At 50.9% G+C, this 230,686-nt stretch carries 190 protein-coding genes and 1 riboswitch (2 of these 191 only partly in view); of the genes, 57 read left to right on the top strand and 133 right to left on the bottom strand.

All coding sequences use genetic code 11. The features are described 5' to 3' along the window. The 3 genes in view from IEY24_RS26680 to IEY24_RS26670 are tightly spaced (at most 59 nt apart) and all read left to right on the top strand, a layout consistent with a single transcriptional unit that may run on beyond the window. Positions 1 to 2,338 carry the 3' portion of a S9 family peptidase gene (locus IEY24_RS26680; RefSeq protein ID WP_188938245.1) on the top strand. It extends 29 nt beyond the left edge of the window, so 2,338 of the gene's 2,367 nt are visible here — the last part of the coding sequence; its start codon lies beyond the left edge, outside the window; it ends in the stop codon at positions 2,336 to 2,338. Between the two features lie 59 nt (positions 2,339 to 2,397). Then, positions 2,398 to 3,180 (top strand): 3-keto-disaccharide hydrolase, encoded by a 783-nt coding sequence (locus IEY24_RS26675; RefSeq protein WP_188938243.1) that lies wholly within the window; start codon positions 2,398 to 2,400, stop codon positions 3,178 to 3,180. A gap of 18 nt (positions 3,181 to 3,198) precedes the next feature. Then, a complete protein-coding gene (locus IEY24_RS26670; protein ID WP_188938240.1) occupies positions 3,199 to 4,083 on the top strand; it encodes a cyclase family protein in 885 nt (294 codons plus the stop codon). A gap of 99 nt (positions 4,084 to 4,182) precedes the next feature. Here the strand turns inward: IEY24_RS26670 and IEY24_RS26665 are convergent, their stop codons facing one another. After that, positions 4,183 to 5,460 (bottom strand): PQQ-dependent sugar dehydrogenase, encoded by a 1,278-nt coding sequence (locus IEY24_RS26665; protein ID WP_188938238.1) that lies wholly within the window; start codon positions 5,458 to 5,460, stop codon positions 4,183 to 4,185. 122 nt (positions 5,461 to 5,582) lie between these two features. Here IEY24_RS26665 and IEY24_RS26660 point away from each other — a divergent pair, with 122 nt between their 5' ends. Next, a complete protein-coding gene (locus tag IEY24_RS26660) occupies positions 5,583 to 5,909 on the top strand; it encodes a hypothetical protein (protein WP_188938237.1) in 327 nt (108 codons plus the stop codon). A gap of 118 nt (positions 5,910 to 6,027) precedes the next feature. Further along, complete coding sequence (locus IEY24_RS26655) at positions 6,028 to 7,251, top strand: AGE family epimerase/isomerase (protein WP_308420642.1); 1,224 nt, start codon at positions 6,028 to 6,030, stop codon at positions 7,249 to 7,251. On the opposite strand, the gene IEY24_RS26650 is transcribed toward IEY24_RS26655, so the two are convergent. From IEY24_RS26650 to IEY24_RS26640, 3 genes are read right to left on the bottom strand one after another with little or no spacing between them, the layout of a single operon-like run. Next, positions 7,252 to 9,426: a c-type cytochrome domain-containing protein gene (locus IEY24_RS26650; RefSeq protein ID WP_188938236.1), complete on the bottom strand. Its 2,175-nt coding sequence runs from the start codon at positions 9,424 to 9,426 to the stop codon at positions 7,252 to 7,254. Between the two features lie 47 nt (positions 9,427 to 9,473). Beyond that, the gene (locus tag IEY24_RS26645; RefSeq protein WP_188938235.1) at positions 9,474 to 10,928 is read right to left on the bottom strand and encodes a DUF1501 domain-containing protein; all 1,455 of its coding nucleotides are present in this window, start codon (positions 10,926 to 10,928) and stop codon (positions 9,474 to 9,476) included. A 32-nt stretch (positions 10,929 to 10,960) separates the two neighbouring features. Then, the gene (locus tag IEY24_RS26640) at positions 10,961 to 13,282 is read right to left on the bottom strand and encodes a PSD1 and planctomycete cytochrome C domain-containing protein (RefSeq protein WP_188938234.1); all 2,322 of its coding nucleotides are present in this window, start codon (positions 13,280 to 13,282) and stop codon (positions 10,961 to 10,963) included. A 142-nt stretch (positions 13,283 to 13,424) separates the two neighbouring features. Here IEY24_RS26640 and IEY24_RS26635 point away from each other — a divergent pair, with 142 nt between their 5' ends. Next, positions 13,425 to 14,072, top strand: a complete 648-nt coding sequence (locus IEY24_RS26635; RefSeq protein ID WP_188938231.1) for a hypothetical protein — start codon at positions 13,425 to 13,427, stop codon at positions 14,070 to 14,072. Positions 14,073 to 14,123: 51 nt separating this feature from the next. Here the strand turns inward: IEY24_RS26635 and IEY24_RS26630 are convergent, their stop codons facing one another. Beyond that, positions 14,124 to 15,902, bottom strand: a complete 1,779-nt coding sequence (locus IEY24_RS26630) for a DUF885 domain-containing protein (protein ID WP_188938228.1) — start codon at positions 15,900 to 15,902, stop codon at positions 14,124 to 14,126. A gap of 168 nt (positions 15,903 to 16,070) precedes the next feature. Here IEY24_RS26630 and rbsK point away from each other — a divergent pair, with 168 nt between their 5' ends. Both rbsK and IEY24_RS26620 read left to right on the top strand, forming a co-directional pair. Then, complete coding sequence (rbsK, locus tag IEY24_RS26625; RefSeq protein ID WP_188938225.1) at positions 16,071 to 16,973, top strand: ribokinase; 903 nt, start codon at positions 16,071 to 16,073, stop codon at positions 16,971 to 16,973. 4 nt (positions 16,974 to 16,977) lie between these two features. Beyond that, a complete protein-coding gene (locus tag IEY24_RS26620) occupies positions 16,978 to 17,919 on the top strand; it encodes a nucleoside hydrolase (protein WP_188938223.1) in 942 nt (313 codons plus the stop codon). Here IEY24_RS26620 and IEY24_RS26615 read toward each other — a convergent pair. Then, on the bottom strand, positions 17,916 to 19,148 hold the full coding sequence (locus IEY24_RS26615) for a multidrug effflux MFS transporter (protein ID WP_188938220.1): 1,233 nt from the start codon (positions 19,146 to 19,148) through the stop codon (positions 17,916 to 17,918). The genes IEY24_RS26620 and IEY24_RS26615 overlap by 4 nt on opposite strands. A 184-nt stretch (positions 19,149 to 19,332) precedes the next feature. On the opposite strand from IEY24_RS26615, the gene IEY24_RS26610 reads away from it, so the two are divergent. Beyond that, positions 19,333 to 20,181, top strand: a complete 849-nt coding sequence (locus IEY24_RS26610; protein ID WP_188938217.1) for a dienelactone hydrolase family protein — start codon at positions 19,333 to 19,335, stop codon at positions 20,179 to 20,181. 50 nt (positions 20,182 to 20,231) lie between these two features. Here the strand turns inward: IEY24_RS26610 and IEY24_RS26605 are convergent, their stop codons facing one another. From IEY24_RS26605 to flxA, 17 genes are all read right to left on the bottom strand, one after another. Further along, positions 20,232 to 22,466, bottom strand: coding sequence for a sodium-translocating pyrophosphatase (locus IEY24_RS26605; RefSeq protein ID WP_188938215.1), 2,235 nt, complete (start codon positions 22,464 to 22,466; stop codon positions 20,232 to 20,234). A gap of 282 nt (positions 22,467 to 22,748) precedes the next feature. Then, positions 22,749 to 23,909, bottom strand: a complete 1,161-nt coding sequence (locus IEY24_RS26600) for a DUF2062 domain-containing protein (protein ID WP_188938212.1) — start codon at positions 23,907 to 23,909, stop codon at positions 22,749 to 22,751. 21 nt (positions 23,910 to 23,930) lie between these two features. Then, positions 23,931 to 24,296: an ApeI family dehydratase gene (locus IEY24_RS26595; protein WP_188938210.1), complete on the bottom strand. Its 366-nt coding sequence runs from the start codon at positions 24,294 to 24,296 to the stop codon at positions 23,931 to 23,933. Positions 24,297 to 24,301: 5 nt separating this feature from the next. Then, positions 24,302 to 24,934 carry a flexirubin biosynthesis/transport protein LolA2 gene (gene lolA2, locus IEY24_RS26590; RefSeq protein ID WP_188938207.1) on the bottom strand — a complete coding sequence of 211 codons (633 nt, stop codon included), beginning with the start codon at positions 24,932 to 24,934 and terminating at the stop codon, positions 24,302 to 24,304. Beyond that, entirely contained in the window at positions 24,921 to 25,691 is a 771-nt protein-coding gene (locus IEY24_RS26585; protein ID WP_188938205.1) for a polysaccharide deacetylase family protein, read from the bottom strand. Before IEY24_RS26585 ends, lolA2 begins: the two co-directional genes overlap by 14 nt. Next, the gene (locus IEY24_RS26580) at positions 25,681 to 26,616 is read right to left on the bottom strand and encodes a beta-ketoacyl synthase chain length factor (protein ID WP_188938203.1); all 936 of its coding nucleotides are present in this window, start codon (positions 26,614 to 26,616) and stop codon (positions 25,681 to 25,683) included. Before IEY24_RS26580 ends, IEY24_RS26585 begins: the two co-directional genes overlap by 11 nt. Then, a complete protein-coding gene (locus IEY24_RS26575) occupies positions 26,609 to 27,793 on the bottom strand; it encodes a beta-ketoacyl-[acyl-carrier-protein] synthase family protein (protein ID WP_188938201.1) in 1,185 nt (394 codons plus the stop codon). The genes IEY24_RS26580 and IEY24_RS26575 overlap by 8 nt, the downstream gene beginning before the upstream one ends. 12 nt (positions 27,794 to 27,805) lie before the next feature. Next, a complete protein-coding gene (locus IEY24_RS26570) occupies positions 27,806 to 28,066 on the bottom strand; it encodes a phosphopantetheine-binding protein (protein ID WP_188938199.1) in 261 nt (86 codons plus the stop codon). Between the two features lie 23 nt (positions 28,067 to 28,089). After that, a complete protein-coding gene (locus tag IEY24_RS26565) occupies positions 28,090 to 28,716 on the bottom strand; it encodes a hypothetical protein (RefSeq protein WP_188938198.1) in 627 nt (208 codons plus the stop codon). Continuing rightward, a complete protein-coding gene (locus IEY24_RS26560) occupies positions 28,713 to 29,795 on the bottom strand; it encodes a beta-ketoacyl synthase N-terminal-like domain-containing protein (protein WP_188938197.1) in 1,083 nt (360 codons plus the stop codon). Before IEY24_RS26560 ends, IEY24_RS26565 begins: the two co-directional genes overlap by 4 nt. Then, positions 29,792 to 30,205 (bottom strand): acyl-CoA thioesterase, encoded by a 414-nt coding sequence (locus IEY24_RS26555; RefSeq protein WP_188938196.1) that lies wholly within the window; start codon positions 30,203 to 30,205, stop codon positions 29,792 to 29,794. The genes IEY24_RS26560 and IEY24_RS26555 overlap by 4 nt, the downstream gene beginning before the upstream one ends. A gap of 18 nt (positions 30,206 to 30,223) precedes the next feature. Further along, positions 30,224 to 30,643 (bottom strand): hotdog family protein, encoded by a 420-nt coding sequence (locus IEY24_RS26550; protein ID WP_188938195.1) that lies wholly within the window; start codon positions 30,641 to 30,643, stop codon positions 30,224 to 30,226. Next, positions 30,643 to 31,509, bottom strand: coding sequence for a lysophospholipid acyltransferase family protein (locus tag IEY24_RS26545; RefSeq protein ID WP_188938193.1), 867 nt, complete (start codon positions 31,507 to 31,509; stop codon positions 30,643 to 30,645). The genes IEY24_RS26550 and IEY24_RS26545 overlap by 1 nt, the downstream gene beginning before the upstream one ends. 2 nt (positions 31,510 to 31,511) lie before the next feature. Next, positions 31,512 to 31,778, bottom strand: coding sequence for a phosphopantetheine-binding protein (locus IEY24_RS26540; RefSeq protein ID WP_015811471.1), 267 nt, complete (start codon positions 31,776 to 31,778; stop codon positions 31,512 to 31,514). Positions 31,779 to 32,026: 248 nt separating this feature from the next. After that, a complete protein-coding gene (locus IEY24_RS26535; RefSeq protein ID WP_188938191.1) occupies positions 32,027 to 33,244 on the bottom strand; it encodes a beta-ketoacyl-[acyl-carrier-protein] synthase family protein in 1,218 nt (405 codons plus the stop codon). 3 nt (positions 33,245 to 33,247) lie between these two features. Further along, the gene (gene flxB, locus IEY24_RS26530; protein ID WP_188938188.1) at positions 33,248 to 33,979 is read right to left on the bottom strand and encodes a flexirubin biosynthesis SDR family reductase FlxB; all 732 of its coding nucleotides are present in this window, start codon (positions 33,977 to 33,979) and stop codon (positions 33,248 to 33,250) included. Beyond that, entirely contained in the window at positions 33,976 to 35,505 is a 1,530-nt protein-coding gene (gene flxA / locus IEY24_RS26525; protein WP_188938187.1) for a flexirubin biosynthesis tyrosine ammonia-lyase FlxA, read from the bottom strand. Before flxA ends, flxB begins: the two co-directional genes overlap by 4 nt. A 146-nt stretch (positions 35,506 to 35,651) precedes the next feature. Between flxA and IEY24_RS26520 the strand changes: the two genes are divergently transcribed. From IEY24_RS26520 to IEY24_RS26510, 3 genes are read left to right on the top strand one after another with little or no spacing between them, the layout of a single operon-like run. Then, on the top strand, positions 35,652 to 39,521 hold the full coding sequence (locus IEY24_RS26520) for a trifunctional MMPL family transporter/lysophospholipid acyltransferase/class I SAM-dependent methyltransferase (RefSeq protein WP_188938186.1): 3,870 nt from the start codon (positions 35,652 to 35,654) through the stop codon (positions 39,519 to 39,521). Positions 39,522 to 39,543: 22 nt separating this feature from the next. Then, the gene (locus IEY24_RS26515; protein ID WP_188938184.1) at positions 39,544 to 41,076 is read left to right on the top strand and encodes a phytoene desaturase family protein; all 1,533 of its coding nucleotides are present in this window, start codon (positions 39,544 to 39,546) and stop codon (positions 41,074 to 41,076) included. A 2-nt stretch (positions 41,077 to 41,078) separates the two neighbouring features. Beyond that, positions 41,079 to 42,323, top strand: coding sequence for an NAD(P)/FAD-dependent oxidoreductase (locus tag IEY24_RS26510; RefSeq protein ID WP_188938181.1), 1,245 nt, complete (start codon positions 41,079 to 41,081; stop codon positions 42,321 to 42,323). A 6-nt stretch (positions 42,324 to 42,329) separates the two neighbouring features. On the opposite strand, the gene IEY24_RS26505 is transcribed toward IEY24_RS26510, so the two are convergent. Next, the gene (locus IEY24_RS26505) at positions 42,330 to 43,373 is read right to left on the bottom strand and encodes a beta-ketoacyl synthase chain length factor (protein WP_188938174.1); all 1,044 of its coding nucleotides are present in this window, start codon (positions 43,371 to 43,373) and stop codon (positions 42,330 to 42,332) included. 71 nt (positions 43,374 to 43,444) lie between these two features. Further along, positions 43,445 to 45,076, bottom strand: a complete 1,632-nt coding sequence (locus IEY24_RS26500) for a glycerol-3-phosphate dehydrogenase/oxidase (protein ID WP_188938171.1) — start codon at positions 45,074 to 45,076, stop codon at positions 43,445 to 43,447. Between the two features lie 199 nt (positions 45,077 to 45,275). Here IEY24_RS26500 and lysM point away from each other — a divergent pair, with 199 nt between their 5' ends. Beyond that, positions 45,276 to 45,743 carry a peptidoglycan-binding protein LysM gene (gene lysM, locus IEY24_RS26495; protein ID WP_188938163.1) on the top strand — a complete coding sequence of 156 codons (468 nt, stop codon included), beginning with the start codon at positions 45,276 to 45,278 and terminating at the stop codon, positions 45,741 to 45,743. 103 nt (positions 45,744 to 45,846) lie between these two features. Here the strand turns inward: lysM and rplI are convergent, their stop codons facing one another. The 4 genes from rplI to IEY24_RS26475 form a co-directional block, all read right to left on the bottom strand. Beyond that, on the bottom strand, positions 45,847 to 46,293 hold the full coding sequence (gene rplI / locus IEY24_RS26490; RefSeq protein ID WP_188938160.1) for a 50S ribosomal protein L9: 447 nt from the start codon (positions 46,291 to 46,293) through the stop codon (positions 45,847 to 45,849). 20 nt (positions 46,294 to 46,313) lie between these two features. After that, on the bottom strand, positions 46,314 to 46,565 hold the full coding sequence (gene rpsR, locus IEY24_RS26485; RefSeq protein WP_015811483.1) for a 30S ribosomal protein S18: 252 nt from the start codon (positions 46,563 to 46,565) through the stop codon (positions 46,314 to 46,316). Positions 46,566 to 46,568: 3 nt separating this feature from the next. Beyond that, positions 46,569 to 46,949 (bottom strand): 30S ribosomal protein S6, encoded by a 381-nt coding sequence (gene rpsF / locus IEY24_RS26480; protein ID WP_188938157.1) that lies wholly within the window; start codon positions 46,947 to 46,949, stop codon positions 46,569 to 46,571. 131 nt (positions 46,950 to 47,080) lie between these two features. Beyond that, entirely contained in the window at positions 47,081 to 48,022 is a 942-nt protein-coding gene (locus tag IEY24_RS26475) for a DUF8428 domain-containing protein (protein WP_188938154.1), read from the bottom strand. Between the two features lie 140 nt (positions 48,023 to 48,162). Between IEY24_RS26475 and IEY24_RS26470 the strand changes: the two genes are divergently transcribed. Beyond that, positions 48,163 to 48,825, top strand: a complete 663-nt coding sequence (locus IEY24_RS26470) for a YggS family pyridoxal phosphate-dependent enzyme (protein WP_188938151.1) — start codon at positions 48,163 to 48,165, stop codon at positions 48,823 to 48,825. On the opposite strand, the gene IEY24_RS26465 is transcribed toward IEY24_RS26470, so the two are convergent. Further along, positions 48,817 to 49,890, bottom strand: coding sequence for a glycosyltransferase family 9 protein (locus IEY24_RS26465; RefSeq protein ID WP_188938140.1), 1,074 nt, complete (start codon positions 49,888 to 49,890; stop codon positions 48,817 to 48,819). The genes IEY24_RS26470 and IEY24_RS26465 overlap by 9 nt on opposite strands. 191 nt (positions 49,891 to 50,081) lie before the next feature. On the opposite strand from IEY24_RS26465, the gene IEY24_RS26460 reads away from it, so the two are divergent. After that, positions 50,082 to 50,459 carry a DUF423 domain-containing protein gene (locus IEY24_RS26460; protein WP_188938138.1) on the top strand — a complete coding sequence of 126 codons (378 nt, stop codon included), beginning with the start codon at positions 50,082 to 50,084 and terminating at the stop codon, positions 50,457 to 50,459. Between the two features lie 53 nt (positions 50,460 to 50,512). On the opposite strand, the gene rodA is transcribed toward IEY24_RS26460, so the two are convergent. From rodA to IEY24_RS26445, 3 genes are all read right to left on the bottom strand, one after another. Next, entirely contained in the window at positions 50,513 to 51,796 is a 1,284-nt protein-coding gene (gene rodA, locus IEY24_RS26455; protein ID WP_188938135.1) for a rod shape-determining protein RodA, read from the bottom strand. Between the two features lie 22 nt (positions 51,797 to 51,818). Then, positions 51,819 to 53,816, bottom strand: a complete 1,998-nt coding sequence (locus IEY24_RS26450) for a penicillin-binding transpeptidase domain-containing protein (protein WP_188938133.1) — start codon at positions 53,814 to 53,816, stop codon at positions 51,819 to 51,821. A 120-nt stretch (positions 53,817 to 53,936) separates the two neighbouring features. Beyond that, positions 53,937 to 55,505 (bottom strand): NFACT RNA binding domain-containing protein, encoded by a 1,569-nt coding sequence (locus IEY24_RS26445; protein ID WP_188938131.1) that lies wholly within the window; start codon positions 55,503 to 55,505, stop codon positions 53,937 to 53,939. Between the two features lie 181 nt (positions 55,506 to 55,686). Here IEY24_RS26445 and IEY24_RS26440 point away from each other — a divergent pair, with 181 nt between their 5' ends. After that, positions 55,687 to 55,905 carry a DUF8507 family protein gene (locus IEY24_RS26440; protein ID WP_498068174.1) on the top strand — a complete coding sequence of 73 codons (219 nt, stop codon included), beginning with the start codon at positions 55,687 to 55,689 and terminating at the stop codon, positions 55,903 to 55,905. 69 nt (positions 55,906 to 55,974) lie between these two features. On the opposite strand, the gene IEY24_RS26435 is transcribed toward IEY24_RS26440, so the two are convergent. The 5 genes from IEY24_RS26435 to ruvC all read right to left on the bottom strand — a co-directional run bounded on the left by IEY24_RS26435 (position 55,975) and on the right by ruvC (position 61,634). Next, positions 55,975 to 57,549 carry a DHA2 family efflux MFS transporter permease subunit gene (locus IEY24_RS26435; RefSeq protein WP_188938126.1) on the bottom strand — a complete coding sequence of 525 codons (1,575 nt, stop codon included), beginning with the start codon at positions 57,547 to 57,549 and terminating at the stop codon, positions 55,975 to 55,977. Between the two features lie 41 nt (positions 57,550 to 57,590). Beyond that, positions 57,591 to 58,691, bottom strand: a complete 1,101-nt coding sequence (locus IEY24_RS26430; RefSeq protein ID WP_188938124.1) for an HlyD family secretion protein — start codon at positions 58,689 to 58,691, stop codon at positions 57,591 to 57,593. A gap of 114 nt (positions 58,692 to 58,805) precedes the next feature. After that, a complete protein-coding gene (locus tag IEY24_RS26425) occupies positions 58,806 to 60,146 on the bottom strand; it encodes a TolC family protein (RefSeq protein WP_229223191.1) in 1,341 nt (446 codons plus the stop codon). Continuing rightward, complete coding sequence (locus IEY24_RS26420; RefSeq protein WP_188938122.1) at positions 60,124 to 60,768, bottom strand: TetR/AcrR family transcriptional regulator; 645 nt, start codon at positions 60,766 to 60,768, stop codon at positions 60,124 to 60,126. Before IEY24_RS26420 ends, IEY24_RS26425 begins: the two co-directional genes overlap by 23 nt. 272 nt (positions 60,769 to 61,040) lie before the next feature. Next, positions 61,041 to 61,634: a crossover junction endodeoxyribonuclease RuvC gene (gene ruvC, locus IEY24_RS26415; RefSeq protein ID WP_188938120.1), complete on the bottom strand. Its 594-nt coding sequence runs from the start codon at positions 61,632 to 61,634 to the stop codon at positions 61,041 to 61,043. Between ruvC and IEY24_RS26410 the strand changes: the two genes are divergently transcribed. Further along, complete coding sequence (locus IEY24_RS26410) at positions 61,633 to 62,634, top strand: lysylphosphatidylglycerol synthase transmembrane domain-containing protein (RefSeq protein ID WP_229223189.1); 1,002 nt, start codon at positions 61,633 to 61,635, stop codon at positions 62,632 to 62,634. The genes ruvC and IEY24_RS26410 overlap by 2 nt on opposite strands. Further along, a complete protein-coding gene (locus IEY24_RS26405) occupies positions 62,631 to 63,785 on the top strand; it encodes a glycosyltransferase (protein ID WP_188938404.1) in 1,155 nt (384 codons plus the stop codon). Before IEY24_RS26410 ends, IEY24_RS26405 begins: the two co-directional genes overlap by 4 nt. Before the next feature lie 75 nt (positions 63,786 to 63,860). Here the strand turns inward: IEY24_RS26405 and IEY24_RS26400 are convergent, their stop codons facing one another. Together IEY24_RS26400 and IEY24_RS26395 are read right to left on the bottom strand one after the other, a co-directional pair. Next, positions 63,861 to 65,945, bottom strand: coding sequence for a choice-of-anchor A family protein (locus tag IEY24_RS26400; RefSeq protein ID WP_188938115.1), 2,085 nt, complete (start codon positions 65,943 to 65,945; stop codon positions 63,861 to 63,863). 412 nt (positions 65,946 to 66,357) lie between these two features. After that, complete coding sequence (locus IEY24_RS26395) at positions 66,358 to 67,179, bottom strand: XRE family transcriptional regulator (protein WP_188938112.1); 822 nt, start codon at positions 67,177 to 67,179, stop codon at positions 66,358 to 66,360. A 130-nt stretch (positions 67,180 to 67,309) separates the two neighbouring features. Here IEY24_RS26395 and IEY24_RS26390 point away from each other — a divergent pair, with 130 nt between their 5' ends. The 6 genes from IEY24_RS26390 to IEY24_RS26365 are packed head-to-tail and all read left to right on the top strand — an operon-like array spanning position 67,310 to position 72,329. Then, on the top strand, positions 67,310 to 68,209 hold the full coding sequence (locus IEY24_RS26390) for a MerR family transcriptional regulator (protein WP_188938109.1): 900 nt from the start codon (positions 67,310 to 67,312) through the stop codon (positions 68,207 to 68,209). After that, a complete protein-coding gene (gene crtID, locus IEY24_RS26385) occupies positions 68,187 to 69,692 on the top strand; it encodes a bifunctional phytoene desaturase/3,4-desaturase (protein WP_188938107.1) in 1,506 nt (501 codons plus the stop codon). The genes IEY24_RS26390 and crtID overlap by 23 nt, the downstream gene beginning before the upstream one ends. A gap of 3 nt (positions 69,693 to 69,695) precedes the next feature. After that, positions 69,696 to 70,532 (top strand): phytoene/squalene synthase family protein, encoded by an 837-nt coding sequence (locus IEY24_RS26380; protein ID WP_188938105.1) that lies wholly within the window; start codon positions 69,696 to 69,698, stop codon positions 70,530 to 70,532. Between the two features lie 60 nt (positions 70,533 to 70,592). Further along, positions 70,593 to 71,108, top strand: a complete 516-nt coding sequence (idi, locus tag IEY24_RS26375) for an isopentenyl-diphosphate Delta-isomerase (RefSeq protein WP_188938102.1) — start codon at positions 70,593 to 70,595, stop codon at positions 71,106 to 71,108. Between the two features lie 28 nt (positions 71,109 to 71,136). Beyond that, the gene (locus tag IEY24_RS26370) at positions 71,137 to 71,610 is read left to right on the top strand and encodes a sterol desaturase family protein (protein ID WP_188938099.1); all 474 of its coding nucleotides are present in this window, start codon (positions 71,137 to 71,139) and stop codon (positions 71,608 to 71,610) included. Continuing rightward, entirely contained in the window at positions 71,607 to 72,329 is a 723-nt protein-coding gene (locus IEY24_RS26365; RefSeq protein ID WP_188938092.1) for a lycopene cyclase domain-containing protein, read from the top strand. Before IEY24_RS26370 ends, IEY24_RS26365 begins: the two co-directional genes overlap by 4 nt. Here the strand turns inward: IEY24_RS26365 and IEY24_RS26360 are convergent. Genes IEY24_RS26360 through IEY24_RS26335 form a run of 6 tightly spaced genes read right to left on the bottom strand, consistent with a single transcriptional unit; the run spans position 72,303 to position 79,741 of the window. Continuing rightward, positions 72,303 to 73,442: an NAD(P)/FAD-dependent oxidoreductase gene (locus IEY24_RS26360; protein ID WP_188938090.1), complete on the bottom strand. Its 1,140-nt coding sequence runs from the start codon at positions 73,440 to 73,442 to the stop codon at positions 72,303 to 72,305. The genes IEY24_RS26365 and IEY24_RS26360 overlap by 27 nt on opposite strands. Further along, positions 73,426 to 74,121, bottom strand: a complete 696-nt coding sequence (locus IEY24_RS26355) for a methyltransferase domain-containing protein (RefSeq protein WP_188938087.1) — start codon at positions 74,119 to 74,121, stop codon at positions 73,426 to 73,428. Before IEY24_RS26355 ends, IEY24_RS26360 begins: the two co-directional genes overlap by 17 nt. After that, entirely contained in the window at positions 74,108 to 76,072 is a 1,965-nt protein-coding gene (locus IEY24_RS26350; protein WP_188938085.1) for a UbiA family prenyltransferase, read from the bottom strand. The genes IEY24_RS26355 and IEY24_RS26350 overlap by 14 nt, the downstream gene beginning before the upstream one ends. Before the next feature lie 38 nt (positions 76,073 to 76,110). Then, the gene (locus IEY24_RS26345) at positions 76,111 to 76,911 is read right to left on the bottom strand and encodes a serine O-acetyltransferase (RefSeq protein WP_188938083.1); all 801 of its coding nucleotides are present in this window, start codon (positions 76,909 to 76,911) and stop codon (positions 76,111 to 76,113) included. A 15-nt stretch (positions 76,912 to 76,926) separates the two neighbouring features. After that, positions 76,927 to 78,837 (bottom strand): family 2A encapsulin nanocompartment cargo protein cysteine desulfurase, encoded by a 1,911-nt coding sequence (locus IEY24_RS26340; protein ID WP_188938080.1) that lies wholly within the window; start codon positions 78,835 to 78,837, stop codon positions 76,927 to 76,929. After that, positions 78,821 to 79,741: a family 2A encapsulin nanocompartment shell protein gene (locus IEY24_RS26335; RefSeq protein ID WP_188938078.1), complete on the bottom strand. Its 921-nt coding sequence runs from the start codon at positions 79,739 to 79,741 to the stop codon at positions 78,821 to 78,823. Before IEY24_RS26335 ends, IEY24_RS26340 begins: the two co-directional genes overlap by 17 nt. Before the next feature lie 400 nt (positions 79,742 to 80,141). Between IEY24_RS26335 and IEY24_RS26330 the strand changes: the two genes are divergently transcribed. Continuing rightward, a complete protein-coding gene (locus tag IEY24_RS26330; RefSeq protein ID WP_188938076.1) occupies positions 80,142 to 80,591 on the top strand; it encodes a transposase in 450 nt (149 codons plus the stop codon). Positions 80,592 to 80,597: 6 nt separating this feature from the next. Here IEY24_RS26330 and IEY24_RS26325 read toward each other — a convergent pair whose 3' ends face one another. The 3 genes from IEY24_RS26325 to IEY24_RS26315 form a co-directional block, all read right to left on the bottom strand. Next, positions 80,598 to 81,032, bottom strand: coding sequence for a hypothetical protein (locus tag IEY24_RS26325; protein ID WP_188938074.1), 435 nt, complete (start codon positions 81,030 to 81,032; stop codon positions 80,598 to 80,600). Positions 81,033 to 81,144: 112 nt separating this feature from the next. Continuing rightward, a complete protein-coding gene (locus IEY24_RS26320) occupies positions 81,145 to 81,597 on the bottom strand; it encodes a hypothetical protein (RefSeq protein ID WP_188938072.1) in 453 nt (150 codons plus the stop codon). Between the two features lie 109 nt (positions 81,598 to 81,706). Beyond that, on the bottom strand, positions 81,707 to 82,816 hold the full coding sequence (locus tag IEY24_RS26315; protein WP_229223187.1) for a glycoside hydrolase family 26 protein: 1,110 nt from the start codon (positions 82,814 to 82,816) through the stop codon (positions 81,707 to 81,709). A gap of 205 nt (positions 82,817 to 83,021) precedes the next feature. On the opposite strand from IEY24_RS26315, the gene IEY24_RS26310 reads away from it, so the two are divergent. From IEY24_RS26310 to IEY24_RS26295, 4 genes are all read left to right on the top strand, one after another. Beyond that, a complete protein-coding gene (locus IEY24_RS26310) occupies positions 83,022 to 83,498 on the top strand; it encodes an Lrp/AsnC family transcriptional regulator (protein ID WP_188938071.1) in 477 nt (158 codons plus the stop codon). A gap of 7 nt (positions 83,499 to 83,505) precedes the next feature. Then, complete coding sequence (locus IEY24_RS26305; protein ID WP_188938068.1) at positions 83,506 to 84,453, top strand: EamA family transporter; 948 nt, start codon at positions 83,506 to 83,508, stop codon at positions 84,451 to 84,453. A gap of 1 nt (position 84,454) precedes the next feature. Further along, positions 84,455 to 85,318, top strand: a complete 864-nt coding sequence (locus IEY24_RS26300) for a chromate resistance protein ChrB domain-containing protein (RefSeq protein WP_188938065.1) — start codon at positions 84,455 to 84,457, stop codon at positions 85,316 to 85,318. A 76-nt stretch (positions 85,319 to 85,394) separates the two neighbouring features. Then, the gene (locus IEY24_RS26295; protein WP_188938063.1) at positions 85,395 to 85,934 is read left to right on the top strand and encodes a hypothetical protein; all 540 of its coding nucleotides are present in this window, start codon (positions 85,395 to 85,397) and stop codon (positions 85,932 to 85,934) included. Positions 85,935 to 85,940: 6 nt separating this feature from the next. On the opposite strand, the gene IEY24_RS26290 is transcribed toward IEY24_RS26295, so the two are convergent. The 21 genes from IEY24_RS26290 to nirB form a co-directional block, all read right to left on the bottom strand. Continuing rightward, the gene (locus IEY24_RS26290) at positions 85,941 to 86,195 is read right to left on the bottom strand and encodes a hypothetical protein (protein ID WP_188938060.1); all 255 of its coding nucleotides are present in this window, start codon (positions 86,193 to 86,195) and stop codon (positions 85,941 to 85,943) included. Positions 86,196 to 86,320: 125 nt separating this feature from the next. Further along, positions 86,321 to 87,766 carry a SusD/RagB family nutrient-binding outer membrane lipoprotein gene (locus tag IEY24_RS26285; RefSeq protein ID WP_188938058.1) on the bottom strand — a complete coding sequence of 482 codons (1,446 nt, stop codon included), beginning with the start codon at positions 87,764 to 87,766 and terminating at the stop codon, positions 86,321 to 86,323. Positions 87,767 to 87,780: 14 nt separating this feature from the next. Next, positions 87,781 to 90,975, bottom strand: a complete 3,195-nt coding sequence (locus tag IEY24_RS26280; protein WP_188938056.1) for a SusC/RagA family TonB-linked outer membrane protein — start codon at positions 90,973 to 90,975, stop codon at positions 87,781 to 87,783. A gap of 100 nt (positions 90,976 to 91,075) precedes the next feature. After that, complete coding sequence (locus IEY24_RS26275; protein ID WP_188938053.1) at positions 91,076 to 92,254, bottom strand: cysteine desulfurase family protein; 1,179 nt, start codon at positions 92,252 to 92,254, stop codon at positions 91,076 to 91,078. Between the two features lie 116 nt (positions 92,255 to 92,370). Beyond that, positions 92,371 to 92,464, bottom strand: a riboswitch (SAM riboswitch). Positions 92,465 to 92,576: 112 nt separating this feature from the next. Continuing rightward, the gene (locus IEY24_RS26270; protein WP_188938051.1) at positions 92,577 to 93,932 is read right to left on the bottom strand and encodes a sulfatase family protein; all 1,356 of its coding nucleotides are present in this window, start codon (positions 93,930 to 93,932) and stop codon (positions 92,577 to 92,579) included. A 66-nt stretch (positions 93,933 to 93,998) separates the two neighbouring features. Continuing rightward, positions 93,999 to 95,429 (bottom strand): sulfatase, encoded by a 1,431-nt coding sequence (locus tag IEY24_RS26265; RefSeq protein WP_229223185.1) that lies wholly within the window; start codon positions 95,427 to 95,429, stop codon positions 93,999 to 94,001. A 15-nt stretch (positions 95,430 to 95,444) separates the two neighbouring features. Continuing rightward, positions 95,445 to 96,824, bottom strand: a complete 1,380-nt coding sequence (locus IEY24_RS26260) for a sulfatase (RefSeq protein WP_188938048.1) — start codon at positions 96,822 to 96,824, stop codon at positions 95,445 to 95,447. Positions 96,825 to 96,843: 19 nt separating this feature from the next. After that, positions 96,844 to 98,166 (bottom strand): sulfatase family protein, encoded by a 1,323-nt coding sequence (locus IEY24_RS26255; protein ID WP_229223183.1) that lies wholly within the window; start codon positions 98,164 to 98,166, stop codon positions 96,844 to 96,846. Next, positions 98,163 to 99,773 carry an arylsulfatase gene (locus IEY24_RS26250; RefSeq protein ID WP_188938045.1) on the bottom strand — a complete coding sequence of 537 codons (1,611 nt, stop codon included), beginning with the start codon at positions 99,771 to 99,773 and terminating at the stop codon, positions 98,163 to 98,165. The genes IEY24_RS26255 and IEY24_RS26250 overlap by 4 nt, the downstream gene beginning before the upstream one ends. A 24-nt stretch (positions 99,774 to 99,797) precedes the next feature. Next, positions 99,798 to 99,962, bottom strand: a complete 165-nt coding sequence (locus IEY24_RS26245; RefSeq protein WP_188938043.1) for a hypothetical protein — start codon at positions 99,960 to 99,962, stop codon at positions 99,798 to 99,800. 25 nt (positions 99,963 to 99,987) lie between these two features. Further along, positions 99,988 to 101,490, bottom strand: a complete 1,503-nt coding sequence (locus tag IEY24_RS26240) for a sulfatase (RefSeq protein WP_188938040.1) — start codon at positions 101,488 to 101,490, stop codon at positions 99,988 to 99,990. A 278-nt stretch (positions 101,491 to 101,768) separates the two neighbouring features. Then, the gene (locus tag IEY24_RS26235; protein WP_188938036.1) at positions 101,769 to 102,449 is read right to left on the bottom strand and encodes a hypothetical protein; all 681 of its coding nucleotides are present in this window, start codon (positions 102,447 to 102,449) and stop codon (positions 101,769 to 101,771) included. A gap of 58 nt (positions 102,450 to 102,507) precedes the next feature. After that, the gene (locus tag IEY24_RS26230) at positions 102,508 to 103,899 is read right to left on the bottom strand and encodes a sulfatase family protein (protein WP_229223176.1); all 1,392 of its coding nucleotides are present in this window, start codon (positions 103,897 to 103,899) and stop codon (positions 102,508 to 102,510) included. A gap of 17 nt (positions 103,900 to 103,916) precedes the next feature. After that, the gene (locus IEY24_RS26225) at positions 103,917 to 106,241 is read right to left on the bottom strand and encodes an arylsulfatase (RefSeq protein WP_188938034.1); all 2,325 of its coding nucleotides are present in this window, start codon (positions 106,239 to 106,241) and stop codon (positions 103,917 to 103,919) included. A 72-nt stretch (positions 106,242 to 106,313) separates the two neighbouring features. Beyond that, positions 106,314 to 107,246 carry a type 2 periplasmic-binding domain-containing protein gene (locus IEY24_RS26220; protein ID WP_188938032.1) on the bottom strand — a complete coding sequence of 311 codons (933 nt, stop codon included), beginning with the start codon at positions 107,244 to 107,246 and terminating at the stop codon, positions 106,314 to 106,316. A gap of 424 nt (positions 107,247 to 107,670) precedes the next feature. Next, positions 107,671 to 108,465: a hypothetical protein gene (locus tag IEY24_RS26215; protein ID WP_188938029.1), complete on the bottom strand. Its 795-nt coding sequence runs from the start codon at positions 108,463 to 108,465 to the stop codon at positions 107,671 to 107,673. 132 nt (positions 108,466 to 108,597) lie between these two features. Beyond that, positions 108,598 to 109,512: a ThuA domain-containing protein gene (locus tag IEY24_RS26210; protein ID WP_188938026.1), complete on the bottom strand. Its 915-nt coding sequence runs from the start codon at positions 109,510 to 109,512 to the stop codon at positions 108,598 to 108,600. Between the two features lie 98 nt (positions 109,513 to 109,610). Beyond that, entirely contained in the window at positions 109,611 to 110,273 is a 663-nt protein-coding gene (locus IEY24_RS26205) for a response regulator (protein WP_188938024.1), read from the bottom strand. 28 nt (positions 110,274 to 110,301) lie between these two features. Beyond that, positions 110,302 to 111,729, bottom strand: a complete 1,428-nt coding sequence (locus IEY24_RS26200) for an ATP-binding protein (RefSeq protein ID WP_188938022.1) — start codon at positions 111,727 to 111,729, stop codon at positions 110,302 to 110,304. Positions 111,730 to 111,821: 92 nt separating this feature from the next. After that, on the bottom strand, positions 111,822 to 112,175 hold the full coding sequence (gene nirD / locus IEY24_RS26195) for a nitrite reductase small subunit NirD (protein WP_188938020.1): 354 nt from the start codon (positions 112,173 to 112,175) through the stop codon (positions 111,822 to 111,824). A 114-nt stretch (positions 112,176 to 112,289) separates the two neighbouring features. After that, the gene (gene nirB / locus IEY24_RS26190; RefSeq protein WP_188938018.1) at positions 112,290 to 114,806 is read right to left on the bottom strand and encodes a nitrite reductase large subunit NirB; all 2,517 of its coding nucleotides are present in this window, start codon (positions 114,804 to 114,806) and stop codon (positions 112,290 to 112,292) included. Between the two features lie 275 nt (positions 114,807 to 115,081). Here nirB and cobA point away from each other — a divergent pair, with 275 nt between their 5' ends. The 6 genes from cobA (at position 115,082) to IEY24_RS26160 (ending at position 124,231) form a co-directional block, all read left to right on the top strand. Next, complete coding sequence (gene cobA / locus IEY24_RS26185; protein WP_188938016.1) at positions 115,082 to 115,840, top strand: uroporphyrinogen-III C-methyltransferase; 759 nt, start codon at positions 115,082 to 115,084, stop codon at positions 115,838 to 115,840. A gap of 38 nt (positions 115,841 to 115,878) precedes the next feature. After that, complete coding sequence (locus IEY24_RS26180) at positions 115,879 to 117,237, top strand: alginate export family protein (RefSeq protein WP_188938014.1); 1,359 nt, start codon at positions 115,879 to 115,881, stop codon at positions 117,235 to 117,237. 38 nt (positions 117,238 to 117,275) lie between these two features. Then, positions 117,276 to 118,586 carry a NarK family nitrate/nitrite MFS transporter gene (locus tag IEY24_RS26175; RefSeq protein ID WP_188938011.1) on the top strand — a complete coding sequence of 437 codons (1,311 nt, stop codon included), beginning with the start codon at positions 117,276 to 117,278 and terminating at the stop codon, positions 118,584 to 118,586. Positions 118,587 to 118,695: 109 nt separating this feature from the next. Beyond that, on the top strand, positions 118,696 to 122,238 hold the full coding sequence (locus IEY24_RS26170) for a nitrate reductase (RefSeq protein WP_188938009.1): 3,543 nt from the start codon (positions 118,696 to 118,698) through the stop codon (positions 122,236 to 122,238). Positions 122,239 to 122,252: 14 nt separating this feature from the next. Then, positions 122,253 to 123,749, top strand: coding sequence for a rubredoxin (locus IEY24_RS26165; protein WP_188938002.1), 1,497 nt, complete (start codon positions 122,253 to 122,255; stop codon positions 123,747 to 123,749). A gap of 2 nt (positions 123,750 to 123,751) precedes the next feature. Continuing rightward, positions 123,752 to 124,231, top strand: coding sequence for a nitrate reductase associated protein (locus tag IEY24_RS26160; protein ID WP_188937999.1), 480 nt, complete (start codon positions 123,752 to 123,754; stop codon positions 124,229 to 124,231). Positions 124,232 to 124,252: 21 nt separating this feature from the next. Here the strand turns inward: IEY24_RS26160 and IEY24_RS26155 are convergent, their stop codons facing one another. From IEY24_RS26155 to IEY24_RS26140, 4 genes are all read right to left on the bottom strand, one after another. Continuing rightward, positions 124,253 to 125,707 carry a TlpA family protein disulfide reductase gene (locus tag IEY24_RS26155; protein ID WP_188937996.1) on the bottom strand — a complete coding sequence of 485 codons (1,455 nt, stop codon included), beginning with the start codon at positions 125,705 to 125,707 and terminating at the stop codon, positions 124,253 to 124,255. Between the two features lie 92 nt (positions 125,708 to 125,799). Next, positions 125,800 to 127,854, bottom strand: a complete 2,055-nt coding sequence (locus IEY24_RS26150) for a metallophosphoesterase (RefSeq protein ID WP_188937994.1) — start codon at positions 127,852 to 127,854, stop codon at positions 125,800 to 125,802. 31 nt (positions 127,855 to 127,885) lie between these two features. After that, positions 127,886 to 130,108, bottom strand: coding sequence for a M1 family aminopeptidase (locus tag IEY24_RS26145; protein ID WP_188937991.1), 2,223 nt, complete (start codon positions 130,106 to 130,108; stop codon positions 127,886 to 127,888). A gap of 105 nt (positions 130,109 to 130,213) precedes the next feature. Next, positions 130,214 to 130,927, bottom strand: coding sequence for a hypothetical protein (locus tag IEY24_RS26140; protein ID WP_229223174.1), 714 nt, complete (start codon positions 130,925 to 130,927; stop codon positions 130,214 to 130,216). A gap of 337 nt (positions 130,928 to 131,264) precedes the next feature. Here IEY24_RS26140 and IEY24_RS26135 point away from each other — a divergent pair, with 337 nt between their 5' ends. Beyond that, the gene (locus tag IEY24_RS26135) at positions 131,265 to 131,642 is read left to right on the top strand and encodes a hypothetical protein (RefSeq protein ID WP_188937984.1); all 378 of its coding nucleotides are present in this window, start codon (positions 131,265 to 131,267) and stop codon (positions 131,640 to 131,642) included. A gap of 10 nt (positions 131,643 to 131,652) precedes the next feature. Here IEY24_RS26135 and IEY24_RS26130 read toward each other — a convergent pair whose 3' ends face one another. Together IEY24_RS26130 and IEY24_RS26125 are read right to left on the bottom strand one after the other, a co-directional pair. Continuing rightward, a complete protein-coding gene (locus IEY24_RS26130) occupies positions 131,653 to 131,847 on the bottom strand; it encodes a hypothetical protein (protein WP_188937982.1) in 195 nt (64 codons plus the stop codon). Between the two features lie 109 nt (positions 131,848 to 131,956). Next, a complete protein-coding gene (locus IEY24_RS26125; protein WP_188937979.1) occupies positions 131,957 to 132,526 on the bottom strand; it encodes a hypothetical protein in 570 nt (189 codons plus the stop codon). 251 nt (positions 132,527 to 132,777) lie between these two features. Between IEY24_RS26125 and IEY24_RS26120 the strand changes: the two genes are divergently transcribed. From IEY24_RS26120 to IEY24_RS26110, 3 genes are all read left to right on the top strand, one after another. Beyond that, complete coding sequence (locus IEY24_RS26120; protein ID WP_188937977.1) at positions 132,778 to 133,554, top strand: DUF899 domain-containing protein; 777 nt, start codon at positions 132,778 to 132,780, stop codon at positions 133,552 to 133,554. A gap of 189 nt (positions 133,555 to 133,743) precedes the next feature. Beyond that, positions 133,744 to 135,921, top strand: a complete 2,178-nt coding sequence (locus tag IEY24_RS26115; RefSeq protein ID WP_188937975.1) for an outer membrane protein assembly factor BamB family protein — start codon at positions 133,744 to 133,746, stop codon at positions 135,919 to 135,921. Between the two features lie 215 nt (positions 135,922 to 136,136). Continuing rightward, positions 136,137 to 136,547 (top strand): winged helix-turn-helix transcriptional regulator, encoded by a 411-nt coding sequence (locus tag IEY24_RS26110; RefSeq protein ID WP_188937973.1) that lies wholly within the window; start codon positions 136,137 to 136,139, stop codon positions 136,545 to 136,547. On the opposite strand, the gene IEY24_RS26105 is transcribed toward IEY24_RS26110, so the two are convergent. The 13 genes from IEY24_RS26105 to IEY24_RS26045 all read right to left on the bottom strand — a co-directional run bounded on the left by IEY24_RS26105 (position 136,522) and on the right by IEY24_RS26045 (position 151,114). Beyond that, positions 136,522 to 137,466, bottom strand: coding sequence for a hypothetical protein (locus IEY24_RS26105; protein WP_188937971.1), 945 nt, complete (start codon positions 137,464 to 137,466; stop codon positions 136,522 to 136,524). The two genes, IEY24_RS26110 and IEY24_RS26105, sit on opposite strands and share 26 nt — an antisense overlap. A 286-nt stretch (positions 137,467 to 137,752) precedes the next feature. Next, the gene (locus tag IEY24_RS26100; RefSeq protein ID WP_188937968.1) at positions 137,753 to 139,009 is read right to left on the bottom strand and encodes an ankyrin repeat domain-containing protein; all 1,257 of its coding nucleotides are present in this window, start codon (positions 139,007 to 139,009) and stop codon (positions 137,753 to 137,755) included. A gap of 103 nt (positions 139,010 to 139,112) precedes the next feature. Beyond that, on the bottom strand, positions 139,113 to 139,334 hold the full coding sequence (locus IEY24_RS26095) for an alpha-amylase family glycosyl hydrolase (RefSeq protein WP_229223172.1): 222 nt from the start codon (positions 139,332 to 139,334) through the stop codon (positions 139,113 to 139,115). A gap of 77 nt (positions 139,335 to 139,411) precedes the next feature. Then, positions 139,412 to 141,385 (bottom strand): CotH kinase family protein, encoded by a 1,974-nt coding sequence (locus IEY24_RS26090; protein ID WP_188937966.1) that lies wholly within the window; start codon positions 141,383 to 141,385, stop codon positions 139,412 to 139,414. Between the two features lie 114 nt (positions 141,386 to 141,499). After that, positions 141,500 to 141,679 carry a hypothetical protein gene (locus tag IEY24_RS26085; RefSeq protein WP_188937957.1) on the bottom strand — a complete coding sequence of 60 codons (180 nt, stop codon included), beginning with the start codon at positions 141,677 to 141,679 and terminating at the stop codon, positions 141,500 to 141,502. Between the two features lie 56 nt (positions 141,680 to 141,735). Then, a complete protein-coding gene (locus IEY24_RS26080) occupies positions 141,736 to 144,720 on the bottom strand; it encodes a glycosyltransferase family 117 protein (protein WP_188937956.1) in 2,985 nt (994 codons plus the stop codon). 465 nt (positions 144,721 to 145,185) lie between these two features. Then, positions 145,186 to 145,836, bottom strand: coding sequence for a response regulator (locus IEY24_RS26075; protein ID WP_188937954.1), 651 nt, complete (start codon positions 145,834 to 145,836; stop codon positions 145,186 to 145,188). Between the two features lie 83 nt (positions 145,837 to 145,919). Beyond that, positions 145,920 to 147,233 (bottom strand): sensor histidine kinase, encoded by a 1,314-nt coding sequence (locus tag IEY24_RS26070; RefSeq protein ID WP_188937952.1) that lies wholly within the window; start codon positions 147,231 to 147,233, stop codon positions 145,920 to 145,922. Between the two features lie 376 nt (positions 147,234 to 147,609). Further along, the gene (locus IEY24_RS26065) at positions 147,610 to 147,816 is read right to left on the bottom strand and encodes a hypothetical protein (protein ID WP_188937949.1); all 207 of its coding nucleotides are present in this window, start codon (positions 147,814 to 147,816) and stop codon (positions 147,610 to 147,612) included. Positions 147,817 to 148,234: 418 nt separating this feature from the next. Beyond that, entirely contained in the window at positions 148,235 to 148,933 is a 699-nt protein-coding gene (locus IEY24_RS26060; RefSeq protein ID WP_188937947.1) for a DUF4097 family beta strand repeat-containing protein, read from the bottom strand. 23 nt (positions 148,934 to 148,956) lie between these two features. Beyond that, a complete protein-coding gene (locus tag IEY24_RS26055; RefSeq protein WP_188937945.1) occupies positions 148,957 to 149,745 on the bottom strand; it encodes a DUF4097 family beta strand repeat-containing protein in 789 nt (262 codons plus the stop codon). A gap of 90 nt (positions 149,746 to 149,835) precedes the next feature. Next, positions 149,836 to 150,612 carry a HEAT repeat domain-containing protein gene (locus tag IEY24_RS26050; protein ID WP_188937943.1) on the bottom strand — a complete coding sequence of 259 codons (777 nt, stop codon included), beginning with the start codon at positions 150,610 to 150,612 and terminating at the stop codon, positions 149,836 to 149,838. Beyond that, positions 150,596 to 151,114: a GFO_1088 family ECF-type sigma factor gene (locus IEY24_RS26045; protein WP_188937941.1), complete on the bottom strand. Its 519-nt coding sequence runs from the start codon at positions 151,112 to 151,114 to the stop codon at positions 150,596 to 150,598. The genes IEY24_RS26050 and IEY24_RS26045 overlap by 17 nt, the downstream gene beginning before the upstream one ends. Positions 151,115 to 151,317: 203 nt before the next feature. Here IEY24_RS26045 and IEY24_RS26040 point away from each other — a divergent pair, with 203 nt between their 5' ends. From IEY24_RS26040 to IEY24_RS26025, 4 genes are read left to right on the top strand one after another with little or no spacing between them, the layout of a single operon-like run. Continuing rightward, positions 151,318 to 151,662, top strand: coding sequence for a PadR family transcriptional regulator (locus IEY24_RS26040; RefSeq protein ID WP_188937938.1), 345 nt, complete (start codon positions 151,318 to 151,320; stop codon positions 151,660 to 151,662). A gap of 1 nt (position 151,663) precedes the next feature. Continuing rightward, positions 151,664 to 154,297 (top strand): ABC transporter permease, encoded by a 2,634-nt coding sequence (locus tag IEY24_RS26035; RefSeq protein ID WP_229223170.1) that lies wholly within the window; start codon positions 151,664 to 151,666, stop codon positions 154,295 to 154,297. A 48-nt stretch (positions 154,298 to 154,345) separates the two neighbouring features. Continuing rightward, positions 154,346 to 156,976, top strand: a complete 2,631-nt coding sequence (locus IEY24_RS26030) for an FtsX-like permease family protein (RefSeq protein WP_188937936.1) — start codon at positions 154,346 to 154,348, stop codon at positions 156,974 to 156,976. Between the two features lie 30 nt (positions 156,977 to 157,006). Beyond that, positions 157,007 to 157,816, top strand: a complete 810-nt coding sequence (locus IEY24_RS26025; protein ID WP_188937933.1) for a tetratricopeptide repeat protein — start codon at positions 157,007 to 157,009, stop codon at positions 157,814 to 157,816. A 2-nt stretch (positions 157,817 to 157,818) separates the two neighbouring features. Here the strand turns inward: IEY24_RS26025 and IEY24_RS26020 are convergent, their stop codons facing one another. From IEY24_RS26020 to IEY24_RS25955, 14 genes are all read right to left on the bottom strand, one after another. Further along, a complete protein-coding gene (locus IEY24_RS26020; RefSeq protein ID WP_229223160.1) occupies positions 157,819 to 159,480 on the bottom strand; it encodes a hypothetical protein in 1,662 nt (553 codons plus the stop codon). 10 nt (positions 159,481 to 159,490) lie between these two features. Next, positions 159,491 to 161,716 (bottom strand): hypothetical protein, encoded by a 2,226-nt coding sequence (locus IEY24_RS26015; protein WP_188937931.1) that lies wholly within the window; start codon positions 161,714 to 161,716, stop codon positions 159,491 to 159,493. Then, positions 161,709 to 162,833, bottom strand: coding sequence for a BatA domain-containing protein (locus IEY24_RS26010; RefSeq protein ID WP_188937929.1), 1,125 nt, complete (start codon positions 162,831 to 162,833; stop codon positions 161,709 to 161,711). Before IEY24_RS26010 ends, IEY24_RS26015 begins: the two co-directional genes overlap by 8 nt. Beyond that, positions 162,833 to 163,726, bottom strand: a complete 894-nt coding sequence (locus tag IEY24_RS26005) for a DUF58 domain-containing protein (protein WP_188937927.1) — start codon at positions 163,724 to 163,726, stop codon at positions 162,833 to 162,835. Before IEY24_RS26005 ends, IEY24_RS26010 begins: the two co-directional genes overlap by 1 nt. Before the next feature lie 72 nt (positions 163,727 to 163,798). Then, entirely contained in the window at positions 163,799 to 164,782 is a 984-nt protein-coding gene (locus IEY24_RS26000; RefSeq protein ID WP_188937924.1) for an AAA family ATPase, read from the bottom strand. A 135-nt stretch (positions 164,783 to 164,917) separates the two neighbouring features. Next, entirely contained in the window at positions 164,918 to 165,535 is a 618-nt protein-coding gene (locus IEY24_RS25995) for a DUF4159 domain-containing protein (RefSeq protein ID WP_188937922.1), read from the bottom strand. A 2-nt stretch (positions 165,536 to 165,537) separates the two neighbouring features. After that, complete coding sequence (locus IEY24_RS25990; protein ID WP_188937920.1) at positions 165,538 to 166,875, bottom strand: TldD/PmbA family protein; 1,338 nt, start codon at positions 166,873 to 166,875, stop codon at positions 165,538 to 165,540. A 124-nt stretch (positions 166,876 to 166,999) separates the two neighbouring features. Further along, complete coding sequence (locus IEY24_RS25985) at positions 167,000 to 168,637, bottom strand: TldD/PmbA family protein (RefSeq protein ID WP_188937918.1); 1,638 nt, start codon at positions 168,635 to 168,637, stop codon at positions 167,000 to 167,002. Between the two features lie 136 nt (positions 168,638 to 168,773). Next, positions 168,774 to 170,090 (bottom strand): TldD/PmbA family protein, encoded by a 1,317-nt coding sequence (locus IEY24_RS25980; protein WP_188937915.1) that lies wholly within the window; start codon positions 170,088 to 170,090, stop codon positions 168,774 to 168,776. Positions 170,091 to 170,213: 123 nt separating this feature from the next. Next, on the bottom strand, positions 170,214 to 171,857 hold the full coding sequence (locus IEY24_RS25975) for a TldD/PmbA family protein (protein WP_188937913.1): 1,644 nt from the start codon (positions 171,855 to 171,857) through the stop codon (positions 170,214 to 170,216). 198 nt (positions 171,858 to 172,055) lie between these two features. Beyond that, positions 172,056 to 172,409 carry a response regulator gene (locus tag IEY24_RS25970; protein ID WP_188937911.1) on the bottom strand — a complete coding sequence of 118 codons (354 nt, stop codon included), beginning with the start codon at positions 172,407 to 172,409 and terminating at the stop codon, positions 172,056 to 172,058. A gap of 238 nt (positions 172,410 to 172,647) precedes the next feature. Beyond that, positions 172,648 to 173,460: a sugar phosphate isomerase/epimerase family protein gene (locus IEY24_RS25965; protein ID WP_188937909.1), complete on the bottom strand. Its 813-nt coding sequence runs from the start codon at positions 173,458 to 173,460 to the stop codon at positions 172,648 to 172,650. 11 nt (positions 173,461 to 173,471) lie between these two features. Continuing rightward, positions 173,472 to 174,860: a sugar porter family MFS transporter gene (locus IEY24_RS25960; protein ID WP_188937907.1), complete on the bottom strand. Its 1,389-nt coding sequence runs from the start codon at positions 174,858 to 174,860 to the stop codon at positions 173,472 to 173,474. Between the two features lie 10 nt (positions 174,861 to 174,870). After that, positions 174,871 to 175,722, bottom strand: a complete 852-nt coding sequence (locus IEY24_RS25955; protein ID WP_188937904.1) for a phytanoyl-CoA dioxygenase family protein — start codon at positions 175,720 to 175,722, stop codon at positions 174,871 to 174,873. Between the two features lie 137 nt (positions 175,723 to 175,859). On the opposite strand from IEY24_RS25955, the gene IEY24_RS25950 reads away from it, so the two are divergent. Both IEY24_RS25950 and IEY24_RS25945 read left to right on the top strand, forming a co-directional pair. Beyond that, complete coding sequence (locus IEY24_RS25950) at positions 175,860 to 176,756, top strand: AraC family transcriptional regulator (RefSeq protein WP_188937902.1); 897 nt, start codon at positions 175,860 to 175,862, stop codon at positions 176,754 to 176,756. Positions 176,757 to 176,814: 58 nt separating this feature from the next. Next, positions 176,815 to 177,327, top strand: coding sequence for a heme-binding domain-containing protein (locus tag IEY24_RS25945; RefSeq protein ID WP_188937900.1), 513 nt, complete (start codon positions 176,815 to 176,817; stop codon positions 177,325 to 177,327). A gap of 53 nt (positions 177,328 to 177,380) precedes the next feature. On the opposite strand, the gene IEY24_RS25940 is transcribed toward IEY24_RS25945, so the two are convergent. Next, a complete protein-coding gene (locus IEY24_RS25940) occupies positions 177,381 to 179,792 on the bottom strand; it encodes a glycoside hydrolase family 9 protein (protein ID WP_188937898.1) in 2,412 nt (803 codons plus the stop codon). Positions 179,793 to 180,085: 293 nt separating this feature from the next. On the opposite strand from IEY24_RS25940, the gene IEY24_RS25935 reads away from it, so the two are divergent. The 5 genes from IEY24_RS25935 to IEY24_RS25915 all read left to right on the top strand — a co-directional run bounded on the left by IEY24_RS25935 (position 180,086) and on the right by IEY24_RS25915 (position 185,158). Next, positions 180,086 to 181,246, top strand: a complete 1,161-nt coding sequence (locus IEY24_RS25935) for a homogentisate 1,2-dioxygenase (RefSeq protein ID WP_188937896.1) — start codon at positions 180,086 to 180,088, stop codon at positions 181,244 to 181,246. A 100-nt stretch (positions 181,247 to 181,346) separates the two neighbouring features. Beyond that, positions 181,347 to 182,474 carry a 4-hydroxyphenylpyruvate dioxygenase gene (gene hppD / locus IEY24_RS25930; protein WP_188937894.1) on the top strand — a complete coding sequence of 376 codons (1,128 nt, stop codon included), beginning with the start codon at positions 181,347 to 181,349 and terminating at the stop codon, positions 182,472 to 182,474. 18 nt (positions 182,475 to 182,492) lie between these two features. Beyond that, a complete protein-coding gene (locus IEY24_RS25925) occupies positions 182,493 to 183,221 on the top strand; it encodes a phenylalanine 4-monooxygenase (RefSeq protein ID WP_188937892.1) in 729 nt (242 codons plus the stop codon). A 15-nt stretch (positions 183,222 to 183,236) separates the two neighbouring features. Further along, the gene (gene fahA / locus IEY24_RS25920) at positions 183,237 to 184,472 is read left to right on the top strand and encodes a fumarylacetoacetase (protein WP_188937891.1); all 1,236 of its coding nucleotides are present in this window, start codon (positions 183,237 to 183,239) and stop codon (positions 184,470 to 184,472) included. Positions 184,473 to 184,555: 83 nt separating this feature from the next. Further along, a complete protein-coding gene (locus tag IEY24_RS25915) occupies positions 184,556 to 185,158 on the top strand; it encodes a TetR family transcriptional regulator C-terminal domain-containing protein (protein WP_188937890.1) in 603 nt (200 codons plus the stop codon). Positions 185,159 to 185,177: 19 nt separating this feature from the next. On the opposite strand, the gene IEY24_RS25910 is transcribed toward IEY24_RS25915, so the two are convergent. From IEY24_RS25910 to IEY24_RS33150, 3 genes are all read right to left on the bottom strand, one after another. Continuing rightward, positions 185,178 to 186,335: an efflux RND transporter periplasmic adaptor subunit gene (locus IEY24_RS25910; RefSeq protein ID WP_229223158.1), complete on the bottom strand. Its 1,158-nt coding sequence runs from the start codon at positions 186,333 to 186,335 to the stop codon at positions 185,178 to 185,180. Positions 186,336 to 186,348: 13 nt separating this feature from the next. Continuing rightward, positions 186,349 to 190,725 carry a CusA/CzcA family heavy metal efflux RND transporter gene (locus IEY24_RS25905; RefSeq protein WP_188937887.1) on the bottom strand — a complete coding sequence of 1,459 codons (4,377 nt, stop codon included), beginning with the start codon at positions 190,723 to 190,725 and terminating at the stop codon, positions 186,349 to 186,351. Positions 190,726 to 190,819: 94 nt separating this feature from the next. Next, on the bottom strand, positions 190,820 to 191,149 hold the full coding sequence (locus IEY24_RS33150; RefSeq protein WP_369009297.1) for a DUF6660 family protein: 330 nt from the start codon (positions 191,147 to 191,149) through the stop codon (positions 190,820 to 190,822). A 214-nt stretch (positions 191,150 to 191,363) separates the two neighbouring features. On the opposite strand from IEY24_RS33150, the gene IEY24_RS25895 reads away from it, so the two are divergent. Beyond that, positions 191,364 to 191,735: a hypothetical protein gene (locus IEY24_RS25895; protein WP_188937885.1), complete on the top strand. Its 372-nt coding sequence runs from the start codon at positions 191,364 to 191,366 to the stop codon at positions 191,733 to 191,735. A gap of 57 nt (positions 191,736 to 191,792) precedes the next feature. On the opposite strand, the gene IEY24_RS25890 is transcribed toward IEY24_RS25895, so the two are convergent. From IEY24_RS25890 to IEY24_RS25875, 4 genes are all read right to left on the bottom strand, one after another. Then, complete coding sequence (locus tag IEY24_RS25890; RefSeq protein WP_188937884.1) at positions 191,793 to 192,260, bottom strand: hypothetical protein; 468 nt, start codon at positions 192,258 to 192,260, stop codon at positions 191,793 to 191,795. A gap of 110 nt (positions 192,261 to 192,370) precedes the next feature. Further along, positions 192,371 to 192,922, bottom strand: coding sequence for a carboxymuconolactone decarboxylase family protein (locus IEY24_RS25885; RefSeq protein ID WP_188937882.1), 552 nt, complete (start codon positions 192,920 to 192,922; stop codon positions 192,371 to 192,373). Positions 192,923 to 192,944: 22 nt separating this feature from the next. Beyond that, the gene (locus IEY24_RS25880) at positions 192,945 to 194,006 is read right to left on the bottom strand and encodes a cobalamin-independent methionine synthase II family protein (protein WP_188937880.1); all 1,062 of its coding nucleotides are present in this window, start codon (positions 194,004 to 194,006) and stop codon (positions 192,945 to 192,947) included. Positions 194,007 to 194,100: 94 nt separating this feature from the next. Further along, positions 194,101 to 194,493, bottom strand: a complete 393-nt coding sequence (locus IEY24_RS25875; RefSeq protein ID WP_188937878.1) for a hypothetical protein — start codon at positions 194,491 to 194,493, stop codon at positions 194,101 to 194,103. 210 nt (positions 194,494 to 194,703) lie between these two features. Between IEY24_RS25875 and IEY24_RS25870 the strand changes: the two genes are divergently transcribed. Further along, the gene (locus IEY24_RS25870) at positions 194,704 to 196,413 is read left to right on the top strand and encodes a tetratricopeptide repeat protein (RefSeq protein WP_188937875.1); all 1,710 of its coding nucleotides are present in this window, start codon (positions 194,704 to 194,706) and stop codon (positions 196,411 to 196,413) included. A gap of 1 nt (position 196,414) precedes the next feature. On the opposite strand, the gene IEY24_RS25865 is transcribed toward IEY24_RS25870, so the two are convergent. The 3 genes from IEY24_RS25865 to IEY24_RS25855 are packed head-to-tail and all read right to left on the bottom strand — an operon-like array spanning position 196,415 to position 201,806. After that, positions 196,415 to 200,224, bottom strand: coding sequence for a T9SS type A sorting domain-containing protein (locus IEY24_RS25865; protein ID WP_188937868.1), 3,810 nt, complete (start codon positions 200,222 to 200,224; stop codon positions 196,415 to 196,417). A gap of 21 nt (positions 200,225 to 200,245) precedes the next feature. Next, positions 200,246 to 201,262 carry a phage tail protein gene (locus IEY24_RS25860; protein ID WP_188937861.1) on the bottom strand — a complete coding sequence of 339 codons (1,017 nt, stop codon included), beginning with the start codon at positions 201,260 to 201,262 and terminating at the stop codon, positions 200,246 to 200,248. A gap of 28 nt (positions 201,263 to 201,290) precedes the next feature. Beyond that, positions 201,291 to 201,806 (bottom strand): phage tail protein, encoded by a 516-nt coding sequence (locus IEY24_RS25855; protein WP_188937855.1) that lies wholly within the window; start codon positions 201,804 to 201,806, stop codon positions 201,291 to 201,293. 186 nt (positions 201,807 to 201,992) lie between these two features. On the opposite strand from IEY24_RS25855, the gene IEY24_RS25850 reads away from it, so the two are divergent. After that, the gene (locus IEY24_RS25850; RefSeq protein WP_188937852.1) at positions 201,993 to 202,352 is read left to right on the top strand and encodes a hypothetical protein; all 360 of its coding nucleotides are present in this window, start codon (positions 201,993 to 201,995) and stop codon (positions 202,350 to 202,352) included. A gap of 56 nt (positions 202,353 to 202,408) precedes the next feature. On the opposite strand, the gene IEY24_RS25845 is transcribed toward IEY24_RS25850, so the two are convergent. The 5 genes from IEY24_RS25845 to IEY24_RS25825 all read right to left on the bottom strand — a co-directional run bounded on the left by IEY24_RS25845 (position 202,409) and on the right by IEY24_RS25825 (position 209,992). Further along, on the bottom strand, positions 202,409 to 203,929 hold the full coding sequence (locus tag IEY24_RS25845) for a RagB/SusD family nutrient uptake outer membrane protein (RefSeq protein ID WP_188937850.1): 1,521 nt from the start codon (positions 203,927 to 203,929) through the stop codon (positions 202,409 to 202,411). 19 nt (positions 203,930 to 203,948) lie between these two features. Next, positions 203,949 to 207,293 carry a TonB-dependent receptor gene (locus tag IEY24_RS25840; protein ID WP_188938396.1) on the bottom strand — a complete coding sequence of 1,115 codons (3,345 nt, stop codon included), beginning with the start codon at positions 207,291 to 207,293 and terminating at the stop codon, positions 203,949 to 203,951. A gap of 174 nt (positions 207,294 to 207,467) precedes the next feature. Then, a complete protein-coding gene (locus IEY24_RS25835) occupies positions 207,468 to 208,607 on the bottom strand; it encodes a FecR family protein (protein ID WP_188937848.1) in 1,140 nt (379 codons plus the stop codon). A 101-nt stretch (positions 208,608 to 208,708) separates the two neighbouring features. After that, the gene (locus IEY24_RS25830) at positions 208,709 to 209,326 is read right to left on the bottom strand and encodes an RNA polymerase sigma factor (protein WP_188937847.1); all 618 of its coding nucleotides are present in this window, start codon (positions 209,324 to 209,326) and stop codon (positions 208,709 to 208,711) included. A gap of 135 nt (positions 209,327 to 209,461) precedes the next feature. After that, positions 209,462 to 209,992 (bottom strand): hypothetical protein, encoded by a 531-nt coding sequence (locus IEY24_RS25825; protein WP_188937846.1) that lies wholly within the window; start codon positions 209,990 to 209,992, stop codon positions 209,462 to 209,464. A gap of 339 nt (positions 209,993 to 210,331) precedes the next feature. Here IEY24_RS25825 and IEY24_RS25820 point away from each other — a divergent pair, with 339 nt between their 5' ends. Continuing rightward, on the top strand, positions 210,332 to 211,423 hold the full coding sequence (locus IEY24_RS25820) for a T9SS type A sorting domain-containing protein (protein ID WP_188937845.1): 1,092 nt from the start codon (positions 210,332 to 210,334) through the stop codon (positions 211,421 to 211,423). 84 nt (positions 211,424 to 211,507) lie between these two features. Here the strand turns inward: IEY24_RS25820 and IEY24_RS25815 are convergent, their stop codons facing one another. The 9 genes from IEY24_RS25815 to IEY24_RS25775 form a co-directional block, all read right to left on the bottom strand. Further along, on the bottom strand, positions 211,508 to 212,482 hold the full coding sequence (locus tag IEY24_RS25815) for an ABC transporter permease (RefSeq protein WP_188937844.1): 975 nt from the start codon (positions 212,480 to 212,482) through the stop codon (positions 211,508 to 211,510). A 58-nt stretch (positions 212,483 to 212,540) separates the two neighbouring features. After that, a complete protein-coding gene (locus IEY24_RS25810; protein WP_188937843.1) occupies positions 212,541 to 214,061 on the bottom strand; it encodes a sugar ABC transporter ATP-binding protein in 1,521 nt (506 codons plus the stop codon). Then, entirely contained in the window at positions 214,058 to 214,675 is a 618-nt protein-coding gene (locus IEY24_RS25805) for a DUF2291 domain-containing protein (RefSeq protein WP_188937841.1), read from the bottom strand. Before IEY24_RS25805 ends, IEY24_RS25810 begins: the two co-directional genes overlap by 4 nt. Positions 214,676 to 214,677: 2 nt before the next feature. Continuing rightward, on the bottom strand, positions 214,678 to 215,634 hold the full coding sequence (locus IEY24_RS25800) for a D-ribose ABC transporter substrate-binding protein (RefSeq protein WP_188937839.1): 957 nt from the start codon (positions 215,632 to 215,634) through the stop codon (positions 214,678 to 214,680). A gap of 54 nt (positions 215,635 to 215,688) precedes the next feature. Continuing rightward, positions 215,689 to 217,113 carry a DUF1593 domain-containing protein gene (locus IEY24_RS25795; protein ID WP_229223156.1) on the bottom strand — a complete coding sequence of 475 codons (1,425 nt, stop codon included), beginning with the start codon at positions 217,111 to 217,113 and terminating at the stop codon, positions 215,689 to 215,691. An 87-nt stretch (positions 217,114 to 217,200) separates the two neighbouring features. Continuing rightward, the gene (locus IEY24_RS25790) at positions 217,201 to 218,175 is read right to left on the bottom strand and encodes a transketolase family protein (RefSeq protein WP_188937837.1); all 975 of its coding nucleotides are present in this window, start codon (positions 218,173 to 218,175) and stop codon (positions 217,201 to 217,203) included. Positions 218,176 to 218,198: 23 nt separating this feature from the next. Continuing rightward, a complete protein-coding gene (locus tag IEY24_RS25785) occupies positions 218,199 to 219,026 on the bottom strand; it encodes a transketolase (RefSeq protein WP_188937835.1) in 828 nt (275 codons plus the stop codon). 56 nt (positions 219,027 to 219,082) lie between these two features. Then, a complete protein-coding gene (locus tag IEY24_RS25780; RefSeq protein WP_229223154.1) occupies positions 219,083 to 220,543 on the bottom strand; it encodes an L-fucose/L-arabinose isomerase family protein in 1,461 nt (486 codons plus the stop codon). Positions 220,544 to 220,599: 56 nt separating this feature from the next. After that, positions 220,600 to 221,367: a DeoR/GlpR family DNA-binding transcription regulator gene (locus tag IEY24_RS25775; RefSeq protein ID WP_090156563.1), complete on the bottom strand. Its 768-nt coding sequence runs from the start codon at positions 221,365 to 221,367 to the stop codon at positions 220,600 to 220,602. 236 nt (positions 221,368 to 221,603) lie between these two features. Between IEY24_RS25775 and IEY24_RS25770 the strand changes: the two genes are divergently transcribed. The 3 genes from IEY24_RS25770 (at position 221,604) to IEY24_RS25760 (ending at position 223,172) form a co-directional block, all read left to right on the top strand. Beyond that, positions 221,604 to 222,395 carry a 3-keto-disaccharide hydrolase gene (locus tag IEY24_RS25770; protein WP_229223152.1) on the top strand — a complete coding sequence of 264 codons (792 nt, stop codon included), beginning with the start codon at positions 221,604 to 221,606 and terminating at the stop codon, positions 222,393 to 222,395. Positions 222,396 to 222,486: 91 nt separating this feature from the next. Then, a complete protein-coding gene (locus tag IEY24_RS25765) occupies positions 222,487 to 222,792 on the top strand; it encodes a type II toxin-antitoxin system HigB family toxin (RefSeq protein WP_188937831.1) in 306 nt (101 codons plus the stop codon). A 2-nt stretch (positions 222,793 to 222,794) separates the two neighbouring features. Then, positions 222,795 to 223,172 carry a helix-turn-helix domain-containing protein gene (locus IEY24_RS25760; RefSeq protein WP_188937828.1) on the top strand — a complete coding sequence of 126 codons (378 nt, stop codon included), beginning with the start codon at positions 222,795 to 222,797 and terminating at the stop codon, positions 223,170 to 223,172. A 4-nt stretch (positions 223,173 to 223,176) separates the two neighbouring features. Here the strand turns inward: IEY24_RS25760 and IEY24_RS25755 are convergent, their stop codons facing one another. The 5 genes in view from IEY24_RS25755 to IEY24_RS25735 are tightly spaced (at most 41 nt apart) and all read right to left on the bottom strand, a layout consistent with a single transcriptional unit that may run on beyond the window. Continuing rightward, positions 223,177 to 225,198: an aceric acid hydrolase gene (locus IEY24_RS25755; protein WP_188937825.1), complete on the bottom strand. Its 2,022-nt coding sequence runs from the start codon at positions 225,196 to 225,198 to the stop codon at positions 223,177 to 223,179. A gap of 41 nt (positions 225,199 to 225,239) precedes the next feature. Continuing rightward, entirely contained in the window at positions 225,240 to 227,072 is a 1,833-nt protein-coding gene (locus tag IEY24_RS25750) for a sialidase/neuraminidase family protein (protein WP_188937822.1), read from the bottom strand. A 4-nt stretch (positions 227,073 to 227,076) separates the two neighbouring features. Then, the gene (locus tag IEY24_RS25745) at positions 227,077 to 228,456 is read right to left on the bottom strand and encodes a glycoside hydrolase family 140 protein (protein WP_229223150.1); all 1,380 of its coding nucleotides are present in this window, start codon (positions 228,454 to 228,456) and stop codon (positions 227,077 to 227,079) included. A gap of 3 nt (positions 228,457 to 228,459) precedes the next feature. After that, the gene (locus IEY24_RS25740; protein ID WP_188937820.1) at positions 228,460 to 229,872 is read right to left on the bottom strand and encodes a RagB/SusD family nutrient uptake outer membrane protein; all 1,413 of its coding nucleotides are present in this window, start codon (positions 229,870 to 229,872) and stop codon (positions 228,460 to 228,462) included. A 10-nt stretch (positions 229,873 to 229,882) separates the two neighbouring features. Further along, on the bottom strand, positions 229,883 to 230,686 hold the final stretch of the coding sequence (locus IEY24_RS25735; protein WP_229223148.1) for a SusC/RagA family TonB-linked outer membrane protein. Its footprint extends 2,343 nt past the window's final position; only the last 804 of its 3,147 coding nucleotides appear in the window; its start codon lies beyond the right edge, outside the window; the stop codon is at positions 229,883 to 229,885.

Here is a 230,686-nt window from a genome sequence, read left to right as displayed (position 1 = left end):
TACCTCCATTTTTTTTGCAAACAACCTCCACGCCCAATCCCTCGCCCCGCTCACCGTCGAGAAAATTATGCGGGACCCGAAGACGTGGATCGGGACGTCTCCAAGCGATATTACCTGGGCCGATGATTCCAAAACGGTGTATTTCAATTGGAATCCGGATAAAAACCCTTCCGATTCGCTCTATGCTTATTCACTGGCAAGCAAAAAGATCAGCAAAGTTGCCCCTGCCGACCGGCGACGGATGACCGGTAAAAACGGCATTTACAACCGCTCCCATTCCATGCGGCTTTATGAAAAGAATGGCGATCTTTTCATTGTGAACTATAAGGATTTCGCGATCCGGCAACTCACGAATACGACCGAAAGGGAGACCAATCCTGCATTTAGCCTGAACGAAAGCGCTGTCATTTTCGAGCGCGGCAACAACCTTTTCAGCATTACATTGGCTTCCGGGCTTATCAGCCAGTTTACCGATTTTAAAACAGGGACAAAAAAGCAGGATGGCAAACCCAGCGAGCAGGAAAAATTCCTGAAAGCGGATCAGCTCTCGATGTCTCAGGTACTGAAAGAAAGGAAAAACAAAAAGGATGACGGCAAAAAGATAACCGACGCAGACAAACCTGCCAGGCCGAAGGAGATTTACCTCGGCGAAAAGAATGTTTCAAACCAGCAGCTCAGTCCCGACGGCCACTATGTTACTTACCGGCTTACCCAAGCGGACAAAAGTGCCAAATCGACCATTGTGCCTAACTATGTGACGGAAAGCGGTTTTACCGAAGACATCCCGGCCCGTACAAAAGTAGGCGCACCGGAGTCGGAAAGCGAACTTTGGGTATACGACGTCCGAAAAGATACCGCGAGAAAAGTGGCGACAGAAACGATACCGGGCATTTACGACAAACCCGATTACCTCAAAGATTATCCTAAACAAGATTCGGCAGGAAAGAAAAAGGAGCGCAAAGTCATTTTTCACGGCCCATTCTGGTCGGATAACGGGCAAAATGCCGTGATTGTGATTCGTTCACTGGATAGCAAGGACCGCTGGATCATGTCTTTCGATCCCGCGACGCTTTCGTTGAGGCTCCTCGACCGCCAGCGCGACGAAGCGTGGATCGGCGGGCCGGGCGTGGGCGGCTACCCGCAGAGCGCCGGGGAAACAGGCTGGCTCGACGACCAGACGATCTATTTCCAAAGTGAGGCGACAGGGTACTCGCATTTGTACGCATTCAACATTACGTCCGGCAAGAAAACAGCATTGACTTCCGGCCGGTTCGAAGTACAAAACGTCGTCCTCTCGAAGGATAAAAAGAATTTCTATCTCATTACCAACGAAGTACACCCGGGCGAGCAGCATGTCTACCGCATGCCCGCGACAGGTGGCATGCGTACGCGCCTCACGCACACGCCCGGCGCGCATGAGATGACGCTCTCGCCCGACGAGAAAAATATCGCCATCCGCTTTTCCAAAAGCAATGCGCCCTGGGAGCTCTATCTGCTCGACAATGCGTCCGTCAAAAATACGCAACCGGTTCAGCTCACGCGCTCCGTTTCACCGGAATTCCTTTCCTATCCCTGGCGCGAGGCGAAGGTTGTGACGATCAAAGCCACGGACGGCCAGCCTATTTATGCTCGGGTTTATGAACCGAAACAGTCGAATGGGAAGGCAGTGATATTTGTCCATGGTGCAGGTTACCTGCAAAATGCCCATAAGTGGTGGAGCCAGTATTTCAGGGAATATATGTTCCATAATCTGCTCACCGACAAAGGCTACACCGTGCTCGATATGGATTACCGAGCCAGCTCGGGTTATGGCCGCGACTGGCGCACGGGCATTTACCGCTTCATGGGCGGGAAAGACCTCACCGACCACACCGACGGTGCACAGTGGCTCGTGAAAACCTACGGCGTTGACCCTAAAAAAATCGGCATTTACGGCGGCTCCTATGGCGGCTTCATCACATTGATGGCGCTGTTCACGACACCGGACGTATTTACAGCCGGCGCCGCACTGCGCCCTGTTACCGACTGGGCCGCCTATAACCAGTCGTACACGGCCAATATCCTCAACGAACCACAGGCCGATAGTCTCGCCTACCGTAAAAGCTCACCCATTTACCACGCAGCCGGCTTGAAAAACAATCTGCTGATCTGCCACGGAATGGTGGATGTAAATGTGCATTATCAGGATGTTGTCCGCCTGGCGCAGCGGCTTATCGAGCTGGGTAAAAACAATTGGGAGCTGGCCTCCTACCCCATGGAGGACCATGGATTTGTGGAAGCATCGTCGTGGACGGACGAGTACAAGCGTATTTTGAAACTCTTTGAAGAGAAGTTATAACACGGTGGTGAGTAAATAATAATTTCCAACCCTTATATCCAGGTATAAAAAACAACAATATGAACCGAAATTTCTCGAAGCTGAAAAGCATTTTCCTCGGCCAGGCGCTCGCCATCGCATGCACGGGCCTCGCGCACGCACAGGTGGGTGTAGGAGTAAAAGCCCCCAAAGGCGCAGAAGTGTATCTCGACGGCAGCCGCAAAATGCTTGACGAAAAATGGATCTACTGGGAGGGCCCGCGGTTTGCGGCCAAGCCGCCGATCAAATGGACGGTCGTGAATGACCCCGTCGATAAAGGTACCGTGATCAACTGCAACGATCCGGCGTCGGCGGGCGGGTTGTACGGCTCAGCGGATATTGTTACGAAAAAACAGTTTAAGGATTTTCGCGCGCATGTGGAGTTCCTGATCACCAAACCGGGGGGAAACAGCGGTGTTTACCTCCAAAACCGGTACGAGATCCAGGTGCTCGACGGCGATACTACCTCGCACGGAATGGCAGCGGTGATCAATGAATCCAAATCGCCGTATTATGCCTATAATGGCATCGGCAAATGGAATTCATATGATATTCTTTTCCGCGCAGCGCGGTTCAAGGACGGGAAACTCGTGGAGCAGCCAATGGTAACGCTGTATTTCAATGGCAAGAAAGTGCATACCAACCAGAAGATCAGTCAGGTTTGGGGTGGTAAAAACTCGGGTATCGATGGTGGAAACGACGGCGGGAAAGGAATTACCGACACACCCGGCGGACTGAAATTGCAGTCGGAAGGCCACGATGTGTATTACCGCAACATCTGGATCAAGGAAACGGAACTGGACAAGGCGGACACCAATTTTTGAAATACATGACAATAACCTATGGATCACAGGGTAGTTTTTGATTTTGATATTGAATTTACAAACGGCGGAGGCATTCAGGGGCAGGATTTCCGGCTCGACATTACCGGCGAAACGATCACCGATGAAGAACTGGCCGATTACATCATCGCAGACCTCCGACTGCTAATGGTCGGACAGGTTAAGATCCTCAACAAGTTTTACATTCAGGAAAAACATAAACGCCAGCCGGTTGATCAGCCATCGCCGGAACTTCTGGTGGATTTGAGCCATACCATTTTTGATGGCCTGATCACCTACAAAGGCCTTCCAGCGCCGTTAATTTGTGATTTTCTCAGCCGTGAAGATTCCAGAGGCCGATACGAAGAAGGTACCGAATTCCAGATCGGCAAAATCGAAATGGTCAGTAACACAGGCACCTATATTGACTGTCCGTTTCACCGGTACGGGCATGGGAAAGACCTTTCGGAGGTCCAATTGGAATCATTTGCAAACCTCGACGCGGTCACGATCGACGCAACGGGGGCTTTGGAGGTGGGTGTTGATTTCTTCAAAGATCTCGAAATCCGAAACAAAGCCGTCATAGTTCGCACCGATTGGTCGAAAAACTGGAATACCGAGGCCTATTTCGAAAACCATCCATTTCTAACGGGTGAGGCGGCCGGATATCTGCGCGATTGCGGCGTGAAACTGGTGGGGATCGACAGCCACAACATCGACGACACCCGTGGTAACAGCCGCCCGGTGCACACCATTCTGCTGGGCGCCGAAATTCTGATCGTCGAGCATCTATGTAATCTGGAAAAACTGCCTGCGTCCGGCTATTTGTTTAGTGCGGTACCGCCGAAGTTCAAAGGCGTAGGCACATTTCCGGTGAGAGCCTTCGCCACATTGCCGAAGGTGTAATTGTTACGCTGCTTATAAATATAAAGAGGTCGAATCAAAAGAGTGAAAACACATTCCGTTAATCACATTTAATTCGACCTCTTTTATTCAATCCTCAGGCTATTTCTTTTTATAGGCAATTTTAAAAATAGTGCCGTTCAGGTCGTCGGTCACGTAAAGCGCACCGTCGGGCCCCTGCGCGAGACCGCACGGGCGGTGCTGAATGGGACCGGTCGGTTTAGCGAGATCGGTACCTGCGAAATTATCGGCGAAAATCTCCCATTTACCCGGTTTCCCATTCACAAACGGCACGAACGCTACCAGATAGCCCTTTTTCAATTCAGATGATTGGCTATGGAAAGCGATGAACGCGCCATTCCGGTAACGTGCCGGGAACATATTGCCCGTATAGAACATCAATGCATTGGGCCCTAAATGCGCCGGAAAAGCTACCAACGGATCGATTGCTTTTTCTCCGCCTGTCTTCTTGCCATCGCCGCCATATTCGGGTGCAAGCATTTTTTTGTTCTGAAAATGATCGTAATAAATGTACGGCCAGCCCGCATCGTCGCCCTCTTTGAGGCGATAAAGCGTTTCGGCAGGAAGCTCGGCGCTATTCTTGGGCGTATAATATTGCGGATACATGTCGTCGAATTTGCCGCGGCCGTGCGTGGTAGCATATAACGCATTGGTTTTGTTATCCCAATCGATGCCCACCGCATTTTTCACGCCCGTGGCGAAACGCGTGCCGTCGGAGAACTGCTGGTTCAGCTGGCCCGCCTTGAAACGCCAGATCCCGCCTGCCGAATCGAGGATGGTGCAAGGCGACATCCCCTTGGCTGAGCCCGTCGCACGGCAGTTGTCGTTGTATGAACCTACCGTCACGTAGATATTCCCTTTGTTATCCAGCGCAAGGGGCTTTGCATTGTCCCTACCGTGGTCGGTAAGCCCGCTAATGATATTTTCGGGTTTGTCGAAATCGATGATTTCGTCTTTCGCATTCAGTTTATACCTGAAAACGCCTTTGTTGGAAGAACTGTACAGAAAGCCATCCTTGATCGCGATGCCCGTGCCGGGATACTCCCCGAAAAGTTTCTGCTCATCGATGGCGCCGTCGCCATTCGTGTCGCGCAGCAGATAGATACCCTTACCATCTTTGAGTTTGGAAAGCTTTACATACATGTCGCCATTTTTACCCACCACCATATGCCGGGTGGCGCCGAGATCGGTAGCAAGCACGGTAGCCGAAAAGCCTGCCGGCAATTTCAGTTCTTTTGCGTCAACGGGCGTGTAGAGGGGGGATTTAAAGGGGGGCTGGTTGCGGTAACCGAACAGCGCGGTGGCGGCTGCTGCCAGCACGACCAGGGCGCCGGTTGACCGGATTAATTTTCTTTGCATGCAATCGAAAAATTGGGTGAAAACATTTATTTTAGATAAAAGCGTCCGGGAATGCTTTTTTAACCAATACCCGGAAAACAGAAAACCGACTATCTGATTCAGTACACTTAACCATTACAACTATGGGCCCAAACGATCAAGACGATGAACTATATGATGAAGACCTTCCCGGCAATTATCCCGCGGAAGAAGACATTTTCCGCCAGGGCCTGATCGATCCGGATATCGACCCCGAAGATACTTCCCGCATCAAGCGCGAACTGGAGATAGATTCGGATGACTGGAATGAAAAGTCGTTTGAAGACGACCTGACCGGCGAAGATCTCGACGTCCCGGGCTCGGAATACGACGACGACGATGAGGCGATCGGTCGTGAAGATGAAGAAAACAATTATTACAGCCTCGGCGGCGACAACCACGAGAGCCAGGAAGAAAACCAGGGCGATTGACGCGCCGTTAAATCCTAAGCAAAAAGCCTGATGCATTGTGCATTAGGCTTTTTTAATGGCCATCACTCGAAAAGAAAAAGCTACCGACAGAATTTTAATAGGAAATCTCACAGCAAGTATGAAGTTACGCCCGGTTGCTTTTTTTACAAAAAAGACCAGAACCATGGCCGCATTCACGCCCGAAGCATTTAAGAAAGAGTTTATAGCTATCCTTGATTATTGGGGAAAATATGGGCCTGATCCTGAAAAGGGTGGATTTTACGGGCGGGTAAGCTATGAAAATCAGCCGGTGAAAGACTCGCCCCGTTCGGTTGTACTCACTGGGCGGCTTTTATGGACGTTCTCGCTCGCACACCGGTTGTTGAAGGAGGCGAAATACCTGACGCTGGCGGACCGCGCGTATCAGCAGCTGGTTAAAAACTTCATCGATTCCGAACATGGCGGCGTGTATTGGTCCGTGAATGCGGATGGCTCGCCATTGGAAACAAAAAAGCAGATCTACGGTAATGCATTCGCGATGTACGGGCTGGCGGAATATTATCGTGTGACGCATTTTAAACCTGCATTAGAAAAGGCGCAGTCGCTTTTTGAGGTGATTGAAAAACATGCTTTCGACCCCGTCAACGGCGGTTACCGCGAGGCATTTGCCCGAGACTGGTCACCTACGGATGATTACATTCTCAGCAAAAGCCCGTGGAACAAAAGCATGAACACGCACTTGCATTTGGTGGAAGCCTATACGAACCTGTACAGCGTGTGGCCGGATGCAAAGCTCAAAAAACAGACTGCCGGAATGCTCGATGCCATCATCACGCACATCGTCAACCCGAAAACCGAAACCATGCAGCTGTTTTTCGATGAAAAATGGAAAGCGAAAGACCATATCGTTTCGTTCGGGCATGACATAGAAGCATCCTGGCTGCTCTTCGAAACGGCGGAAATATTGCACGACAAGAAGCTGATCGCCCGCATGAAAAAGAAGTCTATTGCGATGGCGATCGCGGCTTCCAAAGGCCTCGGGCCGGATGGTGCATTAAACTATGAATACGACCCCGAAACAAAACATACCCAAACAGACCGCAGCTGGTGGGTTGCTGCCGAGCAGCTCGTGGGTTTTTATAATGCCTACCAGCTCACGAAAGATGCTCAGTTTAAAACAAAAGCCGAAAAAAGCTGGGATTACATCGTCAACGAGTTCGTCGACCACGAAAGGGGCGAATGGTTTGGCACCGTGAAAGAGGATGGTACGCCCGTGAAAGGCGACAAAATCAACTTTTGGAAATGCCCCTACCACAATGCGCGCGCCTGCGCGGAAATGTGGCGCAGGCTCGGCAAAGCGTAATTAATTCAGGAACATTTCATCCACGAGCAGCAAGGCACGTTTGTCTTTGTTACGGTGCCACACGGGTATTTTGCTGAGTGGTTTGGCTATGATTTTAATGTAAGAAACCTGCTGCGGTTTGAACGACCCCGCCACACTCTGTAATGATGGCCTCTCCCCTTTCACAGGCATCGGTGCCTTGAACTTCGTGAGCAGCTTCATATTGTCGCGCGTGGTACCACCCCATATTTCGACCAGCTCGGGAGGAAAAATGCCGGTATCTTCTTCCACCATGTAGCGCACGCCCAGCGACGACAGCGTCACCGGCTTCTTAAATTCCGAGACGAAAGCCATGTCGTTGTCCCTAACCCCCGCCCAGTTGTTGGCCCAGGCGGGATTGTTGGCTCCGATAACCCCCAGTTTATGATCAAAGAATGTCTTCACGCCTTCGGCCTGGTGCACGCGGTTCAGTGGAGCGAGCAATGTGCCGCTGTCGGGTTGGTAGGCACTTTTGTAGTAATCGAAAACGATCATGTCGCTGCCATACCAGCCATTTTTGTAGGCTTTGGCACGGATGGTGGTATTGCTGTTGATTACCGTTTTGTGATCGAGCAATGGCGACCTGATACTGTCGGGCTCGGAGCCGTCCATGCTGAAACGCACATCCACCCCTTTGATCGGATGCTGAATATCGACAACCAATGTCTGCGCAAAAATCGGCGACGCATTCCGCATTTGCGGAGGATTGAGTTTGAGTGGGTTTTTGCCATCGTCTTTGAAACCTCCGATGATAGTCATGCCCTTGTTCGCCTGTTGCAATTGCAGCACATCTGCGGCAGATAGCTTCGTATCCCAAACGGCCACGGTCTTGACACTCTTCAATTGAGGTAACAGCCCTTTCAAATCGTTCAGATTCAGTTTTGTACCGGACAATGTGAGGTTTTGCAGATATTTCAAACCTGCCAATTCTTTTAAACCCGCCGCGCTGACGTCCGTAAAGTTGAGATCGAGCTTGCGGAGGTTTTCAAACTTCGCAATGCTTTTCACATCGGCGTCTTTGACAGGCATTTTGTTTAAATTCAATGAAATAACCTGTTTATGGATATCTGCCAGTTCGTCCAATTGCTTCACATGATAGGCCGAAGCATTGTAAATATTCACTGCCAGCGCCGGCGATTCACGCGCCAGGGGCAGGATCGTGCGGTAGTCGGTATTCAGAGATTTGACTTTATCTTCGTCGGCAGCAGGAAAATCGTATGCTTCTTGCTGGCTGTGCGGTTGAAGGAATGCCGCAGCCATCACCCGGAGCGAGTCGGATACGGGCAAATCGGTCAGTTTTTTATTAAAATCCGCTTTTTGCTTCACCCATAATGTAAGCAACGAGATCTCCTGCAAGGTAAGCTGTGTTTTTCCCGACGGCGGCATGTGCTTTTTTTCTTCCATGGGCAAATGCACCCTTTGCAGAAGCAGGCTCATTTGGGGGTTACCTGGAACGATCAGCTTGCCTGATTTCCCCCCTTTCATGATCGACTTGGGGTCTGTCAGGATGAGCTCGCCTTTCAGTTTGTCGGGATTATGACAGCTTGTACATTTTTGTTCAAGAATGGGCCGGATCACATGGGCATACACCATGGCCTGATCCAAAGGAACTTCCGCGACTTCTCTTTTACTGGAAATTGGCTCCCAAATGAAATTGCTGCCATGTGTAAGCGCGGCGCCGAAATGCCCGGTCAATACCAGCGCCACCACCGTCAGCAGGGCGCCGGCCTTGGCCGTAACTGACTTGTACCATCCGGCATTCCTCACCCAGTAGATAATGGATGCAAAAAAGAAGATGCCCGCGCCCGTCCATTTGTGGTAATTCAGCGTAGCGCCCTCGTAGCCTTCCTCGCGGGATAGAAACAGGCCCATTATCACCGTCACAGCCGCAAAGAGCGTTCCTATGAGCAACAGGCCCTGTAAAAAGTTGCGGTAAAATGCATTTTCAGCGTATTCCGGTTTGAAACGGAAGAATTCCAGCAGCATCGCCAGCAGCAGGATCACGATCGGGAAGTGCAGGATAAGCGGGTGCATCCGGCCGATAGTTTGCAGCCACGCCGGAATGACGAGTTTGCTTTCGAAGAGCAGTAAAAACAGTATGAAAATATTGGAAGCAACTAATAACTGTTCCGCGAAAACCCTGAGTCTCAAATGCATTTAAAATTCCACCAAAAAATTGATCAATGATAACAACTCTCAAAAAATCAGCTGATAATGTCCCGTACCACCTTGCCCGAAACGTCGGTGAGCCGGTAACGGCGGCCGAGGTGCTTGAATATAAGCTTCTCGTGGTTCAACCCGAGTTGATGCAGTATCGTAGCCTGAAAATCGTGCACATGCACCGGGTCTTTGGCAATGTTGTAGCCAAGTTCGTCGGTTTCGCCATACACCATTCCGGGTTTGATGCCGCCGCCGGCCATCCATACCGTGAAGCAACGCGGATGGTGGTCGCGTCCATAGTTTTCGGGGGTAAGCTTGCCCTGCGTGTAGCTGGTGCGCCCAAACTCTCCGCCCCAGATCACGAGCGTTTCATCCAGTAATCCTCTCTGTTTCAAATCGGTTACCAATGCCGCAGAAGCCTGATCGACGTCCATTGCCTGTTTGGTTATTTCAAATGGCAGATTACCGTGCTGGTCCCAGCCCTGGTGATAAAGCTGTACAAACCGCACGCCGTTTTCGGATAGCTTGCGCGCAAGCAGGCAGTTGGCCGCGTACGTACCCGGAACGAGGCATTCGGGGCCGTACAGTTTGATAATATCATCCGATTCTTTGGACAAATCCATCACCTCCGGCACCGCTGTTTGCATACGGTAGGCCATTTCATACTGCTTGATCTTGGCGGCAATCTCCGGATCGCCGAATTCTTGGTACGACAGATCATTCAGTTCGGAAAGCTTGTCGAGCATATCGCGACGCTCTTTCCGATCCATTCCGTCGGGGTCGCGCAGGTAAAGCACCGGATCTTCGCCTTTACTGAACTGCACGCCCTGATGCACAGAGTCGAGGAAGCCGTTGGACCACAATTTGGAATACACTCCCTGTCCGTTACCCACACCGCGTGACAGCAAAACCGTAAAATTCGGCAGGTTTTTATTCTCATTACCAAGCCCGTAGCTCAGCCAGGAGCCCATACTCGGCCGGTTACCCTGTTGCGAGCCGGTTTGAAGGAATGTCAAAGCGGGATCGTGGTTGATCGCCTCGGTATACATCGAGCGGACAAAACACAGGTCATCCACGATTTTGGAAGTATAGGGCATGAGGTTACTCACCCACGCCCGCGACTGGCCATATTGTTTGAAATCTACGAACGACCCCACGAGCGGAAACGATGCCTGATTGGCCGTCATGCCCGTAAGCCGCTGTGTCCCCCGCACGGAAGGCGGGATTTCTTGCCCAAACATTTCGCGAAGCTTCGGTTTGTAATCAAAAAGCTCCTGCTGCGAAGGTGCACCGTTTTGAAATAAATAAATCACCCGCTTCGCCTTGGGCGCAAAATGCGGGATACCCGGTGCAAGGCCTTCCTCTTCCAATCCTCCCCCTTTCAACAGGTCGGGCATGAGCAGCGAGCCCAGCGCGACGCTTCCGATCCCCAGGCTCATGGTAGACAGAAAACGCCTTCTGTTGAAACTAAATCCGTGTTCAATGATTTCCTTTTCCATTGTCGTCCGTCGCCGTTAATGCCGGCTTTGGTTTATGATTTCGTGATGGTTTCTTCCAGATTGTAAATCGTCGAAATGACGCGCATAAGCGATGCCAGCGCCTTTTTGTCGATGTTTTTGGTGAGCGGATACTCGCCTACCGAGACCATCTTTTCAGCCTTTTGGAGTTGAATTTCCTTCAATTCCTTCTCATAATAGCCGGTCAGGACTTCCAGTTCTTTCTGGCTCGGCGTGCGGCAAACGATCTGCCTGAATGCCTTCGTGATCTTCTCACCGGTGCTGGTTTTTTCCTGCAACAGCTTGGCAGCCAGCACCCGCGATGCTTCCAGCACCGTAGGGTCGTTCATCATTACCAGCGCCTGCAAGGGGGTATTGGTTTTCAGGCGCCTCACCTCGCACAAATCGCGGTTGCTGGCGTCGAAAATGGCCATGGTAGGCGGTGGAACTGTTCGTTTAATGAGCGTGTACATGCCGCGGCGGTAAAGGCTCGCCCCATGGTCCTGGTTATAGACCGACAGCAGTCCACGCCCAGAAGTAGCGCCTTCCCACAAGCCCGAAGGCTGGTAGGGCTTCACACTCGGCCCTCCGATGGAGCGGTTGAGCAGCCCGCTGCTCGCGAGTACGAGGTCTTTCACAAACTCCGCGTGGATACGGTAGCGCGCCCCGCGCGCTAGGTACACATTATCGGGGTCGTGCGCGAGGGCTTCTTTCGTTACCACTGCCGATTGGCGGTAAGTAGCCGACATCACCATTTTTTTGACAAACCGTTTAACATCCCAATTATGCTCCATGAAATCCACTGCCAGCCAGTCGAGCAGAGCGGGATGGGTCGGCAGCTCGCCTTGCATTCCGAAATCGCCAGAGGTTTTCACAATGCCTTTGCCGAAGAACTCTTGCCACAAAATGTTGACATACACCCGTGCCGTCAGCGGATTGCGTTTGTCGAACAGCCATTGCGAGAGCCCCAGCCTGTTTTTAGGGTATTTCTTATCGAATGGCAAAATGGCCGTCGGTGTACCGGCCTGCACTTCTTCACCGGGTGCGTCATAGGCACCGCGTTTGAGTACGTGGGTTTTGCGCAGTGTGTCCAGATCACCCATCACCGACACGATCAGCCGGTTGGTATCAGGCTTGTTAATGAACGTCAGGATATTCTTGACTTCGTCGTTGCTGATCTCCATCAATGGTTTCTTGGCATAAGTCTCCGGCCCGCCAATCACTGATTCGATGCCCACTTCGTTCACATTGTTGAAGAATGCAAACATCTGGTAGTATTCCTTTTGAGAGAACGGATCATACTTATGGTCGTGGCAATGTGCGCATTCGAGCGTAACACCCAGCAAACCCTTACCAAAGAGGTCGTTGCGATCTGTAACGTACATAATGCGGTATTCTTCCGGTATGACCCCACCTTCTTCGGTAATCTTGTGGTTCCGGTTAAAGCCCGTCGCCAGCAGCTGCTCCTTCGTGGAGTTTGGGAGCAGGTCGCCGGCGAGTTGCCACGTTACAAAATCATTATAATGCATGTTTTTGTTAAAGGCGTGGATCACCCAGTCGCGCCAGGGCCATTGCGTACGGTAGCCGTCGTCCTGGTAGCCGTGCGAGTCGGCGTAGCGGGCGAGGTCAAGCCAGTGGATCGCCATTTTTTCCCCGTAAGTAGGGTTAGCGAGCAGCTTGTCGACCACTTTCTCGTAGGCATTCGGGCTGTTGTCGGCCAGGAACTCGTCCATCAGTTGCAGGCTCGGCGGCAATCCGTTCAGATCGAGGCTCAGGCGTTTCAGCAATCGTTCCTTGTCGGCCTCTGCACTAGGTTCGAGGCCTTTTTGCTCCTGCTTTTCGAGAATGAAATAGTCTATTTCGTTTTTGGCCCAATCCTTATGATCAACCTCAGGCAACTTTGGCTTTTTGGGCGCCACAAATGCCCAATGCTTTTCATATTTCGCCCCTTGTTTGATCCACTTACCGATCAGGTCAATTTCCCGTTGAGATAGTTTGAGATTGGACGCGGGCGGCGGCATCCGGAGGGTCGTATCCTCGGTGGTAATGCGCAGGTAAACCGCCGAATGGTCGGGTTTGCCTGCCACCAGGGCATGCGCTTTGGGATTGTCCTTCAATGCTGCGAAAGCACTTACGGGGTCGTCGAGGCGCAAGCCTGCTTCCCGTTTGTTCGCATCGGGACCGTGGCAGGCGAGGCATTTGTCGGAAAGAATGGGCCTGATATCGAAATTATAGCTCACCTGCTCCGGCAATTTCTCCCCGGCAGCGCCTCCCGGCTTGTTATCGCACGACTGGAAGCCCAAAGCGGCTACAACTGCTCCGGTCAGCAGCAAAATGTTATTCCTTAAATAGATCATCTTGGGTTCAGGTTCATCATCCACACTTTTTTGTTAGTATATATACTTAACTAAAAAAATGTACATTTATTGAAGCAATAATGCCAATTAAGAACTAGCAACTATCCTGTTCTATACTGCTCCTAAGACATATATTACCCCTATGCAGCAAAGATTTTTTTTAGCTATTCTACTGACAACTATTGTGTTGGCAAGCTTCGTACCGCCCACAATCGGCCTTTTTGAAGCAGGAAAGGACATCGGTAGCCCAAAATTGGCGGGCTATTCGGCTTACGACCCCTCCACAAAAACTTACACGATGAAAGGTGGCGGTTATAACATATGGTTTGAGCGCGACGAGTTCCAGTATTTGTTCCGTGAAATGGAAGGGGATTTTACAGTCTCCGCAGATTTTGAATTTGTCGGAAAAGGCCACGATGCGCACCGGAAAGTGGGATGGATGGTGAGGGAATCGACCGATGACAATGCCTCGCACCTGAGCGGCGTCATTCACGGCGACGGGCTCACCGTGCTGCAATGGCGGGTGAAGAAAGGAGATAAAATGCGCGATCCGGAAGACGAGATTTTCAGCAAAGAGAAGGCTATTCAAACGATCGAGGTAAGGCGCGAAGGCAATACCTACACGATGCGCGGGGCAGCAAAGGGCAAGCCCCTTCAACTGATCGGCACCCACGAAATGCCCAATTTCGGGACCAAGGTGCTGGTAGGGCTATTTGTATGTTCGCACAATCCCGACGTACTCGAAGAATCGCGGGTGTCAAATGTGGTTGTTCGAAAAGGGAAAAAGTGACGTTTTATTCGAAGAGCAAAATCACACTTCGCTCAGGGTGACGGTTTATCATTATCTACCTGCTTTGATCCAGGCGTTTGCTTTTTCTTCCAGCAGTTTGAGCGGCACGCAACCCGACTCGAGCACCAGCTTGTGAAATGCACGGATATCAAACTTCGTACCCATTTCCTTTTCAGCCTTCGAGCGCAATTCGCGGATTTTCAGCTGGCCAATTTTGTAGGACAATGCCTGCCCGGCACCTGCCATATAACGTTCCACTTCTGCGGTGATGCTTTCCTCCGACTCCGCTTCATGATCCAGTGAATATTGAATAGCCTGGTTGCGCGTCCAACCCTTCGAATGCAGGCCGGTGTCCACCACGAGGCGGATAGCGCGATGCATTTCAGCGCTTAGCATGCCGAAATACTGGTAAGGGTCGGTATAAAGGCCCAGCTCCTTGCCCAGTGACTCGGTGTACAATGCCCAGCCTTCGCCATAGGCACTATACCACAAATTCTTCCGGAACTCTGGCAACGCGGTATTCTCCTGTTGCAACGAAATCTGGTAATGGTGGCCCGGAATGGCCTCATGAAGGAAAAGACTTTCGTCCGAAACGATATTGTATTCGGTCGCATCCGGCACCGGCACGTAAAATATGCCTGGTCGTGAGCCGTCGGGAAGCCCCGGATTATACTCGGCAGACGCAGAAGCTTCCCTGAACGCCTCGGTACGCCGCACTTCGAATGGCGTTTTAGGCGTCAATTCGAAAAGCTTGGTAAGGTTCGGCTTCATCCGCTCGTGGATTTCATTGAAATGCGCGATCACTTGTCCGGCTTTGGTGAAGGGCATCAGCTTCTTGTTGGTTCTCACTGCATTGAAAAAGGATTTCAGGTCGCCCTTATAGCCTACCTGCGCTTTCACTTTCTCCATTTCCGAAGAAATGCGGGCCACTTCTTTCAATCCGATCTCATGGATCTCATCGGAAGTCAGCTCGGTCGTTGTGAAATACTTGATATAGTAATTATACAGCGCCTTGCCATTTGGAAGCGCCGCGAAACCATCGGTATTACGACCTGCGGGCTGGTACTCTTTCTCCAGGAAAGTATGCATCTTTTGGAACGTCGGAATGATTTTCGACTCCACCATCGTTGCATATTCCTTTTCAAGCCGCGCTTTGTCTTCGTCGGAAAAATCTTTGGGGAAATTTTTCACCGGCGTATAAAAAAGATGGTCTTTCACGGGACCGTGGTCCATGTCAGCGAATTGAGGGATCACCTTTTTGATGAGTGGTGCAGGCAAAACATAGCCGAGCTTGATTCCCTTGCGCATATTCACCACCGCCGTATCGCACCAAACCACGAAGCCATCTACCCTTTTCAGCCAGTTGTCGTAATCCTTCACGGTTTTGAACGGCTGCAAACTACTTCCGCTAGCCATCTGCCCGATCATCAGGTGCGTCGAGAAGATCTGATTGATCGGCATCAGTTCTACCGGATATTTCAAACCTTCCAAATTAATGCTGCATTCCCATTCAATGAGGTCCCAGCTTACCTTTTCCTCGTCCGTGAGCTTCCCGCGGTCGTATTTGGCAAGTTCGTCCTGGTACTTCCTGTAAAAGGCGGTCATCTGTGATTTTCCGGCCTGGGAGAGGTCGTCGGACATCTTATCGTTGAAACGGTTATCCCCGTTCATCGTCGCTTCCAGCGGATAAAGCGGAAGTCTTTCTTCATAATACCGGGCAAATACTTCACTAATCGGCGGCATAGTACCTTCTGCTTTTTCTGATTTTTTCTGACAGGCCTGAATGAGCAGGAGCGTCGCGGCGAATGCGTAATAAACCAGTTTTTTCATGAATGATCGTGTTTTGAGCATGGAAAAATAAACAAAAAGTAGAGCGCCGGAAATATTCGGGCGCTTTTATTTGATTCCGCCCTATGAATACAGGTGTGGGCACATTAATTTGCGCGGACAGCACGGCGTCAGAATTCTTGCCGACAAAAAATCAATCGCGAAACAGAAATGAAGCAGAAAGTGCTGATTGTTGGTAGCTCCAACACCGACATGGTGGTCAAAACGGAATATTTCCCTAAACCGGGCGAAACGGTGCTGGGAGGCACATTTCTGATGAACCCGGGCGGTAAAGGGGCCAACCAGGCCGTGGCAGCTGCCAGGCTTGGCGCGGATGTACGCTTTGTGGCCAAAACGGGCGACGATGTTTTCGGAAAACAGGCTCGTGACGGTTTGTCAAAGGAAGGAATCGATACCCGTTTCATGTCCGAATCGCCAACCCTCGCCTCGGGCGTTGCACTTATAACAGTCGATACACAGGGACAGAATGAGATTGTAGTGGCTTCGGGAGCCAACATGGACCTGCATCCGGCCGATATCCCCGATGATGCATTTGAAGATGTGAAGCTAGCCCTGCTTCAACTGGAAATTCCGGCCGGAACAGTCCGGTGGACATTAGCGAAATGTGCGGAAAAACAAATCCGGGCCATCCTTAACCCTGCACCCGCCATGCGGCTCGGCCCCGAATTGCTCAGCGGCCTTTACCTGATCACCCCCAACGAAATCGAAACCGAGCTCATTACCGGCATTCCGATAGATGACGAAGAGTCGCTTCAAAAGGCGGCGGCGTACTTTTTTGAGCAGGGTGTCCAGCATGTCATTATTACCCTCGGCAGCAAGGGCATTTACCTGGCCAGCGAAGATTTCACTGGAATTATCCCCGCTCCTGTGGTGGAAGCAGTGGACTCGACAGCCGCCGGGGATGTATTTAACGGGGCATTGCTGAAAGCCCTCGATCATGGCGAAACCCTTGAAGACGCCAGCCGCTTCGCTTGCCTGGCAGCCGCAATTTCCGTTACGCGCTTGGGCGCGCAAAGCTCCGCTCCTTACCAACATGAATTAGCTTCTCATTGATACGATGGATAAAATACCGGTAATTATAGATTGTGACCCCGGCAGTGACGATGCATTGATGCTCATGCTCGCCCACGGCAGCGGCCGGTTCAATATCCGGGCCGTGACGGTATCCGCCGGTAACCAAACCCAGGCGAAAACTTTACAGAATGCATTAACGGTGCTGACCCTCATAGGCGCGACGGACATTCCCGTGTACTCAGGCGCCGAGAAACCGCTTTTTCACAAGCTTGCAGTCTCGGATTCCGTCCATGGCGATACTGGCCTTAACGGCCCTACGCTGCCCGTGCCCGCTATGCAGGCACAACCTATCAGCGCGGTAGAGGGCATTGCCTCGGTCCTTTCCGCCTCTGAAAATCCGGTTAACATCGTCCCTACCGGCCCGTTGACGAACATTGCGACCTTTCTGCTGGCCTATCCCCATTTGAAAAGTAAAATCCAGCGGATTTCGCTGATGGGTGGCGGGATTTTCCGCGGCAATATGACACCCCTCGCCGAATTCAATATCTACGCCGATCCGGAGGCCGCCGCGATCGTTTTCAGGTCCGGCGTCCCGATCACAATGTGCGGGCTCGACGTCACGCACAAAGCGCTCGTGTTCGCAAAAGATATCAGCCTATTAAGGGCGTTAGGCAACGAGAGCGGCAAAGCAGCCGCGGACCTGATGGATTTCTATTCCAACTTCTACCGGGAAAACCGCGTGGAACTGAATGGTGGGGCCGCATTACACGATCCATGTGCAATTGCCTGGCTGATGAATCCGGGAATTTTTACCACGAAATCCTGCTATGTGGATGTGGAAACAAAGGGCGAGCTTACACGCGGCGCAACAGTCGTGGATTTCTACAATACGCTCCAAAAGGAGCCGAATGCCACAGTAGCTTACGATATCGACCGCGACGCATTCATGGATATGCTTTTCAACGCCATTAAGGCATTGCCTTAGAGAAGCACCGAAACCTCATCCTCCACATCGCGCCGGGCAGCACGGTGACGTACCACCACATTGCCTGCCTGAAGAATAACCAGGCCGCCGAAAGCACAGAAAGCCATCATGCCTACCATCGGCATGGCGGTGTTGTTATGCAGGAAGCTCACAATAGCGGAGATAACGGCTCCCGCACCCATACGCCAGCTACCCATGAGCGCAGAAGCGCTACCTGTATGCTTGCGGAAAGGCGCCAGCGAAAGCGCAGAGGCGTTGGGCCCGGTAAGACCCTGGCCGGTGAGAAAGACGAACATCGTCCCGATAAGCGAAAAAAGCCCGAACCAGTTGTTGTACACGCCGACAATCAGGAACAGACCGACGATGCTCTGGTAAATGAGCGTGACGCGAATGATTTGTTCACTGGTGTATTTTTTTAGCAGGAAGTGGTTCAGTTGGGTAGAACCGATCATGGCAACAGCCAGGAACGCGAAAATCCAGCCATATTGCTGTTCGGAAACTTTATAAATGTTCATAAACACATCCGAAGAGCCCGAAATGTAGGCAAATGGCGCGGCTGTTGCCAAACCGCCAGCCAGTGTGTAAATCAGGAACTGGGGCTGCGAAATCACTGTAACGTATCCACCCAATACCGCCTCGGGACGAAGCGAAACGGTAGTATCGGCGCTCCGGCCTGTCGGCAGGAAGAAATAGATAGCCAGAATAATAAGGCTGACAATGCCGGCCAGAATCACAAAAATCCAGTACCAGGCTATGGAGGCCGTCACGTAACCACCCACCGTAGGAGCGATCATCGGCGAGACGGCAATGACCAACGTAATGAGCGAAAACACTTCCGCACGCTTATCGGCCGGGAAAAGATCGCTTACGAGCGCTTGCGACGCTACCAACCCCACGCAACCGCCCATTGCCTGGAAAAACCGCATGGCGATCAACGCATCCACAGACGACGTCATGGCACAGCCAAACGACGCGATTACATAGAGTATCAGACCCACATACAACGGTTTCTTGCGACCAAAGCGGTCGAGCAGCGGGCCGTAGAGTACCTGTCCGATACAGATACCAATCAGATAGCTGGTCAGCGAAAGTTGTACTTTGTCGATAGTGGTTTTCAGATCCGACGCGATCCGAGGAAAACCCGGCAGGTACATGTCAATGGAGAAAGGACTGACGGTCGCCAGCGATCCGAGGATCAGGATAATAAAGAAGTATTGCTTACGGCTCATGGACTTACATTCACTCAATGCAAAGTTAACGGGTATGCAAGCACATTAAGTTCCTGTATTTTAATAAGTACAATATTTTCATTAATCTGCAATAAAACGGCCTGCGCAACCGGTGTTACCGTTCACCCGTATTTTGTATATATTTAATATCACAATCCTAACTGTTCACTTCTGATCTGTACTTATGAAAGCTATTTTTTTCCTGGTAACCATCTTTCTTTTGAAGATGAGCCTGCCCGCTCCGGACGCTCCTCCAACTAACATTCCGCTCTGTCACACACCTGCGAATGCGATGTCGGAACTAGCCGCAAATGCTGATTTTCAGATGCTGCACGAAACGCCGCTCCCATTCACTTATCAGGGCGCCGGCGAAACGGTCACTTTCCCGGCCGCGGATGGCAAAACGGCATCCGGTTTTCTGCTCAAATCCCCGAAAAAGTCCGACAAATGGCTCTTTGTATATCAGGAATGGTGGGGATTAAACGATTATGTGAAACAGGAAGCAGCCAAACTGCATAAAGACCTGGGCGACGTCAATGTGCTCGCATTGGATATGTATGACGGCAAAGTCGGGACCACCCGTGAAGAGGCTGGGAAGCTGGTGCAAAGCACACCCGCCGAGCGCCTGGCGGCTATTACCAAGGGCGGCATCCAGTATGCAGGCGCCAATGCCAAGATCGCCAGTATCGGCTGGTGCTTCGGCGGCATGCTTTCATTGCAGAATGCGATCGCAGGAGGCAACCAGGTTGTTGGCTGTGTGATGTATTACGGTCGTCCTGAAAGCGACATTGAAAAACTGAAAAAGCTCAACACCGACGTCCTGGGCATATTTGGCAGCCAGGATCAGGGTATCCCTCCGGCCACTGTCGCTAAATTCGAAGAAGACATGAAAGCCGCGGGCAAGAAAGTGACCATCAAAATGTACGACGCCGTCCACGCATTCGCCAACCCCAGTAACCCGAAATACGACGCCAATGCGGCCGCGGATGCGTACAAGTTGTCGTTAGAGTATTTGAAAAAGAAGTTGGGCTAAAAACAAAGCCCGGCGACGAGCCGGGCTTTGTTATAGGTTATTATGAAAAGCTATTCCCCTTTCTTCCCGAGACGCAACACCGGCGCTGCGGCTTCCGTATTGTCATCGGTCGGTGCATTAGCAACTGTCACGACCTGAACCTTGTCATCAACCTTTACGCTTCCCGTTTCATGTAAGCCGGTCCCGATATGCGGGGCGATCACGAGCGAGACAATCGACATCAGTTTAATGAGGATGTTCATCGAAGGCCCTGAGGTATCTTTGAACGGGTCGCCAACGGTGTCGCCGGTAACAGCGGCTTTGTGCGGTTCCGACTTTTTGTAAAAGGTCTCGCCGTTGATGACCGCACCTTTTTCAAAAGATTTTTTAGCATTATCCCAGGCACCACCTGCGTTGTTTTGGAAAATCCCCATCAGAACGCCGGAAACGGTAACACCAGCTAGTGTCCCGCCGAGTACTTCCGGACCAAACAAGAAACCGACGATAACCGGAACGAGCAATGCGATAAGGCCCGGGGCTATCATTTCTTTAATGGAGGCCTGCGTTGAGATGGCGACACATTTGTCGTATTCAGGCTTGGTAGTGCCCTCCATAATGCCAGGCAGCTCGCGGAACTGGCGGCGTACTTCTTCTACCATTTTCATGGCTGCACGTCCTACCGCGGCAATCGCGAGTGACGAGAAGATAAACGGTATCATCGCACCCACGAACAAGCCGGAAAGCACGTTGGCTTTATAAATATCAATAGAGTTGATCCCTGCCACACCGCAGAATGCCGCGAACAACGCAAGGGATGTCAATGCAGCGGAAGCGATCGCGAAACCCTTTCCGGTAGCTGCGGTAGTGTTACCTACTGCATCCAGAATGTCGGTACGGCCACGTACTTCTTCCGGCAAATGGGCCATTTCCGCAATGCCGCCCGCATTATCAGCAATAGGGCCGAATGCGTCGATGGCCAACTGCATAGCCGTAGTCGCCATCATACCCGCCGCGGCAATCGCCACACCGTACAAACCGGCTACTTCATAACTAATGAAAATACCTGCTGCCAAAACAAGTGTTGGAATAACGGTGGACTCCATTCCCACCGAGAGTCCTCCAATAATGTTGGTAGCATGGCCTGTGGATGACTGATTGACAATAGATTGAACCGGACGTTTGCCCATGGCGGTATAATACTCCGTAACCATAGACATGATCGCACCTACGACAGAACCGAGCAGGATCGCCCAAAACACGTCCATCCTGGTAAAATCAACACCACGGATATTGAGATTACCCTCCGGCAACATCCACATCGTAAGCGGGTAACTCGCAATCAGCACCAATATGATCGATCCCCAGTTACCGCGGTTCAAAGCAGCTTGTACATCTCCATGATCGTCGCTGACGCGCACCAGGAACATACTAAGGATCGAAGAGATAAGCCCTACGCCCGCAATCACCATTGGCAGGAGGATCGGTGCGATGCCTCCGAAGTTATCGGTACCCTGTGCCACAATTTCACGGCCGAGCACCATTGTAGCAAGAATTGTCGCAACATAAGAACCAAAAAGGTCGGCCCCCATACCGGCTACGTCACCGACGTTATCACCTACGTTGTCGGCAATGGTGGCAGGGTTACGTGGATCGTCTTCCGGGATACCGGCTTCAACTTTCCCTACAAGGTCAGCACCAACGTCGGCTGCCTTGGTATAAATACCGCCGCCCACCCGTGCGAAAAGGGCAATTGATTCCGCACCCAGCGAGAAACCTGCAAGGACTTCCAGCACGCGCTCCATTGGAAGACCATTTACGTCCGTACTGTCGCCGATAAAAACGGAATACAAGATAATGAATAGGCCGCCCAGCCCGAGCACGGCCAAACTAGCTACGCCGATACCCATCACTGAACCACCTGTAAAAGACACTTCCAGCGCCTTGGTAAGGCTCGTACGCGCCGCCTGCGTGGTGCGCACATTCGATTTGGTAGCGATATTCATGCCGATATATCCTGCAAATGCAGAAATAAAGGCACCAATCAGAAACGAAACGCCAATCAATGCGCTCGAATTTTCAACCAGCGTACCTGAATATCCCAGTATCACACTCACAATCAAACCAAAAACAATGAGTACACGCCATTCGGCTTTCAGGAAGGCCAGGGCACCATCTGCAATTGCGTCCGCTATGGTTTTCATTTCAGGACTTCCCCCGTCCTGCCGGACAACCCAGCCTCTTTTGAAGAACATAACCAGCAAGCCAACAAGGCCTAACGCCGGCACTAAATAGGTAATGTTACTCATGCTATGATCAACGATTTGGTTAAATGGTTTTATAATTCTCGTAAATATAGATAAAGGCACCTCATAACAAAATCGCAAAACCCTTATTTTTGATCAATTCGTATAGATTTTATAAACTTTCGGAGAGATTTTGAGCCATTTCCAAAGCTATATTTTGATAACAAACTGGCTCTCAAGGAATAACAAGAATCATCTCTCAAGGTGGCATACCTCCGATTTACTGGTATTATAAAATGATTAATTTGGGATAATCGACGAAATCCGACCATCCAAGCGGATGTTTCAACGCTTCGGGCGAAGCAATGTCAACAACAGGAAACTGACTATAAAACCAACTGCTCCCACCGCCGCAGCAAGGAGCGTGCCACCCAAAAAATATTGTACAAAGTTGACATGAATGGATTGCAACGTCAGGTTTTCAAGGGAGGTGATCTGCACGCCGTTGCGGTAAAACAGTCCGCCGAATTGGTAACTCGCGTAGATGATGAAAGGAATGGCCGGAGGGATGCTGATATGCGCCGCGGTAAGGAATAGCACCTTGTTCATCCGGAAAACGATCGATAACGGAATGCCTACCATCAGCTGAAAGCCCCAGATCGGCACAATTCCCATGAAAAAGCCGAAGCCGACGGACTTGGCCTTACTGAAATTGGTCTCGTCGGGCTTTACCGCCTCGTCACGAATGATTTTCCAGAGGCCTTTTTTTTGAATGTAGCGAAACAGCCGCTTCGGGAGGTAATAAACCAGGGTGAGCGTCACCAGCCAGGTATTGAGGATGCTGATCCGCGTGAAATCGCGGAACGGCCTGAAATGCGTCACACGCTCGTTCTTGTCGTAGATCACCTGGATGTTGATAGGCACGATCGGCACATCTTTCCAGGCCATTTTCACGATCACTTCGATCTCTGTCTCGAATTTGGTCGTAAAAAGCGACATGCTTTTAAGCGGCCCGAGCGGGTATAGACGAAAGCCCGTCTGCGTGTCGGGTAACGTAAGACCCGTCTCCACTTTGAACCAGAAATTCGAAAACTTGTTCCCGAACGAGCTCTTTCCCGGCACGCCCTCCTGCTCCATATTCCGCGAGCCCATGAACAATGCGCCGGGGTTTTGGATCGCAGCTTCGATAAAAAGCGGGATGTCGGAAGGCAAATGCTGGCCATCGGAATCAATGGTAATAGCATTTTCAAAACCCAAACGTATCGCCTCGGCAAATGCCTTTCGGAGCGAGAACCCCTTCCCTTTGTTCACAATATTATCCAAGACGCGGATTCTCGCGCCATAACCGGCGAGGATCGCCATCGTGTCGTCAGTCGAACCGTCATTCACAACGATAATTTCCTGCACGGTCGCATATTGCAAAACACCGTCGATCACCCGCCGCAATGTGTTGCGGTTGTTGTAAGTGGGAATGATCACGCAGCATTGAATATCCGAGAGGGTCATTGTTAGTTTTGAATGTTGCGTTTAGATGATCGAACGGAAACTGGCTCTCACTTTGAAACAGGTCTTTTCACCCATTTTCCCTGAGGCATTTACGTCCAGCAACTCGTCGCCCTTGTATTGAATATGGATCGTCAGTTCCGGTGTTTCGGCCGGGTTAATTACTTCCAGGAATTTGCAGGTGCTCATTTCCTTTAATGCCAGTTCCTTTCCAAATGTTTTTGACAGGATTGCCTTCACCATTTCCAATTGAACAACACCGGGAAGCACGGGCGAGCCGGGAAAGTGTCCTTCGAATACGGGATGCGCGGCATCGATCTGTACGGTGCCCGTAATCTGGCCCGGGGCCTGGTCCAGGGTTGTAATCGTATAAAGATTGCTCAGAGGCATGATAATCAAAGATCTTTGAAAAGATTTTCCGAGATCGGCTGGTTGAATTTTTCCTGCTGAAACTTCATGAGGCTTTTATCGCCGCCTTTCTCGAAAAACGAGAGTTCTTTTAAACGCAGCGAGCTTTTGGCGAAGTTCATCGTTATTTTGGAATAAATATTTTTCAAACGGCGGTTCACCGGCGTCAGCACGATCTGGTAGTATTCTCCGTCTTCGAGTACGGCCGATGAAAACCCCTTATTCTGCTGAAAATCGCCATTCACGAGCCCAATCATCAGCTCCTTGATCTGCGCCGCCATACGTCCGGCCTGGCCGATATTTTTCTCCTTGCCTCCCTCCTGGATACGCAATTTATCGCCGTTGATCAGGATGATGTATTTCAAAGGCGTCCGCTGCTCCCAGCGCATTTTGTCCTTTTGCTGGTAGTAGAACAGGCCCGACGACTTTTCCGGCTCTTTCAGCACGGCAAGGTACTTTTCCTCGGTAAACGATGCCTGAATGGACGTAGTAGCCTGCGACGTCTTCCGCAGCTCCGCCAGTACCCTTTCCGGGTTAGCCGCCGGTTTAAATGACTGAGCCTGTGCAAAGTTGGCAGCCATTAGCGCGGCCACCATCATGAGTATTCTAATGTGTTTCATAGGCCTCCTTTCCGATCAGACGCGGGAGCGGTTCTATTTTGATGCCCATTGCACGGCAATGCCCGATAACGTCCGGCAATGTCTCGGCCGTGAGCGGCAGATGGTCATGAAGCAGAACGATGTCTTTGGGCTTTAATTTTGAAATAATGGTGTTAATGAGCTGGTACTTGTTCTTCGCACGCGTATCCATGCTCCGGAGCGACCAACCGATCGATTGCATTTGTAAATCCTTTAATACCGCGGCATAGCGTGGGTTAGTAACGCCAAACGGCGGCCTGAAAAACACCGGTATGCGGCCGGTAATATCGCGTATCGCCTCATTACACCGCTGAATGTCCGTACGAAGCTTTTGGGTAGAAAACAGGGCTATCAGGTAATGGTGGCTGTACGAATGGTTTCCGATAGTATGGCCTTCGTCCACGATCCGGCGCAACAGGTCGGGATGGTTGACAGCCTTTTTTCCGATCACGAAAAAGGTTGCCTTCAAGTCGTTTTCAAGCAATATATCAAGAATGCGCGGTGTGGAATCCGGGTCGGGCCCGTCGTCAAATGTGAGCGCAACTGCTTTCGAGCGCCCCTTATTAATCGATTTAACAAAATAATTGGCCTGGATCTGGGCCGAGCCGTAAGCCGTCACGCCCATAAAAAGCAATGCGATACCCGCCAGTACCAACCACAGGTAATCCGTCTCCCAAAAGATGATGGAGCTGAGCGCCGCCGCGGTAATGCAGAAAAATATGAGAAGATTATGCTTCAACTGCTTTCAGAAGGGTTAATCCGAGATTGCTTTTTCTTAATGCATTACAAATCAACACATTCCTGACATCCCGATTTGCGCCAAGCACATCCACCGCATAATGTAATGCAAATGCAGAAGCCGTTGGATAAACGCCAATAAGCGACAGGTAATCCAAATTACGTACCGCGCCCTGTACGGGAGCGCCCGCATACAAGGCCAGATCGATATCACCAGCCTGTAATCCATTCCGATCCAGAAATGCGTCGATTTCTTCCTGCCTGTTTTCCGTTCCGCCGACGGTATAAATGTCGGTCAGTTCAGCATTCGCATTGCCCCCGTTTTCGCTGGAAAGTACAAAAAACGATGCGCCAGAGGTAAGCGGAGCCGCTGCTTTAAATTCCAGCCGAGCCGCTATATCTTCCAGCATATCAATATGCTCATCCGCCGCGCCCACAAGCACGTGGCGGTCGCCCTCGCGCAGGAGCATGGAGGCATCGAACAATGCGTGTTCGAATGAAAGCGTATTCTGCGTGTGCGTCATATTATAGCCGTGGTTACCGATGCTCAGCGAGATCTGCCCGGCCATCGTATTGTGCGTCGACTGGATAAACGAAGTCGGCGGAAGGAGTCCTTCCACTGTGAGTGACGTATTCAGGAATTTTTCGGTGTCCTGCAAACAGCCCAAACCAGTTCCTACGACGATCGCATCCGGCTGTTCGATACCGGCCCGGGCAATGCAATCTTTGGCACAAGCGACCGACATCCGAAGGATCTTGCTCATCCGGCGCAGCAGCCCGGCGTCGATATACGCCTTATAATCAGGACTGATCAATACGGAAGAGGTTTCAACTGGCCCTAGCGCAGCGGAAAAGCCCGGATTGCCGAAGGTAGGCTGGTGCGAAATCGTAGACGACGCCGATAGGTACAATGCCGGTTTATTCATATTTCGTCAAAACCAATGATGAGTTATTCCCTCCGAAACCAAATGAATTGGAAAGTACTGCGTTCACTTCCAGGTCCGTACCCAGCTGGGTTGCCGGTACAAGGCCTGTTCCCACGATTGGCATATTGTAATTAAGGTTTGGGAAAATCAGGTTATTTTGGATGGCCAACACCGAAAATACCGCCTCGATCGCCCCCGCGGCCGCCAGTGTGTGGCCTGTAAATGCCTTGGTAGAACTGAATGGCGGAATGCGGTCGCCGAAAACATTTTGCAAAGCCACCGATTCCGAATGGTCGTTGTTCTTTGTGCCGGTACCGTGCGCATTCACATACGAGATTTGGTTCAGCCCTATTCCTGCACGCCGGATCGCGTTTTCGATTGCCAGCGTGGCACCCTTGCCATCCGGCGACGACGCCGTTTGATGGTATGCGTCGGCTGCATTCGCCCAGCCGCTTACGTTGCAAATGGGTGTGTTGCCTGTCAATTCTAGGCTCTTTTCTCCTTCCAACAATAGAAAACCTGCACCCTCGCCCAGGTTTAACCCAGCCCGCGATTCATCGAATGGGCGGCACCACTGGTCGTCGTAGATCATCAGCGACCGGAAACCATCGATGGTAAAGCCGCTCAATGCATCGGAACCACCCACGAGCACGCGGTCGAGTGTACCTTGCAGGATCAGTCGCGCACCCAGCATTATTGCATTGACGCCCGATGAACAGGCCGTCGAAAGTGTATTGATATAACCCGTGATACCCAGCTCCTTCGCAATGCGTTCGGTAGTACTGCCGCTGTCGTGCGTGGTCAGCAACTTGTAGTCGGGGTTGTTTTGAGCTAAATAATCTTTGTAAAAAACTTCACTGCGGTCCATCCCCCCCACGGACGTTGCCGAGATAATACCGGTACGGATTACGCCGGAGCGCTTGTTATCACCCCATGCTTCGCGCGCGGCCTGCAAACCAAGCAGGGAAGTCCGCGAAACATATTCCGTTCCCACATTCAATGCCTTGCGCAGGTCGTCGTTGGACGCCTTCACTTCTCCGGCCAACGAAGCCTTCGTCCCCTGCAAATAGCGCAGTGGCCCGATGCCCGTCCTGCCCTCGCACAAGGCATTCAGGTTCTCCTCCACCGACATGCCAATGGCCGACACGACGCCGATACCGGTAATGCAAACGCCCATTCGATGTGATGGTTAAGCTGCCTTTCTTTTATTGATGTACGCCGCCATTGTGTCGATCGACTTGAAGGCTTCCTTACCCTCTTCCGGGTTGGTGAGCTGGATACCGTGGTATTTTTCAAGTAACACGATCAGTTCGAGCGCGTCGATCGAATCCAGGCCGAGGCCCTGGTCGTTGAAAAGCAGCGCGTCGTCCGCGATGTCCGCCACCGTTAAATCTTCCAGGTTGAGCTGTTCGATAATCTGTTTTTTAAGGTCTTCTTTTAAACTATCCATACTGCTGATTAATTGAGCGTCTATTAATATGCCGCAACCAAACCGGTTTGCGACAGGTGAAGGAGGTTTCCGTTGTTAAATTCCGTTCCATTCTCCCTCTCTTCCACCATAAAAAGGAATACATCCGTGCTGCCGGCCGTCACTTCGAGCCATCCGCCAAGCAGCGCACAGCTGTCCGAGGCTAGTAGTATTTCGCTGTAATTCAGGTAAAAACCGGGGGCGAATTTAGGCAAAACCGCAAACATATTTTCACCATACCATTTGTTCGCAATGGCGATTTCCCCCAGTACGATGTTGGGCAATGTATATACGAAAAGTGACGGGCTCGGCGATCCGCCGGTTTCGTAGCTTTGCATAAAGCGGCGGTCCGTCTCCGCGCTGGACGATGCATTCGCGAACACGAGCGCGATCTCATCATCCGCATAGGCGGCTGTAATATCCGGATTAGCCTTTTTGATGAGCTCCATGGCCAGGTAACCCGCCTGTGACAGCACATCCATTTTGTAAAACTTGGGATATCCCAGGTCCAGCTGCCGGTAAATCTGCTTGAACCAGGAATCTTCCGAACCTGCATCGCGCCGCGCGACCACTTCGCCGTTCACAAGGCATTCGTCGGCCCGCAGGTTGCAATATGCCGTAATCATTTTCATAAATCCCTGATCATCAATGAAGCATTACCCCCGCCGAAGCCCGAGGCCGTTTTGAGGATCGTCCGCAGTTTTTTCGGTTCGTTTTCTAGAATGATATTCAAAGGTTGGGACGTGCCCGCATCGCGGTAGCCCGCACTTTTGATTAGCATACTATTCCGCATCATTTGCATGCAAACGGCCGTTTCGATCACACCCGCGGCTCCGAGTGTATGCCCATAATAACCTTTCAGACTATTTAGTGGAATATGCGAAAGATTCAGACTACTGAATGCTATGGACTCCATTTCGTCATTAAATATGGTTCCCGTTCCATGAGCTGAAATGAAATCGATTTCGTCTCCCAGCACGTCATTATATCTCAACGTCTTCAATATGCTTCTTACCAGCCCCTCGCCTGTGCGTGACGGCCCGGAAATATGGTTCGCGTCGTTCGCGCTCGTGCCTGTGAGCAGCTGCAATGGCGCATTTTTGAAAGCCGATTTTGCGGCTGAAACCAATGCAGCTCCACAACCTTCTCCTAATGTAATGCCCTTCCGCGCCGCGTCGAACGGTGCGCAAGGCTTGTCGCTTACGGCAAAAAGAGATTGGAAACCATACAACACGAAATCGGAGGCCACGTCGCAGCCGATCACGATAACATGCTCATACTGATCGGCTTCAATCATTTTCCCGGCCACATTCAAGGTTAGTACGCCCGAAATACACGCATTGGAAATCACCATCGGTAAATGCGCCAGGCCGAACTGCTGCATTACCGCAATGCAGGTTTCGCTGAACTGATCGTGCAGGTTGTCGTCCAGCGCGCCTTTGGTGGAGCTGATCAATACGATTGTGCGGTCGGAAGTTAAGATGGAAGCATCTATTCGCGCTTCAAGCGCAGATAATACTTTGATTACCAGTTGCTGAAAGCGCAACGGACCATTCAGTCCCGCTATTTTGGCTAAATGAATATCTTCCTGATTGAATCCTGCCGAGGGTACCAGCGCAATACCACTGCGGTTTTCAACAAGCGCCTGCCAGTTATCCTCCGCATTGTCGCCCAGCGGGCTCACGATGACCTCGGCACCAATGTAAATCATAGGTCGTACTGCGCTTTCCATTCCTTGTAAAAATCCGGCGAAATCAGTTCCAGCTCGCGTGACTCGCGGTCGAGGAATACCTGCATCGTTTTGCCCGTAGCGCAAAGCTGCCCGGTGGTGAGGTTGATCACCTCGTATTCAAACTGGATCTTGGCCGATTTGGCAGGGATATACCTGGTAATGACTTTGATGGCCTGTCCGTAATAAACAGGCGCTTTATGATCGATCTCCGATTTGACGATCGGCGTCACAAATCCCTTTTCGTGAATTTGCAAATATTCCAGTCCGTATTTTCTCCCAAAAGCCTCCCTGCCGTCTTCAAAAAATTTCAGATAGTTGCCGTGCCAAACCACGCCCATGGCATCGGTTTCGCTGAATCGGATATCTATATCTATCTCGGAAGAAATCATGCAATCAGTCATTAGGGGTTACTCGCTTACTACGATTTTTAGTTCACATCCCAGCAATATACGGCCATCCAATGAACTTTCGCCCTTCACAAGGTAAATATTTCCCAACTGGTGCAAGGGTGTTACAACGGTGTGGATGGTCGCACCAACGGGAGGTAACTCAGTCACAAGCACTTTGCTGACGGCGCCGATAAAACCGATTTTTGGTGCTCTCCCCTCTTCCTTGTCAAGGTAGCCGAACGACGCCGCGCAAGTCTGAGCCATATGCTCGATCAGCCCTGTTTCCTGAAAAAATCCATCGCGAACCAACACATTGTCGCCTGCGATTTCAAAATCCGACTCGAACCGCTCACGCGTAGCGCTAACCAGGTTACCGACCATCACAAATGGGGCGCGGTGCGGGATATAGTCGGTGATAGCCTCTTTGGCGACAAGCATTATTGAAAGAAATTAAAATAATTAAACCATTGCTCCGGGAATGCCTTCACTTTCCGTTCCAGCTCGTCCACGTACAGGCGCGCGATTTCCTCCGGTTTCATTTTCTCCTCAATGGGCTTCGTTGCACTTAAATGGTAGCTGAACTTGCCATCCTTGGCCGCGAAGACGAACGTAACCGGCGCATTGAACTTGGAAGCAATTACGAAGGGACCGTAAGGAAATTTGGCTTTGCGTCCCAGGAAGTCCATCTCGACGTATTTGGCGCCTTCCAGGTAACGGTCTGCATGAATGGCAACGAATTCGTTGTTGACCAACGCGTTGCGGATCGATATGATGTGTGAAAGATCGTCCTTGATCGCAATTACCCTGAACCGCGAGCCACCGGTGGACAAGTCCATGTATTTTTTGATGTTTTCCACCTCGGCATCCAGCATGACGATGTTGATCGTCGGGGTAATGCGGCCTTTCAGCAGGTTACCGGCGGTTTCCCAGTTGCCTACATGCGCGCTGAGCAAAATGCCACCTTTTCCTGCGTTGCGGATGTCGATCAGGTATTGTTCGTTTTCAAAAATGTGGGAGAATTCCCGGTCCTTCCCCAGCAGGAACGCGGCCCGGTCGACGAGCGTTTGCCCGAAAATATAGAAATTCCGGCGTGCCATTTTTCTGGCATCGGAAGATGTAATATGAAGGGTATTCTGGTAAAAATCCAGCAAGGCCCTCCTGGGCTTTGCTGCAAACAGATAATAGTAATAAGTAACCGCCCGCAGGAGCCCGTAGGCAAACCCCAGCCCCAGGGTATTGATAAAAAACAGGAAAATTTTGTAACCCGTTAACGATCCTTTGGTCTTACCGTCCCAACGGCTCATTCTTACAATGCGAGTTTCTTGCGGACAAGCTGATAGAAATCACCGAACGTCACAATCTCTTTGAAATCTTCACCAGTGAGCTTGATATTGAGGTTTTCGTCGATGAGCACAACCAGGTCTACGTAGTCGAGACTGTCCAGATCCAGCGTGTCTTTCAAACTGTTTTCAGGAAGAATCAAATCCCGGTCCACCTCAAATTCCTCAGATAAAAAATCTCTGGTCTCTTCAATAACTTCTTCCCAACTCATTTTAACATCGTTAGCATACATAGCTGCAAAATTAGTTTATTCTTCCTGATAGTTTAAAAATATTCCCAAATTTTCAAATAAAAGTCACCCTTTACACAATAAATTCCATTGGAAATCATTTCGGTTGACGGATGGAATATTGGAGGTTAACAAAAATACAAAATTTCGCATGGCGGCGCACCGCCGTTCACGAAGTTGTAGTAGTAATGTGACCCAGTCGGAGACTCATTGGAGACCCTGTTGGAAGCCTGAATGCTACTTACCCGCGGTCAGATCTTCTTCACGATCAGCGTTGAATTGGTCCCGCCGAAGCCGAACGAATTGGAAAGAAAACAGTTGATTTGTTGCTCCCTGGTTTCGGGAATGATATTGATTTTGGCAGAATCCTCGTCCGGGTTTTCGAAGTTGATATTGGGCGCTATGAACGAGTTCTGCATCATGAGCAGGGAATAAACGATCTCGCTCGCCCCCGCCATCCAGCATTCATGGCCGGTCATCGACTTGGTGGAACTTACGGGCACATCGCCGCCGAATACCTCGTAAATCGCCCGCGCTTCACTGCCGTCACCGACAGGCGTGGATGTGGCGTGTGCGTTGATGTAGTCGACCTCGCCGGTGGTAATACCTGCCTGTTTCAACGCCATTTGAAGCGAACGCGTCTGGCCGTCGATACTCGGATTGGAAATATGGTCGCCATTGGAAGAGAAGCCGTAACCGATGAGTTCGGCTAATATGGGCGCACCGCGTTTTACGGCAGCCTCGTAGGATTCGAGAATCACCGTGGCCGCACCACCGCTCGGGATCAGCCCGTCGCGGTCGCGGTCGAAGGGGCGGGATGCTTTCTCAGGCTCCGATTCGCGGACCGAGAATGTACCCAATCCATCAAAACTGGCCATAGCCGATGAATTGATCTCCTGCGCTCCCCCGCATATTACGCGCTCCTGCAAGCCCTGGCTGATCATCAGGTAACCCATTCCGATCGAATGCGAACCCGATGCGCAAGCTGCGCTCAGTGTAAAATTGATTCCTTTCAGCTTGAAAATCGTCGAAAGGTTCATGTTCACGGTGCTGTTCATGTTCTGAAAAATGGCACCGCTGCCGATCAGCGTCGTATCATGCTTTTCACGGACTTTGTCTACTGCCTCGACCACCGATGCCGCAGTGCTGTCGTTGCCGTAAATAATGCCGGTTTCCGTCGTTTCGAGGAAATCGATGTCGAGGCCCGACAATGCGAGCGCTTCGTGCGTAGCCATATACGCATACAACGCGGGCTGGTGCATACCTACGCGCTGACGGCGCGAGAGATAGTTTTTCAGGTCGGGCTCCTGCACCATGCCGGTGAGCGCAGAGCGGAAACCAAAGTCTTTCCGGACCTGATCGAACACGATACCACTTTTACCGGCATACAACGACTGCGTAACCTCACCCAGGTTTTTGCCCAGGCAGGAATAAATGCCGATACCAGTGATAACAACCCTTTGGCTCATGGACTATGAATAAATTCCTCCGTTGATATTAATTACCTCGCCCGTAATGTAAGCGGCCTTGTCGGAAACCAGGAAACTCACTAGGTGCGCCACTTCCTCTGCTTTGCCAAAACGGTTCATCGGTATCATTTGTTTCAGCTCGTCCTCATTGAGATCTTTCGTCATGTCGCTCGTGATAAAACCCGGCGCCACGGCATTCACGGTGATTTTCCGCTTGGCAACCTCCTGGGCCAACGATTTCGTAGCAGCAATGATGGCACCTTTGGCAGCCGAATAATTAACCTGCCCGGCTACGCCTTTCATGCCCGACACCGAAGCGATGTTCACAATGCGGCCTGCACGTTTACGCAGCATTTGCTGGATCGCGTTCTGGGTTACGTTATAAAGGCCTTTGGTCGAGATATCCAAAACATCGTCCCAATCTTTTTCCGGCATCCACATAAACAGCCCGTCGCGGGTAATGCCGGCATTGTTCACTAAAACACCGATGAACTTGTCTTCGTTCTTTTCCCGCCAGCTGTTCAACGCCGCATCCACTTCCGCCTTGTGCTGCACATTGAAATGCAGAAGCTCGCCGGCACCGCCGTTCGCCTGGATCTCAGCCAGTGTCTCTTCCGCGGCGGCCTGATTGGACGCATAATTAATCAATATATATAAACCGTGGTCCTTGGCCAGCTGGACCGCGATGGCCCTGCCAAGTCCCCGGGATGCACCGGTTACCAATGCGCAATTCATAAGTGAAATGGGGTTTCTTTAATGTATTCAAAAACAGCAGCAATGCTCTCCGATTGCGGGACGTCGTCCGTTACAAATTGCGCGTGCCGGCGAATCTGTCCGTAAACCGATTTCGCATTTGGTGAAAGTTTTTCCTTCTCCTCGGGATGCAGCAGATCGATCGCCTGGCAGATCGCCATCACGTGGATCGCCATTACCTGGAACGAGTTTTCAAGCACCTGCTTCGCGATTACCGCCGAATTAGTACCCATGCTTACGATATCCTGGTTGTCGTTATTGTTCGGAATGCTGTGAACATAAACGGACGTAGACAATGCCTGGCTTTCTGCTGTTGTGGAAGTAGCGGTAAACTGTACGCCCTGGAAACCGAAGTTTAACCCCCAGGTCCCTGCATTGAGGAATGGCGGGAATTTACCGTTCAACTTACTGTTCATCAAAAAGTTGAGCTGGCGTTCCATCAGCATTGTCAGCTTTGTAAGCACCAGTTTTACCTTATCCATTTCCAGCGAAATATAATCGCCGTGGAAGTTGCCGCCGTGGAAAACGTTATTGTCTTCCGGCCGCACGATGGGATTATCGTTGGTTGAATTCAACTCATTTTCAACCACTTCCTGCGCATATTGGATCGTATCCAGCACCGGGCCGAGGATTTGCGGCACGCAGCGGATCGAATAGTATTCCTGTATTTTTCTTTCAAATTCGGTTTTCAGCATGGCTGTATCATCGCGGAACAGCTCTTCGCGGCTGCGGATGAGCCCGCTGCCTGCCACGAAATCGCGCATATGCTGCGCTACCACCTGCTGACCTTTGTGGTGTTTTACGGCATTGAGCTGCTTCGAGAAAGAGTCATCAAACGATTCAATAGCCTCATTGATCATCGATGAAGCGGTAATAGCCCATTGCACCAACCTTTTTGCATAAATAAGATTGATGGCCGCCATCCCGGTCATACAGGAGGTGCCGTTGATTAGCCCGAGGCCGTCGCGGAGCTCCATTTTGAGCGGTTTAATTCCTTTTTCGGCCAGCACCTCGGCGGTTTTGCGGCGCACGCCATTGTCGTACACATGCCCTTCGCCAATCAGGTTTAAACCTAAATGCGAAAGCTGAACCAGGTCGCCGCTTGCGCCCACACTGCCGTGTTCGAAAATTTCGGGCACAACACCATTATTCAAAAATGTGACCAGCTGCTTGATAACCGCCGTACTAACGCCTGAATTTGCCTGCAAAAAAGAATTCAGGCGCGCGAGCATCACGCTGCGCGCATATATCTCGTTCAGCGGCTTCCCTACCCCGCTCGAATGGCTGCGGATCAGGTTGTATTGCAGATTATTGAGCTGGTCGGTTTCAATACGGTATTGCGCCATCGGGCCAAAACCGGTATTGATACCATATATGATTTTGTCTTTGGAGAAATTCGTTAAAAAGGCAAACGATTGGGATACTTGATGGAGGGCGTCTTCGGCTAAGATAAATTCCTTCTTTTCAAAAGCATACTGCTCGATCTGAGCTAATGAAATACGATTCATTTAGTGCTGGCATAATTAAATATGGTGTAAAATAAATCTTTTTTCGCCGTTTTGGCAAACACGAACCGGTAAGCGGCAACGGGCACGGAAGTTGCCCGAGTGATACAATTCACTAAATTTGTCGCACATTCACGTTTCCCCTGTCAATGCTAGGAGATTTACTATTAAGGCTAAACAAATTCCTGTCGAGTCACAAATCCGCGTTTTTTGTTAGCCTGCTCGTCATTGTCAGTATTCTCCTGGCCGGCATTGCGCGGCTAAAAGTAACCGAAAGTATTTTCGCGACCTTGCCGAAAGGCAAAAGCTTCGAGGAGTTCAACCGGTTGGTGGAAAGTAAAAACATCATCAACCAAATTGTGTTTTCAATCGAAGTGTCCCCGGAAACCGATGCCGACGCCGCACGGGAGATGGCCGGAAATTTCACCGATTCGCTGGGCCGATATACCAACGGCTACGTCCGCAATATCCAGGCCGAGCGCCCCAATGTCCAGGAAGATGTGTACCAATATGTTTACGGTCACTTTCCGGTACTCGTCGAACCATCCTATTATCAGCACATTCAATCACGCATCGCACCCGACTCGATCCGCGCGTCGGTGGCAGCTACCTATAATCAGCTGCTTACACCCGGAGGCTCATTCCTGAAACAATTTGTGCTGAACGACCCGCTCGGCATTACCGGAAAGTATTTCAAAGAGCTCAATGCCGCCAACAATTCCAGCGCAATGGTAATGGACGACGGTATTATGTTCACTGCCGACCGTAAAAACATGCTCATTTTCGCTTCCACCAGCTTCGATTCAGGCAGTTCTGACAAGAATGTGGCGCTTTTCGAGCTCATGGAGGCATTCAAATCCAAATGGAACCGTCAGCACCGGTATAATAAATTCTCCTATTTCGGCACGTTCGAAATCGCGGCGCGGAACGCAATACAGGTAAAGCAGGACTCTTATTTCACGTCATTTCTCGCGTTGGCGGGCATTCTCGCCCTCCTGATCGCCTATTATCGTAAGCTGCTTATACCTATTTATATTACGATGCCCGGGATTTTCGGCGCATTGTTCGCATTGGGCGTTATCGGCTATATCCGACCGGAGATTTCCGGCATTTCCCTCGCTACGGGCGCGGTGATTTTCGGCATCCTGCTCGATTACGCATTCCACTTTTTCACACACCTTCGCCATACCCATTCCATTCCCGTCGCCATCAAGGAAGTAAGCGGCCCGCTGCTGACAGGCAGTTTTACGACGGTAATGGCTTTCAGCGCGTTGCATTTCGCCAATTCTACGGTCTTACAGGATTTCGGACTATTTGCGTCGCTGGCGCTTTTCGGCGCGGCGCTTTTCACGCTCACCGCATTACCGGTAATCCTCTCTTCTACCCGTTTCGATATTCAAAAAATCCCCGGGGAACACGGCTCGTTCCGCATTCCGACCATTCCCGATAAATGGCGTGGTGCTACATTGGCCGGGGTCGCGGTCCTGACAGTGGTTTTCCTCTACTTTTCGACCGGTACTGAATTCGACGCTAGTTTTGAAAACCTCAGCATTCAGGATCCCGAACTGAGCGGCCGTGAAGAAGCACTTACGGGCATTAATCCCCGCAAACAGAAACGGATCTACGTTTTCGCCTCCGATTCGCGCCGTGCCGTGGCGGAACAGGTAAACCACGACGCCTATCAAAAACTAGCCGCATTGCGCAGTGAAGGCCGCATCAGCAGCTTTGTCTCTTCGGGCTCTCTGCTCATTCCGCAGGAGCTCAAACGCGAGCGCATGCGCCGCTGGCAGGAATTCTGGACGCCCGGCCGGACCGACTCTACCTTTCGCGTCCTGAACCAGGCCGCGGCAAAAAACGGTTTCAATGCCTATGCATTCAATGATTTCAAAGGCTGGATCACCGGGCGGGGCACTTCCAATGTCTCGCTGGATACGCTTTTCAACGAGTTGGGCGTCGATAACCTGATCGATATCAAATCCTCGGGGACCACTTTCATTTCCACCGTGGTAGTGGACCAGGCCAAACTGACGGACGTTAAGAAAGAACTGCGGGCCATTCAAGGCGTCGAGCTGTTCGATCGCGGCGAACTCGCGGGAGAGTTGCTAACGATGGTGAAAGACGATTTCAACTACCTGTTATTGATTTCCGCCTCCATCGTTTTCTTCACATTACTGATCGTTTACGGGCGCATCGAGCTCACATTGCTATCATTCCTGCCGATGGTGATCAGCTGGATCTGGATCCTGGGCATTGCGGCCATTCTTGGCATTAAATTCAACTTCGTGAATGTGATCGTTACCACATTCATATTCGGCCTGGGCGACGATTTCAGCATTTTCGTTACCGACGGCCTTTTGAGTAAATACAAATCCGGCAAGGACACGCTCCGCTCCTACCAGGCCGCTATTGCATTATCAGCGACGACGACATTAATAGGTACCGGTGTATTGATTTTTGCCAAACACCCGGCCATCCATTCGATTTCGCTCATCAGCGTGCTGGGGATTGTCTGTATCCTGTTCATATCGTTCGTATTTCAGCCGGTCCTCTTCGATTTTTTTGTACAAAAACGCATTGCCAAAAAGAAAGCGCCGGTCACGATGTTACCTTTTCTGATCAGTCTTTCGAGCTTTACCTATTTCCTTTCGGGCTGCCTGTTTTTGCATTCCAAATTGGTAACCATTCTTTTGCTACCGATGTCGAAGAAGAAAAAGAAGGCGGCGATCAACAACTCGCTTTCTTTTTATGCCAAAACGGTGATCTACTCAGGCCCGCACGTGAAGAAGAATATCTCCGGCCGCGAAAACCTTGATATGAACAAGCCGGTGATCTTTATCGCCAACCATACCTCGTTCCTTGACATACTCCTAGGGATTATGCTCCACCCGAAAATCGTGTTAATGGTTAAAGGCTGGGTGTACAAATCACCGTTTTTCGGTCCTATAATTCGTTATGCGGGTTATGTGTACAGCGAAGACGGCCCGGAGGAAAATATTGAGAAAGTGAGGGCATTGGTGGCCGAGGGTTATTCCATCCTCATTTTTCCGGAAGGCACACGGTCGGAGGACGGTACCATCGCGCGGTTCCACAAAGGGGCATTCTACCTCGCCGAGCAACTAAACCTCGACATTCAGTCCATATTGCTTCACGGTGCACACGATGTGCTGCCCAAAAACGACTTCCTCATACGCCCGGGCGCGCTCAACGTGCGCGTCCTCCCGCGCATTACGTACGCAGATGCGCAATGGGGCGCGACGCTGCGCGACAAAACGAAGCAAATCGCTGCATTCTTCAAACAGGAATTCGCCGCCTTCAAATATGAAATGGAGGACACCACTTATTTGAAACACAAGATCTTCACCAATTATGTGTTCAAAGGGCCCGTCCTGGAATGGTATTTTAAAATAAAATGGCGATTAGAAAGCAAGAACTTCACCTACTACAATCAGCTGATCGGCGATCGGAAACGTATTCTCGACATCGGTTGCGGGTATGGTTACCTTTCGTTTTTCCTGTATTACAAAAATGAAGAGAGGCTGATCACCGGCATCGATTACGACGAAGAAAAGATTGAAATCGCAGAAAACAGCTATAACAAAACCGGTAATGTGCGGTTTGTAGCCCAGGATATTATGGCGGCGGACCTTGGCACACAAGACGTGATCTTTTTAAATGACGTCCTACATTATTTATCCAGGGAAAAACAGCTTATTTTGCTCGATCGGTGCGCCGCGGCCCTCGCGCCGGGCGGGTTGCTTTTTATCCGCGACGGCATTACCGACCTGACCGCCAAACACCAGAATACCCAAAAAACAGAAGCATTATCGACAGGCCTGTTCGCATTCAACCGGAAAACCGATGAGTTCCATTTCTTTTCATCCCAGGACATCCGCGACTTCTCGGATCGGTATGGTTTTGGTTATGAAATGAAGGAGCACTCGGCAAATACGTCCAATGTTCTTTTTGTGCTGCGCAAACCTTGCATGCCGCCAGCACTTACTACGCCGATTACTAACTAGCATTTCTCCATTAACTATTTAAATGCAAACTTCCGCCGTGCAAAAGGAATACGATTTTGTGATTGTTGGAAGCGGACTCGGTGGTCTGGCTTGTGCCAACATTCTTGCGATGGAAGGTTACAGTGTGGTAGTGCTGGAAAAAAACCACCAGATCGGCGGGCATTTGCAGGTTTACAGCCGTGACAAAAGCATTTTCGACACGGGCGTCCATTATGTGGGCAGCCTGGACGAGGGCGAAAACCTTTATCAGTTCTTCAAATATTTCGGGATTCTCGACAAGCTGAAACTGAAACGTCTCGACGAAGATCAGTTCGACCTTATCCGCTTCGACGACGGCTGCGAGTACGCCTATGCTCAGGGGCTGGATGCTTTTGAACGAAAAATGGTCTCCTATTTCCCCGATGAAAAGAAGGCTATCCGGGCCTATTGCGAAAAGGTGGTCGAAGTTTGTTCTAAATTCCCGCTTTATAACCTTGAAACATCCGGTGAAAGCTATCTGGCGGACGAAAACATATTGAGCCTCAATGCACACGACTATATTGCATCGCTTACGGACAACGTCAGGCTGCAAAATGTGCTGGCGGGCAACAACCTTTTATATGCAGGTGTAAAACAAAAAACACCGTTCTACGTACACGCGCTGATCGTGAAAAGCTACCTGACGGGTGCCTACAAGTTCGTGGACGGCGGTTCGCAGATCGCCATTCAGTTCAGCCGGGCGTTACGACAGCATGGCGGGGAGATTTTAAAACACAAAAAGGTGACAGCAGCCAATTATGACGAAAAGGGACGCATCACCGAGGTAGTCTGCGAAAACGGCGAAACTTTCCGCGGTAAGGAATTTATTTCCAACGTCCACCCGGCCGTTACGATCGACATTTTCGGCCAGGAGCGCTTTTTGGGTGTTTATAAAAACCGCGTACAGGCCCTGGAAAACAGCATTTCCACTTTCCTGGTACATATTTCATTCCAGGAAAACAGCTTTAAATACCTTAATTACAACATATATCAGCACCACAGCGACGATGTTTGGGAGGGTATCGAGTACGACAAAACCACCTGGCCGCAAACCTACTTCATTTGCACGCCGTACATTTCAAAAAAAGGGGAATATGCCGATTCGATGTCGATCATGTGCTATATGGATGCCTCCGAAACGGCTGAATGGGCTGGAACGTGCAGCACCGTAGCCGAACCCGGTAAGCGCGACGCGGAATACGCGCAGTTCAAAAAAGACAAGGAAGCCAAGGTGATTGCAAGGCTGGAAACCGTTTTCCCGGGCATTTCGGCCAAAATAAAAGCGGTACACAGCGCTTCGCCGCTCACATTCCGGGACTATATCGGCAATGGAAACGGAACCATGTACGGGATTATCAAAGACTCCACCTCGCCGATGAAGACGCGAATCAACACCCGCACCAAAATTCCTAACCTGCATTTGACCGGCCAGAATGTGTCCCTGCACGGAATTTTAGGGGTGACCGTCAGCGCATTTGTAACATGCTTCTCATTTGTAGATAAAGAAAAACTCATTCAAAAAGTAAAAAACGCCTGAATATGCAAACTGTCGATGTGCTGGTGATCGGCGCCGGCCCTGCCGGAACTGTCGCGGCTTCTTACCTGAAAAACCAGGGTTACGACGTCACGATCCTGGAAAAAGAAAAATTCCCCCGGTTTCAAATCGGAGAAAGCCTCCTGCCGTGCTGTATGGAGCATCTCACAGAAGCCGGCCTGCGCGAAGCCATTGAGCCATTAAATTTCCAGAAAAAAACGGGAGCGGCTTTTATGCGTGGCGAAAAACGCTGCGAGTTCCTCTTTGAAGACCAGTTTACCAAAGGCTGGACCTGGACCTGGCAGGTAAAACGGGCCGATTTTGACAACAGGCTAGCCGAGGCAACGCGCGCTAAGGGTGTGGATGTAAACTTCGAATGCGAGGTTATCGCGGTACAATGCGGCCCTGAAAAACAGGTCGTAGACTATAAGGATGCCGAAGGCAACCAGCACCGCATCGAGGCTAAATTCATCATCGATTCGAGCGGTTACGGGCGTGTGTTGCCAAGGCTTTTTGATTTGAGCAAACCTTCATCATTTACCCCCCGGGGCGCTGTATTCTCGCATTTGGAAGATAAGAACCGTACTGAAACGGCAAGCAACAACATATTTGTGCATTCGTTCGACAACAACAAGTCGTGGATCTGGGCGATTCCGTTCTCGGATGGCTCGACGTCCGTCGGCATTGTGGGCGACAGGGAAAAAATCGAAGGGTTGGCTGAAAACGATGGTGAGAAATATAAAGAATTTGTCCGCAATTTCGAGGACCTTAACGGCCGCTTCGCCGATTCTCAGTTTAAATTCGAGCCGCGGGCGATTTTAGGTTATTCGATCGGCGTGACGAAAATGGCGGGGGAAGGTTTTGTGCTTTCGGGCAACAGTACCGAGTTCCTGGACCCGATTTTCTCTTCCGGCGTGACATTTGCAACCGCCTCCGGCCTGCTTTCCGCAAAAATGACGCACAAGCATTTGCAAGGCGAGGCCGTCGACTGGAAGAAGGACTATGAAGACGTGATTCAGAAAGGTATCGACGTATTCCGCAGCTATGTGAGCGGCTGGTATACCGGCGATTTTCAGACCATTGTATTTGCAAAACACATCGACGAAGACATTAAGCGGCAAATTTGTTCGGTACTTGCGGGCTACGTCTGGGACCAGACCAACCCGTTTGTAAAAAAGCACGACACCATCCTGCCCACACTCGCAAAGGTGATTAAAATGAAAGAAAAAGCCGAAGAGGCAGGCTCCTGACGCTTATCAGGAACCGAGTAATATAAACCCGTGCTGCGAAGCTTTGTAATGATTGTAAATCAGGATATGCTTCGGAGTGCGGGTATTTTTTTGCGCCCACACACATGCGTCGGGTACATACTTGCCCGCGATCGCCTGCACGCCCATCCATGTCGCGAAGGCGGAGCCCGTAGGATAATCGCCCACCATATTTTTGTAGGTGTAGCAATTACTTTCTTCGAACAATGCTTTTTGAAGATTGAAATACCAGTGATCGGAGCGGTTGTCGCCGCTGATTCCCAGGATTACCGCATCGATATCCGCCGGCTGCAAGTTGTTGCGTTGCAAAAAGGCACTTACTATCGGGGCAAGTTCCTTTTCGGTGAGGTTATTGCTTTGAAATACGTCTTTTATCTGCGCCAGGCTGGCTTCCGAACGTTCCGCATTAACCAGGAACATCGCTGCGCCCTCACCATTGGCTGAGCCAGGGGAATCGAGCGTAAGCAAGTTTTCTGACGTGAAATGGCCGGTTTTGAAAGAGCCCGCCAGCAGGTCGATATGATGGTTATAGTCTGAAATCTCTTCAATACTGCCTATTAGGAACGTATTACCACGCTTTTCTTCCAACAGCAGCATGGTATCCAGCAATGCGGCTTCAAACGCAAGGCCTTTGTGTACATGCGTCGTGTTGTAGCCGGTTGTTTTGCTCATCAATGCGAGGTTACCTGCTACGGCATTCGGCGTACTTTGTACAAAGTTGGTTGGAGTAAGCGTGCCCTCGTCATAGTCGACGATCTGGTTCAGGAATTTCAGACAATCTTCGAGACCACCGTTCGCAGTGCCGAGGACAATTCCTTCAACCTGTGCATGCTGAATGAGCGGGAGGCCGGCTCCTACTCCCATTCTTACGGCCTTACCCATTCTACGGAGCAGGCCCGCGGGAATGAGTTGACCGTAGACAGGTTCAACGGCAATGTACCTGTCGCCTTCATGCACCTTAATATCGCCTTCGAAAAAAGCATTGTCAAACGTGCGCTGGGGCGATATGCAGGCTGAATCGGTAATATACATTCTTAAAGTTAAGTCCTGGGTGGTTGCGGCAAACGATTTGCGGCAAACGATTTGCGGCAAACGATTTGCGGCTATCGGGCATCGGAGATAAACTTCCCGATCTCAGTGGCGTACGCACCAGCGTACCCTGCTTTTTCCTCCTCTGTCCAGTTCAGCTCGCGTGCCATTAAATCGACAACAACGGGCAAGGAGTTTAAGGTTTCATCCCAATTGGTAATTTCCAGGCGGATACGGCGTGCCAGGAAGTCGCGCGGTGTGACAACCATTTCATTTCGAACCGTATACACCACTTCGGCACGGATATAGGGATATTCCGGGCTGAGCCTTTCTTTCAGTTGCGCATCTTCCCGCGCGAGCGACGCTACCAGGTGGGCGCGTGAACCATACTTGCGCACGAGATGTCGCGAAATGTCTTCGGGCAACGCATACTGCCCCTGAATATCCTGCCAGCTTCCCGCTTTGTAATTTTCGCCGCCAGCCAATATGTAATCAGCTGTTTTACACGCGTGAGCGTCGCCCAGGATTTTGTCGACCTCGTCGATCGTGTCTTTGGCCATCAGACGGTAGGTCGTCCATTTGCCGCCGAGCAGGCTGATCAAACCCGAAGTTTCATCGACCTCCACCTCATGATCGCGCACGAGACTTTTGGTCGATTTGGACGGATCGGCTGCCAGCAAGGGCCGCAATCCACCGAAACCGGCCCTGAGTTGGTTGGGGTCAATCGGTTTGGCCAGATAGGGGTTCAATGTGGCGGCCAGGTATTCCCTTTCCTTCCGGTTAAGTGTCGGTTCGGTATCGATTTCGTCACATTCCGTATCCGTAGTCCCGATCATCGTCGAGCCTTCGAACGGAATCGCGAACACGACGCGTCCGTCGGAGGTTTTAGGGATCAGCATCGCATATTCGCTGTTCAGCGTGTTGTGGGGTAATGCTAGGTGCACGCCCTTGCTCGGGCGGATACGTTCGCTCAACGCTGCGTTGGCCATCAGCCTGATATGGTCTGAAAACGGGCCGGTGCAATTGATTACCAGCTTCGCGCGGATCGTCAATTCATTCTCGCTCAGCGCGTCAGTAGTTTGTACGGCGTTCAGCTTACCATTTCCGTCTTTTTCAAACCCATTCACTTCCAGATAATTGGCAACCGCGGCGCCGTTCTCCGAGGCCGACTGCGCCAGCGCGAGGCAATACCGCGCGTCGTCGAGCTGGCCGTCGTAGTAGAGTACTCCGCTATGGAGTTTTTTCCGGTCAAGCGTCGGGATTTTTTCCAGTACTTCCTTTTTATTGAGCCATTTGCTTTTGGGCAATGTATCATTAGTAGCAAACGTGTCATAGAGCGACAGTCCTATCTTAAAATACAAACCTTCAAACCACGAGTTGACCGGCGTCATCAGCGCGAGCGGGCGCGCAAGGTGCGGCGCATTTTTCAACACAGTGTGTCGTTCTTCCAAGCCATGGCGGACCTGTTTGAGCTGGGCGAAGTCGAGTTTCTTAAATGCCTGTTCCAAATAGCGGACGCCGCCGTGGATGAGCTTTGTGGAGCGGGAGGATGTTTCGGAAGCGAAGTCCTTTTTGTCGATCAGGGCTACCTTATATCCCCTCAGAACCGCATCCAAGGCGCATCCCGCCCCGCTGGCACCTCCGCCGATGATACAGATATCGAACAATTCATTTTGTAACCTGGCAAGCGATGTGGTGCGGTTCATTGATACTTAATGCAGATTCAGCGTAGTTGAGACCAATTGCAAAAGTACAAAGTTGCGCCCGGAAAAACCCATATTATCAAATCAATATACATTGGCTATTTTGGTATAATAATTGCATCTTACCGGTAGGAAAGTTAACATTACCGGTATCTTTCATGTACAAACTCAAAATCTATTCATTCATTAAAATCTCACAAACATGGGCTTAATTTCTTTTATTAAAGGTGTTGGAGAAAAAGTATTTGGTGGTAAGGATGCTCCCGCAGCCGCTCCTACCCCGGAAGCGGAACCGCTGCGTGCCAGCGCATTGCTCGCGCACGTGAAAGCGCTAGGGCTTGCCTACAACAACCTGAGCGTCAAAACATCGGGCGACACCGTTACCCTCGAAGGCGAAGTGGCTAAACAGGCTGACGCCGAGAAAATCGCATTGGCAGTAGGTAATGTCGAAGGTGTAGGCGTTGTTGACAACCGCCTTAGTGTAGCCACCCCGGAGCCGGAAGCGACTTATCATACCGTCGTAAAAGGCGATACCCTATCCAAAATCGCCCAAACCGTTTACGGCGACATGATGAAGTACCCGGTCATCTTCGAAGCCAACAAGCCTATGCTGAAAGATCCCGATCTGATTTATCCGGGACAGGTGCTGCGCATTCCGGCGTTGAAGTGATAATGACCGCCGCCGACTGCCGATATGAGATCGGCGGTCAGCGGCGGTCAAAAAAAAGGACGGCCCTCACAGGTCGTCCTTTTTTCATGCATTTTCGAAACGCTTAGTCTTCCGCTGCAACTACGTTCAGGGTAACTTTATGTTTCACTTCTTTGTGAAGGTCGATCAATGCGGAGTAAGAACCGATTGATTTCACGTCATCAACCGTAATTTTCTTACGATCGATTTCGAAGCCCTTCGCTTTCAGGATGTCTGATACCTGTGTGTTGGTAACACGTCCGAAGATACGGCCGCTTTCGCCTACCACAGTTTTGATATCGATTGTCAGGTCGCCGATTGCAGTTGCGATGTCCTCTGCGTCTTTTTTCAGCTTCTCAGCTTTGTGCGCAGCCTGACGTACGTTTTCAGTAACGATCTTGCGGTTGGAGGCATTTGCCAGCAACGCAAAACCCTGAGGGATCAGGTAGTTACGACCGTAACCTGCTTTCACAGTCACGATATCGTTCTTGTAACCTACCCCTGCTATATCTGTTAAAAGTATGATTTCCATTTTTGTAGCTCTTTACTGTATTATTTCAATTGGTCAGCAACAAACGGCAACAGTGCCAGGTGACGTGCTCTTTTGATTGCCTGCGACACTTTGCGCTGATATTTCAGGCTTGTACCTGTAAGGCGGCGCGGAAGGATCTTACCTTGCTCGTTTACAAGTTTCAAAAGGAAATCAGGATTCTTGTAATCGATGTATTTGATGCCTGCTTTTTTGAAACGGCAGTATTTTTTGCGGTTAATGTTTTTTTCAACCGGCTCGTTTACGAGTGACATAGCTTATGCGTTTTCGGTTTTTGATTCAGTTGCTTCTTCTTTCTTTCTGCCTACCAGACCCTTACGTTTCTTCTCGTTGTAAGCAATTGAATGCTTATCCAGGGCGATAGTCATAAAACGCAAAACGCGCTCGTCACGACGGAACTCGGTTTCCAAAACATCCACTACGTTTCCTTCGCTCGCAGTATATTCTACTACGTGATAGAAACCAGAGTTTTTCTTTTGGATAGGGTAGGCCAGCTTGCGCAATCCCCAGTTTTCTTCATGTACAATCTTCGCACCGTTTGAGGTGATGATTGTCGTGAATTTTTCAACGGCGTCCTTTGCCTGGGCCTCAGACAAAATGGGAGTTAGAATGAACACCGTTTCATATTGCTTAGACATACGGTAATTGGTTATTGTATGATAAATTAAAAACCCCATTCTGACGGAATCATCAAAATGAGGGTGCAAAAATAGGGCTTGAAATTTAAAATTCCAAGCCCTTCAATGACTTAACCTAAACTTGCCGCCGATTATTTCACCGTGAAATCGCCCTGACCGATCTTGAAGCCTTCGCTGTAAAGCTCGATCGCGTATTTGCCGTCTTTCATCGGGATACCACCGCGGCCGTAGAAAATGTCGACCGACTGACCTGTATTCGTAAAGCTCACGGTTTGTTTAGAGCTGTAAATCAATTCCCTGCCATTGAATATAAATGAACCCGAACCCGTTGCCATATCCGACAGCACAGCGCCGTCCGGATCGAGCACACGCAGGTAAATCTCTTTTTCATTCTGTTTTGCAACCGCATTCTCGGCCAGTTTGAAGTTCACTCTCAGCTTATCGATACGCTTGGCCTTGTATTTGCCGCCCTCGCGCTCTTTGCCTTTTGCAGAAACTGCATTGACGTTCACATTTTCAGCATGGAGTGCAGAAGCCAGCGTTACTTTTTCGGCAAGCTCCTTGTTCTGAGCGGAATAAGTCGTTACAGAGTCTGCCAGCACTTGCTTTTCCGTTTCTAAACCGGTCACTTTCTGGTTCAGCTCTTCATTTTTTGTGGTAGCAATACCTAACTCTTGTTTCAAACGGGCAATTTCACCGTCTTTTTCAGACAATACCGATTCGTAGTTCTTGATCTTCTGATTGTAATTCGCAGCAGAGTACGTATTGGCGTTCTTAAGTTCCTTCTTATCCTTTTCAAGTTGTGCTTTCAACGCCACAAGCGAATCCACGCTTCCGCCCAATTTCTGGATTTCAGCAATTTTAATATCAAGCTCTGTGGAAATGGAGTCCAGTTTGGTTTTTATCGAAAGAACCTCCTCGGTTTTGGCGGTAATGATCTCGTCCTTTGCGAGGTTTTCTTGCTTTTCGTGGTATATAAAGTACACAAGCACCAAATTAAGCAACAGCAAAACGGCCAATGCAGCCCATAGGAGAGTTTTTCTGTCTTGCTTTTGTTCCTGGTTGTAGTCCATACAGAAGGTTAAATTTTGAATTTCGTTGGTAAAAGAAGTATGTTTTTTTCAATTTTGAAATACGCAAACCGCGATTTATAGCGTCCGGTCAATAAATTCTTGAATTAACGACCTAATTATCAATTTTTTAGTCACCCCTCATGCCTTCCATAGCCGACAATCTGGCCCAGATAGAACAAGAATTACTTAAAGACACACGTCTGGTCGCGGTTACAAAAACCAAACCAACCAGCTTGCTGACCGAAGCCTACGCGGCCGGCGCAAGACTGTTTGGCGAGAATAAAGTGCAGGAAATGGTGGCAAAATATGAAGAGCTGCCCAAGGACATCGAATGGCACATGATCGGGCATTTACAGACCAACAAGGTCAAATACATGGCCCCGTTTGTAAGCCTGGTGCATTCGGTCGATAGTTTTAAACTGCTCAAAGAAATCAATAAGGAAGCCAAAAAGAACGACCGGGTAATCGACTGCCTTTTGCAAATCTACATCGCCCGTGAAGAAACCAAGTTCGGCCTTTCGGAAGAAGAAGCATTGGAAATCATCACTTCCGCCGAACTTGCAGCATTAACCAATATCAGGGTCGTCGGACTAATGGGTATGGCCTCCAACACGGATGACCTGAATGTGGTAAGGCTTGAATTCCGCGGGTTAAAAAACACCTTTGAATCGTTCAAAAGCCACGAAAACGGGCAGGTCACCATGCGAGAGCTCTCGATGGGCATGAGTGGCGATTACCTCATCGCACAGGAAGAGGGCAGCACGCTTGTACGCGTCGGAAGCGCTATTTTCGGCTCACGATAGCACCTTAGGCGCATTATCCGCGCTCTTTTCCAGCACCGATTTCACCTGTTCGCGTACAAATTCGAACGGAAGCTGCGCACAGGGCAACCCTGCCTGCCTTACCAGCAACGCATTCTCCTGCCGACCATATCTGCCCGAATAGGGATTGTAATTCTGGAAGTTATTGAGGGCTCCCATCAATATAATCCCGAACGTCCCGGTAGCATTGCCCAAATGCGACGGCCCGCTGTCGAGCCCGATGAAGAACGAAGCACGACGGATCACCTCGGCCGTTTCGAGAATGCTCAATTGGCCGCACAAGTTACGGTATGCCGGTGTTTTGATAGTCAGGTTACTTTCCAGACCGATTTCAACCAACTGATAATTATATTGTTCCGCTATCCAGTGCACGAGTTGGCTCCAACGATCGGCCGGCCAGTCTTTGGGCTCGTAATTCGAGCGGCAATGCATTACAATGTATTTTTCGGGCAAACCGAGGCTGTCGGCTTTTGCTTTGTGGGCAGGTTGCAAATATAGCCTTGGCGCATCATCGGCCGGAAAGGTTGCTTTTGGCGCGATCAGACCACCGGTCTGGGCAAACACCTCAAGCAGGTTTCCATAATCAAAATAATTGAAAACATTAATGTCCCGCTTCAATGCGACAGGGTTTTCAGTAAACACCTGGCATGTGGGGCAATGGTTATTGTTCCTGAATTGGAGCTCAAAAACATGATCGAACACATTGGCTTCCATCAATACACGCCGCTCCGTCACACAGAATTCTTTAAAAACCTCATCTACATTGGGATTATGGCTGACAAGCTCCGCAAAACCGGGTTTTACAAACCAGACAATGTGTGCGCCGGGATGTTGCTCCCGCACATAGCGCGAGATCGGCTCGGCAGCCACAATATCCCCGAAATGTTCTGTACGAATGATGGCGATCAGTTCCTGACCTTTTTTCAGCCTCCGTTTCACGCCCCGGAAATGCGCCCTGGCCTGGCGGCCTTTTAAATGCGCCTTTACAATGTGTGTGTATTTATGATAGCGGTGCGTCCACAGCTGAATGAAGCGTTCTATGGTCATTGTCGAGTCTTTTCCACGATGAGCGGCATTCCAAAATACCATTCCAAAGCGCGCAAGTTAATAAAATTGCCATAAAGAGTTGGTCGCGCCTGCGCCCGCCACTAACTTTACCACGCTGATTTGCCTGGATTCTATTGAACGGTAAATGGCATTCCCTACAATTTAACCAATACTTAATACCGGTTTACGATATGAAATTCATGATACAGGCAGGCGGCATACTCGGCGCGCTGGCGGTCGCCCTCGGGGCATTCGGCGCACATGCATTGAAAGGAATGCTGGAAGCCTCCGGCCGCACCGAAACGTTTGAAACTGCTGTGAAATATCAGTTTTATCACGCGCTCGCGATGGTGCTCGTGGGCATACTCATGCAACGCGCGGGCGAGGACGCGGCGAGAATACTCGGCTGGTCGGGCAACGCATTTGCGGTGGGCGTGATCATCTTTTCCGGATCGCTGTATGCGATCTGCTTCACAGGCATCACCAAATTCGGTGCTACGGCCCCGATCGGCGGGCTAGCGCTGATCGTAGGTTGGGTATTGCTGATCGTGGCGGCAGGTAAATTTTGAATGACTGAATGATTGAATGACTGAATAAAAAACTATTCGGTCATTCACTCATTTTAACCCCTCGATAACGTAAACGGACGTTGTGCGTCGATTTTCAAGAAAATAAAAAGAAGTACCGAAAACGACCACAACGACGACCCGCCATAGCTGAAAAACGGCAATGGAATACCGATAACAGGCATCAGTCCGATGGTCATCCCTACGTTGACCAAAAAATGGAAGAAAATAATACCCGCCACACAATACCCGTACACTCGGGCAAAGCGGCTACGCTGTCGTTCAGCAAGCACTACAAGCCTGGATATCAATGCGATAAAAAGAAACACCACAACAGCGGTACCCAAAAAACCATGCTCCTCTCCCACTGTACAGAAAATAAAGTCGGTACTCTGCTCGGGTACAAAGTCGAATTTGGTTTGAGTTCCCTGTAAAAAGCCTTTTCCGGTAATGCCGCCGGAACCGATCGCGATCTTGGACTGGATTACGTTCCAGCCAATGCCGCGCGGGTCGGAATCCGGGTCGAGAAGTACCATAATGCGGCCTCTCTGGTGTTTTTGAAGCACATTATTCATAAAGAAATCTACCCCGAATACAATCCCTATCATCGCAAAAGCAACGATGATCGTGGCCCATAGCCCTCCGCGACGGCGCGTCATGACCGGCATCAGCCAGATCACCAGCCCGGCGATCACGATGATCGCCCCGGCAATGTACCATTTTACAAAAAGTAGGGTAATGATCAGCAAAGCCGCGCCGATGATCCCGATCGCGGGAATGAAACCAGGCATTCCTTCGCGGTATAGCACGATCGCGAATGAGGCAAACACCAGCATGGAACCCGTCTCATTCGACAACAGAATGAGGAATGCGGGCAATGCAAGAATCCCCATGATCGGGTAGTAATCCTTCAATTTCCGGTTAAGGCTGATCGCCGGATCGCTCAGGTATTTGGAAATCGCCAGGCTCACCGCCAACTTCGAAAACTCGGCCGGTTGCAATGAAATGCCACCCAATTTGATCCAGGAGCGCGACCCATTGATGTTTGAACCCGCAAATAGCACCACCACCAGCAGGAATATGACCACGGCGTATATGACAAAAGAAAACGTCTCGTAAAACTTGTAGTCGATCACGAGGATACAGATGATCAGCAATGCCGCCGTTCCGATCCACATCAGCTGCTTTCCGGCATTGTTCGACAGGTCGAACATGCTGGTTTGCGTTTCGGGGTTGTAGACGGCGGCATAGATATTCAACCAGCCAATCATCAGGCAAGCGATATATATCAGCACCACCATCCAGTCTACATTCTTGGTAATCGGCTTGCTTTCAGCCATTTCAATATCGATTTTTAAATTCTTAAAGTGCTTTTTGCTGGCTTTGCTTCGGCAGGATTGCCGTCACCGGTTTCCGCATGGCGGCCGGGTTAGCCGGGTGCGGTGCGCCTGGCAGGCGATTGGCAGGATCGTTCGGGTCGCCGGTCGGTTTCTTTACCTCCTCGGCCTTCTTCTTCGTTTCGGTTTCGCCCGGCTTCTTCGTAGTCGGCAACACCACCTTGCTCATCAGGTCGAGTTTCATCATCCGCTCTTCCAGCGCTTTATTAGTCACCTTGCGCGACAGGTATTTTTCAATGATCAAGTTGGCAATAGGCGCCGCCGCCGAACCACCCGCGCCTGCATTCTCCACAAACACGGCGATCGCGATCTTCGGATCGTCCACCGGTGCAAATGCGATAAAAATCGAGTGGTCGTCCCCGCGCTTGTTCTGCGAAGTACCGGTTTTGCCCGCAATTGAAATGCCTTCCACGCGAGAGCGGCGTGCGGTACCGGCTTCTACGGCCCCGATCATCCCTTCGATCACCGGCTCGAAATTGTGTGGTTCCACGCCGGTTTCATGCTTTTCAAGAAATTCCGGCTTCACGCTCTTCTTGTCACCCACACCGTGGATCACGTGCGGAGTGTAGAAATATCCGCGGTTCGCGATAATAGCGGCCACATTGGCCATTTTCAAAGGCGTGATGAGCAATTCCCCTTCGCCGATGCTGAGCGAGTAAATATTCGAGAACTTCCAGCGGTACTCTCCGTAAAAGCGGTCGTAGTATTTTTTATCAGGCAAATTCCCCTTGTACTCGCTCGGCAAATCGATCCCGAGCCGCTGCCCGATCCCGAATTTCGCGATGTCGTCGTGCCAGGCGTCCAAGCCCACAGCCGAAGCTTTGAAGGTGTTTTTGATGTTGTTTTTATAGATCAACCTTCTGAATACATTGTAAAAATAGGGATTACAGGAATGCGTCACCCCGAGCGCCACTGTACTCGTCGCAGGGTGGTTATGGCATCCTACCGGGCAGTTTGCATGGGTAAAACCGCTTCCGGGTGTAATCACCCCCTCCTGCAAACCAATCAGCGCCTGGATCAGTTTGAATGTAGAACCCGGACGATAACTCGCCATAACCGGCCGGTTGAACAGCGGTTTGTACGGGTTACGCGCCAGTGCGGCAAAGTTTTTGGAAAAATAGCGGCTCGCCAGGCTGTTCGGATCGTACGTCGGGGCAGAAACCATGGAAATGATCTGGCCCGTTTTCGGCTCTATCGCCACCACGCTCCCCACTTTGTTGAGCATAAGGCTGTCCGCATATTGTTGCACTTCCAGGTCCAGACCGGTATAGAGGTTCTCCCCCGCCACAGCCATCGTATCGAGTTCTCCGTTTTTCCAGGGGCCCTTGTACACGCCGGCTACGTTTTGCATGACAAACTTCGTCCCTCTTTTCCCCCTCAGCTCGTTTTCATAAATGCGCTCCACGCCGCTTTGGCCGATATAATCACCCTGGCGGTAATAGGGTTCTTCCTGCTTGTCGAGCTGACCTTTCGTGATCTCGCTCACATACCCGAGCGTATTCGCAAGCGTAGGCGCAGTATACGTGCGCAACGAGCTTTTGGCAAACTCAAAACCGGAATAGTCGACCATAATGTCCTGGATCGACGCGAAATCCTCTTTGGAAAGTTGCCGCAGGAACAGCGACGGTTTCACGCGGCTATATGCACTGGCCGCGGACATGAGACTGTCGAAATCGCGCCGTTGGATGCCCAAAACCTGGCAAAAACGTAACGTATCGTCCATTCTCACCTTGTAAGGCGTCACAAGAAGGTCATAAACGGGAGTATTGTATACGATCAGCTTCCCGTAGCGATCGTAGATCTGCCCGCGGAAAGGAATTTCGGTAACACGTTTGATGGAATTGCTGGAAGACTCAATGGAATAGCTCTCATCAAGCACCTGGAGGTAGAAAAGTCGTAATAAGTATATAACACCTACTAATGCAATAAATCCAATGATAACAAATCGACGACTTTCGAGCATTCTGCACTAAAATTCCGGTTCTCAAATTTCTCACGAAGTTCGCAATAGCAAAAGATTATTCAAAGGGAGATTTCGGTTAATAAATAATAAAAACTTCATTTTTAGGACACTTATCCTCGGCTACTCCCCTTTTGCCACGACCATCACAATATCCTCCTTGTCGATCAGCACCAGGCCGTCGGGCAGGCCTTTCGGCTTGCGGACGAATTTTTTCGGCGTCACGATCACCGGGCATAGCGAATCGTTCTTGCGTTTTGAGAAAAAAGCAGCCAGTTCCGCCGCCCGTTCTATCACCGGTGACGGGAATTTCTTCCCGGGTTGGTTCTTCACCACCACGTGCGAGCCGGTCACGTCCTTAGCGTGCAGCCAAAGATCTTCCTTATGCGCCTGCTTGGTCAACAAATCGCTGTTCTTCGCATTGCGTCCGATCAGGATCGTGTAGCCCATAAAATCGAGGCGCTTGAAAATTTCGTCGATGGCCGGTCCTGCATTACCCTGTTCCAGTTTGTTGGCTTTGATATAAGCGCGCAGGTCGCGCAGGAATTCGATACTTTCGATGTGTTCGAGATGCTCCTGCAACTGTTTCCGGTCCATTTCCCGTGCGGCAAGGCTGTCGTTGAGCCGGTCTATTTCAATCTTTTCATTCTTGGCCTTGCGGTAATACCCTTCCGCATTTCGCTGCGCGGAAAGATCCTTTTTCAATTTAATGGTAATGGGCTGATCGCGGTAGAAATCATAAAGTTCCACTTTCTCCGCCCGCTCGGGAATGATGTGCAGATTGGCCATGATAATATTGGCCAGCTCGTCATTTTTCGTCGCAGTTTCCAGATCGACCAGTTTCTGGAAGGTATTTTCGAGATAATTGTCTGTTTGCTGAATGCGTTTTCTTAACAATCTCACAATATCCGCCTTTTCCTTATCCAGTCCGCTCAACCGAATGTAAGCCAGGTAGTAGGCATTCAACGCTTCGATCGGATCGTGCAGAACCTGTGTAATTTCTCCAGTTTCAAAAAGCGTCAGCGCCGGGATATTTTCAATTCTGGTAATATAGAAAACCGATGATTCAAATTCCTGCAATACCGCCTGTACAATCACCCAGCGCTCCGCAAGGTCGTCCTTCCCCTCCAACTTACCGGAAAGGTATTTATTCGCCACCTTCCCGAACGTCGGGAAAAGCGCTTCAAAACGCCCCCCATTTGCTACAAACGCCTCCCACGACTGATCGATATCACGGTTCAGCGACGCTACCGTCAGGCTGCGGTCCGTGGCAAGTTTGTTGTTGAAAAGCTGGGTCACCTCACCGTCCTCATTCAATGCAACAAAATTGGAGCGATTCCCGAAGAGTTTGAATATCAAATCCCTGCCGCTTTCGAAATGCAGTTGAATAGCCCTTTCGTTTTTACAGACCTTCACAAAAACCACTTTATCCTCCGCAAAATCAGCGAAAAGATTCACGCTGTTCCTCCGCGCCCGGTCAAAGCGCTCGGGGAAGCTGAGGCAGGAGAAATTATTTGTTAAAGTGGCCTTAATGAAGAAGGGTTTCACCAGCTCTTCGCCTTGTGTTTCCTCCGCAAAGACAATGATCAGCTCGTCCTTCTGCTGGCTGAATGCCTCCACGAAGCGCTTCCCAGCCAGTTCGGCATCCAGGCGCGGGGCTAGTTGTTTGAGGAAATGGTAATTCTGGTGCACTGGTTAATCTGGATTGTATTTTGGGCAAATGTAGGGAGGAATGGAGCAAGGAGGAAAGTTCCCGGCGCTTATTCCGAGTCACTTGGTCATCAATGCCTGCCGATGGAGAGTTTTTGAGGGGGTGTGAACAATGTATCGCTAAAACATTGTTAAGTTGTAACAACATTACTGAGCAAAGAATATGGAACCGACTACTAAACTTAATTCCATGCAGTTGTTTATGATCAAACTATTTGAAAAACAACTGAATCCTAACCAGGAGGAGGAAATCAAAGAGTTGCTTACAGATTATTTTGCGAAGCAGATAGATCAGGAAATGGAGCAGATTTGGGAGAAAAAAGGGCTCTCACAGCAAGATTTGAACCGAGCCCTCGAAGAGCATAAGCGCACACATTATTAAGATCATAAAACAAGAGAAGCCCCCCGATTCCGGGAAGCTTCTTCTGCAATACTACTACACTTAAAAACACTAGTGCACGGACGAAGCGTCGACTTTCGTTTTACCGCTCCGGGTCCACAACACAAAGGGAACACAAATCAAAAACATCACGCCCAGGTAAAGGAACACGTCCATGTACGACATTACCTGCGCTTGTTTGGACACGGTGTAGTCCAGCATTTTGTAGCCGCTGTTCAGCGCCACATCCGGCGCCATTCCTTTGGCCATAAAGCTATGCTGCAAGCCCTCAACGCGTTGCTGCACAACGGGGTTATTAACATCGAGCTTACTCACAAGGTCGTTTCGGTGCGACATGTTCTGCCGGGCGATAAATGTAGTGATCACCGCGACACCAAACGAGCCGCCCAATTGTCGCATCATACCGGTAAACGCAGCTCCTTCCCCAATTTCACGACCTTTGAGTGTCGACAATGCGAGGGTGGTGATGGGCACAAACAATAGGCCCAAACCAATACCACGCACAATGAGCATATTGAAAAATGCTTCCTTACCGGTATCCGGCGTCAATATCAGGTATCCCCAGTAGCTATACACGAAGAAGAATATCATCCCGATCGCCACCAGATACTGCTGTTTCACACCGCGTTGCAGGAGTTGTCCCACGACGGGCATCATCATCGCCGTCACGATCGCGGCGGGCACCATGAGCATACCCGATTGCGTGGCCGTCCAGCCCAATGTGGCCTGGGTATAAAGCGGAATAATGAATGTAGAACCGTACAGACCGAACCCTAAGATAAACGATAGTATTGTTCCGACTCTCAAGTTTCCATTCGCCAGTACGCGCAAGTTCACGATCGGGTTTTTGTAGGTCCATTCCCTCCAAATGAAGAAGAAGAATGAGAACACGCTGGTTACCGAAAGGATTGTGATGATCTCGTCATTGAACCAGTCCTCTTCCTGGCCTTTTTCCAACACATATTGCAAGGAGCCTACCGCCACGGCCAGGAGGATAATACCCCACCAGTCAATCTCGTTGGCTGCTTTTTTGTTGGCAAACTTCGGACTTCTCACAAATTCCATCGTGAGCATCGCTGCAATGATACCGAGCGGAATGTTGATGTAAAAAATGTAGGGCCAGCTGTAATTATCCACGATGTAACCTCCCAGCGGCGGCCCTAATGTGGGGCCTACGATCACACCCAAACCATAAATGGCCTGTGCGATACCGCGTTTTTCGGGTGGGTAGCTTTCGGTAATGAGCGTTTGCGCAGTCACGAGCAATGCACCACCACCAAAACCCTGGATCAGTCTGAAAAACACCAGCTCCCAGATATTATCGGCATTACCGCAAAGGAATGAGGCTACCGTAAATATGATGATCGAAGCGGCGAAGTAGTTGCGGCGGCCGAACTGTGCCGAGAGCCAGCTGGTCATCGGCACGATGATCACGTTCCCGATCGCATAGGCGGTAATCACCCAGCTTACCTCCGACAATGTGCCGCCCAAGTTTCCGCGCATGTCGTTGAGCGCCACGTTCACGATCGTCGTATCCACGATTTCCAGCAGCGCACACAATACGGCAGTGATGGTAATAATGACCCTGCGGTAGCCGTATTCGACGAGTGATTCCTGTAATTCCATTAGTTATTTGGTTTTTAGAATCAAAATTCGGTTCAAAGACCTTAGTTCAGCTCTACGTCTACGAACACGTTCATACCCGGGCGTAGTTGCGCGATCTTTTCGTCGTCGGCTTTCGTAAACTCAATGCGAACCGGCAGGCGTTGTACCACTTTCACGAAGTTCCCACTTGCATTATCGGGCGGCAGCAGTGCAAAGCGGGCACCGGTAGCGGGTGAGAACGAAGCCACTTGCGCTTCGAATTCATGCTCAGGATATGCATCCACATGGATTTTCACTTTCTGCCCCAGCTTCATCTTAGTCAGCTGCGTTTCCTTGAAGTTAGCAGTAACCCAGGGTTTATGGGTTGATATGATGCTGAAAAGCGATTGCCCCGCTTGCAGGTACTGGCCCAGTTGTGCGTTCACTTTGGACACACGGCCATCGGTAGGCGCGGTGATCACGGTGTACGATAGGTTGAGTTCCGCATTCGCGATCTCGGCCTGCCGCACCTTGATGTTCGCATTGGCTACGGTCGACTGTATCGACGTAGCTTTGGTTTGCCGACCAGCCGCTTTTACCTGACGTTCGGCAGCGCTTTTCTGCGCTTCCAATACCGCCAATGCGCGTTCCGCTTTTTGTTTGGTAGCCTGTGCTTGCTCAAACTCCTGCTGGGTAATCGAATGGTCTTTGATCAGGTTTTCGTAACGTGCGTAGTCCTGGTTAGCTCTCCAAACATTAACCTTCGCCTCTTCGATCTGAGCCGCTACCACGGCGATATTCGCTTCGTAAGTAATGCCGCTGGCTGCCGATGCACTAGTCGTTTCATGTGCAGCAGTAAGGCTGCCTTCCGAGCCTAAAAGGCCTGCTTTGGCTTGTTCCAACTTAATAGTCTGGTCACGGTTGTCGAGCACGATCAGCGTATCGCCTTTTTTCACGGTCTGGTTATCCTTTACGCGAATCTCTGTCACATAACCTGATATTCTGGGAATTACCGGGCTGATGTCCGAATCGATCTGTGCGTCGTCGGTTTCTTCGTGGTGCAACCCGTGGTTATATTTTGTAAAACCCCAGGTACCGCCGCCGATGATCAGCGCGGCAAGAATGATGAGGAAGCGGGAATTTTTCTTTTTAGGCGCTTCTTCGGTGGTGTTTTTAGTTTCCATTTTAATGACTGAATGAATGAGTGAATAATTTGGGAGGAAGGAGGAGGGAGAAAAGGAAGAATGGGGGCGTCTGTTTTGAAATAATAAAAACCTTCCTCCTTCCTCCCTTTCCTCCTAATTAATAACTCCGGCTGTTTGTTCTAATTTTTTATAAGCTACTACCGCATCGGCCTTTGCTGCTTCGTAATCAATGCGGGATTGCACTTGCGCCACGTCGGCATCGAGGAGTTCGGTGGTGGTTACGAGACTGTTATCGTATTTATTTTTAGTAATGCGGTAGTTTTCGTTGGCTTGTTCCACGGCTTTGGCATACACATCGATCTTCCTTTTGCTCAGCACGTAGTTGTAATAGGCCGTGTTTACTTCGAGATGGATTTTATCGAGAATAATCTGCTCGTTGGTTTTAAGCTGGTAAGCCTTTGTGCGGGCCTGTGCTATCTTCGCGCCTGATTTCCAGAGCGATGCCACGTCATATTTAAAACCGATACCTGCGTTTACCGCATTGGGAACAGTAACGACACCCGGGATATTCAATGCCACATAACCGGCCGAAAGTGCCACGCTTGGGTACAAATCCGCTTTGGCTACTTTGATATCGCTATCGGCGGCTTTCTGACGGATGCCGTTGGCCGCAAAATCTTTGCGGTGTGTGAGGGCTGCCTGCTCCCATTCGGCAGCAATACCTTCCGCTTTAAGCGAGGCAAAGCTGTTGGAATCGGCCTCGATCACAGTTTCCTCGGGCAAACCGAGCAGCAGGTTCATATTAATAGTGGTGATTTTCAAATCGTTCTGTGCGTTCAGCAACGCCAGCTCCACGTTTGATTCCTGTAATTTGGCCTTCATCAGGTCGTTGCGGGCCAGTATTCCGTTCTTTTCGCGGTTGGTAAACTCCTGCACACGTTCGCGTTCACCTGCGAGATTTTCGGTTACCAGGTCAACCGCCTTCCTGGCTTTATACAGGTTACCGTAAGCGGCTACGGTGTTCTGGATCACGGCCTCGCGATCGTTATCTGCGTCGAGCTTCGCGGCTTGCTCCACATACTTGGCCGATTCGAGGCCGTATTTGAAACGAAAACCGGAAAATAGTGGCAGCGATGCACTGGCCATGCCGTACATGGCCTGGTGTACATTAGGCGTTCCGCCCGAGCTACCTGTGCTGTCGTTGCCTTCCTGTTTAATTTTCAGATTCACATTAGGCGAATTCACCCGCAGGTATGAGCCCGAAACGCTCAGGCTTGGCAGCTGGTTTTCCTTCACCTGACGAATGCCCAGCCCCGCGAGGTCGATATTGCTCTGGCTCAGTTTCAATTGCTTGCTGTTTTGCAGGCTCATGGTAATAGCCTCTTCCAGCTTGATCGTGCGTGCGCTTTGGGCGTACGAATGGCCGGACACAGCAATCCAGACTATCCCGGCTGCCAGACTAACCATTCTTTTAACTCTGGATGTGGTGTTCATTGGTTATTGTTGATTTAAATAGGTTCTTAAGATGCTGGCTCAGCTCACCGCGCAGGTGCTGCTGAAATTCCTCGTCGCTCAGGTGGTCCAGCTCATTTAATTTCTTGTAAAAATCCTTGGAAGCGATGGCGTAGTTGACCGTCCCATAAAGCGTCGTCGTCATCAGGCTCACGTTAATATCCTTGCGGAACTCGCCTGCCTCCTGTCCTTCGTGGATCATCCTTTTGATCAATTCCAGGTTCCGCATTTTCAATCCACGGATGTATTCGGTGATGATCGGCGTCCGTTCCGACGACAGCTGCTCGCGCAACATGATATTGTGAAAGCATTGGTTGCCCATCAGGCGGTCGATCACGCTATCGATAAAAACATTGAACTTCTGAAGGGCTGACAGTTCGCTGGTCATCACCAGCGTTTCGAGCCGGGAGCTCGATTCTGTCATACGTAGCTGGAAAAGCGCCTCGATCAGCTTTTCCTTCGAACCGAAATAGTAGGATATCATCGAGACGTTCACATCTGCTTCCTGAGCGATATCCCTCACCGAAGTACCGGCAAAACCTTTCTGTGAAAACAGCCGCTCTGCCACTTCTATTATCTGCAATTGTTTCGCGTTGTATTCCATTTAAGTAGCTCACCAGCAGGGTTTACTTTCTCCTTTTTGCTAATGATGGTACAAAGATAACCGACGTTAAAATAAAATTCAAACGATCGTTTGAATTTATTAAACAAACGTTTGATTAATGGAAGTGAATATTGGATTAATACCATTAAAGTTTTTTAATATTCACATTAAAAAACTATTAAAACAGCAAATAGCCACATAGGGGCGCAAACCTCCCGCTCGGCCGTTCTGGGCCGATTGGAATAGTACCACGCAAAAAATAGGATGAATGTTTATTTGATCCGTTCCGGATTCTCGCTGACAAACGCGCCCCAACCGCCTTTTTTAGCTTTTTTGGAACCGCTGCCAGCCGCCGAAGCCGGAGAATTGGCATGATACTGGTGGCAGATTGCGATGGCGATGCCGTCGGTCGCATCCATAAATTCCCGGCTAAGTTCCATTTTCAGGATCTTTTCGAGCATGTATGCAACCTGCTCTTTCGAAGCATTACCGCTGCCGGTAACCGACTGTTTTACTTTTTTGGGAGAATACTCTACGATAGGAATGTTACGGGCCAGCGCTGCGGCCATTGCCACGCCCTGCGCACGCCCGAGTTTGAGCATGGACTGTGCATTCTTGCCATAGAAAGGATCTTCAATGGCCATTTCATCGGGCAGGTAATCTTCGATCAGCTGGGTAAGGCGCTCAAAGATTTTCTTCAACTTCAACTCGTGCGTACTATATTTGCTCAAATGAATCACCCCGTATTGAACCAGCGAAATTTGCTGTCCTTTAACCGATATGACCCCGTAACCCATCACCTGCGTGCCGGGATCGACCCCAATAATGACCTTTTCCGAAACCTCCGTTTGCTGCGTTTTTAACATGGTGCAAGATAAGGAACTCTCTCCTCCAAAGCCAAAAAGCAATCAGGCAAACCTGCTCTGGGTAGTCAAGCTCGTGGTGACGGCCCTGGTACTGAGCTATATTTACCGCACATTCCGAAATGAGCAAAAAGGCATTGGTGATATCGGCAGCGTATTCGGGGCGATATGGTCTTTGCAGAATGCCCCGGTACTGATACTTATGCTTGCGCTCGTGCCCGTCAACTGGGCGTTGGAAAGCCTCAAATGGCAGAAACTCATTTCCCGCATCATACCGATTACATTCCGCGACGCCATGCGCGGCACATTGACGGGCCTGGCCGTGGGCGTAGCCGTACCCGCACAGCTGGGCGATACGCTCGGGCGCGTAGCCGCGTTACGATCCGACCGCCGGCTGGAAGCGATCGGCGCAGCGCTGATTTCAAATGGTATCCAGTTTTATGTTTCCGTACTTGCTGGTGCGTTTGGCTGGGTGTATCTAAAAGACCAGCTGGCTATTCCCGGCACCGCCCGGCTGACAGTGAACTGCATCTTGCTTGCAATTATTTTCCTGGGACCAGCTTTGCTTTCGTTCAGAACGCAGATCGACAATTGGAAGCCGGCACGCCGGATTTTTGTAAAAACGAAGGAGTATTTAAATGTGATAGGCCGCTACAAGCCCGCCGAACTGGCAACAGGTACTGGTTATGGCCTGCTGCGTTACCTTGTTTTCCTGTCCCAATTTATACTCGCATTGTCGCTGTTCCACTTCCCGGTGGGCATCTGGCAGCTGGCAGCCTGTGTTACGTTGATTTTTTTAGCTAAAACACTTATCCCGGCAATAAATGTACTGGGCGACCTCGGTTTGCGTGAATTTACGGCCCTCGTGGTGTTCGCCCCATTCAAATTGCCTCCCGAGCAGATCATAGCCGCCACTTTTCTGATCTGGATATTAAACGTCCTTGGCCCGATCGTAGTGGGAATATTCCTGATCTGGAAATACAAGTGGAAGAAATCCAGATGAGCAACTTCGCATTCACTTCCTGGGTTACGCAGGCAATCTGGATATTGCTGGTCAGCTACGCGGCTTTCACGCTGGCCCTGGCTTTCCTGTGGTCAAGAATCCGTAAGCTTGCCATACCCGCACATATTCCCGACGACCTTTTTATCACAGTCATCATACCCGTCCGCAACGAAGCTGAAAACATTGTCTTCCTGCTCGAAGACCTCGACCGGCAAACCCTGCCGGCCGCCCAGTTCGAGGTCCTGGTCATGGACGACGGCTCCACCGACAATACAGCCGCTATCGTGCGCACATTTGCAGCACATTCAAAGGCCCGGATCAAACTCATTCCACTGCCTGACGTGCGCACTTCGGCTCCCAAAAAACGTGCGATCGAGACGGCCGTCGCACATGCCCAGGGTAGGCTGATCGTTACTACCGATGGTGACTGCCGCGCACAGGCGGGTTGGTTGCGCTCGATCGCGGCATGCTACATACGTACGGGCGCAAAGCTGATCAGCTCGCCGGTCACATTCACCGACGAGACCAGCCTCACCGACCATTTACAAACAGTGGAATTCGCAAGCCTGATCGGCAGCGGTGCCGCATCCATGTCCGCCGGGTATCCGTCCATGTGCAACGGTGCGAACCTTGCCTACGAAAAAGATAGTTTTTTAGAGGCTGGCGGGTACGACGGCGTCCGCCATATCGCGTCGGGCGACGACGAATTCCTGATGCACAAGATTGCGGCGCGCCATCCCGGCTCGGTACATTTCCTCCGGCACCGCGACGCCATCATTCGCACGACGCCGCATCGCAACTGGGCCAGCTTTTACCGCCAACGGAAGCGCTGGGCCAGCAAATGGAAGCATTATCAAAGCAAAACACCTCTTGTGCTCGCCGTTTACATATTTGCAAGCAATTTTGCCTTCTTGCTTGCGGGAGGGTTTGCACTGGCCGGATTAATTTCCGGACCCGCTTTCCTCGGTATGCTGGTTTTAAAATGCGCTCCCGAGTGGGTCTTTCTGGGTTCGGTGTTAAGTTTCCTGCAAAAACCGAGATCACTCGCATTTATCCCGGTAACGCAAATATTCTACCCGCTATACGTTTGCTTTTTTGGGCTCGCCGCACAGCAGGGCCAATACGAGTGGAAAGGAAGGAAACTTTCGTAGCAGCCACAAAAAAAGCTGCCGGCAAGTTGCCGGCAGCTTTAAGTTTCACATAACGCTATATAAGATCAATTCATTCTACTTTTTGAGCACTTTCGAGGAATACTTTCCTTCTCCATTTACCACATTCACAATATACATTCCCTGCGTAAAAGCCTGAACATTAACTTTGATTTCTGTTTGAGCGGTTACCGGCATCGCCTTGTAAACCTGCTTTCCTTCCAGTGTGAATATTTCGATTTTTTTCACCGGTGAGAAACTTCTGACATTCATTTCGTCCTGGGTCGGGTTCGGGAAAAAATCCACTGCCAACCGGGCATCGCAGCTTCCGGCTTGTACGTTACGGATCGCGCTGTATTCGAATGTCTCGTCATTGTCTACCTGCTTAAGACGATAATAATAGCTCTTTACAGGTACAGACTCCGATGAAAATGGTGTGTCGTTGAAACTATATGTGGCCTTTTTGGCATCGTAATCGATCCGGGCAACAACATTGTAAGTCTTAGCGTCTGATGAGCGTTCGACTTCAAAATGTGAGAAATTTTTGGATTCGGTTACCTTCCATTTCAGTTCCGCATTGCAATTTACATTTTGTGCGGTAAAATATGCTAATGTTACCGGTAAAGCTGTTGAAGGAGGTGGAGTTGTGAAACAAGTTGTGGTGGATGCCGGGAAGGTAATGTTCACAACAGTCGACGGGGTAACGGTCACCCGGATGGTCGCACCGTCCTCGCGCAATGAGCCGTAACGGTCGCTCGGATCCTCCACCCATTTGCTGTTTTCTAGCTTGTACCCCGGCCATGAAATGCCGTTTCCATTGATATCCACGGCAACTCCGGGGAACAGAAGGCTGCCTGTCAACGGCAAGTCGCTATCTTCCTGGATTACTTTTCCCTCCGAATTGATCCATTCGATCTTCGCTGTCTGGCCGGCAGCATCGTAGTTCGGAGTTACCGCATAGTCGAGCCAGGACGCATTTTTCAGGCATTTCGAAGATGCTGTTGCATCAATTTTCTTATCAACCGGTTCGGGGATCGATGGCAGGAACGGCCAGAAGTGCACCTCGTCGCTTTTGTGTACAAAACTTTTAGCAATGATCTGCCCGTTGATATTTCCGTTGTTCTCTTTCACTACGTCAGCCTGCGGCGCAAAAATGGTACCGCTGATCTGTGCATTACCACCCAATGTAATTCCTTTGGTTGCATCCGGAAAATTGTAAATCACGTAGCTTCCTTGTGGATCGGACAAGCCGCCGAAGCCGGGAAAGTTGATCTTGTTGCTGCCGGACAAGCCACAAAAAGTAGGAAAGTCCACGATGTTAATAATCAAACCAAAGTTGGTGTTAGGAGGCGTGGTCTGTCCCAACTGAGGACCTTGTGGAATACCTTCGATATTAGCATTTCCAATTTTGTTCCAGACAGCGGCCGAAACGGTCAGCACGTTGATCTTGTTCGGATCAACAATAATTTTGGGGTTATTGCCTATCACATTAGGATCGAGATACGGCCCCATGGGCGCTGATGCCATGATGTTGCCATTCTGGTCGCGGATGGGCAGGTTGTCCGCCATTTCTTTCAGTTGGTTCGATCTTTTGATGAAGCCTGTAAAAGCGCCCTCGATGTCGATCTGGTTCGCACCGGTCCCAAAAACGTTCTCGCAGACCGGGTTAACAGTTTCGCTGACACTCGGAGACCAGGTATTGATGTTCGCATTGATCGTGATATTGGGAGTTTCCCAGTATTGCTTGCTGGTTTCAGTAATGCGGATGGTCGACGCTGCATTGTTGTTGTCCTTATACCAAACTTTCAAACTGGTGCCTGAGGCATCGGAAGGGCTACAATTTCCGATTTTAACATAGTTGTCGCCGTTCACCGTCAGGCTTCCGTTGTTGAGCTTTACTGCCCCGCGGACAGCAAGACCGATCGACGCGCCGTTCACGAACAGCGCACCGTGTTGCTTGTCGAAGCTGATCTGATATTGGTTGGTAGTCACATTTCCACCTACGGCAATAGGGCCTTCGGTTTCATTGGATTGCAGTGTGGCGTCGCCTTTGACAAAGATGTTGAACCGCTGTGCCGCGGAAGTAGGGCTCTGGGCAAACGATGGATTTCCGTTGGATAAGAGGAGCGCTAGAAAAATAGTAGATAGAAGTTTGACTGGCATGAAGTTGAGTGATTTTGATTTCCTTTCTCAACGAAATTAGACCGCCCACTCCGATCGCTAATTCTTTTTGTGTTCACAGCGGAGTTGTTTGGGGTAATGCCAGCGTTTTTAGGGGTGATAACTTTCACTAAAATTGTACTAATCGAAGATAATGCACAAACTAAAACAAAGTAGTATTAACCGGTTGACAACATTCTTAACCCCTATGTATTCATATTTATTCTACAATAAGATATCAAATATGACCAGTATTTCTAGAATTTTATCATAAAACAACGGTAAAATGTTCGATTGCTCCTCTTTAACCCCATTTTAATAACTATAATATTTCCAAGACAACACTTATCCTCCTACGCAAAAAGGCCGGGTATTAATCCCGGCTGTCTAATTATTTAGAGGGCAAGTCACGCCACTATTTATAGCTCGACCGCTTTTTCAGTTCTTTTAACTCATTCTGCATTTCCTGTAACATCCGCATGAGCTGCTGCATATCCGTTTGTGGTTCCGGAAGCGCCTTGCTGTGGAAGCTATAATACTCCCAGAGCTCAATCACCTCGCCGATCGGGACCGTATAGGCGAAATATTGCTTGTTGAACGATTGCAGCAACATCGTACCGCTGGATTGATTGATGGTAACCTGCTTAAACACGAAATCCTGGTCACCCTTTAAAATAACGATACAAGGCGTTTCGGGTTTGACGGTCGTCCAGTCCTGAACATACCTGGTGATAATATCCGCACCTTCTGGTACAGGCAGCATCGAATCGCCGACCGTCGGGAACATGCGAAAGGTGCCGTTTTTGGGCACGGTGGGCAAGTTGAAACGCGGCAAGGTGGCAAGAAATTCCGGATCGGCATAGCCCGAGCGGTAACCCGCGCGCGCCTGCACCGGCACGTATTCGATATTCTCCTTATCCTCTTTATCAACCGTAATGGCCAGGACGCGGATCTGGCTGCCTTTCATGAACAGCTCACTCCCCTCTTCCAGGTCTTTCAGTTTCTGATCCGAGAGCTTACTCAATTCCATTTTCAGGAGGCTGTCGATGCTCATCCGGAAATATTCCGAAAAATTGATCAGGTCGTCGACCGTCGGATTGGCCGTCCGGCCACTTTCGATCGCATTCAGCTTCACCCTGCTGATCCCTAGCTTTTCCGCCAGCGCTTCCTGGCTAAGTTTCTGACGCAAACGGAGGAACTTGATATTGACAGACCAGAAAATTTCCTGCGCACCCATGAGTTGATATTTTTAAAATCAGACATAAGATATTATCAATATCAAAAGTAGCAGCATTTTTTATTTTTCCTACAAAAAAGTAAACAAATAAATTTTGTTTAACTATTTTTGAAAAACATTAAACAAGAATATGTCTACCTATTCCATTCGGGACCTCGAACGCATTGCCAGCACCAGGGCGCACACAATCCGCATTTGGGAGCAACGGTACGGCCTCCTCGAACCCGAACGGACGGACACTAATATCCGGTTTTATAATGACGGGCACGTCAAAAAACTCCTGAACGTGTGCACGTTACTAAACAGGGGCATGAAGATTTCACATATCAGCCAGCTCAGCAATGCACAGATACACAGTGAGATCGACCGGATTATTTCCGAATTGCAGCAGACAGACGAGCATATTCAAGCCTGGATCAACCAGGCGGTGATCGCTATTGCCGCCTACGACGCGCAGACCTTTCACAAACTCTTCTCCGATGCCGTCCATCGGCTGGGACTGATCGCTGTCTATGAAAAGATCCTTTACCCGTTACTCGTCAGAACGGGCCTGATGTGGACGAAGGATGCACTTTTGCCGGCTCAGGAACATTTCTTGTCGAACCTGATCCGCCAGAAGTTGTTCAGTGCAATCGATGCATTGCCGCTAGCTGAAACCAGCGACCAGAAATGGCTGCTCTTTCTGCACGAGGGCGAAGAGCATGAAATCGGGCTTCTCTTCGCCTATTACCTGCTCCTGCGCACGGGCAAGCGTGCCGTGTACCTGGGCGCCCGCGTCCCTTACCCCGATCTCCAGGCCGTGGCCCACGACACTGCACCGACGCACATTTACACTTTTTTCGTAAGCAATCAACCTCAAAATCAGACACCGGAACTACTCGGCCGGCTTGCAGAAGATTTTCCCAATTGCCGGATCTGTTTTTCCGGCGGCGTCGAAAGCCCGCCGAATGAACCCAGGATCAGTCAAATCGAATCCATAGAACAACTGTTTGAAACCATCGGAACGGATGCAGCACACACAACCCCATAATCCGACGCGTAAGAAGTCCGTCGGCGTCATTGGTGCGGGCTTTGCGGGCATGGCTGCCGGTGCCATTCTGGCAGAAAGTGGCCACGACGTCACAATTTTTGAAAAGAATGACACCATTGGCGGCAGGGCGCGCACGTTTTCAGAACAGGGTTTCACGTTTGACATGGGGCCTAGTTGGTACTGGATGCCCGATGTGTACGAGCGCTTTTTCGAACGGTTCGGTTATGGCGTTCCCGATTTGTACCAGCTAAAACAGCTCGACCCGGGATTTGCGGTCGCATTTCCCGACGACGAATCGATAGACGTTCCGGCCGATTTCGACCAGCTATGCGAGCTATTCGAAAAAATAGAAACAGGCGCGGCCGACCAACTGCGGAAATTCATCGCCGACGGAGAGTTCAAATACCGCGTCGGAATGGATGATATGGTTTATAAACCTGGCCATTCCATCACCGAGTTTATGAGCCCTCGTCTCTTAGGCCAGGCATTGCAATTACAGCTTTTCAGTTCGTTCAGCAAGCATGCGCGGCGGTTTTTCAAAGATCCAAGATTGCTTGCGCTGATGGAGTTTCCAGTCCTGTTCCTGGGGGCAATGCCTAAGAACACACCTGCATTATATAGTCTGATGAATTATTCAGGGCTGAAACAAGGCACTTTTTATCCGATGGGCGGTTTCGGGAAAGTGGCGGATAGCTTTCAGGATGTTGCCCTGCGAGCGGGCGTGCAGTTCCGCACCTCCGAGGCGGTAGAAAAATTGGAAACATCGAACGGTCGCGTGCGATACATACACTCGACCTCCCATTCAACGGCGGCAGACGTAGTCGTTGGCAGCGCCGATTACCAGCATATCGAGCATGCATTACTTTCCCCGCAAGACCGGCATTACAAGGATAGCTATTGGGTAGAGCGGACATTTGCCCCGTCCTGCCTGCTGTTTTACCTGGGGGTCGACAAGCGCATTACCCGATTGCGGCATCATAATTTGTTCTTCGACCAGGATTTCGGGCTGCACGCTACGGAGATTTATGAGGAAAAGAAATGGCCGACTGCACCGCTGTTCTACGTCTGCTGCCCGTCGGTCACCGACCCGTCGGTAGCGCCGGAAGGCCATGAAAACCTTTTCGTTCTGATGCCCATCGCCACCGGTCTGCCCGATCCGGAGCCGATCCGAGAGCACTATTATCAGTTGCTGATGGACCGCCTCGAAAAGTTTGCCGGCGAAACAATCCGTGACCGGGTGGTTTTGAAAAGAAGTTATTGTGTTTCCGATTTCAAGAACGACTACAACGCCTACCAGGGCAATGCCTACGGACTGGCTAATACACTTCGGCAAACGGCGATCTTCAAACCTAAAATGAGAAGTCCGAGCGTCGGCAACCTGTTTTTCGCCGGGCAGCTCACCGTTCCGGGTCCTGGCGTGCCCCCCGCGATCATATCCGGCACGATTGCCGCCCAGGAAGTTCTCAAATACCTAAACAGCTAAGTTATGAAGAGCCTTTTCGATGAGTTATCGGCATCGTGCAGCAAGAAAACCACGCAATTGTACAGCACCTCGTTTTCACTGGGCATCTATTTTCTGAAACCGGCATTGCATAGGGCCATTTACGGGATTTACGGATTTGTACGGCTCGCAGACGAGATCGTAGACAGCTTTCACGGGTACGACCAGCAGGTAATGATGGCGCGAATCCGCAAGGAAACGCGGGACGCCATCCGCGAGCGGATCAGCATTAACCCCATATTGAACAGCTTCCAGCATGTGGTGCATACCTACCGGATCGAATGGGAGCTTATAGACACGTTTTTGAAGAGCATGGAAATGGATTTGCTCAAAAAGGAACACACGCAGGACTCCTATCAGGAATATGTGCTCGGCTCGGCAGAGGTGGTGGGCCTGATGTGCCTGCGTGTTTTTACGGAAAATGATACTGCATTGTACGATTCATTAAAACCATATGCCATGAAACTCGGCGCCGCTTTTCAGAAAGTAAACTTCCTGCGCGACCTGAGAGCCGATTATCAGACGCTCGGCCGGACTTATTTCCCGGGTGTAAACTTCAATCATTTTTCCTATGCCGACAAGGTGAAGATCCAGCAGGAGATCGAGGCGGATTTCGAAGACGCACTCACGGGCATCCGCCGCCTACCCGCGAGCTCGCGCAGAGGGGTGTACCTGGCCTATTATTATTACAAAAAATTGTTTTTAAGAATCAAAGAGACGCCTCCGGAAAAAGTGATGGATGCGCGGATACGAATTCCGGATATCGATAAGTTCGGGCTGATGTTTAGGTCGTTGCTGAGGCACCAGTTTGACCTTTTATGACGTTTTTGTGTTGTAGGGGAAGAATCCACCCACCATGCAAAACCTGAAACCCACCATCCTATGAACGACCAAGTTGTGCTTGTAACGGAAAACGACGAAGCCATTGGCCTGATGCCCAAGCTGGAAGCCCACGAGAAAGGCGTGCTACACCGCGCATTTTCGGTATTTATTTTTAATTCAAAAGACGAAATGCTGCTGCAAAGGCGGGCATTCGGCAAGTATCACTCGGAGGGCTTGTGGTCCAATACCTGTTGCAGCCACCCGCTACCGGACGAACCCGTGCACGACGGCGCTGTGCGACGCCTGCGCGAGGAAATGGGCATCGTAACGGACCTTGAATTTTTGTACACCTTTCAATACCGCGCCGATCTGGAAAACGGACTGACAGAGAACGAGCTCGACCATGTGTTTTACGGCGTTACGGATGACGTACCTAAAATAAACACGGCCGAAGCCAGCGAGTTTAAATACCTGACAATACCCGAAATACAAGCCGATATAGCGCAAAACCCGCATGCCTATACCGAATGGTTCAAGATCTGCATGCCGGTGATCGTGCACAGAATCGAAAGCTGACCGAACGGAACATTTCAACAACAGCAGGATGCTACATTGGATACCCGACGTTCTGATTACCCTGGCTGCATTCGTGGCCATGGAATGCGTGGCCTGGCTGGCGCATAAATACCTGATGCACGGACTATTATGGTCGTTGCATCACGACCACCACCAGCGCGACGACAGTGACTTTTTTGAGAAGAATGATTACTTCTTCGTGATCTTCGCCACGCCCGGCATTACTTGCCTCTGGCTCGGGCTGGACGCGGGTTTCAATTACCTCTTCTGGATCGGGCTGGGCATTACCATTTACGGATTCACCTATTTTCTCGTCCACGATGTGTTTATCCACCAGCGGTTCAAGATTTTCAGGAACAGCGAGTCGATTTACCTGAAAGCCATCCGCCGGGCGCATAAAATGCACCATAAACACCTCGGTAAGCACGGCGGCGAATGCTTCGGGATGCTGTGGGTACCGCTTAGATATTTCCGCGAAGCCCAAAAAGCGACCGCCAAATGAAACTGCTTTACCTATTGGTCGACCTGGGCGCCATTTCCGTGCCGCTCCTCGCCTCTTTCCACCCCAAAATCCGGCTGTACAAACATTGGAAGGCATTGTGGCCGGCCATATTGATTTCGTCGGTCCCGTTTATCGTTTGGGACAGCTATTTTACCAGGATCGGCGTCTGGGGCTTTACGCCAGAATATATCACCGACGTCGGGCTGTTCGGTTTGCCGATTGAGGAGCTGTTGTTTTTCATTTGCATTCCGTATGCCTGCATGTTTACCTACTACTGTTTCAGGCTGTGGAAGGGGCATTTGCATTTAAAAGCGGAGCAAATTGTTACCTGGATTTTTATTGGTCTTTGCCTGATTCTCGGCCTTGCAGGCGCCGGCCGCTACTATACCTCGTCTGCAATGAGCTGGCTGGCCATTTTTCTGATCTATTTAAAATGGCAAGCCAAACCGAAATGGCTCGGGTTATTCTATTATTCGCACCAGTTCCTGCTTATTCCGTTCGTGATTGTCAATGGTATCCTTACCGGCACGGGCCCGGAAAAGCCGGTTGTATGGTATAATAATGCGGAAAATCTTGGCGTCCGCTTCCTCACTATTCCCATTGAAGATGTTTTCTACGGAATGCTGCTATTGCTCCTGAATGCATTTCTCTTCGAGGTTTTCCTCCAAAAATCGGAGGTCCGGCAGTCGGCCTCAGAAAATCTCCCCGTGCGTAAGTGAAACCAGCTTTGAAGTAAGCCAGGGGGATTGATCAAGGAATTTTAATGCAAAATCGGTCGTGCGGCTTTTACCAAAAAGCTTTTGCAGATGATAACCGGCTTTGATCCGCGTTCCGAATTCGGCATTCCACACGCGCTGATAGTTCTGCAAAGCCGATTCATGCGTTTGTTTTGCATTAAATAGCAAAATCAGCTGCCCGGCAAGCAGCTTGGAAGCCCTCATTCCCATGCTCATGCCATTCCCACAAAGCGGCGTAATGGAGCCAGCCGCATCGCCAAGGAGGAAAATACCATTTGAATCGGTTTGTTTTTTGCTGAACTGCACATTACTGATCACCAGTGGCTGCGCATTTACAAAGTCGGAATTTTTAAAGTAGTGTTTCAAAAATGGGTTTTGGAATAAAACTGCTTCCTCCATTTGCTTTACGTCCTTACCATTTTCAATCAGATTCCGGGCGGTGGTGAGATAACAGAGACAATACCAGTCACGATCCACCTTGGAAATACCGCAGTAGCCGTCGTTAAAATTGTGCAGTTCAATTCGGTTGGCCGGAAAATCGGTTTTGATATGGTATTTAACACCAATATAATTCTGGCTATCTGCATCTGGCGCATTGCTTTCGTCAAGATGGATAAATTGCGGCGCGTATTTGCCGTAACTTCCACAAACTATTTTTGAAGTAAAATCGCCCCGGGATGTACGGATTTGGAAAGCGTCCCCGGCATTCCTCTGCACATCCGTAACGCGGCATTCCTGCACGACGCGCACGCCCTTGCGCGAGGCTATTTCAAAAAGTTGATGATCGAGACTGTACCGGCTGATCCCAAAGCCCCCCATTCCGAGATGATGATTTAACATAAAACCGCGATCGGAACTAATGCCCAGGCTATCGATTTTAGGCAATGCGAGTTTACCCGGCGACAGCCCCAGACTTTCCAGAAACGGCCAGCTTTCCATCGAAATGTACTCCCCGCAGACCTTATGAAAAGGGTATTTTCCTTTTTCAAACACGACCACCGAAATATCCTTGTCCGCCAACTGAATGGCCAGGCAAAGCCCCGCCAGCCCGCCGCCGACGATCGCGCATTCAAAATGTTCAGTCCGCGTTTCCATAAACAATTACCTCATGCCTGAACGCCCATTTGTTACGCACGGAAAACCGAGTGGCGCCCGACTGTTTCAATATATCGATCCATTCTTTCTTCTTAAAACCTCTTAAAACTGAAAGCGGCGCGTCGTTTTTTACAAGATATGATTTTGAAAAAAGACCTGTCAAAATTTTGATCGAATAGTGCGCCACTGCATTTCGTTCCAGGTCGTTGATAACCAGAACCGCCCTGTTGCTCAAAGCAAATTGCACCAGTTCTTTGAGATCGTCATGGGTAAGGTGGTGGCAAAAGAGGCAGGCATGGATAATATCGACTTGGGGTAAATGCCGGTAGGTATTCCGGTAATCGTCGCAAATGAGGCTTACGCCGCTTCTTTCAAGATTTTCTTCGGCATAGGCAATGCAATCGGGTTTCAGGTCGACGCCGTACAGGTCGAGGTCGAAGCCTGCCTTTTTGTTCCAGGCCGCAATACGTTTGAGGGTATCCCCGCCCCCACAGCCAATATCGACAAGTACATATCGCCTGCCTTTTTGCAGCACGCGCTTTAAAGCTGCGAACGAAATAGCGTAGCCGCCCAGCCAGTGGTTGATAAAATCGAGTTCGCGAAGGTTTTGAAAAAGATCCGCCGAAGGAATGTCGTCCTTGTCGAGCAGCTCCTTTTGCAGGCTCCTATGCCTGAACATAACGCAACTGCATGGTTTCGATGCTTAGCCCCGGACCGAATGCGGCCGTAAAAATGCGGTTGTCAAGGTGTTCGGGCTTGGCTTTTTCGAGCACCTCTTTCAGGACAAACAGCACAGTAGGCGACGACATATTTCCATAATTTTTGAGCACATCATAAGTAGGGCCCAGCAGACATTTGTCCAGTTCCAATGCCGCCGCGAAGTCGTCCACAATCCGCTTTCCGCCGGGATGTACCGCCCAATGCTTGTAATCTTCCGGTTTCAGGCCCACCGCTTTCAGCATCGGCCCGATGTTCTCCCGGATCAGATCGGGCACATACGACGATAAGTTCATGATAAAACCCGTTTCCGAAAGCTGCCAGGCCATATCGGAATAACCATTATGCAACACCATTGAATTGAAACCGTCGATCTTCACGGCATGTAAATAGCGGTCGTCGGGCCGGGAGGATACCAGCAAAGCAGCCGCGCCATCGCCGAAAAGCATATTGGAAAGCAGGTAATCGTCATTGTACCGCTTCTGGAAATGGATCGAGCAGAGTTCCGTACAAACGACCAGTACCTTTGCGTTCGCATGGCTCTTACAGATCGCGTCGGCATTTTTCAATGCTAAAATCGCCGCATTGCAACCCATAAAATTGACACTGCTTCGCTCGATGGCCGGATTTAGCTTCAACTCACGCATAAGCTCCACATCCAGCCCGGGTGCGAACAGCCCCGTGCAGGTGACGGTGATCAAATGCGTAATGTGATTCTTACTAGTTTCAAAACCGGGAATTTGCTCGATCGCCTTCCTCGAAAGGGCCGTTGCGTGCTTTTGATAAAGCCGCATCCGCTCAGAAAGCGTTGGTTCGGGCATTAATGCGGCATTCCGGTTGAAAAACTCAAATTCCTCGGGGTTTTTATCAAAATCGGAGATTACAGAGTAGCGTTTTTCGATGCCTGTTTTGCTGGCGACGATCCGGATCTTGCGGCGGGTATTCAGGTCGTCCGTCGACCGCAGGTAGAAATCGGTGAGCGTTTCCTGTGCATAACCATATTCGGGAACGGCTGTTTCAATAGAGGATAGATAACTCAATGGAATTCTGTTGATAATAATTAAAACGATGAAACAACTATTCATGCAAATCGCCGCTACCCAGTTCATCCGCATCGTGTTCCGGAAATTGGCCTGCCGGTGATCTTTCCAAACGAGCGAAAACCATATTCCGAACCAGGCCACGATGGGGATAAAGAACACCTGGATGATGTAAAAAATCATTCCCAGCTCCCTGGTCGTAAAGTACAAATAATAAAACACATTGCAGAGCACAAACATGGCCGCCGTGAAGGCAAATGTGCCAATATAGCCCAATTTGTAGCTCAAAGTAACGACGCCGTCGCGCAGGTCCTGCTCGTGCTGGTACACCTGCGTGAGCGGATATGCCCCCGCGATCTGGAAAGAGCAGCCTAGTAAAACGAAGATATTCGCCGTATCGAGCCGTAACGCGCCGCCCGAAATTCCTGCTATCGACATATAATAGGTAAACGCCCCCTGAAAAATCACAACGGTCAGAAAACCCATGACCGGATACTTTTTCAGCCTGATCTGCCGTGAACTATACGCGCGCGACGCTCCGATATAAAGTACGAGGCAAAACGCGAACAACGTATTTACGAAAACCAGCGCCAGAACGGTTGCGGCGACATCCAAAAAAATTGTAAGGTAAAAGAGGCTCCTGGTGGGAAGCGGTGGTTTTTCCAGCCCGCCTATGCTATCCTCGTCGCGGTCGACATAGCTATTGTAGCCATTGCTGGCAGGGTAAACGAGGAAATGGATGATCAGAAAGCTCCATAAAGCCTGCCTGTGCACCACCGTCTCGGCCTGGCTGTACGCAAACAGGAACAGCGGCGCAAGGAAAAACGAGAATGGGATTCTCAGGAGTTTGATGGTATTGCGGTCGATGGGCATGGAGCAATTTATGCAAAAAAGCAATATGACCGCTGACGTCACCCGTCCTCCCGGGTCGTAATCCGCAGCTGATGCGTATTAAACACCTGGGAATTGGGCGCTACGCTTTTGGTGAGGAAAACACTGCCGCCTATGACGCTGTTTTCGCCAATGACGGTGTCGCCTCCCAGGACGGTTGTCCGTGCGTAAATAATGACGTTATCGCCTACCGTCGGGTGGCGTTTTGTATTGTAAAGCTCTTTGGCTACCTGCAATGCACCGAGAGTCACGCCCTGGTAAATGCTCACATTCCTTCCGATCACCGACGTAGCGCCTATCACAATGCCGGTCCCGTGGTCGATCATGAATGGCACGCCGATGGTCGCTTCGGGATGAATATCGACGCCCGTTTTTCCGTGTGCATATTCCGTGAGAATGCGCGGCAGCACCGGAATTTGCAGCACGCTCAGGTAGTTGGCAATGCGGTAAACGGCAATCGCGTAAAACCCGGGGTACGAAACAATCACTTCATTGACACTGGTGGCTGCCGGATCGTATTCATGGATTTTGCTGGCATCGAGCCGCAGGTTTTTGTAAATCGTTTCCAGCTCGTCGTAAAAGGAGGCCACTTTTTGCTCGATCGCTATCTTTTTGGGATCCAGGTAACTCAGCAGGATATTTTCAAGATCAATCTGCGTTTTCTTCAAAATACCCTCATAAGAGGTCTTTTTGGGCAAATTATTGCTGGGAAAAAGAAAGTGGATCAGGTCGTCGAGCCAGGCTGTGGCATCATGCCAGGAGGGAGTCGCCTCCCACTCGGCGTGATGTGTTTTTTTAAGAAGATCTATGAGTGATGACATGCGTTATTGCGAAAACTATGCTCTGCGGCCCCTGCCGCTTACCGCGAGCCGGTGCAGCGTAGCTACCAGCACGTCCACCTCCTCACAGGTATTATAAAATGCGAGGGAAGGCCGCACGGTCGTTTCGAGACCGAACCTTCTCAGGATGGGTTGTGCGCAGTGGTGGCCCGAGCGTACGGCGATTCCTTCTTTATTGAGCGCGGCACCTACTTCTTCGGTTTTATAACCATCTAGAACAAATGATAATACAGACGCTTTTTCCTTGGCAGTACCAATCAGCCTCAGTCCCGGAACATTCTTCATGAGGCCGGTTGCGTATTCCAGCAGGAAATGCTCGTACATATGAATGTTTTCGATACCCAGCTGGTTCACATAATCCAATGCCGCACCCAAACCGACCGCATCTGCAATATTTCCGGTACCCGCTTCGAACCGAGAGGGCGCATTATGGTATTGAATATGCTCGAATGTCACATCGACGATCATATTGCCTCCGCCCTGCCAGGGCTGCGTTGCATTCAGAATATCCTCTTTACCATATAATGCACCAATACCCGTCGGGCCAAACACCTTGTGGCCGGAGAATACAAACCAGTCGCAATTGAGCGCCGTAACATCGGTGCGCAAATGCGAAACGGATTGTGCGCCGTCGAGCAGCACCTTGGCCCCGGCGGCATGCGCCATTTCAATGATTTGCTTCGCGGGCGTTACGGTACCCAATGCATTCGAAACCTGCGTAAAGGAAACGAGTTTGGTTTTCGGGTTCAATAATCCTGCATAGGCATCGAGCAGGATCTGGCCATCGTCGTCTACGGGGATCACCCGCAGTACCAGTCCTTTTTTGTCTGCTAATTGCTTCCAGGGGACGATATTAGCATGGTGTTCGAGGTGGCTTACGATGATTTCATCGCCTGCGTTCAGATTCTGGTCGCCCCAGGTCTTGGCAACGAGGTTGATCGCTTCCGTTGTCCCGCGCACAAAAATGATTTCGTTTACCGATCCTGCGTTCAAAAACCCCCGCACCTTCTCACGTGCGCCTTCGTAGGCATCCGTAGCGCGGGCAGCAAGTTCGTGCGCGGCGCGATGGATGTTGGAATTTTCGTGTTCGTAGAAATAGCTGATCCGGTCGATCACCTGCCTCGGCTTCTGGGTTGTGGCCGCATTATCGAACCAGATAAGCGGCTTGCCATTCACGCGTTCCTTCAATACGGGAAAATCGTTGCGGACACGGTTTACATCGAATGGTATCCTGCCAGCCGGGCTTTGCAGAACCTGGCCAAGCTGGTCGCGATCCTTACCTACGTGGATATTATCGAGCGAAAAAGGTGAAAAGCTGTGCGGTATAAAATTCGAAACGCCCGGGATATGCGGCTTTTCAGTTAAATTTTCATTGAGAAAATAAAATGACGGCAGCGACGGCGAAGCCCCGGAAAAAGGCGGTTGCGCAGGGCTTCCGAAATTGGGTAGCCTGGTGAATACATCCGACAGGTCGTGTTGTGTATCGAACTGATAGGGCAACGTTGGATTGGTTTGCCCTGGGGCTTGTGTATTTCCTGGCGATATGCCTACTCCGGCAGCCGACGGCGGCACGTGGCCGTCGGTAAAATGCGGGTCGGGCAAACTCGTTTGCGGCTCGTTCAGATCGAAATCCTGATGCGAGCGCGAATACCCGGGTTCTGTCCCGGGGAAGAACCCGCGGTCAAATCCGGGAGCGAGCTCCTGGTGGATGATACCAAGCATCTTTTGTGCCCTCGGGTGGTCTTCGAGGTTCGGGGAGAATACGGGAGACGGCATTTCGCCCGGCAATGCCTTGAAAAGCTCGTTGGCGAGCCGCTCCAAAGCGCCGGCATCAGGCAAACGGCCCGAAGAACCGTCTGGGAAACCGTTTGGAATGCCATCCGGCAATCCGTCAATATTTGTACTCATGGTAGTTACCGATTTCTACATTCTCCAACACCGCAATCGCGTCATCCACCAACACGGCCAATGAGCAGTAAAGCGACACCAGGTACGAGGCGATCGCCTTGTCGTTGATGCCCATAAAGCGGACAGAAAGCCCCGGAGACTGCTCACCCGGCAGGCCCGGCTGGTACAACCCTACAACCCCCTGGCGGCTTTCGCCTGTCCGGAGCAAGAGAATTTTGGTTTTGCCGTCTTCAATGGGCACTTTATCGGAGGGAATCAGTGGAATGCCCCGCCATGTAATGAATTGAGAACCGAAGAGCGAGATCGTCGGAGGTGGAACGCCTTTGCGCGTACATTCGCGCCCGAATGCGGCGATGGCTTTCGGGTGCAACAGGAAGAACCCCGGCTCTTTCCATACTTTGGTCAGAAGCTCGTCGAGGTCGTCCGGCGTCGGCGGACCGAGGCGGGTTGAAATCTTCTGTTTATCGGCAATGCTTGAAAGCAGGCCATATTCGCCGTTATTGATCAGCTCGCTTTCCTGGCGTTCCTTAATACTCTCGATGGTCAGGCGCAGCTGCTCGCTGATCTGGTTGTAAGGCTTGCTGTACAAATCCGATACGCGGGTGTGCACATCGAGCACAGTATTGACGGCCGTCAGGTTGTACTCGCGTGGGTTTTCGACGTAGTCTATAAAGGTATGCGGCAGTTCGCGTTCATCGCGGCGGGAACAATCTACTTCTGCGGTGCTTCCTTCTTTTACCTTGTTCAGACGATACACGCCGGATTCTACCGGGATCCAGTTCAGCAAATGTGTGAGCCAGCGCGGAGTAATCGCCTCGAACTGAGGGACCGTACGGGTTGCGATCGCCAACTGCCGTGCCGCCACGTCACCCAGGGCAGTTTGATTTTGGTTTAACTTGGCCATTCTGTATTTGATTATTAATGAGAAACGAGCTGCATTGCACTGCCAGGCATTGCCGGGCAGCGGCCGGATTAACGATCACAAACATACGTGAACTATAAATCAGGCATTTAAAGAACCACAGAACCTGCCACCAGCCCTTTGCAAGCCCATTTCTCAAACCGGCCGGTACCCGTAGATTGTACCAATATAGTGTTTTCATTTATCAAATACCAGAAATAAAATTCGTCGATAAAGCACCTATGCCGATTAAAATTTGGCATATTTCCCTATCGTTTTAATAGAATTCGTGGATTGATCGATTTGGTAGCGTACCACTAAAAATATTCTATATAAATTCGATAGACTATATATTATATTATCTTTTTTCTTAGCTTTGGACATCTCAATCTATCATTTCAATATGCAAGCGGGCAATCTGATCGATATTTACAAAAACGAAACCATCGCAACGGAGGCATTCAAGGATTTCAGGTTAAGGCGTGGGATCATTTGCAAAAAATGCGGCGGCACACATCATTACTGGCTCGCCCCGAAGCAGCAGTTCCAATGCAAGCAATGCCGATTCCGCACTACTTTGCAAAGCGGCACCGTACTCGAAGGCAGCAAACTTCCGATCTCCTACTTTTTTATTGCGGTATATATGATCCTGAAAAAGGGCAATGCATTCACGATCCAGGATTTTCAGGAGGAAACCGGGCACAAATACTACGAGCCGCTCTACGATTTTGTCCGGAAGGTACGTACTTACCTGAACGCCAATGATCCGAACACGGTGCTGATTGATCTGGTGGAGTTGTTCAATTACCATTTGGTCAGCAGGAAGTTTCAGGGACGCGTGGTGCAGGATTGAAAGGGCTTAGAAAATCATCTTTTGGCCTTTTTCCGCGTACTGGACGGTACCGTCTTTGAATTTTGCATAGGCTCGGCAGGAAATGCAAGTTGTACCAACAGGATAGCCAATCTTTACTTCTTGCCTTACTCCGCCAACTTTTGCGGGTTCAGTAAACACGACCTTTTTATCCGTAATAAGCGGATCTTTGGTGATTTCGATACTGTCAATGACGTAGACAATGCCATACTCTTCAATGGGTTTGCTACCCAAGTCATCGATAACTATTCCAAAACTTTCTATCACACCACCCAATGGCAAAAACACCACCGGCCCTGTTTCGAACGCGAGCGGTTTCGGGTCAGCCTTGTCGGCTTCGCATGAGGTTATGCCGACAAGCAGCAGGACAGCCCCAAGGGTGGTGAGCAGGTTCTTTTTGAATGTGTTGCTTGTTGTTTTCATAATTGCCTTTGTTTTCGGCAATTATAAGAAGGCGAACAAACCCATTTCAAAGAATCCACCAAGCGGCAATCGCGGAATGATCCAACGGCTCCCGGAGTGGGGTTACCCAAGATTAGTAAGTTTTATTAATCCGGTTAGGTGCGTAGCGCACCTCGCCGCCGACCACTTTCGCGTAGGCGCGATAGGATAATGCATGCATACCGGTGGGAAGACTGATGTTGAAAGTTTCTGTATTGGCTCCTATCCTTGGGGCATTCTTGAACTTTGCCGTAGGATATGAACTGCCGATAACAAGGTTCACTGCGGTAGTATCGGGCAAAAATGCATACACAATGCCATACTCCTCGATCGGCACATTTCCCAGGCTTTTGAAATTGAGGTAGAAATTTTCTACCACCCCGCCTGACGCGCTAAAAGTGGCAGCACCAGTCTGTATTTCCGGAAGTAACCTGTCCGGCGCTGGCGTGGGGTTGTACTTCGGAGCGCAGGACGCAACGAACATCATAAGCGCACCGGTCAATGGTAAAAGGTTTTTGCGGCGGGTAAATTTGTGGATGAAAGTCATAAATCTTTTTCAGCAATTTTATATAAATCTAAATTCCAAAGCTACACTGTGACCGCAAGATAACAGATCAGCTCTCAGCCGGCACCCGCTTATTTATCGAACAACGCATTTATTTATACACCTCCTTTAAATCCTTCTCAAACAAAGTATAAGGATCATGGTAAAATTTCACGAAATCGGCTTCGCTGACTTGCCCGCGGAAGGGGGCGTAGTAATGCGTCGGACTTTTAGTATCATTGCGCCATACAAGCACGTAGGCCAGTTGCAATTTCCGGGCTTTTAACGTTTTGAGCAAAGTCTCTGTCCACCACGTCGGATTAGGAATGCTTTCGAGGCCGGTTTCGGTGAATGCCGCCAGCTTTCCGGCCTTTTGTGCGTATTCTGAAACAATTTCCAGCTTTTTCAAACCGGCTTCGAGGTTGTATTTGCCATCGCGGCCGAAGTCGCCGTAATTGTCCATCCCTACCATATCCACCCATTCGTTGCCGGGGTAGCGTTCGAGGAATTCATATTCCGAACTGAATTTATTGTCTGGTGAGAAGGCGTAAATAAAGTTATGCACGCCGAGCTGATCGCGGAGATAGGAAACGGTGAAGCGCCACACCGCGATAAAATCCTCACGCGAAGTATGCCCTTTCCCCCACCAGAACCAGTCGCCATCGAACTCGTGGAATGGCCGAAAGATCATCGGCGCCAGCGTACCGTCCTTCCCTTTCACCGAATGCGCAAAATCGGCTATCGTTTTGAGTATCAGTTTATATTGTTCGTGATGCGAACCGCCTGGTTTGATGAGTGCCATCGCAGGCTTTGAAACCCCGTCTTTCCAGTAAAAACCACCTTCCGAAGCCGGATTGGAGAAATGCCAGGCCACGGTGGTAATGCCTCCCCGGTTGTAAGTATCCACCACATTTTTCCGCAGCAAGGCTGCCGTTTTCGCAATTTCCGCCTCCGGCTGTCCCGATAATCCCATGAAATCAATGCCTATGACCGCGGGGTGCGAGCCGGTCACCGTTTTCACATCCGACCGCTCGTGATCGCCCGACCAGCCATGCCCGTACTCCGTCGCATGCTGATGACCGAACAGAATGTATTGCTCGGAAAGGTTTTTCAGGTTGCGGTAGAGCGCGGCAGTCTCCGGCGTTGCTTTCGGATCGATTTGCGCGATAGTCCCGACGGTACAAAACAGTACACTTAACAGGCTCATTACAAGTCTTTTCATCGGTGTATTTGTTCAGGATTTGAGATAATGCAAAGATCAACAATAATCGTATTCCGCACGATCACCATTTATTTTTCGATTATTTCGAATAAAATTCGAAATTTTTAACATTAAGACGAACTTTAATAATGTTTGAATTGTAACTTGTGAACAATATTCAAAATATACCTCATATTCTTGAATATAATTCTAACCTCACTGAATCATGAACGGAACAGACATTGTCCTTGACAAGACCGACCTGAGCATTCTCCGCCTCATGCAAGAGAATGCACGCATGACCAATGCCGACCTCGCACGTGAGCTGGAAATGGCTCCCTCGGCAGTGCTGGAAAGGGTCAAGAAGCTGGAACAAAAACAGGTCATCGTCAAATACACGACACGCATCAATCCGGTGGCGCTGGGTCAAACGCTGCTGGCTTTCATTGCCATGAAATCGTCGGAGGGAATGGGCAGCAACAATACGGCCAAGGAGCTTGCCAAAATACCGGAAGTGCAGGAAGTACACCATATCGCAGGGGAAGATTGCTACATGGTGAAGGTCCGCACGGCCGATTCCGCCTCGCTCATGGATCTGATGCGCAACAAGTTCAGCAAAATACAGAATATCACGTCCACACGCACTACGATCGTGCTTGAAACGGTCAAGGAAGAGCAACAATTAGTCATACCCGTTAAATGAAATCATCATGCAAACATCTGCAAAAGCTCCGTCAACATTAATGGTGGTACTGGCATTCGCCACGGTTTACATCGTTTGGGGATCCACTTATTTCTTTATCCAGAGGGCTTTGGAAGGATTTCCGCCGTTTTTCCTCGGAGCATTTCGTTTTATTATCGCCGGCTTGCTGATGCTGGCGTGGAGCCTTATGCAGGGCGAAAAAGTATTTTCCTGGAAAATAATGAAACCCGCCCTGATTACGGGCCTGTTGCTCCTGTTCGTCGGCAATGGGGTGGTCATCTGGGTTGAGCAATTTCTGCCGAGCGCCATGGTGGCCATTATGATATCGTCATCACCGATTTGGTTTGTACTTTTGGATAAGCCCAAATGGTCGGAAAATTTAAGCAACAAATCCACGATTCTGGGGCTGGTGGTTGGTTTCGCAGGAGTAATACTGCTGTTTTACGAAAAAATAATGGCTACCATGTCGTCGCTGAACAGCGGCCGCGATCTCTTTGCAATGGTATTGGTCGTGGGCGGTTCGATGGCCTGGGCGGGCGGCTCCTTGTATTCCAAATACAACTCAGTTTCCAACTCCGCCACGGTCAACTCGACGTGGCAAATGCTGGCCGCTGGCATCGCGTTTGTTCCCGGCGCATTTTTTTCGGGCGAATTTGCGTCTGTCGACCTCGCCGCCATCCCGCTGAATGCCTGGCTTTCGACCATTTACCTGATCATGTTCGGCTCGATTGCCGCTTTCAGCGCCTATGTGTGGCTGTTGAAAGTGCAGCCCGCTACCAAGGTGAGTACGTATGCCTACGTGAACCCCGTCGTAGCCGTGATGTTAGGCATTTTCTTCGCCCATGAAACCATCACGCCATTACAGATTTCCGGGCTGATCGTGATTTTGGGAAGTGTTCTTTTGATTAATTTGCACAAATACAAAAAGCCTAAGCAGGTGGCCACCACCTACTAATATGAAATGGATCACCCGCGAACGCCCGAAAATCGACCGCCTCGCTTGCCCGTGGCTTATTCGGCGATTTATCGACGCCCATGCGGAAATCATTTATGTACCTGAAAACGAGGTACTGAACCAGGCCGAAAAACTCGACGCCACGCCATTCGACATTCCGGGCGTCGAGTTCACACATTATGACGACCAATGCACGTTCGACTATTTTATCAGGAAGTACGAGCTGAAAGATCCCGCGCTGCACATCCTCGCACCCATCGTGCGCGGGGCTGATACCGACGACCACGCCATCGCATTGCAGTCCTCGGGGCTCTGGGCCATTTCGGCCGGACTGGCTTACAATACCCAAAATGATCAGGAATTGCTGGAAAAGGGAATGCTGATTTACGACGCGCTATATAGCTGGGCAATGCATTTGAGGAAAGAAAAGCACACGCAGAGCCCAACCGAACATTTGCTTTTACAGATCTATAAAACCTACATCAGCAACAAAGAAGAAAAGAAAACGAAGGTGCCCGCCTGGACGAAAGACCTCAAAAACATGATCCAGGACCACATTGATACCAATCTGAACCTGAACCTGAAAATCGCGTCCGAAGAACTGGACGTGAACCCGGCCTATTTGTCGCGGGAGTTCTCGCGGTATTTCGATAATCTTTCGTTTGGCGAGTACATTCGCAAGCAGCGTATCGAAAAAGCCATTCAATTGCTCGAATTCTCGGAGGATACTTTGGCCGAAATCGCTTACCTGACCGGATTTTCAGATCAAAGCCATTTTAACCGCGTTTTCAAGGCACATACAGGTCAAACGCCTTCGGAATACAGAAAAGCTTTCCGAAAAGGTAAAGGAAATACAAAACGTTAAAATCGTTCTATCCTGCCCGGCAATTGGTTTATAGAATTGCATTGCGGTTTCCGCTTTCATTCTAAAACTAATGGTTATGCTCCGTCATTTTACCGGAAAACTCCTTTTTACGCTCTGTACATTCATTTCACTCCCATTCAGCGCTGCACGTGCACAACAGCAAGCGCAGCCTGCTGCCGCGCCCGTATACCCGCGTGTGGCGGGCTACGTAGGCATTCTGCACCCCATCGTCACGTTCAGCAATGAGGGTACAACCACCAATTTCGACAGCTACTATGTTGTGGGCCTGCCTACTGGCATTAATATCTGGAAAAGCTCGAAAATAGGATTTTCGGCGGAGTTTGTCCCGTTAATCAGGGCCGAGAAAGGGACCAGCAAGATGGCCAATTTCCTGTTCCATCCGGGCATTCTTGTGACATTAGCACCCGGGCTGACCTTCGCAGGCCGTGCCGCATTCGAGACGGCCGGGAGGTACGGCTTTACGCCGGTTTTGAATAAAATCGTGAAGAAAAATAAGAACAGCGGCTATTTTGTGGCAGTTCCGGTGCCGTTCCGCTTCGGGAACGGACACCCGGCGTCCGTCACAGTAGGGTTTCAGTTTGGGATCACATTCTGATCACGATCAACAACACAAAGAGCTATCCATGATCCGTTCAACTTCTGAAATGTCGCGATTACGGCGGATCAGTGTCATGATTTTTTCGAAGTCGATCAGCTGGGAGGCCTCGAACGCGATTACGCCCACGAAGCTTTTGCCTTTGCTGATAAAATTCAAATGCCTGATCTTCACGCCTTTTACAGACTCCACACTGGAAGTTATTTTGTGCAGGTTGGCGGCATTCCGGTAAATGACCCGGAGAAAAAACGTTTTGTTCATTGGTGTTGATGTTTATGGGGTTTGTTGAGAATATCGGGGCCGCCGCCATTCGACGACGGCCTCTACTACCTTTACGCCCCAACCGGCGATTTGGTGCCAGCTGGGCACATTAAATTTTGTTAAAATTAGAATGCATCGAACCAAAGCCTGGTCGTCAGGCGGTCTTCACCCTGGGCGGCTACGGCTGCTTTGTAATTGGCTGCATTCAATGCCTGCTCGCCGGTGGGGTATGTGAGGCGCAGCGGCAATTTGCCGTTCAGAACACCTGCATAGGCGGGTTTCAGCTGCGGGTAATCCAGCCGGCGCCATTCTGCGAATGCTTCCAGGCCCTGGCTGAACAATGCAATCCACTTCTGCTCCCCGATTGATTTTTTAAAGGTTGCCGCATTGTAAGCTACCGATGGCTGGGCCAAATAGGCTGTAATGTCCGCATTACCTACTTTGAACTGCTGCAACGAAGCTGTCACTGCCGCTTTGTACAGATCAGGCGCACTCTCGGAAATAAAACCGCGCTGTGCAGCTTCCGCGAGGTTAAACAACACCTCCGCGTAGCTTACAAAAACCGCCGGCGAAGCAGCAGCCGTGAAATAGTCGCCCAGTTTAGAGGTTTTGGTAAAACCCAGTTTCGCCGCCGAATCGGCAGGAAGGCCGTTTGTTACACCAATGTAGCCGGTAGGCGTCGCATCCACGGTTTTGTTCGCGAAAACAGCAAGACGCGGGTCTTTCAGCTCCTGCAACTTATCGATGATCGATTTGCTGACGCGGTAATCGTCGCGGGTTTCACGGTCGCGGGAAACGGGATTCTGATTGGGCGAGGCGAGGTAAATCAGCTGCGCGATCTCGTCATTGGACGCAATGAGCGCCGTTTTGTCTTTGGCCAGTTCCGTAACGACCGCTTTGGCGGTTTCAGGTTCCTTGTCGGCAATGCGCAAGGCAATACGCAGACGCAGGGAATTGGCAAATTTCTTCCATTTGGTGAGGTTGCCATTGTAAACGAGGTCGCCGCCAATCGGTGCGCCGGTGGTATTGATCAGTTCGGTTGCCTTTTTGAGGTCATTCAAAAGACCGAGGTAGACATCCTTTTGTGAATCATACTTGGGCGTCAGTGTCTCTTCCAGTTTCAGTGCCTGGCTGTAAGGAATGTCGCCGTACAAGTCGGTCAGTAATTGAAATGACCACGATTTCAGGATCAGGCCTACCGCCTGGTAGTTGGTATTCCCACTCTCCTCCCCGAGTTTGATGATCGTTGCGAAGTCGGTCAGCCCCTGCGAATAGAGGTTCGTCCAGACGTTCTGCACATTGGCAATACTCACGGTGTACTTATCGGGGTCCGTATATTGGATTTTGGCCCAATGCTGTATGAACAACGTGGTTGTTTCCATCGACGCATCCGAGCCGAGCGTCAGGTCCGCATTCGATTTGATCGCGTTCGCCAGCAAATATTCCGGCTGTGCCTTGATCGCCTCGTTCGGGTTGGTATTGGTTTCTTCCAGTTGATCCTGGCAAGCCGTCAATAACAGGCTGGCGGCAGCGATCACAAATCCTTTGGTAATAATATGATTGGTACGCATGAATTCGGGTTAATTTAGAAGCCTAATGAAATATTGAATCCGTAAGAAGCGGTCGTCGGCAGCTGCAACGATTCGAGTCCCTGTCCGGTATTGCCGGTATTGAATGCCGTTTCAGGATCGATATTGTCCGCTTTCTTTTGCAGGAACGCCAGGTTACGGCCGTACAGCGAGAACACGAGGCTTTGCAGTTTGAATTTGGAAATGAATGTCTGCGGAACCGTGTAACCCAATTTCACCTCGCGCAATTTGATGAACGATGCATCGAACACGCTCGCTTCGTTGATACCGGCGCTGTTGCTGTAAACACCTTTGTAATAGCGCTCCGCCGGCACGATCACCGTGTTAGGCTTGCCATCTGTCGCTACGCCTTTGGCAATAATACCATCGTCGTACACGACCGCACCTGTCGGGGCGGCGGCGGCATTGGCTACCTGCACGGCCACCCCGGCTTTGTTGTTGCCCGGGTAATAGTAGGTCAATCCGCCATGATCGGCATCGCGGCCCGCCAAAGTCGATTTCAGTACGCCCGTGTAGCGGCCGGTAGCATTGGTAGCCGAGTAAATGGAGCCGCCTTGCTTGGTATCGATGAGTACGCTCAAATTAAACCCTTTGAAAGAAAATGAGTTGTTGATGCCCCCCATCCATTTCGGCGTATAGTGCCCCAGTACCTGCAAGCTCGGGTTCTTCGTAGGTAATCCATTCGCACCAATAACCTGCTCGCCTGCCTCGTTCCGTGCAAATGCAGAGCCAAAAATAGCGCCATAGCCAAGCCCTTTGCTCGCATAAACGGTTACGCCGTTGGTACCCAGTTTGTAATCGTTCAGGAAGCCCTCGTCGTCGAGTTCCACCACTTTGCTGCGGTTTCTCGAAAAATTAATCCCGATATCCCATCTGAAACCCGATTCCGTTTCGATAGGCTTCACATTCAGCATGGCCTCGACACCCCGGTTGTTGATGTGCCCTGCGTTCAGAAGTTTCTGTTTATAACCCGTAGAAGGGCTTACATCCGCACGCAATATCTGGTTATAGCTATCTGTATTATAATAACTTACGTCCAACCGAACCCGATTACGGAACAATGCCACGTCGGCCCCTATTTCTGTCGACTGGGTAATTTCAGGTTTCAGATTCGAGCTTAATAACACGTCCGAAACCGTCAGCAAAGGCGCGCTGCCGAAGGGCTGGTTGAATGGATAAGTGTTCACCAGTTGATAAGGATCCGTGTCCTTACCCACCTCGGCCCAGCCGCCGCGGAGTTTGGCATAGGTAAGCACGTTGGACTTGATATTGAATGCGTCAGTCAACACCAAACTCGCATTCACCGACGGGTAGAAGTACGAATTATTACCGGTAGGCAAGGTCGACGACCAGTCGTTACGGGCAGTCAGGTTCAGGAACGCGTAGTTGCGAAAACCCACTTGCGCCGAACTGAATGCACTGTAAACCTTTTGCTTGCGTAGCACATTATAAGACACAAGCGGGTCGCGGGAGTTATTCAGCGTGTACAAATCGGCCACTGCCAGGCGAGGTGCTTGCTGGTAGTTCTGCTCGTTAAAGTTGCTGCGAATGTTCCCGCCCACGAGCCAGTCGAGTTCAAAATCCGGACTTACGCTTTTGTGAAAGTTGAAATTGAAATCGGTATTGTTCTCGTTTACGACGTAACTATCCTCGGTGTAGGAGCCGTATGGTGTCCCGTTGGTGCCGTAAGCGACCTTAAACTTGCGTTTGTCGTTATAATAGTCATTACCGGTACGCACATTGGCAGTGAGCCAGTCGGTGATTTTATAGGACAAATTCACATTGCCGAAAAAGCGGTCGCGACGCTGCTGGGCGGTGTTTTCATATTGCAGCAGGTAAGGATTGCTGTAATAGCTGTGGTTCCAGTTGTAATCAAAACCGCCTTTGTTGTAATCCTTCAATAATTCGGTATCCACCTGGCGACCAAACCACAGGAATTGGAGCATTACGCTGCTTCCGCGGCCAGAAGTACCGGGCAGGTTGTCCGAGGCGCTCCGGGCAAAATTCGCACTCGTCGAGAGCGTCAGCTTGTCGTTCAACCGGTAAGTCGTATTCACCCCGAATGAATTTTTGGAAATATCCGTATTCGGGATCACCCCTGTTTGTTTGCTGTTGTTGAATGAAAAACGGTAATCCAGCTTGTCGTTCGAGCCGGCAACCGACACGCCGGTTGTGCGCGTGTGGCCTGTTTCAAAGAAATTCTTCACATTGTCGGGATGTGCAACAAACGGGGCCGCCGCGCCATTCGAGAAGAACTGCGGGATGAGCCGCCCGTCCATTCTTGGCCCCCAGCTTTCGTCGGTCGCGTCGTTGATACCGCCGCCTTTTCCGTTGACATAGGAAAATGCACCGCCGGTTCCCTGGCCAAAAACGTTCTGATATTCAGGCAATACCAGTAGTTTTTCGGAAGAATAACCAAAATTCAGATTCACGCCGAGGCCGCGTTGCGCACCTTTCCCTGATTTGGTTTTAATCAAAATCACCCCGTTGGAAGCGCGTGAACCGTACAATGCAGCCGCATTGGGTCCTTTCAAAACGCTAATCGACTCGATGTCGTTCGGGTTAATGTCGGCGATCGCATTCGCAAAGTCACGCGAGCCGTTGGCTCCTGCGCCCAGCTGCGAGTTATCAACCGGGATACCGTCCACGACAAAAAGCGGCTGGTTATTACCTGCAATGGACGTTTCGCCCCGGATCACGATCCGCGACGAGCCCATCCCGCCCTGGGTATTGGTGATGTTCACACCGGCGATCTTGCCCGACAATGCGTTCACCAGGTTACCCTCGCGCGCCTCGGCCACGTCCTTGGTCTGCAACTCCTGCACCGCATAACCGAGCGATTTCTTCTCTTTGGCAATGCCGAGCGCAGTAACCACTACCTCCTGCAAGATTGTCTCGTCGCTTTCGAGCTGCACGTCGAGCCTGCCGTCGCGCGGGACGGGTAACTCAATGGATTTCAAACCGATAAACGAAAATTTCAATATCGAACCGGCGTCGGCCTCGATGGCGTAATTGCCGTCGCCGTTGGTGGATGTGCCTTTGGAAGTGCCTTTGATGAGGACAGTCACGCCGGGCAGCGTTTCGCCCTTGGTGGAAGTCACCTTACCGGCAACCTGGATCGTTTGTGCCTGCACCGGTTGCAGCCAGGCGACACTGAACAGGAGGAAAATCAACACTAGATTTCTTTTCATGATGTGAATTGAAAGTTTACTCTACTTATTTTATAGATTTAATATACAAATGTAATACAACAAAAGACATTACCATACCCGGGCGCCTGTTTTGCACAAATTATGCCCAGCTGGCGGTCCTTTTCCAGCCTGTATGCGCGGACAAAGCCGGATCGGATTCGTAAATCCGCGTGATGGCATTGACCACAAGGTCCAGCTCTTCGAAAGTATTGAATTTGGAAAATGAGAAGCGGACGTTCTCTTTATCGGCCTCGCACGCCAGCGCCTGTATCACATGCGACGCGCCCCCGCCCTGGCAGGCGCTCCCTCCCGAAACCGCGATTCCGATCTGATCCAGTTTCGCCACCACGCTTCCTGTGCTCAAACAGGGAAATGACACGTTCAGCACGTTAGGAACGCTGTTTTCGATGGATTTACTCTCGCCATTATAACAAATACCCTCGATACCGCTGATCGCCAGCTTCGAAATAAGGTATTGTTTCAGTTTACAGACCTTGCTCCGGCTTGCGTCCAAATTGCGATAAGAAACTTCGAGTGCCTTAGCCAGCCCGACTATCCCGACGACATTCTCCGTCCCTCCGCGTTGGCCGCGCTCCTGTCCGCCGCCGTAAATCAGCGGTTTCAGGTGGTGTTTTTTATGAATGTAAATAAATCCAACACCTTTCGGGCCGTGGAACTTATGGGCCGATCCTACAAGAAAATCGATATCCGTTTCCGCCAGATCGAACTGCACTTTGCCCATCGTTTGCGTTGTGTCGGTAAAAAACACGGCATTATACCGCCTGGCCAGCAAACCGATCGCCTGAATATCCGTCACATTGCCGATCTCGTTGTTCCCGTGCATAAGTGCGATGAGCGTGCGCGGGTTCGCCCGAAGGAGGTTTTCGAGATGGTACAGATCCACGTTGCCGCGCTCATCGAGTTTCACGAAACTGGTTTCGATATCGCCTTCTTTTTCGTGGCGTTTCAGCGTTTGTAAAACCGCCTTGTGTTCGATGCGGCTGGAGATGACGTGGCTGAGATCGTAAGCCTGGATCGCACCGGACAATGCGAGGTTGATTCCCTCCGTCGCGCCGGCGGTGAAATAAATCTCTTCCGGAGAAGCTCCCAGCAGATGCGCTACCGTACGGCGCGCATTATCTACTGCTTCTTTCACTCTTCTTCCCGCACTGTGCGCAGAAGAAGGATTGGCGTAATGTGTGGTCAAAAATGGCAGGATCGCCTCAATCACTTCCGGGTCCAGCGCGGTCGTGGCCGCATTATCCAGATAAATTTCCATGTGCCTTTGTTTGTTGTTGATCAAAGTTTGCCAGCGGTAGTGCACACGTATCCCACGGCTTGCAACAGCCTGGATTACTACGCAATACCAGATTCACTACTGTGGTTGGATTTTCAGATTTATCAATAGAATTAGGTTGGGGCACCTTGACGAGTCACAGGTTGCCAGAAGATCACAGAGCCTAACCTCTCCCTTCGTTCTCGATAAATCTACAAATTCGATAGACAAAGATTGATAAAAGATTTTAAGAATGCAAAATAACGAGGGCGTTTTTTTGAAATTTCCGCCCTTGTTTTCGAAACGCAGGTAACAAACGCCCTCGTTATTTCACTTCTCTTTTCAACTCTTCATACCGCTTTCTAAGCTTTGCCAAGTGCGTTTTCTCCGAAGAACGCTTCGCAAGGTTCACCGTCTCATGCGGATCTTTGGCGTTATCGTAAAGCTCCTCATACCCATGCTCTGTGTAAAGCATGTATTTCAAATCCTCAGTCACAACACCTTCCACTTTCGGCAAGCGGGGGCTTCCCAGGTAGGTATGTTCATAGAAAAAATCCTTGCGGGCCGGCAACTTCTTTTGCTCGACGGCGAGGAGATTGTAGCCCTGAACAGCGGATGGTGCTCCTAGGCCTGCGGCAGAAAGAATAGTCGGCGCAATATCGATATTCAATGCAAGTTGATTGGAGGACCGGCCTTGCAGGCTTTTCGGCAACGCGCCACCGGAGATGATCAGCGGCACACGAATGGATTCTTCAAAACCAAACCACTTACCTTCCAAACCATGCTCGCCAAGCGAAAAGCCATTATCACCCATGAAGATAATGAGGGTATTCTGATCGATTTTCAGGTCTTTGAGCTGCGCTACCATATTGCCCACTACTTCGTCGACGCCGGTAATGAGGCGGTAGTAATCGCGGGTGGTTTGCCGGCGCAGTTCGGGCGTCGATAGCAATGGCTTCCACCGGTCGCGGCCGATGTTCTGGTCGGTGCGAAAGAATGCCGGGAGGCTGTCCCAATACTGCGGCGCGGCAGTGAGCGGGTCGGGGATTTTTACGTTTTCGTATGAGGGTTTGAAACGCCTCTGAACGGGATATTGCGGCGGGTTACCGTCGAGCTCATGCGGTGCTTTGAAGCTTACCGAGAGGCAGAAAGGGGCTTCCTTACCCGCAAAACGTTCTAGAAATTGCGTAATATCCTTGCCGACACTATCGGTGTGGTGAATGAGATGACCGCTTTGATTGACCAGCTCATATGGTGGCTGGCCTTCCTTTTTCGCAGCCCAGTAATCAAACAGCGTATCCGGCTGATTCTTCACCCCGATCCCGAATTTACCTATGAAACCAATCTTGTAACCCGCCTTTTTCAGCAATGCCGGATAGGTGTCGGCCAGGGCAGCGGGTTTGAAATCCACATTAAAATCGTTGATCCCGTGCCTCGACATGTATTGACCACTCAACAAACTTGCGCGGCTCACCATGCATATGGCCGTGGTTACATGCGCATTCCGGAACAAAATTCCCCGTTTCGCCAACGCGTCGAGGTGCGGGGTTTGGATAATATTGTTTCCCATCGCACCCAGCGCATCCCAGCGGTGATCGTCGGTAAGAAGGAAAATGATATTGGGCCTTTTTGCCTGCTGCCCAATTGCCCCCTGTGCAAACAACAGCAGGGCGATAATCATAGTCTTTTGCATTATCGTACAAAGCCAAATAACCTTCGAATCTTTGACATGACCCTATATTTTTCCCTATTTCGCTGCCGCTTGCTCCGCTTCGGGATAGCCCTTCTTCAACAACACAGCCAGCTCGTTGACCGTAATCACGAAATTATTGTCCTTCGCCAGATTGGTAAATTCGCCCGGGTCTTTTTGGTGATCATACAGTTCCACACCAGCCTTGCCCGCATCCCATTCGGTATAGCGGAAACGTTCCGTACGTACACTGCGCCCGAAAATTTGGCCTCTCCGAACCTGTGTATAGGCAGGTTTATTCCAAACGGCAGACGGGTTTTTGAGCAGCGGCGTGAGGCTTTTGCCCTGCAAATTCTGCTTAGGATCGAGCCCGCATAGCTCGGCCAGTGTCGGGTAAATATCGACGAGCTCCACCGTCCGACCGGATGCTTTTCCCTTCGTACCGCCCGGAACGGAGATGATCAGCGGCACGCGCGCGGAGTTTTCGAAAAGGCTTTGTTTCATCCACTGCCCGTGCTGACCAACGTTATAACCATGATCGCTCCAAAGCACGATAATGGTTTTTTCGGCGAGTTTCAGTTTGTCAACGGCATCAATAAGTTTCCCCACCTGCGCATCCATGAAAGTGATAGTTGCATAATAGGCCCGCAATGCCTCACGACGTTTCACTTCATCGAGCCCCCAGTGCGGCGGTTTGGTAAACAATGCAGCCTCGGGAACGTCGTCGAGGTCATTGGGGATCTCTTTGGGAAGTGGCACCTTGTCTACCGGGTACATATCAAAGTATTTCTGGGGTGCCACGTAAGGCGTATGCGGCCTGAAAAAGCCGACGGCAAGGAAAAACGGCTCATTCTTTTTCTCGGTCATAATTTTGATTGCCTCACTGGCGATTAGCCCGTCGGTCTGCTCCTCGTCGGTGCCTTCGGTGGCCCGCCATGCCAGCGCGCTGCCGAGACCGCGGTCGGGCGTGAGGTTTTTGATCAACGCCTCCTCAGCCTTGTCCCGGCCCTTGGGATTCACACGCTGGTTCCACGAATCCGGGTCGTCGAGTCCGTCGGTACCGATCTGGCCCGGTACGCCGTAATGGTAGATCTTTCCAACCCGCGCACTGTAATAGTCGTTGTTTTTGAAAAGCTGCGGCAGCGTGACTATATCTGGCAGGTTTTTGCGAAAATGAGTCTGCAACTCGTAAATCTTCGTCACATCGGGCCGCTGGCCGGTGAGCAACGACGAACGGCTCGGGCTGCAAAGCGGAAATTGTGTGTAAGCCTTATCGAACCGGACGCCGCGTTTGGCAAGCCGGTCGATATTCGGGGATTTGACGAATGTATTGCCGTAAGTACCGAGGTCGTTGTTCAGGTCGTCGACCGCGATAAACAGGACATTGTACTTCGGTTTGGCCTTATCGTCGCCGTCGGCGGCAACCGACGCCGCAAAAGGGGTGAGTGACAGCGCCGCCAGCGCCAATAATGCATATTTTTTCATCATAGATTATAGTTTGATTTACTCCTTACCCTCTTTCACGGTGGGCGCATCCTTTGCATTGTTTTTTGGCAAAGACTTTGCCAGCTCCGCCTTCACCGACGCATATTTCACGTCATTAGCCAGGTTTTTCCATTCCTGCGGATCGGCATCATGGTCGTAAAGCTCCTCTGAGCCGTCATTGTAGCGGATATAGCGGTATTGCTCAGACCGCACCGCATGATTGCCGAAACCATGCGTGGTAATCGAAGGATGGTTCCACGCAGCTGCCGGGTTTTTCAGCAGGGCCACAATACTATTCCCCTCCACACCCTTTTTAGCAGGTAATTTACACAATTCGGTGAGGGTCGGGTAAATATCCATCAGGTTCACCGTGCGTTCCGAAACACCACTGGCTTTGGACAAACCGGGTGCATAGACGATAAACGGCACCCGCGAAGCCTCTTCCCACAAGGCAAACTTCCGCCAATGTTCCTTTTCGCCCAGGTGCCAACCATGGTCGCCTAAGAAGACAATTACCGTATTTTTGGCATACTCGCTGTTCTCCAACGCATCGAGCAAGCGGCCGATCTGCCCGTCGGCAAACGTAATGCTGGCCAGGTACCCTTGTACCGCTTTTTCCCATTGCTTATGCTCGACGATAAACTTATGATCGCCCTTCGGCTTGGCGATTTTCACACCGGCATCCGGCACGTCCTGCAAGTCGTTGGCAATGGTTTTGGGTAGTTTAATGGAAGAGAGCGGATATTGGTCAAAATACTTTTGAGGGACGTACCAGGGCAAATGCGGCCTCGTGAAACCCACAGCCAGAAAGAATGGCTTTTCATGTTTATCCTTTAAAAAACCAATCCCTTCATTCACTACCTTATAATCACCCATATCCTCATCCTGCACATTCACAGGGCTCCAATCGAAATGCGCGAAACCATTTACCGGGGCTTTGGGAGGCTCGGGCGATTTGGGCACATCGAAATAGGAAGGCCAGGAAGCCTTGTCGTTGAATGCATTATGGAAAATCTTGCCCGCTCCCTTCACTTCATAGCCATTGGCCGTGAAATACTGAGGGATGGTCACCGCATCCTTCAACACAGGGCGCCAGGGCTGGTTGTTATGGTAAACGCCCGAGCTCGACGGCCTCACGCCCGTAAGCAAGCTTGCCCGCGAGGGATTACACGCGGGTGCAGAGCAATATGCTCTCGTAAAAATCACCCCCTTCTTCGCCAGCTTGTCGATATTCGGCGTTTTGATACCCGGATACCCGCCAAAAGGCGCTATCCAATCGTTCATGTCATCGACCGCGACGAATAGGACGTTGTATTTGATGTCTTGGGCAAATGCATCCAGGGCTGGTAACGCCGCCAATGCCAGCAGCAATGCTGTCCTTTTGAATCTTCTGATCATCGTATCCATTTTAAATGCGTTATTCCCCTTTATCCGCAAATGCCGGATCGGGCTCTAACCCCGGCAATATCACTTTCGCTACACCCGGATCGCCGAATTTCCAGGCCGGCAGCTTATCCATTTCGGTCTGAAATACCTTTCTGATCTTCTCTCCTTCTACACCTGCCTTACCTAATGCAATCGGACTTTTCTCTTCAATATCCTTTTGCAAATCATAAAACCGGCCATCTGAGTAAAGCTTGTAATGGTGGTCCCTGAAAAACCGTGCCGATTGCTTGTTGGCACCTTCGGAATGAATAGGCTGGTAATGGGAGAAAATCCATTTACGGGGTGTGCCTTTTTCCCCTTTGATCTGCGGCAAAATGCTGGCACCGTCGGTATTCCAGCCTGTGGGCACATTCACATTCGCGGCTTGGGCGATCGTCGGAAGAATGTCCGTGAAATCCACGAGGTCGTTCGTTTCGTGGGTTTTGTAGCGACCCGAGCCCCAGTTCACGATCAGCGGCACATGATGCCCCCGATCGATCGTCAGTCCTTTACCGCCTTGCAGCTTGCTGCCGTCTTTCAGCTGCGTCACGATCGGCCTTCCGGTGCCGTTGTCGCCGGTAAAAATAATGATGGTATTCTCATACAGCCCGAGGTCTTTCAGCTTCCGCACGATCTTTCCTACATTTTTATCCAGATAAGAAACCATATCCCTGAAATTGGCCGTGTCCTTTTTGAAACGACCTTCCACGTCTGGCTTCCAGCTTTTACTATCGGGAGTAGGCAGAAAAGGATCGTGGACGAGCGCCATCGGAAAATAGGCCAGAAACTTGCGATCCTTGTTCTTTTCGATAAAGTTGAGCAGATAGTCGGTAAAAATATCCGGCCCGTAATCATCCGCATCCGTTTTCAGTATCTCCCCATCGCGGCGGGGCTTGCTAAGCTGCCATAGACAATACTGATCAAAACCAAAATGCTTCGGTAATTTCTGGTTGGCCCCGAGCTGCCATTTACCGGCAATGGCGGTGGTGTAACCCGCTTCTTTTGCCAGATGCGCAAACGTTTTCTGGTCCTGGTTCAGAAAACCGAATTCGGAGTAGTTTTTGTAATTATACTTCCCCGTCATAATCTGCACGCGCGACGGCGTGCAAAGCGGTTGCGAGAAGCCGTAATTGAACTTCAAACCCTCTTTCGCGAGCTTATCGATATTCGGGGTCTGGTAGGTGCTTCCGTATGCGCCAATGCATTCCCTACCCATATCGTCGGCGAGGATCAGTACGATGTTGGGCGTTTGCTTTTGGGCGCGGGCCGGTGCGAGCGCGAAGAGCGTCAGAAGCAGGGTCAGGTGTTTTTTCATTTGGATTGCTGTTTGGCTTTATCGTAATCATAAAACCATTTGAAGGTCTTGTCATAATCTTCGGCGCCTACGCGTTTGTACCATGCTTCATATTTGGCCACGAGCTTTTTCGCGATTTCAGGCTGCTTTTCGAACTGGTCGTTCAGCTCCGTGCGGTCTTTTTCTACGTCGTACAATTGCCATTTCTCCGTCTTTTCCGCGACCAGTTTCCATTTGCCGTCTCGAACAGCGCGGTTGCCTTCGTGTTCCCAGAAGATCGGGTTTTTGCGGTTTATAGGCTTGCCTGTGAATGCAGGCTTCAAACTGGCCCCTTCCAGCGGCTGAATGGTATTGCCGGCATAGGTCGTCGGATATTTGGCATTACCCAAATCCGCCACCGTAGCCATAATGTCGATAATATGCGCCGGTTGCCGTTCGAACTTGCCGTTGCGCGCCGCTGGAATACCCGCCGGCCAAGAGATAATGCCCGGTGAAGAGATCCCCCCTTCGTGGGTATGATGCTTGTAACCCCAAAATGGCGTACAAGCCGCTTCCGCCCAGCCCTGGCCCAGGAAAACGGTCGACTTCGCCGTGCCCGGCCGATCGCCTTCATAGCGGCCTTCGATGCCCGGCTCGGCATTACCGCCGTTGTCCGACACGAAAAGAATGACGGTATTTTCAAAAACACCACGTTTTTTCAGGCCGGCTACCAGGTCACCAATGCTTTTATCGAGCCGGTAGATCACCGCCGCGTAAATCGCCATCATATCGTCGTAGCGTTTTTTCTCGGCATCGCTCAGGCTGTCCCACTTCTTCACATTCGGATTAATGGGGGGCAGTTTCCACGATGGGTCCACCAACCCGAGTTTGACCTGCTTTTCATACCGCTCCTGGCGCAGCTTTTCCCAGCCTTTCAAATATTTGCCGCGGAATTTGGCAATATCCTCTTCGGGTGCCTGCAAGGGGAAATGCGGTGCATTGTGTGCGAGGTAAAGCAAAAACGGCTTTTTCTCAGCCGCGGCCTCATCGATGAACCGCAGCCCGTAATCCGTCCAAAGGTCGGTGGAGTACCAGTCCTTCGGGAGCTTGTCGGAGTCGTTCGCAATCTCCTCTCCATTCAAAAACAGCTTCGCATTATTGCCATTTCCATAATAAAAACCTCCCGCAGGCGCGTGCAGCGAGCGCTCGAAGCCGCGGTTGGACGGGTACACGCCATGCTGGTGCCCCACGTGCCATTTACCTGTCATAGCCGTAAAATAGCCCGCGCTTTTCATCACTTCGGCGATGGTCACGCTGTTATGGTTCAATTGACCACGATAGGCCGGATGGTCGGCACCTTTATCGTCCATCATATGCCCGATACCCGCCTGGTGGCTGTACACGCCCGTGAGCAGGGCCGCGCGCGTGGGGCAACAACGTGCCGTATTGTAAAAATTGGTAAGGCGCACCCCGTTTTGAGCCAGTTTGTCAAGATTCGGCGTCGGGATTTCGCTGCCGTAACAACCCAGGTCGGCATAGCCGAGGTCGTCTGCCAGGATCACGATCACATTGGGTTTCTTTTGCGCGAAAACGGTCTGCGCGGCGAAGGTAACAGCCAGCAGGAGCCAGCCGATTTGTTTTTTATACATACATATGAATGATTATTTCAAAACTTACTGATACCGGATTGTCACCTTCTTCAACTTGCCTGTAAATGCAAACGGCGTCTGGTACTGATCCGACACCGCGAATTTCTGGTCGCGGCCCACGTCGGCACCATCGATCTGCCACGGCCCGTGCGCCTGCATGGCCGCACTGATTCTGAAGAGCTTTTTCATTTTATTTTGGTATAATAAAAAATGACTATTCCTCTGTTGCTACCGTCGGGGCGCCATTGGGCTTTGGTTGGGTGCCCGGTGCATATTCCGGATTCAGTTGCGTTGGTATTGGCGCATTCGTCTTTTGTTTCCAGGCTTCGAGCTTGTCTTTCAGCTCTTTGGTTTTGACCGGATTGTATTTCGACAGATCTTTCGTCTCGCCAATGTCCGCGCGGATATTGTAAAGCTCGACGCGCCCGTCTTCATAAAACTGGTGCAGTTTGAAATCGCCTGAGCGGATGGTACTCACCGGCCGCGTGCGAAAAGCGTCTTTGTTCCGCTTATCGCCTTTGTAGGCTTCGAGGTAAGCCGGAAAATGCCAGAAAATGTCGCGCTGCGGGGCCGGTTTACCTGAAAGAAGGGGCACGAAGCTATCTCCGTCCACATCGGTATTCAACGGCTTTTGAATATTAGCCACTTCCAGCAATGTCGGGTAGAAGTCCACACCGATCACCGGCGAATCAGTTTGCGAACCGGCTTTGGTCTTGCCCGGCCATTTCACGATCAATGGCACGCGTACGCCGCCTTCGTAGAGCATTCCTTTGGAACCGCGCAACGGGTGCTGTGCCGTTACTGCCCCCATTCCGCCATTATCCGAGAAGAAAACGACCAGCGTATTTTCAGCGAGGTTCAATGCATCGAGTTGTTTCAAAACGCGGCCGATACCTTCATCGGCACTTTGGATCATGGCTGCATATACAGGATTGTAGTGATTGCTGTCAGCTTTCTTCGATTTGTATTTTGAGATAATATCCGCCTTGGCCTCGATCGGCGTATGCACGGCGAAGTACGACAGGTAGAGAAAAAACGGCTTCTGCTTATTGCCGTCGAGGAATTTCAATGCCTCATCGGTGAGCCGGTCGGTGAGGTATTCCCCTTCGCCCCCGGTGGTAATGCCTTCGTGCGGGGATGCTTTCCCATCTTTATTATAGGGATAAAAATAGGCGCTGGTACCGCCGGTACCGCCAATGACATGGTCGAAACCCTGGGCATGCGCGTCGGCGCCTTTGCCCTTGCCGCCCAACTGCCATTTACCGATCAGACCGGTGCTGTAACCGGCATTTTTCAGTTCCTCGGCAATCGTTACAAACGAAGGGTTCAGCACGGTATTATTCTCGATCGGGATCAGTTTCCGATCCACGGAGTTGCCGCGATCGGCATTACCTACGGTGTAAATGCCATGGCGCGGCGTGTATTTGCCCGTCATGAGCGAAGCGCGGCTGGGCGCACAGTTCGGGCCGACAGAATAGGCCTGCGAAAACCACATGCCTTCTTTCCGCAACCGGTCGATATTCGGCGTTTCGTAATACTTACTCCCGGCCGAACTTAGGTCCGTCCATCCCCAGTCGTCGACAAGGATGAAGAGGATGTTGGGCTGGTCGCTCGTTTGCCCGGAGGCATCTTTCACCACACCATTGACCGTTTCCCGGGCATAAGAGTGACTCAAAAAGCCTGTGAGGAACAGGACCAGGTAGAGATACTTTCTCATTATCAGCATTAAGCGGGTTTAGTAAAAATCAAGGAATGTAACGTCAAGCCGTATACGCACCAATGCGCATGCATGAAACCCCGCCCCTGTTTTTAAAGCATTACAGGCATTTGTAAATGTACCGTCTGGAAATGGTGGTTATTTCCGGTCGACAGGAATTCCAATAAAATACTTACTCTATAAATTTAATCGACAAAATAAGGTTATCAATTCCAATAATGCAAGGAGCACCCTGCATTATTGGAATTTTTTAACGTGTAGCATTGAGTAGGGAACGATTAGTCCAGTTTGGTTACTTTCAAATCGGTAAAGTGCCCGAGCGTGCCCGGCCCGATCCACAGGCCGACGCTTCCGCGAAGGTCCTTTCCCTGTTTGAGGTCGTTGACAATCAATGTAGGCTGGGAAGCGCCATTCACATAAAACTTCGCAGTTTCGTCCTTCACCTCGATCTTCACCTTGGTCCATTCAGCCGGCAGCATGTCCGCATAGGCTTCGTATTTTTCAGGAGTTTCCTTCCGCAACTTCTCCCACGGGAACCCGGGCATCGAAACATATTGCGTGGAGTGGTTCCTGCGCATCTGGTCGTTGGCGCGGCCATTTGTCGGACGGATGTAAAACAGCTCCATTTTGGAAGTATCCGCAGCAACCCTGAATGCAATGCCGACAAACCCGCGTGCCCCTTCGCCGGAATTCGCCCTCGGCTGGCCCGAAATGGTGGCTTCGATCGTACCGTTATGAAAATCAATGCCTTTCAATACGGCTACTGTCTTTTCATTATTGGGCATTCCGGGCATTTCAAGGGCAATAGCTTGCTTTCCTTTAAAGTCAGTTGCTGTGACGGCCACCTGATAGGCTGTAAGCGAAGCGGGTTTGAGGACGATGTCCTGCGCTTTGGCAGAAGTAAACAAAAAGGACAGGGCGAATGAAAGCCCGACGGCGGTGGTGGTGATCTTTTTCATGGCTCGTTTTCAAGTTAAAATGGAATGGTTATCAAATACATAACCATTCCAAAACTACTTACTTGCCAGTAGTTTTCCCAGCTGCCCGATCCGCTCTTTTCTTGATATGGCTGTCGTCGGAGGGCATGCGCTGCACGAGCGGCAACGGAGTATCGCCTATTTTCTTTTTATAGGTTTCCAGCGAGGCCAGCAGTTCTTTCGCTTTCGCCGGGTTGGATTTCAAAAGGTTATTTTGCTCACCAATATCGGTTTTGAGGTTAAAAAGCAATGTATCCGCCGCCGGTACGATCGTCGCATTGCCCATCTTCACATCCTTTTGCGGTAGCCTGATCTTCCAGTCGCCCTTGCGGTAGGCTTCAATAATACCGTTAGAGTAATAGGCAAACTCGTCACCTTTCCGTTTGCCGGTTCCGAATAGTACCGGGCTGATGTCTTCTCCGTCGAGCGGTTTTTTAGTTTGGGTTTTCTGGCTACCTGTAAGGCTGATAATCGTCGGGTAAAAGTCCAGGTGCGATGCCAGATCGTCATAAACCGTCCCCGGCTTGATCTTACCCGGCCAATAAGCCACGGTCGGCACGCGCTGCCCGCCCTCGAAAGTGGTCCCCTTACCCTGCCGCAACGGCCCGGCTGAGCCACCTTCCACATCGAAGATCAGCCAGGGGCCGTTATCGCTGGTGAATACTACGAGTGTATTTTCTTCCAGCCCATTCTTTTTCAATGCTTTTACAACCTCACCCACGCTCCAATCAAGTTCTTCAATCACATCGCCATACAAACCTCTTTTGGACTTACCCTCGAATTTTGGCGAAGCGTAGATCGGTACGTGCGGCATGTTATGGGTAATGTACAGGAAAAACGGCTTGTCCTTGTTTTGGTCGATAAACCGTACCGCTTCCTTTGTGTACGTCTGCGTAATGTATTTCTGGTTGACCTTCATACTGTCCACGTCGTTGCCGCGCAAATAGGCTACGCCCATCATATCATTGCTGTACGGAATACCGTAATATTCATCGAAACCATTTTGTAACGGCAAAAACTGCCTGTGATGGCCCAAATGCCATTTGCCGAAGATCGCGGTGCGGTAACCATTGCCTTTCAAAGCCTCGGCGATGGTCACTTCTTCGGCAGGAATGCCCGTGAAGCTTTCAGGGAAAAATACATGATCGATTCCCAGCCTGCGCGGGTAGCGCCCGGTAATAAGAGCTGCACGCGTGGGACTGCATACGGGTGAGGTGGAATAGAAGGAAGTCAGCTTGATACCATTCGTAGCCAGTCCGTCGATATTCGGCGTGCGAATATCTGTCGCGCCGAATGTACCAATGTCGCCATAGCCAAGGTCGTCGGCTAGGATGATCACGATATTAGGCTTGCGGGGTGTTTGGGCCTGCACTGTCAAGGCGGCCATCCAGGCGCCCAACAGCATTGCCGCACCTGTTAAAAGTGTTCTCATTGAATGCATTTTAAGTATTAATTACCCTTTTTTAACAACCCTACTTTCCCCTGATTCTGCTCGCGCTGCTCGATCACCAGCTGCCTGACGGCACCGGTAAAAGCAAAGGTACCCGGGTAATCCCTGGTCACAGGCGAATTCAGGTCTTTCCCGACGCTGAACCCGTCGGAAGAGGCCGATGCAAGGTATTTCGTAGCATTAATATCAGCCTGTTCAGCTACTTGCTCGCCATTAGCTAACAAGGTAACCTTTTTATCAGCCGAAAACTGCAAGCGGATGATGTTCCTGCCTTCTTTTAATGCCTTGGAAGACTTTAATAAAACCTGCTTAACACCGTCGTTAAGCAGGTAATGCAGTTGGTTTTGTTTGATATAAAGACTGCTCCCACCCAGCAGCCCCCCGTTCGCGAAAATCACGCCTTCCGCATTTTTACCCGTCTCGACTTCGGCTGTAATATCTATCGGCCCTTTTCCGATGTAAACCCGCGTTTTGATCGTAGTACCTTCGTAAATCACCGTCTTCGGACGGATAGGCGGTGGCGTGAGCCCGGCACGAAAGTTTTTCAGCGGGTATACATTGTATTTCTCCGCTTCTTCATCAAACAGTTTTTTCAATACTTCCAGCTTTTCGGGGTGCTCGGCAGCGAGGTCATTGATCTCGTTCCAGTCTTCATTGATATTGTAAAGCTCCCATTTGTCACGCTTGAAATCCGCAATAAAATTGATATCCGTCGTCTCCTCGCCAAAAGTATTCCGCGGATGATAGACGCTTGCTTTCCAGCCATCTTTGTAAATGGCACGGCCGCCGTGCAGCTCATAATATTGTTGGGTATGCCGCGCCGCAGCTTGCGCGTCATTGAGCGAATAGACCAGCGACGTACCGTGGAAGGGCCATTGTTTATAGCCATTGATTTCCGCGGGCACCTTCACACCGGTCAGTTCGATGGTCGTTGGCAGAATGTCGGTCACATGCGCATATTGCGTCCGAAGCCCGCCTTTATCGGTAATGCCTTTGGGATAATGCACAATCAGGGTTGTATGCGATGCACCTTCAGCGTTCACATCGCTTTTCCAATAACGGAATGGCGTGTTGGTAGCCTGCGACCAGCCCAGCGGATAGTTGGGATAGCTGTATTCGGTACCCAGCTTATCGTATTGGGATAAAAGAAATTTGACATCATCTCCGGACGACTTTTCTGCTGTTCCGGCCGTGCCGGTGTAAGTTCCTTCTTTACTCCCGCCATTATCCCCGACGACGAGGAAAATCGCCGTATTATCTAACTGACCGATCTGTTGCAAGTAATCCACTACCCTGCCCACCTCGTAGTCGGTATAGGAAAGAAAGCCTGCATATACCTCCATAAACCGTGCGTAAATTTTCTTCTCATCGGCCGAGAGCGAGTTCCAGGGTTTGATACCGGTTTGTCGCGGGGGCAGTTGCGTGCCTTTCGGCGCGAGGCCGCCGGCCAGTTGTCGTTGGAAAACCTTTTCACGGTATTCGTCCCAGCCGCCGTCGAACTTACCTTTATACTTATCGCTCCACTCGCGGGCTACATGATGCGGCGCGTGCGCAGCGCCGGTTGCGAGATAGAGAAAAAATGGCTTTTCAGGATCGGCTGATTTTTGATTGGCAATGTAGGAAATGGCTTTGTCAGACAGCAGCCGGTTCAAATGCTTTGTGTTGGGCTCGATATCGATCGGTGAGGTTTCCTCTACCAACTGCGGGTGCCACTGATCGGTAGCGCCACCCAGGAAACCATAGAAATGTTCAAAACCCCTGCCTGTCGGGTAGCGGTTGTAGGGTCCGGCGATAGTGAGGTCGCGCGGCTGGTTACCATGCCACTTACCTAACGCAAATGTGTTGTAGCCATTTTCTTTAAAGATTTCGGCCACTGTTCCCGCCTCGAAGGGGATATTACCGTTGTAACCCGGTGCTCCGATGCCCAGCTCGGCGTGGTGCCCCATGGCTACGGCATGCGGGTTCCTGCCCGTGAGCAGGGATGCGCGCGTAGGGCTGCAGATGCCTGTGGTGTGGAAGTTTGTATAACGCAGGCCGCCTTTGGCCAGCTTTTCAAAATTAGGGGTATCAATTAAACCGCCAAATGCGGAAGTTGCGCCGAAACCCACGTCGTCGAGCAGGATCCATACCACATTAGGTGCACCTTTGGGAGCCTTGGGTTGCTCCTGCCACCACTGTTCAGTCTCTTCGATCGTTTTCCCGATCTTACCGCGGAACGGCTGAACGGGGTCATGCTGGGCGGATGCGTGGCCAAAAACGGCAGTGCTGAGCACAAAAAGGCTCAGCCGCTGCCTGGTCAGGGCGGATAGTAGTCGTTTTTTCATGAAGGTTTTGGAATTGAAGGTAGAAGAAAGCAGCGGGCACCACACAACGTCGTGCCCGCGGGCGTGCAAACCTTACTTTACAGCCTGAAATCTTTCGAGTTTCTCTTTCTCGTCAGCCAGCCTTTTGGCGTCGGCTTTCAGATAACCGAATTGATGAAGGTCTTTCTCGGCATTCGCCGCTACCCAGAGCAGGAATTTCTTCGCTTCCTGATTCGAGTTATTTTTTGCGATTGAAAAATGGATGTTTTCAACCGGCACATTTTTTACTTTTTCTGCTTCCAGCGTTGCAATTACCTGGTCGAGGTTTTCCAATGCTTTTTCTTCCTTCGAAACGCGTCCATTGCCATCCAGGTCCACAGGAATGATCGTCAGGCCTTCCAGCGGCTTGCGGCTTGCCAGATCATAGGCGAGACCGGGCGTGGTGTAGGTAATGCCCGTTTCATCTTTCAGCAGGGCTTTGATCAAATGCTCATCGGCACCTGCAATGGCCTTGCCTTTGATGTTTTGTTGCTCATAACCGAAGTACCGGGCGAAGGTGAGCGGCGCGCCTGCTTTTTGAAGACGGGTGTAAATCGTGTATTGCGTCGTCAGCGACTTGTCTTTTTCCGCATAAATATCGTGGAAGAAAATCTGCTTGTAGGTTTTCTCGTTCAGCCCTTTATCGGCATATTCTTTCGCAAACGCCGATTTTGCATTCGCTACCGGCAGCAAAGCATAGCGACCGATCGAGATATACTCGCGGGTATCCTTCACTTCTTTTTCCTGGTCATACGCCTCGATGAGCAAGTCGTATTTTGCCGGATCGGTGATGGTACGCGTCTCGATCACGATCTGCGCCTTGGGATTAGCGGCGGTATATTCCTTGATCCATTTATCGACCAGCGGATAGGCGAAGCGTACGCCGGTGATGATCACTTTATTTTCGTTGGATTCCTGTGCAAATGCATTGGGGAAAGCGGCCAGCGCAAGACCTGCTGCCAGGATGATTGTTCTAAAATTCTTCATGATGTAAAATGGTTGGAAGCGTGGGCCAGTCAACCCACAGCATAATTAATGATATGTAACAGGGTGAAAATCAGAATGCGGCGACACGTGCCGTCGTCAGAAACAGCTCAACAACAGCAACAGGATGCAAGTGCGTAGGAATAACCGGGGAAGCCCACCATAGGCATAATAATACTGCGCGAAGAATAACGATCCATCGATTTCATGTTTGAAAAAGATTGTGGTATTGATCTTGTCTGCTGGTGGTTAACAGATAAAATCTACTAATTTGATAGACAAAGTAAGTTTAAAGAAATTAGAAACGCAAGGGGTTGGGCTGAAATTCGTTGAAAATTGGGAGTAATGGGAGATTACCCAAAAACTCAGTGCACTGACAACGATTTCATTGCTTTTATTTCAACACACCTGCCAACGAGATCACCGCTTAATGTCCAACCGGCGCCGATGCATTATCAAGCGTCTGAGATTTTCCTTTCCTCTTACTCCATTTCTTAAAATCCTTCCAGATGGCCTCAGGATACAAGTTGACTCCGTAACTATAATAAAACCCGCTGAACCGTTCGCGGAACTCGCCGGAGGAGAGTGCATTGCGGTAGCCGATCTGGGAATTGATACCGGCCCAGCGGAATGCGCGGTACTCGGCGTAGACACCTACCTGCAGGGGAATGAAGTAATCCTTTCGCGAGCCGGAGGCGACGCCGTCGAAAAGGTCGCGGAAGCGGGTGCTTTCGTTACCGATCCCTATTTCCAATGGTGTGGATAATACCCAGCGCTTGTTGCGGATCGCTGTGTGCCAGTAGGCAAAATTGGCAAAGCGAACGTCGGTAGCGGTGTAATAAGAGAGGTTCAGCGGGTTGGGGAGTATTTTACGCCAGTTGACGAGCCGCCGGGCGGCATTGTAGCCCAGCCAATAATAACCTGCCGTAAGGCGATTGCGCTTTTCGCCAAAGGTTATTCCCGCATTGACTCCGAAAACATTGATATGCTTATGCTGAATGAATGTGCCCCGCGCATCAAAATTAAAGAACAGCTTGGCTTTGTTTTGCGCAGCGGCATTGCTTTGTAACGCGGTGGTGTCTTTTACGACAGTAGCTTTTTGTATAGCAGCAGTGGAATCTGTTTGGGCATAGGCCAACCGTTGCCCTGCAAAAAACAGGATTAATAGTAAAATGTTGATCTTGTTAGGGCGCTTGCGCGGTTCCTGAAAACCGTATTTCATCTGGACTTCAAAACAAACGGCAACGGGCCTGCTTCGTCTTTTGTCTTTGTCAGGACCACCGGGGATATTGCAATCATTAACGCAAAACCGGTGAAAGAAATTTACGGATTAAAAAAATTTAATCCGCAAGCCTCAGTTTACACGCTTGGCAAGGGCATTCAACTCATTTTCAGTAGGAGTCGCGGAAGGTACTCCTTCGGCAGGGATATCGATTTTTGCTGCCCAGCTGATCGCATTCAGCACGAGTTTGCGAAAATTATCGTTCCCCCAGTTCTTGTGCATATGCCCGCCCGTAAAGCCGAATCCCCGACCTCCGTCGGGCCGCTCGAAGGCCCAGGCGAGGGTTTGCATTTCCTTTCTGGTGATAACTGCCTCGCGCACGGCGGGATTGTTGGAATGCGTCCCGTCTGGCTGTTTCAGCGTCGCTTCCGGTGGTAATGCCTGCAAAATAGGCGTTACACCCTTCATGTCAGCCGGGAAACGCATATGGTAATACCACTCGTCCAGAATCGAGAAAGGTTTTACACCGCGTGCGACGGGATGATCGGGAAACCGTGCGAAACTGGCTTCCCAGACAGGATTTACAGACCAATTAGTCTCAAAATATCCCCCTATCCATTTCAAAAAACGTTCGCCGCCAGCGTCTGCGGATACTTCAAGGGAAAAATGCAGATTTACAATACCAGTGCCGCCGGCTACCAGTTTTTCCATTTTCGCAGCATGAACCAACTCCAGGTGATCGCTACCGCCGCCGTCGAGATAGAAAACGATGGCAGCGGCATTGTCTAGTACCGATTCATCCTGTGGCCAGCCATTACGCACCACCACGGCTTCTACACCCGGCATGCTGTCGTTCAGGGCTTTGGCCAGTAAAGTACAGCCGCCGTTGTGCTCATGCTCGCCTTTGCCATGGCTATCGGGGCCTGCAATGAAGACAATCTTCTTTCGCGCCTGCGTATTTTTTCCGCCCGGCTTTCCCGAATTCTGAGCAAAAACAGCCGTGCAAAATAGCAACAGAGCCAAAATGAAAGTGTATTTCCTGTCCATCGCGTCGTCGAGTTAAGTACCGGCTCGCGCAAGCCCGTGACCGGGCAGCGAAGCTTATCAAACTTTTGATGGACATTGTAAAAAATCAGGCCATTGGGTTACTTCATCGCAAGACTAATAAGCTCGGCGGTGTTTTTCACATTGGCCTTTTTCATAATACTGGCGCGTTGATTGGCCACCGTATTGGAGCTGATATCAAACTTTTCAGCTATATCCTTGCTGCTCATGCCCTCGGTAAGGCATCTGAGAATCTGCTGTTCGCGTGGGGTAATAATTTTCCAGATTGATTTCTCCTGAATCTCTTCCCGCACGGGTCGGGCATCGGACACACGCGAGAGCTGTTTGAGGAGGCTTTTGATGATCACCGACGACGCGTAGGGCGGGAAATAGAGCTCTCCCTTGGCAATGGCACGGATCGCCCTAAGCATTTCGTCGCGGCCGGTGTCTTTTTCCAGATAGCCGGATGCACCGTTCAGCGCGGACGAAAGCATGTAATCGGTATTGTTATGCATGCTGAATACGAGGATTTTCGCAGACGGAAATACCGGCACGATCTGCCTGATCACGTCCAGGCCCGACATACGGGGCATCGTCAGATCGAGCAGGATCACATCGGGCTTCACTTTTTCGATCATATCCCATACCTCGTCACCGTCCGAGGCTTCGCCGGCGATGATCAGGTCTTCCTCATCTTCAAGCAGGGTAATAATGCCCTGCCTCACTACCGAATGATCGTCTACAACTAAAATCCGAATAGGCATACGTGGTCAGCAAATCAGTAGTAAGTCATTATAAATCAACACGAACGACCAGTTTCGTTCCGCTATCCACCTTTGAAATGATTTCTATTTCACCATTCAGAAGCTGGGTGCGTGTACGGATATTTTCCATCCCATTACGGGTCAGGAACTGTCCTTCTGACTTTAAATTACTAATTAAAAATCCTTTTCCGTCATCGGCGATTTCCAAAACAATGCGATTCTTATTTTGTTCCAATTTAATCTTGATCTGATCCGCATTCGCATGTTTCACCGCATTATTCAACGCTTCCTGGGCAATGCGGTACAGTCCGATCTCCATTGGGCGACTCATCAGGATCCGCTCACCCGTTTCGCCTTCGAACAAAACCTTGATTCCCGACAAATCGGCGGTCTGCTGGCAGAGCAATTTCAATGCCGATGCCAACCCGAAATCACTGAGCACAGAAGGCATGAGATTGAATGATACCTGCCTGGTTGTCTGGATGATGTCCTGGATAAGCGTTACCAGCTGTTCAACGCGTTTCTGGTGTTTTTCGTCGTGAAATTGCATGGCCTTCAACTTCTCCGCATGCAGTTTCAATCCTGTAAGCATCTGGCCTATTCCGTCGTGCAGCTCCAATGCGAAACGTTTTCGTTCCTCCTCCTGCCCTTCTATCAGCGCCCCTGCCCTGACGCGGTCTTCGGCCAGTTGCAATTCATATTTCTCCTCTTCGAGACGTAACAGTTCTTTCTGTGTTTCGACAAGCTGGATATTAGCCTCCTTTAATCTTTGATTGGAAAGCTGCAATGCATCTTCCGACTCCGTGAGCATCCGCACGACGCGCCGGGTGGTATTCACTACCGGCCTGAAAATTAGTAACCCCTCCGCGACGAGCACCAGGATCGTCATCAGATCGAGGATCCATTCGATACGTTCCAGGTTTTCAAGCCTTTCAAAACTCTCCTTGTCGAATTGAAATACAATGCGATCCATCTGCGCCAGGAACCGCGGCTCATTTGTGAGGACTTCGGCCAACGCCCGTTGCTTTCCGGCCAGGCCGGCGCTGTCGCTGCTGATGATGCGCAGATTTTGATAGATATGGTCAAAAACGGGAGCCAGCTCGCGGAACATCGTGTCCAGCGGCTGGCTCTTCCAGGTAACAAAACCCTTTTCAAGGGGAAGTTTTCTCGACACCAGATCCTCGTGACTGTCTTTCCACAATGCGAGTAACGAATTGAAACTCACCGTGTCGCGGTGCTCGAAGCTATTGATCTTCAATACGGCGAGCTTGGTAAGCCGCTGACTTAGCATCCGCTGACGCCCGGCCACATTCACGACGCGACTGTCGTGGTTGAGGTTCCTGATCGTGCGCCTGATCAGAAACAGGCCGCTCATGGTAAGCAAAGCCACCACACACAACGCCACTACATAAAACCGCGTCAGGCTACCCGCTACGCGCTTGTCAAGTCTCTCCATATGGTACCAGCCCAGGGGTGAAACCCTGGGTTAATGATCGGTCTGTGACCGGACGGCGCTGCCGTCTATGTCCCTTTAACGGGCCGGGACGACTACAAGCCGATGTAGACGCGGTTCTCTTTGACCATCACCGGGAAAGTGTTGATCCGGTATTCGTCGTCGTTCAGGCACTGTCCGGTTTGCAATGAAAAGGTTTTTTTATGAAAAGGACAAGCTACTTTCGGTTCTTCTCCCTGACTGCCGATCATTCCCCGCGAAATTGCCATCTGCTGGCGGTGCGGGCATTGGTTGTCGGTAGCATACCACTCGCCCCTTCTTGAAAAGTTAAATATTGCGATTTGTTTACCACTGATGAATGCGCAGCCTCCGCCATCTTCCGGGATGTCGTCGACATAGCACGCCATGTGCCAGGTTACTGCATTGATTGTGTCGGTGATCGTTTCCATCTGTCTGTAAGGTTGATCGTTGTGCCTCCCCAGGCTGAAGCCCGGAGTTGAAATAATAGTAGTTATATACCCCAGGGTTTCAACCCTGGGGTGGTACTGAAACGCAATACGGCCTTACGCCCACTCCGTCGCCTTTTTCTGCTCGCGCATCTCTGCGAATGTGATGCTTGGGTCTTTGATCGGCGTGTTCACGAAATGGGTGAATCGCTTGCGCAGTTCAGGACTTTCGACCACTTCGCGCCACTCGCATTTGTATACGTCGATGAGGTTTTGCATGTCGCGTTCGAGTTCTTCGGCGATGCCGAGCACATCGTCCACAACCACGGCTTTCAGGTAGTTCATCCCCCCCTCCATTTTGTTCAGCCAGGTAGCAGTACGTGTCAGAGGATCAGCCGTTTTAATGTAAAACATCAGAAAACGGTCGATCAGGCGGAGGCAAGTTTCTTTGTCTACATCGCTCGCCAGAAGTTGGGCATGCTGCGGTTTGGCGCCGCCATTGCCGCACACAAACAGGTTCCAGCCTTTGTCGGTAGCGATAATGCCGAAGTCTTTACTTTGCGCCTCCGCACATTCGCGCACGCAGCCGGATACCGCCGATTTCAATTTATGAGGGGAGCGCAGCCCTTTGTAGCGGTCTTCGACTTCAATCGCAAAAGACACCGAGTCCTGCACCCCAAATCGACACCAGGTAGAACCCACGCAGCTTTTCACCGTTCTCAACGATTTGCCGTAAGCGTGGCCGCTTTCAAAGCCCGCGTCGATCAGTTCTTCCCATATATCCGGCAAGTCGCCCAGGTGGGCGCCGAACAAGTCGATGCGCTGGCCGCCGGTGATTTTAGTGTATAATCCATATTTCTGAGCCACCTGACCGATCACGATCAGCTTTTCGGGCGTGATTTCTCCGCCCGGAATCCGCGGAACCACCGAATAGGTACCGCCCTTCTGGATGTTGGCCAGGTAACGGTCATTCGAATCCTGCACTACCGCACGGTCTTTTTCAAGAATATTTTCATTCCAAAGGCTGGCCAGTACCGAGGCTACCACCGGCTTGCAGATTTCGCAACCATCGCCTTTGCCATGATGATCGAGCACGGCGCCGTAGGTTTTCAGCCCATTCATTTTAACAAGATCCATCAGTTCCTGGCGCGAATAGTCGAAATGCTCGCAAACAACGTTCCGCACATAAACGCCTTTTTCCTTTAACACACCCGTGATAAGGTCCTTCACCATCGGGATACAACCGCCACAGCCGGTACCGGCTTTACAGCATTTCTTCAATGCATCCACAGTCTGATGGCCGTTTTCGCCTACTTCATGGCAGATCATCCCCTTGGTAACGGCCTCGCATGAGCATATGAGCGCGTCGTCGGGCAGGCTCATCACGCCCGCACCCGCTTCCTCGCCCCCGCGGGAGCCCAGGATCAGATCTTCGGAGTCGGGCGGCAGAATGGTTTTATTTTTGCAGGTTTGGAGGAGCATATTGTACTGCTCTGCTTCTCCTACCAGTATTCCACCGAGCAACGTTTTACCGTCGGTGCTTACGTTAATGCGTTTGTAAATGCCTTTGGCTTTGTTTTCGTAACGGATCGTCCTGCAAGCCGGCTCTTCCACAAACGGATCGCCGAAGCTCGCGACGTCGGTCCCGATCAGTTTCAGTTTGGTCGACATGTCGTAAGGAAGAAACTCCTTTTCGCCACCCGTCAACATGGTAGCCACCACGTCGGCCATTTCATAGCCCGGCGCTATCAGCCCGTAGATCATATGGTGGGCCAATGCACATTCACCGATCGCGAAAATGAAAGGATCGGAGGTCTGCAACTGATTATTAACTACAATACCACCGCGCGGGTGTGTTTCGAGGCCGGCGATTTTCGCAACTTCGTCACGCGGGCGGATACCCGCGGAGATCACCAGCATATCTACTTCAAGGAAGGTATTATCCGCGAACTGCATTCCTTCAATGCAATCGTCGCCTTTGATTTCCTGTGTGCTTTTTGAAAGGTGTATATGTAAACCGAGTGATTCGAGCTGGCTTTGCAGCATGCGCGAACCGGCATCGTCGATCTGCCTTGGCATGAGCCTTGGAGCGAATTCAACGACATGTGCCTCTTCCAAACCTAAGTCCAGCAGCGCCTTTGCCGCTTCAAGACCCAGCAAACCACCACCGATCACCGCACCTCTTCTCGCCTTTTTGGCATACGACTGGATCAGTTCCAGGTCCTCGATCGTGCGGTATACAAATACTCCGTCCTTTTCAACACCCGGGATCGACGGAACAAAGGCTCCGGAACCGGTTGCCATGACAAGGTAGTCATAATACACTATATGTCCATGATGTGAACGCACCAGTTTCTCCTCCCGGTCAATGTCCACCACCGGATCGGACAAAAACAACCGTATCCCGTTCTCGGCATACCAGTCGATGCCGGCCATAGAAAGGTCATCTGCCGTCTTGCCTGCAAAAAACTCGCTCAAATGTACTCTATCGTAGGCAGCACGAGGCTCTTCGCCAAATACAGTGATGGTAAAATCCTGTCCATCTTTTTTTTTCGAGAGGAGCTTTTCACAGAATTTGTAGCCCACCATACCATTGCCAACTACGACGATCCGGGTGTTTGAAACAGCTTTCATAGTAATTAATAACTATTGATTTGTGAAAACATAATTATTTTGTTGCACTATTTTAATATTATGTGTGTATCATTACTTTTTCGATAAGTCAAAAGTAAATCGTGTTTTTTGGATTTCCTAACTTTTTATTCGCAACTATGGTTAAAAACAAACATAAATTTTGGCAAAATGATTGTTTTATAAAATTTGACTAGTAAATTTGAACCAGTAATCGATATAGTTACAAAATACTATATATAGTACATTTCCAATATTCACTCTATTATATATAAGAGATGGAAGCGAAACTGACATTGGTAGGAGCCGGCCCCGGAGATAGCGAACTGATCACACTGAAAGGAATGCGTGCATTGCAGACTGCGGACGTGGTACTCTACGACGAACTCGCCAATGCGGCGTTCCTGGATTTTGCGCCAGCCCACGCATTGAAGATGTATGTAGGCAAGAAAGTGGGCAACCCTTCCTTCTCACAGGACGAGATCAACGGCCTGATCGTCCGCCTCGCCCGCAAGCGCGGTCATGTTGTAAGGCTCAAAGGCGGCGACCCGTTCGTGTTCGGCCGCGGGCATGAGGAGATCGAATATGCACAGGACCACGACATCCCTTGCGCAATAGTACCGGGTATTTCCAGCAGCATCTCAGTGCCCGCTTCACTTGGCGTACCTGTTACGCGCCGCGGTGTGAGCGAAAGTTTCTGGGTGATCACGGGCACAACGCAGAACGGCGAGCTTTCGGACGACCTCCGGCTGGCGGCGCAGTCACGGGCTACGGTGATCGTGTTAATGGGTTTGAATAAACTGGAAGAGATTTGCGCATTATACAAACACTTCGGACGCGGCCATTTGCCAATGGCGGTGATCCAGAACGGCACCCGGCCGGATGAGAAGAGTGTGGTGGGACAGGTTTGGGAGATGCCCCGGCTCGTACGCGAGAACGGGATCGGCACTCCGGCTATTATGGTAATGGGCGAAGTTGTGGCCCTTAGCCCCGCCTACGCATTAGAATACCTGCAAAACATGCAGATGGCATTTTAACCTGCTTTGCTTTCACTCCAACCTAAACATGAATAACAATGAGAAAAGCTGTTTACCTCCTTTTGCTGGGTATTACGGGAACGGGCTTGCTGGCCCCGACACGAACGATGGCGCAGTTCAGCCTTTCGGGGCAATTGCGAACCCGGACGGAATTGCTTGACGGACAAGGCACAATGCTTTCCAAAGGCGAAAATCCTGCCTTTTTCACTTCCCAGCGTACCCGCCTGAATGCGGGCTACAAGGGTTACCGGACACAGTTTTTCGTAGCCGTGCAGGATGTGCGCGTTTGGGGGCAGGACGCCTCAACCAACAACCGCATTACCAACTCGGCACAGAACGGTCTGATGCTGCACGAAGCCTGGGGGGAAATCAGCTTGCTCGATACCAATCAGACCAAGCTCGGTAAGGAGTTTGCATTGAAGATCGGACGGCAGGAATTTCTCTACGACGACAGCCGCGTACTCGGCAATCTCGACTGGCTGCAACAAGCCCGGCGCCACGATGCGGCTTTGATCAAATACGGTTTCAATGGTTTCACGGCACATTTAGGTGTCGCGTATAATCAAAACCGTGAGCTCAAAACCGGTACTTTGTATGACGGTGTGCCCGTAGGGTATGCAGCCGGAACGAACGGGATCGGGACGATGTATAAGTCACTGCAATTTCTCTATTTAGGTAAAAAATTGAAGCAGGGAAATGCCTCGTTTCTCGTTGTGAAGGATGATTTTCAGAAATATACGTTAGATACGGCGGGCGTTAAAAAGCTGGACAACGGCGTGCGGAGCCGCGTGACCATCGGTCCTTACCTGCAAACAAAAATCGGCAAGAGCTGGACGCTGACTGCCAATGCTTTCTATCAAACCGGAAAAGACAAAGACGGTGCTTCGCTGAGCGCTTATATGTATTCTGTCCGGGGGTTGTATGCGATGAGCCGTGCATTTTCCATTGGTCCCGGCTTTGACTACACCTCCGGTACAGCTACCGGATCGGCCAAGAACCACACATTCGACCCGCTCTACGGCACGCCGCACAAGTTTTGGGGGCAAATGGATTACTTCTACGCGGCAAATGGCTTCGGCAAGGGCGGACTTTCGGACCTTTATATTAATACGACCATCAAGGCTTCCGAAAAACTTTCAATCAATACCGACCTGCATCATTTCGCAAGCGCAGCAGCAGTACGTGTGGCTGATAACCAGAAACTTTCGTCCAGCTTCGGCGAAGAACTCGACATCATCGCCAACTATAACCTGACGAAAACGATCAGCTTCCAGGGCGGCTATTGCACTTTTTTCTCCACCAACAGCCTCGCACAGGTGAAGGGCGTGAAAAACCCGCAGAAAATGTCCAACTGGACTTACCTGATGATCAATATCAAACCTGAATTTCTGAAATAAGCTTCTGTCACAACCATCACTTTCAAACTCTTATTACTATGGAAACGACCAACAAGCCGCTTGAAAAACTCAACATTTTCAGCTTCAAGGGTGTACAAATGCGTACCTTCCATCTGACCTGGATGGCGTTCTTCCTTTGTTTTTTCGGATGGTTCGGACTGGCCCCGCTGATGACGGTTATTAAAACCGACCTGGGTTTGACCAAACCACAGATCGGCAACATCATCATCGCTTCCGTGGCCGCGACGGTCATCGCTCGTATCGCGATCGGGAAACTTTGCGACACCTGGGGGCCGCGTAAAACTTACACTGCATTGCTCGGCCTTGGCTCGATTCCGGTAATGACAGTCGGCCTGGTGGATTCCTACGAAGGCTTCCTGTTGTTCCGCCTCGCTATCGGCGTGATCGGCGCGTCATTCGTCGTGACACAATACCACACATCGGTGATGTTCGACAAGAAAATCGTCGGAACAGCCAACGCGGTGGCTGGCGGCTGGGGTAACCTTGGCGGAGGGATCACCAACATGGTGATGCCATTGATCTTCGCCGCATTCGTTGGCGCAGGCTACCTGCCCGAATCGGCCTGGAGAATTGCAATGGTAATCCCGGGAGCTGCGCTGCTGATCTTCGCATTCGTATATTACTTCTTCACCAAAGATACCCCGGCAGGCAACTTCGAAGACCTGGCCGTGTCCAATTCGAAAGCCGCCAAAGCGAAAGGCACATTAGGCATCGCAATGCGTGATCCACGCACCTGGGCGCTATTCCTGGCTTATGGGGCATGTTTTGGAATAGAAATCACTTTCGACAACGTAGCTGCATTGTATTTCTTTGAAAACTTCGATACCTCACTGGCAACCGCGGGGATCCTGGCAGGCACATTCGGCTTTATGAACATTTTTGCCCGTGCGGTTGGGGGTATCGTGGCTGATAAAGTAGGTAACAAATGGGGAATGTTGGGCAAAGGTCGCCTGCTGGCATTGCTGCTCGTGCTGGAAGGCATCGGCATTGCATTGTTCGCGCAAAGTGGCAGCATTGTAGGCGCGGTGATCACCATGCTCTGCTTTGCAATGTTCCTGAAAATGGCGAATGGTGCCACTTACGCTATTGTTCCTTTTATTAATCAAAAGGCGATCGGTTCGGTAAGCGGTATCGTGGGTGCGGGAGGTAATGTAGGCGCGGTACTCGCGGGCTTTCTGTTCAAATCGACCACTATTACCTACTCGCAGGCATTCATGTACATCGGCGTAGCCATTGCATGCATCGCTGCAATTGTTGCATTGATCAATTTTGAAAAAACACAAGCCATTACAGCAGAGACCGGCCAATTGGAAGCCGTCGAGGCATAATGGCATCTTCCGGGCCGTTTCCGTTAGTTGAAACCAACGTAAATGGATTGCAGAATCATTCCCATAACCCCAGGTTTTAACCTGGGGATCCACCCAAAAAAGACCAACCATGAAACCGACCCCCAATTCCTACAAATCGACCTGCTGTTACTGCGGCGTAGGCTGCGGGGTCGTGGTGACGAAAGAGAGCAACGGCCAGCTAAGCCTTGAAGGGGATAAGGAACATCCTTCGAATAAGGGAATGCTGTGCTCGAAGGGCATGAACCTGCATTACACGGTGATGGATCAGTCGGACAGGCTGCTTTACCCGCAGGTGCGCCTCAACCGCTCGATGCCTTTGCAGCGCGCGACCTGGGACGAGGCTTTGGAACGTACAGCCGCCGTTTTTAACACATTAATCAAAAAATTTGGACCCGATTCGGTAGCGTTCTATGTCTCCGGCCAATGCCTCACGGAAGAGTACTACCTTGTAAACAAGTTGATCAAAGGTTTCATCGGGTCCAACAATATCGACACCAACTCCCGCTTGTGCATGAGCTCGGCGGTGGTGGGTTACAAGTTGTCACTGGGCGAGGATAGCGTTCCTGTTTGCTACGACGACATCGAGGCGGCCGATGTCATGTACGTAACCGGCGCTAACCCGGCCTGGTGCCATCCCATTATCTGGCGACGCGTGGAAGCGCACAAAACGGCGAACCCGGGTGTAAAAATCATCTGCGTGGACCCACGCGTGACCGACACTGCCCGCTCGGCCGACCTGCATTTGCAGATCCGCCCGGGCACCGACATCGTTCTCAACAATGCGATCGGCCGTTTGCTGATCGAAAATAATTATCTCGATGAGCGGTTTATTGCTGACCACACCGATGGTTTTGATTTATTCCGGCTACAAGTAATGCAGCGCACCTTGGCGGAAGCGGCCGACATTTGCGGTATCCCTTCCGCCAACATTGCCTTAGCCGCCGAATGGATCGGTCGTTCAAAAGGCTTTCTTTCCTTTTGGACAATGGGATTGAACCAATCGGTAATTGGGGTAAACAAAAACCTTTCGCTCATCAACCTGCATTTAATTACCGGCAAAATAGGGAGACCTGGCAACGGGCCATTCTCGCTTACCGGCCAGCCGAATGCCATGGGCGGCCGTGAAACAGGTGGCCTTGCCAATATCCTGCCGGGACATCGCGAAGTAGTAAATGCCGAACACCGCGAAGAAATAGAGAAATTCTGGAACACGCCCGTCCGCATCGCCGACAAGCCCGGACTTACCGCCACAGAAATGTTCGAGGCACTGGCCGACGATAAACTGAAAGCGATATGGATCATCAATACCAACCCATTGGTAAGCATGCCCGACATGAACGCCGTGGAAAGCGCGCTGAAAAAGTCGCGTTTTGTCGTCGTTCAGGATGTTTCTAACCGCGCCGACACCGTGCATTTCGCCGATGTGGTACTACCCGCGGCGGCCTGGCTGGAAAAAGACGGCAGCATGACGAATGCCGAACGCCGCATTACCTATCTCCCCAAAGTGCTCGACGCGCCGGGCGAAGCATTGCCCGATTCCGAGATCCTCTGGCGTTTTGCACAGAAAATGGGTTTTGAAAAAGCATTTAATTATAAAACCACTTCCGAAGTTTACGATGAATATGTGAAGGTGACCGCCGGAACGACGATCGACGTGACCGGTGTGAGCCACAAATTGCTGAAAGAAAAACGCAGCGTACAATGGCCCCTGTCCTCGCTGGACGGTGCGCGATCCACTGACGTTCGCCAGCCGGGCACCAAGCGCCTTTTTACCGACCACCAATTCTACACACCCAACAAAAGAGCGAAAATCCACGGCGTACCCGACGAAAACACCTCCGAGCCCACCGACCATCAATTCCCGTTGGTTTTAACAAGTGGAAGGATCCGTGACCAGTGGCACACAATGACTAAAACCGGTCGCGTCGCAAAGCTAAACAAACATATCCCCCAACCGTTCCTGCAAATACATCCGGAAGACGCACGCGAGCGGGGCATTCTGGAAGGAAATCTGGTAACGGTAAGCAGCCGTCGCGGGGAAGTGCGCGTAAAAGCGCAGATTTCTGAGGACGTGCGCAAGGGCCTTTGCTTCCTGCCGATGCATTGGGGCAAAATATTGGGTAGTAATCTGGTCCGGGCAAACAACCTGACCAGCTCGTTAGTTGATCCCAAATCCAAGGAACCCGATTTCAAGTTCTCCGCGATACAAGTAAGTTTACACGAAAAACCGGCCGAAAAAATCATCATCATCGGAGCCGGATCGGCCGGGCTGGGTTTTATCAATTCCTACCGCCAGCTGAATGCGGACGATGATATCCATGTTTTTTCCAAAGAAATATATCCGTTCTATAACCGGGTAATGCTGCCCGACTATATTAGCGGCTCGCAAACCTGGGAGCAGCTTGTGAAGTTGCGCGAGGACCAATTTGCGGAAAACCGCATTACCGTTCACAAAGGCGTGAGTATCGAGCATATCGACCGCAAACACAAAACTGTGATCGATAGCAACGGAACGGAACACCATTACGACAAGCTGATCCTCGGCATGGGCAGCAAGGCATTTATGCCCAAAGGAGTTCCTGACCTGCCCGGCATATTCAACATGCGCTCGCGCCTGGACGCGGATTCGCTTCTGCCGTTCCTGAAACAACCAGAGCCGCACGCGGTGATCGTCGGCGGCGGTATCCTTGGCCTGGAACTCGCGGCTTCGTTTCGCGAAATGGACGTAAAAGTGACGGTTATCCAGCGCAGCGGCCGGTTTATGGAGCGTCAGCTCGATCCGCTTGCCAGCGAATTGCTCTACCAGGAGCTGCTCGACAGAGGCATCGAATGCTATTTCAATGATGAGGTTGCCACCTTCTCGGGTTCGGATACCGTGGAAGGGATCAGGCTAAGATCGGGACGGAAGATTGATTGCCAGGTGGTTGTACTGGCGATCGGCACCGTTCCGACCATTGAACTTGCCCAAACGGCCGGCTTGGATTGTAAGCGCGGCGTAGTAGTGAACGATTATATGCAAACCTCCGACCCGGATATTTACTCGGCCGGTGAAATCGCCGAATGGAACGGGCAAATGTGGGGTATCACCCTCGCCGCCGAGCAACAGGCGGAGGTGATCGCCAATTACCTCGCGGGCGATATTTCGCAACCTTACAGAGGCAGCACGTCGATGAACATCCTCAAAATGGAAGGTTTACAGCTTTGCAGCATCGGTATGACAGACGCCCCAGCCAACGACCCAGCTTACGAGCAGATCGTATTTATCGATAAATCGAAGCGTTATTACAAAAAATGCATCGTGCACCGCGACAAGCTCGTGGGCGCGATCCTGATCGGTGACAAAAACGAATTCCTCGAATTCCGCGATTTGATCGCCAACGGAGTCGAGCTTTCCGAAAAGCGCCTGCAACTTCTGCGCGCAAGCCAGCAAGTCGATCCTATGATTGGCAAACTCGTATGCTCCTGCAACAATGTGGGCCAGGGAAATCTCGAAAAAGCCATTACCGGTGGTTGCAGCGACTTCCAAAACCTTTGCCAGACCACCGGTGCCGGAACCGGCTGCGGCTCCTGCCGGCCCGAGGTGCGGTCGATACTTGAAAAGGCGTTGGAAGCAAATTTAGTAGCCAGTTGAAATGATCTGACACCATGCGCGACTATTACCATATAAAAATCAACCTGCCGGGCGGGATTGCATCGCCGGGGTACCTGAAAGACATACTTTCGGCGTCATGGAATGCGAATGTCCGTAAGGTCCGGTTCGGATCGCGGCAACAATTGCTGATGACCGTACATTACGAGGACATGCGTTTTTTGGAAAGCGATTTTAAAAAACTGGGGATTTTTTACGAGGTCAATACCGACCGCCAGCCTAATATTGTGAGTTCCTACTGCGGTGAAGACGTTTTCCGGACAGGGCAATGGCTCAATGCGAGCGAGTACCATTCCGTTCTCGATAGTTTTGACTTCGAACAGGGCTTTCGGCCGGGTCTCCGGCCGGGTTTGAAAGTCAATATCTCCGATTCTAATCAGAGTTTCACTCCTTTTTTCACAGGTAATCTCAATTTTATCTCCTCGCCTGAGCCGCATTTCTGGTACTTATATGTGCGCTTGAAGCAATCCAACACGGTTTTCAAATGGGACAAATTAATTTATACCAATGAAATCGGGCGCCTTGCGAAAGTGGTGGAAGAATGCATGCTCGACGAAGGCATTAATGAAGAAAATGCACTGAAGGCCGCAGTGAGCGAGCGCATTCACTATGTGTCCCAACAATCGACGCAAGAGCTGGAATTACCCTCTTTTTCCCTGCCCTATTACGAGGGTTTCAACCGATACGAATCGCGCACATGGCTTGGGCTTTACCGTCGCGACGAGGAATTTTCAATTGAATTCCTGCTCGACGTGTGCGAACTATGCCTTAAAACACGTGTCGGGGAGATTTGCGCAACACCCTGGAAATCACTGGTAATTAAAGGCATTGAAGACCAATATCGCGAAGCTTGGAGCAATATTCTGGGAAAACACAATATCAATGTGCGCCATGCGGCCAATGAGCTCGCCTGGCAAACCGAGGACCACAACGGCGATGGCGCGGAACTCAAAAACGACCTGATCCGGTATTTTTCCAAAAACGACACGCGCACTTTCGGGCTATGCTTCGGTATTCAGACCCGTCCGAAATCCGAAGTATTCGGTTCTATCCTGATCCGGAAGCGGCCATTGCTGCGCATAGGACAACTGCCGCTATTCAGTGTTTACGATCTTTACTATACCGAGAATTTCAACCCCAACAGCCGTGCGCAAGTGCTGTTTGAAAAGGGTTTGTTCAAAATACATTTGCCTGCCCAGTTGGAACGTCTTTGCAGGCGGTTTAATAATCAGCGATCCAGGGATACTCTGAAAACTATGCTGTCCGAGCCTGATGAAGCCAAAACGGCTGTCAAAGCGGTAAAGACGGCGCACCAATGCCCTGATTGCCTGACTGTTTATGATCCCGAGTTTGGCGACATTCTCGGCGATATCCCATCGGGAACCGCCTTTGAAGACCTTCCGGCCGGCTACTGCTGCCCTACCTGCGACAGTGGCAAAGCTATTTTCCTGCCCATCGAATTAACCCGGTCATCAAACCTTGAACCAGCCTGATCATGACATCCGAGCCTGCCATCGAAACCCGTTTTTTTGCATTTGAAAGCGATTTTGTCGACAGTCTGCGCTGCATTCCGATGATCGTTCGCTACAAACTCGACACCTGCCGGGTGAAGGTCCAACTCGCCGATTGGGCCAAATTCAATTACCAGGAAAAAGACGACCTTGCCGAACATCCCTGCCATTCGGCCGCGGAGATCGAGGCATATGCTGCTTACGTGAATGAGTTGGTCTGGAAATACACCAATACCGTTCCGAGCCTGCTCAAAAGCCTCGACCCTGCGTGGGTGTACACCTACGTACCCGCGGAAGTGCGCGAGAAGGCGCAGGAATGGAATTGCCCGGTCATTTCCGCCAATCAATGGATACAGCTCGATGTGCTGGAACGCTTTGCATTGGTAAAGCTCAGTCGTTCAGGGCATGAAGGAAGGAATTTCCCGAGGGCAATGGTGGAGTTTGGGTTGGCGGTGGCTTGTTAAGTCCACCGATTAGAAAATTCGCTATTTTTGAGCTAACTGATCACGAGTTAACAGTTTGCGAAGCTCTTTCGAGACTTTACCAGAAGACGGCCGGTCCGCATGCGTCGCTACCATTCGCCCCTGCGCATCAATCAACAAATATCTCGGCACTCCCCACACGTAGTAGAGGTTCCAAACGGAATTGGGAGAATCTGAACTATTAATGATGTGAATGCCATTCGGGACTTTTCCGCTGGCTACCATTTTCTTCCATGCCAATGTATCGCGATCTACCGAAACGTACAGAAATGCGACCTGATCATTGCCTTTGAAATCTGCCTGTACTTTTTTGGAATTCGGGAACTCCTCAACGCACGGCCCGCACCAGGTCGCCCAAATGTCGACGTACACCACTTTGCCATGCAAACCTGACAACGAAATTTTCTTTCCATCAGGTGTAGTTCCTGCAAAATCCGGGGCGGGTTTCCCAGGACCCAGTTTTTCCCAGCGGGCAATGTCTTCGCGGATTACTTTTCTGAAATCATTTGATGCTATCTCCCTTTCCAGCGTGTTTGCGAGCTTGATAACGGACGGCGTAAGTCCATACATGCTAATCTGATAGTCAGCACTTTTCGCACGAAGAAATTCTTCGATTACTTTCGGATATTTAGAGGATTTAATTTTTTCTTCTACGAGAAATGGAAAAATCAGGTCAAGTGAATCGCCATCCATTTCTTCATTCTCTCCATAAATTCCATTACTGATTTTATGCTGATAATAAAAAGATCCGATCAAAGCGAAATCAAATATCCCGGTTTTCAATGCAATGGAATCGACAGGCATTTCGCTGGTTGCTTCCCATACGGATACCGGTATATCGATTGAATCTCTCCCGATTGCATAATTGTATTGGTAGAATAGAACACTCATCTTGATTTGCCGTGTTAGAAGATCACGTATTTCCCCTGATATATTCGGATTTGATTTTAATTTGGCCAACAATTGATCGTAACCTTTTTCTAAAGAATCTCTCGCATTTAAAAACTCCTCCTTGTCAAGACGGATCGCAAGATTACCTTTCCACCGCTCCATTCCCTGTCTGAACCGCACCGCTTCGTTAAGGAACTCCTGTACAACAGCGCCGTCGCCTTCGAAACCCAGCATATGTTTCGAACCTGGCCTTGATGGCACAATGGAAATTTCATCTCCCGGCGAAACAAGAAGGCCTGCCGCCAACTGCCCGGCACTGATACCCGCGAAAACCGGCGCATCGAGTGTAAATTCTACAATCCCCTTTCCGGCACTATCCAGCACTACTCTACCCATGCCGATACTATCCAGGCTAACCATGTTCGTACGGGCTATCAAAACGGTATCCCCGGCCGCCTTGGGATAGTTAAAGGAAATTCTAACCAGATTATCTTTCTTCTGGCCACAGCCAATCAATTGAAAAATAATACCAATAAAAAACAGAGAAAGATAGCCCGGATAGCGCATTTGATTTAAAATTTGATTGAAGAGTATTTGTTCAAATCTAATTACGCTTTATCGTCATATTCTGTGGAGCATATTTGTCTTACAATAGAATTTTATTGAACAATAAACTTTTTAAAAACACGATCACTTCCTATCATCACGGTTATAATGTAAGTTCCGGTTTTCAATGTTCCAAAAGAAATTGTGCGGGCACTGTTGCCGGAAGTCAGTTTTCGTTTTTCAAGAACATGTCCGCTAATATCTGTCAGAACTAATTCCAACTCACCCAAGCCCCCGGCAATTTCTACTTTCACATCTCTTTCGTTTGACGGATTAGGTTGAACGCGGATCAGATCGTCATTAGGAACAGCCACTTGTACCGCGATAATCCGGGACGTCTGCTGCCGGCCGCCCAAATCCACTTCAATCAGACGATAATAGACCCTCCCCAGCTTGCCCGCAATCTGCGGATCCTGGTAGTCGTACCGCCTCGTCACCGACGATTCGACCGCAGCTGCGACCTTGCCAACTGCTTCGAAATGACGTCCATCCTGCGAACGCTCGACGACAAAATGACTTGCATTGGTTTCCTCGCTGGTCTGCCATTGCAACTTAACCCCTTCGTTTCCCCAAAATCCCGAAAAACTGGTTAGTCGTACCGGTAACGGGTCGGTAACGACCACCGTCATCGTATCGGCAAGACAAGTTTGTTGGTCATGCACTGTGTATTCTGTAGTTAGGGAAGGGCTTACTTCCACTTCGCGGGTCGTCTGAGCCGTGTTCCACACATACCCGCCTACATAGGAAGCGCTGAGCGTCACAGTGTTGCCTTTTGATATCTCGTACTTTTTTTTCGTGTTAACATCCTTCATGATGGTAAACCGGTCGCGAACAATCCCGTCGGAAGCGATCCATTGACCATCCAGCCGGTTTTCCTCTACTTGCAGCAGCAACGCGCCCCCGTGCTGGGCATCGGCTACGGGCAGCGCATCGTGGGGGTAACCAGCCTTCGTGGCACCCAGTTGTCCCGCCGAGCCTGCTACCACATACACAGTCCCTTCATTTTCCGGCGACTGCTTGATGTACGGACAGGATTCCGGTGTCCCGTCGTACTTGCCCGACGATTGACTAAGATTATACACATCCGGCACAAATGTATTTTCAGCTTCATAATGCCCTTTCAAGAGCTTCGAACGTTCATAGTCGTGGCTATGCCCGCATAGGATGAGGTCGACCCCATTCCTTTCCAGAATTCTGATGAAATTCTTCCGAATCTTCACCAGGTCAGCCTCGGTGTCCGAATCATGCGAACCTTTGGTATACGGGGGATGATGCCAGTAAGCGATCACCCATCCCTTGTTCGAGTTGGCAGCCAGGTCGGCTTTGACCCACTGCACCTGCTTGCCAAGCGTGTCGTATAACCGCGTGGAATTATCCTCCTTTCCATAAGAGTCGAGTGACAGGAAATGGATATTTCCGTAGTCAAAAGAATAGAACGACTTCGACCCCGACGCAACTCCACCAGCCTCTCCCGCTGTGGGAATGGTGAAAATGCTGTAATAAGGAACCGCGTGGTCGTCCTGGCGCACTGGGTTGTTGGCGTAGTCGTGGTTTCCCGGACACGGATAGAGCGGGGATTGTTTTAAAAACCGGCCTTTGTACATATTAAAAAAACCGCTTTGATATTCCGGGTCAGTTCCGTTGAGGTAGGCGTTATCCCCGAGCAGAAGCCATGCATTCATGTAATCCTGGCCAAGGTAATCAGTTAGCCGGTCACGCACGGCCAGTTGATTCGGCGAGTTATTGCCGCAATCCCCAAACACCCCGATCCGGTATTTTCCAGCCTGGCCGGGCGGCGGAGCGGTTAGAAAAAAGTTATCGGCATCGCCCTGCAACACGGCCTGCGATGAGCCGATCGAATAGTAGTATTTTGTTCCGGGTTGAAGGCTGGACAGCTTTACCTCGTGCTCGGTTACGAGGGAGGCGCTATCTACCGTTTGAAGGAGCGAGCCGGGAGAACTGCCAAAACTCACGCGGCTGTCGGTGCCCACATCGGTACGCCAGCGGATGACGACGCTGGTCGATGTGACGGATTGAAGATACGGACCCCTCAGAAGTCCGGGCACCATGTGCGATAACAGGAGAAAAGTTAAAATAGATGGTTGCATAAATAGTGTGTTTACAAATCATATCATTCCCCTAATCTTTGATGATCTTCAATCCTCCGTACCCAACGCCGGGCGACAATACATACAGGCCGGGCTTTAAATGTCGAATACTGAAATTTCGAGTATTGCCGGGAGCAGAAAGCGATTTCAACACCACACGGCTTCCCTGCATGTCATAAAGGAAAAGCGCATCAGCAACCGGCTTACCGAAAGAATTACTAAGGGTAAAAATATCGCGTACCGGGTTGGGATAAACCTTCCATACTCCATTCTCCGGCCCGCAAACGGCCGTTACAATGCGCGTTTCATGCGTCTTTCCATCCGTATCATATTCCTTAATGCGGTAATAACCCCGATCTAATGTCGCCTCAATGTTAAAGAGGTATTCGTTGGTTTCATTGGAATTACCTGTGGCCTTTACGGTCCCCATCGCCTCCCAATGCCGGGCATCCTTACTTCCCAGTATTTCGAAATAATCCGCATTCACTTCTTCGGTCGTTTGCCAGGTCAGCCGCGCGTTCGTACCGCGGCATTCAACATTAAACCTGCTGAATACCACCGGCAACGGCCCTGAGGTTTTGGTGAAGGTGTTGTTGCGCGTGATCAGCCAGACGTCCGGGTCGAAAATCACCTCAGTGGCCTCAAAACCGAGGTTGTCTGTAAAAAACTGGTCGTTTTCCGTGTTGCTGAGCACCACAAGCTTCTCTTGGTTGGTATTGGCATTGCGGAAAAGCAGCGGAACGGGCAACTGGAAGAAGCTCACCGATGCGTCCGATTGCGTCTGGTGCATTTTTACCTGGACCGAATTGCCCATCGGGTGCCATTCGATCTGGTAAGATGGATAGCCCTGGCCTGTAAACCACTGATTGAAAAAATAGGTCAGGTCTTTCCCGCTTGCCGCTTCCAGATGGAGCCTCAGGTTGGTTGTGGTCGCGTAGCCATAGGCCAGCGCCGGATCATTGAGGTAACTGTTAACCCCTGCAAAAAATGTAGCATCGCTCAGTATCCAGCGCAGCATATAGAGTAAATGCGAGCCTTTGAGATAGCTCAGCCGATTGCTGAAAATGCGGTTTACGTCATTTACATTATCAACCCACACCGAACCGCCGGGCAGCGATGTGATACTGTTAATTTCATTGGTACGGGTCGCTTTGGTACTGGCCGGATATTTCGCCTCCGCATAAATGCTCGCAAGGTGCGTGGCAAAGCCCTCGTTCAGCCAGATATCCTGCCAGGTTGCACAGGTTACTTTATCACCAAACCACTGATGCGCCAGTTCATGTGCAATGAGCGTTTCGCCCATATTCACCATAAATGAGCAGGTCTGATGCTCCATTCCTCCTCCCCAGCCAAATTGGACATGACCATATTTTTCGTTTTTGAAGGGATAATCGCCGAAAAGATTGCTGAACTGCACCATCGCATTAAGCGCATTCTGCACGCCATTCTGAAAATTAAACTGGCTTTCGGGATAGCAGTAGGTTTTGAAAGGCACATTGGCCCCTCCGATCATTACGCTGTTGTCCAGCACATTATAGTTGGTCACCGCGATAGCCACCAGATAGCTCGCGATCGCATACCGGTGCTTCCAGTGCGTACGTGTTTTGGAACCTGCAACAGCTGTTTCGCTTTTCAGGAGGCCATTCGAAGCCGCCTTGTAAGCTGCGGGATGCGTAATGTAAATATCCAGCGAATCGGCCTTGTCGTCGAGGCCATTTTTGCATGGCCACCAGTCGCGGCTGCCATAAGGTTCACTTAAAGTCCAGAGAACAGGCGTAGCGGGCTGCCCATGCGTGGTAACCACAAAAGCGGCATTGGTGGCCGGCGGAGTTCCCTCGTAACTGATCGTCACAGAATCTTTTGTTCCCTGGGTAAGCGGATTTTGCAAGGTGATCGTCAACGCATCGCCGGCATGCACAAAGGCGACATTACTGCCGCGCTGCTGGACGGCCGACACTGTAAGTGCATTCGAAAGGTCGAGGGTAATGCTGTTCCCCGCGATACTCATCACAAAATGGGGCGTCACGCTGCCTTTGATGTTGTTCACCGAAGGATCAACCTCCCATTCGCAGCGGTAATACTTTACGTCGAAATTGTTGGAAGCCATCACGCGCAGGCCCGAAGCATTGATCCGTAACCCGGCGCTCCGGCTTTCGAGCGCCGCAATGTCGGAAGTGCTGTAATCCGGCCCGGATTCCTGTGCAAGCACCTGCCCGGCAAAAAGGGGGAAAAGGAATAGGAAAAGTAATCTCATAGCGTGCCGTTTTCTGTAAATACATCACTATCAATACGCTAACTTAACCAATTGCGGGCAATTCTTCACCTATTCCTTTTTGAATGTTCAAACGGCAGGTTCGAGTTAAAGGGCGGTAAGATCATTACAAAAGCCGAGCAGCTTTTGCAGATCGTCCGCATTGCCGAAGTCGATACGATTCTCACGCAGGTAGTGCGTAAGCTGGCGTCTGTTACGCGCGTACACGGCCATGAATGCACGCCGCGTCGCGGGATGTGCAACCCTGTTCTGGTCGATCAGAAAATAACTGGTTTTCAACTTCCAGCGGTGACCGGATGCATTGTTTTCCCACTGAAAATTGCCTCCCTGGTTGCTGACCATTAATGCATGCGCAGCGTTACCTTCCAGCGCGGAAAAATGCTGTCCCGAATGACTGAGCTTGTTCCCAGCCGGTTCCGGCTGTACCCGAGCTGCCAGCATAACGCGGCCCGCCGTCCCAATCACCTCCATATCCGAGTGTTCGTCGGTGAGCACGAACCGGCGTTCTTCTACTTCAATGTAATCGATCAGGTATTTGCCCGTAAAGAGCAACGTATCTGCCGGCGGGTTCAGAAACTGCATCTGACCGCCCAGGCGATGGTAATTCAGGAGGGCCGTGCGCTTCGTACCGTTCCGGAAATGAACCATTCCCTTCACAAAACCGGGAAACAGGTAGGCATTCTGGCGTTCTCCCTGCGTATTTTCAATGTTAGCGGTAGCCAGGTCGCGCGCGACGTTTAAGGAAGCGTTCGCATGAATGGTTGGGAGAAGGACAAGTGAAGCAAGCAGTAATGTTTTCATAGCATCTCAGGAAAGCCGTTTGTGTTACACAACCCTCACTAAAGATGTTTAAAGCGCATCCTCATACCCTTATATTTTTCTTGAATTTCTACAATTATTTATCAAAATAAGCTCGGGCTGAAACTATCCTGAAACATTTTGACGAGTTTTTCTACAATATCCTTTCCAAAATCCGACGAAAATCAAAATAATTCGTCATATTACTACTACAATTTAAGTCTAAAACGTATATATTGCCGTTCAAGCGGTTCACTAAAACCGAACAACGTTGTTTATTTGTAAAAAGGGCACATCGGCATGGTTTTGGTGCCCACTAAGTCCTACATCAAAGCAAATCATGATGGAAATCGGAACAATTAAAGCGGTACATATATATACCCACCGACGACTTTATGTTGCGGCCGAGCTGGAACTAAACGTGAAAGGAGTTAGATATACTTTTGGCGGACATGAAGAATTTTTGTCCGGCATAAACGGGGGCGAGCCTGCTGATCCGCCCTTTCTGGGCAGGTTCCTGTTCAGATGCATGCAGGTTTGCCGCGTCGATAACTGGGACGAACTGAAAAGCTCGAAAGTCCTTGTAGAAATACACCACGGCAAGGTAGTGGCGATCGCCGACGTCGCCGGTAACAACTGGTTCCACCTGGCGAAAGAGTTTGCGGCAATGAGCCTCGAAAAAGAACAGATCGAAACAGGGACCAAAGAAAAACCCTAGCATCCTCTGCTTATCCCAGCCGGATTTCATAGGTATCATTCTCACCTTTCTCGGGCACGGCCAAGGCCAGATATTCCTTCCCGTTGGACCGCAAGTAATTTTCGGTCGCCAGCACGGCATCATTCTCCGACTCCGCTCCCGACACCGTCAGAACCACTCCCGGTTCCAATCGGCCTGTCTGATCACGATTTATTATACTCGGCATATTGTATGGTGTTTTTGGTTGAGAAAATCTGAATAAAGCCGGACACCTACATGCCCGGCTTTATCCTATTTAACTTACAAAACTATCATTCACACGCCCAACTAGCCCCTCACGGTTTCACCGGCGTGGTAGTACTGCCAGGCACGGTGGATGACGGAATGGTTGTGCTTTGAGGAACCTGCGATGGCTGTGTGGTAGCGCCGGGAATCGTGGTTCTTGGTACGTTGCTGTTCGGATTTGTTCCCTGCTGCAAGTTGCCCGGAACAGTTGTACGCTGAACTGCGTTCGGGTCGCCCGGGATTGTGGGTACTGTCGAAGGCCGGCTGGTGGAGCTCGGCGAGGTTGTCGTTCCCGGTGTGGTTGCGCTGCCAGGAACGGTGCTCGATGGCACGGTGGATGGCTGCGTGGTGCTACCGGGCACGGTCGACGGCTGCGTGGTATTGCCGGGCCTCACTGCTCCGGGCAGATCGGACGGCTGCACGGTAGCACCAGGGACCGTTTTCGGTTGCGGTGTACTGCCGGGCGCGGTCGACGGCTGTGTCGTGCCGGGAACCGTCGTTGGCTGCGTGCTCGATGGCGTAGTTGCCGGGGTGGTCGTCTGCGCAAAAGTTGCGCCGGTGCCCAAAGCAGCCCCGCTCAATATAGTTAATGCGATGATATTCAACTTCAAAGCTCTCATGACGATTTATATTTAGTTGATGAAAAATTTTAGTGATGAGGTCTGGGAGGATAAAGAATCATACCAGAAGCAGGTCGCCTGAATTAAAATCAACACTTAGTCGTGCAAATCCCTGATCTGCAAAAAGTGTACAAGGAGTTAGCGGTCGCTAAACCATTTTGTCTCAAACACCCCCTTAAATAGACGTTTTTACACGCGCTGTTTACCTGATTTATTCGTGAGTTTTGTATTAAACTAAATCCCGCAAACCAATGGAAAAGCAATTGGACACCATGGCAGAGCGCCTGGAAGACGCCCTTGCAGCGCACCGGATCGTATCCCGCGAAGAATGGACCAAGGCACGAAAGGATCTTCTGAAAAAAGAGAAAGAGCTCACGCGGCTCAACGACGAACTCAGCCGCCAACGCCGGGCCCTGCCCTGGGTAAAGGTCGATAAGGCCTATATTTTCGAAGGCACGGAGGGGAAACTATGGTTTTCGGATCTCTTCTACGGCAAAAGCCAGCTCGTCATCTACCATTTCATGTTTGCCCCGGAATGGGAAGAAGGTTGCCCGGGCTGCTCGTTCATGGCCGATCATATCGACGGTGCTAACCTCCATTTGCAGCACCACGATGTGTCGGTGGTCGTCGTTTCCCGCGCTCCGTTGGAAAAACTGCTCGCTTTCAAAAAGCGGATGGGTTGGAAGTTCAACTGGGTGTCTTCCAATGGCAGCGATTTCAATTATGATTATCACGTGTCTTTCACCAGCGAACAACTAAAGAACGGCACCATTTACTATAACTTTGAATATTCCAAACACGACGAAGGCACCGAATCGCCGGGAACGAGTGTGTTCTACAAAGACCGGGCAGGTAACATTTTCCACACTTATTCCAGCTATTCCCGTGGCGGCGACATCCTCATCGGAGCGCACAACTACCTCGACCTCACTCCGAAAGGAAGAAATGAGGACGGTATCATGGACTGGATGCGCCATCACGACAAATATGAAGATTTCAAAGGCGATTCGGGGTGTTGCAGCCATTAGCAGCAGCCTCCCCCTTATATTCCGATACGTTATAGTCAGAATCTTCGAAGCGCTCCTGAAGTAACCAGGAGCGCTTTCCTCCTTTCCTGCCCTCATAATAGTAAAACGACCGTTTAAACGCCTTTAAAGCGTGAGTATCAACGATATTCGCTTTCCCTAAACCTTACGATCAAGCATCGCTTTCCTTTTATGTTTGGAATTAACCAATTTCAAAAGCCGCCTTTTAGAAAAAGTCTTCTCGCGCTTTCCGCTATCGCCGCATTTTCCGGGCTGGTAGCCTATCAACACAGGGTGCAAACCGACCGTTCGTGGAGCATTTACAAGGCCGACGCGGAAAGTACGAGCTATTCCGAACTCGACCAGATCAACACCTCGAATGCTTACCGGTTGCAACTCGCCTGGACGCATGCCTATCAGGACATGAAGGAAGGCAGCCGCGCAGGCAGCAGCGAATGCAACCCGATTATTGTCGACGGCGTCATGTACACGACGTCCGCGAAGCATTGGGCCTATGCCATCAACGCAGAAACCGGAGAACAGATCTGGTCATTCGATCCGTTTGAGGGCGCGGAAGGCGGTGGCGTAAGCCGCGGAGTCACCTACTGGGAGGGTGGCGACGGGGAGCCGGACAAACGTATCTTCTTCACCGGCGGCGATAACCTTTTTGCACTCGACGCGCGCACAGGAAAGCCCGTCCCGGGTTTTGGCGACAATGGCCATGTGAGCATGAACGTCGGCCTTCGCGATGACCCTTCGACCATTTCGGTTATTCCGACTTCGCCAGGCATTGTCTATAAAGATTTACTGATCATGGGAGCCGAAGTTTCCGAATTGTACGGCGCGCAGCCCGGCTATATCCGTGCTTACAATTGCAGGACCGGCAAACTTGAATGGACATTCCACACCATTCCGTTGCCAGGCGAGCCTGGGTACGAAACCTGGCCGAAAGATGCTTATAAATACGCAGGTGGTGTGAACGACTGGGCAGGAATGAGCCTCGATATTCGTCGGGGTATCGTCTTTCTGGCATTGGGATCCCCGTCCTATGACTTTTATGGAGCCGACCGAAAAGGCAATAACCTTTATGGAAACAGCGTGGTGGCATTGGATGCCGCCACAGGCAAGTACATCTGGCATTATCAGTTAGTCCACCATGATCTTTGGGACTACGACTTGCCCGCACCGCCCAACCTGGTCACCGTAAGGCGTGGGGGAAAGGAAATCGACGCGGTGGCGCAGGTTACCAAACATGGGTTCGTTTTTGTTTTTAATCGCGAGACCGGCGAACCGCTATTTCCGATCGAGGAACGGAAAGTACCGGCATCGAATATCCCTGGCGAATACGCGTCACCCACACAGCCGTTTCCGCTGAAACCGAAGCCATTCGCCCGGCAATGGATGACCGAAGCGGATCTGACCCATTATTCCGAAGCGGGGCACGATTCGATCGTCCGGAAATTCCACTCGATGCGGTATGAAGGCCTCTTCACTCCTCCCGACCTCAAAGGCACGCTGATGCTCCCCGGTACACGCGGGGGAGCGGAATGGGGCGGCGCTGCTTACGATCCGGTCTCCACGGTGCTTTTTGTAAAATCCAATGATTCGCCTGAAATCCAGTCGATGAAAAAGGTTGACCTGGAACAGGAAGCGAAAGACCAGACGGTCTTCGATCAGGGAAAAACGCTCTATATGACCTACTGTGTGGCATGCCATGGCAAGGACAAAAATGGCGACGAGCCCAATTATCCGTCACTCATTGGCCTGCGCAACCGCATGACGCGCGAAGCAGCGCTCGATAAGATCAAAAAAGGCGGCGGAAAAATGCCTGCATTCGCTTCGGCGATCAAAGGAAAAGAAAAAGGCATCATCGCATTCCTTTTCGACCGGCCGCAGCATTCCGAGAAAGTAACCAAGCAAGAAACCGGCCAAACCGGGAAGGGAGCTGATAAATACCTCAACCTGACCGCTTATGGCCATTTCCGTGACCCTCAGGGTAATCCCGCATTGCGTCCGCCCTGGGGAACGCTCAATGCGATCAACCTCAGCACCGGCGAATATGAATGGCAGGTAACGCTCGGCAATGATGAAAAGCGACAGGAAAACGGCGCCACCGAAACCGGCCAGGAAGGCTCCGCGGGGCCAATTGTTACTGCCGGCGGCCTCATTTTCATTAGTGGTACCCAGGACCGCAAGCTGCGTGCATTTGATAAAAAAACCGGCAAGCTAGTCTGGCAAACTACGCTTCCGGGCATCGCGAACGCAACCGCCTGCACGTACATGAGTGGCGGCAAGCAATATGTGGCGCTGTCCGTCGGCGGAACCAGGGAAAACCCATCGGGGTCTGTTATGGCATTCAGATTGCCTTGAAAAGCGTAACGCCCGGGAGTCGATGCTGGGCGCGCAATAGTCCACGCAAACGCTTCCACTGATTATTCCACAGCCGGCAAATGCTCAAACTGCCTATTTAAATTACCAATCGCTGTTTTTCGTTTTGATTTTGCCAAAAAACAGCTACATTTACTATACAAATGATAGTAATACACAAAAGGTTAGCAATAATCTTTTGGTTAGCAAACATCAAAATGGCATTTACCCATCACAACGGTCCCAGACCCAGCCCGGCGCAATGCTACAACAAGCTGAATGCCGCGGGAGATGCATTGTATGTAATCGGGGGCAAATGGAGGCTGCGGATCATCATCGCACTTTCCGACGGACACAAAAGGTTCAACGACATTCAGAGAGCTATTCGGGGCATATCGGCGAGAGTTCTTTCCAACGAACTGAAAGAACTGGAAATCAACGGATTTGTTACACGAAATGTCTTCACCGACTTTCCGGTTTCGATCGAATATGAACTGACGCCTTACAGCGATACCTTGTCGCCGGTTATTGAGTCGCTTATTACCTGGGGTGAAATGCACCGCCAACGGATCATGCATTCGGAAAAAGCAGAGCAAAAAGAGGCTACTGCTCTGGCAGAGATACTGTAATGTGCCACATATCGCCCGAGTTGCTGACCTTCTCGGTTCCCCACACACCCGGGCCGCCGTCGGGCCTCAGGTAAACATTGAAGACCAGCGTGGTGATCTGCGAACCTTTGACAAGCACACTTCCGCAGGCGGCACCGCTGCCGCAGTTGCCGGTAATTGGTGTTTTGGAATGCAGTACCTTCTTTTTGCTCATGTCGATCTGCATTTCTTCACTGCCCGAAAGCTTCGTCAAAGCGACCGCCGGTGTTTGCAATTCGAGCTCAGTGGCGAAACCGAGGCGCTTATTACCAAAATTGGTCGTCGCGCCAAGGCCGATAAAGGAAATCACCGGGTCGCGGACCGGCTTGTTGAATTGCAGCCGTAACTTCCCGTAATAATACCGGCTTGTATCGGTCTTGGGCGCATCGGCTGCAAGTAATGGCTTTGCGGAAAGAAATACCTGTAAACCCGCATTCATCAACAGATTAACACCCTTTCCCGCAGGTCCCTGGGGATGCGCTGTAAAGATTGTGCGGGCCGTGTCTTCAAAATAATAGTTGGTATTGACCACCGGCACAGACCGCACGTGCGTGCTGCTGGCGCCTGACGCCGCGCCAAAAGTCATCCCCGTTACATGTTGGGGGACATTATTATACGGCTGATCGTCAAAACTGAAAGTCACAGACAGCTCCGATTTCAGCTTCTCGAAATAAATGCCCTCGTCGGTACTTCCGTTCTTATTGAAGAAGAAAGTCATTGTCTGAGGAATGGAGGTAGGGCCCTTGGGTACCGGCAGTTGGCGGCTATTGTTGACACCGTCCTGAACCAGTTCGTAGGTGTTCAGAAGATTCGCGCTTTGAGCCAGGGAGTTGCTGACCGAGACGACAACGAAAATACACGCAAATGCCGCTCTTAGCGGTGATAATGAGAATGTTAGCATGTGTAAAATAATGAATCGTTGAGATAACTACCGGCAATATAAACTTTATGGTTGAAGGTATCCAGTGATCCGTGCTTGTCGTTGTCATTTTAGCAGGATAATTCAAGTTAATCCCCGCATCCTACTATCCGGGAGCCGGAGATTACTTCTACCCAAACTAAATACGTGATTATTAACTAAATGTAACGCTATGATTATTTTTCTCTCCCTTGGGAAAGTTAAAGGCAGGTATTGCTTTTTTTACGGCAGGTCGGATAAGCCGTTGTTTCCGGAATTTCACATTCCATTATACTTTCTCCTGCAAAATGTTCGCAACACTTTCCTGTAAAGAAGGATGCAGGTCGCTGAGTAGCCACCAGGTGTGAATTTTAGCCCCGGCATCTACGAGCTTCCGGACTATTTCAAGATGATTTTCGCGCACGCCTTCGTGCGCGGTACCCCAGAGCGTCTGATCGAGTACGGTACCACCAAACTCGTTTCGTGCTTCCAGCGGTGCCTTGCGGGCGAGCAGCAGGTCTACAATTTCAGGATAGGCGAAATACCCAGCCCAATGCAGGGCCGTCCAGTCGCGGTGATCTTTCGAAGCAGGACTTACGCCTTTTTCGAGCAGGAACCGAACGGTTTCCTCCCGGTTTAGCATGGCAGCCCAAACGAATGCAAGTGCAAGGTTAGCTTCGGGCGTTGCAGGTACTTTCAGCCATTCTACGTTCACCAGAGGCGCACCGGCTTTCAGCTTGCCTGTATCATCGAGGTACCCGGCCAGTTGCGTGGTCTTGCCCATGGCACTCGCCGTGACTACGTTATCCACTCTGGCGCCTCTTTCTACAAGCGTTTCTGCACTTTTCGGATAGTGGAAATAAATCGCCGTTACCAGCGGTGCACAATCATCCCTGACGCCGTTAACAGCCGCACCATAATCCAGCAGCTTTTCCGCCAGGGCCGTTTGCAGGCCCGCCTGCGAGGGATGCGAGCTCGATACCAGCAGTTCCAGCGTAGTCCCCCATTTGGTGCCGTAAGTATAGGCCAGGGCGTCGGGCTCGGCACCGGCAGCAAGTAAGGTTTCCGCAATGTCCAATGCATTCGGTGGGGTAACCTGCCGGAAGTTTTCCGTCCCGTTGGCAGCGATGTAGTGCAACAGCGTAGCCCCGTGCCCGCGAGCCGAACGCTCACGCACGAGGGCCGGATTATCCCGCAGCAACGCCTGCAATACCTGCCGGTCGCCTTTCACGACTGCGTCCACTGCCCGTTCGAATTTCGCTACAGACGAACCGGGTTCTTTCAAATCGGAGATGAATTGCAAAAATGCGGACCAGTCGGGGAAGCCATGCTCTCTGGCCACCACAAGCCGCGCGTCGTCAGTACCAAAATTAGTATCAGGATGATTAAGCCGCGTAAGCCTATCGGGTTCAGGATGGTACACCCGCATGTATTTAATGGAGTCGTGATGGATCGACCGGCATGTGTCCACCAGGGCGGCGACTTTTATTTCGTAGTATTCGGGGGTCGGGTCGGAGATTAAGGCAATGATATCGGTAGTGTTCATAGGTTCGGTTTAGTAGCGGCTGAAACATAAGACAATTAGTGTGTTTTTAGATAGAATACAAAATCCGGTTAGTGATCGTAACCGGACTATACTTGTCAGCTATCTAGCCCGTCCTGAACCACGGGTAACCGTACGCCAAAAACCCATAATCCGGTTGATCTCCGCGGGAACCATGGCGCGAATCCACGCCGTAAAAATCACTGATATCATTGTCACGATTCGGCGTAGGCTGGAAAGGTGCCAGCCGAATCGTGTCCAATCCTAATGCGTGCAAGTAGTCGAGACTGTAAATGACGGCATTCTTATACCAAAGTTCTTCCAGCATATTCCCCAGGTTGATAACGGCTTTTTTGTATAAAAAGCAATGCCAACGGGGCGTTCAGCCGGGGCCGGTAACCAAAGCTACCGGTCCACCGTCAGGTGTTTTTGTATTTCGACCTTCCCGTCGGGAGCAGTGACCGTGAGTACATAGTTACCGGGCCGCAGCGTTCCTGTCGCCACTTCAACTTGCCTGCCTGCCGCCGTCGAGCGCTTGACGATGCGCCCGCTCGTATCGCGTATCAGAACGACCGCTCCTGCACTTATGTTTTTAAGCACAACCTGCTCCTGCGCCGGATTGGGAAACAAAATAGCCGCCTCGTTTCCCGCCCTCACAATCGGTTTCATCGCCGAAAAGCTGACGGTGCCGTCGGTATCTGCCTGACGGATCCGATAGTAGGACGTTCCCGGCAATGGTGTGTTGTCTAGAAAATCGTAATGCTGCTCAACAGACGTGTCACCTTTCCCTTTCACTTTGCCCAGCGACTGAAAACGGCGCGCATCGGCACTCCGCTCGACCTCGAAATAATCATTCCGTACCTCCTCCGAAGTAGACCAGCTCACGCGCACCGCGGATTGCTCGACTTCCTTCACTTCAACTTCTTTGAATGTAACGGGCAGCGGGCCGCAATTTTCCGACGAGATAGACGCAATATTAGCATCCATCCAGGCCAAATGACCGAGCAGCCAGGTTTTCAGGTATTGCACCTCTTTCGCGTAAGTATTACCGGGTAATGTGTAATGTTCGTTGAACATCACGGCCGTTTCCAGGATGTTCCACTTGGCAAAATTGCGTTGCATGGCACTTTGCGCGGTCAATTCTGTTTGTCTCTGATCGATAAAGGCAGCAATGGAGGCATCGCTCCATTGCGTCTGCCTGAGTTGCGCATAGCGTACGATCAGTTTGTTTTTAAAGTAGCAGTCAGTAAGCAGGCGTGCCGGCCAGAAAACGGTCATAGGCGGGCGGTCGGGGCAGAATATATTGAATTGCCAGGCCCACGACCCCGTCGGCAGCACCGACAGCTCATAGCACCATTGCTGGTTACCCATCGATTTGTCGAAGTCCCATGGCGCGCCCATTACGATCTGTCCGCCTTCGTCGTTCCGTTGTTTATAAAAAAAAGTACTCGCCCGCCAGTTATCCGAGTTCTTGGTGATTTCCTGCAACAACAGGTAGTCGATCATCGCGTCTTCATCTAGAAGCGGCCGGTAGCCCGTTGCGGCGTCTTTGTAATTTGGCCCGGCTAGTACCTGTTCAAAGTTATCGATGTAGTTTTTGATGTAATTAAACTGCAAATCCCGGTTTGGAATGTTGGTGTAATTATGCAGCTTGGGATATTCTACATGGAAAAAGGGGTTGGGCTGCCCCGGCGCATTGTTTCCCGGGTATGCCGATGTCCATTTCATATCTTCATCCTCCGCTACCTGCAACAAATACCCACCGGTGATCTTCGCCGGATCGGAGTCCGTATCGGCAAGTTTTTTGATATTGATCCGGTTTGAATTCCGCTTCACCTTCTCCATCAGGATATACACCCCGTGGTAAGACATTCCGCCGATTTCATTTTTAAACACCTCCACGTAGCGGGTACGGGGCGAATAGCGGCCCGTACGCGTATACATTTCATGTGCGAACACGTCGCGAATGAACGATTTATCACCATAGCATGCATTCAAAACCCAATCCGATTCAGCTGGCATACCCAGCAGCGAAGCATCCACGCCATTCCCGCCGACATCCCTGATCTCGACGCTGTAAGATTTTTTATCCCAGAAAATAGACGTGTTCCCGCGGATCTCGATCCCGATATTACTTTCAAATTGGAACACATTCGAACCCGAGTTTATATCGAACGAATGCATTCCGCCCCCGTTCGGCGCGGTGATCTTGAATGTCGCCGGAATTTTGTTATCATTCTCGATCACCCCACCATTCGTATTAATGACAACGATGGGTAAATTAGACGTAATAGAGGTTTGGGCGTAGGCGGTAATGCAGCAAAGCCACAGGAAAAGGCCGACTGGTCCTTTCCTGAGTAAGTGTAAAATTCGAGCCATAAACGAAGTCTTGATTAACTTTCATAATATTTTAAAAGATAAATATAAAAAGTTAACAATTTTTTCATATTCGGGTAATGCATGTTTCTAGTAAGTGGTCATGCCGACCGGTGCTCAAACCTCCAAAACCTCCCATTTCCGAATATCCGTCCAGTTGTGCGTGGTCAGTTCCGTTGAATAAATTTCGATGAACATTTTGTTCTCCGAGTCATATTCGCCGTCGCGCCACTCCTCTTCATCTATCCGCATGAACCGCACCAGCGAGCCGTTTTCGGGCAAAGTTTTTTCCTCCATAAAGCCTGTTTGAAAAGTACAGCATGACGGATTAAAAAACCTTGCCCGGAGAATCCTTATCCGCCGTATATATGGAAGGCAAGCAGGTGTTTTTTGAAGATCGCTTCAAAGCGGTCCGCATCCTTGTCCTGCTTTGCCCGCCGGCATTCGCGAACGATGCTTTGCAGGATAAACAGGTCTGTATTGACGTCGCGGCTGCGGCCGTCGCGGTTCCGGCTGCCTTCTTTCTCCTTGATCCATGAGAGGTTTTCATCTGAACGGACGGCCATAGCACGGGCAGAATCCAGCGCCTTTTGATTTTCACCCACGTCGAACAACGCTCCGATAAACCCCGCGGATACCTGGTCGTACGGGATGGTGTCGTCGGGCATTACGCCCATTGCCTTGTCGACGACCTTCCGCGCTTTATCGATCTTGTTCTCTGCGATCAACTGCTGTGCCAGCCGCAGGAACGATAGCCTCGCCGTAACCACCGGCGAGCCCCGGTAAGTATCATCGTAGTATACTTTGGGGTTGTTCATTTCGCGCCAATACATCTTGTTCATCATGTTGTCGTACATAATATCCGTGTTGACATAGCCATCCGAGGCCCCCGGCACCCGCACGGGCAGCAGGCGATAAGCATAACCTTCGAGTTGCAGATATTCCTGTAAGCCCAGATTGTGCGACGAGCCCATTGTCGACGAGAAATACACCGGTCTTTTCCAGTTATTGCTCGAAATGATGTCCAGCATGACCAGATCACCTTTCAAAAGGTCGGTTTCACCAATTTTCCAGCTCATCGAATCGGCCAGGTAAGGCTGCAAGTCGCTTTTCACAATATTCATCTTACCCACCTCGCGGGTATCGACCGGCAGGAACAACGTCGACGACGGCAATATCGAGGTCATATCGCCGCTCGTAAGCGGAACCTGGATGGCCTTGTTATCCTGCCGGATCAGTTCCAGATACTCTTTCAGGTTAATGCCCCCTTTTACGGAAGCAATTTCATAAAACGGCAGGTATTCGTTTTTACCCAACTGATAATTACCCGAATCCAGCGACAGCGGCAGCGCGTCCGATTGGTTAATCTTCCGTTTGAGTTGACTGATATACCAATCCGCGCCAAGGAAGGTCTGCACGCACACGCGTACGTCGGTGCGGAAGCCTTCCACTTCCTGCACATACCAGAGCGGAAAAGTGTCGTTATCGCCACCAGTGAAAAGAATCGCGTTGGGGGCGCAGGAATTGAGGATGTTACGGGCAAAATCCACCGATTGGTAACGGTCTGCCCTGTCATGGTTATCCCAACCTTTCGCGACCATGACCGCAGGCACCGAAAAACAGGCCAGTCCCGCCATTCCAGCCCGCAATGCAGGTTTATGAATGACCTTTTCCAGAAACTTCGCTGTCGCCATGACGCCGAAGCCAATCCACACACAAAAAATGTAGAACGATCCCACGTAAATATAATCGCGCTCGCGTGGTTCCGATGGCGGCGAATTGAGGTATATCACCAGGGCCACGCCCGTCAGGACAAAGAGGAAACCCAGTACAAGGAGGTCTTTCCGCCGGTGATAGTACATATATACAATCCCCGCAATACCAAGCAGGAAAGGCAGCATCAGGAAGTTGTTGTGCCCGCGGTTCAGGCCAATGCTCTTGGGAAAAGACTGACTGGTCTGCCATGGCAGTAGGGTACCGGCCGCTTCCCTGTCGCTCTCCCGTCCTACAAAATTCCACAGAAAATAACGCCAGTACATATGCCCCAGCTGATGTGAAAACAAATAGGACAGGTTGTGTCGCATGGTGGGCTTTTGGCCCTCGGCTACACCGGTCATTTGCTGGTACAGCTGAGGATGACCCGGCTGGGAACTGTACATCCTCGGCAACAGCATATTGCTGCCAGGCTCATATTCATATACCGGCTTGTAGTCGATCAGCACGTATTTCCCATCTTTCTTGGCATACACCGGCGCTCCGCGCTTCTGACTCACCGGCCTTGAAACAAACGACGGACCATAAAGGAGCGGACGGCTTTCGTATTGTTCCCTTTTCAGATAATAGACAAACCGGAGTACGTCGCTGGGGTTGTTCTCATTGATGGGCGTATTGTAGCCCGACCGCACCAGCACCAGCGCGAACGAAGCATAACCTATTAGGATAAACGCAAGAGAAAGCAAGCCTGTATTCAGTAAGGCACGGCCCGTCCGATGCGAGTACCGGATTCCCTGGACGAGTCCGCCTAAAAAGAGGATCGTGAAGAATGCGATGCCCGTATTGTAAGGCAGCCCCAGCGAGTTCACGAAGAATATTTCGAATTTCCCGGCCAGCTCGGGCAAGCCAGGTATGATCCCTGCATTGATAATACCCAGGATCAAAAGTCCCGCCAGAAATGCAATCGAAGCGCCGAAGAAACCGGGTTTGGGATACTTTTTGAAATAATACACCAATGCCAACGCGGGGATTGTTACGAGGTTGAGCAAATGAACGCCGATAGAAAGGCCCACCAGATAGGCCGTCAGTATCAGCCAGCGGTTGCCGGCAGCCGGGTCCTCGATGGTCTCCCATTTAAAAACCGCCCAGATCACGATAGCGGTAAAAAAAGACGACAGACCATAAACTTCCGCTTCTACGGCCGAGAACCAAAACGAGTCCGACCACGCGTACGCGAGCGCTCCCACAACGGCAGCACCGCTGACCAGCCATACATCGGCGACGTTACCTTCCCCCGGCTTCTTCCCAATCAGCTTCCATGCGAGCAAACTGATCGTTTTAAACAGAAAAAAGATGGTAAATGCGCTGCTTAGCACGGACACCATGTTGACCCAATAGGCGACTTTCATCACGTCGCCAAGGGCCAGCAAGGCAAACAGCCGTCCTATCAGCAGAAAAAGCGGCGCACCGGGCGGGTGCGGCACCTGCAATTTGAAGGCGCAGGCGATGAATTCCCCGCAATCCCAGAAGCTGGCGGTCTGCTCCATGGTGACGACGTAGGTGATCAGGCTGATGGCAAATACCGCCCACGCAGCCAGATCGTTCCATTTCTTTAAGGATATCATGTTTGAAGGTGTTTTGGATGAAACTCCAAAACTATTCAACACGAGATCATCGCACGGCACCGGCGATCTTAAAAAAAGTTAACAAAATCCGCTGATAATGAGGCTTTAACTTTATTTAACACCCACATACGCACCGTGCCAAACGGAGCATAATGATCAGAAAAGCAGGGAAATGCAATATATGAGAGAACTCCAAAGCACGGCACCCGCCGTCACTGTAATAAATACACCACCCAGAAACGGCAATTCTGCTGCTTTTGAAAGTTTTACCGATGTTTCCATTCTTACAACACTTTTACGATAGAGGTATTAAGACCGCGACTTGGTTGTCACAGTTCTATCAGCAAAAATAAATGTTAGAATTGAAATATGAAGTAGCCCGAATTAATTTGTAGTTTCCTAATATATCGATGAAGAATCGTAGCAATTCTACAAAAATATAGTACAACTTCAATTGGCTTCACGTTAGTTAAACCCAGTCTTCCTCCGCTTGTAAATTTCGACCTTCTTGAATAGCTCGAGAATGTTGGTCACTTCCAGCTTTTCGAATATGCGTGCCTTGTATGTCGACACAGTGCTTTCCTTAATGTTAAGATCGAGGGCGATATCTTTCGTCCACTTTCCGGTTAGCAGCATGTCCATGATTTCAAGTTCGCGGTTGGAGAGGATTTCCAGTGGGCTTTCCTTGCTTTCCCGTTCGAGCAGGGTATTGTTGACGAGCTGGTCCTGAATCACATTGCTGATGTAGGTGCCGCCTGCCATAACGGAAGTGATCGCCTTTTCCAGCTCTTCATTGGAGGTATCCTTAGGCAAATAGCCGTTCGCGCCCGCCTTAACGTAGTGAATGGCATACAATTCTTCATCTTGCGAAGAAAAAATCAGGATTTTCACCTTGTTCTGAACGTCGCGGATCTTGCTGATCATATTGAACGTCTCGCCCCCCGGAATTTTGATATCCAGAATAACAAGATCAAAAAACCTGGATTGGAGAAGTTTGAGAGTTTCACTAAAAGTAGCAGCCTCGATGACCGTTACCGAGGGTAAAAAATCTTCAATTAATAATTTCACGCCCATTCTCACAATGGAATGGTCTTCTACCAGCAAAACTGTTTTCATTCAATGATACCGTTACTTCAAATCAGTTTTAAAAGTAGTTTAATATAAATAAAATTTTATGTAGAAAATTGACTACATCTGAATTATTTTAAAAAAATAATATGAACCGAAGTCCCAATCGGCTGATTGGGCTGCGCGAGTAGCCGGGCGCGTATAAGCGTACTGACCTCCTTCACGATCAATAGCCCCATTCCGAAGTTTTGTGACGCGTTTTCATTTGCCGGAAGCTGCATGGACTCGCTGTTGATCCACTCGCTCACAGCGCTTTCCATCCCCGGCCCGGTGTCGTTGACGATCAGGTGAACTTCCTCGCGGAAATCCTGGTGAGTAACGCTGATTGTGCCGCCGTTGGTTGCCTTGTTCGCGTTATCGATGAGGTTATGTAGAATGATGCTCACCAGCTGCGGGTTGTTTTTGATGATCACACCGGGCGATACCTCATTCACAAACCGGTTGGCATTCACCTCCGCATCCTGCGCAAAAATCGCAAACTTTTGCTCTACCATTTCGTTCAGATCGAGGTAGGTAAACTGGACATTGGAATTCTTGTAACGGAATTCGGTGTATTCCAGCAAGTTTTTCATAAAATGATACAGCCGGTAGCTCGACTGACTGATCGCCCGCACCGTCGCCATATCCGGATGGTTACGCGCGAGGCGCCCGGTGGTTGTCATCAGAAAACGCAGCGGGCTTTTAATATCGTGAGAAATGCTGGCGATCAGGTGCTTCTGGTGGACATACTCTGTTTCCAGCTTTCTCTGCGACTCTTCCAGGCTTTCGAGGCTGGCACGCAGTTCGTCCCTACGTGCATCGAGGTCGCTGATCGTCTCATAGAACGAACTGAAAAAGAAGTAGTTGATCAGCATGATGAGCGTGAAATTCTGAAACAGGAGGATCGCGATCGTGATTCGCCCCGATCCGTGCGGCCCCCAGGTAATGTAACCTCCAAGATGACGCCCCAGCAGCACAAATACAATGAACGGTGCTATTGCGAGCATCGAATAAAAAATTCCCCAGCGATTGCCGAGCCCGTAAAAAGCAGCAATGCTGACTACGATAATGTATTGCAGCGTGACCACGTCGAACCCTTTCTGAAAGACATACAGGTTGGACCAGATGATGACCATAAAGATCAGCATCGCCGCATGAGCAGCCTTTCGCCATTGAAAGCCACTCGAAACTGCGATATAATAGACGATCACGATAGTGAGCAGAACGGCCGCTCTAACCGCCTGCACCCGATAATTCTCCAACTGGTAAAAAATCAGGAGGAGCGTGGTTGTTAGAATTTTGAGGTTAAGCGCGTAAGATAGTACTTTGATACGAGCCCGATTGAGGATATTCGTTTCTCCTCCTAACTGTTTTCGGACAGGCCATTCCAGGATCGATCGAATCATGTATTCACGTTTTCAAAATCGCTCTTCGCCGCGGGGTCCGACGATGCGGTGAGAGCCAAATCTACCTAAAAAACGCAATAGATAATGTAGAGAAATTGCCACAAGCAAAACTATGGTAAACTACAATAGCTTTTTGGGGCTGATGTTAAATTTGTAAAATCCTGCAACTGAACGACTGGAGAGATGAATGCGGGAATCCCGATTTGAACGTATGAAGTACGTTAATACACGTTGAGTATAACTTACACCTTCCGGTACTACCGAGAAGGTGTTTCGTTTTAAATGCTGGTGGATGTCCGGCTGGCCGCTGGGCTGAGTCGTGATGAAGAAGAGGAACGTGGTAAATAACGATTCGAGACAGTGTGCGTACCCGGAATTACTTCGCCGGTTTGTCCTGTGCTTGCTTTTTTGCTTTCTTCACTTCACCGGGCGTGAAATCCCCGTTGATCCACCTGACAAAGTTTTTTGATTGTACCTGATAAACCTGGGCTGAAAGAGGTTTCAAGTCGGATTTTTCGATTTCGAGAAGATAATCAGCCAGAAGCCTGTTGATCTCTTCCAAATATTTGCTTTGCGTCTTCATGAGAGGATTTTGTGTTTTTACAAAGAAAGAACTATTCTGATACTCAATCAAGTGTGCGATTTGAGTACCACTATGCAAGTATAGTTCTTTCCGGCGGACCGGTTCCTGGTTTTGGGGTGAGAACGCTGAATTTGAGGGTGTAGCAGGCCCTCTATGGGGAGAGAAAATAGGGCTATCAAATCCCTTCAGTGGCCATTTAATTTTTACTACAAAGCACTACCAAAAGCACGCTACCTATTGATTCTCAGATATATGATGGACTATCAAGAATGCTTCTACCACGATACGTAACAACCCATCTGCCGGGCCAAAGGCAAGTAGTTGTACCTCATATGTTGTGTTCGGGGGTACATATACGAAAAGCGGGGACACGACCAGATCCTGACCGTGTCCCCAGACCACAACCATTCCAGACTGACTAATCCTTTTTCCGCAGATATACATTGTTACTGATCGACTCCAGTTTCACATCCGGCCCGCCGCCATTGATCTTCCCTTCGAGCAGGTAGCCGACGATCGGGTTCTTCTCCTTTTTGTTACCGAAATCGATGTCGAGGTCGGAGTAAACCTCGCCCGTGATGGTCTTCACGGCCACGTTGGCTCCCTTGGATTTCGGCCACGTCATATCCACATAGCCGCTAATTGTTTTCGCAGCCACACCGGCGGTAGCGCCCTGAATATCGATATTCCCGTTGATGGTTTCGAGTTTCAGTTTGGCTTCGCGGGGCAGGGTGACGTGGTAGTTGATCTCGCTGCATACGTAATATCTGTTCTTGCCGTCGTCGGTGCTCCACGTGCTTTTTTGCCCCGGGCAGTCCTCCCCTTTCCCCTCCTTTATTTTTTCCTTGTCAATATCGGTTTTCAGGATGATTTCTTCGGAAGTAGTGCTCGTAGTGACCAGAAACGCATCATTCAGTTTGTTCTGATTGATTTTGACGGATATATGAACAGACACTTCCGGCTTGTCCCAGTACCGGACCTGAATACTATCGCCGAAGCGCAGGTTAAGATTCACAGTCTTGCCTGATTCGTATGGCAGCTTTTTATCGATGATCTTTTGGGCAAACGATGGCCCGAATACGGCGCAGATAATGGCCGATAACAATATTTTTTTCATGGCAATAGATGCAGGTTTGGGAGTTATTTCTGCTTACGGATATAGATATTACTGCTGATCGTGTTGAGGGTCATCTCGACGCCCCCGCCGTTGATCGCCCCGTCGACATTGGCCATACCGCCCACTTTCGACATGCCGTCCTTGGTACTTTTCGTCCCCAGGTCAAAATCCGTATACATTTCCCCGTTGATCGACCGCAGTTTAAGGTTCGATTTTGCCGTCGCTGGCAGGGTAATGTCGACATCCCCGCTGATGGATGAGATGGCCGTCGGCTTGCCTTGCGCCAGATTCGAGAAGGTGGCGGTTACCTCGCCGCTGGTGGTATTGGCTACCACGGGCCCGGTGATGTTGTTGAGAACGATGTTCGTGTTGTTCGTCTTAATTTCCAGGTCGCCGTCCATATTGGAGATCGAAAGCCCGGAGCCACCCTGCCAGTTGGTTTCTACAAATTTTACAGCCACCTGCCGCGGCAGTTTGATCGTGTATTTGATCGACTTGCGGGTCGCCTTCTCGATCCTCAGCCCGGAGGCATCGGGCGTTACGGACAAGCCGATACCAGAGTTGTCTACCGCCGTATAATACAATGGTTTCAGCCCCTTCGCGCGATCCGGCGGCGCCTCGAATCCCGAAGACGCTTGAATGATCACTTCGTCGCCATTATACCCTTCAATTTTGACCGTACTGGCAGAAAGCTCGAATACCACTTTTTTATCTTTCGAATTGGCCAGTTTGGTCTTGTATTCGGGAGTTTGGGCGCACGCAATGCTTAGGCCCCAAAGGAGACCCGCACTAATCAACAGTACTTTTTTCATGGTTTTATTATTAGGATTTATTTGCTTGGTTTGATCCGAAGGTTGAAACCTTTGGTTGTAATATATTGAGGCCAGCGGCGCTCCAACTTTTCAGACGTCGGCATTTAGCCTATTCAGGCCTTCGGTCGCTTTCAGGCGTACTACGTCGAGCACTTCCTGGTTGCGGGCGAGTTGCTGGAACTGGTCTACCGCCCGCTTTTCCTTGATCGCCACCAATGCTTCGATGAGTGATATCTGGATATTAGGATCCGTCTGGATCGCCAGCGACTGGATAAGTGCTTCCTTCACCTCGGCTTCACCGGCAAAGTGCGCCAATGCCTGGCAGGCCGCCAGCCGTACATTGACGTTCGGATCGAAATTGAGGGTGTTGATCAACAGCTGCGTAATGTCGCGGTCGGCATCGGGAATCTCATAACTATGGTTCACCGCCTGGATGCGCTCACTCGCCGAGGTATTGTTCATTTGCTCAAATGCGAGCACCTTTTTCATTTCCGCAATTTCCCCTGTCTTTTCTCCGCTCAAAGCCGCCAATGCAGCACCTTTTTCAGATTTAGATTGAAACAACCACCCCGCACCGAAACCGATGATCAGCAATGCGAGCCCGGCTGCAATGCGCAGCAGCCAAGTGCCCAGCCTCCGCACCGGTCCCTGCCTCGGTGGGTCGAGCATTAATGCCAATTCATGGTTAAAACTCAATGAAGGCTGCTCCTTCCGCGCATTGGCGAAATAGCCGAACTGTGCCGCATGGCTCTGCAAATGCTCCGGCACCTGGCCACCTTGGAAAAACTGCTTCAATGCACGCTCCTCTTCCAGCGATGTTTCACCGTCGTAATATTTTTCTAACAACTTTTCAATATCCAGTGCCATAATTCTCTGCTTTTAAATAATTCTCGCGCAGCTTCTGTCTTGCCCGCGAGAGGATCGTGCGGATATTCGCATTGCTCAACCCTGTCACTTCTTCGATCTCTTCCAAAGTGTACTCCTCCACGTCGCGCAGGTGCAGTACCAGCTTTTGCTGCTCGGGTAGTTCGCCGATAAGCCGGTGCATAAGGCCCGCGCTGTCGCTGTTCTCAACCTGCCGGTAAGGCGATACGTCCGCTGCCTGCAAGGCTATCATATCCGTTTCGTGACTCGTTTTCTGTTTATGATGGGATTTAAGCCTGTCCAGGCAAAGATTTTTGGTCATCTGAACCGCCAGCGCCTCCACACTCTGGTAACTTTCCAGCTGTTGCCGGTTGGTCCAAAGCCTCAGGAACACGTCCTGAATGGCATCCTCAGCCTCCTCGCGGTTGCGAAGAAACATTTGCGCCAGTCGGAACAGGCGCCCCTGAACGGGAAGAATGCGTTTGTTGAAGGCTTGTAAATCCATATTCAATGACATAGACGACCCGCTGCCGGAAACGTTACAGGATTTACAAAAAAATTTTCATCCGCGTCCAGCCCCGAACAAAACTGTTCGGTTTCGAACAGATATGCCTGATCGAAAAATGGCCCATCGGGCTGCAAACAGCATTTTCGCATTTTGGCAAACTATTTGTTTTGCATTATTATAACTAATGAGTTATCCGGATTATGAAAAGAACTTTTCTGGGAGAATTTGAAGAAATCGTCCTGCTGGTTGTGGCCGGTTGCACGGAAGAAGCCTACGGTGTAACAATCTGGGAGCGGGTACAGGAAAATACGGGCCGTACCATTTCGCTGAGCGCCGTGCACGCTACTTTATACCGGCTCGAAGAAAAAGGGTTTCTCAACTCTGAAATGGGTGGCGCCACAGCCGAGCGCGGCGGGCGGCGGAAGCGGTTTTTCAGCATTACCAACTACGGCAATCGCGCCTTGCAGGAGATCAATGAGATCCGCCAACAACTGTGGCAGGCCATTCCGGCCGAAAAGTTGCAACCTAAACTCAGCTTTTCGTGATATGGAAAAAGTGCCCAACCATGGCAGCCCGCCCCGCTGGGTCGACCGGCTGCTAACAATCATCATCGCGCCGCATTTCCTGGAAGACATTCTCGGCGACCTGCACGAGGTATATGCGCAGCAGGCGCGGCAAGGGAGCGCACGGATGGCGCGCTTGCGCTACCTGCTCGCCGCTGTACGCTACATACGACCGTATTTTATAAAACGCAAACCCCGCACCTATTCTCCCACCTATATTTTCAGTCCTGCCATGCTCAGAAACTATCTCAAAATCTCGCTCCGGACGCTGGCCAAGAATAAGGCTTATAGCTTCATCAACATCACCGGCCTGGCCATGGGCATGGCCGTCGCCATGCTGATCGGCCTCTGGATTTACGACGAGCTATCGTTCGACAGGTATTTCGAGAATCACAACCGTATCGCCCAGGTGTGGCAGCACCAGACGTTCAACGGGCAGGTCGGCACGCAAACTTCGCTGCCGTTCCCAATCGGGGACGAGATCAGGCGAAACTATGGTGCTGACTTCAAATATGTCGTCATGGCCTCCTGGAACAACTGGCATATCCTGGCCAATGGCGACAAGAAGTTCAACAAAAGTGGGGCATACATTGAGGCGGACGCACCTGAAATGTTCAGCCTGCGTATGCTACGCGGCACACGCTCGGGTTTGAAAGACCCCTACTCCATTATGCTTTCGGAATCCATCGCCAAGGCCTTTTTTGGCGACGCCGATCCCATCGACAAAACCATGAAGATCGATAACAACCTCAACGTGAAGGTTACAGGGGTTTATGAAGATTTCCCCAACAATACCTCCTTCCGCGAAATGTTGTTCATGATGCCCTGGCAATTGATGGTTATTAGCAATCCCTGGCTCAAAACCATGGAAGACCCGTGGCGTCCGAATGCCTACCAGACGTTCGTGCAGCTGATCGATCACGCTGATATCGACCTGGCCACCGCGCGTATTAAGGACATTAAGAAAAGAAATATCAATAAGGAGCAACTGAAATATAAACCCGACGTGTTCCTGAACCCGATGAGCGAATGGCACCTCTACTCGGAATTCAAAGAAGGGCACCGCGTAGGCGGCCGCATCGAATTCGTGTGGCTCTTTGGTACCATCGGCGTGTTCGTGCTGCTCCTGGCCTGCATCAATTTCATGAACCTTAGCACAGCGCGTTCCGAAAAGCGGGCCAGGGAAGTAGGCATCCGCAAGGCCGTCGGATCGGTGCGCAACCAGCTGATCACACAATTCTTCTCCGAATCATTTCTGGTCGTCGGCTTCGCATTCGTGCTTGCGATCTTGCTCGTGTTGCTATGCCTGCCGGTTTTCAATGAAGTAGCCGATAAGAAGATCGTCATGCCTTGGGACAGGCCCGAGTTCTGGCTTGCAGGGGCTGGTTTCAGCGTTATCACGGCAGTTATTGCGGGCAGCTATCCCGCATTGTACCTTTCTTCATTCCAACCTGTGAAGGTACTGAAAGGCACTTTCCGAGCAGGCCGTTTTGCCGCGATTCCGCGAAAAGTGCTGGTAGTCGTGCAGTTTTCGGTTTCTATCGTCCTGATCATCGGAACAGCCGTAGTATTCCGGCAGATCCAATTCGCTAAAAACCGTCCGGTAGGTTACAGCCGCGACGGGCTCATTTCCATTTTCGCAAATACCGGAGACATTCACAAACATTTCGAAGCCGTACGTCTGGACCTGAAAAGCAATGGCGCGATTGTGGAAATGGCAGAGTCGGGCAGTCCTACTACCGAAACATGGTCGTCTACGAGTGGTTTTGAATGGAAAGGCAAAGACCCGGAGCAATCGGTCGATTTCTCGTTCGACGAGGTCTCTTATGATTACGGTAAAACTGTTGGCTGGCAGTTCGTGCAGGGCCGCGACTTCTCGCGGGATTTCGCGACGGATTCGGTGGCACTCATCGTGAATGAAACCGCAGTAAAATTTATGGGCTTGCAAGCCCCCATCGACGCCCCGCTGACCTGGTTTAAAAAGCCCTACAAGATCGTCGGTGTGATCAGGGACATCGTCGTGAACTCGCCATACGCCCCCGCAAGGCCGCAATTCTTCTGTATTTCGGCGGGACAGGGCAATGTGATCAACATCCGTCTCAATCCGGCCGCAGGCTCGTCCGCTTCCATTGAAAAGATCAAAACGGTTTTTGAAAAATATAACCCGGGCTCCCCGTTCGAATATGAATTCATCGATGAGAGATACGCCCGGAAGTTCTTTGACGAAGTACGCATCGGTAAACTGACCACTTTCTTTTCCCTACTGGCCGTACTGATCAGCTGTCTCGGCCTTTTCGGTGTGGCGTCATTTATAGCCGAGCAGCGGACCAAAGAGATTGGTGTCAGAAAAGTACTTGGTGCGACGGTTATGAACGTTTGGAGCCTGTTATCGCGTGATTTTGTCATGCTGGTTTGCATTGCATTCCTCATCGCAACGCCCGGCGCATACTATTTCCTGAATGCTTGGCTGCAAAAATATGATTATCACACCACCATTTCGTGGTGGATATTCGCCCTAACCGGCCTCGGCACGCTGCTGATCACGGTGCTCACGGTGAGCTTCCACGCAATTAAAGCGGCTACGATGAACCCGATCCGCAGCCTGAGGTCGGAATAATGCCGTATGCTGCCGCCGACCATTAGATCATTTCAAAAACACTTAGAGATGCCTGAACACCGTCCGCCCCGTTGGGCAGATTACCTGCTCGAAAAGTTTGTGAACCCACGTTTTCTGGAAGACATCCAGGGAAATCTGGAAGAGATTTTCCTGCGGCGCGTACAAGAGGCGGGTCCCACGCAGGCACGACGCGAATATGCGTGGGCGGCTATGCGGCACCTTACCCCCTATTTCACAAAGAAAAGTCCAAGACCATATCCAACCGTCTCCAACCTGAGCCCTGCAATGTTGCATCATTACTTCACCTACGCCTGGCGGCATTTTGCCAAAAACCGGCAGTTTACATTTCTGAATGCCGTTGGACTTACTACCGGCCTCATCTGTACGCTGCTTATCTACCTTTGGATAACTGACGAACGGACTTTCGATAAGTTTCACGACAAAGATGCCCGTCTCTACCAGGTGATGGTCCACGAGAAAGGCGGCGACAGGCTGGTTACCTCGGAAGGTACCGGCGGCATTTTAAGGGTATTTCTTCCCCGGGATATGCCCGAAGTCGAAATGGCGGTTTGTACGACGCCGCCTGTCTGGTTTCAGAAATTCAGTCTTTCACTCGGCGGGCGGGCCCGCGGCGGGCGGACGGTAAGCGCGGCGGGAAACTTCGTCAGCAGCGATTATTTCAAAGCATTCTCTTTTCCCTTAATACAAGGCAATGCGCAGTCGGTACTCACCGACAAAAACACGGTTGTGATTTCGGAGCGAATGGCTAGCAGGCTCTTTGGATCACCCGAAAAAGCGATGAATCAGCTGGTAGAATGGAAATGGCAGGCATTCTCCCGCCAAAGTCAGGTAACCGGTGTGTTCCGGGATCAGCCCCGCAATTCGAGTGAGCAGTCGGAACTGCTGATACCATTGAGCGCCTGGGACGACATATTACCCCAGGGAAGTATGCCCAATACAGCTACCGGCCCGTTCCATAACTACCTCGTGCTGAGGCCTGGTGCCGACGCACATTTATTGGAAGCAAAACTGGCGGGCTACGCAAAAAAACATTTCAACGACCCTAATGCGACCTTATTCATCCGAAAATACTCCGATAAATACCTCTATGGCACCTATGAAAACGGCGTGCAATCGGGCGGGCGGATCGAATATGTGAAGCTGTTCGGCGCTATTGCGGTCTTTATCCTTCTCATTGCCTGCATCAATTTCATGAATCTCTCGACGGCTAAGGCATCGGTAAGGGTCAAAGAAGTGGGTGTCAAGAAAGCATTGGGTGCCGGAAGGCTGACGCTCGTTTTTCAGTTCCTCGGGGAATCGATCCTGATGAGTTTCGTGACGCTGCTTATCGCACTGGGCGTCGTTTGGCTTATATTACCTTATTTTAATACACTCACAAACAAGCAGCTGACCTTGCATTTCGGAGGACAGTTCATAGCGGCACTGGCCGTGATCCTGCTGTTGACGGGCCTGCTCTCGGGTAGCTATCCCGCATTGTACCTTTCCCGGTTTAACCCCGCCCTCACCCTAAAAGGCAAACTATTACACGGAATGGGCGAACTCTGGGTGCGAAAAGGGCTCGTAGTGTTCCAGTTCGCCGTTTCTGTGATCTTCATCATTTCGGTAGTCGTGGTTTACAAACAAATCGACTATGTGCAAGCTAAAAATCCGGGTTACGAAAAGGATAATATTGTGTATTTCGAAATGGAGGGTCGTGCCGCAACACAGACAAACGCATTCCTGGCAGGGCTGAAAACGGTACCCGGTGTCGTAAACGCGTCCAGCATTCAGCAAAAAATCGTCTTGCCAGCATTCATGCCGTCGGCAGGCGTGCGTTGGGACGGTAAAAACGAGAAAGACGAGATCCGTTTCTATAAAATGCCGGTCAATTATGGCCTTACCGAAACACTGGGAATTCCGATGGTCGCAGGGAGGAGCTTTTCAAAAGATTTCGGATCGGACTCGACCGCGGTCATATTGAACGAGACAGCTATCCGCCAAATGGGCATTACCGACCCAATCGGCAAGCAGATCATGGTCGACGGCCGGAAGACCCGTATCGTCGGCGTGGCGCGGGATTTTCATTTTAATTCACTCCACGAAATCATCAAACCGTTCATTTTCAAACTATCGCCTCAGGAGACCATGCTGGCGACGGTCAAAATACAGGCCGGCGAGGTGCCCGCTACTGTTGCCCGGATACAGGCATTTTATGCTAGCTTCAATCCTGGCTATGCATTCGACTACGACTTCCTCGACCGTGACTACCAGATTCAGTACGCCTCGGAAAAGCTTGTGGCACAACTGGCCAGGTATTTTGCCGTTTTGGCGATATTGATATCATGCCTCGGTCTTTTTGGCCTGGCTGCATTCACGGCCGAGCGTCGGCGGAAGGAAATCGGTGTGCGGAAAGTCCTGGGCGCCACCACTGGCAGTGTGGTTGCGATGTTGTCGCGGGAATTTCTCGTGCTCGTGGCCGTCGCCATTGCCATTGGCTGTCCGCTGGCGTGGTGGCTCACGCGCCGCTGGCTGGATCATTTTGCCTATCGCGCGACGATCGGAGCCGGTATATTCGCCGGCGCTGGGTTGGTTACGATTGTCATCACGCTGGCAACCATCAGTTTCCAATCCGTTCGCGCGGCATTGACCAACCCGACGCAATCGCTGAAATCGGAGTAATTTAAGGTATATTTGATTGTTATCTGGCCTATGCAACGTATCGTCCTGCTTCCGGTTTTGTTGTTCTCCACGCTTACCGCAGCGTGGGCGCAACCTGACTGTTCGTCACGCCGGGTCCAGGACAGCCTCTTTCATGCATATGTCCAAAAGGCGCACTCAATCGGCGTGGATAGTCCTGACTGGGACGCAACTTTTGATACGCTCATCTCTATTTGCCCCAACATTTCGGAAGCATATCAGGAAAAAGGAATCCGGCAGATGTTCCTGGGCAACTTTGGAAGAATGATCGCCTATAACGACACCGCCGTGACGCTCGATCCCAAGCGCTGGCTGGCATACCGTGGGTACTTGCATTGTTTGATAACCCAGGATTATCCAAAGGCCATTACCGATCTCCTGGCGGCGGAACAGCTCACACCCAATGCATTCACGATGGATCACACCTTTTCGTTTTTCATCGCATTAAGCCACATGGAATCAAGGAATTACAAGGAGGCAGAAATGTATTTCCTCAAAGACATTGCCCAGCAAAAACGCGGCGAGGGACAGAACGATCTTCATTTCAATTCCCTGCTCTATTTTGGCATTTTGTATTACCTGATGAACGAATTCGATCAGGCCGAGCGGAAATTCAGCGAATGTCTGCAACTGTACGAAATGCACCCGATGGCTAACTATTACCTGGCCATGACGATGAAAGTAACTGGCAATCAGCACCATAATATTTACTTCGAAAAGGCAAGGCAGGCGATACAGGACGGTTATGCATTAAACGAGCCCAATCTGCGCTACGCAAAGTTTCCCCGGCAGATTACCCTGGAAGACATTGACAAACGTTGAAATCACAACTTCGGCTCGATCCATAGCGCAGCCAGGCAGAGCATTAGCCAGGTAAGCCATGCCCAGCCGGGAAGCTTTTTGGTAGCAAACGAATCGTCCCTTCCACCAGCTGCTACTTTTAGTTTTTGTGTTGATTGAATAAAATGCTGCATGCGCGATGCATACCGCAACGAGGAGTAATCCTGCACGTAAAGTTCGGTATTGAGCGAATCGTGGAGAGATACCCACCCATTTTGAACCGGCAAAAAAGCAACAGTGGCCGAACGATCATTCACTGCCGAAGTAATCGTAGGCACAGTGTCCTGCCCCACCGTCAGAAATGGCGGAATGGGCTGAAAATTGTTTAAATGCATTGTCACAGGCACATTTTGAAAAACCGGGGCGTCGCATTCAATCACCGACGCCTGCGCGGGACGCGCATATGCGAGGATTTCACTCCAAACCTTTCCATAAGCAGTGCTATCGCCCGACAGTTGCATCGGAAAGGTTTCGTTCAGCAAGCTGACCGCGATGATGCCGGTCGTCTTTTCGGTCATCACCGGGTAATGCGACGCCCTCGCCTGGAAACGCTGCGGCTCGAAGCGGAAAGGCTGGGCTGTTAACGAAGTCGACACCGGTACCGACTCTTCATTAGAAATTTTCGCCGCCTGAAAGCGCGTGCCCAACGCCGCATTAATAGCCCGGAGCTCGGCGGCAGGGTCTCCCAGTTGCAGAAAAAGTACACTTTTACCGGCATTAACCGCCTTCCTGATCACCGCGTCAGCAGCATTCGCAGCGGTGGTTATGATCAGATCAGGCTCAGCGGCACGGTTGATATTCAGTTTGCTCCGGATATCGGTGGATAATGTGGCTTCATAGAGTGCGGCATGGCCCTGTTTCCCGAGCCAGGTAGCCAGATTTCTTGTTTCAAAATCGGGTGCATCGAGGAGAAACCGGATCGTCAGTTTCTGCCCGGGCAGTGTAAAAAAGCGTACCGTATCGATGGTCTGCCCGTTGAGATCGAGGGTCGTGGTGGTCCGGCCTTCGCTGAATGCGGGAAATGCAAGCCGGAAATTGTTGGTACCCACGTTGAGCATGACGCTATCGAGCGTCTGGCCGGCGTAGCGCACATGCAAGGTTTTTTTTCCCGTCGCTTGAATACTTCCTACAATCCGCTGCATTCCGCCTTTTCGCAATATGCCCTTCCAATGCAAATCGCTCAGCTCTTCCCGTGCAAAATAGGGCTCCCAATGCAAATCGGGCACATTTTTCAGTTGCCTTACCGACGCAAAAACCGTATTGGGGAACTCCTGACCGACTATTGCCAGCGTATCTACCAGCCCGGTACCGATTGCATCCTGACGGATCACCTCCGCCCCCGCCAAGCGATCACGGATGTCCCCCACAACCTCCGAAGGGACATTTTCGGCAATCAACAGTCCGATTTTCGACCTGCTACTTGATTTAAAATATGGGTCCAGTATCCATACAACGGCACTCAGCCATAATATTACATTCAAAATCAACCTGATACCCACCCTTCCCGAATGGCGGTGCCGCGTGTACAACAATCCGCACTGCACCGCGAGCAATGCCGTTGCCGCGAGCAGCAATGTTAAATCGACGGGTTCTGTCCAGTTAAAATCGGTATGAATCATTCGGTGAGTAATTCTTGCTAAATTCATTTAAAACGGGTTAACGTAGCGCTTTGCGGAATGCAGCCTCCAACTTTTTCTCGCCCGACCATGAAGCGCGGCTTTGCAATGTGACATCCGTGCGTTTGTACAAATCCCGTTTCAAACTAGCCATTTCAGCATCCTTCAATGCCCTGCCCGCCGCCAGTTTTTGCAGAGCCGCAATCATGTTCCAGTTCTGCAAACCTCCGTTGAACGGTCCGCTGTCGGACAGCCGCTGAACCATTTCAAAGCTTAATGCTGCCAGTTTCGGCCGCTCAACTTTGCTTAAATCACCCTTTTCCAGGTAGCCAAGCAAAGTAGTCGCCAGCGCAGTAGTTTGTTTTTGGTTAAACTCCTTTTCAAACTCCCATTTTGTCGTGAGATCTTTCATCTCGCCGGTCAGCCGCTTCTCCTTTTCCTTGATCGGCGGCGGGTCGTAACCACTTTTCTTCACGTAGGTCCTCGCCTTCTGCTGGGCAGTTTTAAGGTACTCCAAAGCCTTGTGCTCGAATGGAAGCGCTTTTTCAGGCTCATAAGTGCGCAAATGCAGCTCCGATTGCCACATTTGCTCCAAAGCCATTTTCAAAAGGCTGCGCGTCGATTGCTCGTAAAAGGTGTTCGTCTCGGCATCGTCGTGCGAGTGCGTATATTGTTCCATTAGCGCCGCAAGCGGGTCTTTCTCGCCCGCAGGCTCATTATGCTGATGTGTGTGCTCGTTCGTGTGCGTGGGTTCGCCCGTGTGAGGGTCGCCACCGCCAGGCTCGCCCGTACGCGATTCGGCGCCTTCGCCCTGCCCGTCGGAATGGTGGGTAAAGGCATCGACGATATTGCCATTATCGGACGCAGGATCGCCGCCGATGCTGGTTTCGAATTCTTCACCCAGATATTGCCCATAGCGCAGCCGGAGCACTTTTTGGTCAAAGCCGATTTCGTTGGAAGTGGAATTAAATTCAGTCTTTTTGAGCTTTTTTCGTCTGGCAATGAGCTTCTCCGTGTCGATAATAATCTGCCTCTGGCTTCGGAAATATTCGGGCATCACATTCACGGCCATGGTTGCCAACTCCGCCTCTTCCACATTCGCGGTGTCCTTGTACACCATGAAATAGGTGTCCGACTTGCTAAAATTCGCTTCGGGCCGGCGGTTGTCGATCGCCGCCCAATAATAGTAGAGCTCGTCGCCCGGAGTAAAATTCAATGCATTGAGGTCGATGGTTTTCTGAATGTTGGCTTCCCGGAAATCGGCTGGGGCAAGTGGGAGCCGAATTTCCCGGAATTTCACATTTTCGCCCGAACCGCGGGCTACGGTAGCGACGATAAATGCCTGCCTGACTTTGAAATCGTCCGATATTTTGGCAGTGACGCGGATGGTTTTCGGATCTTTCAAAAAATGATATTGATATAATTCCTTCGAGGCAGGTTCGATGCGCGGGGCAAGGTCGGGCAATGCTTCGAGTTTGTAGAAATCGGACTGATAAACGAGCGAATCCTTCCAATAACCTTTTATGGAATACAAACCTGAACCGGTAAGGCGGTCCTGATAGACGAATACGCCATTGATTTCACGCAAACTAACTTCTTCGCCCCGGCTGTTGGCAATCCGGACTGATAGCTGCTCTGGCCGATCGAACCAGACAGACCATTCTATCCGCGATCCGACGATCCCGCTGACATTCAAGTCGCCGGATTTACGTTCCGGCAAGCCGGTATAGTCGGGCGGCACTATTTTCACGGCGGAAGACGCAAATCTTGGAATAACCGGCTCAGAAGCGTTTTTACCTGCGGTCGCAGCTGATATCGGCTTCCCGTGCGAGGCATTTCGGTCACGGATTGTCGTCCAACTGTGGAAAATGCAGGTAGCCAGGACCACCGCCGCGAAATACTTCCAGATACCGCGGTACAATATGCGGCGCGGAAAGGTGATATTCCGTCCGCCGATCCGTTCGAGCTGCATTTGCTCGGCCACATTCAGATCGTTCCTGTCGAGCAAGTCGAGGCTGTATTCTGCATCGAGGTTATGGCTATGTATCAAAGAAATAGCGGCACTCCGCTTATCAGTAAATGCCCTGGTAATCCATATCCCAATCAACCAGCCGATAAAACGCGCACTGGAACTCAGCCACGGACTGTCGGGTAAAAATGCATTGGCCAGCATGTGGGCGGCTAAACCCAGCAAAAAACATTTGAGAATGGCAAGCCATTGCAAATGGGTATTCACCGAATTGACGAGTTTTCTTACATCAGCCATGGCTCCTACCCGTTTTGCGTAGCGCCAACCAGCGTTCCGCGGCCATCAACAATATCAGTATCAGCAGCAACCAGGGCCGCAATACCGCCTCTTCTTGCGCACCCGAAGCGGCAACTTTTTTAAACAATGCTTTCAACTGACCTCTGCTCAAAGGCGGGTTGGTTGTTCTGAAATCCAAATGTTCCACCAGCAAGTCGCCCAGCCACTCGGGCAACCGGCCGCTTTCGACCAGCTCCGAATCCGCCATCCGCAAGGTGTCGCGCAGCTGAATGACATTTGCCGGAGCATTCCATCGGGGCGCATTGCCTGATACGACATAGGTTGTTCCTGGTTGCGGATCTGGCCATTGTCTATCGGTAAAAACCCAATCGTAGTGGTCAACAGAGCCTTTTTTTTCTTCAATTTCAAAAGAAAAACCATAAACCTCACTCAATGCCGAAAGCGCAGCACGGACTGTGTGCCTTTCCGCCGCGTCGCGGTAGTCCAGCAGCACATGAAGGGTTCCGTTATGTGGTGGCCTGTTTTTCAAAATATCGACCTGCTTCTTTTGTGATGAATCAACTGCCGGAAAAAGCTGGTATTCACCGGGAACATATACTGGCGAGAACCCCTCCAATCCGCGGTCGTTTCGGAAATACAATCTAAAATCCTTCGCATTGCCCCCCGCCAATGCATTGATATTCTGCTGTAAAAATCCTGACCACGAAGTACCGACAGGCTTTACCGCGAGGTCGTTAACCTTCTCCGGCCTAGCTCCGAGCCAATAAATATGCTCGCCATTACGCTGCGCTTTTTTGAGCTCAAAACGATAGGTATCGGTAACAAGCCGGTCGGCCTGTACCAGATGAATCACTTCCGGCTTGCCTGCATTTTTGAACCAGTCGGCGGCCGGTTTGCTCAATATCAAAGCCAGCAGCAAAACCACTAAACACCGCAAGATCATCAGCCACACTTCATTCAATCGAATGCCTCGCTGTTGCGGCGTAGTTTGCTCGCCCAGCCAGCGCATTGCCGCCCATTCAATCGTTTTACCTTTTTTCTGGTACCAAAAATGAATTGCGACCGGTACCGCTACGGCCAGCATTCCCCAAAGCATATATGGTTGCAAGAATGCCATCAGCCTTTTCTTCTGGTTAAAAAAGCCTTCAAAACCATTCCGACAGGCTCGCTCATACGTACACGAACAAGGCGCACATGAGGGATTTGCAATGCCGTTTTCAAATCGGCCAGGTAGGCTTGGATCGACATTCTGAATGCGGTGCCTGCCGACTCTGCGTCCAGCTCCATCTCCCGTCCGCTTTCCAGGTCCTTGAACCTGTAAAATCCCTTTAAATTAAATTCCTCCTCCTGGTCGCCCAATATCTGGAAGATCACTATTTCTCTCTGAGGCCCGGCCAGAGAGCGTATCCAAGATAACCACTCGTCGCCGGTTTGCAGCAGATCACTCACAAAGATGAGTTGCTCCTTCTTTCTCAACTGAAATTCTGCGTGCCTCGGCCCGGACATTCCCCAGGACCCAGCCGCGGTGGCTTTTTCCAACCCTACCAGTATTTTTTGAAATGCCTGCCTGGCCGATGACGCCGAGCCTGTCCCGGCGATCGTTTCGACCTGCCCTTCCTTCAATCCATACAAACTCATCTGGTCGTTCTGGATGTAGCACAGGTAGGCAAGTGATGCCAGCAGGATTTGCGCATATTGTAGTCGGCTTACGCCATTTTCTGCATAATTCATCGATCCCGACAAGTCCAGTACAAACCGTATCTGCCGGTCGCTTTCCGTGGAGGATTCGCGGACGAGGTGTTTGTTGGTTCGCGCAAACAATTTCCAGTCAATGCGTTTCGGATCGTCGCCGGGTTCGTAATGGCGATATTGCTCAAATTCAATACCGATCCCCGACCGCTTGCTGGAATGAATGCCCAGCATCAGCTCCTCACTCACCAGTTTCCCGGTCAGTTGCAGGTTTTTGAGCTTAATAAGGCTGGACGCCAGTAATCCGGTAGTTTTTTGCATGGTGGCATTATTTGTCGGTTTCCGACGTCATTTCATCATCGTCTGTCGTTGCATGGTTCCATACTTGGAATATTACAACCCGGTCAATAACTCCATAATGGCATGATCGCTGGTAATACCCTCCGCCTCCGCGCGGAAATTCATGGCAATGCGATGCCGCAGCACCGGGTATGCCAATGAGCGGATATCCTCGGGCACCACGGAAAACCGTTCGTGCAACACCGCACGCGCCTTCGCACATAACACGAGTGCCTGCCCCGCGCGCGGGCCCGCGCCCCAGTCGCACCATTCCCGCACGAACTCCGACTGGGTCGTTTCAGGCCGTGACGAACGCACCAGATTGTTAATTCGCACCAACAATTCATCGGCTATATGTACCTGCCGTGTCAGCTTTTGCAGATCGGCGATTTCCGAATCGGACAAAATCCGACCAATTTCAGGCTTTGAAATGCCGGTAGTTGTCCGTAATACGTCCAATTCCTCCTCTTCGCTTGGATAACCCAGTTTGATATACAATAAAAAGCGGTCGAGTTGCGCCTCGGGAAGTGGATAAGTACCCGCTTGCTCGATAGGGTTTTGCGTGGCGATGATCAGGAATGGGTTAGGCAATGCATAATTTTCACCACCGTATGTCACGCTTTTTTCCTGCATTGCTTCGAGCAGTGCCGCCTGTGTTTTGGGCGGCGTCCGGTTGATCTCGTCGGCCAGAACCACGTTGGCAAATAGCGGCCCCCTGTTGAATTTGAAGAATTTTTTACCTGTCTCATGATCCTCTTCCAAAATCTCCGTACCGACAATATCGCCGGGCATCAGATCGGGCGTAAACTGGATCCGGCGGAAGCTCATATGCAATGCTTCGGACATTGTCTTGACCATCAATGTCTTGGCCAACCCCGGAACGCCCTCCAACAGGCAATGCCCGGAAGCGAGCAGTGCGATTAATATCTCGTCAATAGCCTCCTGTTGCCCAACAATTACCTTGGCGATTTCGGCTTTGAGTAACGGCAGCTTTGCTACTAATGTCCGGTAGTGTGACGTTGTCGTTAAGGTTTCCAAGTTTTGAGTGTTGTTTTGACCGCCGACGGCCGACCGCCGGGCATACATAAATATTTTTTACTACCAATTGTTTCACATTGACCACCAACCCGAACGGAACCAAAACTCGCATCGGCGGTCGCACCGCAGGCGCCCCTACCCCGTCAACGCATACACCACAATATTTACCCCGAACCGCGTATTGTCAACAGCCAGGAAACGTTTGTTCCTGAAATCATAATCCCATTCGCAGCCGTAGTCCTTATTGCTGTACAGGACGCCGATCTTTCCATTGATGGTGATGGCTTTGAGGTAATCGTGCACGAGGTCGTCGCCCCAGCCATTCAGCTCGAAGGAGGTGGTCGGCGGGCCGTCGTCGAATTTGAAAAAACTGTGGTATACCGGATGGTCGTTCGGAATCTTTTGCAAGGCTTTCGGGCCGAATGTCCGGGCCATTTCCTGCTCGAAAGATTTCGCAAAAAGCCCGTCGATGTCGTGGTTGCAGTCGTCGACGAACACAAATCCGCCGTTTTGCACATACCGTTTGAAATGGTCGCGCTCCTGGGCTGAAAACTCCACCAGTTTGTGCCCGCTCAGATAACAGAACGGGCTTTTGAATATTTCATTACTGCTCAGCTGAACTACTTTTTCCTTCTCGTCGACCGGTATTGTGGTGTACTCAACCAGCGAATGCAGCAAATTGGACGGCATTCGCTGGTCGGTATCCCAGTTACCGGAAGTGTATTGTATTCTGGTGAAGAAAAAAGGTTTCAATACTAAACTGCGTCAGATAACGATGAGAATGTGAACTCGCGGATTTTCATCGGCGGGATCAGGTAGTTACTATTGCTTTCGGTGCTCACCACGCGTTCGGGTTTGCCGAGCGTTTCGAGGTTGTTGAGCATGATCACCGGACTTTCGTTAAAACGGAAGTTTTTAATCGGATGTTTGATCACGCCATTCTCAATATAGAAAGTACCGTCGCGCGTGAGGCCCGTGAGCAAGAGCGTTTGCGGGTCGACTTCCCGGATATACCACAATTTGGTAACCAAAATTCCGCGCTGCGTGGATTTGATCATTTCATCCATACTGGCCGTGCCGCCTGCCATGATCACGTTCGTAGGGAATGGTACCGGCTTTACATTGTTCTTTTGAGCCCAATAACGCGAATAGACGAGATTTTTAACTACTCCGTTCTCGATCCAGTTGATCTTGTTCGCTGCCTGTCCGTCCCCGGACCAGGGTGATGAAGGCAAATCCGGATGAGTCGGGTCCGAATAGATATGGACACGCTCGTCGACGATCTTCTCGTTCAACTTACTTTTCCCGCCTGCTTTGCTCAGGAATGACCGGCCTTCGTCGGCGCTTCTCGCATCGAAATTGAAGAATATGTTTTCCAAAAGCACGACAGCTGCCGTGGGTTCGAGGATCACCGTGTATTTACCCGGTTCCAGTGCTTTCGCATCCACAGACCCTTTGGATTTCTGAATGGCGATTTTGGTGGCCGCTGCTGTATCCAGCTTATTTACATCGCTATATCCTTTGGCAACATATCCCGAGCCCTTCCCATCCGGCGTGCGCACGGTGAGCGAAAAATTGACGCTCGTGCTGGGGTAATAGGCAAAAAGCCCTTTGGAATTCATCATGGCAGAGTAGCCTTTCTGATTTTCCAGGAAACCGGCCGCCGTCATATTCTGTGAACGGGTCAGTTCGAGGCTTTTCGCGACTGCGTCGGCACGGTACGCGGGGTTAACGCCTGCGGTGGATTCGAAGAACCCATTGGATTTCAAATACGTCTGCGGTTCGAGTACGCCTACGTGCTCAGGGTTTTCGGGCGCCAGCCTCGCCAGCTCCTCCGATCTCCTGACTACTTTTTCAATCGACTCGTCGCTGAATTCGTCGATAGTCGCGACACCTACCTTCTTCCCGAATGCGGATTGCACCTGCAAATTCTGGTTGATCAGCGATCCGCTCGTCGACACTTCGTTGCGGGCATAGCGCAGGTTACCCCGTTCCTCACCCAGGATATTCACCTCGCATTCATCGGCTTTGGAATAGCTCAGCACTTTTTGGCACAGCGCCTTAGCTTCTGCTTCTGTTAATATGATGGCCATTTGCGTAATGCTTTTTTGATGGTCTATTGATTTTTAGGAGGATGGAATTCTATTTTCTGTTTGTTACTCCTTCCTCCCCTTCCTCCTTCTTCCCCTTCCTCCTTTTCTTCCCTTTCTTCCCTTCCTATATCTTCCTCGCGGTATTGATCACGTTAACCCCGTTAAACCGGGCCGTCGAACTGCCGTGCGATACGGCGCTGGATTGCATGGGCTGACCTTTACCGTCGAAAAACGAACCACCCAAACGGTAGTCGCGCTCATCGCAAACCTGCACGCACGAGTTCCAGAACTCCTGCGTATTCGACTGGTAAGCCACGTCTTTCAGCATTCCGGCGATTTTACCGTCTTTGATCTCATAGTATAGCTGCCCCCCAAACTGGAAGTTATAGCGCTGCTGATCGATCGAGAACGACCCGTCGCCGATGATGTAAATGCCTTTCTTGACATCCTTAATCATGTCATCCACCGATAATGGCGTTTTGCCCGCCGCCAGCGACACATTGGGCATGCGCTGGAATTGAACAGAACTCCAACTATCCGCATAGCAGCATCCGTGCGATTCTTTTGCACCGATAATGTGCGCCTGGTCGCGGATCGCCTGGTAGTTCACCAGCACACCGTCCTTCACCAGGTCCCATTGCTTGGTATTAACCCCTTCGTCGTCCCAGCCCACAGCGCCCAGCGAGCCTACCTGCAACTTATCCGCCACCAGGTTCACCTGCTTGCTGCCGTATTGGAAATTTTTGGATTGCCATTTATCCAGCGTCGCAAACGAAGTTCCGGCAAAGTTCGCCTCGTATCCCAGCACGCGGTCGAGTTCCAGCGGGTGGCCTACCGACTCGTGGATCGTAAGCCACAAATGCGAAGGATCGAGGATCAGGTCATATTTGCCCGCTTCCACCGACTTGGCTGTCAGCTTTTCCTTGGCCTGTTTGGCCGCCGCGGTCGCGTCTTCAAGCATGTCGTAACCTTTGTTGTAGCGGGTCGTGACGCCGGTAACCTTGTCTGCCGGGTTCGATTGCAAGTAATCATAACCCATTCCCATGGGCGCACTCAGCGATCTGCGGGTTTCAAATTTCCCAGATTTGGGATCAATGGTAGTCACATTGAAAAGCGGCCAGATGCGATGAATATCCTGGTCGATGTAGGAACCGTCGGTAGACGCGAAATATTTCTGTTCATTCACCTGAAACAGTATCGAATTCACATAGTTAGCACCGTTTTTCAAAGCGGCGTCGTTCACTGAGAGCAGTAAATCCACCTTTTCTTTAATAGGTACTTCAAAGGCATTCTTTTTAATAGGCGCCTTCCAGCTCACTTCTCCGAAACCTTTTTGCGGGGCGAGTTGAACCGGCTCTTTCATGAGTTTCGCATTGGCCTTTGCGATTGCCACGGCCTCTTCCGCCGCTTTTGCCATCTGCGTTTCATTTTTGACATCCACTACCGCGGCAAAACCCCAGCAGCCATTGGCAATGACCCTCACGCCAACACCGTAAGATTCGGTATTGACGATGTTCTCGACCTTGTCCTCACGGGTGGTCACATACTGGTTGAGGTAGCGCCCAATACGCACATCGGCATAAGAAGCTCCCTTGGATTTGGCGGCGTTCAGCGCAGCGTCGGCGAGCCGCTTTTTGACGACCACGTCTTCACCCGGCATCAGCAATGCCTCTGGCGACACCGCGCGGCCCATTGCAAGGCCCGGCAACATGAACGCTCCCGTTCCGAGCCCGGCCATTTGAATAAAATCTCGTCGTTTCAAAGTGTAGATGTTTAGCTAATAGAATTGATTGGGTGAGTTAAAAAAGTGCAATCCATAAGTTAATGAACGGCTGCGCTTGTTTCAACTCACCTGTTATGGATGGCGTGACGCCGGGTTAAATGGATTGCCGTATGTGCTATACAGCGTCCGAAAGGCTCGTAAATGTAAAATCACGGATTTTAAGCGGGGGAATAAGGCTCCCGTTAATACGCACCGATTTCCCGATCGCTTCCACATTATTGAGCATGATCACCGGACTTTCGTTGAACCGGAAATTCTTTACGGGATATTTGATCTGACCATTTTCAATATAGAAAGTTCCGTCGCGCGTGAGGCCTGTATAGAGTAACGTCTGCGGGTCGACGGTACGGATGTACCAGAAACGCGTAACCAGGATACCTTTCTCGGTGCCCTTGATGAGATCGGCCAGTGACTTGTCGCCACCCGGAAAAATGATACCATCCGGCGATGGGATCGCCTTTACACCCTTTTTTTCCGCCCAAAACCGCGAGTAGTACATGTTTTTCACTACCCCATTTTCAAACCAGGTTACTTTCTCTTGCGGCCTGCCGTCGCTGGCAAATGGCGACCCCGGTATTTCGGTATTTGTGGGGTCGGAATAGATCGTCACGCGTTCATCGAGCAGCTTTTCACCCAATCGGGTCTGGCCGCCTTTTTTGCCCAGAAAGCTTCTGCCTTCATCGGCGCTGCGTCCATCCATATTCCGCATCATGTTCAGAATGAGATCATGGGCGGCGGTCGGTTCGAGGATAACGGTATATTTGCCTGGTTCCAATGCCTTGGCATTCACAGATGCCATTGCCTTTTGCATCGCAATTTCCGTGGCCGTCTGGGCATTCAGTTTGGCCGCATCGTTGTAATCGCGCTGCACGAAGCCCGAGCCGGTGCCATCCGCAGTCCTCACCGTAACCGAAAAATCTACGGACGTCGATTTGTTATAACCAAACAGCCCCTTGTTGTTCCCCAGCGCCGTAAACCCGCTCGTGTCTTGCATGAAACCGGCTGCGGTCAGATTCTTTTTGGAACAAGGTTCAATGCTGCCGAAAGCCGCCTTGGCGCGGAACTCCGGGCCGATTTCCGCCGTGCTATCCGCGAAAGCATTGGTATTCACATATTGCTGTGACCCGAGCATAGGCATATATTCCGGATTGTCAGGCGCAAGCTTCGCGATTTCCTCCGCGCGCCGCACGGTCTTTTCCAGAGACGCGTCGTCAAATTCATTGATCGTAGCCGTCCCCGATTTTTTGCCATAAACAGCTGTAACGGAGAGCGACAAATCAGTGGTCTCACCGCTCGTCGACACCGAATTGCGTGCATAACGGATATTGCCCGTCCGGTTGCCCGAAAGCGACGCGCTGATCTCGTCAGCCTTCGAAAACGCCAGGACTTTATCTATGATTTTTTTTGCTTGTTCTTTTGTAAGGATTGCCATTTTGCGTGATGCTTTTTGATGGTCGTTTGCAAGGGAAGAAAGGGAGGAAGGAGAAAAGGGAGGGAGGGAGATGTGAATGCATTCCTTCCTCCCCTTATTCCTTTTCCTCCCCTTCCTCCTCTCTTAAATTTTTCGTCCTGTATTAATAACATTCACCCCGTTAAACCTCGTCGTCGAACTTCCGTGCGAGACGGCGCTGATCTGAGCGGGTTGACCTTTGCCGTCGAAAAACGATCCGAAGGTGCGGTAATCGTCCTTGTCGCAAAGCTGTACGCACGAGTTCCAGAATTCCTGGGTGTTGGATTGATATGCAACATCTTCGAGCATTCCCGTGATTTCGCCGTTTTTGATTTCGTAAAAAACCTGTCCTCCGAACTGGAAGTTATAGCGCTGCTGATCAATTGAGTAGGAACCTCTTCCGACGATGTAAATGCCCTTTTCCACACCTTTGATCATATCGAGCACGCTGCGTTTCTCACTACCCGGTTTAAGACTGATATTCGGCATGCGCTGGAATTGAACCGAGCTCCAATCATCGGCATAGCAGCAGCCGTGCGACTCTTTTTCGCCCAGTATTTGTACCTGGTCGCGGATCGCCTGGTAGTTGACAAGTATCCCGTCCTTGATAATGTCCCATTCTTTACAGGGAACGCCCTCGTCGTCGTACCCCACCGCGCCCAGCGTATGTGCCTGCGTCTTATCGGCGACGATATTGACGAGCTTGCTGCCGTAATTAAAGTTCTTTGTCTTCCATTTGTCCAGCGTCGCGAAGCTCGTACCGGCGTAATTGGCTTCATAACCCAGCACCCGGTCGAGCTCCGTTGGGTGCCCTACCGACTCGTGAATGGTGAGTCCGAGGTGGTTGGGATCTAAGACAAGGTCATACTTGCCCGGTATCACCGATTTCGCCGTTACTTTCTCCTTAGCCTGCTTCGCCGCCATGATCGCATCCTCGACCATGTCATAAGCGTTGCGATAGCCCACCAAACCGTTTGGGCCGGCGATTTTTTCACTTGCCAGGGCGTCAAGATACTCGTAACCCATACCCATAGGCGAGCTGATCGCGTCACGGGTTTTGAACTTGCCCGAAGCTTTATCGGTCACGGTCACGGTGAATGTAGGCCAGATCCTGTGAACATCCTGATCGATGAAAGAACCGTCGGTTGAGGCAAAATATTTCTGCTCGTTGATAAAAAACAGGTTGGACGTCACAAAGTTGGCACCATTGTCCATGGCAGCACCGTTGACGTTCATCAGCAGGTCTATCTTTTCCCTAACCGGAATTTCGAATGCATTTTTGGTGAGCGGCGTCTTCCATACCTGATCGCCAACGCCTTTTTGCACGGCTAGTACGACGGGTTCTTTCTGAAACTTCGAATTCGCTTTGGCGATGGCAACTGCGGTAGCGGCGCATTTAGCGATACCGTCGGGCGTCACGTCGCTCGTAGCCGAAAAACCCCAGGTACCGTTAGCGATCACACGGACACCGATGCCGTAAGACTCGCCATTCACGATATTCTGAACCTGCTTTTCACGGGTAAACAGGTATTGCTGCAAATAGCGGCCGATACGGACGTCCGTGTACGTGGCACCCTTGTCGCGGGCGGCATTCAACGCTATTTCGGCAAGCTTTTTCTTGGTTGTGGAATCGAGCCAGGGGTTGAGCAGCTGCTCTTCGGCCACGGGATTCCCGATGACGGGGACCTCGGAGAGCATCATAGCGCCCAAGCCAAAGCCTGACATCTGCATGAAGTGTCTTCTTTTCATTGGTTAAGGTTTAGCCTTCCGGCAATAGATGAAGAATGTCGGATGTTGACTCTCCAATGTAATCAATATATCCTCAACAAATATTCGTGTGGCAATTTTTTTTACGGCAAACAGTTTGCGGTAAACGATTTGCGGCAAACAAAAAAGCGCCGGAAACCACATGGGCTCCGGCGCTCTCCGCATTCGGATAATCAATACCTAATATAAACGTGAGATCATCAACGTCCGGAGCTGCTGTTCATCCCATGGCTTGTTAACATAGCTATGAAAATACCCCTTTCCGGCGGCCCAACGAAATTCTTCCGTGTACGCATTGCCCGTAAGCAGTACCCGCATGCTGGAAGGATATTGATCGGAAGCCAGTTTGAGAAATTCAAGCCCTGTCATTTCAGGCATCTGATGGTCTGCAAAAATGACGTCTATCTTGTGTTCATCGAGAATTTTCAACCCTTCTTCGGTTGAATTGGCCAGATAAATTTGGGCATCTCTTCGGAAAGTCGCCTTAAAGGAATTCAGATTATTGATTTCATGGTCAACATAAAGGATGCTCATAGTTATTAGATCGATCGGGGGGTTACTACAAAGCAAATTTATGAATTAACTCATTAACCAGAACAAAATCCGGGGTTGCACCAAACAACCGAAAGCCTTGTGTAAATTCCCAAAGGTATCACATTTTGCACCTGTGTAGCTAAAAAACGACTCACACTCAGCATCTTATTGACAAGGATTTTATTTAACGGTAAAATCTTTGTCAATTAAAATGTTGAAAAATAATTAGATCGATCGCCTAAATATGCTGATACCGGTCTTTCAACAGGTGCATCATATGCACATTCACGTCCCACTGGCTCACGAGAGGCATTTGCGTGTAGGGCATAGCCGGCATGTAAGGTGCAGGTCCAAACTCGGTGGTGATCGTGAGCGTAGTTCCGTTCTGAGCATGAAGCGATGCGATACGGTCCCACCAGCTAAGATGTGCTTGGAGCACATCTTCCCATTCTGGTGCGCGGGGGTCGTTCACTTGCGGACCTTCCGGGTGGCCTACGCGGCTGTGGATATGGACGGTGCGGGAAATGGCGAGGGCTACCTCGTCGGACAGATCCGCCAAAAGTGATTCGTGGACGCTGCACCAATGCGAAATATCCAGCGCAATGCGGAGCCCGGGGTCGGATTGGAGGTAACCCATCGTGATATGGGCCGCGAAAAGGCTTTTGCCCCGATGTGTTTCGTGGATAATTGGTATTCCGGAATCGGCGGAAAGTTTTGCAGCCAGCGCAAAAAGTCTTTCATTTTGGGCTGCATTGAAATAATCCTTGCCCGTCTGACAATTGATGAGCACCGGTCGGGCTTCGATCAGATTGCGGAGGTATTTCTCGTAGTTTGCCGCGTGCTCGTCGATATCTTTCTCGAACGACTGCCAGTACTGCCCGATTAGCAGGAGATCATGGGTTGCCAGCGTGTCGAGGATGGTTCGCTTTTCAGCCGGATCGAACGGCAGTGCCATTTCTACACCGTCGTAACCGGCGGTTTTAACATTTTTACAGAAAGTATCAAACGGAAGGGTATTCCCCCACTCCGGAGCATAAAATTGAATGGTCATTCGGTTGGCAATCAGCTTTTTTGCAATAGTTTTTCAATTTCTTCCAAAGAGCGGCCTTTGGTTTCGGGAATGCTGGTCCGGATGAAAAAGAAGTAGACCAGGCATATCGCTCCATGGATCAAAAAGGTGACCGGGATGCCGAAATACTGATTCATGATCGGAAACAGCGCCGTGGTGAAGAAATTGGCGATCCATAATGCGAGTGTCGCCACCGCCATCGCATTCCCACGGATGCGGTTCGGAAAAATCTCCGAAAGCGTCACCCAGGTAACCGGCCCAAGCGTGGCCGAGTAAATGCCTACAAACGCCAGTACGAAGACCAGTACCCACAACCCGGGCCATTGGAAATAAAATGCGGCCGACAAAGCCAGCGCATCAATGAATAGAAGCAACGAGCCGTACAAGAGAAGCTTTCGGCGACCCGCCTTGTCGATCGTACCAATGGCAATAAATGTGAATACGAAGTTGGTCACTCCGATAATAATCGACTGCAAAAAGGCCGAGTTCTGCGCCATGCCCGCCTTTTTAAAGAGCTCTGGCGCGTATGAGAAAATCGAGTTCTGCCCGACGATTTGCGAAAATATGGCGATCATGATTCCGATAAACACAATATGCCATACATCCTTGCGGAAAAGGTCGGCGACCTTGTATTCGGTTTTATCGGCGAAACTTTGTTCAATCTGTTCCTGTTCGGCCAATGCATAATCCAATCCGCCAACACGTTCGAGAACGATGTGTGCTTCAAATTCCCGTCCGGCACGTATCAGCCAGCGCGGACTTTCGGAGGCCATAAAAAGGCTGAAATAAAATAGCAGCGCGGGGATCGACTGGGAAGAAAACATCCACCGCCAGTTGTCCTCGATATCCAGTAATAGATAGTTAGAAAAATAGGCTAGCAATATGCCCACCACAATGGAAAGCTGGTAAAACGATACTGTCGTGCCGCGCATGGGTGCGGGCGAGATTTCGGCCAGGTAAATAGGGCAAACGAGCGCCGCAGCCCCTACGGCCACGCCGCTGAGCATACGAAAGCCTATAAACATGGGAAAGTTCTCGGCCCAGCCGGTACCACCGCCGGTAACCGCAAAAAGTATCGCGCAGATCATCAGGAGCTTCTTCCGTCCAAGCCGTTCGCAAAGCCAGCCGCCCATGATAGCGCCAATTGCAGCCCCCAGGTTGATGCAACCGACAGCCCAGCCCGTTTCCAGTTCATTCAACCCGAAATGTGCCTGGAAAAACCCGACCGTCCCGGAAATGATGACCAGGTCGAACCCAAATAATATCCCGCCCAGCGCCGCGATGGCACTGAGCAAATAAACATACCCTTTGTTGATCCGGACAGGCCCCGGCCCATCCAGTCCGGGCTCGGAACCCGAAAACGTCCCGGCAAGGTGCGCCATAGTGTGTATTTTATTTAAGTGATACGTCTGCTTCTTTGCTCAGAAAATCAGCCTCCGACTCAGTCAGGCCCGCCGTGTCCCAGGTAAGCAGCGCTTCGTCAGGAACGATTTCAATGGGCGTTATGCTCGCCGCCGACGATGACGATTCATTATGTCCGACATTGGTAGAACGGTTGTAGCACGAAATCAGCGACCAGCGCGGACGGTCCGAGACGTTGGCATCCGAACGGTGCAGTATATTGCTGTGAAAGAACAGCGCATCGCCAGCGTCCAGCTCCACGAAAACGTGTTCCAGCGTTTTTAGCGCGAGGTCAACATAACGCTGCGACGCGCCCACCTGCTCGCCCGAGAAGCCGTGCTCTACCCGGCCCATCTTATGAGAGCCTTTAATGACTTGCAGGCAGCCGTTTTCTACATTGGCGTCCGTCACTGCGATCATCACCGACATCATCTGTTCGGGATAGAGAAATTCATTTTTATACCAATAACCGTAATCCTGGTGCCATTCCCAGGCCCCGCCTACGCGCGGCTCTTTTTGCATGAGTTTGGAATGGTAATGGCAAACCGAATGCCCCTCGTCGCCAGGCTGACGTTCGAGAAGCTGATCCACAGCCCCCACTAACGTGTTGCCCCTGGTCAGCAGGCCGTACACATCATCGCCGGGTTTGTACCACAAGGAAAGCTTGCTCCGCTTACCGGTGCTGTCGTTGACATTGATGGCATGCTTGCTGATCGAGGCATCCTCTATCGCAATATGATAGAGCCTTGAAACTTCCTCTTGGTCGTAAAATCCGCGGACGATCAGGTAACCATCCTTATTGTATTGCTGAATCTGAGCGTGTGTCAAAAGTTGCTTTGCCATGGAAGTGGGATTAGGAATAGTACTTTAACATCCCAAAATTCAGCTATTCCAGGAAATAAACGAATGAACGATTTTGTCTAAAACATGGATTATTTTATCTTTACCTAGTTCATTACCTCCTCATTAAAACACACATTATGCGCAAAAGCAGAGGCTTCGAAGGTGAGCTGATCATTGATATACCCAAAGTGGCAACTTCCCATTGCGAGCAGTTACCGCTGATCAGCCAGCTGTTCATCGCAAGGATGGGTTATTATCCCAAAGCACTACACCATTATTATCAGCGACCAAACGGCATTTCACAAGCTATCCTGCTGTATTGCAGCGCCGGTCAGGGTTGGATTGAACTAGGCGGGAATGTCGCTCAGATACACGCGGGCGAAGTCGTTGTCCTGCCGACCGACGTACCTCATTCGTACGGTGCCAACCAGATCAATCCGTGGAGCATTTACTGGCTTCACCTTGCAGGCGGCCATAGCAATGCAGCCGCAGCAGCGGTCATGGAACGGGACGGCGAACCTGCAAAGGCGGTCCAGGTAGGGTTTTCCGACGAGCGCAACGCACTTTTCACGCACATCGCCAGAACTTTGCTGAAAGGATACAGCGCCTCTAATCTGATCCATGCCAATCTGGCCTTACCGCATTACCTTTCGTCATTCATCGCGCCCGAGCATTTTAGCTCGCAGAAGTTGTCAGAATCCTTTGCAAGCCCTACCGAAAAGGCAATCCTGTACATGCAGGAAAATCTTTCCAGTTCCCTTACACTGGATAATATTGCCCGTTCGGTAAATTTATCGGTTTCATTTTTTTCCAGAAAATTCAAAAAAGATACCGGCTATGCGCCGATTGAGTATTTCAATTATCTCCGCATTCAGAAGGCTTGCCAGCTGCTTCATTTCAATACCTGGCGGATAAATGAAGTGGCTTCCGCCATCGGAATCGACGATCCGTTCTATTTTTCGAGGCTGTTCAAACAGCAAATGGGCCTGTCGCCTGCGCACTATCGAAAAAATAAGGGGATAGAACGGCAGTAAAAAAGACAGGTGCCGGAATTATTAAGCATATTAAGACCTAATCTAATCACCATAGGACATGTTAAGAAAAATCCTGCTCGCCCTTCTGGCCGCTTTCATTATCATTCAGTTTATCCGTCCCGAAAAAAACCTCTCCGACGACCAGTCGATGAACATCGCGACGAAATATGACGTCCCGGCCGACGTGAAGAACATCCTGGAAGTGGCCTGCAACGATTGCCACAGTAACAAAACCGTCTATCCATGGTACTACAATATCCAGCCTGTGGCATGGTGGATGAACAACCACATCGTAGACGGCAAGCGGCACCTCAACTTCTCGGCATTCACCGGCATGTCCATTGCACGGCAGAACCACAAACTGGAAGAAACAGTCGAAATGGTGGAAGACAATGCCATGCCGCTTGAATCGTATACTGTATTGGGTATGCATGGCGACGCAAAGCTCACCACTGCGCAGCGCGAGCGCCTCATCCAGTGGGCAAAAGCGCAAATGGACACGCTGAAAGCAAAATATCCGGCCGACAGCCTGATCATGCCTAAAAGAACCCCCGCGCCCGGACAGCACTAGGCTGGTGATATAACGGGCAGCGATGCATTCGTTTGTTGCTGCCCGTTACCATGTCAGTTTTTAAAAATCCTTTGCGTGAATAGCTTTTCATTTCCCTTCTCCACACTCAGGAGATAAATTCCTTTGGCCACATTGGGAATTAATATACGGCCGCTGCCATCCATTTTGCGGCGCATTACTTCCACGCCGGCCATACTGGTGAGTTTCACGGTAACGATACCGGTGTACGGAGGCATTTGCAAGTCCGCGTAGTCGCTCAGCGGATTCGGTCCGACGCGGAATGGCACATCGCCCTTGCGATACAGGGCGATGATTCTGGAATAGTCAAATTGTCCGTCAAAATCTACCTGTTTTAGCCGGTAATAGGTAGTGACAGCCGGCGTTTCGGTGTCGGTGAAAGTATAATGGTGGGCCACGGAGGTGGTGTTGTGTCCCTTTAATTCCCCTATCATACGAAAATCAACGGCGTCGGTCGAGCGCTCGATTTCGAAACGGTCGTTATCGGTTTCCGAAACCGTTTTCCAGTACAATTGCGCCTGTCTGTTATCCAGCTCCTTTAAATAAAAACCAGCCAGCTCCACAGGTAACGGGTCCTCGATCGGCAATGTCGAATGCGCGAGCAAGCGAACGTAAGCAGCCTGATAATAAATCGCCGGCTCTGTGATCTCCCAGCTGTTGGTAGGCCAGCCGGTGTTAAAATCGAGGTAGCTTTTCTGGCGCGGCTGGCCGAACGGGGGCGATTGGCCACCGATCGTGTAGTCGGCATTGGGCCCGCCCACAACGTAACCCGGCGCCGGGCCGTTCGGCGACGTAAGGGCATTGTCGTAAATGGTGCCGTCGTTGAACCACGTATGATAAATCTCGTTGGCGCAACGGTCCCCGCCCACCGCGTACATATTGGACAAATACACCACTCCCTGCGGATTAACCCCATGAAAATAATGGATCTGCTCCGCGGCCTTGCGTTGCAGGCTTGCCGTACTGCCAAGACCGGCTTTAAGCATCGTACGGTTTACATTGGCATAATCGGCTTTGGGCATGTTGCTGCCCCAGTGATACGACCAATCGGGCATAAAAGCGCGGTAAAGATCGGCCGTCGTCCAGCCGAAGAAGTCGTTCCAGTTACCGTTCACGGCCGTTCCTGCCGAGTTCAGGATCGCCGCCGCGACCGTCGGATTGGCGCCCGGAAGCTTGGCGTAGCGCAGCAATGCATCCTGCAATTCGGTAGCATCGACGCCCCAGTAACCCGAGCTCATCACGTCGGTACCCGCGTAATTGTTGGCCACAAACTGGTTATAAACTGCATTGCCGGTCCGCTCGAAAAGGTAAATCGCAGCGATCACCATCATATTCCGCTGCGGCCCGACCCCCACATCGGCATCGCCCGAAACAATACTACCATCGTCGCAATTGGTTTGCAGGGTATTTGAATTATAAAATGGCAACACATAATTAAAGCAGCTCACAGCTTTTGCTTCCAGCTGTCCCGCGTACGCACTCAGCGCGGGTACACCCGCATACACAAGGGCCGCATGCGAGAACACCGATGCGATGGTTGCCGACGCCGAAGTGCAGACAGGGCCATAGTAGCGGCCATCCACATTCACGCTCGGAGGCGAGGAAACATTTTCGCTGTAATTCCGGCTCCCCATTTTGTTGTGCGTACTGCCGTCGGCGTTCGTCATTTTGAAGAGCCAGTCGAGCTCCCATTTCACCTCGTCGAGCAGGTCGGAAATGCCGTTTTTGCTTTCGGGGATATTGAAATTATCTGTAAAAACAGCTGGATTTTCTTCGTAGGCATACAACAGGTCGTGCAGCGGACTGTGCGTGAAGGATACATACTTATTGTAATCCCCGGCATCGAACCAGCCGCCCGTCAGGTTCTTTTCCAGGGCTGCGTTCGTCTGGTCATACACGTACCGGCATTGCTGATCCTGCAATGCATGCATAAAATTGTTTCCGTCGGTCCATTTGCTTTGTGCGTACGGGGCTGTTTTTGCCATATTGCAGCGGTTGTAATAAAACATTTTCATGGCTGCCAGCATCACGTTACCGTAAGGATTAGTGGTAATTTCAAAAACCGCCGATCGCTGGTTGCCCACCGGATCGAATACATAGTAAGTACCCGCGGTCGTCAACGCAGAGAAATCGAACCACCAGCCCTGATCGCCAGAGGTGCTCTGGGTATTGCCGTTATTCCAAACGGTAACCGGACCTGTGAACACTACTGCATTGGTGGCACTATTACGCACCTCCATGGTCGAAGGTGGCGTGTAGCTCAACGCGGCGTTGTATCCCACGACCGGGTTACTCAGTACCGCGACCTTTTCGGCCGTCGGCGCATAACCGAACTGATCGACGTGAATGAACTGGCTGATCTGTGCGAGTCCCTGCACGGACAGCATCAGACATAACAAAAGTGTAAGAATACCCTTCCCGGGCAAGCGGAGGTAATGCTTTCTCATGGCTACATGGTTTGAGTTGAATGAAAATCCTGTTCAAGAATCAACAACAGAGCCGGCCAATGCCCTTTTCGGCTAGGATGGGAATCGTTTCAGGTTGTTCCGAAAGGCTCGGCCTGAAATACATTCAAATTTATTCTTAATATTTTACAGAACAAATAGACAAGTGTCGTAGAATTTATTAACCGGAAGCATTTTCTTGTTTTTAAAAATAATGCAAAAATTTATTTAAATATTGATTTGTTTTTCTTATAATTGCATAGACAACTATTGGCTAACTTACAATCACGAAGTGCATGCCGATCTATCAACAACTAGGAACCATCCCGCCCAAGCGGCACACGCAGTTTCGTAAAACCGACGGCGGGCTTTACTATGAAGAACTCTTCGGAACAATCGGTTTCGAAGGCATGTCTTCCCTCCTCTATCATACCTGGCGACCGACGCAGGTCAAATCGCAGGGCGAGCCTTACGACGTGGCGCCACGCATTGCGGTGGCGAACAATATGACCATGCGGAAGCTGATCGGCTTCGATGTAAAACCCGCCGCGGATTACCTTGAGAGCCGCATCCCCCTGCTCGTAAACCGCGACCTCATTCTGGGCCTGGCAGCCCCTACCGGCACGCCGATGTCGTATTTTTATAAAAATGCGGATGCCGACGAACTGCTATTTATCCATCGGGGATCGGGCAGGCTGCGCACGCCGTTCGGGCAGGTGCCGTTTACTTATGGTGATTACGTATTAATTCCCAGAGGCACTATTTACCAGATCGAATTCGACGGGCCCGACAACCGTCTGCTCTACCTCGAATCACACTCGCCCATTTACACGCCCAAACGGTACCGCAACCATTTCGGGCAGCTTACCGAGCATTCGCCGTATTGCGAGCGCGATTACGTTCTCCCGCGCGACCTCGAAACCTACGACGAGCACGGCGAGTTCGTGGTCAGGATCAAGAAACAAAGCCATATCCACCCCGTCACCTACGAAACACATCCGTTTGATGTTATCGGTTGGGACGGGTACAATTATCCCTGGGCTTTCTCGATCCACAATTTCGAACCCATTACCGGCCGCATCCATCAGCCACCGCCTGTGCACCAGACATTTCAAACCGACGCATTCGTGGTATGCTCTTTTTGTCCAAGGCTTTACGACTACCACCCGCTAGCCATTCCAGCACCATACAACCACAGTAATATCGATTCCGACGAAGTGCTCTACTACGTCGACGGCGATTTTATGAGCCGCAACGACATCGCGCAGGGACACATTACGTTGCACCCGGGCGGTATCCCGCACGGCCCACACCCGGGCGCGTACGAGCGCAGTATCGGCAAAAAAGAAACGCAGGAACTGGCCGTCATGGTCGACACATTCCGCCCCCTGATGCTCACTGAACAGGCGATTGCGATTGACGATGGGCGGTATTGGCGCAGTTGGGGGCAGGGGTAATTTTGAATGAGTGAATGGGCGATCCGGTCAGTCATTCACTCATCGCTCCGGCGACCCAGTCAATCATTCAATCATTCAGTCATTCAATCATTCAAAATTCATGTCCACACTAACAGCACCTCCCGCCCCAACCGTATCGACCGACTTCCTACCCATCAACGGCACGGATTATGTTGAGCTCTACGTCGGCAATGCATTGCAATCGGCGCATTATTTCCGGAACGCATTTGGTTTTCAGCCGTTGGCGATGGCCGGGCTTGAAACGGGACTTGGCGATCGTGAATCATACGTGGTGGTGCAGGACAAGATCCGCCTGGTATTTACTTCTCCATTGCACGGCGGCACGGCCATCGGTGCGCATATTGATCGCCATGGCGATGGCGTGAAGGCCATTGCATTATGGGTCGATGACGCTAAAACAGCTTACCGGGAGACTGTCAGCCGGGGTGCGCGGCCATTTTTAGAACCCGTTACCGAGAAGGACCACCATGGCGAGACGGTGCGGTCGGGCATATGTACTTATGGAGATACCGTGCACGTTTTCGTAGAAAGGAAACATTATGATGGTGTTTTCCTCCCGGGCTTTGTCGCGTGGCAGCCGGAGCATTCGCCGGAGCCTGTCGGACTACGCTATATCGACCATATGGTGGGTAATGTAGGCTGGAACGAGATGAACCGGTGGGTGAAGTTCTACGAGGATGTAATGGGATTTAAAATGATGGTTTCTTTTGATGATAAGGACATTTCAACGGAATATTCGGCGCTGATGAGCAAGGTCATGAGCAATGGCAACGGGCGGATAAAGTTTCCGATCAACGAACCGGCTGAGGGCAAAAAGAGATCTCAGATCGAAGAATATCTCGACTTTTACGGCGGCCCGGGCGTACAGCATATTGCCGTGGCGACGGACCATATTGTAGATACCGTGCGTGCATTGCGCGACCGGGGTGTGGAATTCCTGCGGGTGCCCACCGCCTACTACGACGACCTGCTCCACCGCGTAGGGCATATCGATGAAGACATTGCCAGCCTGCGCGAGCTCGGTATCCTCGTCGACCGGGACGATGAAGGTTACCTGTTGCAGATCTTCACCAAGCCAGTCATGCCACGTCCTACGTTGTTTTTTGAAATTATCCAGCGAAAAGGTGCCCAATCTTTTGGAAAAGGCAATTTCAGAGCGCTGTTCGAAGCGATAGAACGTGAGCAGATGCTGCGCGGCACACTTTAATGCCAACCCTTTTCAACCATGAACCAGGATTATGCACAATATACCGAAGCTGACCACCAGATGTGGAAACAGCTTTTCGAACGGCAAATGGAACAGCTTCCGCGCATTGCCAGCCAGGTCTATCTCGATGGTATCGGCAAAGTAGGGTTCGTCCCCGGCCATATCCCTGAATTTGAACGCGAAACCAATCCCGCGCTTCGTGCATTGACCGGCTGGGAAGTGTTTGTAGTGCCCGGACTGATCCCCCACCGCGAATTCTATACACATTTGTATAACAGGCAGTTTCCGGCGTCGAGCTGGCTGCGCAAGCCCGAACAGATCGATTACCTCGAAGAACCCGACATGTTCCATGATACATTCGGGCATGTGCCGCTGCTTAGTAACCAGTCTTTCTGCGATTTTATGGCGCATTTGAGCGAGGTGGCATTGAAGCACATCGACCAGGAGGAAGTTCTGCAACGCATTTCGCGGTTGTACTGGTATACGGTCGAGTTCGGGCTGATCCGCGAAAAAGGGGAGCTGAAAATTTACGGCGGCGGTATCATTTCTTCCTCCGGGGAAAGCCGGTACTGTCTGAAAAATGATGTCCCGAAAATCGATTTCGATCTGGCCCTCGTGCTCGATACGCCTTACCATATCGACCGCTACCAGGACCATTATTTTGTGATCAATTCCTACGACCAGCTTTACGAATCGGTAACAGGCATTGAGCCGTTGCTGGAAGCTTATCTGGCGCAACAAGCTTAAAAACCCATAAGCACCATGTTACAACCCTGGCTTCCGGTCGCACCAGATTCTGATTTTTCCATCCATAACCTGCCTTTCGGGATATTCAGCGACGACCGGCCTGCGCGTGCGGGAGTAGCCATCGGCAACTGGGTCGTGGATCTGGCAACGGCCTATGGATTAAACATGTTTCCGCATTATCCCGAAGCAGGGAACGCGTTCAGGAAGCCGGTATTGAATGAGCTGGTCGCACTCGGCCGGAGCTTTTCCGATTATGTACGCAAAATTATCCAGACAGCTTTGTGCGACCGTGAGTCGGTTTTGCACCAATATTCCGACCACCTGCTGATCCCACAAAAGAAGGTACAAATGCATATGCCTCTAAAAGTCGGCAACTACACGGATTTCTATTCGAGCGAGGAACATGCATTCAGCGTCGGGCAGATCTTCCGGCCCGAAAACCCGCTTTTCCCCAACTGGAAACACCTGCCTGTCGCCTATCATGGCCGGGCGTCCTCCATCGTCGTTTCCGGCACGCCGATACCACGGCCCCGGGGGCAAATCGGGCAAGCAGATGGCACTCCGGCCTTCAAACCGACCCATGCGCTGGACTATGAGCTGGAACTTGCATGGGTTATCGGCAAGGATTCTGCTGTCGGCCAGTCTGTTCCCGTTGCCGAAGCAGAAGACTACATTTTCGGGCTGCTGCTTTTTAACGACTGGTCGGCGCGCGACATTCAGCGGTGGGAATACCAGCCGCTGGGGCCTTTCACGAGCAAGAACTTCGCTTCGGGCGTTTCACCCTGGATCGTAACCTGGGAAGCCTTGCAGCCTTTCCGCGTACCCGCGCCACTGCAGCAGCCCCAACCGCTCCCCTATCTGGCACATCACCCGCGCCAGAATTTCGACCTTTCGCTTTCCGTCGGCGTCAGGCCTGGCCACAGAGAGGAATTTTTAGTATGCCAAACCAATGCACGCGATATTTACTGGACCGCCGCGCAGCAGATTGCCCATCACACTGTCACGGGCTGTAACATGCAAATCGGCGACCTGCTCGCCACCGGGACCATCAGCGGCAAAAACATCACCCAAAAGGGCTGCCTCCTCGAAGCTACGCTGAATGGAACTCAACCCGTAAAGCTGGGCGAAAATATCGAGAGGCGCTTTCTGGAAGATGATGACGAAGTGATCATGCGTGGTTTCGGGCAAAATGTAAATGTCCGGGTCGGCTTCGGCGAACTGCGCGGAAAAGTTCTTCCCGCGTTGCTGTGATTTCTATACCGTGCTACTTATTTTGAAATAAACATCCCATTCAAGCATTTGCAATAATAAATACCAATTGGTATATTTGTATTATGAACTTAGGAACGACCAAAGCCGAGCGCACCAGAAATTTCATCATCGAGAAAACCGCGGAGATTTTCAACCGGAAAGGATACGCGGGTACCTCCATGGCGGACATTACCGAAGCTACCGGCCTTACGAAGGGCAGCATTTATGGAAATTTCCAAAACAAGGAAGAAGTAGCCCTCGCGGTATTCGAATACAACCGCTCCCTTGTGTTCAACCGCGTGCAGGCCGAGCTGGAAAAGGCAGGGTCGTATTTTGAAAAACTGATGGTGTACGGCCGTATCTACAAAGATGTGATCGCGAGCGTGAGCAACCGCGGCGGCTGTCCTATCCTTAATACAGCCGTAGAGGCGGACGATACCAATATCCCACTGCGACTGAGCGCGGCCAAGGCGCTGTTCAGCTGGAAAAAAAACCTGGTCGGTATCATCGAAAAGGGGACCGGGGCCGGTGAATTCCGGAAGGGGATCAATGCGGAGGAAATGGCTGTTTCCATTATCGCATTGATCGAGGGCGGTGTCATGTTTTCGCAAGTGACCAACGATTATACCAACATGGATCACGTGCTCGCGACGGTGCAACTGCTCGTGAAAGGTATCAGGGCCTAACCAGTAAGCTTTCAGAGCCCTACTCTTCCTCTTCATCCGTGTTTTTCATTTTGGATAACAGCGCATAGGCTCCCTTTAAAACAAACTTGGGACTTCCGGGACTTCCGGCCGGCATTTTCACTGCTGTAAAACCATTTTCAGAAACGCCTTTCGTTATTTCCACCATTTCAAAGCTTCTGGCGTTCGTGGGATCCTGCACAAAAACATAGGATTTGCCTTCAAAATCGAGCACTGCTTCATCAGGCAATGCATTCACCGGGTTTGTACCTGTTTCGATAATGGCTTTTACAAAATTCTGCGGAAGCAGGCTGTGGTCCTCATTTTCAAGATGGCAATGCACCCGCACAGTGCGGTCGTCGTTGATCTTTTGATTGATAAGGTAAACTTTGGCAAGATCTTCCTCGGCCGGGTTGTTGCTCACCCGGAACCGTACCAGCTGCCCCAGCTTTACTTTTGGAATATCCTGCTCAAATACAGACAGTTCCACATGTAAATGATCCGTATCCACGATCTCGAACATCACATCGGTAGGGTTGACGTATTTGCCCAGGTTCACGTTCACGACCGTTACCGAACCGGCAATAGGCGAGCGAATGGATGCGGTACTGGTGATATTGCCCTTTTCCAACCCTGCAAAATCTACACCCGCCGTGCGCACGCGCTCTTTCAAACCCGCCAGCCTGGCATGCAGCATTTTCAGTTCCGACGCCGATTGTTGTAAGGCCTTTTGCGCATTCACATTTTCTTTGCTGAGGTCGCTTTGGCGCTGAAATTCCTGCTCGGCATATTCCAGCTTGCTGCGTGTTTCGAGATATTCCTGCTGGATAGGGATAAAATCGGGATTTTCGATCACGGCGATTACTTCACCTTTCCGCACTTTCATGCCTTGCAGCAACTCCGATTTTCGTACAAAACCGCCCAGCGGAGCGGAAATGCTCACCAGGTTCTGCGGTGGAATGTCGATTACCCCGTTCGCGGCGACGGTCCCGCTCAGTTTCCGCACAGAAAACCCGCCAGTTTCTATCCCGGCAGTTTCATATTGTGCCTCCGTCAGCTCCACCCTGCTCGTTGCTCCATTTTCAGGCACCGCCCCGGCCTGAGCAGTCTCCTTTTCACTCGCCGGTTTGCAGGCAGTTATTCTCAGGAGGAGAACCAGGCCTAATACTATATTTTTCATCGATATATTCGGATTACTGCTCATTTAAAAGATATTCTATTTGGATAACCGATTGATTGTAAGCATACAACAATTCAAGCCAACTCAGGCGAATGCTGAGCGCGCGGTTCCACGCCTGCCCGTATTCGATATACCCGATTTCACCCGATTCGTAAGCTTTGCTCGCATTGCTCTGAATGGTACCGGCCAGCACCAGCGTGCTGGTTTCGTATAAGCCAAGGTTTTCCCGGGCAGTTTCCAGACTTCGGATAGCTTGTTGAAGATCGCTTCCAAGCTGCAAACGGGCCGTTTCGACCTGGTTCCTGGCAAGTTGCTCGCCTATTGCCGAGGCCCTCACCCTCGCTTTGGAAGCGCCATTGAAAATAGGCAGCTGCACGCCTACCTGCACCCCCTGAAAGCGCTTGCCAGGACCGTAAAACACTTCCCCATTGCCGGTATTCTGGAAACCCGTCAGTGACTGATTAAAATACCCGATATTAAACTCCGGTAGCATGACCGCTTTCTGCACGGCCGTCTGCCTGCTGCCGATAGCCGCCTGCTGTGCGAGGTAGCGCAGGTACGGATTGGCGTTCAATGCGGCGGTGTCCCGTGCTGCGAGGTCTAAGCGGACCAACGAATCGGTTTCGGCTTCGGCGAGACTGGTACCGTTCACGAAAGTCTGTAATGCGCGTTGCAGGTTGAGTAAGTCGCCCTGGTTCCGGATGATCTGCGCTCGCACCTCGCCGAGCTGGCTTTGCGCGGTCGCGAATTCCAGCTGATTCGTCTCCCCGGTTTTGAACCGGATTTCCGCTGCTTTTACAAACCGCTCGGCCCGAAGCAGCTCGCCGGCAAGCAATTTCCGTCTCGATTTCAGCAGGATCTGTTGCTGGTAATTGTCCTTCACCTGCTTTATCAGTTCTGCTTTTGTAATCTCCATTTCAGCCTGCGCGCCATTCGTTTCCTCCGATAGCAACGATTTCCGCTTAGCCACGGCAACCGGGTTCGGCAGGTTTTGGGATAAAAGAAAATGATGATCAAACTTGACACTGTTGTATTGTCCGCCCACCCATACCAGCTCCGTCTTTCCCGGGTCGGCAGCCGTTTTCATCAGAGCCTGCCGGTAACCCACGCGGTACAAATCGCCTTTGATCACCGGATTACGCTCCAATGTCTCGTCGATCGCCTGCCGGAGCGAAAGTATCCGGCTTGGCAATGCCTGCTGGGCATTCGCACGGCCCGGCATCAGCATCGCGAGCATGACCAGCACCCCGGCAGCCGCTTTGCCACCCGGCCCCGATCCCCAGCGCCGCTCGACGATCCCATACCAAACCGGGAGCACCAATAACGTGAGCAATGTAGCCGATACCAACCCGCCGATCACCACCGTCGCAAGCGGACGCTGCACCTCCGCCCCCGCGCTCGACGACAGCGCCATCGGCAAAAAACCCAGCGAGGCCACCAGGGCGGTCATCAATACAGGCCGCAGGCGCGTATCGGTACCCAGAAAAATCACTTTTCGCAAATCCGTCTCGCCCGATTTCCGGAGCAGGTTAAACTCCGCGATCAGCACGATGCCATTTAATACCGCCACCCCGAACAGCGCAATAAACCCTATCCCGGCCGAAATACTGAACGGCATATCGCGCACCCAGAGCGCCAGCACGCCGCCTACGGCCGAAAACGGAATCGCCGTGAGTATCAACAAACTCTGCCGCAGCGAGTGAAATGTAAAATAGAGGAGTAGGAAAATCAGCAACAGTGCCACCGGTACCGCCACAGCCAACCTGCTGTTGGCTTCCTGCAAATTCTCAAACTGACCGCCATAGGTCACAAAATAACCCGGAGGCAGCTTGATTTCCCGGTCAATCCGGCTGCGCAGCTCATTTACAACACTTTCTACATCGCGGCCACGCACATTGAATGCGACCGTAATGCGCCGTTTAGCATCTTCCCGCTGGATCTGATTGGCACCCGTCTTCATTTCAATGGTCGCGATCTGGCCAAGCGGGACTTGCTGGCCTTCCGCATTGGTGACAAACAACCCGCGGACGTCGTCGATATGCTGGCGGTCGGCCTTTTGCAGGCGTACCACCAGTTCGAAACGTTTTTCGCCTTCAAAAACCAACCCCGCGCTTGCGCCCGCGAATGCGGCATTCAACGCACGATTGGCATCGGTTACCGGAATGTGGAATTGGGCCAATTTATCGCGCTCGAACCGGACCACAATTTGCGGCAGGCCCGTTACGGCCTCCACATAAATATCCTCCGCTCCCTGCACTGCGCCGGCAAGCTTGCCTATGCGTGCACCCTGGCGTGCGAGCACGTCGAGGTCTTCCCCGAAAATCTTGATCGCAACGTCCTGTTTCACGCCTGTCATGAGCTCATTGAAACGCATTTGAATAGGCTGCTGGAACCCGAATGTGACCCCGGCAATGGATTCCGAAAGAACCGCGTGCATCTTTTCAGCCAGCTCCTCCCGGTTCGCTGCTTTTTTCCAAAGCGATTTTTCTTTTAAAATCACCATCATATCCCCGGCTTCTACCGGCATCGGGTCGGTTGGGATTTCCGACGAGCCGATTTTACCGACTACTTCCACCACTTCATCGGGAAAGTGTTTTTGCAGCACCGCGGCGGCTTTTAGCGTGGCGTCTACCGTTTCTGATAGCGAACTGCCTGTGAGTACGCGCAATTCAACCGCGAAATCGCCTTCATCAAGCTGAGGGATGAACTCGCCCCCCATCCGGGAAAAGAGCCAGAAGCTTCCGCCCAGCAGTACCAATGCGAGCAGCGATACCAGCCATTTCCTTTGTAATGAAAAATCCAGCGCCGGGAGGTAAATGCGGCGGAAAAAGCCAACGATCCGGTCGGATATGCCTGGCTTGTAGTCGTTCTTCTTGCTTAAAAACAGGGCCGACATCATGGGAATGTAGGTTAATGAAAGAATAAATGCACCTAGGATCGCGAAGCTGACCGTCTGTGCCATGGGCCTGAACATTTTGCCTTCAATGCCGACCAGGGCAAGTATCGGCAGGTAGACGATCAGGATAATGATTTCTCCAAATGCAGCCGAGTTCCGGATTTTTGAAGCCGATTCGTACACCTCCCGGTCCATTTCGTCCTGCGTGAGGCGATGGGTGTAACGTTTCGAAACAATGTGATGCAAAGTGGCTTCCACGATAATGACCGCGCCGTCGACGATCAGCCCGAAATCGATAGCCCCGAGGCTCATCAGGTTACCCGAAACACCGAAAAGGTTCATCATGCTCACCGCGAAAAGCATCGCCAGCGGGATCACCGATGCCACCACGAGCCCTGCCCGCATGTTTCCGAGCAGCAGGATAAGCACAAAAATGACGATCAATGCACCCTCGATAAGGTTTTTTGAGACAGTCCCTATTGCATTGTTGACCAGCTTGGTACGATCCAAAAATGGCTCTATCACCACACCGTCCGGCAAACTCTTGCGGATTTGCGTAATGCGCTCCTTCACATTACCGATCACTTCTGAGGAATTGGCGCCTTTCAGCATTAATACCAGTCCTCCCACTACTTCGCCCTCATTGTTGCGCGTCATGGCGCCATACCGTACTGCGCTCCCGAAACCCACCTCCGCAATGTCCCGGATCAGTACCGGCAGGCCGGTTTCCGTTTCCCCAACCTGGATTTTGCGGATATCGTCCAGTGTGCCGATCAACCCTTCGCTCCGAATAAAATAGGCATTGGGTTTCTTGTCGATATAGGCACCGCCGGTGTTCTGGTTATTTTGTTCCAATGCTTCGAAAATGCGGTCAATGGAAATCCTGGCACTTCTGATTCTCAGCGGGTCGATAGCGATTTCATATTGTTTCAAAAAACCGCCGAAACTGCTCACATCGGCAACTCCGGCCGTTCCGAGCAATTGCCGACGCACGATCCAGTCCTGAATGCTCCGCAGCTCCACGGGCGAGTATTTGGTTTCAAAACCCGGTTTGGTATGCAAAACATACTGGTAAATCTCGCCCAGGCCCGTGGTAACCGGGGCCAGACTCGGCGTGCCGGTACCAGGAGGAATCTGCTCGACAGCGCTGTGCAGCCGCTCCGAAACCTGCGCGCGCGCCCAGTACACGTCGACATCGTCTTCAAAAACAATGGTCACAACCGACAGCCCGAAGCGTGAGATCGAACGGATTTCTTCGGTATGGGGAATGGTAGCCATCACCGTTTCTACCGGAAAAGTGACCAGCCGCTCCACTTCCTGAGCAGCCAGCGACGGGCTGGTAGTGATGATCTGAACCTGATTGTTGGTTATGTCAGGCACGGCATCGATAGGCAGCCGGGTAAGCGAGTAAGTTCCCCAGGCCACCAAGGCAAGCGTGAATATTCCGACCACAAGCTTGTTGTGGATCGAAAGATGAATGATTTTATCTAACATTTTGGAATTAAATAGAATGGATATGCCGCGTCACGTCAGTCACCTAATGCAACTGTGCGACGAATTGTCCGGTAAAAGAGTGCCAGCCGGCGGATTATGCCTTGTTCTGCGGTGGTTGCCAGAACCCGGCCCTGTCGCCGGTGTATAGAATTTGGAGGTAGGAGAAGCCAGCGGGTGGAATGAGCTGCGAAACAGCGGTTTCGGGCAGAACAGCGACAGCAGCGCTGATGGTCACGCTGGCACAGCATGCGCAAATACAGAATGGGGAACAGAGGTCGATGGCCTCCTGATGGCCGTCCTGGTCGCCGGAGACAACGGCCGCTGCGACGCCGCTGTCGGGCAAGGGTATCGCCTCGTCCTGGCACGGAATGCAGGAAAGCGCGAACACGTAAAACGCCAGCAGATATGCAACGATGCCTTTCATGTTTCAAAAGTAGGGGAAATGCCGATGCAACAGGTAGGCAAAAACAAAATCGCGGCAAGTAAACGGCGCATTGCCGTTAATCAGCCGTTAACACCGATGGTAATTTAGTTACTAGAAATATAACATTGCCGCGATCGCAACATATCTGCTTTTTTCTAAATTGGGGCGCAATGTCATTTAGTAATCAATCTTTCAAGCAAAAACCATTAAAACAATGAAAGTAAAGTATCTGCTAACCATGATTCTCGCTGTTACCATCTTCGCGGTAACCGCTAAAAACATTAAAACAGCCAACGACCTTGTGGGAACCTGGAAATATACCGTTTCTAATGTGCCACCAGAGTATGAAACCGGCATCATGACTTTCGAGCAAAAGGACGACAAAACGACCGGCTACCTCGGCCAGCAGGAGCGTATGGAAATGAAGGAGCTGACCATAGACCAGGGCAAAGTAACCTTCAAACTGGACTTCCAGGGAGGTTTACTGACCTTCACCATGACGCAGGATGGCGACAAGCTCACCGGCACCATTGTTTCACAGGACGGCGAATTCCCGATCACCGCAACGAAGGAACCAGCCAAGTAAAGGGCAAGTAAATCATTAAAAGCCGGAGGTAATTATCCTCCGGCTTTTTGCATTACATCAATTCACCCGCACATACTTCTCGATGTTCAGCCGCTCCACTCCTGCCGCCTCCACCTTCTCCACACCACGTTGAACGAGCGTATCGTTTTGAATGGAAATTGTAAAATGAAACTCGTTGCCTTCCCACTCGCGGGCAGTACAATATTCCAGTTTTTCGGTGTAAGCACTGTCTTTCAAAGTATAAGCCCCGCCACCGGCGGAAAAACTCGCTGTGGAGTCCTTGCCCTTGTTCAGATCGTGCTGTAAGAAGGCAAAGTGGCTGTCGTTGATGACTTTAATGAAGGACACCTTCTTCGTATAATCGGTCACGGTGGTGTCCCCCTTCTCGATCAATGTGCCGCTAATGAGTTTCCAGGTACCTTCGAGCTCGCGCGGCTTGCTTTCATTGCTTTGTTCCGTTTCCGGGCGGCCGCATGCTGTGAACATCGATACGGCGAGCAGCAATGCAGGGAAATGTGTTTTCATAAATGGTTGAAATGGCTGGGTTTTTGGATGGCGCAAGATACATTCGAGAAAGGAGTTACCTCTTGCCGGCAACTCCTTTTTCACACAAAAGCTCTATTACTCCAAACCGGTCACTCATATCCCTTCACCGCCGAATACCCATTCGCAATCACATTCACTGCCCTGGCCCGGTATACATCCGGGTCGGTCGGCGCAGTAGTCGCAAGGCCATCGACGTACCGGTTGAACATGCAGAATGCGGCAGCGATGAGGACGGTATCGTGAATCTGGCGGTCGTCGGCGCCGTGCTCGCGGGCGCGGGCGACTTGCTCGGGCGTCACGTGCTTGCCGCCGCGCTGTACGCTGCCCGCGATCGATAACAGTGCCTTCATTCTTTCCGAAAGATCCGTTTCGGGGTAATTTTCCTTTACACTTTTTACGAACGACCAGTCTTCATCTTCCAGGTAAGCGCTGGCAATGGCGCCGTGGATCGTCTGACAGAAAAAGCAGTCGTTTTGGGACGAGACGTAAGTACCAATGAGTTCGCGTTCGCCGCGGGTAAGCCCGTCGTCGGAACACATTAACGCGTTGGCAAGTAAATTCATCGGTTCGGCAGTATGGGGGCTGAACCGCATCGGGCCGAGGATGCCGGGGAAGCCAGGTTCGAATTGGATGTGTGGCATGGTAAAGTTAATAGGTGAATGATTAAAGCTTTGCGCCCGCCAGCTTCGTCCCTTCTACGCGGGCCCGTATCTTTTCAAATGCAATCTCCCGTGCGGTTGAAACATCGTCGGCGAAGGGGGAGAAACCGCAGTCGTCGGTGGAGCCTAGCTGGTTCAGCGGGATGTATTCGGCGGCTTGCACGAGCAGGTCGCGGATTTCGGCTGGCGTTTCGATTCTCGGGTTCAGCACGTCGGTGACGCCGAGGAATACCCGCTGCCCCGGCCGGATATTTTCGCGGATCGATTCCAGCACCGATACTTTGTCTTTTTCTGCTGCATATTCCAGGTAAAAATTACCCGCATTCAATTGAAAAAACAAGGGCAGAAGGTCTGAATAGGGCACATCGGCACTGTGGGTTGAATCGTGGTCGCCGCCGGGGCAGGTGTGGACGCCTATCCTGCTACGCTCGTCGGCGGTGAAACGTTCGAGAACCTGGTTGTTGAGCGCGATAAATTGCCGCAAAAGACCTTTGCCCGGGTCCAGTTTCAGGGCCAGCCTGGCTTCCGTAAAATCGATCTGAACGTTGTAGGCTTGCTCGGTGAGGCATTTCCGGATATCGGCCTCCGCCTGGTCGAGCAGGTCGGCGATGAACTGGCTTTGCGGATAGCCATCTATTCCGGCCGCCGGGTAGAGCAGGCTCATGGCCGACGCAGAAATAACGGCTTGCTTTACCGGCAATGCCGTATGTTTTCGTGCCTCCTTCAGATAATCCACCGCGAAATTGCGGTAACGGAATGGCCCCGACGTTAATACCGGTAATTGCCGTGTATGCCCGTCTTCAAAAGGAATGGTTACACCTCCCGCACCGAGGTTCAACGCGCCGTGGATAGGGTACGTCGCAAAGCTGGGCTTACTCTGTTCGCCGTCGGAGATCACCGGCGAGCCCGTGCCTTCCAGGGATATGATCGTTTCGCGGGTTGCCTGGGAAAACAATTTGCCAAGGTCGGCGGTGGAAATTTCATCTTGGGTATAAGCCTGCATCGCTTGTTGCAGGTATGCGGGCCGTGGAATGCTTCCTATCGGCTCGGTAGGAATAGTTGCCATATTTGGAAATGATACGAGTTAATGAATGGGTACCGTACATGCACACACACGCCTGCGCCAGTGGGCAGGCCGTTGCAATGCATTTAAAAATGTGTTACCCAATCATTTCCGGAGGTGGGGTGGCGCGATTGAACACACCGGCTACGACGACGTGAAACGGCTCAGCAAAGCGGACAGGCCCGCGAAGCCGGCAGGTACCATTAGCCCATTCATCTTTCGCGGTCGCGCCCGGCAAATAGGTCTTCGCCAGGTCACCCAGCATTTTCAATAGGCTTCCCAGCGGCGTAGGCAGCGTTTTGGCAAGCTGCATTTCCTGCATGCGTTCCGACAATTCGGCAAACCTGTGCCAGGCCGATGCGTGGGATTGCGGTGCTACGTTCTGCTCCGGCACCTCTCCCTTTTCCCCCGTAAAAAGCATAGCCACCGACCATCCCAGCGAATGGGATAGCAGCAATGCAAGCAAACCGAGACTGGCAACCGTTTTCATGAACAGGGAGATGTACCTTAAATCTACAAGAATACCGCATTATTCCTTGTAGCAATTATTCATTTCATTTAAATGAATCAATAAAAAATACAGTTTTGCAAAACCGCAAAGTAATTCCATTCCTAACTACTGCTAACCACTTCTTTATAGCATTACTTTTACCTCCGTCAAACCCTTTTAGTGACAGGTCCAACCTTGCCTCGCGAACCCATGAACCGTTCTTTAACCACTTTTTTGTTCATATTATTCGCATTGAATGCTGGTAAGGCCCATGCCCAATGGGAGCATTTACTACACAAAACCTATCCGCAGCGTTATAAAGATCTGGGTAAAATCTACACCCGGCTGATCGACAACCGCGATTCGACATCGGTATTTCGTGAGATCGCCTCCATGAAGGAATGGGCAAAAGGCCGTCACGACAGGGATCTGGAACTGGAATCGGATCTGTTGAAAGCCTATTACCTCACCACTTGGCATAGAAACCAAACCCCTCGCATTGCCGCGATGCTCAATGAGCTTGTGGCAAAGACTGCCGAACAAGACATCAAACAGCTCAACGCACGGTCGCTTAAAGTACTCGGGGATTATTATTGGTCCGACGGCAGAAATTACGAATTGGCATTTGAAACCTTCATCCAGATGGAAAGCATTCTGAATGAATTAAGTACAGATGAATTCCCCGACAAAAGTTATGCATTGAGCAATATTGCCCACGCCTACTACAATTTTTCGGATTATAAAAAGGCATTATCCCTCTTCGGGCAGATCCTGACTTTAAAATTCAACCCGGACATGTATGCGGGACATAACTCGGCGCTCGTTATGACCGCCGTCATTTACCGGAAGCTGGGCAAGCTCGATTCGTCTGATCATTATTTCCGAAGGGTGCTCCGTAAGGAATCTCCCGGAAACTACAAGACTTGGGCAGCTATTGCACAAGGCGGACTGGGCGAAAACGCCTATCTGCGAGGTAATTACGCAGAATCGATGCCGTTACTGCAAGCCAATATCGATGAAGCTATTCTACAAAAAGATTACGGTTTGGCCGCCCAATCACTGATCACTCAGGCCGATATTCATTTAAAAAACAATGCCTTCGACAAGGCGGGGCAACTTGTCAATACGGCGCGGCATTATCTGGACGTTACGCATCCCGAACGATACAGGCATTTCCAGGACCTATACACGATTTTGGTAAAGTTGTCTGCAGCGCGGGGCAACCCGAAACTGGCGGAGGCATATCTGGACTCTGCCATGTTCGCCAAAGACAGCATGAACCGCAAATACAATGAAAAACTGATGCTGCGGGCACATCAGAAAATGGAGTTGCAAAAACTCCGGGGCAAGATGGAAAAGGCAGAGTCCGACCAGAAGCTGAAAATAACTGAGCGCAATCTCTCGCTAATCCTCGTACTGCTCATTGCGGGCGTGGCCATCTACGTTTATCGAACCCAACGCAAACGGCACCAGCAGGCGCAGCTTTTGAAGGAGCTCAAAATCAGGCAAAAGGAACAGGAACTGGAAAATGCGACCTTGCAATTAAGTGAGTTTGCCCGCAATATTTCCGAAAAAAGCAAACAGATCGAGGCATTGGAAAGCAAGCAGGGCCCCGATGCTGAGGCCCTGATGCAATTGCGTGAAAGTACCATCCTGACGCAGGAGGATTGGGATTATTTCAAAAAACTCTTCGGCAAAGCGCACGGCGACTATCTCCATCGCCTCCGCGAGAAGTTCCCCGATCTCACGCAGGCCGAAATCCGGTTCATTGCGCTCGCCAAACTGGGCCTGGGTTACCAGGAAATGTCGGTCACATTGGGCATCAGCAGCCATGCCGTGCGCACCACCAAATACCGGTTGCTAAAAAAAATCGATGTGCCCGACGACCAGAGCCTCGAAGAAGTCATGATGCAAATCTGACTTATTCGATCGCTACTTTCCGCGTCTGTACCACCGCTCCACTTCGTACGCGCAGCAGGTAAATGCCTTTGGGCAAATTACCTACCAACAATGTTGCTTTCCCGTTTTTCAGTTCATTACGCATCACTGCTACACCTTTCGTATCGAGCAGTTCGACCTTCCCCGAAACCGTACCGCCCGCCGTCATTTCCATTTGCAGCAATGTCGTTGCCGGATTGGGGAATACCTGCATTTGAAATGCATTCCGGTGTTCTGCCGTGACAATCTGGCTATATGCAAATGATCCGTCTATATCTGTCATTTTTAAGCGGTAATAATTCAATCCCGCGAGAGGCTCGACGTCGCGCGCTGAGTAGCGATGCCCCCCACTACCAAAAGCGGCAGGTTGTTCGGGCAATACCTGCCAATGCCGTGCGTCGGCGCTGCGGTGTATTTCAAAATGGCTGGTATTAACCTCCTCGGCTGTGAGCCATTCGAGTAATGTGTTTTTTTCAACCGCTTTGGCCGTAAAACTAACGAGCTTTAAAGGCAGCGGGTCTGCATTGCTTATAAAGAAACCGCTGAACCCGGTCACGTCAAAACTGACTTCCCACCGGTTCAGGTCGCCGTTCCAGACAATATCATTATCATCGGGATTAATCGTGGTCGTGTCGCCGCTGTACGATCCGGGTTGTCCGGTGGCTGATGTACCGTGATACTGAACAACGAGCAGATTGGCCTTGCCAGTGCCGTCCGAGAAGAACGCCGGCAGTTTTGCAGCTCCGGCGCCGGCATTGAATGCATCAAATTCTGATTGGAGAAAAAACAGTTTGATCCGGGCAGTCGCATTTTCCGCATTAGCCGCCGGGAGGATTTCGTAATGTCTTTGTACAAAATTTACCGCTCCGCCGCTAATGATACCTCCCTCCACGAACGTCTTCGCCTGCACGCTACCGATGACGGGCGCCGCGCCCATAGGCGTTACCTGTGCCAAAACACGGCATCCGGTGGCTAAAAAACCAGAGGTCGTACCACCAATGACATTGTTTGTCGCCACATCACCGTCCTGTGACAAGCTGGTCCCGTCACGGTAAGATTGGAGCTCGAAAGCACCGATATCGACCATAGTATCAAAAATTCTAACCTGCCGGAGAATATCCGACGGGGCAGTCACAAAAACATTCACTCCCTTATTGATGGCCGGGCTGCAAGGAAGCGGTTTTAATCCGTCGTCGGTTGTCATCCATTTCCCATCAGCACCGACGGGAGCCGGTTGGTTTGCAAAAAATGGGTCCTGGTTCAGAATAGAAGTTCCGGTATGACCGTCCTGCACAAGAGAGAACAATACATTAGGCGTCGCCGAGTTATCGAAGATGCCAGCCGGTGCCGGGCCACTATTCCCCCAGATCAGCGTGTTGGAAACAATTGGGTGCGCCAGCAGATAGTTATGCATGCCCGCTCCCTGGACAACTCCCGAATTACCCGCAATAGTACAGTTCTGAATGGTTGCACCGCTGTCATAACCATTGAAAATGCCGCCACCGGCACTCCCAGCAGAATTACCGGTAATGATACAATTAGTAATCAACGGATTAGCCGAGCTTCCGAAAACATAAATACCCGCTCCATCCGCACCTGAATTTTCTGTAAAAACGCAATTCGCAATAACCGGCGATGCGGAATAGAGCACAAGCCCTCCTCCTCCAAAAGCGATCACATTTGCTCCCAGGATACTTTGCTCGATACCAGCCCCGTTCGAATTACCATCCCGGACGATAAAGCCATCGAGCCGGGCCGTATTGTTATTGAGTACCGAAACAAGGGTGTGATAGGTGTTATCCGAAGCATTGGAAGGCACACCGATGTCGCCGGAAAGGATCGTCTGGTTCGCGCCCGCATCCCGTTGCCCGAGCGTCGCTTCATTTCCTGCGAATCCACCATAGATGGCAACGTTGTTTATCAGGTAAAAAGCGTTGTTCCGCGAACCCGTCAGACTTGCATTATAGGGAAATCCGGAAGGTTTGTAAGTACCTGCTTTCACCCATATTTCCGTAATTCCGGTGCAGCCGTAGGCCGCATTCAGCGCAGTACTGAGGTCGCCCAGGGCATCTTCCCAGCCCGAACCTCCCCCGGAAGCTCCTTCCGCGACATACAAACGGTTTGCAACAACAGTCAAAAGCGCGCTGTTCGAGAAAGCGTCGCCGCAGCTGTTACTGATTTTGACCTTGAATTGACCGCCGTTATCACCGGCACCGATGTTGTTCACCGTGAGCGATGCCGTGTTGACGCCACTATATTTACCGTCATTGGACAATGGCGTATTCCCCAGGTACCATTGATACGACAACGTGGCGGGATTGTCTCCCGTAACGGTAAAAACGGCCGAAGAAGCGCCGGTGCACGTTGTGACCTTAGCCGGATGTGTACTGATCGTCGGGCTCACTCCGGTTGCGAGGGCAACACGCGCCGCCGGGTCGGAACTGGTTAGGTAACCCGCCATGACATTGGCGCTTCCCGGTCCCACGCTGGTTGCGGTATAGGTAGCCGTGGCCTTGCCGTCGGCTTGAATGGCACTTTGCGCGCCCGAAATATTCCCGTTCTCTGAGCTGAAACTCACAGGCAAGCCGATCACCTGGCTGAGATTGCCTAATGATATGGCCGTGCCCGCAGAATTATTCAGAAAACTCGCAGTCACGGTAGTCTGGCTCGTCGACGGCAAACAAAGCGCAGCATTGCTTACAGCCGGTTTCAATACCAGGAACGGAACGGTAGTAAGTGTACCCGTGCCTATTTCACCGATAACACTCGCGCTTTCGCTGCACGTTCCGGCAGCCTGCGGGTCGGTATTGCATCCCCACCAGTTGTGGGTGGCATTCACCACCCCATCGCTCGATTTACGCGACGACAGTGCTTGTTTTACCGAGCCGCCCAGCGTATTACCGGCAAAAACATTGTAATTGACATCCACGGCAAAATCGCTGGAAATGGAAATGGCCCCACCTTCACTGTTCGTGGTCGTCCCGGTGCTATTATTGAGAAATTTGTTCTTTTCTATTTTTGTGTAAAAAGAAGGGCTTTGGGGCGACTGCTCCGCATTCAAATGAATGGCCCCGCCGGCGGTAAAAAGCGTAGACGATACGAAGTTGCCGGTAAAGGCAGAATTGGTAATGCTCACGCTGCCTGTCACTGTAATATCCGAACTAACATAGCCGATCAATATCGCACCGCCGCTGGCATTGTCCTGGTTCGTAACATTGATCTGATTGTTTGTGAATGTGCAGTTGTCGACAGTGACCACGCCACCGCCCCCTATCGACAGCGCGCCGCCGCCACGGCCTGTGGACACATTGCCCTCGAACGCACAATTAGTGATACTGACAACATTGTTTGGCCCGCCGCAAAGAATGGCGCCGCCTCCATAGTTACCCGGACTTTTCCCACCCGTGAACTTGATGCCGGAAATAGCAGTCGTCACACCCGACACATCGGCGAACTCGTTGATCAAAAGGATACGGTTCTGCATCGTGGCGGTCATATTGACGATCGTAGAAGCCGCCCCGGCCCCTACGATCGAAATATTCTGCGCTTTGGTTCCAAGTTTGATCGGTCCCAGCGTCAGATTGTAAGTTCCCGCGGGCACATTAATCGTATGCGGCCCACCACCGAGCGCATCCGCCGCCAGGATCGCGCCCCGCAATTGCGAGGCGGCGTTGCCATCGCTCGTTTGGGTTACATTGAAGGTATTTGCATACACACCGGGCATTATGCCGGACACCAGCAATGCAATAGCCAAGATCCTGAACAGGCGAAGGCCGGTAGAAGTTTTCATCATAGATAATGTGGTTAAAAAGAATCAGGGGCGCTGAGGGTAAAAGCCAGCGCGCACGATCAGATATTGAATTGCCTGAAAGGGCATCATGTTGTTATGCGGCTGATCGCCGCCGACTTCCCCCAGGGCAGTTCGGTTCATGGGCGCGCCCGCGCCCTTTTGGCTGGCAAAGCATTTGACCGGCGGGCGGTTATCGTCGTTGGCCCATACCTGCCCTTCGGGACTTTGCACATTGCCGTTGATACTGGCCACGGCCGGGTGATAGTGCACCGGCATTTGGTCGGGTGTCAGTGTTACCGTCGTTACGCCCGCAGCCTGACCGAGCTGGTATTCCGTCAGTCCGAAATCGTGTCGGCCCGTTGCGAAACATACCGGCGCCCTCCCCCGCAAATCGGGCAATGCGAAAGTTGTTTTACCATCACCGCCATAGGACGAGCCTAGGAGAGAAAATAACGCCGTATGACTTGCTATGGGCAACACGCGGCCATCACAGGGAACACAATCTTCCGATTCCAGTTTTCCAGGAAACAGCTTGATGCTTCCAAGGTATCCACCGAAGTTCCCACTCGGAAAGATTCCCTCGGTAGCGATAGCATAGTTGATAGCCTGGTAGGGCGACATGTTATCGTGCCCCTTGCCATAACCGACCAGCACGAGGGCAGCAACGCTCATGAGTGCATTACTTTCCTTGGTATACCCTGAATCGGCAGGCCAATAATGTCCCTCAGGCGTGGAACTATCCCGGTTAATAGTACTCGCAACAGCCTGGTGCGTGTGCCTTGGCATTTCATTCTCCGTAAGGGGGTGCCTCTCCTCGCCGCCCTGGGCGAAATAGGGATAAGCCGGGCCATTGCCAATCGTCACACGTTCACGAAGGTCCGGTAGTTTAAAAGTATTTCCATCACCGCCGTAGGTGTTACCGATCAAGTGGTAGAGTGCAAGATTAGTGGCAACAGGCAAGGACCTGCCGTCACAGGGAAGCCATCCTCTGGGGACAAATGGAAAGGCAAATGCCCTGATCTCGGAAAGATAATTATCCATTGGAATCTTAGTTTAAGGTTAGTAATAGTCAGGATTTACTCGGAAACACTCCCCCAATTGCGATGATATAGGACATCGCAAGAATCGGCATCCTGTTTTCATGCGGGACGCTGCTACCCACCTTCTCCACGCTGTCCAAGCCCAGCTTAGAACTGATGTCTCCTTTGTCTGAACCGTACCGGCGTCCTCCCGCCGGCGCGGCCGACCAGAAAGCATTTGTAGCGTCTTTCGTGTTCGCAATACCAGAAGTGCTGCATGCCGGCGTATGCGAGTGCCTCGGCAATTCATCCAGCTTCAACTGGATTGTTTCCATACCGGCTTTTTGCCCGATAGGAAAGAGCTCGCTCTGCCCCAGTGCAACGCGCGAGCGTAAATCCGGCAATGCAAAGTTGGTCACCCCGTCTCCGCCGTAGGTGGTCCCGAGGAGAACAAAAAGAACCTCGTAGTCTTTAATCAATAAAAGGCTACCATCGCAAAAGAGCCAGCCAATGGGAGCAAAATTTCCGGCAAATAACTTGATTTCACCGATATAAGATTCGTCCATATAATTTGAAAATAAAGGTGGTTTGGGATTGACGGACAAATAAAGGATCGGATGTCAACGAAGACCAAAAAAGACGCGTCACAAAAACGTCACAATTATCAAAATAGAGTTACAACGGCACAAAAAACCCGCCCTGAATCATTCCAGGACGGGTTTTGTTCATTATGCAAAGAAATTTTGAAAACTATGCCAATCCCTGAACGCTCCCCCTACATACGCGTACTCCCAGGCACGGATACGCTTGACATTATCCTCAAAAACACGCACTTTCCCGACAACCTGCTTTCAGAAAACGTCGAATGCCATTTAAGGTGGGAAGAAGGCTCTCCGGTTTTGGTATTCCAGTTCAAACAGGCCGCCTACGATTTCAGCGAACCGCTCCTCGCCTCCGACTTGAAAAACAGCGAACGCGGCTGGCTGCAACAGCCTGCGATAACGGTACGGCTGTTGCTCGCTGATAGTGTCATCGCCGACAAGATTTCACAACGAACATTTTCAATATCTGAACACGAAACCGACGGGATCAGAAAGGCATTCGACTCATAAGGGCGGTGCCGTTCGGAGTTGTCAGGTGTTGTCAAGCAAGGCCTGGCATTGCAAAATTAATACCCCGGATTCTGCGGCGCCAGGTTTGGATTTACCTGCAACTCGACCCGTGGCAGCGGCATGAGATAGTCCCGGGTAGCGCTGAATGTCTCGTGCGGTTCGAGCGAATTGGGCCCTTTGAATACCTTTTCTCCCAAGTTGCGGCGCTTGATGTCGTACCAGCGTTTGTATTCGAAGGCAAGTTCAAGACGGCGGTCGTCGAGGATCAGGTCTATCAACGCATCCTTCGCCAATCCGGCTTTCACGTCTTCCGGGAAAGTCGTCTGCCTGCCGGCCCAGTTTCTGGCGCGTGCCCTAATCTGGTTGATATACCCCAGCGCTTCGGCATTCGGGCCGTTCACTTCCACGGATGCTTCGGCGGCGATGAGCAGGATGTCGGCGTAGCGCATCGCGGCATAGTTGTGATCGGAATCGCGGCCTTCGGAATTGGAATTACCTGCAAAACGGGCGTACTTGGCAATATGCGGGCGTTTAGTATTCGTGAATTCGGTGTAGGGAACAAGCTTTCCGCCAATCAGGAGCGAATCCTCGAAACTAACCTCCTTGCGGTAATCGCGGTTATCCCACGTGCTGTATACTTTCATCGACGGTACGATCACACTCCATCCGCTGCGTGGCGCGTCGCCTCCGCGTACGCCGGTCATGGGTGCCATAATGTCGTCGTTAGCCCCGCCTTCGCCCGTTTTCATCCCGAGAAAATCAATGTCGAAAATATGCTCCTTCATATTCGGGGCTTGGGGTGCCTTGAATAGCGTTTGAAAGTCCGCTTCCAGCCCATAACCAAACTTGTCTTTGTTATCGATCACCCATTTCGCTTCGGTGTAGGCCTTCTGGTATTGCCCCATCGTGAGATGCACCGACGCCAGATAGGAAGCGGCCGTTCCCTTCGTAGCCCGGCTGCGTACCTCCGACGGCTGCTTGTCGGGCAGCCATTGTTTGGCAAATTCCAGGTCCGCGATAATGCTGGCATAAACCGTAGCCGCAGGCGTTTTGGAAATCGACTTGACGGACTCCGGATTGCTGATAAAATAGTCGATGTAAGGAATATCGCCGAACACCTGCACGAGGTGGAAATACGCGAATGCGCGTATGAAACGGGCCTCGGCAATGAGCGGATTGGCCGTAGCTTCCGGCAAATTCAGCCCCTGCGCGCCGAAAATGGCCGCATTTGTCCCGCTGATGACCTGATACCACACCGGCCAGAACTGGTTGACCATGTTGTTGTTGTCATCCATATTGAAATCGTTAACCTGCTGGCGTTCGGCCGGCGTACCGCGGTCGCCAATGTCCTCCATATCGCTTCGGAGCATCAGCGCTGACACAAACTGCCGACCGTAGAGTCGTTCGGTGGCCATCCAGCCGTATGCACCCATGATGGCCGTTTCCACATCCTTGGAAGTCCTGAACAGCGACTCCGGTGCAAGCAGGCCCACGGGCTTTTCGTCCAGGTCCGCGCAGCCCAGCAGCAGCGAAACCGCCGCGGTAAGGAATATTGATCTATTGAATAAATGTTTCATGTTCTGTCCGTTTAATGCTTTAAAAGCCCAGGTTCAGGCCGATGGTGTAGGATTTAGCGTTCGGGTAGCTGCCGTAATCGAGTCCCAGGTTACGGTTGCTGTCGGTGTTACCATCCGATGAATAGTTTACCTCGGGGTCGTAGCCTTTGTATTTGGTGAAAGTCAGGATATTCTGGGCGCTGGCATAGACGCGCAGTTTGCTGATTTTCAGCTTTTCAAGCACCGGTTTCGGGAAATTATAACCTACTGCGAGGTTTTTCATCCTCACAAAACTACCATCCTTGACCCACCTCGTCGATACCCTGCGCGTGCGGCCGACCGTCGCTTTGGGCACGTTCGTATTCGTATTCGTCGGCGTCCAGCGGTTCAATGCCTCGGTAGTCGCATTGTTGATCGCCGAGAGCAGGTTGAGCTCCATCAATGTATAGCTCAGCAGATCGTTGCCTTTCGAAGCCTGGAAGAAAACATTCAGGTCAAATCCTTTCCAGCTGAAATCGTTGTTCATGCCCCAGGTGAATTTCGGGTGCGGATTACCGATAATAGTGCGGTCGTCGCTGTTCAGCAGGCCGTCAGGCTCGCCGGTAAGCTGGCCGTTTGTGTTCTTTTTACCATTAATATCCCGGAATTTCTCACCACCTGCCACCACCTCGAAACCGCCGCCAGGGATAAAACTGTCGCCTTCCTGATATACGCCGTCATAGATCCAGCCGTAAAAACTGCCCACCGGATAGCCTTCGCGCAGAACCTGTGTTTGTCCCATCCCCACCATATGCCCCGGTGCGGAGCCATAAAGAATGTCCGTTCCCGCGGGTAGTTTTAGGATTTTATTGCGGTTTATAGAAAAATTGAGATCCGTGCTCCATTTGAAAGCACCGACCAGATTGCGTGTGTTCAGCGTGAATTCAAAGCCTTTATTTTCAACTTCGCCGATGTTCTGCAACTGGTTGGTATAACCTGAATATTGAGGCAGTTGGACACTGAAAAGCAGGTCTTTGGTCACACGCCGGTAATAGTCGGCTACAAGGTTGATGCGGTTGCTGAACAAACTCACATCCGCGCCGAGGTCAAACTGGTGCGTCGTTTCCCAGGTAAGATCGTCGTTAGCGACGGTCGTAGGGCGAACGGCATTCACCGGCGTGCCGTTGATGACCGAGTAGACGTTCGAGAAGCGGGCCATCGTCTGATAAGGCTCGATGGCCTGGTTGCCTGTCAACCCGTAGCTCACGCGCCATTTCCATTGACTGATCGCCGCAATGTGTTGCATAAACGGCTCGCTCGACATTTTCCACGCAAATGCGCCCGAAGGGAACGTCGCCCATTTGTGATTTTTGCTAAAATTCGAAGAACCGTCCTGGCGGATATTGGCAGTGAAAAGGTATTTATCTGCCAGAGAATAGGTTAGCCGGGCATAGTAGGAAGCCAGCACCCATTCGGTGAGCCCGGAGTTCGGGCTTTGCCATACCGACGAGCCGCCCAGGTTCCAGTAAGAAACCGCATCGGTAATGAACGACTGCCCCGAGCCGCCCCAGTTTTCGCTCGACGATTTCTGATAGGAATACCCCGCCATCACCGAAAAATCGTGCAATGCACCGATCTTTTTGTTGTAGGTCAAATAGTTCTCGTTCAGCAGCAATGTGCTTTTCGAGCCATTCACCGTCGCCGCGCCGCCCACATTGCGCCCGTCGTTCAAAGTGGTTGGCGTAAATGTGCCTGTGCGGCCACTGTTAGTGGTTGCTCCCAGGGTAATTCTGAATTTCAGGTCTTGGAGGATGTTGTATTCTGCATAAAGATTCCCCTGAATACGATCGGCGAGCGATTCGTTTTCGAGCTGCGTAGCAATCGCATAAGGGTTATCGATCGGATCGCTGAGCCGCCCCACCGTAAACCGGCCGTTGGCGTCGCGGATCGGCTGGTCGGGTTCGAATTTCAAGGCCGCCGACATCACGCCGGGCGTAAGGCCTCCCGAGCCCTCCTGCGTACGCGACTGCTGGCGCGATACGCGCTGCGCAAACAGGTTCAGCCCCAGTTTCAGCCTTTTGGTTGCATTAATGTCGATATTGCTCGTCACCGAATACCGCTTGTACCCGGAATTCAGAATAATGCCTTTCTGGTCATAATAGGCACCTGATACATAGTATTTCACCGCCTCGCTGCCGCCTGCTACCGACAGTTGGTGGTTTTGAATGCCGCCGCGACGGAAGATCTCATCCTGCCAGTCGGTATCGGCGCCTTGCGAAACGATCGTGGGGCGCGCCTCCTTTACATAGTCGAGGAACTGCGTCGCATTGAGCAAATCGAGGCGATTGATCTCCTTCTGGCTGGAAAACGAAGTATTGAAATCGATGCGCGGTTTACCCGCCGTACCTTTTTTGGTGGTTACCATGATCACGCCGTTGGCGCCGCGCGATCCGTAAATGGCTGTCGCCGAGGCATCTTTCAGGATTTCGATCGATTCTATATCCTCCGGCGGAGGCAACGTGCCGCCGACGAAGCCGTCGACAACATAAATCGGGTCGCTGCTGGCATTAATGGAAGTCCCGCCCCGGATCCGCACCTTGAACGACGAGCCCGGCTCACCGTTGTTGGCCTGTATCTGCACCCCGGCGGCACGGCCCTGCAGGGCCTGCACGGTCCCTAGCGCGGGATAGGCGGTCAATTCCTGTGATTTGACTGACGCCACCGAACCGGTAACATCGCTCTTTTTGACGGTACCATAACCCACTACCAGCACCTCTTCAAGCGATTTCTGATCGGTTTTAAGACTGATATGGATCTCCGTCCGGCCACCTGCCTGAACCTCCTGCGGCTCGTACCCTACAAAGCTGTAAATGAGCACTGTATTAGCATTTTCAACCGTCAGTATGTAGTTCCCTCCGGCGTCCGTGGACGTGCCCGTTTGTGTACCCTTTACGAGGATATTCACACCCGGTAACGGTTCCCTGGTTTCCGAGTCTGTCACCCGGCCTTTAATGGTAATTTCAGCGCCGACCTGCCAGCCGCTTTTTACGGAAGCCTCAGGCTCGCCGGAGCTCCATTTGGGTGTTTCCGCCGGACGGATGACGATGTTCTTCCCCGAAACTTCGTAAGTAAGCCCCAGCGGCACCAGAAACTCTTCCAATACCTTCGAAAGCTCCTGGTTCGATTGCTGGATCGTCACCTTCCGCCCCGATTGTATCATTTTAGAACTGAATATAAACCGGACACCGGCCTGCTTTTCAATCTCGTGCAGGACTTTCTTCACTTCCAGGTCCTGCGCTTGCAGGCTGATGCGCTTGTTGAGCAGTTCCTGCGCATGCACGTCCGCCGCGAGCGCATTCCCGACCAGCCAAACCGACATTATCAATTGCGCGACGCTTATCCGCATAAGAACTAACCATTTACGATGGAACTGTACCGGTATTTTCATAAATTTGAACGGTTTTGTTAATTGAAACTTGGCAAAATCTTCCTCCTCATCCCATTTACATAGGATGTGACGGTCTGCTAACCACTGAGGATATCCGAGCCGGCCATGTTGGCGCATGGGCCGGCTTTTTCTTTAGTTATTTCTGCAACCTTTTCCCTCCACGACGATCCGCCCGTCGATGCTCTTATAGCTGGCGTCTACGGCCTTGCAAATCAGGTCCAGCTTCTCGTACAGCGACATTTCGGTAAGCGTGGCCGTAACCGGGCACTCGTCCATAATGTTCTTGTCATAAATAATTTCGATGCCGTAAGCGCTCTGCAATGCACTGAATACGGCCGACACAGGCGCTTCGTCAAACTCAAAATGGGGAGCGGCACCGGCGTTGGCAACAACTTCCGGCTCGGGGACGAGGCTTTTCGTGATTTTGACGGTTTTCCGTACAAAAACCACCTGTTGGTTCGGTTCGATTACCACGCCTGTAAGCTCGCGGGAGCTTTGCTTCTCTGTCGCGTCGGGATCTTCCCTCGAGAAAACGGCCACTTTGCCCGTTTTTACAGCCACCGAAACCTCCCGCTCGTTGGTATAGGATCTTATGGTAAAACTTGTACCCAATACTTTGGTTACCAACTCATTGGCATACACAAAAAAAGGTCTGGAAGGATCTTTGGCAATATCGAAAAACGCTTTTCCGGAAAGAAACACCTCTCGCCGGGCACCGGTGTGCCGGGCACCGCCGTGCCGGGAGCTGCTGAAATGTGCGGGATAACTCATTTTGCTCCCGGGATCGAGGGTAATGCGGCTGCCGTCTTCAAGGGGGACGGTCAGCGGATGGGCGGTCTTGTTTACGGTTTCGCGCATCTCGACGTTCGCAGCAGCAACAAGTTGGTCATAACCGATTGCTTTCGGCTGATGACGCAACCAGAATATCCATGCTAACCCTGCCAGCAACACCAGCATCGCTGCGATTCGCGCCGGCCGACCTGCGTACCAGGGCAAATGCAGGCTTTCGACGACCTCCGGGCCTCTCACTTCCAGCCGCTCCACGATCCGCTCCAAAGCTTTCCTTTTTTCAGGACTGCTTAATGACGCGTTGGCCGGACGAATGGAAAGGACCAGCTGGCGTGCGCGCTCCACCGTTTCGCGTTTGTCGGGGTTGGCGTCGAGCCAGCTTTGCCAGGTCTCATCCTCCTCGCGTGTAGGGCTCAGCACCCAGCTGCGGAACGGTTTATCCCAGACAAACTCCCCCAAACTGAAATCGCGGTAATGGTCCATGTTCAAAATTTAGCTTTTCAAACACCATTAGACCATCACCGGACGACGATACTGTATTTTTTTGATTTTTTTTAAAATTTTTTAAATGCGGCATTTCAAATTCAAAACGGCAGGGTCAGGGCCAGCGAGACGATGGCTTTCCAGTGCGATTTGATAAACTTGAATGCCTCTTGCAGGAGATTGGAAACGGACTGAGGCTGAATGTCCATTACCATTGCAATCTCCTCACGTTCCATATCATTATAAAAACGAAGGAAGACAGCCTCTTTTTGCCGTTTGGGGAGTTCATTGAGCATTTCGGTCATACGGGAGGCTACCAGCCGGTCATTTTCGGATTCTATCAATTGGTACTCGACACTGAATTCGATATCGAAAACAATATCTGATTCATTGTAGTAATCCATGCAATCCATCCGCAGGCGCGACGCAAGGCGGTGCAGGCGGCGGCGTAGCGACGCCAGCAGGTAAGGTTTAGGCGGAATTTCCGGATTTAACGCGTTGCGCTTTTCCCAGACACTCAGAAAAACATCCTGAATGCAGTCCTTGATCAGCTCGCGGTCGCTGTTAAACTTCGTCCCATAGTGAAAAAGCAGGTCATAGGTACGATCAATAAGGTGTTCATAAGCGGTGACATCCCCCGCCAGCATTTCCCGCCACAGTTTCTGCTCTTCTTCGAAATACAAGTCCGGACGGAGTCCCGGACGGGTTAAGGCCTTCATGAAGACGGATGAATTTTAGACAGGTTCGAGAACAAAAAGCAACCCGGACTGCTTTCTTACTACCATACATTTCATTAAATCATGGAACAATTATACTTACTCAACTAACGCCAACCCTATACGCCGGCACCGTTCTTACGATTTAAACATCGGCAGCGGATTGAGAGGATGGCGCAAAAAATTAGCGCTGATCTTTTTTATCAAAAACCAATGAAACCCGGCATTCGGGAACTTCCGGCGCAGGCGACGAAGCATTTGTGCGTTGGCACCGAATGTGAGCAGGCCTAGTGACACGTCGGTCCAGTCTGCTTTCCGAAAGGTTTCGACCGTTACTGAAAATGTACCGCGATAGGCCCTGATCTTGTGGTGCCAATAAATCATAGCTGTGATTTCGGCAACACCCGCGCCGCCTTGTGTGGTATTCAGGTAATGCTCAGCTTGCTCGATGGATGGCGGAAGGTAGTCGATCGTGTGGGCCGTCCAGATCCCGATGTCGTGAAATACGGCTGCAATGGCATATTTGTGGCGGTTTGCAGGGTCGGTATCGCGCATCACACAAGTTTCGAAAACCCGGTGAACGTGATTGGAATACTTTTCAAGGTCGGCCCCGATTTCCTGTCTGAAACGTTCCAGGAGCTCGCCGATCAGCGGTTCGTGATCTCGCATCGCATTAAAATTGAGTGAATGCGATAATTTACGGATAATCGCGGTAATGGCATGAACTCCGGTGCTATTCGAAAATCTGTTTAGGTTTTGAAGGACTATTTCCGACTGCGATATGCAGCGAATCGGAGCCGAAATGCGTCTGCTAAGCAAGCAGTGACATACCAAAGGATTCAATGGTCATCTTGTGCGCAACAAGGATAAATCTGCCCTTTTGATACTTGATAAAAATAAGTTAAGTTGCAATAAGTTACAACACTATACAATTCAGTTACAAGACATTCCATATCATTTCCAGATCTGCAAGCCCTGTAAAAAATCTAAATCCAACAATAGCCAACCATGAAGACAAATCTATTTCTATTCGGCATTCTCATCATTTCTGCAATCGCCAGCCATGCACAAAACATCCAGGGAGGTCTTCGTCACGGCGGCACGTCCAGCCAGGTCATTTTTGTGATCAAAAACAATGGATCGACCACCATTACGGGAAACCTCACAGGGATAAAGTACACCCTCAGTTTCGGCAGTGGTAAGACCCCGATCAGAAGGAAATTCTTACCTACCTATCCCGACCCGAAAGACGTCATCAAGGATAATTCGTATTACAATTTTGGTGTAAAAAACATGCAAACATGGACCGGAAGTTTGCCCATCTCCCTCGCTCCGGGGGCCACGCTGGATCTGGTCGAATTTGAACTTTACGACGCGCAATGGGGGATCGGCGGGAATTCGAATATCGCCCTGATCGGAGGAGAAATCGAGGCATATCATGAGTGGTCAGTTAAGGTAAATGGTGTAGAAGCGGCTGATCAGGTCAACAGGTTTTTTAGTCCCGAACCCAGCGTAAACGTGTCTAATGATGCAACGCGAAGCTTATTATACATTCAATTGTTTGTCTTACCGCTCCCTGTGGTTTTGAAATCTTTCTCCGCTTCGAAAGAATTGAATCAGACCGTCTTGAATTGGGCTACCACCGAGGAATCCAATAGCCGACACTTCGAAATACAAAGAAGTCCGGATGCAAAACAGTGGTCTGCCATCGGAATTGTGACCTCGGAAGGCGAAAGCAAAGAGCTGAACAACTATACATTAGTCGATCCCACTCCGTTCGCCGGATCAAACTACTACCGGCTCAAAATGGTGGACAACGACGACTCATTCGCTTACAGTAAAATTGAGGTTGTCAACTTCCCCGAATTTTCGCAGGCCTGGCCCAATCCTACGTCGGGGGTGATCCATCTTTCACCGACTGTCGGCCGCAAAATCAAGGCAGCGCAACTTTGGGATATGTCGGGAAAACTGGTAAAAAGTTTCGAGCTATCGGCTGATAATACGGTCCATGTCGGCTCCACTGCCGGAGGGCTCTACCTGATGAAAATTTTACAAGACGACAACAGCCAGGTCACATCCAAGATTGTAGTTAACAAATAAAATCTGTGCTATTCGCTCCCGTGCTGAAAATCCGTTGATGATGGTAAAATTCAGCCGGGAGTGCATAGACTCGATCAATCAAGTCTATTCATTCTTCGAATTCGACTTATCAATAATCACCGCCAGCAAAATCACCAGCCCCTTCACCACCTGCTGCCAGAACGGCGATACATTCAAAAGGACCAAACCGTTGTTCAAAACCCCAATGATAATCGCTCCCTGCACGGTGCCGAGAATGCTCCCGCGTCCGCCCGAAAGCGAGGTGCCACCGATAACGACGGCCGCGATCGAATCCAGTTCATAGCTGATACCCGCGTTGGGTTGGGCGGAATCGAGGCGCGATGTGACCATGATCCCCCCCACCGCCGCGAGCGCTCCGGCAATAGTATACACGATTATTTTGACCTTGTTGACATTGATGCCCGACAACCGCGAGGCACTTTCATTGCCTCCAATGGCGTAAATGTAACGGCCAATGCGGGTTTTATCGGTAAGAAAAACGGCGAGCGCCACCACCACGATAGAAATCCAGACCGGCACCGGAATACCCAGAAACCAGCCCGTACCGATAAACAGAAACGTATCTCCCAGCCCGCTGATCGGGAAACCACCCGTCCAGAGCATGGTAAGGCCCCTCGCGACAGTAAGCATGGCCAACGTAGCCACAAAAGGCGGCACGTTGAACTTGGTGATGGCCCACCCATTGAATGCGCCCAACGCCGAGCCGGAAAGCGCGCCCGCAAGAATTGCGCCCAACACTGTAAAGCCGATAAACAGATTTTGGCCCGGTAACTCAATACCATTTTTAAGCAAACCAGCCGTAATGGCCCCGCATAATGCTAGTACCGAGCCAACGGATAAGTCAATCCCAGCAGTTAACACGATCAAAGTCATCCCCACCGAAATGCAGATATTGACCGAAATCTGCCGCATGACGTTCCAAAGGTTCGAAAACGTCAGAAACTTGTCCGACAGAATGCTTAATGCGAGGCACAGCAGGAACAGCGCGATGAGCGACTGGAACTTGGCAAGGTTTTTTGGGCTGTATGCAATAGGCATTAGGCTGTATACTTATGTTGAATGTTTGTGTTTACTGCGTCGTAAAAGTGCTTACAGCCTACTGCATAGCACTTATAGCCTTTTTCAAAATCCCATCCTCCGACGCTTCGCTTGCCAGAAACTCGCCCGTCAGACGCCCCTCCGCCATTACGAGGATGCGGTCGGAAATGGCCAGAATTTCGGGGAGTTCGGAAGACACCATTAAAATACCCAAACCTTCGTCGGCAAGCCTGATAATGAGTTTGTAAATCTCCGTTTTGGCATTGATGTCGATGCCGCGCGTCGGTTCGTCGAGCAAGAGCACTTTCGGGCGCGTCGCCAGCCATTTGGCGAGCACGATCTTTTGCTGGTTGCCTCCGCTGAGGTTTTTAGCCTTCTGTTCTTTCGTTGGCGTTTTAATGCGTAACTCACTGATATAGTGATCAGCCAACTCGCATTCTTTCGAGTCGTTGAGCGTGCCCAGCTGCTCCATTTCCTGCAATGTGGTGAGGCTGATATTGTTTTTCACTCCAAGGCCGAGCACGAGACCGTCTTTCTTCCGGTCCTCGGGTACGAGCGCGAGCCCGGCTGCGATGGCACGTGCGGGAGAATCGCAACAAATGGATTGTCCGCCGAGCAGCACCTGCCCGCTAGAACGTGCCGGATGGAGGCCGAAAATGGTTTCAAGCAACTCGGTACGTCCTGCACCCATTAGTCCGAAAAGACCTACAATTTCCCCTTTACCTATATTAAAAGAAACATTGCTCAGCACATTCCCCGCTTTCAACCGGCTTTTTAGGCTCAGGTTCTTCACTTCCAGCAACGGTTCGCACACGCCGCGGTCAGTGGTTTTACGCATAACCTCAATTTTCCGCCCCACCATTTTACTGATCAGCTGATCCTGGGTCATGCCCGCCATTTCGCCGGATTCGATACTTTTACCATCCCGCAGCACCACGTAATTATCGGCAATGCGGAAGAGCTCGTCGAGCTTGTGCGAAACATACACAACGGCTTTGTTTTGGGACTTAAGATCGGCGACAATATCGAAAAGGACTTCCACTTCCGCGCCCGTAATAGCGGAGGTCGGCTCATCCATGATGATCAGTTCCGCGTCGGTAAGCAGCGCTTTGGCGATTTCGACGATCTGCTGCTGCCCTACCTTGAGCTTAAAAACCTGCGAATCGGGATTGACTTTCAGCTTCAACCGGTCGAGCAATTCCTGCGTGCGCTTACGCATGCGGCTTTTGTCCATTGTGCCATACTGGGTCACGAGTTCGCGGCCCAGGAAAATATTTTCAGCAATGGTCAAATAGGGAATCAGGTTCAGTTCCTGGTGGATGATCGCCACACCGTGCTGCTGCGCGTCTTTCGGGTCCGAGAACCGCGCTGGTTCTCCTTTGTAATAAAATTCCCCTTCAAAATCCAGGTAAACGCCCGACAAGATCTTCATCAATGTCGATTTTCCCGCCCCGTTTTCGCCGATCAGAGCCGTAACCTTGCCCGCTTCGATCGACAGTGAGACTTCGTCCAGCGCAACCACACCCGGAAACCGCTTCGTAACCTTCTTCACTTCCAACAATGTCGCTGTTTCCGTCATGGCTTTTCGATTTGGAGACTTACGGGAATAACTTCAATGTCATTCACCTGCAAATGCTCGCGGTTCAGTTCGATCGCGCCGTGAAATACCACGCGATCACCTTTTTTTACTTTGGATTTGAATGCCCGCACCACCTTTTCGCGGATCAGCTTGTTGATCTCGGCCGATACGTTATTAAAATCCATGGAATTTGTAAATGCATTAATATCGATAGCGCCCGAAGCATCGCGGACCGCATTGCCGAAAATGTATTCGGTAGCAATGCGCGCTTCATTCCCGCCCACTTCCAACCTCACCTCATTCTCCTCCACATCGCTTACAACACCTGCTCCTTTTACGAGGAAATAACGGATGTTACCAATGCCCAACGCGTGTGAATGCGCACTGAATGCTTTTTCCTTGTCGGTTTTCAAAAGTGTGGTCAATGCGTTCAGGTCCACGGCTTTGGAAAGGCCCGGCGTTAGCTTTTTTTGCCAGAAATCCCTGGCATAACGGGCGGCGTCGAATGACGTGGTGCCGGCCCTCACTTCATCCAGCTTTTTAAAATACACCGAATTATAAGCCAGTAATGCAATCACCGCCACGTAAATCAGGTATCGGATCGGTTTAGGCATAGCTATTCTTTTTCGCCGTAAGCGGCATAATTTTCGACATTATCCTTTTTCACCAACTCCACAGCCACCGGCATTTTGCCCGGAAAATCACGTTTTCCTTTGAAGTACTCGTCGGCAAAAGTGGCTGCCGTCTGCGCCATTACCTCCGGAAACTGCATGCCTGTTGCCAATATCTTCCCGTCCTGAATAGATTTCACCACATCCTCGGCACCATCGAAGCCAAATACCTTCACGCGATCGGCCTTTCCGGAAGCAACCAATGCCTGGTAAGCGCCCATGGCCATGGCGTCGTTGCCGCAGAATACCCCATCGATATCCGGATGCGCTTGCAGGATCGATTCCATCACTTCCATGGCCTTGTTACGGTCGAAATCGGCACTTTGCTGTGCGACCATTTTTAAACCCGGATAGAAATCCACCACGCTGTGAAAGCCCTTCGAACGGTTCCAGGTGTTGTTATCGCCTACCATCCCGAGGATTTCGACGTATTTACCTTTCTTGTTTAATGTCTCGACGAAATACTTCCCGATAGCCACGCAGCCGGAATAGCTGTCGGACAGGATCTGCGAAGTAGCAGCGCCATTGGCATTCACCTCCCGGTCCATGCAAAACACCGGTACGCCCGCTGCTACTGCATTCTTCACATTCACAATGGATCCGTCGGCATCGGTAGGATTGAATAGAATGGCGTCGTAGCCCGACGCAATCGCATTGTCGAAATGGTCGGTTTCCTGGGCGGTATTGTTTTGGGAATCAAATATTTTGGATTCATAACCCAGCTGCTTCGCTTTCGCTTCGGCTTTTTGAGCGAGGAAAACGAACCAAGGGTTGTTTAGGGTCGACACGACGATCGCGATCTTCTTCGGCTCGTCTTCGGATTTTTTTGTTTTACAACCTGTAAATCCAAGCCCGAACAGGATACTAAAAAGTGCTATCCGGTAATGTATGCTGATTTTCATGCTTCAATGGGTTTAGACGGCTGCACTTACTGGCCCCCGGCCAGGGGCGCCCGGCTAGGGGTACACGGTCACGATCACGCGCTGGTAACGCGTCAGCGCGGGCGAGCCATTGTCAGTAACGGCCAGTACCACGTGAATGGTCTCCGGTTTTTCCACCTTTGGAGCCACAAAAGACGTCTGCGCAGCCTTTATATCTTTAATGCCGAGGGATTCTTTGATATTGTAACTACCCGGCTCCGGGTAATAGATCCACTCGTAGGCTAATGCGTTGCCATCCGGGTCCTGCGAACCTTCCGCACTCAGCTGCACGGTTTCACCCACTTTGGCATGAATGCGCGTACCGCCTTTCACGACGGCTTTTGGCGGATGATTAGCCTCTTTGTAAGGCTTGATCGTCCAATCCATCCGCGCTGCGAAATCGTACTGAAATGCTTCGCGCCAACGCCAGAGCGTCGCTTTGTTGCTGGTATGGTAGGCACCGTCCACGCCTTTCACCTCGTCCATCGCGTCGGTATAGATCGGACGGGTTTCGGGTTCATAAAAATATTTGAGTGTACGCGGCGTGTAAAGTTCGTACCGCCCGCCCCAGCCGCCGTACTCGGGGTGCTCGGGATCGTTTAAGCCATTATCAATCAATCCTAAAAAAGAAGGTGTATCGCCCTCCATCAGGAATTTGGTAAATGGATATTCCTTGCCCATCGGGCCGTGGCTGCGTACGTGCTCGTCGAGCCAGGGGTTGTCTACTATTTCAAAGTTAGCGCCTGCAAAACGGCCGTGAAACTTGTCACCGCTGATGCCCGACCAGGTGGCATAGTGGTAAGCGCCCGCCGCGTGATAGCCGGGGCTGCCCACGTAAAACAATTCCGGAAAATTCTTACGGATCCACGGACCTGTATCGTCCTGATCCGAAATAGTATACATTCTTATTTTAGACACAAACTTCTTAACGTCTTCTGGCGAACGGGTCATTTTGACCTTCCAAAGTGCCTGTGCCAAGCAGTTGGCACCGCCCCAGACGGGAATCCATACCGGCCGATCGTCTTTTTTATCTACTACTTTGATAATCCATTCAGAACCTTCCGAATCTTTGCCCTTGCCTATTGCATTCAGGCCAAAATCGGGATAGGCGCTCTTAGTAATACTTATCAGATAGTCTGCCTCAGGATAACCTTTTTCGTGCAAAAGCAGGTTCGGACGCACTTTGCGGTAGGCTTCTATGAGCTGTTTGATTTTTTCCGGTGCCACCCGTTTTTGCTGGTGAATGGAGGTCGTGGCCACGAGGCCCTCGATGTCCCATTGATTGGAATAGGTCAAAAACCGGATCATCGACTGGGTGTCGTCCGGCTCGTTCTCAATGTCTGTCAGTACCAGCACGCGGTGTTTGGGCGTGTTCACGCCGGGCGCTTCCTGTGCACACGCGACGCGGCCGGCTGCAAGAAGCAGCACGGTAGCACAGCACATTTGTCTTATCAGTTTCATAAATTTTGACCAAATAACCCTATTTGAAAAATACCTGATGCTACAACGACTAATTAACCGACCGTTTACACTTACACGGACTGTTGCTTACCTGACAAGGCCAAGTGCCGCGGCGGCGATGCCTCCTTCCGAAATGCCGTAATGGTTGAAAATTTCTGTTTGAGAGCCGGTAACGGTGTATTCATCGGGAATACCCATGATCTTGAACCGGTTATGGAAGTTATGCTGAATCAAAAACGAAGCGCAAGCCTCACCAAGCCCCCCGTAAATGCTATGCTCTTCTACTGTAAGAACAGGCTGGCCGGCAGCAGCGATATTTTGCAAAAGATCGTAATCCAGCGGCTTGATCGTGTGCATGCTCACCACCGCGGCGGAGACATTGTACTCGCGTTCGAGCTTTTCGGCAGCCAGTAATGCAGGTGCCACCGTTTCGCCTGTTCCGATAATGGTAATGTCGCTTCCCTCTCGCACGATGCGCCCTTTCCCGAACCCGAAAGTCTTTTCATCCTCGGAAAGCAAAGGCATCTGTTTCTTGCCAAAGCGGATATACACCGGAATATTGCTTTCCGCAGCCAGCAAAATGGCTTGCTCCGTTTCGAAATTATCTGCCGGAGCTACTACTATAATGTTGTTAATGGTGCGCAAAACGGCAAAATCGTGCAAGCTGTGGTGCGTGGAGCCCAATGCGCCATAGCTCACGCCGGCACTGATACCGATCAGCTTCACCGGGTTGTTGGAGTAGGCCACATCGTTTTTGATCTGTTCCAACGCGCGGGCCGTCAGGAAACAGGCGGGAGAAACGGCAAAAACCTTTTTACCTGCCGAAGCCAAACCTGCCGAAACGCCCACGAGGTTTTGCTCGGCAATGCCTACCTCGATGATCTGCTCGGGAAATTTTTGCCCGAACGGCACCAGTTTTCCAGAACCGCGCGAATCGCTCGTTACCACGATAATGTCCCTGTCGGTTTGGGCGAGGTGCTGCAATGTGCCTGAAAAAACTTCCAGGTTAGCACGCTGGCTCACAGCAATGTTCTCGATAGTCGCATCCAATATTTCTTGCATTTAAATTGGTTATCGGGAGTGGCTCAGGAAAGTGTTTCTTCCAGAAGGTCCAGTTCCTGTATCGCATCGGCATACTGCTTTGGATCGGGTACGCCGTGGTGCCATTTCAATTGGTTTTCCATATAACTCACACCCTTGCCCTTCACGGTGTGCGCGATAATCAGGCTTGGCTTGCCTTTTTCAAAGGGTAATGCATCAAATGCCGCCATAAGCGCTCCCATATCGTGCCCATCCACATTCCGCACGGCCCATCCGAATGCTTCAAATTTCTCGTCGACAGGATCGGTATTACACACGGCACTGGTTGGGCCGCTGATTTGCAAGGTGTTTTTATCCAGAATAGCGCAAAGGTTGTCGAGCTTGTAATGCGCTGCCGACAATGCAGCCTCCCAGTTGGACCCTTCGGGCAGTTCCCCGTCGCCCAGGACGGTGAACACGCGGTAATCGCGCTTGTCGAGCTTGCCCGCGATCGCCGTCCCCACGCTGAGCGAAAGTCCGTGGCCCAATGCACCGGTATTTTGTTCCACGCCATGCACTTTGCGGGTAGGGTGGCCTATGTAATGCGATTGGTATTTGCACAAAGTATCCAGATCCGATTCCGGGAAAAAGCCCCGGGAGGCGAGCACCACATACAACGCTTCCACCGTGTGTCCCTTGCTTTGAATATACCGGTCGCGGTCGGGCGAGTCGAAATGGTCGGCGTCGACATGCATCGTGTAATTGTAGAGCACATTCAAAATATCGATACACGACAGGCTGCCGCCGGTATGCCCTGCTTTGGCCTGGTAGATATATTTGAGTATTTTCTTACGGTATTCCACCGATTTCTGCGTCAGTTCCTTTTCCGACATGACTTTTAGCATTAGTCCGGCATTGCCGGTATTTGTAATTCCGATAGTTCAGGGTTTCAGTTTTGCGAAACGAGTTCGCGGTCGGGCATGCGGGTGGGGTTCGGTTGCTGCGTGGGTTCGTCGAACACCTGCACTTCCCACCCCATATAGTTGCCCAAAGCTTCTTTCAATATGCCCGCCGTTTTGGATGCATTCATCACCACATGGTGTTCGAAACCATTGCGGCAGATGTATTGCATGAGGTTTTGCAGGTTCGGAATCTCGGCCACGGCACGGTTACCGAATGTTTTCAGCGAATCGTCTGTCAGCCTACCCTCGCCTATGTACGCCTTCATTACGCCGCGCGGGTCGTCCGTGCTGATGCGCCCGTACGTGAGCGGCATTGCGGGCGTGCGGCCAGCCAATGCACCCCAGGTATTCTCCTCTCCCACCGATGTGCCCAGAATCGGCGCCGTCGCGATTTCGATATCCGGCAAGAACGATTTTGCCCAGTTACCGCAGTGGAAAAGCACGCATTTGTTATCGTCGTTGGCGTAGTTGTTATTCCAATCCACCAGCGCGCTCGGCGAGCCCGAGGCCAGTTGCAATGCATACATACTTAATGTACCCGTCACATCCACCTCACAGCCGCTCGGCATCATATTTTCGCTCATCATGCTCATGCTCGTGCATACATTACAGCCATAATTCTGCTGCACCGAAGTCCAGCATTGAATGGCCGTTGCATCCAGTGCATTCGCCTCTATAAAATCTCCCAAAACCACGTCCAGCTTCGCCATTTGGATCAATGCTTCATCAGGCGTGCGACCCCGCGAGGCATAGGAAGTGATTTTATCTAAACGCTCCTTCACTTTCAAATCCTGCGCGTGAAGCTTGTTGGCATTACCCAAAATCTCCGACAAATCGACCGTAACAACCGAAATACCGTTGCGCTGCAAAATTTTCTCGCTGTAACGCACCGTGTTGAACCCGCCGGGGCGAGCACCGATAGCCCCTATGCGCACATTACGCAGACCCTTGGTCACCCGGCAAACCGCCACGAAATCATTCAGATCTTTAATAAATGAAGGATCGGTCGGATGCACGACGTGTTTTGTGGTGAGCGTGTATTTAATACCAAATTGATACAAATTATTACAGGCGGAAATCTTCCCGCACCACGAATCGCGGCGACGGGCTACATCCAGCTTGTCGAGGTCGTCGGGATAGCCCTGAACCAGCACGGGCACATTCAGATCGGCGAGTTTCAACGTTTCGGCGATACCCCGCTCATCTCCAAAATTGGGCAACACTACCAGCACGCCAATGATCTCATCCCGGTGTGCCCGGAATAATGCCGCACATTTGTGCGCGTCCTGAAACGTCTCGACACCACCCAGCTTCGTAGCCTCGGTGTCGAGCATAATGCCATTGATATTTAATTTTTTAAGTAAATCAACAATCTCCACCCGCGCCTCGGCCACCAGCCGGTCCGGAAAGAAATCCCTGTTACCAATAATGACTCCGATACTTTTCATATTCATGGTATGTATTAAAATCCGCTCCGTCCTTGCCTTCTTCCTTCCCCGGAAACCTACTCCGCGATGATCAATTCAATCTCATTATCATGAAACAACTGCTGATGCTTCTCCTCGATTCCCGCGTCGGTGATGATGTAATCGATCAACGACAGCGCCCCGAGGCTCGCGAATGCGCTTTTTCCTACTTTCGTAGAATCCGCAACCAGGTAAGTCGTATCCGCTGCGTCGATCATCGCTTTTTTTACAACCAGGTCGGCGATACTCGGGTACGTAAGCCCTGCTTTCAGCGACAAGCCTGCCGTGGCGAGGAACAACTTCTGCACATTCAGGCCTTTGAAAAAATCAGCGGCTTTCTGACCCGTCAGCGACAAGGTAGGCGGCTTAAACTCGCCTCCGGTCATGATCACCTCGATGCCCGTTTCGGCTCCGAGGATTAATGCGATATTCAGCGCATTGGTAATCACCGTCAGGTGCTTATTACTGCCCCGCAGCTTCTTCGCAATCTCCGTCGTGGTAGAGCCCGAATCGAGGATGATCGTATCGCCATTGGAAATAAATTCCAGGCATTTGGCGGCGATCAGCTCCTTTTTATCGAGATTCTCCTGATTGGCCAGCGAAAAATTGCGGACCTGATCTTCGACATTCTTCAAAAACGCCCCGCCGTGTTCCTTGATCACGAGGCCGTCTTTTTCGAGTTTGTCCAAATCCTGACGGATCGTTACCTCGGTTACTTTAAAGAGCCTGGCGAGATCGATCACCTTCGCCGAGCCATCTTCTTTTAACAATTCAAGTATTTTCTCTCTTCTCTGATTTGCCAGCATTGTATCAACTTTTGTTTTTTACCTAAAAATAGATGGAAAAGAAACAATTCGTCACATACCGACAAAAAATAAACCTATTCACAGCTCAAATAGAACACCTAAACTTATTAAAAGCAAATTTACGTAAATAAAAGAAAATAAAAAGAGAAAATTGAAAATAATAGTGAGTTATTGTGCTACTATTTCTTTGTATATCAACAACAGTCTGATTTATGCTTCATTTTGCTATTCCAATCATGCCACACAAATACGCTATAAAGTACCTGTTCACCGGGGCACTTGTACTGGGGATCAACGCTCTGGTCACCGGCCAATCCGGAAAGGAAGACAAATTACCCCCGCCTTCCGCGACCGAAGACTGGTCGTTCAAACCAGCGCTCGTGACGCCGGGCGAAACCTACGCGCAGCCGCCCTCCGATGCCATCGTGCTATACAGCGGCCAAACAGACCTCCCCAAATGGGAGCATCCCGATGGCTCGCCCGTCAAATGGAAAACAGACGGCGAGGCGATTACCATCGTCCCAAAAGCCACCGACATTCGGACGAAGCAGAGGTTCGGCAACATGCAGCTTCACCTCGAATGGCGCACGCCCGACCCGTCCGAAGACAAGGATTTCAACCGTGGCAACAGCGGCGTGCTCATCATGGGCCTCTATGAATTGCAGATTTACGAATCCTGGAACTACAACACCAAAATTTACTACAACGGCCAAGCCGGTAGCGTCTACAAACAGCATGCCCCGCTGGTGAACGCCGCCAGAAAACCTCAAACCTGGCAGACCTACGACGTGATCTTCGAAGCCCCCGTCTTCCGCGCGGACAAGACGGTTGAGAAACCTGCCTACATGACGGTTTTTCACAATAATGTGTTGATTTTAAACCATGTAGAATTGAAAGGACCGATGGTGTATCAGGGTTATCCTAAATACAAATTCCACGACTCAAAGCTGCCTTTGCAATTGCAGGAACACGGGAGCCGGGTAAGTTTTCGGAATATTTGGGTTAGGGAGTTGCAGGGCCGGCCGTAGGATAACGGATCAGGGCGGTTCGGGTAATAGATTTCATTTGATAGAACAGTGCATCAGATATTATGGGCTCTGATCATTTCATCAAACAATCATGGTCATACTCACTAGGTCTATCCTTAACCGATATTCTGCAAAATATCCCAACGCCCGTAAATCACTCGATCAATGGTATGATATAGTAAAAAACGCTGATTGGTCGTGCCCAAATGATGTAAGAAGATTCTTTAATTCGGCTGACTATGTCGGCAATCACAGATTTGTCTTTAATATCTCCGGCAACGACCACCGGCTAATTACAGTTGTTCATTTTCGCGTACGAACACTTTATATTGTATTTTTAGGAACCCATTCCGAATATGACAGAATAGACGCTTCCATTGTTAGATATAAAAGATAGTTATGGAAAACGATCAAATCATTTACAAAACAGAAGCGGAGTACGACTCTGCAATGGATGAAATCTACGAATTGATGAACCGTGGCGAAGACAATCTAACAGAAGATGAGACAAATAAGCTGCGAGCGATGGCGATTGCCGCCGAGAAATATGAAGAAATTCACTTCCCATTTCCGCCTCCTTTAACTATTCCCGAAATGGTGGAGCAAAAACGCTTTGAACTCAATTTGACCACAACAGGTCTTGCCGATTTGCTGGGATTGGGGAAGGAAAGACTCTCCCAAATCCTGAATGGCCGACGGGAACCAGATGTCACGTTCTTAAAAGCAGTTTACCACAAGCTAGGTATTGACCCCGGTGTTTTGCTGGATAATGCATAAGCTACTACCTTACCAGTGGCAGCCAAACCGACATATCCCCATGCCCCCGGTTCCCCCAGGCATAATAAGGCACCAGTCGCACGGGAATGGTTTTGGGCGCCTCGGCTGATACTTCGCGGTACAACTTTTTGCTCCAATCCGAATTATCAACCAGCACCGCATCGCCCTGCAAGCTCATAATCGGGCTATTTTCGATGGTTAAAAGCGACGGTTTGAAGTTATTTTTAACGCCGATCGCTACATCAAAGATCGTTTTACCTTGGGGCAGATCAATGGATTCCACACAATAAACGACCGGGCCACGCTTTACGGCGACCTGGTTACGGGTTTCCTCTACCAACGGATTGGATTCGATCAGTTTGACGGGCATATCGAGTGTTAATTCAATCTTATCGCCTGATTTCCAAGCTCTCCGAAGCTCAGCATAACTTCCCGAAGCCAGTTTAACAGTTTCCTTTTTACCATTAACCACCAAACCCGCATTGCTGCACCAGCCCGGAATGCGGAAAAATAATGACACCGCTTCTTTTGGTGCTTCTTCAAGCGTTATAGAGATTTTGCCATTCCACGGATAATCAGTGGTTTGTGTCAGGCGCAGCTGGCCCCCTTTAATCGCTGTTTGAAACTTATTTCCTCCATACAAATTAAAGAAAACACCAGCGTCCGAAAGACTGTAAGCATACTGGCTAACCTCGGCGACCGTACGCACCGCATTGGGCGGGCAGCAGTTGGATTTCGAAATGTAGGCCTGCCGGTCCTTCTCCCAGCGTTGCTTGAACGGCAATGCGTCGGAATAGGCCAAGGGATTGGTATATAAAAACTTGTCACCTTTGAGATTAATGCCGGAGAGCACGCTATTGTATAGTGCAAGTTCCACGATATCAGCATATTTGGCTTCGCCTGTGATTTGGAGCATGCGCCAGTTCCATAGGACATTGCCGATGTTCGCGCAGGTTTCGTTGTGGGCGGTGAAGTTGGGCAACTGGTAGTCCCGTCCATATGCCTGATGGATCTTCTGGACCTCGTCGGGCTTGTAGGAGGTACCATCGGGTGAAACCCCGTCGTACAGTGCGCCACACCCGCCGGTGACGTACATCTTGTGTTGGGTAACGTCGTCCCACATGGCGTGCAGCTGCGCGAGCAGCGCCTCGTCGCCGGTTTCTGCGTACACATCCGCTACGCCTGCGTACAGGTAATTGGCCCGCACAGCGTGGCCCATCACTTTGGTTTGTTTCAAAAACGGAATGCGGTCCTGGTTGTCGTCGGTGCCTTCGGTGGCGCCTTTAATGGCGATCAGGTGCTTTACCAAGGTCAAATACTTTTCGTCGTGCGTGGTGCGGTAGAGCTCCGAGAGGCCCATGTAATGTGCCGGACAAATGGCGTTACGGCTTTGCTCGGGGGTGGCCGCATTATAGAAGGTTATCAGAAAATCGGCCGCCTTTTTGGCCACATCCAACATCGTGGTTTTGCCCGTGGCGCGGTAATGCACGCACGCGGCGGTCATGAGGTGGCCAAAGTTGTAGGCTTCGAAACTGAGGCGATCGGCGAACATTTTGCCCTCCCCCTGCTGCTTTTGCTCTATAATGGCTTTGGTATAAATGTACCCGTCCGCTCTTTGCGCTTTGGCGATCACCCCGATGGTTTTGTCCATCAGCCCGTCCAGTTTCGGGTCTTTCGTGGCCGCGTACAGGCTGGCTACTGCTTCAAATGTTTTGTAAAAATCGCCGTCGTGAAAAGACGGTCCTTTAAAATTGCCGGGTTCGAGGCCCGCTGCGATCTCGAAATTGCGGAAGGAATGGCTGAGGTTCGGGTCGGTATAGATTTTCCAGAGCTGCGGCACCATCGTTTCGCGGCATACTTTGAAACGATCGGCCCAGAAGCCCTGCGTCCATTGCACGGCGGTCATGTCTGCGCCGTGGAGTTTCACGAATTTACTTTGCGAGGTATTCACAAGCGCCTTTTCCTGAGCAAATGCATGGAAGCTCAGCCCTATCGAAAGTGCAATAATGGTTTTAGTAGTTTTCATATTTTCAAAAATCAGCCATGCCTTTCCGGCGAAAACCTGCATTAGAATGGCTTGGTAATCAAATAATCTATTTCAAAAACCGCCTCCGGGTCCTGAATACCTGCATTTGGCAGGTCGTACATCTGGTCCGTGGGCGTATCGGCATCGGGAAAGCGGCGGGTTTCGCCGGTACGGAATGCAATGCGGCTCACAGCTTCCAGCGGGGCGAAAAGTACACCGGTCCCCACCTGTTTACCATTCACAACGACACTGTAAAGCCGCGTTTCGGTGTTGGCCTGCACCTTAACGTCGTAGCGCTGTCCTTTTTGGTATTCCAAAAGTGTTTTGTTGCGGTAGCCTGCTTTTAACCTGAATATCCCGGTTGAATCAAAAGACAAACGAATGCCCGGCGTACCCTTTGCATCGAGGAATTCTATGTCTAATAAACCGGTGTCGTTCTGGCTGGGCGTCACCGAAAATTCGGCATCCAGCTTTTTCGTCGCGGGAATCACGCGCTCAACGCGGGCATAGTCGAAGTGATCTGCATCTTTGATAATCAATGATTTACCATTCTGACCTTCACCAACACTTACCGGCGCTTGCAAAGGACTGTAAATATTCCATTCATCAAGCTCCTTACCATCCGGCATTTGCGCAAAGCGGTCGGCGGCGTGCTTTTCGGCCTTCTCGCGTACGGGAACGGGTATTCCCGACACCCAGATATCTTCCTTATTCATACTGTAAGTCACCCAGAGATTGCCGTCCGGTGGTGCGCCATCGCCTTCGGAAATACCGCGGACGTATTGCGGGCCGTAAGATTTATAGTTGCCTCCGTAGCGCATTGACGTGATTTCGCCATTTACTAGCAGCAGGTTTTTGTAATCCAAACCATCATCACTCACCGAAATCGCCAGCGGCCAGCGGAACTCGGAGGGATTATAAACCGTCGCGTACTTGCCGTCCGACGTTTTTTGCCCCCAGATTTTCGCATTACTATTCACAAAACCCGGCGCGCGTCTGGGATTGTACAGCCACGTTTTGCCCTCGTTCCTGCTGATACTGGTCAGTGCATTTTTCCAAAGACCGACCACACGGCCGTCGGGTAAGTGATAGGAACTGAATGCCTTATATTCCCCTTTCAAACTGATCACCGGGTCATTACGGTCAGCTTCTTCCACCCATTGCTGGGTTACGAGCTTATTGGCCAGCAGTTCGTCGCAGGCTTCTACAAAGCCTCTGTCCTCGCTTTCGGTGTACATTGGATAATCCGAAGGCGCTTTCCAGGATGCATTGTGCCGAATAAAATAGATTGGGCCGTAAGTACCATCTTTCCTAATCTCCCGCACCACCCGTCCGATCCCGTGACCGTCGTTCGGATCGTCTTTGGCATCGAGCACCATTCCGAAGTAGGCCAATGTGAGCAAACGGTTGCTTTTGGAGACATAAAAACCCATCCGCTGATGCATTACCGCGTACAAATCTTTCGCTACACCGGGGTGTCCCTCCTTTTTCGTACCGTCGGGAATTTTGTAAGGCGGAAAAATCGCAACCGGCTTCGTCCAGGTTTTACCGTTTTTCGAGGTTTGTAAAAGGGTCTGTCCCGGCGGGATGTGCTCACCGACGGGATTACTGAGATAATTCAAATAAAATGTACCATTCCAGTAGGCTAGCATCGGGGCGTGGTTATAGGTCCAGGTAATGGCCGAATCCCTGCTCGCATCGGTGCGGTTGGCCCGTAAAGTCTGGTACGAATGCACGCCGATGGCGGGGCTCAATTGTCCATGGTGGTAGTCGACATTCACAAGCGTTTTGCCTGTGTAACGAATGGTTTCCTGCGCATTTGCCGTTTCCATCGCCATCAAAAGGGCGAACATTCCTGCTAATTCCTTATGCATACCGTTATTTTTCCAACACCAAAACCCAATCGTTCCCGTTTCTAACCTCTCCGGGCGGGTCAAATGTTTTGATTCCTCTGTTTGTTACTTTTCCTAAAACCCGGGTTTGCCCTGTGCGCGGGTCATACCAGCTCGCATTCAACTTGGCACCACCTATTTTCCCCATATTAATCTTCATATCACGACCATTCCAGGTGTAAATCAATGCATAATCTTTCCCACGGGTGGCCAGCAGGCGATCGTAGCGTTCGCCATTTTCCGCAAGGAGCGACTGGTCGGGCACGCGCTCGAAATAGGGTTTCGAGTGCATCAGGTTTTTCAAATGGATCATCTGACCGGCCCCGGGATCGTCAATCGCCTCTTCCCAGGAAGGCAGTTTCGGGTCTCGTGCGTACCGCATTTGCATTACGCCATTGTTCCCGTACGTGAACCCGCATGCGCCCGCGAACACCGACCAGTAAGCATATCGCCGCACGTCATCGGCCGTCCAAACGGGCAATGTCTTGTCGTGCAGGCCGTACCAGATGTTTTCGTACGATGGCTCGCCGTCGAGCACCGGCTTGATGGGCGTGCGGGCATAGTCAGCCTCTACATAACGCCAGTTGTCCTCGCCATACCGCAAATCTTTGGCCTCATTATCCTGTGCATACGTGCGGTGGCCCGATTGGAACATATTGAAATCCAACCAGTCGCGATCATGAAACCATTTCGAAGACTGCATTCTGCCAAACGGATGAAAGGTAATGAGATGGTTCGGATCTTCCGCCCGCAAGGTACTGCCAATCGCTTCCCAGACATCAGGAACAACGTCACCCTGAATGTCCCCACCATTGATCCATACAATATTGGACCGATCCCTGTAACGCCGCGCCAGAAACTGCGCATAGGCCCTCGCCTGCGCCGCGCTCGTCTTCCCGTTCTTCACCGCGTTGCCCCAAATAGGCACCATACCGATCTTAATGCCCTTCTCACCAGCTTTTCCGACGACATAATCAACGTGATCCCAGTAATCATACTCCTCCGAACGCTCAAAAGTATTCCCGTCAGTCACTTTCGGCACGCCCAAATCGTGGTTTGTCAAAGCGGAATCGCCATATACATTCACCGTTCGCAATGCCTGCACCACCATTACCTGCACCACATTAAAACCTTTTTGCTGCCGATCGGTAAGGTAGCGATCAGCTTCCTCCCGAGTGAGGCGATTGAAAAGCAGCCAGCCCGTATCGGCAAGCCAGAAGAACGGTTCCCCTTCCTGATCTGTGAAAAAGCGTCCATTTTCAGAAATTTTCAGCGTCTTCGACTGACTATAAACAGGCTTTGTGCCGGCGATAAAACCGGCACAAAGGAGCATCAGGAGTTTAAGGTTCAAGAGCTTAGAATCCATGCGTCAATACCCTGCATTCTGCGTAATCTTGGCGTTCTGATCCCTGACAAAGTTCGGAATCGGGAATACCAGTTTGTTTTGCGTTACGGGCTTGCCCTTTGCCACCAGGACATCTACCACGCGGTTGGTGCGTTTTAAATCAAACCAGCGATGAAATTCGAATGCGAGCTCCACGCGGCGTTCGTGCTCTACGGCCAATGCTACCGTGTTGTATTTCGCGGGGTAACCGGTTTCTCCGTACAATGGCAATCCGGCCCGTTTCCGCACCTGATTCAGGTAAGTGGCGTCGCCGGTCGCTTCGGAAAGCAACAGCAGCAGATCGGCGTAGCGCAGCACCATGAAATTGTTGTTCGCAGCGATGTTCTGGTTGATCAGCGGCGCGGTTTTATCCTGCCATTTTTTAGGGAATTTAGTTTTGGTAAAATTGCCTTTTGCATCTGTAAAGCCGGTATCGATCGACGCCTCGCGGCGGCCGTCTCCTTTTTCGTATTCATTCCAGATATCGTCCACAACCTGATTCATACCTGCGCCGTAAAAGCCCAAAGCATTGGAATTCGGGAAAAATTCGAGGTAGTAGTTGCTGTAAGGCGATGTCGCCGAGCCTCCCAGGAACTGAATTTCAAAGATCGACTCTTTCGTATTTTTGTTTTTGGCATCCCAAAGCGATGCATAAGCCGGCAGCAAATCGTATTGCTTGCTGTCGTATACCTCTTTGAGCTCCTTCACGCCATTGGTTTTGTCGCCAACGGCCAGGTACACCTTCCCGAGCAAGGTTTGCGCAGCGCCCTTCGTAGCCCGGCCGGTGATCGCCGATGCAGCCGGAAGTTTGGATTTAGCTTCCGCCAGGTCTTTGGTAATCTGGGCGTAAATCTCAGTCGCCGGGGTACGCAGGATGTCGTAGGCTTCCGCCGCGCTTACCGGACGTGTTACCAGCGGCACATCGCCCCAGAGCTGTACCATATTATAGTAATACAGCGAGCGCAGGAAGAGCATTTCGCCTTGTGTCTGGGCCTTGTAGGCAACATCGAGATCGGCGCCCTGGATCCTGTCCAAAATGATATTGATATTGTAGATCGAACGGTAGAAATCCTGCCAGAATTGGTACACCATCGTGTTTGCAGGAGCGAGCGTATAGTCACGGAACTGCCATTTGTCGGCTTGGTTGCCCGAAATGTTGTAGATCGTGACGTTGTCCGACATCAGCTCGCCGGCGTAGGAAACCGGGCCCTGCGGGTGATACACGGTATAAAGCGTGTTGTAGGCCGCATTGGCAGCGAGGTCGAAATCCGATTTTGTTTTGTAAAAATTCTCCGCACTCGGGTTCGATACCGGCGCCAGTTCGAGAAATGAGTCCTTGCAGCTCCATTGCGTAGCGATCAATGCGGCGAGGGCTATGGATTTGATATATCTTTTCATTTTTCGTCTTTTAAAAATCAGCCTTAATCCCAACAGTAATCACCCGAGGCAGCGGATACGATCCATAATCAACACCCTGGAAAGCGCCCGGTACAGGTGCATTACCGCTGCTATACGAGCTGGAAGTTTCCATACTCGAAGAATAGGAAGTGGTACCATAAGTAGTATTCTCCGGATCGTAACCAATGTATTTACTCCACAAATGCACATTCTCCGCATTCACATATACCCTCGCCCCACTCACTTTCAGCTTTGAAGCCCATTTGCCAGGCAGCGCATACGATACGCGCACATTCCGCAAGCGTACGAACGTCGCATCCTCGACCCAATAGGAAGAAAACTGCTTCTGCAACCCGAGGTAATTCACCGACGGCTTGAAATGCTTCCCATCGCCAGGATTGCTTTCCGACCGCCAATAATTGTACATATCGGCGAAGAAATTCCGGCCATTATCCCAGGTACCGAGGTAGCGCACATTGTTGTTGGCAATTTCGCCGCCGAACGAGCCTTGGAACAGGAACGACAATTCGAATCCTTTGTAACCCACCGTATTGGTAATACCGGCGATAAAATTGGGCTGGTAATTACCCAGAACTGTCCGGTCGGCGTCGCTGATCTTGCCATCTCCATTCACGTCACGCACTTTCGGATCACCCGGTGTGGTGCTAGTGTGGTGCGGATAAGCATCTATTTCGGCTTGATTTTTGAAAACCCCGTCGAAAATGTAGCCGTAAAAGTTGGAAACAGGCTGGCCTACTTCGGTACGCACGGTCACTACGTTATCGACATACTGGATAGGTGCGTTGCCAGGGCC

It is taken from the genome of Dyadobacter endophyticus, from assembly GCF_014641595.1.
GTDB classification, from domain to species: Bacteria; Bacteroidota; Bacteroidia; order Cytophagales; family Spirosomataceae; genus Dyadobacter; species Dyadobacter endophyticus.
Note: the sequence above shows the minus strand (reverse complement) of the source record. Positions and strands in the feature narration are given on the sequence as shown.

Bases quoted from the DNA above. Each gene is read 5' to 3' on its own strand.
- IEY24_RS26675 (WP_188938243.1), top strand. From the start codon at position 2,398: ATGAACCGAAATTTCTCGAAGCTGAAAAGCATTTTCCTCGGCCAGGCG.
- IEY24_RS26670 (WP_188938240.1), top strand. From the start codon at position 3,199: ATGGATCACAGGGTAGTTTTTGATTTTGATATTGAATTTACAAACGGC.
- IEY24_RS26665 (WP_188938238.1), bottom strand. From the start codon at position 5,460: ATGCAAAGAAAATTAATCCGGTCAACCGGCGCCCTGGTCGTGCTGGCA.
- IEY24_RS26660 (WP_188938237.1), top strand. From the start codon at position 5,583: ATGGGCCCAAACGATCAAGACGATGAACTATATGATGAAGACCTTCCC.
- IEY24_RS26655 (WP_308420642.1), top strand. From the start codon at position 6,028: ATGAAGTTACGCCCGGTTGCTTTTTTTACAAAAAAGACCAGAACCATG.
- IEY24_RS26650 (WP_188938236.1), bottom strand. From the start codon at position 9,426: ATGCATTTGAGACTCAGGGTTTTCGCGGAACAGTTATTAGTTGCTTCC.
- IEY24_RS26645 (WP_188938235.1), bottom strand. From the start codon at position 10,928: ATGGAAAAGGAAATCATTGAACACGGATTTAGTTTCAACAGAAGGCGT.
- IEY24_RS26640 (WP_188938234.1), bottom strand. From the start codon at position 13,282: ATGATCTATTTAAGGAATAACATTTTGCTGCTGACCGGAGCAGTTGTA.
- IEY24_RS26635 (WP_188938231.1), top strand. From the start codon at position 13,425: ATGCAGCAAAGATTTTTTTTAGCTATTCTACTGACAACTATTGTGTTG.
- IEY24_RS26630 (WP_188938228.1), bottom strand. From the start codon at position 15,902: ATGAAAAAACTGGTTTATTACGCATTCGCCGCGACGCTCCTGCTCATT.
- rbsK (WP_188938225.1), top strand. From the start codon at position 16,071: ATGAAGCAGAAAGTGCTGATTGTTGGTAGCTCCAACACCGACATGGTG.
- IEY24_RS26620 (WP_188938223.1), top strand. From the start codon at position 16,978: ATGGATAAAATACCGGTAATTATAGATTGTGACCCCGGCAGTGACGAT.
- IEY24_RS26615 (WP_188938220.1), bottom strand. From the start codon at position 19,148: ATGAGCCGTAAGCAATACTTCTTTATTATCCTGATCCTCGGATCGCTG.
- IEY24_RS26610 (WP_188938217.1), top strand. From the start codon at position 19,333: ATGAAAGCTATTTTTTTCCTGGTAACCATCTTTCTTTTGAAGATGAGC.
- IEY24_RS26605 (WP_188938215.1), bottom strand. From the start codon at position 22,466: ATGAGTAACATTACCTATTTAGTGCCGGCGTTAGGCCTTGTTGGCTTG.
- IEY24_RS26600 (WP_188938212.1), bottom strand. From the start codon at position 23,909: ATGACCCTCTCGGATATTCAATGCTGCGTGATCATTCCCACTTACAAC.
- IEY24_RS26595 (WP_188938210.1), bottom strand. From the start codon at position 24,296: ATGCCTCTGAGCAATCTTTATACGATTACAACCCTGGACCAGGCCCCG.
- lolA2 (WP_188938207.1), bottom strand. From the start codon at position 24,934: ATGAAACACATTAGAATACTCATGATGGTGGCCGCGCTAATGGCTGCC.
- IEY24_RS26580 (WP_188938203.1), bottom strand. From the start codon at position 26,616: ATGAATAAACCGGCATTGTACCTATCGGCGTCGTCTACGATTTCGCAC.
- IEY24_RS26575 (WP_188938201.1), bottom strand. From the start codon at position 27,793: ATGGGCGTTTGCATTACCGGTATCGGCGTCGTGTCGGCCATTGGCATG.
- IEY24_RS26570 (WP_188938199.1), bottom strand. From the start codon at position 28,066: ATGGATAGTTTAAAAGAAGACCTTAAAAAACAGATTATCGAACAGCTC.
- IEY24_RS26565 (WP_188938198.1), bottom strand. From the start codon at position 28,716: ATGAAAATGATTACGGCATATTGCAACCTGCGGGCCGACGAATGCCTT.
- IEY24_RS26560 (WP_188938197.1), bottom strand. From the start codon at position 29,795: ATGATTTACATTGGTGCCGAGGTCATCGTGAGCCCGCTGGGCGACAAT.
- IEY24_RS26555 (WP_188938196.1), bottom strand. From the start codon at position 30,205: ATGATTTCTTCCGAGATAGATATAGATATCCGATTCAGCGAAACCGAT.
- IEY24_RS26550 (WP_188938195.1), bottom strand. From the start codon at position 30,643: ATGCTTGTCGCCAAAGAGGCTATCACCGACTATATCCCGCACCGCGCC.
- IEY24_RS26545 (WP_188938193.1), bottom strand. From the start codon at position 31,509: ATGAGCCGTTGGGACGGTAAGACCAAAGGATCGTTAACGGGTTACAAA.
- IEY24_RS26540 (WP_015811471.1), bottom strand. From the start codon at position 31,778: ATGTATGCTAACGATGTTAAAATGAGTTGGGAAGAAGTTATTGAAGAG.
- IEY24_RS26535 (WP_188938191.1), bottom strand. From the start codon at position 33,244: ATGAGCCAAAGGGTTGTTATCACTGGTATCGGCATTTATTCCTGCCTG.
- flxB (WP_188938188.1), bottom strand. From the start codon at position 33,979: ATGAATTGCGCATTGGTAACCGGTGCATCCCGGGGACTTGGCAGGGCC.
- flxA (WP_188938187.1), bottom strand. From the start codon at position 35,505: ATGAATCGTATTTCATTAGCTCAGATCGAGCAGTATGCTTTTGAAAAG.
- IEY24_RS26520 (WP_188938186.1), top strand. From the start codon at position 35,652: ATGCTAGGAGATTTACTATTAAGGCTAAACAAATTCCTGTCGAGTCAC.
- IEY24_RS26515 (WP_188938184.1), top strand. From the start codon at position 39,544: ATGCAAACTTCCGCCGTGCAAAAGGAATACGATTTTGTGATTGTTGGA.
- IEY24_RS26510 (WP_188938181.1), top strand. From the start codon at position 41,079: ATGCAAACTGTCGATGTGCTGGTGATCGGCGCCGGCCCTGCCGGAACT.
- IEY24_RS26505 (WP_188938174.1), bottom strand. From the start codon at position 43,373: ATGTATATTACCGATTCAGCCTGCATATCGCCCCAGCGCACGTTTGAC.
- IEY24_RS26500 (WP_188938171.1), bottom strand. From the start codon at position 45,076: ATGAACCGCACCACATCGCTTGCCAGGTTACAAAATGAATTGTTCGAT.
- lysM (WP_188938163.1), top strand. From the start codon at position 45,276: ATGGGCTTAATTTCTTTTATTAAAGGTGTTGGAGAAAAAGTATTTGGT.
- rplI (WP_188938160.1), bottom strand. From the start codon at position 46,293: ATGGAAATCATACTTTTAACAGATATAGCAGGGGTAGGTTACAAGAAC.
- rpsR (WP_015811483.1), bottom strand. From the start codon at position 46,565: ATGTCACTCGTAAACGAGCCGGTTGAAAAAAACATTAACCGCAAAAAA.
- rpsF (WP_188938157.1), bottom strand. From the start codon at position 46,949: ATGTCTAAGCAATATGAAACGGTGTTCATTCTAACTCCCATTTTGTCT.
- IEY24_RS26475 (WP_188938154.1), bottom strand. From the start codon at position 48,022: ATGGACTACAACCAGGAACAAAAGCAAGACAGAAAAACTCTCCTATGG.
- IEY24_RS26470 (WP_188938151.1), top strand. From the start codon at position 48,163: ATGCCTTCCATAGCCGACAATCTGGCCCAGATAGAACAAGAATTACTT.
- IEY24_RS26465 (WP_188938140.1), bottom strand. From the start codon at position 49,890: ATGACCATAGAACGCTTCATTCAGCTGTGGACGCACCGCTATCATAAA.
- IEY24_RS26460 (WP_188938138.1), top strand. From the start codon at position 50,082: ATGAAATTCATGATACAGGCAGGCGGCATACTCGGCGCGCTGGCGGTC.
- rodA (WP_188938135.1), bottom strand. From the start codon at position 51,796: ATGGCTGAAAGCAAGCCGATTACCAAGAATGTAGACTGGATGGTGGTG.
- IEY24_RS26450 (WP_188938133.1), bottom strand. From the start codon at position 53,816: ATGCTCGAAAGTCGTCGATTTGTTATCATTGGATTTATTGCATTAGTA.
- IEY24_RS26440 (WP_498068174.1), top strand. From the start codon at position 55,687: ATGGAACCGACTACTAAACTTAATTCCATGCAGTTGTTTATGATCAAA.
- IEY24_RS26435 (WP_188938126.1), bottom strand. From the start codon at position 57,549: ATGGAATTACAGGAATCACTCGTCGAATACGGCTACCGCAGGGTCATT.
- IEY24_RS26430 (WP_188938124.1), bottom strand. From the start codon at position 58,691: ATGGAAACTAAAAACACCACCGAAGAAGCGCCTAAAAAGAAAAATTCC.
- IEY24_RS26425 (WP_229223191.1), bottom strand. From the start codon at position 60,146: ATGAACACCACATCCAGAGTTAAAAGAATGGTTAGTCTGGCAGCCGGG.
- IEY24_RS26420 (WP_188938122.1), bottom strand. From the start codon at position 60,768: ATGGAATACAACGCGAAACAATTGCAGATAATAGAAGTGGCAGAGCGG.
- IEY24_RS26410 (WP_229223189.1), top strand. From the start codon at position 61,633: ATGGTGCAAGATAAGGAACTCTCTCCTCCAAAGCCAAAAAGCAATCAG.
- ruvC (WP_188938120.1), bottom strand. From the start codon at position 61,634: ATGTTAAAAACGCAGCAAACGGAGGTTTCGGAAAAGGTCATTATTGGG.
- IEY24_RS26405 (WP_188938404.1), top strand. From the start codon at position 62,631: ATGAGCAACTTCGCATTCACTTCCTGGGTTACGCAGGCAATCTGGATA.
- IEY24_RS26400 (WP_188938115.1), bottom strand. From the start codon at position 65,945: ATGCCAGTCAAACTTCTATCTACTATTTTTCTAGCGCTCCTCTTATCC.
- IEY24_RS26395 (WP_188938112.1), bottom strand. From the start codon at position 67,179: ATGGGTGCGCAGGAAATTTTCTGGTCTGTCAATATCAAGTTCCTCCGT.
- IEY24_RS26390 (WP_188938109.1), top strand. From the start codon at position 67,310: ATGTCTACCTATTCCATTCGGGACCTCGAACGCATTGCCAGCACCAGG.
- crtID (WP_188938107.1), top strand. From the start codon at position 68,187: ATGCAGCACACACAACCCCATAATCCGACGCGTAAGAAGTCCGTCGGC.
- IEY24_RS26380 (WP_188938105.1), top strand. From the start codon at position 69,696: ATGAAGAGCCTTTTCGATGAGTTATCGGCATCGTGCAGCAAGAAAACC.
- idi (WP_188938102.1), top strand. From the start codon at position 70,593: ATGAACGACCAAGTTGTGCTTGTAACGGAAAACGACGAAGCCATTGGC.
- IEY24_RS26370 (WP_188938099.1), top strand. From the start codon at position 71,137: ATGCTACATTGGATACCCGACGTTCTGATTACCCTGGCTGCATTCGTG.
- IEY24_RS26365 (WP_188938092.1), top strand. From the start codon at position 71,607: ATGAAACTGCTTTACCTATTGGTCGACCTGGGCGCCATTTCCGTGCCG.
- IEY24_RS26360 (WP_188938090.1), bottom strand. From the start codon at position 73,442: ATGGAAACGCGGACTGAACATTTTGAATGCGCGATCGTCGGCGGCGGG.
- IEY24_RS26355 (WP_188938087.1), bottom strand. From the start codon at position 74,121: ATGTTCAGGCATAGGAGCCTGCAAAAGGAGCTGCTCGACAAGGACGAC.
- IEY24_RS26350 (WP_188938085.1), bottom strand. From the start codon at position 76,072: ATGCCCATCGACCGCAATACCATCAAACTCCTGAGAATCCCATTCTCG.
- IEY24_RS26345 (WP_188938083.1), bottom strand. From the start codon at position 76,911: ATGTCATCACTCATAGATCTTCTTAAAAAAACACATCACGCCGAGTGG.
- IEY24_RS26340 (WP_188938080.1), bottom strand. From the start codon at position 78,837: ATGAGTACAAATATTGACGGATTGCCGGATGGCATTCCAAACGGTTTC.
- IEY24_RS26335 (WP_188938078.1), bottom strand. From the start codon at position 79,741: ATGGCCAAGTTAAACCAAAATCAAACTGCCCTGGGTGACGTGGCGGCA.
- IEY24_RS26330 (WP_188938076.1), top strand. From the start codon at position 80,142: ATGCAAGCGGGCAATCTGATCGATATTTACAAAAACGAAACCATCGCA.
- IEY24_RS26325 (WP_188938074.1), bottom strand. From the start codon at position 81,032: ATGAAAACAACAAGCAACACATTCAAAAAGAACCTGCTCACCACCCTT.
- IEY24_RS26320 (WP_188938072.1), bottom strand. From the start codon at position 81,597: ATGACTTTCATCCACAAATTTACCCGCCGCAAAAACCTTTTACCATTG.
- IEY24_RS26315 (WP_229223187.1), bottom strand. From the start codon at position 82,816: ATGAAAAGACTTGTAATGAGCCTGTTAAGTGTACTGTTTTGTACCGTC.
- IEY24_RS26310 (WP_188938071.1), top strand. From the start codon at position 83,022: ATGAACGGAACAGACATTGTCCTTGACAAGACCGACCTGAGCATTCTC.
- IEY24_RS26305 (WP_188938068.1), top strand. From the start codon at position 83,506: ATGCAAACATCTGCAAAAGCTCCGTCAACATTAATGGTGGTACTGGCA.
- IEY24_RS26300 (WP_188938065.1), top strand. From the start codon at position 84,455: ATGAAATGGATCACCCGCGAACGCCCGAAAATCGACCGCCTCGCTTGC.
- IEY24_RS26295 (WP_188938063.1), top strand. From the start codon at position 85,395: ATGCTCCGTCATTTTACCGGAAAACTCCTTTTTACGCTCTGTACATTC.
- IEY24_RS26290 (WP_188938060.1), bottom strand. From the start codon at position 86,195: ATGAACAAAACGTTTTTTCTCCGGGTCATTTACCGGAATGCCGCCAAC.
- IEY24_RS26285 (WP_188938058.1), bottom strand. From the start codon at position 87,766: ATGCGTACCAATCATATTATTACCAAAGGATTTGTGATCGCTGCCGCC.
- IEY24_RS26280 (WP_188938056.1), bottom strand. From the start codon at position 90,975: ATGAAAAGAAATCTAGTGTTGATTTTCCTCCTGTTCAGTGTCGCCTGG.
- IEY24_RS26275 (WP_188938053.1), bottom strand. From the start codon at position 92,254: ATGGAAATTTATCTGGATAATGCGGCCACGACCGCGCTGGACCCGGAA.
- IEY24_RS26270 (WP_188938051.1), bottom strand. From the start codon at position 93,932: ATGATTATCGCCCTGCTGTTGTTTGCACAGGGGGCAATTGGGCAGCAG.
- IEY24_RS26265 (WP_229223185.1), bottom strand. From the start codon at position 95,429: ATGATGAAAAAATATGCATTATTGGCGCTGGCGGCGCTGTCACTCACC.
- IEY24_RS26260 (WP_188938048.1), bottom strand. From the start codon at position 96,824: ATGATCAGAAGATTCAAAAGGACAGCATTGCTGCTGGCATTGGCGGCG.
- IEY24_RS26255 (WP_229223183.1), bottom strand. From the start codon at position 98,166: ATGAAAAAACACCTGACCCTGCTTCTGACGCTCTTCGCGCTCGCACCG.
- IEY24_RS26250 (WP_188938045.1), bottom strand. From the start codon at position 99,773: ATGTATAAAAAACAAATCGGCTGGCTCCTGCTGGCTGTTACCTTCGCC.
- IEY24_RS26245 (WP_188938043.1), bottom strand. From the start codon at position 99,962: ATGAAAAAGCTCTTCAGAATCAGTGCGGCCATGCAGGCGCACGGGCCG.
- IEY24_RS26240 (WP_188938040.1), bottom strand. From the start codon at position 101,490: ATGAGAAAGTATCTCTACCTGGTCCTGTTCCTCACAGGCTTTTTGAGT.
- IEY24_RS26235 (WP_188938036.1), bottom strand. From the start codon at position 102,449: ATGAAAAAGATCACCACCACCGCCGTCGGGCTTTCATTCGCCCTGTCC.
- IEY24_RS26230 (WP_229223176.1), bottom strand. From the start codon at position 103,899: ATGAGAACACTTTTAACAGGTGCGGCAATGCTGTTGGGCGCCTGGATG.
- IEY24_RS26225 (WP_188938034.1), bottom strand. From the start codon at position 106,241: ATGAAAAAACGACTACTATCCGCCCTGACCAGGCAGCGGCTGAGCCTT.
- IEY24_RS26220 (WP_188938032.1), bottom strand. From the start codon at position 107,246: ATGAAGAATTTTAGAACAATCATCCTGGCAGCAGGTCTTGCGCTGGCC.
- IEY24_RS26215 (WP_188938029.1), bottom strand. From the start codon at position 108,465: ATGAAATACGGTTTTCAGGAACCGCGCAAGCGCCCTAACAAGATCAAC.
- IEY24_RS26210 (WP_188938026.1), bottom strand. From the start codon at position 109,512: ATGGACAGGAAATACACTTTCATTTTGGCTCTGTTGCTATTTTGCACG.
- IEY24_RS26205 (WP_188938024.1), bottom strand. From the start codon at position 110,273: ATGCCTATTCGGATTTTAGTTGTAGACGATCATTCGGTAGTGAGGCAG.
- IEY24_RS26200 (WP_188938022.1), bottom strand. From the start codon at position 111,729: ATGGAGAGACTTGACAAGCGCGTAGCGGGTAGCCTGACGCGGTTTTAT.
- nirD (WP_188938020.1), bottom strand. From the start codon at position 112,175: ATGGAAACGATCACCGACACAATCAATGCAGTAACCTGGCACATGGCG.
- nirB (WP_188938018.1), bottom strand. From the start codon at position 114,806: ATGAAAGCTGTTTCAAACACCCGGATCGTCGTAGTTGGCAATGGTATG.
- cobA (WP_188938016.1), top strand. From the start codon at position 115,082: ATGGAAGCGAAACTGACATTGGTAGGAGCCGGCCCCGGAGATAGCGAA.
- IEY24_RS26180 (WP_188938014.1), top strand. From the start codon at position 115,879: ATGAGAAAAGCTGTTTACCTCCTTTTGCTGGGTATTACGGGAACGGGC.
- IEY24_RS26175 (WP_188938011.1), top strand. From the start codon at position 117,276: ATGGAAACGACCAACAAGCCGCTTGAAAAACTCAACATTTTCAGCTTC.
- IEY24_RS26170 (WP_188938009.1), top strand. From the start codon at position 118,696: ATGAAACCGACCCCCAATTCCTACAAATCGACCTGCTGTTACTGCGGC.
- IEY24_RS26165 (WP_188938002.1), top strand. From the start codon at position 122,253: ATGCGCGACTATTACCATATAAAAATCAACCTGCCGGGCGGGATTGCA.
- IEY24_RS26160 (WP_188937999.1), top strand. From the start codon at position 123,752: ATGACATCCGAGCCTGCCATCGAAACCCGTTTTTTTGCATTTGAAAGC.
- IEY24_RS26155 (WP_188937996.1), bottom strand. From the start codon at position 125,707: ATGCGCTATCCGGGCTATCTTTCTCTGTTTTTTATTGGTATTATTTTT.
- IEY24_RS26150 (WP_188937994.1), bottom strand. From the start codon at position 127,854: ATGCAACCATCTATTTTAACTTTTCTCCTGTTATCGCACATGGTGCCC.
- IEY24_RS26145 (WP_188937991.1), bottom strand. From the start codon at position 130,108: ATGAGATTACTTTTCCTATTCCTTTTCCCCCTTTTTGCCGGGCAGGTG.
- IEY24_RS26140 (WP_229223174.1), bottom strand. From the start codon at position 130,927: ATGAAAACATTACTGCTTGCTTCACTTGTCCTTCTCCCAACCATTCAT.
- IEY24_RS26135 (WP_188937984.1), top strand. From the start codon at position 131,265: ATGATGGAAATCGGAACAATTAAAGCGGTACATATATATACCCACCGA.
- IEY24_RS26130 (WP_188937982.1), bottom strand. From the start codon at position 131,847: ATGCCGAGTATAATAAATCGTGATCAGACAGGCCGATTGGAACCGGGA.
- IEY24_RS26125 (WP_188937979.1), bottom strand. From the start codon at position 132,526: ATGAGAGCTTTGAAGTTGAATATCATCGCATTAACTATATTGAGCGGG.
- IEY24_RS26120 (WP_188937977.1), top strand. From the start codon at position 132,778: ATGGAAAAGCAATTGGACACCATGGCAGAGCGCCTGGAAGACGCCCTT.
- IEY24_RS26115 (WP_188937975.1), top strand. From the start codon at position 133,744: ATGTTTGGAATTAACCAATTTCAAAAGCCGCCTTTTAGAAAAAGTCTT.
- IEY24_RS26110 (WP_188937973.1), top strand. From the start codon at position 136,137: ATGGCATTTACCCATCACAACGGTCCCAGACCCAGCCCGGCGCAATGC.
- IEY24_RS26105 (WP_188937971.1), bottom strand. From the start codon at position 137,466: ATGCTAACATTCTCATTATCACCGCTAAGAGCGGCATTTGCGTGTATT.
- IEY24_RS26100 (WP_188937968.1), bottom strand. From the start codon at position 139,009: ATGAACACTACCGATATCATTGCCTTAATCTCCGACCCGACCCCCGAA.
- IEY24_RS26095 (WP_229223172.1), bottom strand. From the start codon at position 139,334: ATGCTGGAAGAACTTTGGTATAAGAATGCCGTCATTTACAGTCTCGAC.
- IEY24_RS26090 (WP_188937966.1), bottom strand. From the start codon at position 141,385: ATGGCTCGAATTTTACACTTACTCAGGAAAGGACCAGTCGGCCTTTTC.
- IEY24_RS26085 (WP_188937957.1), bottom strand. From the start codon at position 141,679: ATGGAGGAAAAAACTTTGCCCGAAAACGGCTCGCTGGTGCGGTTCATG.
- IEY24_RS26080 (WP_188937956.1), bottom strand. From the start codon at position 144,720: ATGATATCCTTAAAGAAATGGAACGATCTGGCTGCGTGGGCGGTATTT.
- IEY24_RS26075 (WP_188937954.1), bottom strand. From the start codon at position 145,836: ATGAAAACAGTTTTGCTGGTAGAAGACCATTCCATTGTGAGAATGGGC.
- IEY24_RS26070 (WP_188937952.1), bottom strand. From the start codon at position 147,233: ATGATTCGATCGATCCTGGAATGGCCTGTCCGAAAACAGTTAGGAGGA.
- IEY24_RS26065 (WP_188937949.1), bottom strand. From the start codon at position 147,816: ATGAAGACGCAAAGCAAATATTTGGAAGAGATCAACAGGCTTCTGGCT.
- IEY24_RS26060 (WP_188937947.1), bottom strand. From the start codon at position 148,933: ATGAAAAAAATATTGTTATCGGCCATTATCTGCGCCGTATTCGGGCCA.
- IEY24_RS26055 (WP_188937945.1), bottom strand. From the start codon at position 149,745: ATGAAAAAAGTACTGTTGATTAGTGCGGGTCTCCTTTGGGGCCTAAGC.
- IEY24_RS26050 (WP_188937943.1), bottom strand. From the start codon at position 150,612: ATGGCACTGGATATTGAAAAGTTGTTAGAAAAATATTACGACGGTGAA.
- IEY24_RS26045 (WP_188937941.1), bottom strand. From the start codon at position 151,114: ATGGATTTACAAGCCTTCAACAAACGCATTCTTCCCGTTCAGGGGCGC.
- IEY24_RS26040 (WP_188937938.1), top strand. From the start codon at position 151,318: ATGAAAAGAACTTTTCTGGGAGAATTTGAAGAAATCGTCCTGCTGGTT.
- IEY24_RS26035 (WP_229223170.1), top strand. From the start codon at position 151,664: ATGGAAAAAGTGCCCAACCATGGCAGCCCGCCCCGCTGGGTCGACCGG.
- IEY24_RS26030 (WP_188937936.1), top strand. From the start codon at position 154,346: ATGCCTGAACACCGTCCGCCCCGTTGGGCAGATTACCTGCTCGAAAAG.
- IEY24_RS26025 (WP_188937933.1), top strand. From the start codon at position 157,007: ATGCAACGTATCGTCCTGCTTCCGGTTTTGTTGTTCTCCACGCTTACC.
- IEY24_RS26020 (WP_229223160.1), bottom strand. From the start codon at position 159,480: ATGAATTTAGCAAGAATTACTCACCGAATGATTCATACCGATTTTAAC.
- IEY24_RS26015 (WP_188937931.1), bottom strand. From the start codon at position 161,716: ATGGCTGATGTAAGAAAACTCGTCAATTCGGTGAATACCCATTTGCAA.
- IEY24_RS26010 (WP_188937929.1), bottom strand. From the start codon at position 162,833: ATGGCATTCTTGCAACCATATATGCTTTGGGGAATGCTGGCCGTAGCG.
- IEY24_RS26005 (WP_188937927.1), bottom strand. From the start codon at position 163,726: ATGCAAAAAACTACCGGATTACTGGCGTCCAGCCTTATTAAGCTCAAA.
- IEY24_RS25990 (WP_188937920.1), bottom strand. From the start codon at position 166,875: ATGGCCATCATATTAACAGAAGCAGAAGCTAAGGCGCTGTGCCAAAAA.
- IEY24_RS25980 (WP_188937915.1), bottom strand. From the start codon at position 170,090: ATGGCAATCCTTACAAAAGAACAAGCAAAAAAAATCATAGATAAAGTC.
- IEY24_RS25975 (WP_188937913.1), bottom strand. From the start codon at position 171,857: ATGAAAAGAAGACACTTCATGCAGATGTCAGGCTTTGGCTTGGGCGCT.
- IEY24_RS25970 (WP_188937911.1), bottom strand. From the start codon at position 172,409: ATGAGCATCCTTTATGTTGACCATGAAATCAATAATCTGAATTCCTTT.
- IEY24_RS25965 (WP_188937909.1), bottom strand. From the start codon at position 173,460: ATGACCATTCAATTTTATGCTCCGGAGTGGGGGAATACCCTTCCGTTT.
- IEY24_RS25960 (WP_188937907.1), bottom strand. From the start codon at position 174,860: ATGGCGCACCTTGCCGGGACGTTTTCGGGTTCCGAGCCCGGACTGGAT.
- IEY24_RS25955 (WP_188937904.1), bottom strand. From the start codon at position 175,722: ATGGCAAAGCAACTTTTGACACACGCTCAGATTCAGCAATACAATAAG.
- IEY24_RS25950 (WP_188937902.1), top strand. From the start codon at position 175,860: ATGCGCAAAAGCAGAGGCTTCGAAGGTGAGCTGATCATTGATATACCC.
- IEY24_RS25945 (WP_188937900.1), top strand. From the start codon at position 176,815: ATGTTAAGAAAAATCCTGCTCGCCCTTCTGGCCGCTTTCATTATCATT.
- IEY24_RS25940 (WP_188937898.1), bottom strand. From the start codon at position 179,792: ATGAGAAAGCATTACCTCCGCTTGCCCGGGAAGGGTATTCTTACACTT.
- IEY24_RS25935 (WP_188937896.1), top strand. From the start codon at position 180,086: ATGCCGATCTATCAACAACTAGGAACCATCCCGCCCAAGCGGCACACG.
- hppD (WP_188937894.1), top strand. From the start codon at position 181,347: ATGTCCACACTAACAGCACCTCCCGCCCCAACCGTATCGACCGACTTC.
- IEY24_RS25925 (WP_188937892.1), top strand. From the start codon at position 182,493: ATGAACCAGGATTATGCACAATATACCGAAGCTGACCACCAGATGTGG.
- fahA (WP_188937891.1), top strand. From the start codon at position 183,237: ATGTTACAACCCTGGCTTCCGGTCGCACCAGATTCTGATTTTTCCATC.
- IEY24_RS25915 (WP_188937890.1), top strand. From the start codon at position 184,556: ATGAACTTAGGAACGACCAAAGCCGAGCGCACCAGAAATTTCATCATC.
- IEY24_RS25910 (WP_229223158.1), bottom strand. From the start codon at position 186,335: ATGAAAAATATAGTATTAGGCCTGGTTCTCCTCCTGAGAATAACTGCC.
- IEY24_RS25905 (WP_188937887.1), bottom strand. From the start codon at position 190,725: ATGTTAGATAAAATCATTCATCTTTCGATCCACAACAAGCTTGTGGTC.
- IEY24_RS33150 (WP_369009297.1), bottom strand. From the start codon at position 191,149: ATGAAAGGCATCGTTGCATATCTGCTGGCGTTTTACGTGTTCGCGCTT.
- IEY24_RS25895 (WP_188937885.1), top strand. From the start codon at position 191,364: ATGAAAGTAAAGTATCTGCTAACCATGATTCTCGCTGTTACCATCTTC.
- IEY24_RS25890 (WP_188937884.1), bottom strand. From the start codon at position 192,260: ATGAAAACACATTTCCCTGCATTGCTGCTCGCCGTATCGATGTTCACA.
- IEY24_RS25885 (WP_188937882.1), bottom strand. From the start codon at position 192,922: ATGCCACACATCCAATTCGAACCTGGCTTCCCCGGCATCCTCGGCCCG.
- IEY24_RS25880 (WP_188937880.1), bottom strand. From the start codon at position 194,006: ATGGCAACTATTCCTACCGAGCCGATAGGAAGCATTCCACGGCCCGCA.
- IEY24_RS25875 (WP_188937878.1), bottom strand. From the start codon at position 194,493: ATGAAAACGGTTGCCAGTCTCGGTTTGCTTGCATTGCTGCTATCCCAT.
- IEY24_RS25870 (WP_188937875.1), top strand. From the start codon at position 194,704: ATGAACCGTTCTTTAACCACTTTTTTGTTCATATTATTCGCATTGAAT.
- IEY24_RS25865 (WP_188937868.1), bottom strand. From the start codon at position 200,224: ATGATGAAAACTTCTACCGGCCTTCGCCTGTTCAGGATCTTGGCTATT.
- IEY24_RS25860 (WP_188937861.1), bottom strand. From the start codon at position 201,262: ATGGATAATTATCTTTCCGAGATCAGGGCATTTGCCTTTCCATTTGTC.
- IEY24_RS25855 (WP_188937855.1), bottom strand. From the start codon at position 201,806: ATGGACGAATCTTATATCGGTGAAATCAAGTTATTTGCCGGAAATTTT.
- IEY24_RS25850 (WP_188937852.1), top strand. From the start codon at position 201,993: ATGCCAATCCCTGAACGCTCCCCCTACATACGCGTACTCCCAGGCACG.
- IEY24_RS25845 (WP_188937850.1), bottom strand. From the start codon at position 203,929: ATGAAACATTTATTCAATAGATCAATATTCCTTACCGCGGCGGTTTCG.
- IEY24_RS25840 (WP_188938396.1), bottom strand. From the start codon at position 207,293: ATGCGGATAAGCGTCGCGCAATTGATAATGTCGGTTTGGCTGGTCGGG.
- IEY24_RS25835 (WP_188937848.1), bottom strand. From the start codon at position 208,607: ATGGACCATTACCGCGATTTCAGTTTGGGGGAGTTTGTCTGGGATAAA.
- IEY24_RS25830 (WP_188937847.1), bottom strand. From the start codon at position 209,326: ATGAAGGCCTTAACCCGTCCGGGACTCCGTCCGGACTTGTATTTCGAA.
- IEY24_RS25825 (WP_188937846.1), bottom strand. From the start codon at position 209,992: ATGCGAGATCACGAACCGCTGATCGGCGAGCTCCTGGAACGTTTCAGA.
- IEY24_RS25820 (WP_188937845.1), top strand. From the start codon at position 210,332: ATGAAGACAAATCTATTTCTATTCGGCATTCTCATCATTTCTGCAATC.
- IEY24_RS25815 (WP_188937844.1), bottom strand. From the start codon at position 212,482: ATGCCTATTGCATACAGCCCAAAAAACCTTGCCAAGTTCCAGTCGCTC.
- IEY24_RS25810 (WP_188937843.1), bottom strand. From the start codon at position 214,061: ATGACGGAAACAGCGACATTGTTGGAAGTGAAGAAGGTTACGAAGCGG.
- IEY24_RS25805 (WP_188937841.1), bottom strand. From the start codon at position 214,675: ATGCCTAAACCGATCCGATACCTGATTTACGTGGCGGTGATTGCATTA.
- IEY24_RS25800 (WP_188937839.1), bottom strand. From the start codon at position 215,634: ATGAAAATCAGCATACATTACCGGATAGCACTTTTTAGTATCCTGTTC.
- IEY24_RS25795 (WP_229223156.1), bottom strand. From the start codon at position 217,113: ATGAAACTGATAAGACAAATGTGCTGTGCTACCGTGCTGCTTCTTGCA.
- IEY24_RS25790 (WP_188937837.1), bottom strand. From the start codon at position 218,175: ATGCAAGAAATATTGGATGCGACTATCGAGAACATTGCTGTGAGCCAG.
- IEY24_RS25785 (WP_188937835.1), bottom strand. From the start codon at position 219,026: ATGTCGGAAAAGGAACTGACGCAGAAATCGGTGGAATACCGTAAGAAA.
- IEY24_RS25780 (WP_229223154.1), bottom strand. From the start codon at position 220,543: ATGAAAAGTATCGGAGTCATTATTGGTAACAGGGATTTCTTTCCGGAC.
- IEY24_RS25775 (WP_090156563.1), bottom strand. From the start codon at position 221,367: ATGCTGGCAAATCAGAGAAGAGAGAAAATACTTGAATTGTTAAAAGAA.
- IEY24_RS25770 (WP_229223152.1), top strand. From the start codon at position 221,604: ATGCCACACAAATACGCTATAAAGTACCTGTTCACCGGGGCACTTGTA.
- IEY24_RS25765 (WP_188937831.1), top strand. From the start codon at position 222,487: ATGGTCATACTCACTAGGTCTATCCTTAACCGATATTCTGCAAAATAT.
- IEY24_RS25760 (WP_188937828.1), top strand. From the start codon at position 222,795: ATGGAAAACGATCAAATCATTTACAAAACAGAAGCGGAGTACGACTCT.
- IEY24_RS25755 (WP_188937825.1), bottom strand. From the start codon at position 225,198: ATGAAAACTACTAAAACCATTATTGCACTTTCGATAGGGCTGAGCTTC.
- IEY24_RS25750 (WP_188937822.1), bottom strand. From the start codon at position 227,072: ATGCATAAGGAATTAGCAGGAATGTTCGCCCTTTTGATGGCGATGGAA.
- IEY24_RS25745 (WP_229223150.1), bottom strand. From the start codon at position 228,456: ATGGATTCTAAGCTCTTGAACCTTAAACTCCTGATGCTCCTTTGTGCC.
- IEY24_RS25740 (WP_188937820.1), bottom strand. From the start codon at position 229,872: ATGAAAAGATATATCAAATCCATAGCCCTCGCCGCATTGATCGCTACG.